This window comes from Sphaerisporangium fuscum (genome assembly GCF_018531465.1).
Lineage (GTDB): Bacteria > Actinomycetota > Actinomycetes > Streptosporangiales > Streptosporangiaceae > Sphaerisporangium > Sphaerisporangium fuscum.
Window position 1 is genome coordinate 55977 of the sequence record NZ_JAHDTF010000002.1, and the last position, 230686, is coordinate 286662.

The 230686-nt window shown below is 71.4% G+C and carries 198 protein-coding genes and 1 pseudogene (2 of these 199 only partly in view); 67 read left to right on the top strand and 132 right to left on the bottom strand.

Going from position 1 to position 230686, the window contains the following annotated elements:
• The 5 genes from ptsP to KIK05_RS01430 all read right to left on the bottom strand — a co-directional run.
• On the bottom strand, window positions 1-1465 hold the 5' portion of the coding sequence (ptsP, locus tag KIK05_RS01410) for a phosphoenolpyruvate--protein phosphotransferase (RefSeq protein WP_214408922.1). The gene continues 218 nt to the left of window position 1, outside the view; 1465 of the gene's 1683 nt are visible here — the first part of the coding sequence; it begins with the start codon at window positions 1463-1465; its stop codon lies off the left edge, out of view.
• An 8-nt stretch (window positions 1466-1473) separates the two neighbouring features.
• On the bottom strand, window positions 1474-1731 hold the full coding sequence (locus KIK05_RS01415) for an HPr family phosphocarrier protein (protein WP_214408646.1): 258 nt from the start codon (window positions 1729-1731) through the stop codon (window positions 1474-1476).
• Window positions 1732-1976: 245 nt separating this feature from the next.
• A complete protein-coding gene (locus KIK05_RS01420) occupies window positions 1977-2426 on the bottom strand; it encodes a PTS sugar transporter subunit IIA (protein WP_214408647.1) in 450 nt (149 codons plus the stop codon).
• Window positions 2427-2437: 11 nt separating this feature from the next.
• Window positions 2438-2674, bottom strand: coding sequence for a PTS sugar transporter subunit IIB (locus KIK05_RS01425; protein WP_214408648.1), 237 nt, complete (start codon window positions 2672-2674; stop codon window positions 2438-2440).
• A 150-nt stretch (window positions 2675-2824) separates the two neighbouring features.
• Complete coding sequence (locus KIK05_RS01430; RefSeq protein WP_214408649.1) at window positions 2825-3859, bottom strand: SIS domain-containing protein; 1035 nt, start codon at window positions 3857-3859, stop codon at window positions 2825-2827.
• A 160-nt stretch (window positions 3860-4019) separates the two neighbouring features.
• Here KIK05_RS01430 and KIK05_RS01435 point away from each other — a divergent pair, with 160 nt between their 5' ends.
• The 3 genes from KIK05_RS01435 (at window position 4020) to KIK05_RS01445 (ending at window position 6848) form a co-directional block, all read left to right on the top strand.
• Entirely contained in the window at window positions 4020-4760 is a 741-nt protein-coding gene (locus tag KIK05_RS01435) for a GntR family transcriptional regulator (protein WP_214408650.1), read from the top strand.
• Between the two features lie 32 nt (window positions 4761-4792).
• A complete protein-coding gene (locus tag KIK05_RS01440) occupies window positions 4793-6118 on the top strand; it encodes a PTS transporter subunit EIIC (RefSeq protein WP_214408651.1) in 1326 nt (441 codons plus the stop codon).
• A gap of 205 nt (window positions 6119-6323) precedes the next feature.
• On the top strand, window positions 6324-6848 hold the full coding sequence (locus KIK05_RS01445) for an Rv3235 family protein (RefSeq protein ID WP_214408652.1): 525 nt from the start codon (window positions 6324-6326) through the stop codon (window positions 6846-6848).
• Between the two features lie 190 nt (window positions 6849-7038).
• Here KIK05_RS01445 and secA read toward each other — a convergent pair whose 3' ends face one another.
• Complete coding sequence (gene secA, locus KIK05_RS01450) at window positions 7039-9840, bottom strand: preprotein translocase subunit SecA (protein ID WP_214408653.1); 2802 nt, start codon at window positions 9838-9840, stop codon at window positions 7039-7041.
• A gap of 295 nt (window positions 9841-10135) precedes the next feature.
• On the opposite strand from secA, the gene KIK05_RS01455 reads away from it, so the two are divergent.
• Window positions 10136-10423, top strand: a complete 288-nt coding sequence (locus tag KIK05_RS01455; RefSeq protein ID WP_214408654.1) for an HGxxPAAW family protein — start codon at window positions 10136-10138, stop codon at window positions 10421-10423.
• 176 nt (window positions 10424-10599) lie between these two features.
• Window positions 10600-11868, top strand: coding sequence for a winged helix-turn-helix domain-containing protein (locus tag KIK05_RS01460; RefSeq protein ID WP_214408655.1), 1269 nt, complete (start codon window positions 10600-10602; stop codon window positions 11866-11868).
• Between the two features lie 126 nt (window positions 11869-11994).
• Here the strand turns inward: KIK05_RS01460 and KIK05_RS01465 are convergent, their stop codons facing one another.
• From KIK05_RS01465 to mtrA, 6 genes are all read right to left on the bottom strand, one after another.
• Window positions 11995-12699: a response regulator gene (locus tag KIK05_RS01465; RefSeq protein WP_214408656.1), complete on the bottom strand. Its 705-nt coding sequence runs from the start codon at window positions 12697-12699 to the stop codon at window positions 11995-11997.
• Window positions 12700-12838: 139 nt separating this feature from the next.
• Entirely contained in the window at window positions 12839-13516 is a 678-nt protein-coding gene (gene hpf, locus KIK05_RS01470; protein ID WP_214408657.1) for a ribosome hibernation-promoting factor, HPF/YfiA family, read from the bottom strand.
• Window positions 13517-14247: 731 nt separating this feature from the next.
• Complete coding sequence (locus KIK05_RS01475) at window positions 14248-15012, bottom strand: ComF family protein (protein WP_214408658.1); 765 nt, start codon at window positions 15010-15012, stop codon at window positions 14248-14250.
• A gap of 410 nt (window positions 15013-15422) precedes the next feature.
• Window positions 15423-17159 carry an LpqB family beta-propeller domain-containing protein gene (locus KIK05_RS01480; protein WP_214408659.1) on the bottom strand — a complete coding sequence of 579 codons (1737 nt, stop codon included), beginning with the start codon at window positions 17157-17159 and terminating at the stop codon, window positions 15423-15425.
• A 25-nt stretch (window positions 17160-17184) separates the two neighbouring features.
• Window positions 17185-18942 carry an MtrAB system histidine kinase MtrB gene (mtrB, locus tag KIK05_RS01485; RefSeq protein WP_214408660.1) on the bottom strand — a complete coding sequence of 586 codons (1758 nt, stop codon included), beginning with the start codon at window positions 18940-18942 and terminating at the stop codon, window positions 17185-17187.
• Window positions 18943-18981: 39 nt separating this feature from the next.
• Entirely contained in the window at window positions 18982-19659 is a 678-nt protein-coding gene (gene mtrA, locus KIK05_RS01490) for an MtrAB system response regulator MtrA (RefSeq protein WP_214408661.1), read from the bottom strand.
• A gap of 305 nt (window positions 19660-19964) precedes the next feature.
• Between mtrA and KIK05_RS01495 the strand changes: the two genes are divergently transcribed.
• The 5 genes from KIK05_RS01495 to KIK05_RS01515 all read left to right on the top strand — a co-directional run bounded on the left by KIK05_RS01495 (window position 19965) and on the right by KIK05_RS01515 (window position 25749).
• Window positions 19965-21347, top strand: coding sequence for a DUF7847 domain-containing protein (locus tag KIK05_RS01495; RefSeq protein ID WP_214408662.1), 1383 nt, complete (start codon window positions 19965-19967; stop codon window positions 21345-21347).
• Window positions 21344-22006 (top strand): DUF4129 domain-containing protein, encoded by a 663-nt coding sequence (locus KIK05_RS01500; RefSeq protein ID WP_308249692.1) that lies wholly within the window; start codon window positions 21344-21346, stop codon window positions 22004-22006. The genes KIK05_RS01495 and KIK05_RS01500 overlap by 4 nt, the downstream gene beginning before the upstream one ends.
• Before the next feature lie 34 nt (window positions 22007-22040).
• A complete protein-coding gene (locus tag KIK05_RS01505) occupies window positions 22041-23213 on the top strand; it encodes a DUF4350 domain-containing protein (protein WP_308249693.1) in 1173 nt (390 codons plus the stop codon).
• A gap of 68 nt (window positions 23214-23281) precedes the next feature.
• Complete coding sequence (locus KIK05_RS01510) at window positions 23282-24343, top strand: AAA family ATPase (protein WP_214408663.1); 1062 nt, start codon at window positions 23282-23284, stop codon at window positions 24341-24343.
• Entirely contained in the window at window positions 24343-25749 is a 1407-nt protein-coding gene (locus tag KIK05_RS01515; protein WP_214408664.1) for a DUF58 domain-containing protein, read from the top strand. Before KIK05_RS01510 ends, KIK05_RS01515 begins: the two co-directional genes overlap by 1 nt.
• A gap of 52 nt (window positions 25750-25801) precedes the next feature.
• On the opposite strand, the gene KIK05_RS01520 is transcribed toward KIK05_RS01515, so the two are convergent.
• Window positions 25802-29416 (bottom strand): WD40 repeat domain-containing serine/threonine protein kinase, encoded by a 3615-nt coding sequence (locus KIK05_RS01520; protein WP_214408665.1) that lies wholly within the window; start codon window positions 29414-29416, stop codon window positions 25802-25804.
• A gap of 69 nt (window positions 29417-29485) precedes the next feature.
• Here KIK05_RS01520 and KIK05_RS01525 point away from each other — a divergent pair, with 69 nt between their 5' ends.
• Both KIK05_RS01525 and KIK05_RS01530 read left to right on the top strand, forming a co-directional pair.
• Window positions 29486-32212, top strand: a complete 2727-nt coding sequence (locus KIK05_RS01525) for an AfsR/SARP family transcriptional regulator (RefSeq protein ID WP_214408666.1) — start codon at window positions 29486-29488, stop codon at window positions 32210-32212.
• Between the two features lie 93 nt (window positions 32213-32305).
• Window positions 32306-32818: a hypothetical protein gene (locus KIK05_RS01530; RefSeq protein ID WP_214408667.1), complete on the top strand. Its 513-nt coding sequence runs from the start codon at window positions 32306-32308 to the stop codon at window positions 32816-32818.
• A 109-nt stretch (window positions 32819-32927) separates the two neighbouring features.
• On the opposite strand, the gene KIK05_RS01535 is transcribed toward KIK05_RS01530, so the two are convergent.
• A complete protein-coding gene (locus tag KIK05_RS01535) occupies window positions 32928-33485 on the bottom strand; it encodes an XdhC family protein (protein ID WP_250562086.1) in 558 nt (185 codons plus the stop codon).
• A 180-nt stretch (window positions 33486-33665) separates the two neighbouring features.
• Here KIK05_RS01535 and KIK05_RS01540 point away from each other — a divergent pair, with 180 nt between their 5' ends.
• Window positions 33666-35318: a penicillin-binding transpeptidase domain-containing protein gene (locus tag KIK05_RS01540; RefSeq protein WP_214408668.1), complete on the top strand. Its 1653-nt coding sequence runs from the start codon at window positions 33666-33668 to the stop codon at window positions 35316-35318.
• Here the strand turns inward: KIK05_RS01540 and KIK05_RS01545 are convergent.
• On the bottom strand, window positions 35315-36304 hold the full coding sequence (locus KIK05_RS01545) for a stage II sporulation protein M (protein WP_214408669.1): 990 nt from the start codon (window positions 36302-36304) through the stop codon (window positions 35315-35317). The two genes, KIK05_RS01540 and KIK05_RS01545, sit on opposite strands and share 4 nt — an antisense overlap.
• Window positions 36305-36342: 38 nt before the next feature.
• Between KIK05_RS01545 and KIK05_RS01550 the strand changes: the two genes are divergently transcribed.
• On the top strand, window positions 36343-37290 hold the full coding sequence (locus KIK05_RS01550; protein WP_308249694.1) for an RDD family protein: 948 nt from the start codon (window positions 36343-36345) through the stop codon (window positions 37288-37290).
• 149 nt (window positions 37291-37439) lie between these two features.
• On the opposite strand, the gene KIK05_RS01555 is transcribed toward KIK05_RS01550, so the two are convergent.
• The 7 genes from KIK05_RS01555 to ahcY all read right to left on the bottom strand — a co-directional run bounded on the left by KIK05_RS01555 (window position 37440) and on the right by ahcY (window position 46397).
• Window positions 37440-38402, bottom strand: coding sequence for an ABC transporter permease (locus tag KIK05_RS01555; protein WP_214408670.1), 963 nt, complete (start codon window positions 38400-38402; stop codon window positions 37440-37442).
• A gap of 5 nt (window positions 38403-38407) precedes the next feature.
• Window positions 38408-39406, bottom strand: a complete 999-nt coding sequence (locus KIK05_RS46515; protein WP_214408671.1) for an ABC transporter permease — start codon at window positions 39404-39406, stop codon at window positions 38408-38410.
• The gene (locus tag KIK05_RS01565) at window positions 39403-40392 is read right to left on the bottom strand and encodes an ABC transporter ATP-binding protein (protein WP_308249695.1); all 990 of its coding nucleotides are present in this window, start codon (window positions 40390-40392) and stop codon (window positions 39403-39405) included. The genes KIK05_RS46515 and KIK05_RS01565 overlap by 4 nt, the downstream gene beginning before the upstream one ends.
• On the bottom strand, window positions 40389-41471 hold the full coding sequence (locus tag KIK05_RS01570; protein ID WP_250562087.1) for an ABC transporter ATP-binding protein: 1083 nt from the start codon (window positions 41469-41471) through the stop codon (window positions 40389-40391). The genes KIK05_RS01565 and KIK05_RS01570 overlap by 4 nt, the downstream gene beginning before the upstream one ends.
• Before the next feature lie 31 nt (window positions 41472-41502).
• Window positions 41503-43320, bottom strand: a complete 1818-nt coding sequence (locus tag KIK05_RS01575) for an ABC transporter substrate-binding protein (protein WP_214408673.1) — start codon at window positions 43318-43320, stop codon at window positions 41503-41505.
• Between the two features lie 318 nt (window positions 43321-43638).
• Window positions 43639-44892, bottom strand: a complete 1254-nt coding sequence (locus tag KIK05_RS01580) for an adenosylhomocysteinase (RefSeq protein WP_214408926.1) — start codon at window positions 44890-44892, stop codon at window positions 43639-43641.
• Window positions 44893-44966: 74 nt separating this feature from the next.
• Window positions 44967-46397: an adenosylhomocysteinase gene (ahcY, locus tag KIK05_RS01585; RefSeq protein ID WP_214408674.1), complete on the bottom strand. Its 1431-nt coding sequence runs from the start codon at window positions 46395-46397 to the stop codon at window positions 44967-44969.
• Between the two features lie 112 nt (window positions 46398-46509).
• Between ahcY and KIK05_RS01590 the strand changes: the two genes are divergently transcribed.
• Window positions 46510-46842 carry a MerR family transcriptional regulator gene (locus KIK05_RS01590; protein WP_214408675.1) on the top strand — a complete coding sequence of 111 codons (333 nt, stop codon included), beginning with the start codon at window positions 46510-46512 and terminating at the stop codon, window positions 46840-46842.
• Window positions 46843-46892: 50 nt separating this feature from the next.
• Entirely contained in the window at window positions 46893-47759 is an 867-nt protein-coding gene (locus tag KIK05_RS01595; RefSeq protein WP_214408676.1) for an RpnC/YadD family protein, read from the top strand.
• Window positions 47760-47834: 75 nt separating this feature from the next.
• Here KIK05_RS01595 and KIK05_RS01600 read toward each other — a convergent pair whose 3' ends face one another.
• The 5 genes from KIK05_RS01600 to KIK05_RS01620 all read right to left on the bottom strand — a co-directional run bounded on the left by KIK05_RS01600 (window position 47835) and on the right by KIK05_RS01620 (window position 51926).
• Window positions 47835-48752 (bottom strand): cation diffusion facilitator family transporter, encoded by a 918-nt coding sequence (locus KIK05_RS01600; RefSeq protein ID WP_214408677.1) that lies wholly within the window; start codon window positions 48750-48752, stop codon window positions 47835-47837.
• A gap of 63 nt (window positions 48753-48815) precedes the next feature.
• Window positions 48816-49937, bottom strand: a complete 1122-nt coding sequence (locus KIK05_RS01605; RefSeq protein ID WP_308249696.1) for an SIS domain-containing protein — start codon at window positions 49935-49937, stop codon at window positions 48816-48818.
• On the bottom strand, window positions 49934-50113 hold the full coding sequence (locus tag KIK05_RS01610; RefSeq protein ID WP_214408678.1) for a Trm112 family protein: 180 nt from the start codon (window positions 50111-50113) through the stop codon (window positions 49934-49936). Before KIK05_RS01610 ends, KIK05_RS01605 begins: the two co-directional genes overlap by 4 nt.
• The gene (locus KIK05_RS01615) at window positions 50110-51459 is read right to left on the bottom strand and encodes a phosphomannomutase/phosphoglucomutase (RefSeq protein WP_214408679.1); all 1350 of its coding nucleotides are present in this window, start codon (window positions 51457-51459) and stop codon (window positions 50110-50112) included. The genes KIK05_RS01610 and KIK05_RS01615 overlap by 4 nt, the downstream gene beginning before the upstream one ends.
• A 101-nt stretch (window positions 51460-51560) precedes the next feature.
• On the bottom strand, window positions 51561-51926 hold the full coding sequence (locus KIK05_RS01620) for a DUF3499 domain-containing protein (protein ID WP_214408680.1): 366 nt from the start codon (window positions 51924-51926) through the stop codon (window positions 51561-51563).
• 192 nt (window positions 51927-52118) lie between these two features.
• On the opposite strand from KIK05_RS01620, the gene KIK05_RS01625 reads away from it, so the two are divergent.
• The gene (locus KIK05_RS01625) at window positions 52119-52583 is read left to right on the top strand and encodes a metallopeptidase family protein (RefSeq protein WP_308249697.1); all 465 of its coding nucleotides are present in this window, start codon (window positions 52119-52121) and stop codon (window positions 52581-52583) included.
• 126 nt (window positions 52584-52709) lie between these two features.
• On the opposite strand, the gene KIK05_RS01630 is transcribed toward KIK05_RS01625, so the two are convergent.
• The 4 genes from KIK05_RS01630 to KIK05_RS01645 form a co-directional block, all read right to left on the bottom strand.
• A complete protein-coding gene (locus tag KIK05_RS01630) occupies window positions 52710-54140 on the bottom strand; it encodes a DUF5719 family protein (RefSeq protein WP_214408681.1) in 1431 nt (476 codons plus the stop codon).
• A gap of 52 nt (window positions 54141-54192) precedes the next feature.
• A complete protein-coding gene (locus tag KIK05_RS01635) occupies window positions 54193-57264 on the bottom strand; it encodes a glycosyltransferase (RefSeq protein WP_214408682.1) in 3072 nt (1023 codons plus the stop codon).
• A gap of 400 nt (window positions 57265-57664) precedes the next feature.
• Complete coding sequence (locus tag KIK05_RS01640) at window positions 57665-57907, bottom strand: WhiB family transcriptional regulator (RefSeq protein ID WP_184889896.1); 243 nt, start codon at window positions 57905-57907, stop codon at window positions 57665-57667.
• A gap of 282 nt (window positions 57908-58189) precedes the next feature.
• Window positions 58190-60631, bottom strand: coding sequence for a hypothetical protein (locus KIK05_RS01645; protein ID WP_214408683.1), 2442 nt, complete (start codon window positions 60629-60631; stop codon window positions 58190-58192).
• 203 nt (window positions 60632-60834) lie between these two features.
• On the opposite strand from KIK05_RS01645, the gene cofD reads away from it, so the two are divergent.
• Both cofD and KIK05_RS01655 read left to right on the top strand, forming a co-directional pair.
• Window positions 60835-61761, top strand: a complete 927-nt coding sequence (gene cofD, locus KIK05_RS01650; RefSeq protein WP_214408684.1) for a 2-phospho-L-lactate transferase — start codon at window positions 60835-60837, stop codon at window positions 61759-61761.
• Entirely contained in the window at window positions 61758-63047 is a 1290-nt protein-coding gene (locus KIK05_RS01655; RefSeq protein WP_214408685.1) for a coenzyme F420-0:L-glutamate ligase, read from the top strand. Before cofD ends, KIK05_RS01655 begins: the two co-directional genes overlap by 4 nt.
• On the opposite strand, the gene KIK05_RS01660 is transcribed toward KIK05_RS01655, so the two are convergent.
• The 8 genes from KIK05_RS01660 to KIK05_RS01695 all read right to left on the bottom strand — a co-directional run bounded on the left by KIK05_RS01660 (window position 63037) and on the right by KIK05_RS01695 (window position 73622).
• Window positions 63037-63417, bottom strand: a complete 381-nt coding sequence (locus KIK05_RS01660; protein ID WP_214408686.1) for a class I SAM-dependent methyltransferase — start codon at window positions 63415-63417, stop codon at window positions 63037-63039. The genes KIK05_RS01655 and KIK05_RS01660 overlap by 11 nt on opposite strands.
• Window positions 63418-63430: 13 nt before the next feature.
• On the bottom strand, window positions 63431-65119 hold the full coding sequence (locus KIK05_RS01665; RefSeq protein WP_308249698.1) for a substrate-binding and VWA domain-containing protein: 1689 nt from the start codon (window positions 65117-65119) through the stop codon (window positions 63431-63433).
• 405 nt (window positions 65120-65524) lie between these two features.
• Window positions 65525-68083: a bifunctional FO biosynthesis protein CofGH gene (locus KIK05_RS01670; RefSeq protein ID WP_214408688.1), complete on the bottom strand. Its 2559-nt coding sequence runs from the start codon at window positions 68081-68083 to the stop codon at window positions 65525-65527.
• 296 nt (window positions 68084-68379) lie between these two features.
• Entirely contained in the window at window positions 68380-69303 is a 924-nt protein-coding gene (locus KIK05_RS01675) for a DNA-3-methyladenine glycosylase family protein (protein ID WP_214408689.1), read from the bottom strand.
• A gap of 45 nt (window positions 69304-69348) precedes the next feature.
• Window positions 69349-70452, bottom strand: a complete 1104-nt coding sequence (manB, locus tag KIK05_RS48660; RefSeq protein WP_214408690.1) for a mannose-1-phosphate guanylyltransferase — start codon at window positions 70450-70452, stop codon at window positions 69349-69351.
• Window positions 70453-70467: 15 nt separating this feature from the next.
• Window positions 70468-71595, bottom strand: a complete 1128-nt coding sequence (locus tag KIK05_RS01685) for a glycosyltransferase family 4 protein (RefSeq protein WP_214408691.1) — start codon at window positions 71593-71595, stop codon at window positions 70468-70470.
• Between the two features lie 255 nt (window positions 71596-71850).
• Window positions 71851-72780, bottom strand: a complete 930-nt coding sequence (locus KIK05_RS01690) for a lysylphosphatidylglycerol synthase transmembrane domain-containing protein (RefSeq protein ID WP_214408692.1) — start codon at window positions 72778-72780, stop codon at window positions 71851-71853.
• On the bottom strand, window positions 72777-73622 hold the full coding sequence (locus tag KIK05_RS01695; protein ID WP_214408693.1) for a class I SAM-dependent methyltransferase: 846 nt from the start codon (window positions 73620-73622) through the stop codon (window positions 72777-72779). The genes KIK05_RS01690 and KIK05_RS01695 overlap by 4 nt, the downstream gene beginning before the upstream one ends.
• A 94-nt stretch (window positions 73623-73716) precedes the next feature.
• Here KIK05_RS01695 and KIK05_RS01700 point away from each other — a divergent pair, with 94 nt between their 5' ends.
• The gene (locus tag KIK05_RS01700) at window positions 73717-74661 is read left to right on the top strand and encodes a lysylphosphatidylglycerol synthase domain-containing protein (protein ID WP_214408694.1); all 945 of its coding nucleotides are present in this window, start codon (window positions 73717-73719) and stop codon (window positions 74659-74661) included.
• Here KIK05_RS01700 and KIK05_RS01705 read toward each other — a convergent pair.
• The 4 genes from KIK05_RS01705 to KIK05_RS01720 all read right to left on the bottom strand — a co-directional run bounded on the left by KIK05_RS01705 (window position 74616) and on the right by KIK05_RS01720 (window position 79796).
• A complete protein-coding gene (locus KIK05_RS01705) occupies window positions 74616-75692 on the bottom strand; it encodes a glycosyltransferase family 4 protein (RefSeq protein ID WP_214408695.1) in 1077 nt (358 codons plus the stop codon). The two genes, KIK05_RS01700 and KIK05_RS01705, sit on opposite strands and share 46 nt — an antisense overlap.
• 1 nt (window position 75693) lies before the next feature.
• Window positions 75694-76623, bottom strand: coding sequence for a glycosyltransferase family 2 protein (locus tag KIK05_RS01710; RefSeq protein WP_214408696.1), 930 nt, complete (start codon window positions 76621-76623; stop codon window positions 75694-75696).
• A gap of 151 nt (window positions 76624-76774) precedes the next feature.
• Window positions 76775-77626 (bottom strand): permease-like cell division protein FtsX, encoded by an 852-nt coding sequence (locus tag KIK05_RS01715; protein ID WP_214408697.1) that lies wholly within the window; start codon window positions 77624-77626, stop codon window positions 76775-76777.
• 43 nt (window positions 77627-77669) lie between these two features.
• Window positions 77670-79796 (bottom strand): hypothetical protein, encoded by a 2127-nt coding sequence (locus tag KIK05_RS01720; RefSeq protein ID WP_214408698.1) that lies wholly within the window; start codon window positions 79794-79796, stop codon window positions 77670-77672.
• 346 nt (window positions 79797-80142) lie between these two features.
• Here KIK05_RS01720 and KIK05_RS01725 point away from each other — a divergent pair, with 346 nt between their 5' ends.
• The 4 genes from KIK05_RS01725 (at window position 80143) to KIK05_RS01740 (ending at window position 87534) form a co-directional block, all read left to right on the top strand.
• Window positions 80143-81687, top strand: a complete 1545-nt coding sequence (locus KIK05_RS01725; RefSeq protein WP_214408699.1) for a hypothetical protein — start codon at window positions 80143-80145, stop codon at window positions 81685-81687.
• Between the two features lie 154 nt (window positions 81688-81841).
• Window positions 81842-83752: an LCP family protein gene (locus tag KIK05_RS01730; protein ID WP_250562088.1), complete on the top strand. Its 1911-nt coding sequence runs from the start codon at window positions 81842-81844 to the stop codon at window positions 83750-83752.
• Between the two features lie 680 nt (window positions 83753-84432).
• On the top strand, window positions 84433-86337 hold the full coding sequence (locus KIK05_RS48665) for an acyltransferase family protein (RefSeq protein WP_214408700.1): 1905 nt from the start codon (window positions 84433-84435) through the stop codon (window positions 86335-86337).
• An 81-nt stretch (window positions 86338-86418) separates the two neighbouring features.
• On the top strand, window positions 86419-87534 hold the full coding sequence (locus KIK05_RS01740; RefSeq protein WP_214408701.1) for a glycosyltransferase: 1116 nt from the start codon (window positions 86419-86421) through the stop codon (window positions 87532-87534).
• On the opposite strand, the gene KIK05_RS01745 is transcribed toward KIK05_RS01740, so the two are convergent.
• On the bottom strand, window positions 87524-88771 hold the full coding sequence (locus KIK05_RS01745; RefSeq protein ID WP_214408702.1) for an MFS transporter: 1248 nt from the start codon (window positions 88769-88771) through the stop codon (window positions 87524-87526). The genes KIK05_RS01740 and KIK05_RS01745 overlap by 11 nt on opposite strands.
• Window positions 88772-88859: 88 nt before the next feature.
• Between KIK05_RS01745 and KIK05_RS01750 the strand changes: the two genes are divergently transcribed.
• The 5 genes from KIK05_RS01750 to KIK05_RS01770 all read left to right on the top strand — a co-directional run bounded on the left by KIK05_RS01750 (window position 88860) and on the right by KIK05_RS01770 (window position 92873).
• A complete protein-coding gene (locus tag KIK05_RS01750) occupies window positions 88860-89435 on the top strand; it encodes a TetR/AcrR family transcriptional regulator (protein ID WP_214408703.1) in 576 nt (191 codons plus the stop codon).
• 231 nt (window positions 89436-89666) lie between these two features.
• On the top strand, window positions 89667-90407 hold the full coding sequence (locus KIK05_RS01755; RefSeq protein ID WP_214408704.1) for an acetoacetate decarboxylase family protein: 741 nt from the start codon (window positions 89667-89669) through the stop codon (window positions 90405-90407).
• Window positions 90408-90764: 357 nt separating this feature from the next.
• Window positions 90765-91097 carry a PadR family transcriptional regulator gene (locus KIK05_RS01760; protein ID WP_214408705.1) on the top strand — a complete coding sequence of 111 codons (333 nt, stop codon included), beginning with the start codon at window positions 90765-90767 and terminating at the stop codon, window positions 91095-91097.
• Window positions 91098-91099: 2 nt separating this feature from the next.
• Complete coding sequence (locus KIK05_RS01765) at window positions 91100-91489, top strand: DUF1048 domain-containing protein (RefSeq protein ID WP_214408706.1); 390 nt, start codon at window positions 91100-91102, stop codon at window positions 91487-91489.
• A 148-nt stretch (window positions 91490-91637) separates the two neighbouring features.
• The gene (locus KIK05_RS01770; protein ID WP_214408930.1) at window positions 91638-92873 is read left to right on the top strand and encodes a serine hydrolase domain-containing protein; all 1236 of its coding nucleotides are present in this window, start codon (window positions 91638-91640) and stop codon (window positions 92871-92873) included.
• Window positions 92874-93189: 316 nt separating this feature from the next.
• Here KIK05_RS01770 and KIK05_RS01775 read toward each other — a convergent pair whose 3' ends face one another.
• Both KIK05_RS01775 and KIK05_RS01780 read right to left on the bottom strand, forming a co-directional pair.
• On the bottom strand, window positions 93190-93846 hold the full coding sequence (locus tag KIK05_RS01775) for a response regulator transcription factor (RefSeq protein WP_214408707.1): 657 nt from the start codon (window positions 93844-93846) through the stop codon (window positions 93190-93192).
• Window positions 93834-95117 carry a sensor histidine kinase gene (locus KIK05_RS01780; protein ID WP_214408708.1) on the bottom strand — a complete coding sequence of 428 codons (1284 nt, stop codon included), beginning with the start codon at window positions 95115-95117 and terminating at the stop codon, window positions 93834-93836. Before KIK05_RS01780 ends, KIK05_RS01775 begins: the two co-directional genes overlap by 13 nt.
• Window positions 95118-95304: 187 nt before the next feature.
• Between KIK05_RS01780 and KIK05_RS01785 the strand changes: the two genes are divergently transcribed.
• On the top strand, window positions 95305-95799 hold the full coding sequence (locus KIK05_RS01785) for a hypothetical protein (protein ID WP_214408709.1): 495 nt from the start codon (window positions 95305-95307) through the stop codon (window positions 95797-95799).
• A 328-nt stretch (window positions 95800-96127) separates the two neighbouring features.
• On the opposite strand, the gene KIK05_RS01790 is transcribed toward KIK05_RS01785, so the two are convergent.
• The 8 genes from KIK05_RS01790 to KIK05_RS01825 all read right to left on the bottom strand — a co-directional run bounded on the left by KIK05_RS01790 (window position 96128) and on the right by KIK05_RS01825 (window position 103297).
• Window positions 96128-96601, bottom strand: a complete 474-nt coding sequence (locus KIK05_RS01790) for a hypothetical protein (RefSeq protein ID WP_214408710.1) — start codon at window positions 96599-96601, stop codon at window positions 96128-96130.
• On the bottom strand, window positions 96591-96884 hold the full coding sequence (locus KIK05_RS01795; protein ID WP_214408711.1) for a hypothetical protein: 294 nt from the start codon (window positions 96882-96884) through the stop codon (window positions 96591-96593). The genes KIK05_RS01790 and KIK05_RS01795 overlap by 11 nt, the downstream gene beginning before the upstream one ends.
• Window positions 96885-97254: 370 nt before the next feature.
• Window positions 97255-98151, bottom strand: coding sequence for a glycosyltransferase family 2 protein (locus tag KIK05_RS01800; protein WP_214408712.1), 897 nt, complete (start codon window positions 98149-98151; stop codon window positions 97255-97257).
• Window positions 98152-98343: 192 nt separating this feature from the next.
• Entirely contained in the window at window positions 98344-99111 is a 768-nt protein-coding gene (locus KIK05_RS01805; protein ID WP_214408713.1) for a CDP-alcohol phosphatidyltransferase family protein, read from the bottom strand.
• Window positions 99089-100129: an iron-containing alcohol dehydrogenase family protein gene (locus KIK05_RS01810; protein WP_214408931.1), complete on the bottom strand. Its 1041-nt coding sequence runs from the start codon at window positions 100127-100129 to the stop codon at window positions 99089-99091. Before KIK05_RS01810 ends, KIK05_RS01805 begins: the two co-directional genes overlap by 23 nt.
• Window positions 100130-100187: 58 nt before the next feature.
• On the bottom strand, window positions 100188-100922 hold the full coding sequence (locus tag KIK05_RS01815) for a phosphocholine cytidylyltransferase family protein (RefSeq protein ID WP_214408714.1): 735 nt from the start codon (window positions 100920-100922) through the stop codon (window positions 100188-100190).
• Window positions 100923-101093: 171 nt separating this feature from the next.
• The gene (locus KIK05_RS01820) at window positions 101094-101717 is read right to left on the bottom strand and encodes a DUF5941 domain-containing protein (RefSeq protein WP_214408715.1); all 624 of its coding nucleotides are present in this window, start codon (window positions 101715-101717) and stop codon (window positions 101094-101096) included.
• A 2-nt stretch (window positions 101718-101719) separates the two neighbouring features.
• On the bottom strand, window positions 101720-103297 hold the full coding sequence (locus tag KIK05_RS01825) for a CDP-alcohol phosphatidyltransferase family protein (protein WP_214408716.1): 1578 nt from the start codon (window positions 103295-103297) through the stop codon (window positions 101720-101722).
• A gap of 263 nt (window positions 103298-103560) precedes the next feature.
• On the opposite strand from KIK05_RS01825, the gene KIK05_RS01830 reads away from it, so the two are divergent.
• The gene (locus KIK05_RS01830) at window positions 103561-104973 is read left to right on the top strand and encodes a bifunctional cytidylyltransferase/SDR family oxidoreductase (RefSeq protein WP_214408717.1); all 1413 of its coding nucleotides are present in this window, start codon (window positions 103561-103563) and stop codon (window positions 104971-104973) included.
• Between the two features lie 68 nt (window positions 104974-105041).
• Window positions 105042-106886: a hypothetical protein gene (locus KIK05_RS01835; protein ID WP_214408718.1), complete on the top strand. Its 1845-nt coding sequence runs from the start codon at window positions 105042-105044 to the stop codon at window positions 106884-106886.
• Between the two features lie 7 nt (window positions 106887-106893).
• Here KIK05_RS01835 and KIK05_RS01840 read toward each other — a convergent pair whose 3' ends face one another.
• Window positions 106894-107931, bottom strand: coding sequence for a glycosyltransferase family 2 protein (locus KIK05_RS01840; RefSeq protein WP_214408932.1), 1038 nt, complete (start codon window positions 107929-107931; stop codon window positions 106894-106896).
• 98 nt (window positions 107932-108029) lie between these two features.
• Between KIK05_RS01840 and KIK05_RS01845 the strand changes: the two genes are divergently transcribed.
• Entirely contained in the window at window positions 108030-109514 is a 1485-nt protein-coding gene (locus KIK05_RS01845) for an LCP family protein (RefSeq protein ID WP_214408719.1), read from the top strand.
• A 43-nt stretch (window positions 109515-109557) separates the two neighbouring features.
• Here the strand turns inward: KIK05_RS01845 and KIK05_RS01850 are convergent, their stop codons facing one another.
• Complete coding sequence (locus KIK05_RS01850; RefSeq protein ID WP_214408720.1) at window positions 109558-110388, bottom strand: phosphoribosylaminoimidazolesuccinocarboxamide synthase; 831 nt, start codon at window positions 110386-110388, stop codon at window positions 109558-109560.
• A 149-nt stretch (window positions 110389-110537) separates the two neighbouring features.
• Between KIK05_RS01850 and KIK05_RS01855 the strand changes: the two genes are divergently transcribed.
• Complete coding sequence (locus tag KIK05_RS01855) at window positions 110538-111329, top strand: DUF7737 domain-containing protein (protein ID WP_214408721.1); 792 nt, start codon at window positions 110538-110540, stop codon at window positions 111327-111329.
• Window positions 111330-111349: 20 nt separating this feature from the next.
• On the opposite strand, the gene KIK05_RS01860 is transcribed toward KIK05_RS01855, so the two are convergent.
• Entirely contained in the window at window positions 111350-111823 is a 474-nt protein-coding gene (locus KIK05_RS01860) for a MarR family winged helix-turn-helix transcriptional regulator (protein WP_214408722.1), read from the bottom strand.
• Between the two features lie 98 nt (window positions 111824-111921).
• Between KIK05_RS01860 and KIK05_RS01865 the strand changes: the two genes are divergently transcribed.
• From KIK05_RS01865 to KIK05_RS01875, 3 genes are read left to right on the top strand one after another with little or no spacing between them, the layout of a single operon-like run.
• A complete protein-coding gene (locus KIK05_RS01865) occupies window positions 111922-112221 on the top strand; it encodes an antibiotic biosynthesis monooxygenase family protein (protein WP_214408723.1) in 300 nt (99 codons plus the stop codon).
• A 30-nt stretch (window positions 112222-112251) separates the two neighbouring features.
• Window positions 112252-113397, top strand: a complete 1146-nt coding sequence (locus tag KIK05_RS01870; RefSeq protein ID WP_214408724.1) for a serine hydrolase domain-containing protein — start codon at window positions 112252-112254, stop codon at window positions 113395-113397.
• Window positions 113398-113439: 42 nt separating this feature from the next.
• Window positions 113440-114474, top strand: a complete 1035-nt coding sequence (locus KIK05_RS01875) for a hypothetical protein (protein WP_214408725.1) — start codon at window positions 113440-113442, stop codon at window positions 114472-114474.
• 83 nt (window positions 114475-114557) lie between these two features.
• Here KIK05_RS01875 and KIK05_RS01880 read toward each other — a convergent pair whose 3' ends face one another.
• Complete coding sequence (locus tag KIK05_RS01880) at window positions 114558-115499, bottom strand: TolB family protein (RefSeq protein WP_214408726.1); 942 nt, start codon at window positions 115497-115499, stop codon at window positions 114558-114560.
• Between the two features lie 295 nt (window positions 115500-115794).
• Between KIK05_RS01880 and KIK05_RS01885 the strand changes: the two genes are divergently transcribed.
• The 3 genes from KIK05_RS01885 (at window position 115795) to KIK05_RS01895 (ending at window position 118962) form a co-directional block, all read left to right on the top strand.
• Entirely contained in the window at window positions 115795-117114 is a 1320-nt protein-coding gene (locus KIK05_RS01885; protein ID WP_308249699.1) for a UDP-glucose dehydrogenase family protein, read from the top strand.
• Between the two features lie 143 nt (window positions 117115-117257).
• A complete protein-coding gene (locus KIK05_RS01890) occupies window positions 117258-118007 on the top strand; it encodes an IclR family transcriptional regulator (RefSeq protein WP_214408728.1) in 750 nt (249 codons plus the stop codon).
• Window positions 118008-118086: 79 nt separating this feature from the next.
• On the top strand, window positions 118087-118962 hold the full coding sequence (locus tag KIK05_RS01895) for an SMP-30/gluconolactonase/LRE family protein (RefSeq protein ID WP_214408729.1): 876 nt from the start codon (window positions 118087-118089) through the stop codon (window positions 118960-118962).
• A gap of 51 nt (window positions 118963-119013) precedes the next feature.
• Here KIK05_RS01895 and KIK05_RS01900 read toward each other — a convergent pair whose 3' ends face one another.
• The 11 genes from KIK05_RS01900 to KIK05_RS01950 form a co-directional block, all read right to left on the bottom strand.
• Window positions 119014-120852, bottom strand: a complete 1839-nt coding sequence (locus tag KIK05_RS01900) for a spherulation-specific family 4 protein (RefSeq protein WP_214408730.1) — start codon at window positions 120850-120852, stop codon at window positions 119014-119016.
• A 56-nt stretch (window positions 120853-120908) separates the two neighbouring features.
• The gene (locus KIK05_RS01905) at window positions 120909-121790 is read right to left on the bottom strand and encodes a carbohydrate ABC transporter permease (RefSeq protein ID WP_214408731.1); all 882 of its coding nucleotides are present in this window, start codon (window positions 121788-121790) and stop codon (window positions 120909-120911) included.
• A 28-nt stretch (window positions 121791-121818) separates the two neighbouring features.
• A complete protein-coding gene (locus KIK05_RS01910; RefSeq protein WP_214408732.1) occupies window positions 121819-122736 on the bottom strand; it encodes a carbohydrate ABC transporter permease in 918 nt (305 codons plus the stop codon).
• On the bottom strand, window positions 122733-124022 hold the full coding sequence (locus tag KIK05_RS01915) for an ABC transporter substrate-binding protein (protein WP_214408733.1): 1290 nt from the start codon (window positions 124020-124022) through the stop codon (window positions 122733-122735). The genes KIK05_RS01910 and KIK05_RS01915 overlap by 4 nt, the downstream gene beginning before the upstream one ends.
• A gap of 13 nt (window positions 124023-124035) precedes the next feature.
• On the bottom strand, window positions 124036-125385 hold the full coding sequence (locus KIK05_RS01920) for an ABC transporter substrate-binding protein (RefSeq protein WP_214408734.1): 1350 nt from the start codon (window positions 125383-125385) through the stop codon (window positions 124036-124038).
• Between the two features lie 27 nt (window positions 125386-125412).
• Window positions 125413-126282, bottom strand: a complete 870-nt coding sequence (locus KIK05_RS01925) for a carbohydrate ABC transporter permease (protein ID WP_214408735.1) — start codon at window positions 126280-126282, stop codon at window positions 125413-125415.
• Between the two features lie 12 nt (window positions 126283-126294).
• Window positions 126295-127236: a carbohydrate ABC transporter permease gene (locus KIK05_RS01930; RefSeq protein ID WP_214408736.1), complete on the bottom strand. Its 942-nt coding sequence runs from the start codon at window positions 127234-127236 to the stop codon at window positions 126295-126297.
• Window positions 127233-128285, bottom strand: coding sequence for an amidohydrolase family protein (locus tag KIK05_RS01935; RefSeq protein WP_214408737.1), 1053 nt, complete (start codon window positions 128283-128285; stop codon window positions 127233-127235). Before KIK05_RS01935 ends, KIK05_RS01930 begins: the two co-directional genes overlap by 4 nt.
• Window positions 128286-128287: 2 nt before the next feature.
• Entirely contained in the window at window positions 128288-129580 is a 1293-nt protein-coding gene (gene melA, locus KIK05_RS01940) for an alpha-galactosidase (RefSeq protein WP_214408738.1), read from the bottom strand.
• Between the two features lie 13 nt (window positions 129581-129593).
• A complete protein-coding gene (locus KIK05_RS01945) occupies window positions 129594-130529 on the bottom strand; it encodes an alcohol dehydrogenase catalytic domain-containing protein (RefSeq protein ID WP_214408739.1) in 936 nt (311 codons plus the stop codon).
• A 94-nt stretch (window positions 130530-130623) separates the two neighbouring features.
• A complete protein-coding gene (locus KIK05_RS01950; RefSeq protein ID WP_214408740.1) occupies window positions 130624-131454 on the bottom strand; it encodes a fumarylacetoacetate hydrolase family protein in 831 nt (276 codons plus the stop codon).
• Between the two features lie 252 nt (window positions 131455-131706).
• Between KIK05_RS01950 and KIK05_RS01955 the strand changes: the two genes are divergently transcribed.
• From KIK05_RS01955 to KIK05_RS01970, 4 genes are read left to right on the top strand one after another with little or no spacing between them, the layout of a single operon-like run.
• Window positions 131707-132798 carry an alanine racemase gene (locus tag KIK05_RS01955; protein ID WP_214408741.1) on the top strand — a complete coding sequence of 364 codons (1092 nt, stop codon included), beginning with the start codon at window positions 131707-131709 and terminating at the stop codon, window positions 132796-132798.
• A gap of 44 nt (window positions 132799-132842) precedes the next feature.
• Entirely contained in the window at window positions 132843-133607 is a 765-nt protein-coding gene (locus tag KIK05_RS01960) for an SDR family NAD(P)-dependent oxidoreductase (RefSeq protein WP_214408742.1), read from the top strand.
• A gap of 15 nt (window positions 133608-133622) precedes the next feature.
• The gene (locus KIK05_RS01965) at window positions 133623-135053 is read left to right on the top strand and encodes an FAD-binding oxidoreductase (protein WP_214408743.1); all 1431 of its coding nucleotides are present in this window, start codon (window positions 133623-133625) and stop codon (window positions 135051-135053) included.
• On the top strand, window positions 135050-136153 hold the full coding sequence (locus KIK05_RS01970; protein ID WP_214408744.1) for a (Fe-S)-binding protein: 1104 nt from the start codon (window positions 135050-135052) through the stop codon (window positions 136151-136153). The genes KIK05_RS01965 and KIK05_RS01970 overlap by 4 nt, the downstream gene beginning before the upstream one ends.
• A gap of 57 nt (window positions 136154-136210) precedes the next feature.
• Here the strand turns inward: KIK05_RS01970 and purE are convergent, their stop codons facing one another.
• The 3 genes from purE to KIK05_RS01985 form a co-directional block, all read right to left on the bottom strand.
• Window positions 136211-136723 (bottom strand): 5-(carboxyamino)imidazole ribonucleotide mutase, encoded by a 513-nt coding sequence (gene purE, locus KIK05_RS01975; RefSeq protein WP_214408745.1) that lies wholly within the window; start codon window positions 136721-136723, stop codon window positions 136211-136213.
• Window positions 136723-137892, bottom strand: a complete 1170-nt coding sequence (locus tag KIK05_RS01980) for a 5-(carboxyamino)imidazole ribonucleotide synthase (RefSeq protein WP_308249700.1) — start codon at window positions 137890-137892, stop codon at window positions 136723-136725. The genes purE and KIK05_RS01980 overlap by 1 nt, the downstream gene beginning before the upstream one ends.
• 65 nt (window positions 137893-137957) lie before the next feature.
• On the bottom strand, window positions 137958-138959 hold the full coding sequence (locus KIK05_RS01985; protein ID WP_214408746.1) for a DUF8094 domain-containing protein: 1002 nt from the start codon (window positions 138957-138959) through the stop codon (window positions 137958-137960).
• 189 nt (window positions 138960-139148) lie between these two features.
• Between KIK05_RS01985 and KIK05_RS01990 the strand changes: the two genes are divergently transcribed.
• Window positions 139149-139673: a GtrA family protein gene (locus KIK05_RS01990; RefSeq protein WP_214408747.1), complete on the top strand. Its 525-nt coding sequence runs from the start codon at window positions 139149-139151 to the stop codon at window positions 139671-139673.
• Here the strand turns inward: KIK05_RS01990 and KIK05_RS01995 are convergent.
• From KIK05_RS01995 to KIK05_RS02035, 9 genes are all read right to left on the bottom strand, one after another.
• The gene (locus KIK05_RS01995; RefSeq protein WP_214408748.1) at window positions 139657-140928 is read right to left on the bottom strand and encodes a sensor histidine kinase; all 1272 of its coding nucleotides are present in this window, start codon (window positions 140926-140928) and stop codon (window positions 139657-139659) included. The genes KIK05_RS01990 and KIK05_RS01995 overlap by 17 nt on opposite strands.
• An 11-nt stretch (window positions 140929-140939) precedes the next feature.
• Window positions 140940-141608 (bottom strand): response regulator transcription factor, encoded by a 669-nt coding sequence (locus KIK05_RS02000; protein ID WP_030451323.1) that lies wholly within the window; start codon window positions 141606-141608, stop codon window positions 140940-140942.
• A 181-nt stretch (window positions 141609-141789) separates the two neighbouring features.
• Entirely contained in the window at window positions 141790-142278 is a 489-nt protein-coding gene (gene bfr, locus KIK05_RS02005) for a bacterioferritin (RefSeq protein ID WP_214408749.1), read from the bottom strand.
• A 15-nt stretch (window positions 142279-142293) separates the two neighbouring features.
• Entirely contained in the window at window positions 142294-142473 is a 180-nt protein-coding gene (locus KIK05_RS02010; protein WP_214408750.1) for a (2Fe-2S)-binding protein, read from the bottom strand.
• 110 nt (window positions 142474-142583) lie between these two features.
• The gene (locus KIK05_RS02015; RefSeq protein ID WP_214408751.1) at window positions 142584-143207 is read right to left on the bottom strand and encodes an MBL fold metallo-hydrolase; all 624 of its coding nucleotides are present in this window, start codon (window positions 143205-143207) and stop codon (window positions 142584-142586) included.
• A 30-nt stretch (window positions 143208-143237) separates the two neighbouring features.
• Entirely contained in the window at window positions 143238-144323 is a 1086-nt protein-coding gene (locus tag KIK05_RS02020) for an S-(hydroxymethyl)mycothiol dehydrogenase (protein ID WP_214408752.1), read from the bottom strand.
• A 74-nt stretch (window positions 144324-144397) separates the two neighbouring features.
• Window positions 144398-145390, bottom strand: coding sequence for an adenylate/guanylate cyclase domain-containing protein (locus KIK05_RS02025; protein WP_308249701.1), 993 nt, complete (start codon window positions 145388-145390; stop codon window positions 144398-144400).
• A 33-nt stretch (window positions 145391-145423) separates the two neighbouring features.
• Window positions 145424-145936 carry a PH domain-containing protein gene (locus KIK05_RS02030; protein WP_214408754.1) on the bottom strand — a complete coding sequence of 171 codons (513 nt, stop codon included), beginning with the start codon at window positions 145934-145936 and terminating at the stop codon, window positions 145424-145426.
• 59 nt (window positions 145937-145995) lie between these two features.
• Window positions 145996-146814 carry a biotin--[acetyl-CoA-carboxylase] ligase gene (locus tag KIK05_RS02035; protein ID WP_214408755.1) on the bottom strand — a complete coding sequence of 273 codons (819 nt, stop codon included), beginning with the start codon at window positions 146812-146814 and terminating at the stop codon, window positions 145996-145998.
• A 120-nt stretch (window positions 146815-146934) separates the two neighbouring features.
• On the opposite strand from KIK05_RS02035, the gene fdhD reads away from it, so the two are divergent.
• Entirely contained in the window at window positions 146935-147804 is an 870-nt protein-coding gene (fdhD, locus tag KIK05_RS02040; protein WP_214408756.1) for a formate dehydrogenase accessory sulfurtransferase FdhD, read from the top strand.
• Here fdhD and KIK05_RS02045 read toward each other — a convergent pair.
• Entirely contained in the window at window positions 147785-148261 is a 477-nt protein-coding gene (locus KIK05_RS02045) for a MarR family winged helix-turn-helix transcriptional regulator (RefSeq protein WP_214408757.1), read from the bottom strand. The genes fdhD and KIK05_RS02045 overlap by 20 nt on opposite strands.
• A gap of 76 nt (window positions 148262-148337) precedes the next feature.
• On the opposite strand from KIK05_RS02045, the gene KIK05_RS02050 reads away from it, so the two are divergent.
• The gene (locus KIK05_RS02050) at window positions 148338-148781 is read left to right on the top strand and encodes a winged helix DNA-binding protein (protein ID WP_214408758.1); all 444 of its coding nucleotides are present in this window, start codon (window positions 148338-148340) and stop codon (window positions 148779-148781) included.
• Window positions 148782-148881: 100 nt separating this feature from the next.
• On the opposite strand, the gene KIK05_RS02055 is transcribed toward KIK05_RS02050, so the two are convergent.
• The 3 genes from KIK05_RS02055 to KIK05_RS02065 form a co-directional block, all read right to left on the bottom strand.
• On the bottom strand, window positions 148882-151560 hold the full coding sequence (locus KIK05_RS02055; RefSeq protein ID WP_214408759.1) for a phosphoenolpyruvate carboxylase: 2679 nt from the start codon (window positions 151558-151560) through the stop codon (window positions 148882-148884).
• A 107-nt stretch (window positions 151561-151667) separates the two neighbouring features.
• Window positions 151668-153224 (bottom strand): hypothetical protein, encoded by a 1557-nt coding sequence (locus KIK05_RS02060; protein WP_214408760.1) that lies wholly within the window; start codon window positions 153222-153224, stop codon window positions 151668-151670.
• Window positions 153225-153245: 21 nt separating this feature from the next.
• Window positions 153246-154064, bottom strand: a complete 819-nt coding sequence (locus KIK05_RS02065) for an ABC transporter ATP-binding protein (RefSeq protein WP_214408761.1) — start codon at window positions 154062-154064, stop codon at window positions 153246-153248.
• A 101-nt stretch (window positions 154065-154165) separates the two neighbouring features.
• On the opposite strand from KIK05_RS02065, the gene KIK05_RS02070 reads away from it, so the two are divergent.
• The 5 genes from KIK05_RS02070 (at window position 154166) to KIK05_RS02090 (ending at window position 159699) form a co-directional block, all read left to right on the top strand.
• Window positions 154166-155764: an acyl-CoA carboxylase subunit beta gene (locus tag KIK05_RS02070; protein ID WP_214408762.1), complete on the top strand. Its 1599-nt coding sequence runs from the start codon at window positions 154166-154168 to the stop codon at window positions 155762-155764.
• A 9-nt stretch (window positions 155765-155773) separates the two neighbouring features.
• Entirely contained in the window at window positions 155774-155977 is a 204-nt protein-coding gene (locus tag KIK05_RS49365; protein WP_214408763.1) for an acyl-CoA carboxylase subunit epsilon, read from the top strand.
• Between the two features lie 103 nt (window positions 155978-156080).
• Window positions 156081-157028 (top strand): NYN domain-containing protein, encoded by a 948-nt coding sequence (locus tag KIK05_RS02080; protein ID WP_214408764.1) that lies wholly within the window; start codon window positions 156081-156083, stop codon window positions 157026-157028.
• A 219-nt stretch (window positions 157029-157247) separates the two neighbouring features.
• Complete coding sequence (locus KIK05_RS02085; protein ID WP_214408765.1) at window positions 157248-158768, top strand: DNA-3-methyladenine glycosylase 2 family protein; 1521 nt, start codon at window positions 157248-157250, stop codon at window positions 158766-158768.
• Window positions 158769-158829: 61 nt separating this feature from the next.
• On the top strand, window positions 158830-159699 hold the full coding sequence (locus tag KIK05_RS02090; RefSeq protein WP_214408766.1) for a hypothetical protein: 870 nt from the start codon (window positions 158830-158832) through the stop codon (window positions 159697-159699).
• Window positions 159700-159741: 42 nt separating this feature from the next.
• On the opposite strand, the gene KIK05_RS02095 is transcribed toward KIK05_RS02090, so the two are convergent.
• From KIK05_RS02095 to KIK05_RS02145, 11 genes are all read right to left on the bottom strand, one after another.
• Window positions 159742-160695, bottom strand: coding sequence for a hypothetical protein (locus tag KIK05_RS02095; RefSeq protein ID WP_214408767.1), 954 nt, complete (start codon window positions 160693-160695; stop codon window positions 159742-159744).
• Entirely contained in the window at window positions 160692-161381 is a 690-nt protein-coding gene (locus KIK05_RS02100; RefSeq protein ID WP_214408768.1) for a hypothetical protein, read from the bottom strand. The genes KIK05_RS02095 and KIK05_RS02100 overlap by 4 nt, the downstream gene beginning before the upstream one ends.
• A gap of 154 nt (window positions 161382-161535) precedes the next feature.
• Entirely contained in the window at window positions 161536-164598 is a 3063-nt protein-coding gene (locus KIK05_RS02105) for a bacterial transcriptional activator domain-containing protein (RefSeq protein ID WP_250562092.1), read from the bottom strand.
• A 45-nt stretch (window positions 164599-164643) separates the two neighbouring features.
• Window positions 164644-165045: a pilus assembly protein TadG-related protein gene (locus KIK05_RS02110; protein ID WP_214408769.1), complete on the bottom strand. Its 402-nt coding sequence runs from the start codon at window positions 165043-165045 to the stop codon at window positions 164644-164646.
• Window positions 165046-165212: 167 nt separating this feature from the next.
• The gene (locus KIK05_RS02115) at window positions 165213-165578 is read right to left on the bottom strand and encodes a TadE/TadG family type IV pilus assembly protein (RefSeq protein WP_214408770.1); all 366 of its coding nucleotides are present in this window, start codon (window positions 165576-165578) and stop codon (window positions 165213-165215) included.
• 161 nt (window positions 165579-165739) lie between these two features.
• Window positions 165740-165982 carry a hypothetical protein gene (locus tag KIK05_RS02120; RefSeq protein ID WP_214408771.1) on the bottom strand — a complete coding sequence of 81 codons (243 nt, stop codon included), beginning with the start codon at window positions 165980-165982 and terminating at the stop codon, window positions 165740-165742.
• Window positions 165983-166909 (bottom strand): type II secretion system F family protein, encoded by a 927-nt coding sequence (locus tag KIK05_RS02125; RefSeq protein ID WP_214408772.1) that lies wholly within the window; start codon window positions 166907-166909, stop codon window positions 165983-165985.
• Complete coding sequence (locus tag KIK05_RS02130; RefSeq protein ID WP_214408773.1) at window positions 166902-167813, bottom strand: type II secretion system F family protein; 912 nt, start codon at window positions 167811-167813, stop codon at window positions 166902-166904. The genes KIK05_RS02125 and KIK05_RS02130 overlap by 8 nt, the downstream gene beginning before the upstream one ends.
• Window positions 167814-167898: 85 nt before the next feature.
• Window positions 167899-169206: a TadA family conjugal transfer-associated ATPase gene (locus KIK05_RS02135; protein ID WP_214408774.1), complete on the bottom strand. Its 1308-nt coding sequence runs from the start codon at window positions 169204-169206 to the stop codon at window positions 167899-167901.
• 131 nt (window positions 169207-169337) lie between these two features.
• Window positions 169338-170114 (bottom strand): hypothetical protein, encoded by a 777-nt coding sequence (locus KIK05_RS02140; protein ID WP_214408775.1) that lies wholly within the window; start codon window positions 170112-170114, stop codon window positions 169338-169340.
• 1 nt (window position 170115) lies between these two features.
• Window positions 170116-170826, bottom strand: a complete 711-nt coding sequence (locus KIK05_RS02145; RefSeq protein ID WP_214408776.1) for a hypothetical protein — start codon at window positions 170824-170826, stop codon at window positions 170116-170118.
• 833 nt (window positions 170827-171659) lie between these two features.
• Here KIK05_RS02145 and KIK05_RS02150 point away from each other — a divergent pair.
• Together KIK05_RS02150 and KIK05_RS02155 are read left to right on the top strand one after the other, a co-directional pair.
• Window positions 171660-172286 (top strand): COG4315 family predicted lipoprotein, encoded by a 627-nt coding sequence (locus KIK05_RS02150; RefSeq protein WP_214408777.1) that lies wholly within the window; start codon window positions 171660-171662, stop codon window positions 172284-172286.
• Between the two features lie 105 nt (window positions 172287-172391).
• Window positions 172392-177149, top strand: a complete 4758-nt coding sequence (locus tag KIK05_RS02155) for a type VII secretion EssC family protein (protein WP_214408778.1) — start codon at window positions 172392-172394, stop codon at window positions 177147-177149.
• Between the two features lie 28 nt (window positions 177150-177177).
• Here KIK05_RS02155 and KIK05_RS02160 read toward each other — a convergent pair whose 3' ends face one another.
• Both KIK05_RS02160 and KIK05_RS02165 read right to left on the bottom strand, forming a co-directional pair.
• Window positions 177178-177567 (bottom strand): TadE family protein, encoded by a 390-nt coding sequence (locus tag KIK05_RS02160; protein WP_308249702.1) that lies wholly within the window; start codon window positions 177565-177567, stop codon window positions 177178-177180.
• Window positions 177568-177630: 63 nt separating this feature from the next.
• On the bottom strand, window positions 177631-177903 hold the full coding sequence (locus KIK05_RS02165) for a WXG100 family type VII secretion target (RefSeq protein ID WP_214408779.1): 273 nt from the start codon (window positions 177901-177903) through the stop codon (window positions 177631-177633).
• A gap of 221 nt (window positions 177904-178124) precedes the next feature.
• Between KIK05_RS02165 and KIK05_RS02170 the strand changes: the two genes are divergently transcribed.
• The 3 genes from KIK05_RS02170 (at window position 178125) to KIK05_RS02180 (ending at window position 182863) form a co-directional block, all read left to right on the top strand.
• A complete protein-coding gene (locus KIK05_RS02170) occupies window positions 178125-179867 on the top strand; it encodes an acetyl/propionyl/methylcrotonyl-CoA carboxylase subunit alpha (protein WP_214408780.1) in 1743 nt (580 codons plus the stop codon).
• Between the two features lie 104 nt (window positions 179868-179971).
• On the top strand, window positions 179972-181360 hold the full coding sequence (locus KIK05_RS02175) for a hypothetical protein (RefSeq protein WP_308249703.1): 1389 nt from the start codon (window positions 179972-179974) through the stop codon (window positions 181358-181360).
• Between the two features lie 261 nt (window positions 181361-181621).
• Entirely contained in the window at window positions 181622-182863 is a 1242-nt protein-coding gene (locus KIK05_RS02180) for a pentapeptide repeat-containing protein (protein WP_214408781.1), read from the top strand.
• A 124-nt stretch (window positions 182864-182987) separates the two neighbouring features.
• On the opposite strand, the gene KIK05_RS02185 is transcribed toward KIK05_RS02180, so the two are convergent.
• Window positions 182988-184382, bottom strand: coding sequence for an NAD(P)H-quinone dehydrogenase (locus KIK05_RS02185; RefSeq protein WP_214408782.1), 1395 nt, complete (start codon window positions 184380-184382; stop codon window positions 182988-182990).
• Between the two features lie 219 nt (window positions 184383-184601).
• Here KIK05_RS02185 and KIK05_RS02190 point away from each other — a divergent pair, with 219 nt between their 5' ends.
• On the top strand, window positions 184602-185054 hold the full coding sequence (locus tag KIK05_RS02190; RefSeq protein ID WP_214408783.1) for a gamma-glutamylcyclotransferase family protein: 453 nt from the start codon (window positions 184602-184604) through the stop codon (window positions 185052-185054).
• A 140-nt stretch (window positions 185055-185194) separates the two neighbouring features.
• On the opposite strand, the gene KIK05_RS02195 is transcribed toward KIK05_RS02190, so the two are convergent.
• Window positions 185195-186931, bottom strand: coding sequence for a helix-turn-helix domain-containing protein (locus KIK05_RS02195; protein WP_214408784.1), 1737 nt, complete (start codon window positions 186929-186931; stop codon window positions 185195-185197).
• Between the two features lie 173 nt (window positions 186932-187104).
• A complete protein-coding gene (kynU, locus tag KIK05_RS02200; protein ID WP_308249704.1) occupies window positions 187105-188295 on the bottom strand; it encodes a kynureninase in 1191 nt (396 codons plus the stop codon).
• Window positions 188296-188461: 166 nt separating this feature from the next.
• On the opposite strand from kynU, the gene KIK05_RS02205 reads away from it, so the two are divergent.
• Both KIK05_RS02205 and KIK05_RS02210 read left to right on the top strand, forming a co-directional pair.
• Entirely contained in the window at window positions 188462-189265 is an 804-nt protein-coding gene (locus KIK05_RS02205; RefSeq protein ID WP_214408786.1) for a purine-nucleoside phosphorylase, read from the top strand.
• 63 nt (window positions 189266-189328) lie between these two features.
• Window positions 189329-190969, top strand: a complete 1641-nt coding sequence (locus KIK05_RS02210) for a phospho-sugar mutase (RefSeq protein WP_372455560.1) — start codon at window positions 189329-189331, stop codon at window positions 190967-190969.
• Between the two features lie 5 nt (window positions 190970-190974).
• Here the strand turns inward: KIK05_RS02210 and KIK05_RS02215 are convergent, their stop codons facing one another.
• The 6 genes from KIK05_RS02215 to KIK05_RS02240 all read right to left on the bottom strand — a co-directional run bounded on the left by KIK05_RS02215 (window position 190975) and on the right by KIK05_RS02240 (window position 196049).
• Window positions 190975-191595 (bottom strand): PH domain-containing protein, encoded by a 621-nt coding sequence (locus KIK05_RS02215; protein ID WP_214408788.1) that lies wholly within the window; start codon window positions 191593-191595, stop codon window positions 190975-190977.
• Between the two features lie 104 nt (window positions 191596-191699).
• Window positions 191700-192779 (bottom strand): adenosine deaminase, encoded by a 1080-nt coding sequence (locus tag KIK05_RS02220; protein ID WP_214408789.1) that lies wholly within the window; start codon window positions 192777-192779, stop codon window positions 191700-191702.
• Window positions 192780-192875: 96 nt separating this feature from the next.
• Window positions 192876-193229, bottom strand: coding sequence for a cupin domain-containing protein (locus KIK05_RS02225; protein ID WP_214408790.1), 354 nt, complete (start codon window positions 193227-193229; stop codon window positions 192876-192878).
• Window positions 193230-193382: 153 nt separating this feature from the next.
• Window positions 193383-194366: an SMP-30/gluconolactonase/LRE family protein gene (locus KIK05_RS02230; protein ID WP_214408791.1), complete on the bottom strand. Its 984-nt coding sequence runs from the start codon at window positions 194364-194366 to the stop codon at window positions 193383-193385.
• A gap of 124 nt (window positions 194367-194490) precedes the next feature.
• Window positions 194491-194940: a MarR family winged helix-turn-helix transcriptional regulator gene (locus KIK05_RS02235; protein ID WP_214408792.1), complete on the bottom strand. Its 450-nt coding sequence runs from the start codon at window positions 194938-194940 to the stop codon at window positions 194491-194493.
• A 227-nt stretch (window positions 194941-195167) separates the two neighbouring features.
• Window positions 195168-196049 carry an SDR family oxidoreductase gene (locus tag KIK05_RS02240; RefSeq protein WP_214408793.1) on the bottom strand — a complete coding sequence of 294 codons (882 nt, stop codon included), beginning with the start codon at window positions 196047-196049 and terminating at the stop codon, window positions 195168-195170.
• Window positions 196050-196168: 119 nt separating this feature from the next.
• On the opposite strand from KIK05_RS02240, the gene KIK05_RS02245 reads away from it, so the two are divergent.
• Window positions 196169-196837, top strand: a complete 669-nt coding sequence (locus tag KIK05_RS02245; RefSeq protein WP_214408794.1) for a TetR/AcrR family transcriptional regulator — start codon at window positions 196169-196171, stop codon at window positions 196835-196837.
• 36 nt (window positions 196838-196873) lie between these two features.
• Here KIK05_RS02245 and KIK05_RS02250 read toward each other — a convergent pair.
• From KIK05_RS02250 to KIK05_RS02260, 3 genes and pseudogenes are all read right to left on the bottom strand, one after another.
• A pseudogene (locus KIK05_RS02250) lies at window positions 196874-197113 on the bottom strand (lyase); the annotation flags it as partial.
• Between the two features lie 34 nt (window positions 197114-197147).
• The gene (locus tag KIK05_RS02255) at window positions 197148-197831 is read right to left on the bottom strand and encodes an AMIN-like domain-containing (lipo)protein (protein ID WP_214408796.1); all 684 of its coding nucleotides are present in this window, start codon (window positions 197829-197831) and stop codon (window positions 197148-197150) included.
• A 317-nt stretch (window positions 197832-198148) separates the two neighbouring features.
• On the bottom strand, window positions 198149-198559 hold the full coding sequence (locus KIK05_RS02260) for a MarR family winged helix-turn-helix transcriptional regulator (RefSeq protein WP_214408797.1): 411 nt from the start codon (window positions 198557-198559) through the stop codon (window positions 198149-198151).
• An 86-nt stretch (window positions 198560-198645) separates the two neighbouring features.
• Here KIK05_RS02260 and KIK05_RS02265 point away from each other — a divergent pair, with 86 nt between their 5' ends.
• A complete protein-coding gene (locus KIK05_RS02265) occupies window positions 198646-200100 on the top strand; it encodes an MFS transporter (RefSeq protein ID WP_250562095.1) in 1455 nt (484 codons plus the stop codon).
• An 88-nt stretch (window positions 200101-200188) separates the two neighbouring features.
• On the opposite strand, the gene KIK05_RS02270 is transcribed toward KIK05_RS02265, so the two are convergent.
• The 9 genes from KIK05_RS02270 to KIK05_RS02310 form a co-directional block, all read right to left on the bottom strand.
• Complete coding sequence (locus tag KIK05_RS02270; RefSeq protein ID WP_214408799.1) at window positions 200189-201466, bottom strand: thymidine phosphorylase; 1278 nt, start codon at window positions 201464-201466, stop codon at window positions 200189-200191.
• Between the two features lie 5 nt (window positions 201467-201471).
• Window positions 201472-201873, bottom strand: a complete 402-nt coding sequence (locus tag KIK05_RS02275) for a cytidine deaminase (protein WP_214408800.1) — start codon at window positions 201871-201873, stop codon at window positions 201472-201474.
• Window positions 201870-203138, bottom strand: a complete 1269-nt coding sequence (locus tag KIK05_RS02280; RefSeq protein ID WP_214408801.1) for an ABC transporter permease — start codon at window positions 203136-203138, stop codon at window positions 201870-201872. Before KIK05_RS02280 ends, KIK05_RS02275 begins: the two co-directional genes overlap by 4 nt.
• Window positions 203135-204277 (bottom strand): ABC transporter permease, encoded by a 1143-nt coding sequence (locus KIK05_RS02285; protein ID WP_214408802.1) that lies wholly within the window; start codon window positions 204275-204277, stop codon window positions 203135-203137. The genes KIK05_RS02280 and KIK05_RS02285 overlap by 4 nt, the downstream gene beginning before the upstream one ends.
• Complete coding sequence (locus KIK05_RS02290) at window positions 204274-205818, bottom strand: ABC transporter ATP-binding protein (RefSeq protein ID WP_214408937.1); 1545 nt, start codon at window positions 205816-205818, stop codon at window positions 204274-204276. The genes KIK05_RS02285 and KIK05_RS02290 overlap by 4 nt, the downstream gene beginning before the upstream one ends.
• A 312-nt stretch (window positions 205819-206130) precedes the next feature.
• Window positions 206131-207207, bottom strand: a complete 1077-nt coding sequence (locus tag KIK05_RS02295) for a BMP family lipoprotein (protein ID WP_250562096.1) — start codon at window positions 207205-207207, stop codon at window positions 206131-206133.
• 183 nt (window positions 207208-207390) lie between these two features.
• Complete coding sequence (locus tag KIK05_RS02300) at window positions 207391-208632, bottom strand: M20 family metallopeptidase (protein WP_214408804.1); 1242 nt, start codon at window positions 208630-208632, stop codon at window positions 207391-207393.
• A complete protein-coding gene (locus tag KIK05_RS02305; protein ID WP_214408805.1) occupies window positions 208619-209803 on the bottom strand; it encodes a glutamate--cysteine ligase in 1185 nt (394 codons plus the stop codon). Before KIK05_RS02305 ends, KIK05_RS02300 begins: the two co-directional genes overlap by 14 nt.
• A gap of 189 nt (window positions 209804-209992) precedes the next feature.
• Window positions 209993-210205 carry an SCO4848 family membrane protein gene (locus KIK05_RS02310; protein WP_250562157.1) on the bottom strand — a complete coding sequence of 71 codons (213 nt, stop codon included), beginning with the start codon at window positions 210203-210205 and terminating at the stop codon, window positions 209993-209995.
• A 103-nt stretch (window positions 210206-210308) separates the two neighbouring features.
• Between KIK05_RS02310 and KIK05_RS02315 the strand changes: the two genes are divergently transcribed.
• A complete protein-coding gene (locus tag KIK05_RS02315) occupies window positions 210309-211433 on the top strand; it encodes a D-alanyl-D-alanine carboxypeptidase family protein (RefSeq protein ID WP_214408807.1) in 1125 nt (374 codons plus the stop codon).
• Window positions 211434-211509: 76 nt separating this feature from the next.
• Here the strand turns inward: KIK05_RS02315 and KIK05_RS02320 are convergent, their stop codons facing one another.
• The 5 genes from KIK05_RS02320 to trpS all read right to left on the bottom strand — a co-directional run bounded on the left by KIK05_RS02320 (window position 211510) and on the right by trpS (window position 218524).
• Complete coding sequence (locus tag KIK05_RS02320; RefSeq protein WP_214408808.1) at window positions 211510-214836, bottom strand: S8 family serine peptidase; 3327 nt, start codon at window positions 214834-214836, stop codon at window positions 211510-211512.
• Window positions 214833-215777, bottom strand: a complete 945-nt coding sequence (locus KIK05_RS02325; protein ID WP_250562159.1) for a CU044_5270 family protein — start codon at window positions 215775-215777, stop codon at window positions 214833-214835. Before KIK05_RS02325 ends, KIK05_RS02320 begins: the two co-directional genes overlap by 4 nt.
• Window position 215778: 1 nt before the next feature.
• A complete protein-coding gene (locus KIK05_RS02330; protein WP_214408810.1) occupies window positions 215779-216402 on the bottom strand; it encodes an RNA polymerase sigma factor in 624 nt (207 codons plus the stop codon).
• A 118-nt stretch (window positions 216403-216520) separates the two neighbouring features.
• Window positions 216521-217462 (bottom strand): YihY/virulence factor BrkB family protein, encoded by a 942-nt coding sequence (locus KIK05_RS02335; RefSeq protein WP_214408811.1) that lies wholly within the window; start codon window positions 217460-217462, stop codon window positions 216521-216523.
• 57 nt (window positions 217463-217519) lie between these two features.
• A complete protein-coding gene (gene trpS / locus KIK05_RS02340; protein WP_214408812.1) occupies window positions 217520-218524 on the bottom strand; it encodes a tryptophan--tRNA ligase in 1005 nt (334 codons plus the stop codon).
• Between the two features lie 190 nt (window positions 218525-218714).
• Between trpS and KIK05_RS02345 the strand changes: the two genes are divergently transcribed.
• A complete protein-coding gene (locus KIK05_RS02345) occupies window positions 218715-219311 on the top strand; it encodes a TIGR03086 family metal-binding protein (RefSeq protein ID WP_214408813.1) in 597 nt (198 codons plus the stop codon).
• 13 nt (window positions 219312-219324) lie between these two features.
• Here KIK05_RS02345 and KIK05_RS02350 read toward each other — a convergent pair whose 3' ends face one another.
• Window positions 219325-220647: a hemolysin family protein gene (locus KIK05_RS02350; RefSeq protein ID WP_214408814.1), complete on the bottom strand. Its 1323-nt coding sequence runs from the start codon at window positions 220645-220647 to the stop codon at window positions 219325-219327.
• A 153-nt stretch (window positions 220648-220800) separates the two neighbouring features.
• On the opposite strand from KIK05_RS02350, the gene galE reads away from it, so the two are divergent.
• On the top strand, window positions 220801-221763 hold the full coding sequence (gene galE / locus KIK05_RS02355) for a UDP-glucose 4-epimerase GalE (protein ID WP_214408815.1): 963 nt from the start codon (window positions 220801-220803) through the stop codon (window positions 221761-221763).
• A 69-nt stretch (window positions 221764-221832) separates the two neighbouring features.
• Here galE and KIK05_RS02360 read toward each other — a convergent pair whose 3' ends face one another.
• Both KIK05_RS02360 and KIK05_RS02365 read right to left on the bottom strand, forming a co-directional pair.
• The gene (locus KIK05_RS02360) at window positions 221833-222576 is read right to left on the bottom strand and encodes a DUF11 domain-containing protein (RefSeq protein WP_214408816.1); all 744 of its coding nucleotides are present in this window, start codon (window positions 222574-222576) and stop codon (window positions 221833-221835) included.
• A 211-nt stretch (window positions 222577-222787) separates the two neighbouring features.
• Complete coding sequence (locus KIK05_RS02365; protein ID WP_214408817.1) at window positions 222788-224266, bottom strand: MDR family MFS transporter; 1479 nt, start codon at window positions 224264-224266, stop codon at window positions 222788-222790.
• A 121-nt stretch (window positions 224267-224387) separates the two neighbouring features.
• Here KIK05_RS02365 and KIK05_RS02370 point away from each other — a divergent pair, with 121 nt between their 5' ends.
• Window positions 224388-224927: a PadR family transcriptional regulator gene (locus KIK05_RS02370; protein WP_214408818.1), complete on the top strand. Its 540-nt coding sequence runs from the start codon at window positions 224388-224390 to the stop codon at window positions 224925-224927.
• Window positions 224928-224943: 16 nt separating this feature from the next.
• Here the strand turns inward: KIK05_RS02370 and KIK05_RS02375 are convergent, their stop codons facing one another.
• From KIK05_RS02375 to KIK05_RS02390, 4 genes are all read right to left on the bottom strand, one after another.
• Window positions 224944-226857 (bottom strand): serine/threonine-protein kinase, encoded by a 1914-nt coding sequence (locus KIK05_RS02375; protein ID WP_214408819.1) that lies wholly within the window; start codon window positions 226855-226857, stop codon window positions 224944-224946.
• Window positions 226858-227038: 181 nt separating this feature from the next.
• Window positions 227039-228256 (bottom strand): NADP-dependent isocitrate dehydrogenase, encoded by a 1218-nt coding sequence (locus tag KIK05_RS02380; protein WP_214408820.1) that lies wholly within the window; start codon window positions 228254-228256, stop codon window positions 227039-227041.
• Between the two features lie 100 nt (window positions 228257-228356).
• Window positions 228357-228641, bottom strand: coding sequence for a DUF3017 domain-containing protein (locus KIK05_RS02385; RefSeq protein WP_214408821.1), 285 nt, complete (start codon window positions 228639-228641; stop codon window positions 228357-228359).
• Window positions 228628-229749, bottom strand: coding sequence for a citrate/2-methylcitrate synthase (locus KIK05_RS02390; protein ID WP_214408822.1), 1122 nt, complete (start codon window positions 229747-229749; stop codon window positions 228628-228630). Before KIK05_RS02390 ends, KIK05_RS02385 begins: the two co-directional genes overlap by 14 nt.
• A 182-nt stretch (window positions 229750-229931) precedes the next feature.
• On the opposite strand from KIK05_RS02390, the gene KIK05_RS02395 reads away from it, so the two are divergent.
• Window positions 229932-230579, top strand: a complete 648-nt coding sequence (locus KIK05_RS02395) for an FHA domain-containing protein (protein ID WP_214408823.1) — start codon at window positions 229932-229934, stop codon at window positions 230577-230579.
• Between the two features lie 76 nt (window positions 230580-230655).
• On the opposite strand, the gene KIK05_RS02400 is transcribed toward KIK05_RS02395, so the two are convergent.
• Window positions 230656-230686, bottom strand: partial view of a response regulator transcription factor gene (locus KIK05_RS02400; RefSeq protein ID WP_214408824.1) — the final stretch only. 575 nt of this gene lie beyond the right edge of the window; 31 of the gene's 606 nt are visible here — the last part of the coding sequence; its start codon lies beyond the right edge, outside the window; the stop codon is at window positions 230656-230658.

A 230686-nucleotide genomic window follows, 5' to 3' on the forward strand; every position in this document is an offset into this window, starting at 1 on the left:
CGGCCTCGCCGCAGACCCCGCACGGCACCCCAGCCGAGGCCGCGAGGGCGACCAGGTCGAGCAGGACGGGCTGCCAGGGGTCCTGCAGGTCCCGCAGCGTGCCCACCTCGCGGTCGGCGGCGAAGAGGTACTGGGCGAGGTCGTTGGTGCCGACGGAGAAGAACCCGACGGCCGCGGCGAGGTCGGCGGCCCTGAGGGCGGCGGCGGGGATCTCGATCATGATGCCGGCGGACGACAGCCCGGCCGCGTGGACGGCCTCGGTGAACCACCGGGCCTCCTCCGCGGTCGCGACCATCGGGGCCATGACGTGGAGCCGGGCCGAGGAGCTCTTGGAGGCGCGGGCCAGGGCGCGGAGCTGCCCCTCCATCACCTCCGGGAAGATGCGCAGGATGCGTATGCCGCGCTCCCCGAGAGCCGGGTTCGGCTCGTCCTCGATCGGCGGCAGGAAGCCGAGCGGCTTGTCGCCCCCCGCGTCGAGGACCCGTACCACCACGGGACCGCCGGGGAAGGCGTCCAGCACCTGGCGGTAGGCGGCCTCCTGCTCCTCCTCGGACGGGGCCTCCTCGCGGTCGAGGAACAGGAACTCGGTGCGGTAGAGCCCCACGCCCTCGGCGCCGTGGTGGATGGCGGACGGGAGGTCCTGCGGGCCTCCGATGTTGGCCAGCAGGGACACGCGGTGGCCGTCGAGGGTGGCTCCCGGGCCGGTGGCCGAGGCGAGCACCGTGCCGCGGACGGTGGCCGCGCGGACGATGGCGTGGATCTCGTCCTCGGAGGGCTCCAGCACGATCCGGCCGGTGGTGCCGTCGACCAGCAGCAGGGTGCCGTCCATGATGGAGGTGGCGTTGGCGCAGGCCACCACGGCGGGCACGCCCATGGACCGCGCGAGGATCGCGGTGTGGCTGGTGGGGCCGCCCTGTTCGGTGACGAAGGCCGCCACGACCTCCTTGGAGAGCGTGGCCGTGTCGGCGGGCGCGAGGTCGCGGGCGACCAGGACGTACGGCTTCTCCGCCTCTCCGGGCAGGCCGTGGATCGGCACGCCGCTCAGGTCGGCGATCACGCGGTCGCGGATGTCGTCGATGTCGGCGACCCGTTCGCCGAGGTAGCCGCCGACCTCGGCCAACAGGTCGTGATATTTCATGAAAGCTTCGTAGACCGCCCGCTCGGCGGTCGTACCCAGGCGGATGAGCTCGGCGACGTCGGCGGCGAGCACGGGATCCCGGGCGATCATGGCCTGCGCCAGCAGGACGTCCTGCGCGTCTCCCCCGGCGGCCTCGCCCCGAACCTCCAGATCGGCCGCGACCCTCTCCACGGAGGCCTCGGCCCGCGCGATCTCGGCGTCCCCGTCGCCGTCGTGCCGGGATCCGAGGGGCGGCTCGGGAACGGCGACGCCGACGAGGTAGGCAGGACCGCAACCGGCGCCGGGGCTCACCCCGGCTCCCGTCATCTCCATCGCGGCCCGTCGCATCACGGGTCTCAGGGGACCGACACGATGCCGGCCAGCTCGTCGAGCAGTTCGTCCGCCCCCTCGCCGTCGGCGTGGATCACGATCACCTCGCCATGACGGACGTCGAGCGCCAGGATGGAAAGGATGCTCTTCGCGCTGACCGGCGAGCCGCCCGGCTTGGCGACGGTCACGTCGATCGGTGCTTTGGCCGCGGTCTGGACGAACGTGGCGGCGGGACGGGCGTGCAGCCCGACCTCTGACTCCACGATGACCTTGCGCTCGGGCACGGGTTCCTCCTCAGCCTGGCCTGGGCGGTCCGGACCACCCGCTCAAAATTACGCGCTAGCGGGTTATATCGGGAAACGTCTCTGCGGTGGTAACGGACCGGCCGGCACCCGGCCGGCGGCGACCACGTCGGAAGCAATTGTGTTCGCGTGCGATCATCGCCCCCCGGCAAGTCGTACCCGCCGCCTCGGACACGGCGCTACCCCGAGCGTATCGTCGGCCCGTCGCGGCGCTCACGCCCGGCCGTTCACCTCCAGGTGAAAAGCTCGTCCCCGGCCCGCACCGGCCCGGCCGCGAGGACGCCGCTCACCCTCGCGGGTGGGGCGTCCAGCGCGACCACCGGGCAGATCGGGGACCGGCCGCCGGCTTCGACGGCGGCGGGGTTCCAGGCGACCACCGGCTGCCCGGCGCGCACCCGCTGCCCCTCGCCCACCAGCAGCTCGAACCCCTCGCCCCGGAGCTGCACCGTGTCGATGCCCAGATGGACGAGGACCGCCCGGCCGTCCTCCGCCGCGATCACGTACGCGTGCGGGTGCAGCTTGAGGACCCTGCCGTCGATGGGCGCCAGCACCTTCCCCGGCTCCCGCACCGGGTCGATGGCCGTCCCCACGCCGACCAGGCCCGAGGAGAACACCGGGTCGGGGACGGCCGCGAGCCCCACGACGACGCCCGCCACGGGGGCGAGGACAGTCGTCATTGGACTCCCGGTCAGGCGATGATGTCGTCTATCTCGGAGGCGATCGTGTCGGCGTCGGGACCGACCACGACCTGGACGACGTTGCCCGCCGCCATGACGCCATGGACGCCGGCGGCCCTCAGCGCCGCCTGGTCGACCTTCGACGCATCACGCACCTCGGTGCGCAGGCGCGTGATGCACGGCTCGACCTCGATGATGTTGGCGGCCCCGCCCAGCCCGGCGATGATCGCGTCAGCGTTAGCCGCCATGCGCGTCCTCCTCGTTAAGACCAACGCAACGCTAGCCCTGTTTTCGGCACGAGCCCGAATCTCCCCGGTCAGGCGCTATGTGCGGTCCACTCCGCTCAGTGATCAGCCCAGATCAATGAGGGCAATGTGCGGAAAATCGGGCTAACGGCGTTATTCGGTCTGCGTCACCTTGTTCAGGCCGCGAGGAGAGTCGGGGTCGATGCCCCGCCGGCGGGCGAGCGCCTCGGTGAGGAGCTGCCCCGGCACGATGAGGCCCATCGGCGCCACCCATTCGGGGAGGTCAGGACCGTTGAGGGCCGCCGTCGCGGCCCCGGCCAGCTCGGCGCCGCCGCCGACGCTGAACGCCGAGGCCCCCGCGCCGGTGACCCGCCGCGCGAGCGCCACCGTGCCCGGGAGGGTGGGCCCCTCGCCCGCGGCCACCAGCAGCGCCGGGGTGCGCTCGTCGACCACCGCGATCGGGCCGTGCAGCAGGTCGGCGTACGACAGGCCCATGGCGTGCAGGTAGCACGCCTCCTTGAGCTTGAGGGCCGTCTCCAGCGCCGTCGAGAAGGCCATGCCCCGGCCCGAGACGACCACGCCCGACACCTCGGCCAGCCCCTCGACGACCGCGTCGAGGTCGCCGGGCTCGGCGATCAGCTGCTCGACGGCGTCGGGCACCCGGTCGAGGTCGGAGGCGTCGACGTCGGCGCCGAGCCCGAGGGCGAGCACCGCGAGGGCCGCGAGCTGGGTGGTGTAGGTCTTGGTCGCCGGTACGGCCTTCTCCTCCCCCGCCTGGGTGCAAAGGGCCAGGTGGGCGGCCTGGGCGAGCGGGGACGCCTCCCCGCCGTTGGTGACCGCGACCGTGGCGGCGCCGCAGTCCTTGGCCCAGGTCAGCGTCTCGACGATCTCCTCGGTGCGGCCCGACTGCGAGAGCGCGACGGCGAGCACACCGGTGAGGTCGAGCCTGCGCTTGTAGGTGGTGGCGATGGAGGGCGCGGCGAGCGACGAGAGCCTGCCCGCGTGCGCCTCGATGAGGTAGCGGCCGTAGACCGCGGCGTTGTCGGAGGTGCCCCGCGCGATGAAGACGAGCTGCCGCGTCTGCCCGGCGAGTTTCTTGACCTCGTCGATCCGCGGGAGCAGGGCGTCGAGGGTGGCTCGCAGGGCAGCCGGCTGCTCGGCTATCTCGCTGCGCATCTTGGTGGTCATCCGTGCCCGTCCTTCGGCGGCTGCGGAGGGCGAGATCGGGCCGTTATCGATCCGTCGCCGGTCCGTACGTTGACACTCATTTCTGGCATGTGGTCTAGTCCGGACTAGACCAGCACAAACCTTAACTTAAACCTGCGCTGAGATCGAGAGGAGAGGATCAGTGGCCCAGATCGACCCCGACAGCCCCGTACCGAAGTACTTCCAGCTTCGGGAGATCCTCCTCGACCTCATCGAGAGCAACGAGCTCTCCATCGGAGCGGCGATCCCGTCCGAGAGGGAGCTCTGCCAGCGTTTCGGCCTGTCCCGCATGACTGTACGCCAGGCCGTCGACCACCTGGTGTCCGAGGGGCGTCTGCACCGCGTCGCCGGCAAGGGCACGTTCGTGGCCCGCCCGAAGATCGAGATGGCCCTGCGGCTCACCTCCTTCAGCGACGACATGCGTGCCCGCGGCATGGAGCCGGGCTCGCGCGACCTGGACCGCCGGGTGGTCCGGGCCAGTGCCCACCTCGCACGCGAGCTCGGCATCCAGCCCGGCGAGGCCGTGCACTTCATCGAACGGCTGCGCACGGCGGACGGGGAGCCGCTGTGCATCGAACGGGCCCACATCCCCGTCTCCTTCGCCCCCGACCTCGGGTCCTACGACCTGTCCGGCCGATCCCTGTACGCCCTGCTGGAGACCCGCCACGGGGTCGTACTGGACGCCGGGGAGCTGACCATCGACGGCGGCATCGCCGACCCCGGCGACGCCGACCTGCTGAAACTGCCCCGGGGCGGCGCCGTGCTGCTGCTGCAGCGCCGGTCGTTCTCGCAGGGCGTCTGCGTGGAGTTCGGCGTCTCGACCTACCGCGCCGACCGGTACCAGCTCCGCACGGTGCTGGAGATACCGACGCGGCGAAGCTGAATCCTCCCATCCCCATCCCTGGAGGAAAGCCGATGAGCTCCGCGCCGGCCGACGCCGCGGGCGTACCCCCGGCACCTTCGCCGCAGTCGAGGATCATGGCGGTGCTGTCGCGCATCGGCCGGTCCCTGATGCTGCCGATCGCCGCCCTGCCCGCCGCGGGCCTGCTGATGCGGCTCGGCCAGGACGACCTGCTCGGCCGCACCCAGAACGCCACCCTCGACAAGATCGCGCACATCGTGGGCGGCGCCGGCGCCGCGCTCTTCGACAACCTCCCGATCCTGTTCGCCATCGGGGTGGCCGTCGGCTTCGCCCGCCGCTCCGACGGGTCGACGGCGCTCGCCGCGCTGGTCGGCTACCTGGTCTTCGACCGGGTGTCCCGGCTGCTGTTCTTCGACGCCTCCGCCGGCTACACCGTGCACGCCCGGGTCGCGCAGCGGGTCGTCACGGCCGGCGGCGGGACGGCCGAGGTGATCAACCTCGGCTCGGGGAACCCGACCGGCGTCCTCGGCGGGATCACCATCGGGCTGATCGCCGCGCTGCTCTACCAGCGCTACCACCGCGTCAAGCTGCCGACGTGGCTCGCCTTCTTCGGCGGGCGCAGGTTCGTCCCCATCATCACGTCGTTCGCCGCCCTCCTGCTGGGCGTGGTCTTCGGGCTGCTCTGGCAGCCGGTCGGCGAGGGCATCGCGAACCTCGGCCGGTGGCTCGCGGACCACTCGATCGCGGGGGCGGGCTTCTACGGCCTGTGCAACCGGCTGCTGATCCCGCTCGGCCTGCACCACCTGCTGAACTCGATCGTGTGGTTCCAGGTGCCCGACTGCACGGTGGCGGGACGGCAGTTCGCGGGCGACATGACCTGCTATCTGCAGGGCAGCCCCGGGTCCGGGGAGTTCATGGCGGGCTTCTTCCCGGTGATCATGTTCGGCCTGCCCGCCGCGGCCATCGCGATGTGGCGGGCCGCCCCTCCCCACCGGCGCTCCAGGGTCGGCGGCATCATGATCTCGGCGGCGCTCGTGGCCTTCGTCACCGGGATCACCGAGCCGATCGAGTTCGCGTTCGTCTTCGTCGCGCCTCTGCTCTTCGTCATCCACGCCGTCCTGACCGGGATCTCGATGGCGCTGGTGGCGGCCCTGGACGGGCATCTGGGGTTCACCTTCTCGGCCGGGGCCATCGACGCGGCGCTCAACGCCACCAAGTCCAACACCGACAAGTTCTGGCAGATCATGGCGATCGGGCTGGTCTACGCGGTGGTGTACTACGTCGTGTTCAGCTTCCTGATCAAACGCCTCGGCATCCTGACCCCGGGCCGCGAGCCCGAACCCGATGTCGACGCGGGCGAGCCCGCCGGGCGCGTCTGAGCCCGGGGCCCTGGTTTCGGACCGAGTCGCGGGCGCCGCTGAACGGCCGCAACCTGGGCCCGGCGGGCACTGTCACGGTGATCTTTCCGGTGCAACCCGTACGAGTCGACCGCCCCCGGTGAAGAGATCGGCGGCGGTCGTATCAGGGAGGGGGTCCGGAAACTCCTTAATGCAGCAGGATTCACCGACGACACCGGAGTTCCCGATGCCCCGTACCCCCCGCCCGGTCCCGATCCCCCGGCTGCGATCCGTCCCGCCGGCCGATCCGCCGTACGACGACGAGCGCGCTCCCGGCTCCGGAACCACCGCTCCGCCGCCCACCCAGGGCGCCCTGGCGCTGGCGTACGAGCGCCCCGGCCCCACTGCTCGCGACGAGCCGTCCGCGGGTCCCTACGGGCCGCGCAGGGGCTTTCCGGGGGGCTCGCCACCGGACGAGCGGGCGCTGCGGAACCTCGGGCAGGCCATGGCGGAGATCCTCGCCGGCAGGCGGCCACCGGCCGCCGTCGCCGAGCACCTGACCGACAGGGCCTACGCCGAGCTCGTCCGCGCGGGCACGATGATCCAGACCAGACGGCCACCGAGGGTCGCCGTCCCCCACGTCAACCGTCCCCGGGACGGCGCCATCGAGGCGTGCCTGCTGGTGCACTGCGGCGAACGCAGCCGCGTGATCGCCCTACGCCTCGAACGCCGCGGCACCCAGTGGCTGTGCACCGACTTCGAGACGGCCTGACCCACGTCCGAGCAGGGCCCACCGCCGTACCACGGCGCCGATCCCCTCCGTCGCGCGGCACCGAGGACGCCAGCGGAAGAGGATCGGGCAGCCGTGGGATGCGCGTGGCGACAGGAACGGCCCCGGGACCTGAGGTCTCGGGGCCGCTGTGGATCTAGGGGCCGGCCGAGGGGCTCGGCCTCCCTGGATGTCAGGCCTCGGCGTTCTTCGGGTCGCCGTGGCAGCGCTTGTACTTCTTGCCCGAGCCGCAGGGGCAGGGGGCGTTGCGCTCGACGTTGCCGTACGCGGCGCGCTGCTCCGGCGTGCTGCGCACGCGGGTCTGCTCGACCTCGCCGCTCTCACCGGGCGCGGTGTAGATCATCTCGCTCGGGCGCTGCGGGCGGCGCAGCGCCTTGGAGATGATCGCGCCGACCTCGCCGGTGACGGCGTCCTGCGGGACCTCCTCGACGATCGGGTTGTCCTGCACCTCGACCTCGAGGTTGAACAGGTAGCCGACCGACTCCTCCTTGATGCCCTCCAGCATGGCCGCGAACATGTCGAAGCCCTCGCGCTGGTATTCGATCAGCGGGTCGCGCTGGGCGTAGGCCCGCAGCGCGATGCCCTCCTGGAGGTAGTCCATCTCGTAGAGGTGCTCGCGCCACTTGCGGTCGAGGACCGACAGGATGACGCGCCGCTCCAGCTCGCGCATGGTCTCGGCGCCGAGCTCCTCCTCGCGCCGGTCGTACGCCGCGAGCGCGTCGGTCTTGACCCACTCGGTGATGAGCTCGGGCGTGAGGTTCTCGCGCTCGCCGCCGGCCTCGCGCTCGATCAGGTCGTCGACGGTGCCGGTGATCGGATAGAGCTGCTGGAACGCCTTCCACAGCTTGTCGAGGTCCCACTCTTCGGCGAAGCCCTCGGAGGTCTCGCCCTTGACGTACCCCTCGACGACCTCGGTGACGAAGCCGCGCACCTGCTCGCGCAGGTCGGCCCCCTCCAGGACCCGGCGGCGCTCGGCGTAGATCACCTTGCGCTGGCGGTTCATGACCTCGTCGTACTTGAGGACGTTCTTGCGGATCTCGAAGTTCTGCTGCTCGACCTGGTGCTGCGCCGAGGCGATGGCCTTGGACACGATGCCCGACTCGATCGGGACGTCCTCGGGGATGTTCAGCCGCGTCATGATCATTTCAACGCGGGCGGAGTTGAACAGCCGCATGAGGTCGTCTTCGAGCGAGAGGTAGAAGCGGGACTCGCCCGGGTCGCCCTGACGACCGGAACGGCCGCGCAGCTGGTTGTCGATACGCCGGGACTCGTGACGCTCGGTGCCGAGGACGTACAGGCCGCCGAGCTCGGTGACCTCCTCGTGCTCGGCCTTGACTGCCTCCTTGGCCTTCTCGAGGGCCTCGGGCCAGGCCTTCTCGTACTCCTCCGGAGTCTCCGACGGCGACAGGCCGCGCTGCTGCAGCTCCATGGACGCGCGGAACTCGGGGTTGCCGCCGAGCATGATGTCGGTGCCTCGACCGGCCATGTTGGTCGCGACGGTCACGGCGTGCTTGCGGCCGGCCTCGGCGACGATCGCCGCCTCACGGGCGTGGTTCTTGGCGTTCAGGACCTCGTGCGTGACGCCGAGGCGCTTGAGCATCTTGGACAGCCGCTCGGACTTCTCGACGGAGGTGGTGCCGACGAGGACCGGCTGGCCCTTCTCGTAGCGCTCCTTGATGTCCTGCGCGCAGGCGGCGAACTTGGCGTCCTCGGTCTTGTAGACGACGTCGGCCTGGTCCTTGCGGACCATGGGACGGTTCGTCGGGATCGGGATCACGCCGAGCTTGTAGGTCTGGTGGAACTCGTTCGCCTCGGTCGCGGCCGTACCGGTCATGCCGCCGAGCTTGGCGTAGAGGCGGAAGTAGTTCTGCAGGGTGATCGTGGCGAGGGTCTGGTTCTCGTCCTTGATCTTCACGCCCTCTTTGGCCTCGATGGCCTGGTGCATGCCCTCGTTGTAGCGGCGGCCGTGCAGGACGCGGCCGGTGAACTCGTCGACGATCAGGACCTCGCCGTCGACGACGATGTAGTCCTTGTCCTTCTTGTAGAGCTCTTTGGCCTTGATCGCGTTGTTGAGGAAGCCGACCAGGTGGGTGTGCTCGGGCTTGTAGAGGTTGTCGATGCCGAGCCAGTCCTCGACCTTCTCGACGCCGGTCTCGAGCACGCCGACGGTGCGCTTCTTCTCGTCGACGATGTAGTCGCCGGTGCTCTCCTCGCCGTCCTTGCCCTCGACGCCGCGACGGAGGCGGGGAACGATCTTGGCGAACTCCTGGTACCACTTGCCCGACTGCTCGCCCGGGCCGGAGATGATCAGCGGCGTGCGGGCCTCGTCGATGAGGATCGAGTCGACCTCGTCGACGATGGCGTAGTTGTGGCCGCGCTGCACGCACTCCTCGAGCGACCAGGCCATGTTGTCGCGCAGGTAGTCGAAGCCGAACTCGTTGTTCGTGCCGTAGGTGATGTCGGCGTTGTACTGCTTGCGGCGCTCGTCCGGCGGCATGTTGGCGAGGATCACGCCGGTCTCGAGGCCCAGGAAGCGGTGGACACGGCCCATGGTGTCGGCGTCGCGCTTGGCCAGGTAGTCGTTGACCGTGACGACGTGGACGCCCTTGCCGGAGATCGCGTTGAGGTACGCCGGCAGCGTACAGGTCAGGGTCTTGCCCTCACCGGTGCGCATCTCGGCGATGTTGCCGAGGTGGAGCGCGGCGCCACCCATGATCTGCACGTCGAAGTGGCGCTGGCCGAGGACGCGGCGGGCGGCCTCGCGTACGGCGGCGAACGCCTCGGGAAGCAGATCGTCGAGCGACTCGCCGTCGGCGTGGCGCTGCTTGAACTCGTCGGTGAGCGCGCGCAGCTCGGCGTCGGACAAGCTGGTGAAGTCGGCCTCGATGGAGTTGACCTGCTCGGCGATCCGCTTCAGCTTACGCAGAACCTTGCCCTCACCGGCGCGAAGGATCTTGTCGAGAATGGCTGGCACTTTGTGTAAAGCTCCTCGCAGGTCTGTACCGCGGCCCGACGGCCGGGACATGAGGACGAAACCTTAGTTCCCCTCAGCCATGGTAGGCGGTTTCACCACCGGACACAGCCACCGTCAACGACGCTGTCGGAGCTCGGAAGGTTCCCGTGTTCCCTCCGCTGGGCCCCTTTACACGGGTACGGCCTGCGGGAGGGGGCATCACGTTGTATATCGTGCGACGTTAAGGGGAGGGAACCTTTGCCTCGTGGCCTCCCTCGAGACGGCACGCTAATTCGTAAGGAAACAAGGAGTCAGGATGGCCGAGAGCGCACCGGCACAGGCACACGGCGGACAGTCCCATGCGGGACGCCCCACCTCGTGGCTTGCCGTCACCGTGATCCTCCTGGGGTTCACCATCGGCGGAGTCGCCCTCACGATGGGCCCCAACTGGTTCCTGTTCTGGGTCGGCGGCGGAGTGATCGTGGTCGGCGGCATCCTCGCTCTCGTCTTCGACGTCTTCTCCGATGTCATCGAGGACGCTCCCCGCGAGATCGCCGTCCAGGAGCACCACTCTCCGTTCGAGCGCCACAAGGGCCACGCCTGAGCACCGCCCAGGACCGCTGACAGGGTCCCGGGGCCGGGCAGGGCTTCCGAGCGCACGGCCCCCATCGGCGTCCCGGCCCGGGACGCCATGCCGGACCGCGACCTCGAACCGGCCCGCCGTCCTCGGGATGAAACCTGCGTAGCCGTTTTGTCGGTGGCGGGCTCTACGATCGGGGCATGCCGAACCGTCTCCCCGCCCCCACGCTAGAGCTCTCCGCCGACGAGGCCCGTCGCATCATCCTGCGCTCACAAGGGTTCCTCGGCGCCGACTCCCGCCGGGGCGGAGTGGCGGCCATGCTGCGCCGCCTCGGGGCCGTCCAGCTCGACACCATCTCGGTCCTGGCCCGCTCCCACGAGCTGGTGGCGTACGCCCGGCTCGGGCCCGTGGGCAGGGCCAAGGTCGAGCGGGCCTACTGGCACGACCCCGCTCTCGCGTTCGAATACTGGTGCCACGCCGCCTGCATCCTGCCGATCGACGACTGGCCGCTCTACGCCTTCCGCCGCCGGGCCTACCGCGAGCGCCGGTTCCGCTGGCACGAGGTGCCGCCCACGATCGACAAGGTGCTGGAACAGGTCAGGAGCGAAGGGCCGCTCACCACCACCGAGCTCGGCGGCGCCAAGAACGGCGGCCCATGGTGGGACTGGTCCGACGTCAAGATCGCCGTGGAGTTCCTCCTCGACATCGGCGAGGTGGTCTGCACGCGCAGGGTCGGCTGGCGGCGGGTGTACGACCTGGCCGAGCGCGTCGTCCCCGCCGGGCTGCTCCAGCAGGAGCTCACCGACGAAGAGTGCGTCGTCCGGCTGGCGCGCGTCGCGGGCGCGGCCCTGGGCGTCGCCACCCGGGCCGACCTGGTCGACTTCCTGCGGGTGCGCGGCGCCCACGCGGCAATGCTCGACCAGGCCCTGCTCGACGGCACTGCGGGGCTGGTCCCGGTGCGAGTCGCCGGCTGGCCCGGCGTCCGGGGCGCCTCCGGAGACGGCGCCCGCCCGGCCGCGTCCGCCGCGAACGCCTGGGCCGATCCCGCCGCGCTGCAGACCGCGCCCCGGGGACGTCACCGCACCACGCCGCTGTCCCCCTTCGACTCGCTGGTGTGGGACCGCGCCCGCACCGAGCGCGTCTTCGGCTTCACCCACCGCCTGGAGGCCTACGTGCCCAAGGCCAAGCGGGTGCACGGCTACTTCACCATGCCGGTGCTGGCGGGCGGGCGTCTCATCGGCCGGGTCGACCCCGCCCGCGAGGGCACGACGTTCGTCGCTCGCCAGGTGGGGTTCGAGCCGGGCGACGGCCGCACGGGCGGGCCGGTCCGGGCCGCCGCCGTCGAGGCCATGGCCGAGGCGCTGTGGGAGGCGGCGGCCTGGGTGGGCTGCGACGACGTACGGCTCGAACGCGTCGGCACCCCCGAACTGACCGCCCCTCTCGAGGCCGCCCTACGCGAGAACCGCTGACCACGCGATCGATCGAGGCCGCGAGTCCTCAATGCCAGAGGACCGCCCCCGCGTTCGGTCGCCCGCGTCCGTATCGTCCGGGCTCGGTCGTCCTTCTCGGTCGCGGCCCCCGGGCTTCGGGTCCGGTCAGGTGATCTCTAGCAGGCGCTCCCGCACGGCGTAGACCACGGCTTCCATGCGGGAGTGCAACTGGAGCTTCTCCAGGATGTTGCGCACGTGGTTCTTCACCGTGTTCTCCGAGATGAACAACTGCTTGGCGATCTCGCGGTTGTTCATGCCCTTGGCGACCAGCCGCAGCACTTCCATCTCGCGATCGGTCAGCCGGGGCACCGGGAGCTGCGGAGGGCGTTCGGCCTCCTTGCGGCTCATGTTGGCGAACTCGGTGATGAGCTTGGCCGCCATCGCCGGATTGATGAGCGACTGGCCTTCGTGGACGCCGCGCACGGCGTCGGGCACCTCGTCTATCTGTACGTCTTTGAGCAGGTAACCCGTGGCTCCCGCCTTGATCGCCTCGAAGAGGTCCTCCTCTTCGTCGCTCACGGTCAGCATGATGATCCGTGCGCTCGGAACCGATGCCCTGATGGCCCTGGTCGCCTCGATGCCGCCCTGACGGGGCATCCGGACGTCCATCAGAACGACATCGGGCAGGAGGCGGTCGGCGATCTCGACCGCCTCCTGACCATCGCTCGCCTCGCCGACCACTTCGATGTCCGGCTCCGCGGCCAGCGCGAGCTCCAGGCTCCGCCGGATCAGCGCGTGATCGTCCACGATCAGCACGCGGATCGGCTCGTCCCGCCCGGAACGGCCGGCCGTTTCGTCGGTCTGCGTCACGCCTCCTCCTCGTGGGGAGCCAGAATCGCACCAAGTAGATCGATCTCTACCGGGCGACGCTCCCGCGCCGTCGGAACCGCCATCATTACACGGCTTTCCGGTGCGCGGGGGTGGTCGAGAGGATCATCGAACGCGTTGGTTACTGTTCCTCGAGCCGCAACACGCCGTACGCGTAGCCGACACGCCGGTACACGACGCTGGGATGCCCTGTCTCCTTGTCCCTGAACAGGTAGAAGTCATGGCCGACCAGCTCCATCTCCAGCAGTGCCTGGTCGATGGTCATGGGGTCGGCTTTGTGGAACTTCTCGCGGACGACGAGGGGCCCGTCGCCGTCCATCTCGATCGGGACGATGGGTTCGGGGTACTCATCTTGCCGGGAAGGCCTCTCGGCGTGCGCGGCCTCGGCCTTCTCCTTAGCCTGCGGCTCCGCCGGCAGCGGCTCTGGCAGCGGCTCGTAGGTCTCGGCAAGGACGGAGGTCAGCTCGGCGACCGATGGGGGGCAATGGTTGCCGTGATGGACCTTCCGCCGGTCGGCCGCCCGTCGCAGCCGTCCTTCGAGCTTGCCGAGTGCGATGTCGAGCGCCGCGAACCGGTCGTCGGCGGAAGCCTCGGCCCGGACCGCGGGACCTCGCGAGTGGATGGTCAGTTCCACCCGCTCGCGTTGGTCGCTGGCCCGCACGTTGGCTTCTTTGGACACCTCCACGTCGACTCGGATGAGCTTGTTGTCCAGTCGTTCGATCCTGGCCAGTTTCGTTGTCACATGATCGCGGAACCGGTCACTCACACTGGTGTGCCGTCCTTTGACGATGATGTCCACAAGGCCCCCCTTCGTCTCGACTGCGAGGAGGGCACCCGTCCGGCCGACCTGGTCTTCGTCCCCACATCCGCCTGCTGAGGGGTTCGCGGCTCCGTGCCACTACTGCCCTTCTCCTCTGACGGAGGACATCTGGTCCTCCGGGAAGGCAGGACTTACCTCTAAGCCGCACCGTGATCGGTCGACGAAGAGTCGCCTTACGTGGGCCGTTTCGCCTGCGGCTGGCATCGGCTAGCCAGCCCGGCCCCCCTGCGGGGGTCGGTCCGGCGCAACCACGGACCCGAACGGGTGCCATGCTCGAACGCTAGTCGCTACCGGGCCGAATGTCAGCCGTGAGGCCGCCGAAACGATCACTTTAAGTGATTTCCGGGGTCTCCGGAGGCCTCCGGGGAGGGGTGCCACGACGGTGACCGCGCCCGGCCCACCAGGGCTTCCGGCGTGCGTTGAGCAGGGGTATCGACCCTGGTGACGACCGTCGGCCGACCCCTCGGGCAACTTCCCGATTTGACCAATTCATTACCCTTCGTAATCTTTTAAAGTCGGCTCCAAACCGGGCGTGTCGCACGTGCCGCGGCCTACGACAAGCCGCCTCGATCACGCGATCGCGCACGCGATCAGCGACCGGCCCCCCACCACCCCGGACCCGCCCTGATGCGATCCCGCGCGCGATCAGCGACCGGCCACCCACCACCCCGAAGTCGGCTCCTGTTGGGCGGATGGGGTGTCGCCGACTCTCAACGGGAGCGGCGAGGGGTGGCGGCGAGCGTGACCGCGAGGGGCACGGCGATGCCCTCACGCCGGAGCGCCCGGGCCGCCTCGGCGAGGGTGGTGCCGGTCGTCACGATGTCGTCGACCAGAACCGCTACGGGCCCTGCGCGCCCCCAGAAACCATCACGACCGGCGATCAAGGATCTCTCGATGCGGAAGGCCTCTTCGAGATTGGCGGCCCTCTCAGAGGCGCTGAGGCCCGCCTGGTCACGAACTCGCCGCCGCTGCTTCAGGACCGGCGCCGCCATGACGGACGATCCACGCGACCGCAGGCACCGCGCCGCCAGCACGGCGAGCCGTCCGATCGGATCATGACCGCGCTGCCGCACCGCCCTGCGCGAACTCGGAATCGGCACGAGCGCGACCGGCCCCAGAGACGGACCGGCGGCCCGCAGCGCTCCGCGGCCGCCGGTCCGCGAGGGGCCACCGGCGGCCCGCAAGGCTTCGCAGCCATCGGCGGCCGCGACCAGAGTGGCGGCCAGGCACTCGGCGAGCGGCCGGGCCAGGGCGGTCCGGCCGCGTTCCTTGTACGCGAGGATCAGCCGGCGGGACGCCCCTTCGTACCGAGCCGCGGACCAGCACTCGGGGAAGCCACGCGGCGCGGGGCTCGGCGGCCTCGGGGACGGATCGTGGGCGAGCTCGCCCAGACAGGCCGGGCAGACGACGGCGCCGGCACGCGAGCACCCGGAGCATCGCGGCGGCAGGATCAGGTCGAGGAAGGCGCTGAACATGCGGCCATCGTCCGGCCCGCCTCCGACAGAACCGCCGGCAGAAGCCCCTTTATCCACAGGCCGGCCTGAACCCGGAAGTTGTCCACAGCCCACTCGGCCGAACCGGTCACCCGCCGCACCCGGCGCCGGATTCACCGCCCCACCCCCCGCCGTACCGGCGCCGAAGGAGAGGCGGCTGGAACACCCGCCAGCCTCAAGAGGGGCGAGCCGTTCCGGGGCGGAAGGGGAAGGCCCGGCAAGTGACAGGAGGGGCGGCGGACCCAAGCCGAAGAAGGAGAAGCCCGAAGCAGCCGGAGCACCACGCCAGACCCAAAAGGGGCGAGCCGTTCCGGGGCGGAAGGGGGCCGGGAAGCAGCAGGAGGGCCGGGGCCGGGCCAGTGGGGACTGGGGGGCTTCGCCGGTGGTGGGGGTCAGCCGAGGGGGTAGGTGGGGGTGGCGGCGGGGGCTTTCAGGAGGGTGGTCCAGAGGCGTTTCTGGGTGTCCCAGATGAGGATCTCGCCATCGGCGGCACCGGCCAGGAGGGGGGCGGTCTCGGGGGCGGCGGCGATGTTCTCGATGTGGGTGGCCGGCTTGGCGGAGTCGCTGCGGATGCCCTGGGTGACCGACCACGGGGTGAGCTCGAGGCCGGACTTGGTCTTGGTGAGGACGAGCAGCGTGTCGGCGTCCCGCCACGCGATGTCGACGATCTTCTGGTCCTCCACGGCCGGGACGAGCGGGTGGAGGTTCTGCACCGCCCAGGCGGTCCTGTTGATGGAGCCGACCAGGACCCGCTGGCCGTGCCCGTCGTCGCAGATCACCGCCACCCTGGCGCCGTCGCGCGCCACGCGGAACGCCGTGACGTCGGTGGACTCCAGGTCGGGGGCGCTCACCGGGACCTGCCGCGAGGGGTCGTGCGCCCGCAGCACCTGGGACTTGCGGGGCCCCTGCCTGGACACCGACCAGACGTCGCCGTAGCGGTCCCAGGACGGCGCGGTGAGGTTGGTGCCCTCGATCCAGCGCTGCCACTGGCTGCCCGGTGAGGTGCCGGTGACCCAGATGCCGCCGGTCTTGTCGACGGCGGCCGCCTTGGCCAGCTGGTCGTTGGAGATGGCGAGGCCGGTGAACTGGTGGGTGCCGGGCGCCCCGGCCCCGGGCACCGCCGGGTTGCCGCTGTCCTTGTCGATCACGTGCAGCCGGCCCTGTTGCAGGTAGTACGCCTCGGGGTTCCCAGAGAGCACGTCGGGGTCGAAGTTCTCGTACTGCCGCGGGTCGATGACGAACGGCCCGCCGGGGAACTGCTCGCCGTTCACCTGGACCTCGATGCGGCGCGATTCGGTCAGGGGCTTGAGCGTCCAGGAGAGCTGGGCGGACAGCGCCTCCTTGTTCTCCTGCTCCTGGACGGAGTCGACGATGCCGTAGGTGAAGTCGACCACGACGGTGTCGCCCTCGACCGAGACCTTGTTGACGTCGACGTTCGGCCCGAAGGCGGACTCGACGGCGCCGCGCAGCGGGGTGGTCGGCCCCTCGGTCAGCCGGTGGACCAGCGCCTTGGCCAGCCCGACGCCCGGGTTTATCGACACCCGCACCTGGTCGGCGACGAGCCCCGGCGAGTGGTAGGCCGGGTAGTACAGGCTGAAGGACCGGTAGGCGCGCTTGAAGTCGTCGTTCGACAGCAGCAGCCCGGGCGGGGCGGACGAGATGCGCCACTCGCCGCCGACCTTCACCAGCGTGAAGCCTTTGTTCAGCTCGTTGCCGGAGGAGGCGTCGTTCGGCACGTAGTGGTTGTCGGTGTCGAGGGTGCCGAGCAGGTTGCCCTTCAGCGTCACGTGGGCCTGCTGGATGTCGTCTCTCGACGCGTCGCTCTTCGCCTCACCCTGGTCGTAGACCGTCACGCTGTCGAAGGGGCTCCAGGTGCGCTGGGCCTCTCCGGTGAGGTACTGCCGGGCGACGGTGCGCAGGGGGTCGTCGAAGCTCGCCGCGGCGGCCAGGAAGCCGTCGACGATGTCGATGGGCGAGGCCTGCGGCTTGGGCGCGGAGGCGATGATACGGACGTACGGCTGGCTGAGCGGGTCGCCCTGGCCCTTGCCCCGCGCGGAGAAGATGGCGCCCCCGGTGGGCGCGCCGGCGCAGGACGCCGAGGTCACCGCGACGATGATCAGGGCCAGCACCCGCGGACCGCCTGAAAACCGGCCTCTAGTCGCCATCGAAGCCCCCTTCGATCGCCGGGGAGAGAACAGGCGTGGCCTGCCCTCTCCAGGTGCGCCGCATCTCGACCTCCGGCGGGACGAGCGGCAGCGGGGACCCCCGCAGCTCGGACCCCGCCTGGCGGGGAAGCGACAGCCGGAACTGCGACCCCTCGCCCGGCATGCCCCACGCCTGGAGCCACCCGCCGTGCAGCATGGCGTCCTCGCGGGATATGGCGAGGCCGAGACCGGTGCCGCCGATGGTGCGGGCGCGCGAGGGGTCGGCGCGCCAGAACCGGTCGAAGACCATGTTCTCCTCGCCGGGTTTGAGGCCGACGCCGTGGTCGCGTACGGCGACCGCCACCGCGTCGCGGTCGGCGCCGAGGGTGACGACGATGTCGCGGCCCTCGCCGTGCTCGATGGCGTTGAACAGCAGGTTGCGCAGGATGCGCTCGACCCTGCGGCTGTCGACCTCCGCCATGCAGGGCTCGTTCGGCAGCCGCAGGTCGAGCCGGGTGGTGTTGCGCTCGGCCAGCGGCTGGGAGTCGCCGACCGCCCGGAGCACGACGTCGCGCATATCGACCGAGTCGATGTCGAGCGTCGCCGCGCCCGCGTCGTACCGGCTGATCTCCAGCAGGTCGGCGAGCATCGACTCGAAGCGTTCGAGCTGGTTCTGCATGAGCTCGGCGGAGCGGGCCGCGGCCGGTTCGAAGTCCTCGCGGCTCTCGTACAGCAGGTCGGCGGCCATGCGGACGGTGGTCAGCGGGGTGCGCAGCTCGTGGGAGACGTCGGAGACGAACTGCCGCTGGACCTGCGACAACTCCTCCAGCTGATGGATCTTGAGCGCGAGGTTGGACGCCATCTCGTTGAACGACGTGGCCAGGCGCGCGAGGTCGTCCTCCCCCCGGACCTTCAGGCGCTCGCTCAGCTTGCCGGCGGCGAGCCGCTCGGCGGCCTGCCGGGTGAGGCGTACCGGCGTCACGACCTGGCGCGTGACCAGGGACGCCACGGCGGCGAGCAGCAGCACCAGGGCGACGCCCACCACGACCAGCCACTGCTGGACCTGGGAGAGGGTCTTCACCTCCTCGTCGAGCGGGAAGAAGTGGTAGACCTCGTAGTCGCCGTAGGGGTTGGGCACCAGGATCCCGATGACGAGGCCCGGCACCGGCTGCGCGTTGCCGAGGTAGTAGATCGGGGTGTACTGGGCCTGCGGCTCGTCCTTGTTCTGCCGCACCTTGTCGCGCAGCTTGCCGGTGACGGTCCTCGGGTCGACGGGGCCGGTGGCGCGGTCGCGGCCGACCTGGTCGGCGTTGAGGATCAGGACGTTGTACCTGGAGTCGGCGCGGCGGCTGAGGGCTTCGGCCGCCTGGTCGAGCGGATTGCCCGGGGTGGTGTCGGTGCCGTCGTCCGGCTGGGTGCCCGCCTGCTTGCTCACGGCGACGAGCGGCTGGCTGAGGTAGCTCGCCACCGTCGCGACGTTGGCCACCGACTCGGCCGTGGCGGAGTCGAGGCGCCCGCGCCGCACCGCCGTGTCGATCATCTGCATCAGGAAGACACCGAGCACCACCACGACGGTCATGGAGATGACCAGCGTGCTGGTGACGACCCTGAGCTGCAGCGAGCGCCGCCAGAAGCGGCGCACCCGCCCGGCGGCACGCCGAGCCCGCCTGCGGGCGCCGCGCACGATCTGGCGCGGCGTCCGCCGGGGCTTGGTCTTCGGCTTCGGCCGCCCGGCGGCGCGGGCGGTGCCGGATGTCGGGGGGGCCATCTCAGGGTCCGAGGTCACGCCGGGACGCGGCGGGGCGGCCTACGCCGGACCCGCCTTGTAGCCGACGCCGCGAACGGTCACGACGATCTCGGGGTGCTCCGGGTCCTTCTCGATCTTGGCGCGCAGCCGCTGCACGTGGACGTTGACCAGGCGCGTGTCGGCGGCGTGGCGGTAGCCCCACACCTGCTCCAGCAGCACCTCGCGCGTGAACACCTGGCGCGGCTTGCGGGCGAGCGCCACCAGCAGGTCGAACTCGAGCGGGGTGAGGTTGACGGTCTCGTCCTCGCGCTTGACCGAGTGACCCGCGACGTCGATCGTGATGTCGCCGATCTGCAGCACCTCGGGCGTGGGCTCGTCGGTGCGGCGCAGCCGCGCACGTACCCGCGCGACGAGCTCCTTCGGCTTGAACGGCTTGACGATGTAGTCGTCGGCTCCCGACTCGAGGCCGAGGACCACGTCGATGGTGTCGCTCTTGGCCGTCAGCATGACGATCGGCACGCCGGACTCGGCGCGGATGCGCCGGCACACGTCGATGCCGTCGGCCCCGGGCAGCATCAGGTCGAGAAGGACGAGGTCCGGCCGCGTGTCGCGGAACGCGTCGAGCGCCTTGTCCCCGTCCGAGACGAACGACGGCTCGAAGCCCTCCCCCCGAAGGACAATGCCGAGCATCTCGGCGAGAGCGGCGTCGTCGTCGACGACCAGCACGCGTCCTTTCATGGCCCCTCATTCGTTCTGCACTGTATTGAAGGTTGAGGCGAAAGCCGTACGACCGACCGCAGGCTACCCGTGAGTCACGCGTGGGTGATAAACGATCGAACATTAGCGTCGCCAAAAGCCGAATTTTAGGCGCACGTTACGGAACCCGCCAATGATCTGGCCCTATGAGCCTGTCGCGTGGCGTGGCGCGTCCCCCGTGCGGCCCCTCCCCAAGTGTGCTCCAAACCGGTCGTATTCGGCCATCCCCGGCAGTGATCGGGTCGGGGGCCATCACGAAGACCTGCGCGACATGCCAGGATTGGGATATGTCAGACGGTCACGGCTCCACGCCCGAGACGCCTCCCGGGTGGGCGAAGAACCAGCCCCCGCCGTACACCGGTCAGGGCCCCACGCCGTGGACCGCGCCCGGTGACGCTCCCCCTCCCTCCGGGCCCGCCCCCTCCGGTGACGGCCGCGCGGGCGCCCCTCCGCCCTACGGTCCCGCGGGCCAGGCTCCGCCGCGGGGCCAGGGGTACGGGCCACCCCCGGCGGGGCCCCACGGCGCCCCCGGCCAGGGTCCGTACGGCGGGCCGGGACCGGGGCCGTACGGCGGGCAGCCGGGCCCGGGGCCGTACGCCTACGGGCAGCCGTACGGCTTCCAGCCGCCGCCGCAGGCGCCGCGGCCGGGGATTATCCCGCTGCGCCCGCTCGGCCTGGGCGACATCCTCGACGGCACGATCAAGCTGATCCGCTCCAACCCCAAGGCGACGCTGGGCCTTTCGGCCATCGCCGCCGCGGTCGGCACACTGCCCGTGGCGATCGGCCAGGCCATCTACTACAAGTCCGTCGGCGGCATGGTCACCGACCCTCTGGGCGGCAGCCGGAGCACCGAGGTGTCCCTGGACGGCGCGTTGGCGCAGCTCGGCGGCTCGGTGGTGGGACTGATCATCCAGTTCTTCGTGGTCACGATGCTGACCGGTGTGCTGACACGCGTGCTCGGCCGCGCGGTCTTCGGGGGCCGGATCACCATCGGCGAGGCCTGGCGGCTCACCAGGTCGCGGCTGCCCGCGCTGTTCGGCCTGGCGTTCCTCACCGGCCTGATCATGCTCGTGCCGATCGTCGTCGCGGTGCTGCTGATCGTCGCGGTCGTCGTCGCCGGCGCGGAGCCGGTGGCCGTGATCGGCGTCGGTCTGCTGCTCGTCCTGTGCGTCGTGGCCTACGGGCTGTTCTTCACCACCCGTTTCGCCCTGGCCGCCCCGGCCGTGGTGCTCGAGCGGCGCGGCGTGATCGAGGCGATGCGCCGCTCGTGGCGGCTGGTGGACGGCGACTTCTGGCGGGTGCTGGGCATCATCCTCCTGACGCAGCTCATCGCGGCCATGCTGGGCGGTATCCTCTCGGTCCCGGTCAGCCTGGTGGGCGCGGTGCTCGCCATCGGCGGCCAGGGCAGCCTCGGGATGGTCGTGGTTACGGCGGTGTTGTTCACCGTCGGCGGCATCCTCAGCGCGATGATCACCTATCCCATCCAGGCGGGGGTCAACGGCCTGCTCTACACCGACCGCCGGATGCGCGCCGAGGCCTTCGACCTCGTGCTGCAGACCGCCGCGACCGAGCAGCAGCGCCAGGGCTGGGTGTCGGCCGCCGCCGACGACCTCTGGCACCCGTCCCACGCGGCCGGGCCGAACGGACACGGCGGCTACGGAGCACCGTGACCGTCGCAGAGCTGGTGAACGCCGTCGTCCTGGACGACATCGGACGCGAAGAGGCACGCCGCAAGGCGGTCGAGGAGCTGGTCAAGCCCGAGTACCAGCAGGAGTCACTGCCGGAGCGCGTGCTGCGGCTGATCCGGGAGTTCGTGGACAGCCTGCTCGACCAGGCGCCCGGCGGCGTCCCCGGAGGCGTGGTCGCCCTCGTCGTCGTCATCCTCGTCGTGGCGGGCCTGGTCGCCCTGATCGCCTGGCAGGCCCGCAAGGCCACCCGCAGTCACCGGCTCGGGGGCGAGGAGCTGTTCGGGGCGCGGGAGCGCACGGCCGAGGAGCACCGGGCCGAGGCCGAGCGGCTCGCCGGGCAGTCCCGCTGGGCGGACGCGATCCGCGAGCGGCTGCGGGCCATCGCCCGCGACCTGGAGCACCGGGCGATCGTGGCGCCCCAGCCGGGCCGTACGGCCGACGAGCTGGCCGAGACGGCGGGGCGGGAGCTGCCGCCGTTCGCCGTAAGGCTGGCCACGGCCGCCCGGCTGTTCGACGACGTGACGTACGGCGAGGTGCCGGGCACCGCCGAGGGCTACCAGACCATGGCGGCGCTGGACGACGACCTGCGCGCCACCCGCCCCGCCGCGTCCGCCCCCATGGCCACGGAGGCGGCCCGATGACCACGACGGCCTCGATCACCCGAGGAGAGGGCCGGTGACCCTGTCGGCGCCCGAGCAGGCGGTCCCCTCGCTCTCGACGTCTCCCACGGCGAGGAGCATCTGGCGCGGCGGCCGCGGATTCCTGGTCTTCGGTGTCCTGGTGGTCGCCGTCGCCGTCCTCACCGTGCTGATCACCGGCACCTCGGCGGAGGGCCGTGACCTGGATCCCGCCGGCACCTCGCTGAACGGCGGCAAGGCGCTCGCCGAGATCCTTCGCGGGCGCGGTGTACGGGTCGAACGGGTCTCCACGGTGGCCGACGTCGAGCGCCTCGACGGCGCGGGCGCCCAGCTGCTGCTGACCGACACGACCCACCTGAGTGAGGACGACCTGCGGCGTCTGGCCGCCACCCGGGCCGACCGGCTGGTCGTGGGACCGTCCGTGGACCAGTCCCTCCTGCCTCCGGGCCTCCAAGCCGAGCAGACGGCCGCATCCCGCTCCCGCGAGCCGATGTGCGACCTGCCGGCCGCCGTGCGCGCCGGGAGCGCCCACACCGGAGGGGTGTCGTACAGGCCGCCGCGGGGCGCCGTCGGCTGCTACCCCGACGGCAAGGGCTTCACCCTCGTGCGCCAGACCACCGGCTCCGTCGTCACGACGGTGGTCGGCGACGGGGCGTTCATGTCGAACCAGCGGCTGGCGGAGGACGGCAACGCCGCCCTGGCGATGAATCTCGCGGGCGCGCGGCCCGTTCTGATCTGGTTCGTCGCCCCCGACCGCCCGCAGGCCAGGCCGGGCTCCGGGCGCGCCACGCTCGGCGAGCTGATCCCGCCGGGGGTGCCCTGGGCGGTGCTCCAGCTCGGCGTCGCGCTGCTGGTGGTGGCGCTGTGGCGGGCACGCCGTCTCGGCCCCGTCGTGGTCGAACGGCTGCCCGTGGTCGTCCGGGCGGCGGAGACGGTGGAGGGGCGCGGGCGCCTCTACCGTGCCCGCCGGGCCCGCGACCGGGCGTCCGCGACACTGCGCGCGGCCTGCGTCTCACGGATCGCACCGCGGCTGGGGCTGTCCGGCGACGCGACCTGGGACGAGGTCGTTGCCGCGACCGCCCTGCGCACCGGGCAGGATGCGGTCTGGGTGCGTTCAGTCCTGTACGGCCCGATACCGGCGGACGACGCCGGGCTCGTCGCCCTGGCGGGCCACCTCGACACCTTGGAAAGGCAGGTACGAGAGCCGTGACCACACCTCCGCCTGGAGGCCCCGCGAGCGGAACGCCCGGTCACCCCTGGCCTCCCACGCCGCCCCCCATGGGCGACGCGCCGGCGCCGCTCGCAGGGGACCCGTCCCGCACCGTGCCCGGCGGCCTCCCGGCAGCGCCGGCGCCGAACGCGCCCGCTCCGGCGCCCCAGCCCGGCGAGCCCGTACGCGACGGCGCCCGGGACGCGCTCGGGGCGCTGCGCTCCGAGGTCGCCAAGGCGGTCGTCGGACAGGACGCCGTGGTGACCGGCCTCGTCATCGCCCTGCTGTGCAAGGGGCACGTGCTGCTGGAAGGCGTGCCGGGCGTGGCCAAGACGCTGCTGGTCCGCACGCTGGCCGCCACCCTGGCCCTCGACTTCAAGCGGGTGCAGTTCACCCCCGACCTGATGCCGGGCGACGTCACCGGGTCGCTGGTCTACGACGCCAAGACCAGCGAGTTCGCCTTCCGCGAGGGCCCGATCTTCACCAACCTGCTGCTGGCCGACGAGATCAACCGCACGCCGCCGAAGACCCAGGCCGCCCTGCTGGAGGCCATGGAGGAGCGCCAGGTCAGCGCGGACGGCGCGCCGATGAAGCTGCCCGAGCCGTTCGTCGTGATCGCCACGCAGAACCCCATCGAGTACGAGGGCACCTACCAGCTCCCCGAGGCGCAGCTCGACCGGTTCCTGCTCAAGCTCACGGTGCCGCTGCCGCCGCGTGAGCAGGAGATCGCCGTGCTCGAACGGCACGCGCTCGGCTTCGACCCCAAGGACCTGTCCCACATCAGGCAGGTCGCCTCGGCGGCCGACCTCGCCGCCGGGCAGGCCGAGGTCGCCAAACTGCACGTCGCACCCGAGGTACTGGGGTACGTCGTCGACCTCGCCCGGGCGACCCGGATGTCCCCGTCGCTGCAGCTCGGCGTCTCCCCGCGCGGCGCCACCGCGCTGCTGGCGGCGGCACGGGCCTGGGCGTGGCTGTCCGGCCGCTCCTACGTCACTCCCGACGACGTCAAGGCGCTGGCCAAGCCGACGCTGCGGCACCGCGTCCAGCTGCGCCCGGAGGCCGAGCTCGAGGGCGCGACGCCGGACGGGCTGCTCGACGGCGTGCTCGCCTCGGTCCCGGTCCCCCGCTGATGGCGCTCACCGGCCGCGCCGGGCTGATCGCCGCCCTCGGGGCCGTCGCCGTGCTGTTCGCGCCGCGCCCCGGGTACGCCGTGCTCGGCCTGCTGCTGTTGCTCGGCACGCTCGTCGCCGTCGACCTGTTCTTCGCGGGGGCCGTACGGCCGCTGCGGTTCCGGCGCGGCGGCGAGCGGCTCGTACGGCTCGGCGAGTCGGTGGCGGTGGAACTGATCGTGGAGAACCCCGGGCGCCGTCGCGTCCGGGGGAGGCTGCGGGACGCCTGGCCGCCGTCGGCGGGCGCCGCCCCGCGCCACCAGCGCCTCGACGTCCCAGCCGGTGAGAGGCGTCGTCTGGTCACCACACTGACCCCGTCGCGGCGCGGCGACCGCGAGGCGGCCACCGTGACCGTACGGTCGCTCGGCCCGCTCGGCGTCGCCGCCCGCCAGGGCTCCCACAGCGTGCCGTGGAAGGTGCGGGTGCTGCCGCCGTTCCTCAGCCGCAAGCACCTGCCCGCCAAGCTGTCGAAGCTGCGCGAGCTGGAGGGGCAGCACCCGGCGCTCGTGCGCGGCCAGGGCACCGAGTTCGACTCGCTGCGCGAGTACGTCGTGGGCGACGACGTGCGGTCGATCGACTGGCGCGCCACGGCCCGCCGCGCCGACGTGGTCGTCCGGACATGGCGTCCCGAACGCGACCGGCGCGTCCTGATCGTCCTCGACACCGGCCGCACCTCCGCCGGCCGCGTCGGCGCCTCCCCCATCCCGGCCCAGGCAGGCTCGGGGGACGTCCGGGGAACCGGCCCGGGACCCGACGCCGGCCGGAACCCGCCGGGAACCGGTTCCGGCCCGGACACGGCCCCTGGATGGCCGCGGCTCGACTGGTCGATGGACGCCGCCCTCCTGCTGGCCGCCCTCGCCACCCGGGCCGGCGACCGGGTCGACTTCCTCGCCCACGACCGCGCCGTACGGGCCTGGCTGTCGGGGGCGTCCCGGACGGATTCGCTCTCGGCGCTGGTCAACGTGATGGCCCCGATCGAGCCGGAGCTGGTGGAGTCCGACTCCGAGAGCATGGTGGCGGCGATCCTGGCCAGGGCCAAGCGGCGCTGCCTGATCGTCCTGCTGACCGACCTGAACCCGGCCGCGATGGACGAGGGGCTCCTCCCGGTGCTCCCCCAGCTCGCCTCGCGCCACCTGGTGCTGGTCGCCTCCGTGGCCGACCCGCGCGTGGCGGAGATGGCGGCGGGACGTGGCACGGCGGAGCTGGTGTACGACGCGGCGGCCGCCGAGCACCTGCGCGGCGAACGGTCCCGGCTGACCACCCACCTGCGGCGCCACGGGGTGGAGGTCGTCGACGCCGTCCCCGAAGACCTCGCCCCGACCCTGGCCGACGCCTACCTGGCCCTCAAGGCCGCCGGGCGCCTCTGACGCCCTCCCGACGGGTATCGGGCGCGCTCAGAGGGCCGTCGCGGGCGCGGGCTCAAGGACAGACGGCGGCGGGATCGATCTCGGGGACGTCCCGCCTCCACTGCTCCACGTCCGGCCCACCCCCGGCCCGCCGGCAGACCGCCGCCGCCACGTGCCCGGGATCGAGGTCGAAGGCCCGGAGCACCCCATCGGGTGTGGCGCTGTAGAGGGTACGGCCATCGCCGCTGAAGGCCATCGTGATCTCCCGATCTTCCTGAACAGGAGCTTGGAAGATCGTTCCCATGGGCTGACGGCTGATCTCGTCCCAGAGCCTGACACTGCCACCCGCCCAGGAAGCAGCGAGCGTACGACCGTCAGGAGACCATGTGGGAGCCGAGAGGCCGTCCTTCACCGCGGGGAAAGCCTGGCCTCTCGTCGCCCGGAAGTCGGCATCCCAGATCACGATCCGGCCGGTGGCCGTAACCGCCACCACGCGACCGTCCGGGCTGAACGAGTATGTGTCTCCGACGCTTCCCGAGCCAGGCGGAGCGGCGACCGGCGCGAACTTGATCGGGTCCACGAGTGTCAGCCTCGGATACATCTCCGCTACCAGCAGTTTCCCGTCCGGTCGATAGGCCATGAAGTCCGACCCCTTGACGCCGGGGACGAGCCGAACCTGCCGACGTACCAGGTTCCACAGCTCGAGAGGGGGGCCGTAGAGATCGTTGGGTGCGACGGCGAGGGTGGTGCCGTCCGGGTTGAAGGCCATGCTCTCGACTCCGACGGCCCTGCTGTCCGAGACGTGAAAGGAAGTCAGCACCGCACCGTCTGCTGTGTCCACTATGGTCACCCCTGCGCGCGGCGTCGCCTTGCCACCTGTCCCGTCGACGCTTGGCGCGCCGATGGCCAGCCTTGCCCCGTCCCTGTTGAAGGCCAGCGAAGGCGCAGAGAACGAGGCCCCGAGCGTGACGGCCCGCCCTATCTGCCGTCCCCGCTGTACGTCCCAAATGTGTACAGCGCCGTGGCCGTCATAGATCGCGAGGACCCGGCCGCCAGGTCCCAGAAGGGCCCTGCCATCGACATATGAGCCCGGCAGGACCGGTGAGTCGAGCAGCATGCCGACGTCCAGTGTGCGGACGGTTCCGGCGTCCGTCAGGTAGCGCAGGCGATGGTCCGCCTCGTCGAAACGGAGCTTCCCGATCGGCGAGCCGAGTTCGCGAGCGAAAACGATATTGGAATCCGCGGGGCGCAAGATGACCAGGCTGCGGTCAGCCCATGTGGCCACGAATCGGCCCTGATATCCGAAACCGATGAAATCGGCGACCGGCCCCGCGCCGTCCCCTTTCACAGGAGCACCCGAACGCGCCGTCCTCAGCAGAATGCTGATGGCGGTGTTGCCAGGGCTGTTGGGGCTGCCCGGGATGAGAGGGATCGCTCCATCGGCCGCCATGACTCTTGTGACCGCCAGCGTTCGCCCGTCCTCGGCGAAGCGGGCGTCCTTGACCTCCTTCTTGTCGGGGAGCCACTTCGCCGGTAGCCGGTGGCCGGTCTTCAGGTCCCACAGCTCCGCCCGTCCCTTGCCGGTGGAGTACACCAGGCCCAGGCTCTCGTCCGCGTTCACCGCGTCGACCCCGGCTCCGGATCCCGTCTGGATCCTCTTCCGTTCGCCGACGTCCCACCACCTGGCGTCGCGATCAAGCTCGGGAACGGACAGCAGACGCCCGGTGGGATCGAACTCCAGCGGATGGGAGTTGCCGGGGGCGGAACCGGGCCCGAAAGCCTTTCCCGTGGCCCTGCCGGTCGTGACGTCCCAGAGCTGTACGCCCTTGTCGTCCTGGAGGGCGAGCACCTTGCCGTCCGGGCGTAGCCCCGCCTTGGCGACCGACGCGCTCACTCCTTGGAAGCGGCGCAGCCGCCGGTGGGCGCGGACGTCCCACAAGGTCACCTGGCCCGCCCGGACGGCGACGAGGACGTGGCCGTCGTCGCTGGTCGTGTAGATCGTGTCGGCGCTCACCTCCGGGTCGGTGAAGGAGTCGGTGAACGGCTGGGAGCGCGAGTCGTACAGCGCCCCGCGTGACTGCGGGAGGTCCGGGGCGAGCCGCCAGGCCGCGACGCTCATCAGCATCGCCGTCCGCGGGTCGGTGTCGCGCAGGTCGGCGGCGCGCAGCGCCAGCGAGCGCGCGCCGGCGTCGTCGCGCTGCCGTTCCACGATCCGGCGCTGGTATTCGGCGAACCCGCCCGCGGCGAGCGCGAGGACCAGCAGGACGGCGAGCGCCCCCGCCAGCATGGCACGCCGCCGCGACGTGCGCGCCGAGAGCGAGGCGGCCGCGTCGAGGAACTCCCGTTCCAGAGGGATCAGCGTCACGTTGCGGCGCCCGCCGGCCGCCCAGCGGAGCGCGCGGTCGAGGTTGGAGCCGTGCAGGAGGTCGCCGGGTTTCCGCCCGTTGCGGTCCCAGGCGCGGGCCGCCTCCGTCAGCCGCCGGTGGACGGGCAGGCCGTCGCGTTCCGCGGCCACCCATTCGCGCAGCCGGGGCCAGGCCTGGATCAGCGCCGGATGGACCAGGGTGAAGGCGGTGTCGGTCTCGACGACCAGGCCTGCGGCCTCGTACACCGTGAGCAGCGAGGCGGCGGGTCCGTCCCCGGCGGCGTCGGCCAGTTCCTCTCGCGGGACGTGCCTGACCGTCTCGTCGCCGTCCTCGGAGGCGCCGACCATCCGCAGGAACACCTCGGGCGCCACGGCCCGTTCGCTCTCCGACAGTTCCTTGTAGAGCTCCTCGGCGATCGTCCCGAGATCGCGCTCGGAGGTGGGGGCCGTGTCGGGCGGGCGCACGGTGGCCGCGACGCTGCCGCCGTCCGCCAGCAGGTCGTCGCCGGACGGCGGCCGGTGCCCGTCCACGCCGCCGAGCAGGCCGAGCAGGAGGTCACGGGCGGACGGCCGGGCCTGTGGTTCCTGGGTGAGCGCGCCGGCCACCAGCCCTCGAAGCGGCTCGGCCAGGTTCGCGAGGTCGGGCCGGTAACCGAGCACCTGGGTCACGACGGCGAACGGGTCGGCGTCCGGGATGGGGTCCTGCCCGGTCGCGGCGAACAGGACGGTCAGTCCCCACGCCCAGACGTCGGCGGCGGCCGAGGCGTCCTGGCCGGCGAAGAGCTCGGGCGCCATGTAGTTCGGGGTGCCCATCATCGGCCCCGTGGTGGTGCCCGGGACGCCGAGTTGCCGGGCGACGCCGAAGTCGATCACGCGGGGGCCGTCGGGGCCCAGGATGATGTTGTCGGGCTTGAGGTCGCGGTGCACGATGCCGACCTGGTGGATGGCCGTCAGCGCGGTGGCGACCCCGATGGCGAGCCGCACCAGGAGATCGCCTTCGTACGGCCCCGACTCGGCGACCACCTGCCGGAGGTTCGGCCCGGGGACGTACTCGCTGACGATGAACGCCTCGGGGACGTCGGTACGGGCCTCGATCACCCTGGCCGTGCAGAACGACGCCACCCGCTGCGCCGCGGCGGCCTCCTTGGCCAGTCTGGCGCGCGAGGCGGGGTCGTCGAGCCGGGGCACCTTGACGGCGACGCGCTCGCCGTCCTCGCCGTAGGCCTCGTAGACGACTCCCTGGCCACCCGCGCCCAGCCTGCCCGCCAGCCAGTACCCGCCGAGCCGCTGAGGGTCGGACGGCGCGAGCGGCGACAGGGGCATCGGTTTCCTCCCGTGATATTAAAGCTTTCGGCCGTCAGGACGTATGACCCGTGTCACGGGGAGATTGTCATGGAATTTCGGATCATGGGGGCGCTGCGGGTCCAGGAGGGCACGCACGACCGTACTCCGACGGCCGGGAAGCACCGTGACCTGCTGGCGGTCCTCGTGCTGAACCCGCGCCGCCCGATGACGCTCGCCCGCCTGCGTCACCTGCTGTGGCCGAACGAGGACGGCGAGAGATCCGACTCCCTGGTTCGGGGCTACGTCGGCCAGCTGAGGAAGCTCCTCGGCAAGGACGTCATCACGACCGTCTCCGGCACCTACACCCTGGCGGTCGACGACGACCAGATCGACGTGCACCGGTTCCGCGGCCTGGTCGACAGGGGCCTTTCGGCGGCGCGCGCAGGGCACGACGAGGAGGCCCGCTCGCTGCTGGGCGAGGCGCTCGGCCTGTGGCGGGGCGAGGTGCTGGAGGACGTCGACCCCGACGGCCACCGATGGGTCGAGACCCTGGCGATGCGCGAGGAGCTGGAGGAGCTGCGCCTCCTCGCCGTCGAGCGGCGCATCGACCTCGACCTGAAGGCCGGCCACCACCGCGAGCTGGTCGCCGACCTGCGGCAGCTGACCAGGGCGCACCCGATGTGGCAGCGCTTCCACGGCCAGTACATGCTCGCGCTCTACCGCAGCGGGCGGCGGGTGGAGGCCCTGGACGCCTACGGGCGGCTGCGGGAGGCCCTGGACGACGGGCACGCGATCGAGCCCGACCCCGAGCTGCAGCTGCTCTACCACCGGATGCTCCACGACGACGTGTCGCTGCACGTCTCGACGGGGCCGCCCGTGCTCCTGCCGTACGACGTGGCCGACTTCACCGGCCGGGAGAGCCTGCTGGGGCAGCTCGACCGGCTCACCGCCGATCCGCGGGCCCCGGCGCGCGTCGTGGTCCACGGGCAGGCGGGGGCGGGCAAGTCGGCGCTCGCCGTGCACGCCGCGTGGCGGACGCGCGACCGCTTCCCCGACGGCGTCTTCTACGCCGACCTGCGCGGCGACCACGGCCGGCCGGTGAACCCCGCGGCGGTCCTGGAGGACTTCCTGCGCTGGCTCGGCTGCCCGGTGCAGGCCATGCCCGCCACGCTCGAACAGCGGGAGAAACTGTTCCGCACCTACACCGCGGGCCGCCGGCTGCTCCTGCTGCTCGACAACGCCGCGGGCGAGAGCCAGGTGCGTCCCCTGCTCACTTCGTGCCCGGTGATCGTGACCAGCCGCTCCCCGCTCGGTGGCCTGATCGACGCCGTACGGCTGCCCGTGGACGTCCTCGACGACGACGACTCGGTGGCCCTCCTCGTCCAGCTGATCGGCCCGGAACGGGCGACGGCCGAGCCGGCCGCGACGCGCCGGCTGGTGCGCGCCTGCGCCGGCCTGCCGATCGCGCTGCGCATCGCCGGGTCCCGGCTCGCCGCGCGCCCGGCGTGGACGGTCGAGCACCTGGCGAACCTCCTCGACGACGAGCAGCGGCGGCTCGACCTGCTGCACTCGGGCGACCAGACCGTCCGCAGCGTCTATTCGGTGGGCTACGAAGAGCTGCCGGACAAGGCCAAGCGCATGCTCCGCATGCTCGGGGCGCTGTCGGCGCCCGACTTCGCCCACTGGGTCGCCGTCCTGTTCGGCGACGAGGCCGAGACGCTCGTGGACGCGGGCCTGCTGGAGACGCACATGGTGGACGCCGCCGGCCAGGTCCGCTACCGGCTCCACGACCTGACCCGCCTGTACGCGCGCGAGGAGCTGATGGCGCAGAGCGGTGAGGACGCCGTCCGCCATGTCCTCACCGGGCTCATGAGCGTCGTGATGACCAAGGTGCGGGCCTCCCGGTTCCCGCTGGTGTCGGGCGAGGCCGCGGCCGAGCTCGACCGGCCGGCCTTCGCCACCACCGACATCCGCGCCTCGGTGAACTGGCTGCTGGCCGAGCGGGTCTTCCTGACCGCCCTGGTGGACGACCTGCACAAGGCCGGGCTGTGGGACGGCGCCTGGCGGCTCGCTCACCTGCTCACACCGTTCCTGGAGCGCCACCGGTTCATGGACGGCTGGCGGCACGTCGGCGAGCTCGGGCTGGACGCGGCCCGGCAGGCCGGGGACGCCCGGGCCGAGGCGCTCATCCTCCGCGACCTCGGCGACCTCCACCGTGCGGAGCAGCAGTGGGACCTCGCCCACGACCGGCTGCGGCTCGCGCTCGGCATGTTCCTGCGCGCGGGCGGCCCCAGGGATGTCGCGCACACCAGGCGAAGGCTCGGCCAGGTGCTCCTGGAGCAGGGCCGGCTGGCCGACGCCGAGCGCAATCTCACCGCGTGCCTGGCCGAGTTCGACGAGCGGGCCGATCCCGCCGGGGCGGCCGAGGCCCGCCGTGCCCTCGGCACGGTGCTGCACCGGGCAGGACGGCTGGAGGAGGCCGCGGCCGAGCTCGGCAGGGCCGCGGCGCTGCTGTCGTCCCTGGGCGACCGGCATCGGCACGCCGACGCCCTCCTCGACCTCGCCGCCGTACGGCTGTCGCAGGCGCTGGTGCCGGAGGCGAGGGTTCTGGGCCAGGAGGCGAGGAGCATCGCCGTACGGCTCGGCGACCGGCTGCTCGACGCGCACGCGCTGACCACCCTCGCCGAGGTGAACCTCGCCGAGGGTGACCCCGGCCGCGCGTGGCAGCTCGCAAAGGAGGCGCTGGCCGTCTTCGAGAGCACGGGCGACCAGCCGGGACGGGCGCGGGCGCTGGCGGTGATGGACAAGGGCTCGGGCGGCACCGGCGGGCGCTGACCGGCGGCCTCACACGGATTCAACATTTCCTCAACAACCGCCGCCTTACCTTCCTCTCGTCCGCAGCACGACAGCACTCGGAGAGGAACGGACATGACCACCATCACCGCTCGCCTGCGCTCGTCCATCGCCGCCTTCGCCCTGGTCGGGGCGGCTTCGGCCGGGGCGCTGGCGACCGCTTCCCCGGCCGGCGCCGCCACGTCGCCGGCGGCCGCCACCAAGGCCTCCGCGGCCTCGACCGCGAGCACCCTGTCGGCCGTGCGGCGCAACTGCGGGATCGTCACCTGCTCGTGGTACCTGTCCAAGAACAGCACCCGGAACCTCAAGGACCAGCTCGGGTCCGGCACCACGTTCGCAACCGGGGCCGCGTACATGATCTGCAGCAAGATCCCGCACCCGATGGGCATGGCCGTCTGCGCGGCGGCCATCGTCGCCAAGGGATGGTCCGCCGGCCACCACATCGTCGCGGCCGCCAACCGGGGCGGGTGCTTCGTCGCCCGGGTCAACATGGCCTACATGCTCTCCAACATCGCCCCGCTCCAGTTCGCCAAGGGGCTGACCTTCGACGACGTGCCGCTGAGCAACAAGTACTGCGACGCTGCGTGACCTCCTGACACCCCGGAACCAACCTCTCCCCTGCGGGCGGGTGGCGGGCCTCCGCCACCCGCCCGTCCCCCTCACGCCGAGCACGACGATGGCCCTGTCCTGACGACGCTCAGAAGACGAAGCCACCGGGGCGGGCGTTACGGTCGGCGAGGAGGCCGGCCAGGGTGGAGACGGCGATCTCCGGAGGGGTGCGGGAGCCGATGTTGAGGCCGATCGGCCGGTGGATCCGCGCGATCTCCTCGGCCGGCACCCCCAGTTCCGCCAGCGCGGCCACGTGCGGAGCCGTGTGGCGCGGGCTGCCCATCACGCCGATCCAGCGGCATGGGAAGGTGAGCAGTTCGCGCAGCACGGCGCCGAGTTCGGGTCGGTCGTGGTCGGTGACCACGACGTCGGCCGCCCCGACCGGCTCGGATGGCGCCTGTGCCACCACCTCGGCGCCGGGCGGCACGCGGCCCGCCGCCCGCTCGGCGCGTTCCGGGTCCGGCTCCAGCAGCAGCACCCGATATCCGAGATCGACCCCGTAGCGAAGCAGATATTCGGCCACCGGTGAGGCGAAAACGGCGACGAGGGTGCGCTGATCCGTCTCCGCCGCCATCTCTCCGTGGGCGAGGGCGCAGGCCGGATCGGTGTGATCGTGGCGGGAATGGACGTCATGCATGCTGGCCATGACAGCAGTCTTTCACCGCTCCGGCGACCGGGGGGATGCGTCCCGTTATTCCGGTTCGAGAAAACGCGTATTCAGCACTGGCCGTATTCCAGTCGGTGAATAAAGCAGGGATGAGCGCACCTTTTGCCGCATACGATCTTTTCGCGGTGTGCGGTCCCAATCAACTCGGCGGTGCAAACAATGCGTGCTCGATGGCCCGTGGTGATGGTCGTCCTGGTGGGCCTGATGCTGGCCTTCGCCGGGTACGCGGTGCTGACCACGCCGGATCCCATGCAGACCCCGCTGGCACGCACGCGCCGGCCGTCCCCCACCCTCACCGCACAGGCCCCGCCGGTCACCGCCCGACCGGCCGGGACGGTGGCACCGGTCACCGGGACGACGGCGCCCGCCACCGGCCTCCCCCTGCCCGCCTCCCCCTCCACGCCGCCCGTCCAGGAGGGGCCCGGCGGCACCGCGAGCCGCTACTTCGCCGCCTGGCAGGCCGGTGACCTCACCTCAATGGCCGGCCTGGTCGCCGATCCGCCGGCCGACTTCGCCGACCGGCACCGCCGGTTCAGCGCCGACCTGCGGATCGCGTCGTTGTCGCTGACGCCCGGCGTCCCGCGCCTGGTGGGCGCCGAGGCGGCCGAAGTGCCGTTCCAGGGCGTGCGCCAGGTGACCGGGCTCGGCCCGTGGCCGTTCTCCTCGGTGCTGCGCCTCGCCCTGCGGAACGGCTCGTGGAAGGTGCTGTGGGCGCCCGAGACGCTGCATCCGTCCCTCAGGGACGGCGGTGGCGTACGGCTGAAGGAGAACAGGTCCCCCCAGGTGCTGACCCGCGAGGGGCGGGCGTTCCCGCCGAACAGCAGGGCCGGCGACTACTTCCCCGGCCTGGACGCCGCCGCCGTACGTCTGTCGCTGGAGGAGGTGCCGTCGGGCAAGGTGTTGCTGGCCTCCCCCAACCCCACCCAGGCGGGACGGCGCACCACGATCGCGCAGCGGGAGCAGACCGCCGCCGCCCGCGCCCTGGACGGTGTGACGCAGCCCGCGGCGATCGTCGCCGTGGACGTCCAGAGCAGGCAGGTCCGCGCGGTGGCGGACACCCTGGGCGGCAGGCGGGCCTTCAACGGCCTCTACCCGCCCGGTTCGGCCTTCAAGGTGGTGACGGCCGCCGCGCTCCTGGGCAACGGCCTGACGGCCGACTCCCAGGTGCCGTGCCCGGCGTCGTACACCATCCCGAACGCCCGCAGCTTCACCAACGACGGCGGCGCCGACCGCGGCACGGTCAGCCTCACCATGGCGTTCGCCCACTCGTGCAACACCACCTTCGTGCAGCAGACCTACGAACACCTGCGCGGCGACCAGCTGCGCGCCGAGGCGGCCGACCGGTTCGGGTTCCGCGAGAAGACCGGCCTCAGCACCTGCCGCATCCAGCCGCCCAAGGACCTCGACGAGCTGGGCGCCGACGCGATCGGGCAGAACTCCGTGCAGGCGAGCCCGCTGTGCATGGCCGAGGTCGCCGCCGCCGTGGCGAGCGGCGTCTGGCGCCCCGCCCTCATGACCGACACGCCGCCCGCCGGATCACCGCCGGAGGTGCCCCTGGACCAGGGAGTGCTCGACGGCGTGCGCGCGATGATGGGCGCGGTGGTGACGAAGGGCACCGCCGCCCAGGCGGGCCTCCCGTCCGGCACCGCCGGGAAGACCGGCACCGCCGAGGTGAAGGGGGCGAGCTCGCATGCCTGGTTCGTCGGCTACCGGGGCTCGCTGGCCTTCGCCGTGCTCGTCCAGAACGGCGGCAGCGGCCCCGGCGTGGCCGCCCCGCTCGCCGCGAAGTTCCTGAGGGCGCTCCGGGACTAACTGGACGGTGCGACGTCCGGGGCGCGTTCGAGATCGCCGGACTCGCCCGCGCGCAGCGCCCTGCGGCCGAAGAAGACGACGTAGGCCAGGAAGGCGCCCTCGGCGATCACGCCGATGCCGATGCGCGCCCAGGTGGGCAGCGGGGACGGGGTGACCATCGCCTCGATCAGCCCGGAGACCAGCAGCACCGCCACCAGTCCGAGCGCCACGCTCACCACGGCGCGCCCCTGCTCGGCCAGCGCCTCGGTGCGTTTGCGCGGCCCCGGGTCGATGGCCGTCCACCCGAGGCGCATCCCCACGGCGGCGGCCAGGAAGACGGCTGTCAGCTCCAGCAGACCGTGCGGGGTGATCAGCCCGAAAAAGACGTCGAGCCGGTCGTAGGAGGCCATCAGGCCGCCGGAGACGCCGACGTTCGCGGCGTTCTGCCAGAGGATGTACGGGATCGGGATGCCGAGCAGCACCGACATCGCGATCACCTGCATGGACACCCAGGCGTTGTTGATCCACACCTGCCCGGCGAACGCCCCCGCGGGGTGATCGGAGTAGTAGTCGGCGAAGTCGTGCTCGACGAGCTGCCTGATCTCCTCGGGACTCGCGACGGCGGCCTGGACGCCGGGGTTGCGCGCGATCCACACCCCGAGCACCACCGACACCACCAGGAAGGCGCCGGCCGTGGCCGCCCACCACCAGCGGGCGCGGTAGGCCACCACGGGGAACGAGACGGTGAAGAACCGCACGAACTCCCGCCAGGCAGGGGTGTGCGCGCCGGTCACCGCGGACCGGGCCCGCGCGACCAGCGCCGACAGACGGCCCACCAGGAGCTGGTCGGACCCGGACCTGACGATGGACAGATGTGTCGCCGTCCGCTGGTATAGGTCGACCAGCTCGTCGACCTCGGCGCCGCTCAGCGAGCCCCGGTGGCGCACGAGGGCTTCGAGGCGGTCCCATGTCGGCTTGTGCGCGGCGACGAACGCGTCGATGTCCACGCATGAGAGCCTATTGGCCCGCCGGATAGGGTGGGGGCGTGTCCGATGTCGTGACCGGTGAGGCCGTCGTCCTCGAAGTGCGGGTCGCCCAGCTGCCGAGCCGCGCCGTGGCCCTGTTCATCGACATGGTGGTGCAGGTCCTGGCCATGATCGGTTTGATCATGCTGCTCGGCATGGCGTCCTTCGTTACCGAGGAGGCCGTGGTGATCGCGCTCATGATCCTCGTCATGGCGCTCGTCACCGTCGGCTACCCGGTGATCTTCGAGACGCTGAGCCGTGGCCGCAGCCTCGGCAAGCTCGCCCTGGGGTTGCGCGTGGTCAGCGACGACGGGAGCCCCGAGCGGTTCCGGCAGGCGCTGTTCCGCGGGCTCGCCGGGCTCCTGGAGTTCTGGATCCTGTACGGCGCCCCCGCGCTGATCAGCTCGCTGATCTCCTCGCAGGGCAAGCGGCTCGGCGACGTCTTCTCGGGCACCATCGTGATCTCCGAGCGCGGCCCCCGCCAGTCCCCGCCGCCGCAGATGCCGCCCGCGCTCGCGGCGTGGGCGGCGACGCTGGAGCTGTCCCGGCTGCCCCAGGAGCTCGCCTCCACCGCCCGGCAGTACCTTTCGCGCTGGCACCAGCTCTCTCCCGCCGTCCAGCACGAGATGGGATCGCGGATCGCCGCGCAGTTCGCGTCGTTCGTCTCGCCGCCGCCTCCGCCCGCCGTGCCTCCGCACGCCTACCTCTCGGCCGTCCTCGCCGAGCGCCGCCGCCGCACGGAGGCGCGCATCGCCCGGCAGATGGCGCAGCGGTCGCGGTACGCGCGGACGGCGTACGGCCATCCCGTCCCGCAGGCCCACGCGGCTCCTCACCCCGGCCCGTACGCCCAGGCGGCTCCTCCGCAGGCCCCGCAGCCGCAACCCGCCGAAATTTTCTCACCAGGCGCGCGTACCGCCCCATCTGCGGAAACGCAGCCGGCATCGGGCGGATTCACCCCTCCCGCCTAGATTTTTTTCCTCGCCCCCGCATACATGGCGCGAAGGCGGGCACTTGGCGACCCAACGGGTCACTGGGGCATTGACCCGTACGTGGGAAGCGGGTATGGCCGGTGCGCGAGGGAGAGGTCGCGCCGGCCATGCCCATCCCCACGAAGGCCTCAGGCCAGCCGGACGCGGGCGTCCAGGAGGGCGTACGCCACGTCGACCAGCAGGTTGGCGACGACCACCGCGGCGGCGCTGATCAGCACCACCCCCATGATCACCGGTAGGTCGCTGCTCACGAACGCCTGCACCACCGCCTGGCCGACCCCGCCGAGGCCGAAGACCGACTCGGTGACGACCACGCCGCCGATGAGCGTGCCGACGTCCACGCCGAGCTGCGACACCACGGGGGTGAGCGCCGAGCGCAGTCCGTGCCGTACGATCACCCGCCGCTCCGGCACGCCCTTGGCGCGGGCCGTGCGGATGTAGTCCTCGCCCAGCACGTCGAGCATCGACCCTCTGGTCAGCCGCAGGTAGGTCGCGGCCTGCACCGTGGCCAGCGTGATCCACGGCAGGATCAGGTGCCGCGCCCACTCGGCCGGGTTCTGCGACAGATCGACATAGGAGTCGGGCGGGAAGATCGGCATCCCCGCCTTGGTGAGCTGGAAGAACAGCAGGTAGAGCAGCAGCAGCCCGATCACGAACGTCGGCATGGACACCCCGGCGAGCGCGAGGAACGTCAGGAGCCTGTCGAGGACCGAGCGTGCCCGGGTGGCGCTCAGCATCCCCGCTGTCACCCCGACGATCAGCCACAGCACCGCGCCGCCGAGCACCAGCGACAGGGTCGGCGGCAGGTCCGCGGCGACCAGCTTGCCGACCGACTCGCCGTTGAAGTACGACTTACCGAGGTCGCCGTGGAGCAGCCGTCCCATGTACTGGCCGTACTGCACGATGACGGGCTGGTCGAGGCCGAGGTCGCGCCTGATCATGTCGACCTGCTCGGGGGTGGCCTGCCGCCCGGCCAGCGTCCGGGCCGGGTCGCCGGGCGCCACGAAGAACATGAAGAACGTCCCGAGCGTGACGAGCCACAGCACGATCACGCCGAGCAGCACGCGCCGGACGATGAATCGACGGAACATCGCGATCAGCCCTCCGTCTTCACGCGCCGCGCGGCCTTCGCACGGGCGCCGCGTCTGCGGACGATGCCCCGGCGCCTGCTGAACAGCCGCTCGGTGCGCGGGTCGATGGCGTCGCGGATGCCGTCCCCGAGCAGGTTGAAGGCGAGCGTGGTGAGCAGCAGGGTCCCCGCCGGGAAGGTGAGGTACCACCAGGCGACCCGGTAGAAGCCCTGTGCCTCGCTCAGCAGGTTGCCCCACGAGGGTGTCGGGGGCACGATGCCGAGGCCGAGGTACGACAGGGTCGACTCGAAGACGATCGCGGCCGGGATCAGCAGCGTCACCAGCACGATCACCGGCGCGAGGAGGTTCGGCAGGATGTCAACGAACATGATGCGCGCGTCGCCCGCCCCGAGCGACCTCGCCGCCTCGACGTACTCCCGTTCCTTGATCGACAGGGTCTGGCCGCGCACGATGCGGGCGATCGCCGCCCAGGAGTAGAACGCGATCACCCCGATCGTGGCGGTGAGCGACGGCCCGGCGATCGACACGACGGCGATGGCGAAGATCAGGTACGGGAACGACAGCACGACGTCCATCAGCCGCGACAGGATCGTGTCGATCACGCCGCCGTAGAACCCCGCGACCAGGCCGACGGCGACCCCCAGCATCGCGGCCAGGCCGGTGGACAGCACGCCGACGACCAGCGACACCCGCGCCCCGTACAGGACGCGGATGAACAGGTCGCGGCCCAGGCGGTCGGTGCCGAACCAGAACGTCCCGTTGGGGGCCACCGGCAGGCCGGCGTCGGTGATGCCGGTGTCGCGGAACTGGTCGTCGGGGCCGTGCCCGCTCCACTGCGCGATGAGCGGCGCCGCGGCGGCGAGCACGAGCAGCAGCACGACGACCACCGCCGACGCCAGGGCGACCTTGTCGGTCCGGATGCGGGCCCAGGCCAGGGCCCAAGGGCTGCGCCCGGCGATGGTGCCGCCGGGCACGGCCTCCGGGCGTATCTCGGTGAGCGTCACCGCGTCCTCCTCTCACCGTCGCCGATCGGGAAGTGGCAGGCCGTCAGGTGCCCGGCGCCCGCCAGAACGGGCTGCTCGACCGAGCAGACCTCCTGCGCCCTCGGGCAGCGCGGGTGGAACCGGCACCCGGACGGCGGGTCGATCGGCGAGGGGACGTCGCCGGTGAGGATGACGCGGCTGCGCCGGTCGGCGGCGTCCGGGTCGGCCACGGCGGTGGCCGACAGCAGCGCGTCGGCGTAGGGGTGGCGCGGACGCTCGTACAGCTCTCCGGCCTCGGCGAGCTCGGCCACCTTGCCCAGGTACATCACCGCGATGCGGTCGCTGACGTGCCGGACGACCGACAGGTCGTGGGCGATGAACAGGTACGTGAGCCCGAAGTCGTCCTGCAGGTCCTTCAGGAGGTTGAGGATCTGGGCCTGGATCGACACGTCGAGGGCGGAGACCGGCTCGTCGCAGATGATCAGGCGTGGCCGCAGCGCGAGGGCCCGGGCGACGCCGATGCGCTGCCGCTGGCCGCCGGAGAACTCCGCGGGGAACCGGTTGTAGTGCTCGGGGTTGAGGCCGACCCGTTCCATCAGCTCCGCCACCGTGCGGCGGCGCTCGCGCGGGGTGCCGACGTCGTGGATGACGAGCGGGTCGGCGATGATCGAGCCGACCCGGCGGCGCGGGTTGAGCGAGCCGTAGGGATCCTGGAACATCACCTGGATGTCCCTGCGAAAGGGCCGCATGGCGCTTCGCGACAGGTTGGTGATGTCCTGCCCGTCGAAGGTCACCTTGCCGGAGGTCACCGGGTACAGACCGGCGATGCAGCGCGCCAGGGTCGACTTGCCGCATCCGGTCTCGCCCACCAGCCCCAGCGTCTCGCCGGGCGCCAGGGTCAGGCTGACCCCGTCGACGGCGTGCACCTGCCCGACCGTGTGCCGGATCAGCGTGCCGGCGGTGATCGGGAAGTGTTTGATGAGGTTGTCGACTTCGAGAAGGTTCACCGCGTATCTCCCCCCGAGCCTTCCGGGACCGCCCCGCCCGGTTCGGGCTCCTGATCGGAGGCGGCGGCGGCGCGCAGCCGTACGGCCTCCGCCTCCTCGCCGAGCCCGACCGCCTCGTGCGGCAGCCAGCACGCCGAGGCGTGGTCCCCGTCGCCGGTGACCCGGTCGAGGGGCGGGCGCTCGGCCAGGCACACCGGCATCGCGTACCGGCAACGCGGATGGAACGCGCATCCGGGCGGCACCGCGATCATGCTGGGCGGCTGGCCGGGGATCGGCCGGAGCCTGCCCTCCCGCACGCCGGTGCTGCCGGGGATCGACTCCAGCAGCCCCTTCGTATAGGGGTGATGCGGCCGGTAGTACAGGGTGCGCCGGTCGGCCCGCTCGACCGGGAGGCCGGCGTACATGACCATGACCTCGTCGGCCATCCCCGCGACGACGCCCAGGTCGTGGGTGATCAGCACGAGCGCGATGTCGAACTCCCGCTGTAGCCGCATGATCAGCTCCAGGATCTGGGCCTGCACGGTCGCGTCCAGCGCGGTCGTCGGCTCGTCGGCGATCACCAGCCGGGGGTTGAGGGCGAGCGCCATCGCGATCATGGCGCGCTGCCGCATGCCGCCGGAGAACTGGTGGGGGTAGTCGTCGATTCGGCGGTCGGGCCGCGGGATGCCGACCAGTCCCAGCAGCTCGACCGCGCGCCGCCGGGCCTGCGCGCGGCTCACGGAGGCGTCGTGGACCTGGATCAGCTCGGCGATCTGCCAGCCCACCTTGTACAGGGGGTGGAGGCTGGTCAGAGGGTCCTGGAATATCACGCTTATCTCGGATCCACGGATCTGGCGCAGACGTTCCTCGCTCAGTGCGAGGAGGTCGAGGCCCTCGAACAGCGCGCTGCCCGAGATGTCCGCCTCGGGCAGCAGGCCGAGGATGGCCTGCGTGCTCACCGTCTTGCCGCTCCCCGACTCCCCGACGATCGCCAGCGTCCGCCCCGGCTCGACACTGAACGACAGGCCGCGGACGGCCCGCACCAGGCCGTCCGCGGTCGGGAAGCCGACCGTGAGATCTCTCACCTCGAGAAGGCTCATTCTCCGGTCCTTCGGCTCACAGGTCCTCCCGTCACGGGGTGGGCGGGTCGAGCCAGAGGTTGGTGACGTCGTACAGCTGGAAGGCCGGCAGGTAGAGAGCGTTCTTCACCCGCTTGGAGTGGTAGATCGGCGTGTTCTGGTTCTGGAACGGCACGATCACCGCGTCGGCCAGCACCTGCTGGTCGACCTGGTGCCACAGGCCCGCGGCCTTGGCCTGGTCCGGCTCCGCCAGGGCCTTCTTGATCAGGTCGTCGACCTTGGGGTTGCTGTAGCAGCCGTAGTTCGACGTGCCGGGGGTGCAGTTGGTCTGGAACAGCGGCTGCGCCACCGCCCGGCCGTTGTTGCCGTACCAGTCGGGTATCCAGCCCGGCGCCGAGACGTCCCACTTGCTGTCCTTGGCGAGGGAGGGGTTCTGCAGGAAGGCGCCGTAGTAGTCGCCCTGCCGCACCGGCAGGCCCTTGACGGTGATGCCGCACTTCTTCAGGTCCGCCGAGTACGACTGGAAGACCGAGGGGTGGTTGCCCGCGTTGCGGAACGCGCCGATCAGCGTCATGCCGTTCGGGTAGCCGGCCTCGGAGAGCAACTGCTTGCACTTGGCCGGGTCGCCGCTGTCGTTCGGCGTGGGGTACGGGTTGTACTCCTGGTAGCCGATGTTGCCGGGCGGGATCGCGGTGTGCAGCGGGGTGTTCAGGTCCTTGCCGCCGTAGATCTTGCCGACCGCGACCTTGCTGATGGCGTACTCGATGGCCTGGCGCACCTTGAGCTTGCCCATCGCGCCGTTCTCGTTCTTGCTCTGCAGGTTGAAGACGAGGTAAGGGTTGGTGATCGCGCCGGGGAAGACCTTGTAGTTCGGGTCGTTCGCGGCGGCCAGGCGGGGAAGCTGCGCGGTCGGCACCGGCAGGTCCCACGACAGGTCGGCGCTGCCGGCCTCGAGCTGCTGCTGCACGCTGTCCGGCTCGGTGACGCCCTCCTTCACCTCGATCGCCTCGACGTACTGGTGCCGGATCGGGTCCGCCTCCTGCCTCCAGGCCGGGTTGCGCTCCAGGCGGATCTCCTTGGTCGCCGCGTACTTGGTGATTTTGTACGGGCCGTCGGAGATCACGTGCTGCCGGAAGTCGGCGTCGTCGGGGAGGTACTGGTCGTACTCCTGGGGGGCGGCGGAGGAGAAGTTCAGCGACAGGATGTTGAGGAAGTCGCTCGCCGGCTGGATCAGCGTGAAGACGATGGTCTTGTCGTCCTTGGCCCGCACACCGGAAACGTCGTGGGAGTTCTGGAAGTCCGCCAGCGCCTTCGGCGTGGGCTTGTCCTTGGCGAACGCCTTGGCGTAGGCCGCGCAGTACTCGGCCATGCCCTTGATCGTGCTGGTGTAGTAGCCGGGAGCCCCCGCGCCGGCCACCGGGTTGCAGAGGCGCTTGAAGCCGCGCACGAAGTCCTGCGCCGTGACCGGCCTCGGCGGCGTGGTGTCCCACTGGACGCCGTCGCGCAGCTTGATCGTGTAGGTGAGCAGATCTTTGCTGATGCCGCCGTTGCCGGTGGTCGGGATCTCGGTCGCCACGTCGGGGACGACCTCCAGCGCCTTCTTCGGGTCGCTCTGCGCGGCCAGGGAGAACAGCTGGCGGGCGTAGGCGCGCAGGATCCCGTTCGTCACGGTGTAGTAGGTGCTGGTGGGGTCGAGATGGTCGACGTCTCCGCCGCCGACGAGCCGGAGCGTGCCGCCCGAGACGGGCTTGCCGGCCTGTTCGGTGGGGCCGGAGTTCTGGGGGGGATTGGCGCTGTCGGTCTGGCAGGCCGTGGCGAGCAGAGCCGCGGCCGCCGCGACCGTAATGGTGAGATGGCGCCTTCTGACCATCTTCCCTCCTCGTGGGCGAGATGGGGATTTTTGGGCCGATGGCAGGGCACATGGCGACAACCCGACAGTGCCCTGCGGTGTCTTCGGACTTGCTCTCACCTGTAGGAACGCACTTGGCGGGGAGGCTGTCGAGGCCCGGTTACATAACCGTTGACGAGGCGCGATCGCTAAGTGATGCCGGTTGGGTGACAAAATGTCACCGAATCCCGACATAACTGTCTATGAAATAGAGCAGTGCGCGGCCGACCTGTGAGGACGTGAAAAGAAACCGTTAAAGGTCCCGCCGGAAGAACAATTGATGACGCGACGGAAAACGGCTCAGGAACCGAGGCGCCAGGACCGCAGATAATCGGCCTGGACAGGGGTGAGCGCGTCGATCTCGATGTCCGCCGCCGCCAGCTTCAGCCGGGCGACCTCCACGTCGATCTCCGCCGGGACGTCGTACACCCCGGGCGTGAGCCGTGAGCGCTCCTCCGCCAGCCAGGCGACCGCGAGCGCCTGGGCGGAGAACGACATGTCCATGACGGCCGCGGGATGACCCTCGGCGGCCGTGAGGTTCACCAGACGGCCCTCGGCGAGCAGCAGCAGCCGCCGGCCGTCGGCCAGGACGTACTCGTCGGTGTGCGGGCGCACGCCGAGGTACACGGTGTCCGCCATCGACTCCAGCGCCCGCACGTCGATCTCGACATCGAAGTGCCCGGCGTTGGCGAGGATCGCGCCGTCCTTCATCTCGGCGAGGTGCTCACCGCGGATGACGTCGCGGTTGCCCGTGACGGTGATGAAGAGGTCCCCCTGCCGGGCGGCCTCCGCCATCGGCCGCACGTCGTAGCCCTGCAGGCTCGCGTCCAGTGCCTTGACCGGGTCGATCTCGGTGACGATCACCCGCGCGCCCTGGCCGCGCGCCCGCTCGGCCACACCTCGTCCGCAGTAGCCGAAGCCCGCCACGACCACCGTGCGGCCCGCGAGCAGCATGTTGGTGGCCCGCAGGATGCCGTCGAGGGTCGACTGGCCGGTGCCGTACCTGTTGTCGAACATCCGCTTGGTGCGGGTGTCGTTCACCGCGACCATCGGGAACCGGAGGGCCTGCTCGGCCGCCATCTGGCGCAGCCGGATGATGCCCGTGGTGGTCTCCTCGCACCCGCCGCTGACGCCGTCGAGCAACTCGACCCGCTCGGTGTGCAGGATGTTCACCAGGTCGCAGCCGTCGTCGAGCACGATGTCCGGCCCGATGTCGAGGGCCTGGTGGATGTGGCGGTAGTAGGTGTCGCGATCGACCCCGGCGCGGGCGTGCACCGCGACGTCGTACGCCGCCAGGGCCGCCGCCACGTCGTTCTGCGTGGACAGGGGGTTGGAGGCGGCCAGCGCGACCCGGGCGCCGCCCGCCCGCAGCGCCCCGACCAGCACCGCGGTCTCAGCGGTGATGTGGAGGCACGCGGCGATCTTCAGGCCGTCGAGCGGCAGCGTCCGGGCGAACCGCTCCCCGATCGCCCGCAGAACGGGCATGGAGCGCAGCGCCCAGTCGATCCGCCGCTCGCCCGCCTCGGCCAGCGGCGCGTCCGCGAATTCCACAATTCCCCCTAAATGTGGCGAAAGGCCCCCACGCAGGACGTGCGCGGGGACCTCGCCTGAGAGCTAGGGCTGACCGATCAGTAACGGTAGTGGTCAGGCTTGTACGGACCCTCGACGTCGACGCCGATGTACTCCGCCTGCTCCTTGGTCAGCTTGGTGAGCTTCACGCCGAGCGCGTCGAGGTGGAGCCGCGCGACCTTCTCGTCGAGGTGCTTCGGCAGGACGTACACGCCGACCGGGTACTCCTCGGTCTTGGTGAACAGCTCGATCTGCGCGATCACCTGGTTGGTGAAGGAGTTGGACATCACGAAGCTCGGGTGGCCGGTGGCACAGCCGAGGTTCATCAGGCGGCCCTCGGCGAGCACGATGATGGAGTGGCCGTCGGGGAAGGTCCAGGTGTGGACCTGCGGCTTGACCTCCTGCTTGACGATGCCCGGCACCTTGGCGAGACCGGCCATGTCGATCTCGTTGTCGAAGTGGCCGATGTTGGAGACGATCGCCTGGTGCTTCATCCGGCCCATGTGGTCGGCCGTGATGATGTTGAAGTTGCCGGTCGTGGTCACGAAGATGTCCGCGATCCCGACGACCTCCTCGAGCGTGGTCACCTGGAAGCCGTCCATGGCGGCCTGCAGGGCGCAGATGGGGTCGATCTCGGTGACGATCACGCGGGCGCCCTGGCCGCGCAGCGCGTCGGCACAGCCCTTGCCCACGTCGCCGTAACCGCAGACCACGGCCACCTTGCCGCCGATGAGCACGTCGGTGGCGCGGTTGAGGCCGTCGATCACGCTGTGGCGGCAGCCGTACTTGTTGTCGAACTTCGACTTGGTGACCGAGTCGTTGACGTTGATCGCCGGGAACAGCAGCGTGCCGTTCTTGAACATCTCGTACAGGCGGTGGACGCCCGTCGTGGTCTCCTCGGTGACGCCCTTGACGCTCTGGGCCACCTTGGTCCAGCGGCCGTCGTCCTCGGAGATGGTGCGGCGGAGGAGGTCGAGAATGATCTTCCACTCCTCCGGGTCGTCCTCACCGGCCGAGGGCACGGCGCCGGCCTTCTCGTACTCGGCGCCCTTGTGGACGAGCAGGGTGGCGTCGCCGCCGTCGTCGAGGATCATGTTGGGGCCGCTGCCGTCAGGCCAGCGCAGGGCCTGGTCGGTGCACCACCAGTACTCCTCCAGGGTCTCGCCCTTCCAGGCGAACACCGGGACGCCCTTGGGGTCGTCGACGGAGCCGTTCGGGCCGACGACCACCGCGGCGGCCGCGTGGTCCTGCGTGGAGAAGATGTTGCAGCTCACCCACCGTACGTCGGCACCGAGCGCCACCAGCGTCTCGATCAGGACGGCCGTCTGGATCGTCATGTGGAGCGAGCCCATGATCTTGGCTCCGCTCAGCGGACGCGACTCGGCGTACTCGCGGCGGACGGCCATCAGGCCCGGCATCTCATGCTCGGCGAGCTGGATCTCCCTGCGCCCGAAATCGGCGAGTGCAAGGTCGGCGACCTTGAAGTCCATAGCGTCTTCCCCTCAACCCGGTCACTTTCGTCTCTGCGAGTGTAAGAGGCTCCCGAGCCCCAATGCATACCCAGAAGCCCGAACCTGACAAAAGAATGTAAGAATTGGTCTCATGCGCATCACTGAGGCCGCGAAACGCCTGGGCCTGTCCCCCCGGATGCTCCGCTACCGGGAGTCGCTCGGCCTGCTGCCCGAGACGCGGGACAAAGGCTCCCACCGGCGCTTCGGGCCCGAGGAACTGGCCGCCGTCAGCCAGGCGATGGAGCTCGAACGGCGCCTCGACGTCTCACCGGCCGAGCTCGCCTTCGGCCTGCGCGTCCTCAGCGAACCCGCCGTCGCCCAGGCCGTCCGCGACCTCGGCCTCCGCCTCGGCCGCATCCACGCCCCCCGCCGCGCCCTCGACTTCGAGAAGGAGAAGGCCCTCCGCCTCCTCCGCGGCCGCTGACCTCAAGCGAAACACGAACACTTTACGTGTTCGTATGGTAACTTTCCGTCATGTCCACCTCCCAGCATGAGGCATTGCACAGGATCTTCCAGGAGCACACGGAGCTGATCCCTCGCGTCCTGCAGAAGGTCCTGAACGTGCCCCTGCCCGACCCGATCAAGATCGAGGTCATGAACGTCGACCTCACCGACCTGCAACCCGTCCCCCGCTGGGTCGACACCCTGGCCAAGATCCACCTGCCCGACAGGGCCGTGATCACCGCCGTCGAATCCCAGACCAAGGCCTCGGAGCAGAAACGCCGCCGCTGGGCGCGCTATCTGTCCTACCTGCACGACCAGCACCAGTGCGACGTCCTGCTGATCGTCACCTGCCGCGACGCGGCCACGGCCCGGTGGGCACGCGAACCCCACCAGGTCGGCCTCCCCGAGTGGCCCACCCTGACCGTACGCCCACTGGTCCTCGGCCCCGACAACGTCCCTGCCATCACCGACGTCGACCAGGCACTCGAGGACATCGACTTCGCCGTCCTGTCAGCACTCGTACACGCCAAGTCACGGAACGTGGATGCGATACTGGACGTGCTCTCCAACGCGCTCAAAGAGATCGACGAAGAACAAGCCAGCGAACTGATGGAATTCACCGAATTCGGGCTCGGCACCGGGCGGGCACAGCAGATCTGGAGGATGTTGATGGCCACCAAGCCCCACGCATACATCTCCGAAACCCGAGCCAAGGGCCGCGCGGAAGGCCGCGCGGAGGGTGAGGCCAAGACGATCCTGCTGGTGCTGGAGACCCGCGGTCTGCCCGTCACCGACGCGCAGCGCGAACGCATCACCTCCTGCACCGACACCGACCAACTCGAACAGTGGGCCAGGCGCGCCGTCGTCGTCGCGGCCACCGGCGAACTGTTCGGCTGAGCGACGGACACGTCGGTCGACAGAGAAGATCAAGCCCCCCGGGGATGCTGCCGGGGGGCTTCGGTATGGGCCGGTTCAGCCGGTGGTGCGGTAGAGGTCGGGTTCGAGGTAGATGACTCGGGCCATGGGGACGGCCTCGCGGATGCGGCGTTCGGCTTCGTCGATGCCCTTGGCGATCTCGGATGCGGTGTCGTCGTGCTCGACGGCGATCTTGGCTGCGACCAGCAGTTCCTCCGGGCCGAGGTGCATCGTGCGCAGGTGGATGACCTTGCTGACCTCGGGGCTGTTCTCCAGCGCCTCGCAGATCTTGTCCTCGACCTCGGGAGTCGCGCTCTCGCCGATGAGCAGGGACTTGGTCTCGACCGCCAGGATCACGGCGATGACGGCGAGCAGCAGGCCGATCATCAGGGTGCCGACGCCGTCCCACATACCGTTGCCGGTCACGACGGCCATCGCCACGCCGAACAGCGCGAAGACCAGGCCGAGCAGGGCCCCGAAGTCCTCCAGGAGCACGACGGGCAGTTCGGGCGCCTTGGCGCGGCGGATGAACGAGAACCACGAGTGCTCGCCCTTGAGGGCGTTGGACTCCTTGATCGCGGTGCGGAACGAGAACCCCTCGGCGACGATGGCGAAGACCAGGACGGCGAACGCCCAGATCGGCGACTCGACGTCGTGCGGATGCGCGATCTTCTCGATGCCCTCGTAAATGGAGAACACCGCACCGATCGTGAACAGCACCACCGACACCACGAACGCGTAGAAGAAGCGCTCACGGCCGTACCCGAAGGGGTGCTTCCGGCTGGCGCGCTTCTTCGACTGCCGGTCACCGAACAGCAGCAGCGCCTGGTTGCCCGAGTCGGCGACCGAGTGCACCGACTCGGCGAGCATCGACGACGACCCTGTGAACAGGAACGCCACGAACTTCGATACCGCGATCGCCAGGTTCGCCCCCAGCGCCGCCATGATCGCCTTGGTACCGCCGCCTGCGCTCACCCGCAGTCTCCGCCCATCCGTGTAACTTGCATCAACGCCGCCAGTAAAGCGGTCATTGAGATCCTATTGGGAAATTCTCGCCTTAAGCTCCGCGATGGCGCTCACCGGAGCCGGATCGATACCGAGGCCGAGGGCCAGGTAGACGCTGCCGTAGTCGGCGAGGCACACCAGCGAGGCCAGTCGCTCCAGGGGATGGACGCCTTCGGCGGTGATCTCGCTCACCGCCACGCCGCGGTCCTCGGCGAGCCGCACCGACGCCGTGCGCTGCTTGCTCACCTGCGGGTGCTCGTCCAGGTCGCGCAGCACGACGAGCCGCAGGGCGAGAGACGGCGAGTCGTCGAAGATGTCGCGCCGGGCGAGCGGCCCGTCGAAGGTCACCACCTGGTTGTGGCCGGCCTCGGGGAGCTCTCCCCAGATGGCGGGGTATTTGGCGTTCTGCTCGAGCTGGGCCGCGAGCCGGTGCGCGGCGACCGCGGCGACCGGCGACGTCCCCCAGATCACCGGGACGGAGTCGGCGACCTCCATCGCCAGCGTCTTTCCGGGGTTGATGAACGACTCGCTCGACGGACGGCAGCGGTGCGCGAGGTCTTCCAGGCGGCCGGCGACGGCCTCCACGACCTCGGACCCCACGTCGCTCAGCCCGAGGGCCGACGCGGCGGCGACGAGCGGCATGGCGAGACCCCAGAGGTTCGCCCGCGGCACGCCGGCCGCGCCCTGCACGGGCACGACGGGCACGTGGAGCCCGGAGGCCTGCTCGGCGATCGACGAGAGCGGCGACCCCTGGCGGCCCACGGTGAGCAGGCGGCATCCCCGGCGCACGGCCTCCATCGCGACCGTCAGGGTCTCCTGGGTGGCCCCGGACGACGACACCGCGACGACCAGGTCGGCGGCCCCGACCCAGCCGGGCAGCCGGTAGGAGCGGACGGTCACGATCGGGACGGGCGTGCCGGCCCCGCACACGGCGGCCAGCAGCTCGCCCGCGAGGGCCGAGCCTCCCACGCCCACCACGACGATCGCCCGCGGCCGTCCGTCGGTGGCGACCCGCGAGATTCCCGCCTCCAGCGCGGCGCGATAGGACGTGCGCACCTGGGCACCGGAGGAGGCCACGCCCGGCAGCATGCCGGAGGGGTCGCCCTCGGTCAGGAACGCCGCGTCGTCCAGGCGCTCCGGCTCGAACGGGCTCACGCCTTGCGCGCCTCGTCGACCAGCAGCACCGGGATGTCGTCGCGGACGGGGTAGACCAGCCCGCACGTCTCGGAGGTGCACGCCAGCTCGTCGTTCTCGGGAACGGCGCTCAGCGGCGACCTGCAGGCGGGGCAGGCCAGGATGTCGAGCAGCCAGTCGTCGATCTTCACGGTCAACTCCTCACGACGGCGAGCACGTCGTCGCGCACCGCCGCCATCAGCTTTTCGTCGGCCGCCTCGGCGTTCAGCCTCAGCAGCGGCTCGGTATTGGACGGACGAAGATTGAACCACCAGTCGGGGCCGGACACCGTCAGGCCGTCGAGATCGTCGAAGGCGACCCCTTCGCGTCCGGCGTACGCCTCGCGTACCCGCGCCAGCACACCCGCCTGGTCGGCCACGGTGCTGTTGATCTCGCCGGAGGCGCGGTAGCGGGAGTAGGACTCGAGCACCTCGGACAGCGGGCGGTCGCGCTCGCCGAGGGCCGCGAGCACGTGCAGCGCCGCCAGCATGCCCGAATCGGCGAACCAGAAGTCGCGGAAGTAGTAGTGGGCGGAGTGCTCTCCGCCGAAGACCGCTCCCGTGCGGGCCATCTCGGCCTTGATGAACGAGTGGCCGACGCGCGTGCGGACGGGCACGCCGCCGTGCTCGCCGATGATCTCGGGGACGGCCCTGGAAGTGATCAGGTTGTGGATCACGGTGGCCCCGGGGTGCTTGGCGAGCTCGCGCGTCGCGACCAGCGCCGTGATCGCCGACGGTGAGACCGACTCGCCGCGCTCGTCGACCACCCAGCAGCGGTCGGCGTCGCCGTCGAAGGCCAGGCCGATGTCGGCCCCCTTGTCGAGGACGGCCTTCTGCAGGTCGCGGAGGTTCTCGGGTTCCAGCGGGTTGGCCTCGTGGTTGGGGAAGGAGCCGTCGAGCTCGAAGTAGAGCGGGGTGACCTCCAGCGGGAGGCCCTCGAACACCGACGGCACGGTGTGACCCGCCATGCCGTTGCCGGCGTCGACGACGACCCTGAGCGGTCTGATGCCGGAAAGGTCGACCAGCCCGCGCAGGTGCGCGGCGTACCCGGCGAGCAGGTCGCGGCGGACCACCTGCCCGCCGCCGGCGCCGTAGGCCGAGCCGAGAAGTTCGGCGGCGCGGTCGCGGATGCGGGTGAGCCCGGTCTCGGCGCCGATGGGCACGGCGCCCGCGCGGCACAGCTTCATCCCGTTGTAGCGAGCGGGATTATGGCTGGCCGTAAACATCACGCCCGGTAGTCCGAGGCTACCGCTGGCGTAGTAGAGAAGATCGGTGGACCCGAGGCCCGCGTCGACGACGTCGGCGCCGCGACCGGTGGCGCCCCGGGCGAAGGCCGCGGCGAGGGGCACGGAGGACTCGCGCATGTCGTGGGCGATCACGACCGAGCTCGCGCCGGCCTCCTCGGCGAAGGCGGCTCCCACGGCTTCGGCGACATCTTCGTCCAGCTCTCCGGGGACGACGCCCCGGATGTCGTACGCCTTGAAGATCTTGGCGAGGTCGCCCACTGCCGCTCCGCCCCTAGTCAGTCATTTCCGGGTCGAGCCTACTGCGTTCGTTCAGGCCCTTTCACGAAGCTCGGGGCGGAAGCCGTCGATCGGGGGCGATGTCACCGCTCGACGTTCTGCTGGGCGGAACGCAGGACCCGTAGGTGGCCGCGGCGGCCGACCTCCACGCCCTGCCCGACGGGCTCCCCCGAGGACGGCGCCGGCCTCGCGGCCTCACGGACGGCGTTGGCCAGGGCTTCGAGGTCGTCGGTGCTGGGTTGCCCGGACTCGGACGGCAGCCGCACGACCTCCCACCCTCGCGGGGCCGTCAGCCGCTCCGCGTGGTCCGCGCACAGGTCGTAGCAATGGGGTTCGACGTACGTCGCCAACGGTCCGAGCACCGCGGTCGAGTCGGCGTAGACGTACGTGAGTGTGAAGACGGCAGGCTGCCTGCAGGCGGTACGGGAACAGCTGCGGACGGGGCTCACGGAGGGACCGTATCCGGTCCGCGTTCACATTGCCACCACCCGGCACCTCTTAACGAGCGTGTCGCCACAATTCGGACACGCACGGGCCACCGAATCCACTCCCGGAGCCCTCTCGCCTCTCCGACGCGAAGGGGCCGGGATCACTGCGGGGAGTGGGCACAGGAGCACGGAGGCACGATCTAGGCTTGCTATGTGAGTTCGGCTCCAGGCGGCAAGCCCCGCCCCAACGGCCCACGCCGGCGTGACCGGCACGGCCGCGGCATGCGCGGCCCGCTGGCCCCGTCGCACGTCCCCATAGCACGCTCCCGGAGCGAGCGCTTCGACGACTTCGTGCTCGACGCCGTCGACCGGCTCAAGCCGAAGTGGGGCGGGCAGCTCTCGTCGGTGGAGTTCGCCGTCGAGGACGTCCCCCCGGCCGACGAGCTGGTCGACGGGCCGGGACGCGTCTCCTCCGACCCGATCCCGTTCGGCAGGGCGCAACCGGCCTCGGGCGGATCTCCGGCGGTCGTCGTGGTCTACCGCCGCCCGCTGGAGGCCCGGGCGCGCGACCGCGACGCGCTCGGCGCCCTCGTGCACGACGTGGTCGTCGAACAAGTGGCCAACCTCCTCGGCCTCTCCCCCGAAACGGTCGACCCCGGGTACGACGACCGCCACTGAGCACCGGGCGATCACGCGATGACCGCCCCGCACGCCCCTGCCGGCGGCCGGCCGGTGCTCGACCCCACCGGCCACCCGGTGAGCCGCTCCAGGCGCGACTCAGCCGCTTCCAGAGCCTTTCGAGGGTCAGGGCAGTACGACGGCGGGGGTCTCGGTGATCTCGGGCACCAGAGCCCACGTGCGGGCCAGCGACAAGGGCGCCGTCGTCAGCAGCAGCCCGTCTCCCGCCTGCTCGTCCAGCACCCGGCCGCCGTACACCGGGCCCGAACCGGGCTGGGGCAGCACCATCACGCTGAAGTCGCCGCCGCCCGCCGGAGGGACGAGCTTGACCTCCTTGGTGCGCGAGGCCGGGATGGCCACGTCGACCGGCGGCGGCGCCGCGCCCCGCTGCGGCAACGTCTGGACGCGGACCCTGCCCGCGGCGCCGGGCGCGGAGAGGATCAGCCGGGAGCTGTTCTTCTTGCCGGCGCGGTTGCCGGCCACCACGCTGCCGATGTCGATCGGCACCGCCCCCGCGCTGAAGGCGATGTCCTGCTTGGCGCCGGTGCCGGTGACCTTGAGCCCGGCCACGATGGGCACGTTCGCGGTCAGCACGATGGCCGACGGCTGCCCGGCGATGCCGGTGGACACATCGAGAGAGGCCGCCGACCCCGCCGCCACCTCCACCGACTCGCGGTTCTTCATGGCGTAGAAGCCGTCGGCCGTGAGCGCCTTGATCTGGACGACGGTGTCGTCGTCGCCGGGAGCCGCGACGTACAGCTCACGCAGGCCGCCCCCGCCGGGGATGCCGGGGACCACCACGCGCGTCGCGGGCGCGGCGGAGGCGGGCAGCCAGTCGACGCCCTTCCCCTTGCCGAGAGCGACCCGGGCGGCGGCCGCCACCCGGCCGCTGATGGTGCGCACCTCGACGGCCATGACGAGCGGCGAGGGGGCGATGTCCTTCACCCTGAGGACCCGCTGCCGTCCCGGCTCGATCATGATGCCGTCGCCGGTGTCACCCACCACGGGACCCTCGCCGGAATAGACCATGACCGAGACGATGGCCTCGGCGGCGTCGGCGTTGGTCAGGTAGAGCACGACGTCGGCGGCGGCCGGGCCCGGGCCGACGAACCACGCGCTGGACCCGGGCTCGGCGCACCGCACATCGGCCAGCCCGCGCGCGGCGCCCCCGTCCTCGCGGGTCGTCTGCGAGGCCTCCAGGCCGGCGGCCATGGCCCCGGCCCCGGCGATCTCGAGGGGAGCCGACTTCTCGGCCACGTCGCGCTGCCACAGCACCCCGGGCCGGTCGAGCTGGGCGACGGTCACGCCCTTGGCCTTCACCTCGGTCACCGTGGCGCGCCCCGCGCCCTTGCCCCCCGGCGGGACGACCGCGTTCACCCGCGCGCCCCCGGGGGCGGGGCAGACGGTGGACACCGACTCGACGGCGACCTTGCGAGTGGTCGCGGGCGGTGCGGCGGCGACGCCGGGACGGGTGGCGAACGCCACGCCGAACAGGGCGCCGAGCGCGATCAGCACCAGCGCGAGGAACCCGAAGCGGTTCTCGATCAGCGCCCTCACCGGGCCACCGCCTTCCGGCGCCCGTCGGCCGGGCGGGTCGCGGCACGGGCCCTCATCGGACGCCCACCTCCTGCCGTTCACGCTCCACGGGGACCTCGGCGTAGTCCTCCACCACCTCCGCGCTCCTGCCGCCGGGAGCGGCCAGGACCAGGATCAGCACCACGAGCACCAGCTGCGCCCACAACCACGCCTCGTGCCAGAACGCCGGGTGCTCGATCGTGATCCGGCCGCCCGCGGCGGGGGCCTGGAAGGCCTGCGCCCAGCCGTCGAAGGTGGTGGCGGCGAGCAAGGAACCGCCCGCGGTGGCCGTCCACCCTCCGGCGGGCTCGGCCAGCACCACGGCCCTCTTCGCCGAACCGGGCGGGACGACGACGGTGACCGCGCCGCCCGCCTCCTGCGTGTAGGCGGCGGGCACGCGGCGGCCGTCCTCCTCGACGAGGTAGGCCCGGCCGAGCGGCTGGACCATCTGCCACAGCCCGCCGCCGGGCGAGAGGTTGACCCTGGTCAGCGCCGGATCGGAGTCGAGGGCACGGGCCACCTCGGGGGCGACCGGCCCGGGCACCTGGATGAAGCGGACGCCGTACGTCGCCAGAGTGAGCGCGTCGTCGCCGCCGCGGCCCGAGGCGATGCCCGACACCAGGTCGGCGAGCCGTTCGCGCATGGCCTCCGGCACGGGCAGGTCGGTCTCGCCGAGCAGGGGCGTGCGCCCGCGCAGGAGGGTGAAGGTGAGCCGCCCGCCGGCGACGGAGCGCAGCACGACCGTGCTCTCACCCCGGGTGGAACTGGAGGCGGCGAAGTCGCCGATGGCGCTGGGCACGCCGCGCTGGATCGGCCCCTGGGCGCCGCTCTTGATCCACAGGCTCGCGACCGCGACCGGAGTGGCGCAGGCGAGCACGACCAGGACCGCGGCGGCGGCGCGGCGCAGGCCGCCGGCCCGGCCGAGTTCCATGATGCGGTGGCCGGTGAGCGCGGCGGCCACGATCAGGCCGGTCGCGGCGAACGCCATCGGCACGCCCGGCCAGGCCGGGACGCCGTGGACCTGGACCCGGCTCACCACGATCGCCACCAGGATCCCGAAGACCGCGACACCCCAGCCGACCACGACCACGATCTGGTGACGCCGGAACAGCAGGGCGGCGAGCGCGGCGCCGATCAACCCTGCCGTCACCCACACCGGGGGCATCCCGGGGCCGCCGGGGCTGAGGAGCAGCAGCGCCTCGGCCGGGAGCCGGGGGTCGGCCAGTCCGGGCCGGTGCAGGCCCGCCTCCAGCAGGATGCGCCCGGGATCGGCCGCCAGCCCCGCCAGCCACGGGAACAGCAGCACGAGGGGTACGGCCATCGCGACGCCCAGCGAGACGCCGACGCCGCGCCGCACCCCGCCGAAGGACACCGCGGCGAGCACGGCGAGCACCCCGACGAGCACGTAGACCAGCGGCGCGAAGGCCGTGCCGACCGCGAGCAGGAACCCCAGGGCCCAGGCCGCGCGCCGCGCGCCGCGACGCTCACGGCTGATCACCCTTGCGGCGAGCGCGGCGTAGATGGGGAGCAGGACGAAGACCACCGCCGTGCCGAGCCGTCCCGCCGCCACCGCGCCCGTCGCCACGGGAAGCAGCGCGTACGACGCGGCCAGCCAGGCCCGCGCGATCGGATGCGAGATCATCGAGCGGGTGGCGACGTAGGCCGACAGGCCGGCGAGCGGCACGCAGCCGAGCAGCAGGACCGACACGGCGAGCCAGGTCTTGCCGAGGAAGAGGGTCGACAGCGCGGCGAGGATCGCGACGTACGGCGGGGCCCAGCCGTCGGACCCCAGGCCGCTGAAGTGGTAGCCCGAGAGGTAGAAGTGCCACAGGTCGGATGCGCCGCCTGCCACGGGCACCAGCGCGCCGCCGCCGAGCAGGTCGCCCAGCAGCAGGGACCGCTCGGCCACCAGCGTGACGGCCGTGAGCGTCAGGCCGAGCAGCACGCCCGGGTTGCCGAACACCCGCTGCACCAGGCCCGCGTCGGTCAGCAGTTCCTCGCCGTCGTCCTTGGACGGCTCGGAGATCACCGCGTGGTGCCGCCCGGCCGCGTCGATCGGCCCCGATCCCGACAGGTAGCTCTGCAGCATGTCGACCAGGCGGCGGTAGGCCATGCCCGACGGTGTAAACAGTTTCCTGACGGCCGGGTAGCCCTGTTTCCTGCCTTTCCTGCGTGCCTTCCTGGCCTTCATCAGGCGGCCGGGACGAGCGAGCAGGGAGGCGAGCGCGACGATCTCGTCGATGGCGTTCGCCGGCTGCTTGGCGAGCAGCAGCAGGAGGGTGCGGACCACCGACCCGAAGACGTTGCGCACGAGCGACCACAGCAGCGACCGGAACGGGAGGTTCGCCATGATCACGAACATGGCGTTGCGACGGTCGAGCCTGCGCGGGTGGTCGGTGCTGGCGGTGACCCGGCGCCTGCGGCGCGCCGCCGCCTCGGCGTGCCAGGCGACCGCCTCGGTGACGATCATCACGTGGTGCCCGGCGGCGGTGGCCCGCCAGCACAGGTCGAGGTCGTCGCGGAACAGCGGGAGGCCGGGGTCGAGGCCGCCGAGCTCCTCCCACACGTCGCGCCGGATGAGCATGCCGGCCGTGGAGACCGACAGCACCCGGCGGGTGCCGTCGTGCTGCCCCTGGTCGTATTCGCGGGGTTCCAGGCCGGTGTCGCGGCGGCCCGACCGGTCGACCGTGACGCCGACCTCCAGGAGGGTGCGCCGGTCGAGCCAGTCACGGAGTTTCGGGCCGAGGATCGCCGCCTTGCCGTTCTCGGCGGCGGCCCACAGCAGCGCCTCCAGGGCCTGCGGATGCGGCGCGCAGTCGTCGTGCAGCAGCCAGATCCACTCCGGGCCTCCGGTGCGCGGCAGCCGTTCGAGCGCCGCCGCGACCGCCTCGCCGAAGCCGGTGGAACGCGGCAGCGTCAGGACGTTGTTGGCGCCGAAGGCCTCGCCGAGGACGCGTCCGCCGCCGTCGCGGCTGCCATTGTCGACGCCGACCATCCTGTCGAGCGGACGGCTCTGCCGAAGGACGGCCGCCAGTGTCTCCTTCAGCCAGCGGGTGCCGTCATGGGCGACGACGACCGCTGTGACGGATGCGCGCGGCGGTTGCACGGGGTGTCCTCAAGCTGCTCGGGTGACTTGCGCCGATCACGATACGGCACCTCCGGCGCGCCTGGTCAGGCACTCGGCCAAACGGCATGACGGGACCGTTCCGATTCACCGGGATGCCGCGCGCGACCGTCACGGGTGCCCCCGTCCCGGTCGCGCTCTGCCCGGACAGCATGATGGGCCGTCCCCATCTCAGGGGTCCGGCCGTTTGTGATCATTCGCGTACGCTCGCGGGTTCAGGACCGTTCCAAGGTCCTGCCGGGATCCCGCGGTCATCACCTGCTCCACCTGTCCGGCGGTCACGTCCCCTCGCCCGGTGCGCCGGCCTCGGCCCCCCTTGACCTCAGCCTTCGCGACCCTGACCGTGATCGCTCGATGGTGTCTCGCCGGTGAGGGTCACCCCTCAGCCGGCCTCGCGTTTGATGCGACGGCGCTCCCGCTCGGACAATCCTCCCCAGATGCCGAATCTCTCATCGTGCTGCAGTGCGTACTCCAAGCATTCGGCCCGTACCTCACATGAGCGGCACACCTTCTTGGCCTCCCGCGTGGAACCGCCCTTCTCTGGAAAAAACGCCTCCGGGTCGGTCTGCGCGCACAACGCGCGCTCCTGCCATCCCAGCTCTTCCGCGCCGAGCATCTGTGCCATGACCAGATCGGTCACTGCACACCTCCTGCCGATCGCCCGCCCGCCCCGCAACGGAGCCCCCCTTTTGAACACCTTCCTCAATACCCAGCATGTGAAAGGCGTAACAACACAGCTGTAATTACACGCGTGTGCCGCGTGTGGCGTCAAGCAGCAGGACAGTATCCGGGGAAAGACCAGCTCACCCCGGTATGCAGGCCTCGGCGGAATATGCGGACCCCCGCGGCATATACCGCCCTGCGGAGGATCCGACGGCCTTGTGTAATCCCCCGATCATCAATGCCCTCAGCGCTCGGAACCGTACCAGGGCCTTCCTTGATCCCCTCCAGATCCTGTCTGATCTCTACCAGCGCTTTCCTCCGGCCTTGCCTGGGCGGACCGGTCGGGGGCGTAGATGGCGGTCGGGGCGATGGCGTCGTCCCGCGGAGGCTCCTGCGCCGCCGGCGGCATCGGGGCGTTCAGCGGGTCGTTCTGGTACGCCTTCGGGTCGAAACGCACCGTCTTCTCCGCGGCGGGCTCCTCCCAGCCGGGCTGCCGCTGCTGCTGGTACGGCTGCTCCTGGTGCTGCTGCTGGTAGGGAGCCGGCTGCTGGAACGGCTGCTCGGGAGCCGGTTGCTGGTACGGCTGCTGCTCGGGAGCGGACGGCTGGTACGGCTGCTGCTCGGGAGCCGGCTGCTGGTACGGCTGCGGGTCGGGGCCGGGAGGCTGGTACTGCGGCGGGTACCCCGGCTGGTCCGCGGCCGGCTGCGGCTGCCCGAACGAGCCGCCGCCGTAGCCGGAGCTGAAGTCGGGCGTCCTCACCGGCTGCGTGCCGGTGCCCGCGTACTCCGAGCCCTGCCGGCCGTAGTCCGTGTTCTGGGCCTGCTGGTAGCTCTGCGCCTGCTGGTAGGCCTGCGCGATCTGCTGCTGGCGCGGGTCGGCCGCCTCGGCGTACAGCGGGGACGGCTCGGGCGCGCGCCCGATGTCGCTCCCCTGGTACCCGCCGCCGTACGGGTCCGGCTGCGGGGAGGCCGCGCCGTACGAGCCCGGCTGCGCGCCGGCCTGGCCGTAGCCCGAAGGCTGGTCGAGCGGGCTCTGCTGCGGGCCGGTCTGTCCGTAGGCGGGATCGAGCGGGCTGGTCTGGGGGCCGGTCTGGCCGTACGACGGCTGGTCGAGCGGTCCCGGCTGACCGTAGGACGACGGCTGGTCCAGGGGGCTCGCCTGTGGACCCGTCTGACCGTACGACGAGGGCTGATCGAGCGGACCCGGCTGAGCGTAGGACGGCTGGTCGAGCGGACCCGGCTGAGCGTAGGACGGTTGATCGAGCGGACTCGGCTGGCCGTACTGGGAGGGCTGGTCCAGGGGGCTCTGCTGCGGGCCCGTCTGGCCGTACGACTGGGGCTGCTCATACGGGGCGGACCCCTGCGAGGGCTGCGGGACCGCCTGGCGGGCGCCGGTCGTGAAGGCGTCGGGGCTCGGGAAGGTCCCCGGAGGAGCGGCCGGAACCGGGTGCCGGCCCTGCTGCTCATATGCGCCGGGGGCCTCGGCGGAGGGCTGGGGGGTGTACGGCGCGGCGGCCTGCTGCCCGTAGGTCCCGGCCGGCGGCGCCTCCGCCGGCGTGGAGTGCTGGGGTCCGTACGGCTCACCCGGCGCCTGCGGCTGCCCGTACGGATCGGCCGGCCGCTGCTCGCCCATGCCGTAGGGCTGCGGGGGACCGTCGGGCGCGTACTGCTGACCAGGGCTGTCCGGCGTGAACGGCCGGCCTGCGGTGTCGGGCCCGGACTGCTGCTCCCCCCCGAACTGCGGGGCGTGGTTCTCCGGCCTGTACGGCTGAGCCGGCTGCGGCGACACGTATTGCTGGGTCGCGTTGTCCTGCCCGAACTGCGAGCCGGGGCTGTCCTGCCCGAACTGCTGCGGCGAGCTCTCCTGCCCGAACTGCTGGGCCGGATTGTCCTGCCCGAACTGCTGGGCCTGGGGCCCGGCGCCGTACTGATGGGTCCTGTTGTCGCCCGCGTACTGCGGCTGAGGGTGATCGTCGGGGCCGTACTGCGGCTGAGGACTCTCGCCGACGTACTGCGGCTGAGGGGTGTCCGCCCCGTGGTGGGGCTGCGGACCGTGCGGGGGCGGCGGCAGGGCGGGAAGACCGGTGGGGGCGCCGCTCTGCGGCGGCTGCTCCGGCTGGGCCGGCCGGGGGCCGTGGCCCGGCTGCTCACCATACGGCTGCTGCTCGCCGTACGGCTGCTGCTCGCCGTAGTACGGGGCGCCGTAGCCGGGTCCGTTCGGGCCTTCGCCGGGACGTACGCCGAACCCGTCCCGCCGCGGCGCGCTCGCCGAGGCGGCGGCCGGCTGGAGGACGGACATCGCGTACACCAGCGCGATGGCGACCAGGGCCAGTGAGGGAAGGCCGATCAGCAGGGGGTCGAGCACCCCGGTGCCGCCGGCGAGCGACCCGACGAGGGCGACGAGCCCGAAGGCGGCGGCGACGCCGAGCGCGGCGACGGCCAGGAGGTTCACCAGCCGGGCGCGTGGAGTGGGGGCGCCGAACCTGGTCGTGAGCACGATCGCGCCCAGCGCGAGCGCGGGGAGGACCGGCGAGAGGAGGTCCGGCCGGACGAAGGTCGACCGGATGCCGAACGACCCGTCACCGAGGACCAGCGTCCCGACTCCGCTCAGGACCTGGGTGCAGACCAGCACGAGCATGATCCACGCCGCAGGCTCGCGGAGCCGTCCAGGCTCTACTTTGACCACAACTACCCCCCAATGGGTCCATACGGCACCCGAAGTTTTGCACATCTCCCCACTTCGCGGGCACAAGACCCAAGAACCTCATAGGTCTCGCAACCCACATGTGACCGGCATTCGTCTCGTTCCACGCGACCCTGAACAGCCGTTTCGCGGCGCGGCGACGGGCCGGATCCGGGCGACACGAAGGCAATGGAACACTTGACACCATGCGCATCGTGTCCCTAGCCGGTGGAATCGGCGGCGCCCGCTTCCTGCGCGGACTCCGTTCCGCGGCCCCCGACGCAGAGATCACCGTCATCGGCAACACCGGTGACGACATCACCCTCTTCGGCCTTCGCGTCTGCCCCGACCTCGACACCGTGATGTACACCCTCGGCGGCGGCATCAACGAGGAGCAAGGATGGGGCCGTACCGGCGAGAGCCATGTCGTCAAGGACGAGCTCGCCGCCTACGGCATGGAACCCCAGTGGTTCGGGCTCGGCGACAAGGACATCGCGACGCACATCGTGCGCACGCAGATGCTGAACGCCGGCTACCCCCTCTCCGCGATCACCGAGGCCCTGTGCGCGCGCTGGCAGCCCGGCGTGCGCCTCATCCCGATGACCGACGACCGCGCCGAGACCCATGTGGTGATCAATGACGAGCAGGGCCGGCGTGCCGTCCACTTCCAGGAGTGGTGGGTACGGCTGCGCGCGTCCGTCCCGGCGGAGCAGATCGTGCTGGTCGGCGCCGACGACGCCAAGCCCGCCCCCGGCGTGATCGAGGCCCTCGACGAGGCCGACGTGGTGATCCTCCCGCCCTCCAACCCGGTGGTGAGCATCGGGACGATCCTGCAGATCCCCGGCATCCGGGAAGCCGTGGAGAAGAAGACCGTCGTCGGCGTCTCCCCCATCATCGGGGGCGCCCCGGTGCGCGGCATGGCGGACGCCTGCCTGACCGCGATCGGCGTGGAGACCAGCGCGCAGGCGGTCCTCGAACTGTACGGCTCGCGGCTGCTCGACGGCTGGCTGGTGGCCGAGGAGGACGAGGGCGTCGCGCTGGAGGGCGTCCGGGTGGTCGCCCGGCCCCTGCTGATGACCGATCCGCAGGCCACCGCCGACATCGCCCGCGCCGCCCTGGAGCTGGCCCGATGACCGGCCCCACGAACGGCCGGGCCGTCACCGTCCACGGCGTCGCCGGGCTGCCCGAGGTCCGTCCGGGTGACGACCTCGCCGAGCTGATCACGCGGGCCGTGCCCGGCCTGGCCGACGGCGACATCCTGGTCGTCACCTCCAAGATCGTCAGCAAGGCCGAGGGGCGGGTGCGCCGCGCGGACGGCAGGGCCGGCGCCATCGCCGAGGAGACCGTACGGGTGGTCGCGCGGCGCGGCGAGACCGTGATCGCGCAGACGCGGCACGGCTTCGTCATGGCCGCGGCCGGAGTCGACGCCTCCAACACCGAGCCGGGCACCGTGCTGCTGCTCCCGGAGGACCCCGACGCCTCCGCGCGCCGCATCAGGGCGGGCCTGAAGGCGAACGTCGGGGTGATCCTCTCCGACACCTTCGGGCGGCCGTGGCGCAACGGCCTCACCGACGTCGCCATCGGCGCGGCCGGCGTGCGCCCGCTCGACGACTTCCGCGGCTCCTCCGACGGCTACGGCAACCCGCTCTCGGCGACGGTCACGGCGCTGGTCGACGAGATCGCGGCGGCGGCCGAGCTCGTCAAGGGCAAGCTCGACGGAGTCCCGGTGGCGATCGTGCGCGGCCTGTCCCACCTGGTCACGGCCGACGACGGCCCCGGCGTGCGGCCCCTGGTCCGGCCCGCCGACGAGGACATGTTCCGGTACGGCTCGGCGGACGTGCTGTACGCCCGCCGCACGATCAGGGAGTTCTCCCCCGAGCCGGTGGACCCGGCGGCGGTCCGGCGCGCCGTGAACGCCGCCATCAGCGCCCCGGCGCCGCACCACACGACGCCCTGGCGGTTCGTGCTGCTGGAGTCGCCCTCGGCGCGCGAGAAGCTGCTGGACGCGATGCTGGAGGCCTGGATCGGCGACCTTCGCGCCACCGGTTTCACCGAGGAGTCGATCGCCCGCCGGGTGAAGCGCGGCGAGGTGCTGCGCCGGGCGCCGTACCTCGTGGTCCCGTGCCTGGTGATGGAGGGATCCCACACCTACCCCGACGAGCGCCGCAACGCGGCCGAACGAGAGATGTTCGTCGTCGCCATGGGGGCGGGCGTGCAGAACCTCCTGGTGCACCTCGCCGTGGAGGGCCTGGGGTCGGCGTGGGTGTCGTCCACCATGTTCTGCCGCGACGTGGTCCGCGAGCTCCTCGACCTGCCGGACACGTGGGACCCGATGGGCGCGGTCGCCGTCGGCCACGCGGCGGCCCCGCCCCGCGACCGTCCGCCGCGCGACGCCGCCGACTTCGTCGTCACGCGCTGACCAGCGGACCCCCGGCCACCGGCCTGCGGCACACGTACGCCAGGCCGGGCGGGATGTTCCGCCAGACCGGCCCGGTGACCAGCACCTCCTCGAAGGCCGCCCGCAGCCGCCGCCGGAACGCCCGCGCCCCCGGCAGCGGCAGGCCGGTCAGGTAGGCCACGGTGGTGAAGGCGCCGGCCGGGGTCAGCACGCGGCCGACCTGCCCCAGGACGCGCGCCTGGAGCGCCCCCGGGAACAGCGACCACGGCAGCGTGCTGACCACGGCGTCGGCGCGCGTCACCCCGGCTCGTTCCAGAAGCCCGCACAGTTCGGCCGCGTCGCCGCGGACGACCTCCAGCCAGGGCTTGGCCCGGCGCAGGTGGGCGACCATCGACGGCTGCCCGTCAGCTCGCCTTCGGGCAGGTCGGGTTGCACAGGCGGCGGGCCAGGGCGTTGAGGAAGACGTCGATGATCTCGCCGGGCCGGGAGGCCACGTGCAGGGAGCCGTTGGTGGCCGAGGTGATCTCGCCCAGGGCGGCGCTGTCGGCGCTGCCGAAGGCGATCATGATGATCTGCACCGGATGGTCGGGGTTCCACTCCTGGTGCAGCTTCGCGACCAGCTCCTGCCGGGACATGCCGGTACCGTCGTCCTTGCCGGCCGTGATGACCAGGAGTGAGTTGTTCATCGCGATGTCGTACTTCGAGCCGACCTCGCGGAATCCGGCCAGGATGCTGTCGTAGAGGGAGCTGTCCCGGTCCTTGTAGGCCTTGAGGGTCTGGGTGTACTCGTCCAGCCTGGTCCGCCGGGTGTACTGGTCACCCTGGCGATCGGGCTCGGTGATCGGCCCCAGACCGACGAGCGGGCGGTACCCCTTGCCGTCCAGCCCTTCGGCGAACTCCCAGAGCCCGAGGTGGGTGGAGGCGGGGAACAGCTGAAGCCCCAGGTGGGTGGCCTTGAGCGCCACCGACTGCCGGGTGGCGTCCTTCTCACCGGCGATGGGCTCGGTCATGTGCTTGGAGACGTCGGCCAGGACGAGCAGGTTGCTCGGCGGGGCGAGGCGGCTCCAGGCGTCGAGGGCCTCGTCGATCACCGACGGGGTGATGGACGGACGAGGGCGGGGCTGGTCGAAGGGGATCTCCGGCCCCGCTTCGAGCGGCGGCTCCTTGCCGTCGGGCAGGCGGAACCCTCCCTGGCGCACCTCCGTCCGCGTCTCCGGCGAGGTCAGCCAGTCGCCGAAGAGCCGGGCGCCGGCGGCGTCGGCGGGGTCGGTGGCCGTGACGACGTAGGGATAGTCGAGGATGATCGTCCCCTCTTTGGGGTTCAGCGCCACGACGGGATCGCTCGACGGCGTCCGGCCGTGCAGCCACACCGACTGCTCCGGCACCACCACGACCGGACGCTGCCAGAACGACCTGTCGTCCACCGCGGCCACCATCGAGCGGTAGTCGGGAACCGAGCCGGCCTGCGCCATGCGGACGAAGGCGGTGAGCTCCTTGGCGCCCTTGTCGCCCGAGCCGGCGATGTCCCTGGCGGCGGCCACCGTGGCGATCCCCGCGCCCGCCATCGAGGGGTCCGGGATGCGGACGACGTCCGGTTCGCCCTCGGACGGCTGGAGCCGTCCCCGGGCGGTGGCCGGGAACACCATCTCCCAGCTCATCTCGGTCTTGCCGGCGGCGAACCGCTGGGCGAGCGAACGCCGGGTCGCGAACACCAGCGGCGAGGTGGCGATCACGGTCTGGCCGGAGGCGAGGCCGGGGGCGCCCTGCTTGCGGGCGAGCCGGATCCAGGCCGAGGAGTCGGCGATCCAGGCGTCGGGCCGCTGGGCGAGCACACCGGCCTGGTCCCCGATCAACGTGCGCAGGACGGGCGCGGGGCCCTCCTCGTTCACCTCCACCAGGACGCAGCGGCCGTCCACGCCGGCCCTGGTGGCGTTGAACCGCTCGGCGGCCCGCATCGCGACGGGGGCGATGTCGACCGCCGCGTCGACGTCCACGAGCACCGGGTCGCGGGACGAGCATCCGCCCCCGCCGCGCGTGAGGGCCACGACCAGCACCCCGGTGAGCACGACGAGGGCGGTGATCGCGGCGAGCACGCCACGACGCGGAGCCCGGGGGCGCGGGGCCGGAGCGACCGGTTCCGCGCGGTGCCGGCCATGTCGCCCAGACGCCACGGCTCGCCTCTCGTTGTCTCTCGTTACAAAGACTGAGTCGGACGATTCTCCCAAAGGTCACCGTGGCCCGCGCAAGTAGCGCAAAGGCGGAAATGTAGAACTTGTTATAACGCCATCCGACAACCAGCCGGCCTCGCCCCCGCACGACGACGCCGGCCTCGCCGTCCCCTCATCCCGCCGACGCGGCGCCGAGGAGAACACCGACCTGACGAAGCGGGATCAGCACGCCGCTCCCCTCCCGTCGGAGGTGATCAGGCTCTCCATCCGGCGCCGCGGCGGCGAGAAGGTGGGCGGCGAAGTCGGCGCCGTTCCCGGTGGGACGGTGACTCATGGGGCCAGCAGTGGGATGGTCCGGCGGACGCTGCGGCAGACGCCGTCGCTGGCCCTGGCGGCGGCGAGCCGCTCCTCGGAGGGCGTGCCGTAGCCGGTGGTGCGCTGGCGGAGGGGGCGGCCGGTGGGGGCGACCATGGCGGCGATCTCGCTGATGGTCTTGTACGAGCCGTTCTCCGACCCGGCCATCCTGCTGATCGTCTCCTCCATCAGCGTGCCGCCGAGGTCGTTCACCCCGCCGGACAGCACCGACCGGCACAGCTCGTCCTGGAGCTTCACCCACGAGCACTGGATGTTGTCGATCGCCCCGTGCAGCATGATCCGCGCGAGGGCGTGCACGGCGCGGTTCTCCCTGGCGGTCGGGCCGGGCCGGGCGATGCCCGCCAGGTAGATCGGCGCGCTGTGGTGGACGAACGGCAGCAGCACGAACTCCGAGAAGCCGCCGGTCTCCTCCTGGATACGGCGGATCAGCCGGATGTGCGCCACCCAGTGCGCGGGAGTGTCCACGTGGCCGTACATCATGGTCGAGGTCGTCGGGATGCCGACGCGGTGCGCCGTGGTGATGACCTCGACCCACTCGCGGGTGGGCAGCTTGCCCTTGGTGAGCACCCAGCGCACGTCGTCGTCGAGGATCTCCGCGGCCGTGCCCGGCAGGGAGTCGACCCCCGCCTCCTTCGCCGCCACCAGCCAGTCCTCGATCGACATGTTGGTGCGGCTGGCGCCGTTGATCACCTCCATCGGGGAGAAAGCGTGGACGTGCATCTCCGGGCACCGCTGCTTGACGGCCTTGGCGATGTCGAAGTACGCCGCGCCGGGCAGGTCGGGGTGGATACCGCCCTGCATGCACACCTCGGTGGCCCCCGCCTCCCACGCCTCGGCGGCCCGGTCGGCGACCTGGTCGAGGGAGAGGGTGTAGGCGTCGGCGTCGGTGCGCCGCTGGGCGAACGCGCAGAACCGGCATCCGGTGTAGCAGACGTTGGTGAAGTTGATGTTCCGGTTGACGACGTAGGTCACGTCGTCGCCCACCGCCTGCCGGCGCAGGTCGTCGGCGATCCGGCACAGTTCGTCCAGGTCGGCGCCGTCCGCGCCCAGGAGGGTGAGCGCCTGGGCGTCGGTGAGCCCCGCCGGGTCGGACGCGGCGCGGCGCAGCGCCTCCCGCAGGTCGCCGTCGATCGCGGTGCCCGCCGTCGGGACGCGGTCGCGCAGGGCGTCCCAGTCGCCGTAGACGTTCTCGAAGTCGTCGCGCCGGTCCGCGGACCGCCCGGTCGTGTCGACCTCCACGTGCAGGTCGGTACGGCCGCCGGGGGCGAACCCGCCGTCGGGCTCCTGCCAGGGCCGACCCACGGGAACGGTGTCGAGCGCGAGGCCGGTCTCCGGGTCGGCCAGCGCGGCGACGTGGCCGGCGAGGCGCGGGTCCAGCCACGGCTCCCCCGCGAGCACGTACTCCGGGTAGATCGTCAGACGTTCCTTGAGCGTGAACCCGGCGGCGGCGGTCCGGGCGGCCAGTTCCTCGATCTGCGGCCAGGGGCGCTCGGGGTTGACGTGGTCGGGGGTGAGCGGCGAGACGCCGCCCCAGTCGTCGATCCCGGCCCTGATCATCAGGCTGTACTCGTCGCCGATGAGGTTCGGCGGGGCCTGGACGCGCGTCTTGGTGCCGAGGACGAGCCGGGTGACCGCGATCGTGGCGGCGAGTTCGTGCAGGTCCGCGTCCGGCATGCCGCGCATGGCGGTGTCCGGCTTGGCGCGGAAGTTCTGCACGATGACCTCCTGCACGCCGCCGTACTCCCGGGCGACGCGGCGGATGGCGAAGATCGACTCCGCCCGGTCGGCGACGGTCTCGCCGATGCCGATGAGGATGCCCGTGGTGAACGGCACGTTGGTGCGGCCGGCGTCCTCCAGCACGCGCAGCCGCACCGCCGGGTCCTTGTCGGGCGAGCCGTAGTGCGGCTGCCCCTTCTCCTCGAACAGCCGTCGCGAGGTGGTCTCCAGCATCATGCCCATGGAGGGCGCGACGGGCTTGAGCCGCTGCAGGTCGCGCCAGGTCATGACCCCCGGGTTGAGGTGCGGGAGCAGGCCGGTCTCCTCCAGGACCCGGATGGCCATCGCGCGCACGTACGACAGGGTGTCGTCGTAGCCGTGCGCGTCCAGCCACTCCCGGGCCTGGTGCCAGCGGTCCTCGGGGCGGTCGCCGAGCGTGAACAGCGCCTCCTTGCACCCCATGGCCGCGCCCTGCCGGGCGATCTCGAGCACCTCGTCGGGGCTGAGGAAGGCGGCGGGCAACTTGCCGGGGGCGGTCGCGAACGTGCAGTAGCCGCATCGGTCGCGGCACAGCCTGGTCAGCGGGATGAACACCTTGCGGCTGTAGGTGACGACGCCCTCGCGTCCCACGGATGCGAGACCGGCGTCCCGCACCCGGCCGGCGTATTCGAGAAGCCGATCGAGGTCGGCCCCGCGCGCGTGCAAGAGGACCGTGGCCTCCGACACGTCGAGCGCCTTGCCGTCCCTGGCCCGCGCCAGCGCTCGCCGCATCGCGGCGTCAGTGGGGTTCACGTTCATGAAGGCACAGTACGAAACCGTTCCAACCATCCGGTCCATCGGGGGGCCCGTAAGTCAGCGGACTTTAGCGATCCTTAAAGGTAAGAGTCAGAAGTTCTAGATGGACGTAAACAGTTGCATGGGACGACAATTGAGTCATCACCCCTTCCAACCCCAGGAGACTGCAATGTCCGTGCTGGTCATCGCCTTCATCGTCGCCGCCGCCGTCCTCGCTCCGCTCTTCGGAGCCGACACGCGCGACGGTCGCGACTGGAGACCCGCGACCCCGTGGACGCCCGACGAGGGACACGAGGACGTCAGAACGATCGGTAGTCGCGAGCGGGCATCCTCGGCCCGCGTGCGGGTGGCCTCCGCCCGCTGATCTCCAGCAGGCGGGTGATCCGGTACCGGTGCCCGCTGAACGGAGCGAGCAGTTCGAGCATCCCCGCGTCGTCGGTCTTCCGTCCCGTCAGCGACCATCCCACCAGCGAGGGCAGGTGGTAGTCGCCGACCGAGACGGCGTCGGGATCACCATGGGCCCGCTGCCGCGTCTCCGCCGAGGTCCACACCCCGATTCCCGGCAGCGCCCGCAGCAGCCTGTCGGCCTCCGCCGATCCGGCCGCCTCCAGCTTGGCGGCGTGCGGGGCGGCGTTGACGATCGTCCTGGCCCGTACGGCCTCCGCGCCGGCGCGGTGCCAGTCCCACGAAGGGACCGCCCGCCACACCTCGGGCGCCGGGAAGACCCGCATGCCGGCGGGCGCCGGGCCCGGGGCGGGCTCGCCGTACCTGCCCAGCAGCCAGCGCCAGGCGCGCCAGGCCTCACGGCCGACGACCTTCTGCTCCAGGACGGCCGGCACCAGCGCCTCGAAGACCCGTGAGGTGCGCCCGACCCGCACCCCGGCGTAGCGGGCGGCCAGCTCCCGCAGCAGCTCGTACCCGCCGGAGGCGGTCCGTTCGACCAGCCGCCGGAACTCGGCCACCTGGTCGTCGGCCCCGAGCAACTGGGGCAGCGTCTCCAGCATCCAGCCCGCGCCGGGCCCCCACGCCCGCGCCACCACGACCCCCTCGCGGGCGTCGGCCACCAGGCGCAGCGTCCCCGGGCCGTCGGGCGTGCGGGACGTACGCCAGATCGCCCCGTCGGGAGTGATCTGCCAGGCGGGATCGCCGGTGCCGCGGCGGTGCGGCGCCATCGTCGTCCTCACGTCGAGAGGACCGTCGGGCCGCCACCTGCGTTCCAGCACCCACCCAGCCTATTGCGCCGTGCGGCCCCGATCCCCGGGCGCTCGTCAGACGTCGCTGGAGAAGCGCACGGCGTTCGGCGGAAGGTGGACGCCTGGCCAGACCCGCGCGCCGGAGAGCAGCTCGTTGCCCGGACCCACCACGGCGCCGTCGCCGACCACGGCGTTGCGCAGCACGGCCCCCGAGCGGATGATCGCCCCGGCCCCGACCACGGAGTCGACGACGACGGCCCCCGACTCCACGACGCAGCCCGCGTCGAGCACGCTGCCCTGGACGCACGCGTCGGACTCCACCCGCGCCCGGGCGCCCACCACCGTGCCGCCGGAGACCTTGGCGTTCGGCGAGACACTGGCCTCGGGCAGCGTGAGGAACTCCCCGCAGGGACCGGGAAGCGCCGGGGACCTCAGGCGGCCGAGCACCAGGTCGCAGGACCCCTGGACGAAGGCCGCCGGGGTGCCGACGTCGAGCCAGTACGACCGGTCGGCGTACCCGAGCACCAGCTCGCCGGACTCGATCAGGCTGGGGAAGGTCTCGCGCTCCACCGAGACCACCTGGCCCTCGGGGATCCGGTCGATGCACGAGCGCTGGAAGACGTAGCAGCCGGCGTTGATGCGGTTCGTCACGGGGTTCGGGGTCTTCTCCAGGAAGGCGGTGACCCGGCCGTCGTCGTCGGTGGGCACGCAGCCGAAACGCGAGGGGTCGTCGACCTCCGTCAGGTGGAGCGTGAGGGAGGCGCCGCTGGAGACGTGCAGGGCGACCTGCTCGGAGATGTCGTGGCCGGAGAGGATGTCGCCGTTGAGCACCAGCACCGGAGCGTCGGGGCCGCAGGTGAGCGCCTGGGCGGCGTTGCGGATGGCGCCGCCGGTGCCGAGCGGCGTCTCCTCGGTCATGTACTCCAAGGAGAGCCCGAACGCCGAACCGTCCCCGAAGGCCTCGTTGAACATCGAGGCTCGGTAGGAGGTGGCGAACACGATGCGCCGGACGCCGAACGAGCGCGCCCGCGCGAGCTGGTGGGCGAGGAAGGGGACGCCCGCGGTGAGCAGCAGCGGCTTGGGGGTGCTCAGGGTGAGCGGGCGTAGCCGGGTGCCCTGGCCGCCGACGAGGAGGATGGCCTCGAGATGCGCCGACTCCGGCGAGTAGCTGTCCGTCACACGGGTGAGGCTAGCTCACTGATCGAGTGCCCGTTGATAGGACACCATATGCGCTTCGGCGGAGGCGTCCCACGTGAACTCCCGCGAGCGGGCGATCCCGGCCTCCGACAGGGCCCGCCTGCGCTCGGGTGACTCCAGCAGCGCCCGCAGCGCGTCCCTGATGCTCTCGGCGTCCGGCTCGGTGTACGCCACGGCCTCGCCGCCGACCTCGGGAAGCGAGGTGCGGTGGGTGGTGAGCACGGGAGCGCCGCAGGCCATGGCCTCCAGCACCGGCAGCCCGAAGCCCTCGCCGCGCGAGGGGAAGGCCACCACGACCGCGCCGCCGAGGAACCCCGGCAGGTCGGCGAAGGAGAGGTAGCCGGGGCGCACCACGCGCACCGTCACCGGAAGCCGGCTGATCGCCTCGTCGACCTCGTCGTTCCAGCTCGCGCCGCTGGCCAGCACCAGTGCGGGCGGGGACGGCAGGTCGCCGGCGGCCTGCCCGAAGCCCCTGACGAGGTTCGGGACGTTCTTGCGCGGCTCGAAGGCGCCGAGGAAGGCGACGTACGGCCGGCCGTGCAGGCCCAGCCGGCCCGCCACCCTCTTGATCTCGCCGTCGGACGGCGGGTGGAACAGCGCCGGGTCGACCCCGTGGTAGGCGACGTCGATGCGGGTGGGATCGGCCTCCAGCACGCGCACCAGCTCGTCGCGGGTCGCCTTGGAGGGCACGATGACCCGCGAGGCGTGGCGGGCGGCCGTGCGCGTGGCGGCCCGGAAGAAGGACCCCTTGGTGATGTCGTGCTGGTCGGGCTCGGTGAACCAGATCGCGTCGTGGACGGTGGCGACGGTGGGCAGCCCGCAGTGGAGCGGGATGGAGTAGTAGGGGGCGTGGATGACCTGGGCGCCCACCTGGCGGGCCAGCACGGGGACGCCGGTCTGCTCCCAGACCAGCCGGGGACCCCTGCTGGCGATGGCCGGGGGCCCGGGGATGATGCGCGCGGACGGCGCGAGGTGACCGTAACGCTCGGCGTCGGCTCGCTGGCACACCACCGCGAGATCGGCGCCGGCCCGGTCGAGAGCCGCGACGAGCCCGTCGACGTAGCGGATCAGCGCCCCGCGGTCGGCGGGAGCCGCTGTGGCGTCGACGAGCACTCGGGGCGTCAAGAGCGGTCGTTCCTTTCGGGTCTCCGTGCCTGCCTGGAGCGACGGAGACCGCGCGCGGGCGAAAGGCGCTCCATCGTGCGAACCGGCCGGTGCACTGCCGTGCCCCGTCGGCTCGCGCCGGCTGTCCTCGCCCCGATCCCCATCAACCTCACTCTATTGCGAGCGTCCCCAAATTCGTGAGAGAAATCACCGGACATTCAGGGCGGAAGCCATCCACCGGGCGGGGGGCACGCCCTGCCGATCGGCGTCCGGCGGTCAGCGGGAGTGGCGTTCGACGGCGGCCGGGACGGCCTCCGCGCGGCGGGCGGCCAGGCCGGCGAGCCCCGCGCAGATGAGGTCCCCGGCCGAGACCACCAGCCGGGAGCACAGCGCCGCCGCGATGGCCGAGCCCCCGTCGAGCACGGGCGCCAGCGCCGCCACCATGGCGACCTCGCGCACGCCCGCCCCCGCGGGGGCGACGACGATGACGAACCCCAGGCACCAGGCGAGCGCGAACGCGCCGAGGGAGAGGGCGAGGGCCCGCGGCCCGGTGGCCCCCAGCCCGGCGGCGATCAGCGCCAGGTGCACGCCGTACGCCAGCCAGCCCGCGAAGGCCCAGCCGGCGGAGGCGAGCACGCCACGGCGGCTGAGCGGGCGCTCCAGCGGGGGCCGGCGCAGCGCCTTGAGGCCGAGGCCGATGACACCGTTGACGATCTTGGGATGCAGGCCCACGGCGAGCAGGGGAAGCAGCAGCAGGAGCCAGGCGTACCGGGCCACGGAGTCGCCGGCGAACACCGGGAGGGTCACGGCGGCGACCAGGAGACCGCTGGCGAGATAGATCGGATAGGTCAGGAAGAAGGCGGCGGCGCTTCGCGAGCGCGGGACGCCCAGGTCCTTGCCCATCTCCATCTGCGCGAGCACCGGCCACAGCGACCCGGGGATGTACTTGCCGAGCTGCCCGACGAAGAAGACCTTCGCCGCGCCCGCGAACGGCAGCGGGGACCCCAGGTCGGCCAGCAGCGCCCGCCACATGAGCATGCCCGCCGTCAGCGCCCCGAGCACGGCCACCAGGGAGCCCGCGAGCAGCGGCCAGGAGAGCCGGGAGAAGCCGTCGGCGACCTGCGCCCACCGGCCCGCGATGGCCCACGCCCCGAACCCCAGCGCGACCAGCAGGAAGACGCCCCTGATCAGCTTCTTGCGGTTCACGGCGTCGGCACGGGCTCGGGCGGCTGCGGCAGGCCGGCGCCGAGCGGCCTGCGCGGGCTCTTGGTCGCCACCCACAGGTAGGTCGGGACGACGGGCAGGAGCGCCCGCAGGGCCGGACGCGGCGTCCTCGCCAGCGTGGACTGCGCGACCCGCCCGACCGTCCCCGGGAACAACTCGCCTCCGGCGAACCGCTCCGGGGAGGCCAGCACCGGGAACGAGTAGTCCCACACGTGGAAGCCGGCGAGCATGCGCCGCAGCCCCCGCCGGGTGCGGAAGCGCTCGTAGTAGTGGTCGGCGCGGCCGGTCGCCCGGACGTACCGGTCGGCCAGCGACGGCGGGAGGTACGACAGGAACGGCAGCTTGTAGTGGGGCTCCATCACGCCGAGGCGGTTGCCGAGGCCGAGGTACAGCACGCCGTCGTCGGCGAGCACCCGGTGCATCTCCTTCACCACGGCGTCGGGGTCGACCACGTGCTCGTAGATGTGGTTGAAGACCAGCACGTCCATCGAGCGGTCGGGGAAGGGCAGCGCGGTGCCGTCGGCGCAGACGAACTCGACCCGCTCGCCGAACCGTTCGGCCGCCTTGCGCAGGCCGGGGACGTCGATGTCGACGCCGAACGCGTGGGCGGCGCCCGCCGAGGCGAGCTCGTCGGCGATGAACCCGGCCGAGCACCCGATGTCGGCGACGGTCAGCCCTTCGAGCACCGTGACGCCGGCGTCCCTGCCGAGGAAGTGCGCGAGCACAGCGATGATCTTGGCCGCCTTGCGGCGGCGCTTGGCCTCGTCCAGCATCGCGGACTGGAATTCGGAGTACTCGAGCTGTGCCACGCGTTGCCTACCCACGCCGCCCAAGAGTAGTGGGTGCCCGCGTCATGAGGGCGTAACGATGGCGCGGCGAAGCTACCCCTTGGTAATGATGACGTCGTACGCTGGCCGAATGCTGAGCCGGTTGCGATCGAGCCCCCTGCTGAGGGCCGCGCTCGCGCTCGTCGCGCTGGGCTTCCTGGGCTACGGGCTGTCCAAGAACTGGAACGACTCCGTCGCCGCCCTCACGAGGCTGTCGTGGTGGACGGTCGCGGGCTCCTTCGCGGCCGTGCTGGTGGGCCTGGGCTTCATGCTGGTGGCCTGGCGCGCCGTGCTGGCCGGGTTCGGCTCCCGGCTGCCGATGGGGATCGCCGCGAAGGTGCTGTTCATGGGGCAGCTCGGCAAGTACATCCCCGGCTCGGTGTGGGCGTTCGCCGCCATGATGGAGCTCGCCCGCGACCACGGCTCCCCGCCCCGCCGCACCTTCGGCGCCACCGTGGTCGGCCTGGTCGACTCGCTCGGCTGCGCGCTCGCGCTCGCGGCGGTGACGCTGCCCCTCACCTCGCAGGACGTCGCGCGGCAGACGTGGTACCTGCTCGCGCTCATCCCGCTCATCGTGATCGGCCTGCACCCCCGGGTGCTGACCTTCGGCCTCAACCTCCTGCTGCGGATCGCCCGCAAGGAGCCGCTCGACCAGGTGCTCTCCGGACGCGCCATGCTCGTGGCGACGGCCTGGACGATGGCCGGGTGGCTGTTCTACGGCGCGCACATCTGGCTGCTGCTCGGCGACATGCGCCCCGGTGGGGCGTCGCTGTTCGCGGTGGCCGCCGGGGCGTACGCGCTGGCCTGGGTCACGGGCCTGCTCACCGTGATCGTCCCGGCCGGCATCGGCGTGCGCGAGGGCGCCATGGTGCTGGTGCTCGCCCCGGTGCTGGACGCCCCGCACGCGCTGGTCATCGCGGTCGTGTCGCGGCTGGCGTTCACCCTGGCCGACGTGGTGTGGGCCGGTCTCGGCTTCCTGCTGGCGCGCGCTCACGCCCCGTCGGCGAGCAGGACCTCCGAATACGCCGCCCAGTAGGGCTCCGGGTCGACGGCCTTGACCCCCGCCGCCAGCCGCTCGGGCTCGCCGTCGGCGTAGAACCGGCCGAGGGCCTCGGCCAGCGCGTCGGCCGAGCCGGGCTCGACCAGCAGGCCGTCGACGCCGTCGGTGACGTGCTCGGCCAGCGCCCCCACCCTGGTGGCGATGACGGGGAGGCCGTGCTCGTGGCCCAGCCAGGCGTTCTGGCTGGCGGTGGCCGACCGGTAGGGCAGCACGAGCGCGTCGGCCCGCGCGAACAGCGCCGGGACGTCGGCGGCGGCGACGTACCCCGGCCGCAGCTCCACCCGGTCACCGAGCCCGAGCTCGGTGATCAGCGCACGCGTGTCGTCCAGGCCGCCCCAGAACTCGCCGGCCACGGTCAGCGAGACGTCCGGCACGCGGGCGAGGGCGCGCAGCAGCAGGTCGAGCCCCTTGTACGGCCTGACCATGCCGAAGAACAGCAGCCGGCGGCGCACCTCCCGGACGCCCGTCGCCTCGGCCCTGGCCGGCAGGTGGGGCGGCAGCGCGGCGACGGACACCGGCGCGGGCGCCAGCCGCCTGGCCAGCCCCGCCTGCTCCTCCGAATGCGCCAGCACCCGGTCGACCCGCCGCAGCAACGCCCTCATCAGCGGCGCGTCGTACGGCTTGCGCTCGTGCGGCAGCACGTTGTGGCACAGCGCCACCACCCTCGCGCGGCCGCGCAGGCCGGAAAGGATGCCGAGGTACGGCGGGACCTGCACGGGGCTGAGCACCGTCAGCACCACGAGGTCGGCCCCGCGCAGCCGGCGCCCGCCCCGGAACCAGCCGTCGGGGCGGCGCCAGTCGAGGTCGCGCCGCACGCCGGGGTACGGCTCACCCTCGGGCTCCGAGATCGTCTGCTGTCCCGGGTAGAGGAACGAGGGGTACTGCGCGCGCCACGACTCGATCACGACGTCGTGGCCGCGCGCCGCCAGCCGGTGCGCGAGCTCGGTGGTGTGCTGCGCCCCGCCGCCCTTGTACGGATAGGTCGGGCCGACGATCGCGATCCGCACGTCATTCGCCCCGGGAACGCACGATCAGGTCCGCCAGCAGCGCCAGCGAGCCGATGATCAGCCCGGACAGGAAGGTCATGACCGTGCTCGCCGGGAAGTAGAAGGGGTGCCGGATCATGTCGACGATGCCCTTGACGAACGCGATCACGACGAGCCAGATCGCGGGCGGCATCAGCACCTTGAGCGGGTTGAAGTACATGACCATCCGCAGCACCTGCAGGATGTAGCGGTAGGCGTCGGAGATGAAGCTGAACTTCGACTTGCCCGCCCGCTTGCTGTACTCGATGGGCATGTAGTGCACGTCGTGCTGGTTCGACAGGAACGCCAGCGTGATCGTCGTGACGCAGGAGAAACCGGGAGGCAGCAGCCGGAGGTACGGCAGCGAGACCGACTTCCGGAAGGCCCGCAGGCCGGAGTTGAGGTCGGGGATCTCCTGCCCGGCCAGGCGCTCGGCCACCTTGCGGATGAACCACTTCGCCGGCACCCGCAGGACCTTGTGCGAGCCCTGCTCGCTGGTGCGCGCCCCCACGACCTGGTCGATCGTGGGGTCCTTCTCGAGGATCTGCACCAGCTCGGGGATGCGCTCGTTGGGGTAGGTCATGTCGGCGTCGGTCCACACGACGATCTCGCCCCGGGCGTCCTGCGTGCCGATGCGCCGTACGGTGCCCGAGCCGCCGTTGCGGTGGAAGGCCACGATGCGCATGCGCGGGAAACGGGGCGCGGCCTCCTGCAGCCGCTCGAGGGTGCCGTCGGTGGAGTGGTCGTCGACGGCGACCAGCTCGTAGGTGTAACCGCTGACGTCCATGGCGCCGCAGATGCGTTCGACCTCGTCGATGACGTGATCCTGCTCGTTGTAACAGGGCAGGACGATCGTCACGTAGGGATTGGCGTCCACGGCGGGTCCAGTCTCAGGAGTCTCGGTCACACTCACGTGGGGCGAGGATACAGTGCCCGGCCGGCAAAGGTTTCCACCTCGTCCCCATCGGAACCCTTCCCGGCCACGGCCTGGAACGCCCCAGGCCGCCGTCCAGACTCTCCCAAGCCGCTCCCTCTCCTGGTGGAGCCGCTTCGCCGGCGGCCGGTCACTCGACGCGGGTGACCTCCAGGACGCCGGGCATCGTGTCGACCGCCTGGCGCACCAGCTTGTAGCCGTCCGGCCTGCCGATCCTGAGGCGGAAGGACTCTCGCACGGCCGAAGACGGGATGCCGGTGTCGCCGTCGACACCTTCGGGGAAGTAGCGCTTCATCAGCTTGAGGGCGAACGCCTTGTCCTCGAAGTAGATCTTCTCCACACCGTCGATGCCACGGAGCCGGTCGAGGATGGCCTGCTTGGGCTGCTCGGCGATCGGGCCGGTTCTGAACGACGTGCACAACTCGCCGGGGCCGGCTCCGCACAGGTAGACCGAGACGTCGGCCTTGCCGCTCCAGAAGTCGGTGATCTCGCGCCGGACGTCCAGGACGCCGGGTACGTGCCTCAGCCGTGCCTCCACGGCCGGATAGTCCGCGGAGCGACGGAGCGTGCCGTCGAGCCTGTCGGAGAAGTGGGTGCGGTCCAGCGGCTTCGTGTGTGCCTCCGGGTCCTCCTCATACGCCTTGAGCGCCTCCCGGTACTGCTCTTCCTTGCCGACCACCTTCACCGAGGCCACTCCCGGGATCGCCCGGACCGCGTCCGGCACCTCGCCTCCGTGCCCGAAATACACCCGGAAGCGGAGCTGTTCGGGCAGGGCGGCGTCCGGCGGGGGAAGCGGCTTGCGGGACTGGAGGTAGAGGTACGTTCCACCACCGCCGGCCAGCGCGAGCGCGACGACGATCGCCGCGCCCACCGCCAGCAGCCGGCGGTGAGCGGTGACCCATCGGCGCAAGCGGGGTTCGCGATCGGGATCACCGCCGAACGACAGCTCCTCGGTACCGGATGATCCTTCAGGCGTGTCCATGCCGCCCACTCTCGCGATCTTTCCGGCTCGGGGTCAACACCGGTCAGGGGATGGCCATCCAGACGTCGACGCTCAGCGACCACGTGCCGTTCGGCGCGTCGACCAGGGAGTGCTCGTCCTGGCGGGTGCGCAGCCTCATCACCTGGATGGGCGTGCCGTACGGCGTGAGCTGCTCCTGGAGGGCGGCCAGGAGCACCGGCCGCCGGCCGGTGGAACGGATCCGCTCGACCAGCCGGTTCACGTCGGCCGGCGCGGCGACGTCGGGAGGGGTGGACGGGGTTCGCGCCTGCGGGATGGGCAACTGGGCGGTCGGGACGCCGCACATGCCGCGCACCAGCTGGGTGAAGCGGGCGCCGGTCACCCGCTCGATGATCAGCACCGAGGCGTCGCGGGGCAGCGCGGCGCAGAGGTGCTCGACGGCGGCGGTCTCGCCGCGCTCGGTCGGGGTGAACGCCGTGCCGATCGAGACCACCGCCGCCGGGACGACCAGCAGGACGCCGCCCGCCGCGGCCACCGCGCGCCGGACGCGCACGCCGTACCCGGCCTGCCGCGCCCTCGCCCACACCCAGCGCAGCCCCCAGGTCGCCAGCAGCACCAGGCCCGGCACGATCACCGGCACCAGCCGGCGGGAGGCGAACGGATGGTCGGGTGTGATGCCGGGCCGGTACAGCGTGGTGACCGTCGTCCATCCGATGATCGCCAGCGGCAGCAGCCAGACGAACCCCGAGCCGCGCGCCATGCGCCGTACCAGCACGGCCGCCGCGAGCGTGGCCAGCACGACCGCCGGCACCCCGAGGTACCAGATCACCCAGTAGAGGGAGTACTCGGAGTAGAGCCGGGTCTCGTCGACCGGCAGCCCGTTCGCCTGCTGCGTCGCGTGGATGAACTGGGCGTTGGCCACGTCGTCGGGGGTCACGGCATGGCGCCGGACGGTCTGCACCCACGGGCGTACGGCGAAGGCGAGCATCACCAGAACGACCAGCCCCGCCGCCGCCTCGGGAAGGCGGCGGGCGATCGCGCCGAACCGTCGCCGCCCCGAGGCGGACCGGGCCGATCCGGCGACGATGAGCTTCGGGCCGAAGGCGGCGCCCAGCAGGGTCACGACGAGCACGACCCCGGAGATGATCAGCAGGGGCACCACGGAGCCGGACAGGTAGTTCAGGTACGGCCGGGACAGCGTGAACCCCGCCACCAGCCCGAGGCCCGCGCCCACGGCCAGGCCGGCGAGAAGCGGCGGTCCCATGCGCGCGTACGCCTCGCCCCGGTCGCGCCGGCCGCGCAGCGCGATCAGCAGGCCCGAGTACGCCAGGACGGGCAGCACGTCACGCAGCCCGTCGATGCGGACCAGGACGGCGAGGCCGAAGGCCAGCCCGGCCACCGCCGCCGCCCTGGGCCGGTTGCGGGCGTCGAACGCCAGCGCGAGGCCACCGAAGATCAGGATCAGGGACGGGATCTCGCTGAAGGCGGTCCGCGAGGTGTAGAGGATGGGCATCGCCACCGCGAAGGTCAGGGCCGCCAGGGGCGCCCATCGCGCCCCGACCAGCCGCGCCGCGACCCCGGCCACGGTGAGGACGGCGAACGCGCCGAGCACGGCCGGGACGAGCAGCAGCCCGGGGACGCCGGCGAGCCAGTGCCCGACGGCGTAGATCATCGGCGTCCCCGGCATGAACTGCGGGACGACCGCGCCGCCGTGGTTGTAGAGGCCCACACTGTCGAAGATCAGCGCCGGGTCGGCCCCGCCGAAGGCGGCCGTGCCGTACGGGATCGGGAGCGAACCGTGCCGGGCCAGCCAGATGGCGTACTGCGCGTAGGTGGCCGGGTCCCGGCGGATGATCAGCTGTTCGCTGTGGAAAACCGCGTTGAAGACCGCCGAGGCGACCGCGACCGCGGCGACCGCCGCGACCTGCCGGGCGCTCCCGTCGAGCGGCTCGTAGCGGGAGGCGGAGGCCGTGCCGCTCTGGCGGGTGAGGCGCACACCGTACAGGCACAGGACGACCGCGAGACCCCCTCCGACCAGCAGCATCGGCAGCGGCGTGAACCGGCCGAGCAGCAGCAGCGGCAGGCCCGCGACCAGCCAGCCGGCCAGCGCGAGGACAGGCAGGATCGTCATCGCGGCGAGCACCCGGCCCACCGGCGGCCGTCCTGCGGGGTCGAACCACGTTCCTTCCATAGGTGCCCGCGAGCTTAATATCCACAGGCCCGCCTCGAGCCGCAGGCGGGGCCCGGGAGAGCAGGTAGCGTGCGGAACGCCGTACGGCTCGCCCTGAGCCGGCACGGCTGACGACGAACGTGACGGAGCGGGGGATCGAGTGGCGAACGCGGGGCGTCCCCATGCGGGCCGGGCCGGCGACCTGCGGGCCTGGGCCGCGCGCGCGGCCGGCCGCCTGCGCGCGGCCGGCGGGCGTTCACCTCTGGGGAGGGACGATTCACGCGCCGCCGGGGGGCGCGGCCGGGAGCCGCTCTCCACCTCTGCGGGCAGGACTCCCGCAGGTCAGGCTCTCGGGCCCGGCGGCAGCGTGAGCGCTCTGAGCGCCAGAGCCCGGGCCCATCGCGCGTTCCTGGTGGTGCTCGGGCTGGGGGCGCTGCTGCGGGTGGCCGCCATGCTCGGGTACCGGCCGGCGCTGTGGTTCCCCGACTCCTACACCTATGTGGTGACCGCCATGCGGCCCCGCCCCGACCTCGTGCGGCCCGCGGGGTACTCCCTGTTCCTCCGGCTGCTGGAGCCGTTCCACAACTTCGGCCTGGTGGTCTTCGTCCAGCACCTGCTCGGGCTCGCCATCGGCGTGCTGGTGTACCTCGCCGCCCGGCGGTGGAGGTGCCCCACCTGGGCCGCCGTCGCGGCGTCGGCGCCGGTGCTGCTCGACGGCTACCAGATCGAGCTCGAGCACCTCCTGGTGTCCGACACGCTGTTCGCCTTCCTCGTCGCGGCGGCCCTGCTCACCGGCATGCGTCCCCTGACCTGGCGCACGGCCTGCGCGACCGGGCTGCTCCTGGCCTGCGCGACGGTGACGAGAACGGTCGGCCTGCCCCTGATCGGCATCGTCGCCGTGTCGCTGGTCGCCCGGCACGCCCTGGCGGCCCGCACGCGCCGATCCTCCGCGACCGGTACGGCGCCGGCACCCGTTCCCGGCACCCGGCCCCCCGTAGGCGGCGCCCACTCGCCCGGGATCCCCGCGACCGGAACCGGCCGGGCCGCCCGCCGGTTCGCCGCGGCGGCCGATCGGCTGGGGCTGCGGCTGGTGGGGGTGCTGCTGGTGGCCGCGCTGCTGCCCGTCGCCGGGTACGCCGCCTGGTTCGGCGCCACCAACCACCGGTTCGGCATCGTGGGCTCCAACGGGGTGTTCCTCTATTCGCGCACGATGGCCTTCGCCGACTGCGCGATCATGCGTCCGCCGCGCGACCTCGCCGTGCTGTGCGACAGCAGGACGCCGTCGCGCCGGCCACCCTCCCAGGAGTACATCTGGGCGCCCGACTCCCCGATCGTGGCGCTTCCCGGCATCACCTTCACCGAGGAGACCGACCGGCTGGGCCAGCGGTTCGCCGTCTTGGCGCTGCGCAGCCAGCCCCTCGACTACGCGGCCTCGGTGCTCTCCGAACTGGGCCGCACGTTCACCTGGGGGCGTCCCGTCTACCCCGACCAGGAGATCTACCAGTACTACGAGTTCCCCGCCACGCCGCCCCCACCCCCCGGCCGCTATCCGGCGACCGCCGGCGCGGAGTTCGCCCAGCGGTACGAACAGGGCCCCATCGGCACCCGCATCGTCGAGCCGTTCGCCGGGGTCACGCGCGCCTACCAGCACGCCGTCAGGCTCCCCGGCACCGTGCTGCTCGTCCTGCTGCTCCTGCCTCCCGCGGTCGCCCTCGTCCGCGCTCGCCGCGCCCGGGGCGGCCAGGCCGGCGCCGCGCGCCCCACCGGGGTGCCGTGGGGGCTGCCGTGGCTGGCCGCGGTGGCGTTGCTGGTGGTCCCCCCGGCGACGGCGGAGTTCGACTACCGATATGTCCTACCTGCGGTCCCACTGGCGTGCCTCGCCGCGGCCCTCGTAGCCTCACGAAGGCTGTGAACTTTGAGCAAAACGCCCGTTTACGATATTCAAGCAAATATCCTCGTCTCGGTAAGCTCTGGCACCGGTCAACCCAGGGAGAGCACGTGATCAAGAGCCGATTCATCCGATCATGCTGCTCCGAACAATCCCGGTGACCTAACCTCGTGACGAAATGAGCGAGCACCAATACGGCGGCTCGGTGAGGGACCACCGGGCCGAACCGCCTCCGTCCGGCCGCAGAGCGAGCCGTGGCCGCCCGCCCGAGCCCGTCGGCGGGCCGCCCCCCGGCGAAGGCGAGCGCCCGCGCGGACGCAGAGGGGTTCCCCAGGAACCACAGGGCCCGCCACCGGGCGGCCGGCGCCGCTCCCGCGGCCCCGAAGGCATGCCGCCGGCCGACCCCTACGGCCCCGCAGGCCCGTACGGTGAGCCGGGCGGTCCGTACGGAGGCCAAGGCCGGCCGTACGGCGGCCCGGGCGAGACCGGCGTGCGCCCCGAACCGACCGTCGAGTCGCGGCGTCCGCGCCGCCAAAGAGGCGGCGAGGCCACGCCGCCCCCGCCCGACGAGCCCGACCGCGGGCGCCGCCGCGGAGGGAACGCCGACGGCCGCCGCCTGGGGGTGCTCGGCTGGGTCAGCATCGCCATGACGTGCGTCCTGGTCGCGACGGCCCTGGGCGGCTACACGCTGTACCGCAGCCTGCTCGGCAACGTCCGCACCGAGGACGTCAGCGGCGACCTCAACGCCAACCGCCCGGTCAACGCCACCGGCGCGCTCAACGTCCTGCTCGTCGGCTCCGACTCCCGGGCGGGCGACAACAAGAAGTACGGCCAGCACATGGCCAACGAGGGCGAGCGCACCGACACGATCATCCTGCTCCACGTGTCGCCCAACCGCGACAAGGCGATGCTGATCAGCTTCCCGCGCGACTCGATGGTGCAGATCCCGTCCTGCAAGAACGCCAGGACCAAGGCCGCGATGCCCCCGCGCCTCGACATGATCAACTCGGCGTTCAACGAGGGCGGCATGGGCTGCACGATCAACACGATCGAGGCCAACACCAACATCCGCGTCGACCACTTCATCAAGGTCGACTTCACCGGCTTCAAGAACATCGTCGACGCGCTCGGCGGCATCCAGATCTGCGTACCGTCCGCGGTCGACGACAAGCAGGCCAAGCTCCATCTCACGGCGGGCAAGCAGATCGTGAAGGGCGAGACCGCGCTGGCGTACGTGCGGGCCCGTCACTCCATGGGCGACGGCAGCGACATCAGCCGTATCAAGCGCCAGCAGATCTTCCTCTCCCAGGTGGTGAAGAAGGCCACCAGCGGCGACACCCTGACCAACCCGATCAAGCTCACCGGCTTCGTCAAGGCCGCGGCGCAGTCGGTCGTGATGGACCCGCAGCTCGACGTCGACACGCTGATCCAGATCGCGCAGAGCGCCCGCAGCCTCACGGCCAAGGGGGTCAAGTTCATCACGGTCCCCTGGGAGCCGTACGCGGCGGACAAGAACCGCGTCCAGTGGAAGCAGCCGGACGCCGGAAAGATGTTCGACTCGCTGCGCAACGACATCGAGGTGACCGCCTCGCCCAAGCCCAGCGCGTCGTCCTCCGGCTCCCAGACCCCGGCCAAACCGGCGCTCAAGCCGAGCCAGGTGCGGGTGCAGGTGCTCAACGGCACCAACACCGGCGGCAAGGCCAAGGAGGTCGCCGAGGCGCTGGCGGCCCAGGGTTTCAAGGTGGAGCAGGTCGGCGACGCGCGGCGGCCCGACGGCACCGACCAGCCGCAGACCAAGATCCTTTACTCCAAGAAGGCCGCCGACGGCGCCGACTACGGCGCGGCGGTGGCGGGCAAGCTGCTGACCATCAAGGTGACCCCCGAGGCGGGCACGATCAAGGCCGGGCTCGTGCAGCCCTTCACCCCCTCGGTGGCGCCCACGACCCAGCCCGGCACCGCGACCCCGGCGCCCGGCTCACCGATCATCAAGCTGATCATCGGTGCCGACTTCAAGGGCATCAAGGTCCCGGTCACCATCCCCGACAGCGCCCGCGTCGTCGACTCCAAGACCGACGTCTGCAGCACCTGACGACGGCGGCGAGACCTCTCACCCGACGGCCCGGTTCCCGCGAGGGACCGGGCCGTCGGCCGTTCCCCTGCACAGCAGAGCGACCGGCCCGCGATCGCAACGGTTCGATCGGTCACCGCGCCGGTGGTGACGACGCCGCAGGAGGTGCTCAGCACCGACCCGGACTGGTCCCGGTCGTGGAGACCAGGCGCACGCCCCGGCCCGTACAGAAGTCGTCGAAGTGGGCCGGCCGAAACTCACAGGAGATTCATAGGAACAGCCGGAGCGCGAGCGCCCGGCGCTGTTCCCGCCCGCGGGCGGTTCGAGGAGAGGCCGCGCGACGTCGGCTGGGCAGGGAGAACAGCCAGGCGGGAGCCGGCGGCGGGGCCTTACGGAAAGGGAAGATTAACCTCGCTCGTAACTTACGCCTCCCTGGCGACAACTGTTGACCGGCGCGTTAGGGTGGTTGATCTGGCAGGCGCCCGCACCCTTCCGTCCGCCGCATTCCTCGAGGGCCCTTCCAGACTCAGAAGCCATCCCTCGTCTCCAACAGATAGCCGAGCGTTTCCCCCGTGAGTGACTCCCGATCCTCCTTTCAGGTTCCGGCCCCCCGCTCCAACGGCGCTTCCACCGGCGCCCAGCAGGACAAAAGCCACGGCACACGAGGAGAGGGGGCAGCGGATCCCGTCCTGGACCCGAACGTGAGCGAGGAAGAGGAAGACGCGCCGACGGCGCACTGGCCCGTCCCCGACTACACCACCCCTCCAGCGGCCCGGCACGCCGGTCCCGATCCGTACGCCCGCCACACCGATCAGCCTCGGCCCGCCGAGTCTTCCCCGCACGAAAGCTCCCACCAGCGCCCCGACCTGCCCCGCCGGGGCGAATCCCCGTCGCCCCGTCGCGGCGACTCCGCCCAGGCCTCCGAGCTCCCTCGCCGGGGCGAGTCCGGCCGCCGTTCCGACCTCCCCCGGCGCGACGCCGGACGGGCGGTGCCGCCCGACGACGACCCGGAGACCTTCACCTTCGACCGGCCCGCAGGCTGGGACGATGCGCCGTCCCACGCCGGGCAGGCCGCCCCCCCGGCGTACGGGATGCCCGAGCCCGCCCGCGAGCCGCGGCCGCCGCTGCCGCCGCTGCCCGCCTGGGCGGCGCCTCCGACCGCGCACGAGGCGCCGTCGCCGGCGGCCTCCAACGGGTTCTCCTACTGGGAACGCCGTGAGGCCCAGCAGACCCCGGGTCCGTCCGCGGCCGAGAGGGCCCCCCGCGGGGCCGAGGACCCCGTGACCGCCGCGCGCGAGCGGCCCCACTCGTACGCCGACGCCCCGCCCTCCACGACCTGGGCCGATCAGCCGGCGCCGCGCACCGCCACCCCCGGCTCCGCAGACGGGACTCGTACCGCCACCGCCGACTCCGCAGGCTGGACAGAACGGCCCGGCATCCCCGGTCAGGCGGCCTGGGGCGACCAGTCGCCGTCCATCCCCGCCGCGGCGTGGATGAGCCGGGCGCCGTCAGGTACGGCGACGCTGAACAGGGAGGCCGCCTGGGACGACCCCGCGCCCGAGACCGACGAGGAGCCCTCGCCCCCGCCGGTCAAGCGGGGGCGCGAGCCGTACCTCGACAACGTCAAGTTCCTGCTGATCGCCCTGGTCCCCGCCGGGCACGCGCTGGTGCCGACGCTCGCGGCGCACTCCGCCCGCGCGGCCTATCTGTTCATCTACGTGTTCCACATGCCGCTGTTCGTGATCATCAGTGGCTATCTGAGCCGGAACTTCTGGAACTCCAACGCCAAGACGAACAAGCTGGTCGACACCTTCCTGGTGCCGTACGTCATCGTGGAGATCGGCTATGCCGCACTCCGCTTCGCGCTCGGCCACAAGTGGAGTCTGACGATCATCGATCCGGCCTGGCTCAACTGGTACCTGCTGGCGCTGCTGCTCTGGCGTCTGTCCACACCGGTGTGGAAGCGCATGCGCTACCCACTGCCGATCGCGATCGCCGTCTATCTGCTCGCCGGCCTGTCCGACCTGCCGGGCGACTTCAGCATGGACCGCTTCTTCGGCCTCATGCCGTTCTTCGTGCTCGGTCTCTGGCTGCAGCCGCACCATTTCGAGATGCTCAACCGCACCTGGGTCAAGATCCTCGCGGTGTTCGTGCTCGCCGGTGCCGTCGCGGTGGCGATCCTCATCGCACCGCACGTGTCGCTCGACCCGATCTACTACAAGGACAGCTACGCCGAGCTCCATCTGTCGTGGTGGAAGGGCATGGCGATGCGCGCGGGCCTGCTGGTCGCGGCCCTGACGGTGTCGATGGCGATCCTGGCGCTCGTGCCGCGGCGGAAGACCTGGTTCTCCGATCTCGGCACCCGTACGCTCTACTGCTACCTGCTCCACGGCGTCCCGGTGCTCATCGCCAAGGAGATGGGCTGGCTGAGCTTCCCCTGGCTGTACGGGCCGCTCGGAGTGCTGGCGATCATGAGCGGCGCCTTCGCCCTGGCGATCCTCCTGTGTCTGGCGGAGACCCGCACGCTGTTCAAGTGGCTGCTGGAGCCGCGCCTGGTCTGGCTCTACCGCAGACCATCCGCGCAGGCCAGTGCGGGCACGAACTGAGGGGCGGATGTTCAGCGGCATTTCCTTCCTGATTCACGGTGCGCATCCAGGCAGGAAGGGAACGCCGCTCAGCATCGACGTATGAAGGTATGTGTCGGCACGATCGTCCACCACCCGGAGGACGCGCGGATCATGCACCGGCAGATCCGCGCGTTGCTCGACGCCGGGCACGAGGTGACCTACGTCGCGCCGTTCACCCACTGCAACGTCACTCCGCCCCAGGAAATCCATCCCATAGACGTGCCCCGCGCGGTGGGACTGCACCGCAGCCACGCCGTGAAGGCCGCGCGACGCGCCCTGCAGAAGGGCGTCCGGGACGCCGACCTGCTGCTGGTCCATGACATCGAGCTGCTGTTCGCCCTCCCCCGGCGGCGGCCGACGACCGTCTGGGACGTGCACGAGGACATCGTGGGGGCCCTGGACACCAAGACTTACCTCCCCGAGGCGGCCCGCCGGCTGCTCCCGGGCATGATCAGGCGGATCGAGTCGCGGGCGGAGCGCCGCCTGCACCTCATCCTGGCCGAGGCCGCCTACCGGGACCGGTTCGCCGGGGACCACCCGGTCGTCCCGAACACCACCTACGTCCCGGCGACGCCGCCGCCCCCGCCGGGCGACGACCGGGTGGTCTACGTCGGGCACCTGTCGGAGGCGCGCGGCGCGGTCGAGATGATCGAGCTGGCCCGCCGCCTGCGCCCGCACGGCATCCGGCTGGACCTCATCGGCGCGGCCGACGCCCCGGTGCGGCCGCTGCTGCGCGACGCTCAGCGGGAGGGGCTGCTCGACTGGTTCGGGTACGTGCCGAACAACCACGCGTTGCGCATGACCGAGGGCGCGCTGGCCGGGCTGTCGCTGCTGCACGACGTGCCGAACTACCGGCAGTCCCTGCCCACCAAGGTCATCGAGTACATGGCGCGCGGCATCCCGGTGGTGACCACCCCGCTGCCGATGGCCGCCTCGATCGTGGGCCACGCCGACTGCGGCCTGATCGTGCCGTACGGCGACGTGGACGCCGCCGCCCAGGCGGTGCTCCGGCTCCGGGACGACCCCGAGCGGCGTACGGTCATGGGCGGCCGCGGGTACGCCGAGGCCCGCGGCCACTACCACTGGCCCGACCACGCCCGCGAGTTCGTCGCCCGCCTGGAGGAATGGACGGCCCCGGCGCCCGCCCCGGCCGTCCCCCGCGTCGTCACCGCCTGACCGCGACCGTGGCGGGCGCGCGGCGCAGCAGGTGCCGGGCGAGGGCGATGACGGCGGCCACCGCGACGAGGGCGCACACTCCGAGCCAGGACAGGTGCGTGTACGTCCGCACGCCGATCCACGATCCGAAGCTGCCGCCGAGGAACGAGCAGGTCATGTACCCGGTGTTGAGCCTGCCGCGGGCCGCCGCGTCGATCGCGAAGATGCGGGCCTGGTTGGCGACCTGGCCGCCCTGGACCGCTGTGTCGATCAGCAGCATGCCGACCAGCAGGGCGACCATGCCGGCCACGCCGCCGAGAGAGCCGGCCGACAGCACGACCGCCGCGACCACCGCGCAAAGTATGCAGACGAGATTGACGAGATCGGCTCCCAGCCGGTCGACCCAGCGGCCCGCGATGGGCGTGCACAGCAGGCTCCCCGCGCCGGCGAAGGCGATCAGTCCCACCGCCTGCGCCCCCAGGCCGTACACCGGACCGGTGACGAGCAGCGCGAGGCTGGTCCAGGCGGCGTTGAAACCGGCGAACAGGGCCGCCTGGTAGAGGCAGCTTCGGCGCAACTCCGGCTCGGTCATGAGCAGGCGCAGCGGGGCGGCGAGCAGCGCGGGGTACGGCTCGCGCGAGGCGGGGGCGGTCGTCGGCAGTGTGAAGGCGAGTGCCACGCCGAGCAGGAGCACCAGCACCGTGGCCACCTGGTAGGGGGCGTGCCATCCCAGCCACTCGCCGACCGTGGCGCCGAAGGTGCGGGCCAGGAGGATGCCGGCGATCAGACCGCCCATCAGGGTGCCCACCACGGCACCACGCCGTTCGTCAGGCACCAGTCCGGCGGCCATGGGAACGATGACCTGCGGGACCACGGTCGTGGCACCCACCAGCGTGCTCGCGGCGATGAGAAGGGGCAGCGTGGGAGCGGCGCTCACGGCGAGCAGGCCCAGTCCTGTGAGCGTCAGCAGCGTGAGGATCAGCCTCTTGTGCGGGACGCGGTCGCCCAGCGGCACCAGCAGGAACAGCCCGGCCGCGTAACCGAGTTGCGTCGCGGTGACCGCCAGGGCGGCGGAGTCGGGCGCGACGTGCAGGTCGGCGGCGATGAGAGGGCTGATCGCCTGGGGGAAGTAGATGTTGGCGGCGGTGATGCCGCAGGCCACGGCCAGGACCAGGATCTGCGTACGGCTCAGGCGGGGCGGAGGCTCGCCCTGCGGCGCGGAAATGTCGCGCTCCTCGGTCTCGCGGCGGGACACCATGGATCTCCTTCCGAACGAACTAATTGGTTCGGAAGGTATCGAGGGCCGGTGGACAACGTCAAACGAAATAGTTCGTTACGCTGGCGGCATGCCGTACGACTCTCAGGCGACCAAGGAGCGCATCCTCGCGGCGGCCACGGCCGAGTTCGCCGAGCATGGTTTCGCGGGCGCCCGGGTCGACCGGATCGCCGCCACCGCCCAGGCGAACAAGCGCGCCATCTACGACTACTTCGGTGACAAGAACGACCTGTTCGCGGCGGTGCTGGAGCACCAGATGGTCCGGTGCGCCGAAGAGGTGCCGGTCGACGGCACGGACCTCGGCGCCTTCGCCGAGCGCCTCATCGACTACCACGCCGCGCATCCCGAGGCCCTGCGCCTGCTCCTGTGGGAGGCCCTGGAGTTCGGCGGCCGCCAGGTGCCGGCCGAGGCCGTACGAACGGGCAAGTACCAGGCGCGGGTCGACGCCATCGCCTCGGCGAACTCCTCGGGCGCCGATCCCCGGGCCGTGCTGTTCTTCACGATGGGGCTGGTCCACTGGGGCTCCGCCGTACCCCAGCTGCGCCGCATGATCCTCGGGGACGACTACTCCCCCGCCCGCCTCCGCGACACGGTCGCCGCCGCCGTCCGCAGCCTCACCGCGCCCTCCGAGCGGTCCCCGCTCTGAGGCCTCCGGGCCGGCCCGTGACCGGCGCGGAACGTCTGCCCGAGCCGGCCGCGACGCACGTACGGCCCGCCACCGGCGCGGCCGGCCGCCCCGAGCCGGACGGGGCGCCGCGTCGGCGGTGGACGGTGTCCGGCCGCGGCGCCGTACGGTCCGCCCGTTCACCGGTTCGTCCCGCTGTCGTCGTTCTCGTACGGCTGGCGCCGGACAGTCCAGGTTGATGTACTTGGGACCATGGCTAGCCATCTCATCCAGGGGCGACGGGTCGACATGCCCGTGGAGATCAGAGACGCCACGGCCTGCACCGCGATGTACCTCGTGAGAGCCGACGCCGCCAGAGCCGTGCTCGCCTATTCCGACATCGACGTCACCGAGGTACTGCCCGGCAAGGCGCTGTGCGTCCTGGGGTTCGTCCGCTACAACGAGGGCGATCTCGGCTCCTACAACGAGTTCGGCGTCGGCTTCATGGTCCGGCCGCCGGACGCCGCCCGCCCACCCGCGCGGAGCATGCTGGCCGGCCTCAAGGACATCCGGTTGCACGGCGCGGGCGCCTTCGTCCACTGGCTCCCCGTCGACCAGGGCTTCACCCTGGAGGCCGGCCGTACGATCTGGGGCTTTCCGAAGGAACTGGCCGAGATAGACCTGCGGCTCTCCTCGCCGTACAAGCGGTGCGTCCTACGCAAGGACGGACGCCTGGTGATCGACCTGCTCATCCGCCCGGGCATGCCCGTGCCCGCCGCCCCGGCCCCGATGGAGGCCTACACCCACCTCGACCACGGAACCCGGCGCGTCCCGTGGACGATCCGCCCCCACGGCGTCCGAGCCCGCCCCGGCGGAGCGCTCATCAGACTGGGCAACCACCCCATCGCCAAGGAACTCAGCGAACTGGGCCTCCCCAAACGCGCCCTCCTGACAGCAACGATCAGCCACGCCCGGATGACTTTCCAGGCCGCCAGGCCCTTCACGTCCCCCTGAGCACGAGCCACCGCCGCCGGCCCGGGAAGGCACAGCGGAGCGCCGCCAAACCCGCAGGCGAGGAACGTCACCGACGAGTTCCCGTACCTGATGAAGGCGAACCCGGCCATTCCGTCGCCACGGCCGGGAGCACTTCGGCCGGTCACGCCTGTGAGGACCTCACATAATCAGCATTGTGTGTCCCCGAGCAGTAGCCGGCGGTCAGGGCCAGCGCCAGTCGAGGGTGATGGTGCGGCGCACTCCGGCCTCGAGCATGCGTGGACGACACCCACTATTCCGTATTGCTAAGTACCGGTAGTCAGTGTTACGTTATACCAGTACTCAATAGTGCTGACTAGTGCAGGGAGCAGGTGTTCCATGGTCAAGCTGCTGACGGAGATGCTCAAGGGCACTCTGGAGGGCATCATCCTCGCGTCCCTGTCCGGCCGGCCCGCCTACGGCTACGAGATCACGGCACGGCTGCGGGAGCAGGGCTTCTCCGACATCGCCGAAGGAACCATCTACGCGCTGCTCCTCAGGATGGAAAAGCGCGGTCTCGTCGACGTGGAGAAGGTCCCCTCAGAGAAGGGGCCGCCACGCAAGGTGCACTCCCTCAACGCTCAGGGACGGGAGTACCTCGAAGAGTTCTGGAGGACGTGGAGCTTCCTCACGGAACGACTGGAACAGCTCCGTGAAGGGGAAGGCGAGTAACCATGTCCGATGTCGAAAAGAGCGGCTTCATCTCGAAGGTGATCGGGCCCAAGAAGCGCTGGAGGGCGTACAAGGCGCGCGTCAAGGAGCTTCCCGACAGCTACCGCACGGCGGCCGAAGCGATCGAGCGGTACCTGATGCACTTCGTACCGACCGACCAAGACAGCAATGCATCGATGTTCGAAGACCTCGCCGACCTGTTCGAGCAGGCCACGGTGAACGGAACTCCGATCCGCCAGATCGTCGGGGAGGACCCGGTGGAGTTCGTCGAGGCGTTCGCCCGGAACTACACCGAGGGTGGCTACGTCCCCGCCCGCGCTCGCAAGCAGCTGACCAACGACATCGAGCGCGCCGCCGGTAACGAGACCAGAACAGAAGACAACACGGTCTGATCGCGCCTCAGCACATCGCCCAGCGGTCGAGCATCACTTTCATCACCTGTCCGCACCATGCGGGCGCGGAGCCATGCCCGGCCGGCCGCCTAGCGCCGTATGCCTACCGCACCGTCGAGACCGACCACTGCATGCAAGGAGATTCATGATGGGAAACGGCAACACCGGCTTGTCCCAAGCAGGGCTGCGCCGACTGCGCGAGGTACTGCAAGCGCATGTCGAGTCCAAGAAGATCCCCGGACTCGTCGCCCTGGTCGGCCGGGGCGAGGAGACCCATGTCGAAGCGATCGGGACGATGCGCCATGACGGTGGCGCGCAGATGCGCCGGGACACGATCTTCCGGATGGCCTCCACGACCAAGCCGGTCGCGGTCGCCGCGACGATGGTCCTGTTGGACGAGTGCCGGCTGCGACTTGATGACCCGATAGATCAGTGGCTGCCGGAACTGGCCGACCGGCGGGTGCTCAAGCGGCCCGACAGCCCGCTGGACGACACCGTGCCGGCGCGGCGGCCGATCACCGTGCGGGACCTGCTCACCTCCACCTGCGGGCTCGGGCTGGACATGACGGCGATGGGCTCCCCGATGATGAGCACGTACTTCGAGCAGCGGGTCTACGGCGAGAACGGGTGGTTGCTGCCGGCGGTGGGGCCGGATGAGTGGATGCGCCGTCTGGGCACGCTTCCGCTGATGTACCAGCCCGGAGAGCGGTGGCTGTACAACGTCAGCGACGACGTGCTGGGGGTACTGGTGGCCAGGGTCACCGGCCAGTCGTTCGAGGCGTTCCTGCGCGAGCGCATCTTCGATCCGCTGGGGATGAAGGACACCGGTTTCCACGTGCCGGCCGACAAGATCGACCGGCTGCCGCCTCTGTACGCCCCCGACCCGCAGACCGGAGAGTTCCTCGTGGCAGACGAGACCGAAGGAGGACATCACAGCCGGCCTCCGGCGTTCCAGTCCGGCGGCGGCGGGCTCGACTCGACCGTCGATGACTACCACGCCTACTTCCGGATGCTGCTCAACCACGGGAAGCACGGCACCGAGCGAATCCTGTCCCGGCCCGCCGTCGAGCTGATGACCACGAACCGCCTCACGCCCGAGCAGACAGCCGCCCTGCAGTCCTGGGCGCGCAGCGTCGTCCATCTGTCACACGGCCAGGGACAGACCGGCGGCTGGGGCTTCGGGATGACGGTGCGCACCTACCGAGGCGACTACGCGCCCATCGGCCAGTTCGGCTGGGACGGCGGAGCCGGGACCACGACCTACGCCGACCCGGACAACCAACTCGTCGGCATCCTGCTCACCCAGACCGGAATGTCCACCCCGGACTCCGCGCGGGCCATGCAGGACTTCTGGACCACCCTCTACCAGGCGATCGACGACTGACCGGCCTGGCCGAGTTCGGGCCAGCAGAAGACCTCGGCCCGGCCCCGTCCTTCGACACCTCCACAACGCCTACACAAAACCGCAGGTCAGCCATGTCACGGCGTGGTGCCATTGCAAGGCTTCATGGCTCACTTTGATGTCTTCGCAGCTCATAGAGTGCGCCACTACCTCTCAGTTGTGGCACCAGTTGATGCCGCACGGCACCACGAGGCACCATGCGAATCCCCGCAGCGCGCCGGAGAAACGAGAAAACCGCAGGTGGGGGATCCACCTGCGGTTCTGGCCCCCGCGCCGCGGGGGCCGGGCGCCTCACGCTTCACACGGTCGGCGACGCGCTCTCCAGGAATCGCAGCACGGCCAGGACCCGCCGGTGATCGCCCTCCGAGGCGGGCAGGTCGAGCTTGGTGAAGATGCTGTTGATGTGCTTGGCCACGGCGCTCTCGCTGACCACGAGCTTCTCCGCGATCCCGGCGTTGGACCGCCCCTCGGCCATCAGCCCGAGCACCTCCCGCTCCCGCCCGGTGAGCCGGTCGAGCGGGGTGTTCTGCCGCCGCACCAGCAGCTGCGCCACCACCTCGGGGTCCAGCGCGGTGCCGCCCGCGGCCACCCGGCGCAGCGACTCCAGGAAGACGTCCACGTCCGCGACCCGGTCCTTGAGCAGGTAGCCGACGCCGGTGGTGCTCGTGGAGAGCAGGTCGGCGGCGTAGCGCTCCTCGACGTACTGGGACAGCACCATGATCGCCACCTCGGGCCACTGCCGCCGCACCACCAGGGCGGCGCGGATCCCCTCGTCGGTGAAGGTCGGCGGCATCCGCACGTCCGCGATCACCAGTTCCGGGCGGTGCCGCTCCACCGCGGCCAGCAGCCCGGCGGCGTCGTCCACCGCGGCGGCCACCTCGAAGCCGGTCGTCTCCAGCAGCTTGGTCAGCCCGGCGCGCAGCAGCACCGAGTCCTCGGCGATCACAGTTCGCACGGAAGCTCCACCATTATCGTGGTCGGCCCGCCGACCGGGCTGACTATCTCGAACCTGCCGTCCACCGAGGCCGCGCGCTGCGCCAGGCCGGTCAGCCCCGAACCGCGGGCGGCGTCGGCGCCGCCGATCCCGTCGTCCACGACGGACAGCCGCAGCAGGGCGCCGTCCAGCCACACGTCCACCCGGGCCGCGGACGCCTGGGCGTGCTTGGCCACGTTGACCAGCGCCTCCGAGACCATGAAGTACGCCACCGCCTCGACCGTCGGCGGGACCCGCCGGGGCACGTCCACCGCCAACCGCACCGGGACCGGGGAGCGGGCCGCGATGCCGGAGAGCGCCGCGTCCAGGCCGCGGTCCTCGAGGACCACCGGGTGCAGGCCGCGGACGAGGTTGCGCAGCTCGCCCAGGGCCTCCTTGGCCTCCTCGTGCGCCTCGGCCAGTGCGGTCCGGGCGTCCTCGGGCAGGTCCTTCAGGGTCGCCCGGGCCAGGCCCAGGTTCATCGCCAGGGACACCAGCCGCTGCTGGGCGCCGTCGTGCAGGTCGCGCTCGATCCGGCGGCGCTCGGCGTCGGCGGCGTCCACCACCGCGGCCCGGCTCTCGGCCAGGTCGGTCACCCGGCGGGCCAGCCGCTCCGCCCGGCTGGGGCCGAGCAGGTCGGTGGCGAACTTCAGATCCCAGCGCACCGAGGCCATGACCAGCCAGGGCGTGAGGTAGACCACTACCAGGCACACGAGCGCCCACCAAAGCGCCTGGGACGTCGCCATGGACAGCACCTTCCAGTTCGGGCCGAAGGCGATCGCCGCGCTCAGCCAGCCGAGCCAGATGAGCCCGGCGACCCACATGGTGCCCGCGATCACGCCGACCAGGTTGGCCGCCGGTCCCGCGATCAGGTGGTAGCAGGCCTGCCGCCAGGTGCGCGGGTCGCGCAGCCACGCGCGCATCCGCGGGAGGAACGGCCCGTCCGCGGACGCCGCGTCCCGGACCGTGTGCGGGGCCCGGGGGATCTGGGCGCCCCGGATCTTGTAGTACGCGGACCGGCGCAGCGTCGTGAGCTGCGGGCCCAGCAGCACCACCGCCAGCAGCGGGAGGAAGGCGCAGGCGAGGATCGACGGCAGGTAGATGGGGGCGAAGAACGCCCACGGCAGCCCGATCAGCCCCAGCGGCAGCAGGCTCAGCGCCGAGGAGAGGATCACGAACCACAGGTCGCGCCACGCCCGCCCGCGCCAGGGCGCCAGCAGGAAGCGGCCGACCGGCGCCAGGACGGTGTTCATGGCCCCCAAGGTATTCGACCACGTGACCGGCGCTCCATGGTGCTGGCGCCCGCTTCGGCCTGTACCTGGCACCACCCCCGGAACGGAAAGCCACACTACTGATTCGCCCGGGCCGCGGCGGCCAGAGTGGTGATCGTGCCCGGCGCACCACCAGACGCCGACGCCGGGCGGAGAGGGGACGACCGCCATGCTCGCCGTCACGGACCGCCTCGACCGCGTCCTCGGCCGGATCGGGTCCGAGCCCGGGCTCCGGCCGGGGCGCGGGCGTCCGGACGCCCGCGCCGACCGCCCCGGCGGACGCCGGCCGAGCGCGCTCGGCGCCGCCTTCGTGCTGGCCGGGCTCGCGATGATCCCGTGGGTGTTCTACCTCTCGGTCACCCTGCCGGCCAGCGCGCGGGACGCGCACTGGTCGCTCGCCTGGGTCGGCCTGGACAGCTGCGAGGCGCTGGCGCTGTTCGCCACCGGCCGGTTCCTGCTGCGGCGGGACAACCGATGCGTGCTGACCGCGGCCGGCAGCGCGGTGCTGCTGCTCGTGGACGCCTGGTTCGACGTCACCTCGGCGGCGCCCGGCCCGGACCTGGCCACTGCGATCGTCATGGCGGTCTTCGCCGAGATCCCGATCGCGCTGGTCTGCGCCGTGCTCGCCGCACGCGTCCTGCGCACCCCGTTCCCGCGCGGCTGACCGGCCGCCGCGTATCCGTTCCTCCGACGAACACCCGCCCCTACCGCAAACACCTCACCGCCGCGCGATGCGACGGCGTGATTCCGAGACGATGGACCTGCGAACGCGCGAGGACTACTACGGCCAGCACCCCCGCCGACCCGGCCGCTGACGATAACCACCGGCCAGTAGCCACTCACTGACAACGATTCCGCACGCAACAGTGAGCCGATGCGCACCGGGTCAGCCTAGTGACGGCCATCCCGGACCGGCCTGGTGTATCACCCCGAGTGGGACGATGCTTGAGGACTGACCGTGGCTTTCGGGGACCAACCGCGGGGCCTGTTTCTCAGGGTTTCACGTGCACCTCGATTCGGGCGGTTCCGGTTTTTCCTTTCGCCGTGACCTGCCAGCAGCCCTTGCCGGGAAATTCGATTCTCATGGGGAGGGGGCCGGGAATCCCTTCGCTGGTGGGGGCCAACTGGGCCCGGCCCGTTCCTTCGGTGCCCTTCACGCCGACGACGGCCAATTGCGGCATATCCCGGCCGCCTATCCACATGGGAAACTTGCCGGCCGCGCCGCCGCCCTCGCTGGTGACCAGGTCGCTCCAGTGGCCGGCCTCCGGCGCGACGAACCACACGTCCCCCTGCCCGACACCGTGGCCGAGTTCCTGGTCGCGCATGGCCTGCGGGACCTCGGTGGAAGACTCGACGGCGTCGTCACACGGCTGGGCCGCGGGTTTCGCCGCGCATCCGGAAACCGTCGTGAAGGCCACCATGGACAGCACCATGAGAAACGGCCGCCAATTGGCGTCAGATCGCATAGAGATAGGCTATCAATGCGGTCGGCAGAGCGACGAGTAACGCCAATCCCGCCGATTGCACGGACCGCAGCGGCGGGGATCCGGAAAATCGGTCGGTGCCCCCTAATGGCCCGAACAACACCGCCAGCACCAGAGGGATACCGAAGAAGGCTCCGTAAACCAGTCCGCTCCACTGGGGCGCGACGTCGACGAGGGCACTGAGGAACAGCACCCACGAGGTGCAGGAGACCCGGAAGGTCGTCCAGATCAGACCGATGTCCGGTCCCCACAGCAACGGAGTCACCCACCACGGGCGGCCGTCATCATGGGCGAGAGACTTCGGCGGTCTGCCTCTTCAGCCCTATGGAGTACGTGCCCTTCCATACCGCGCGGACGTCGACCAGCACCGCGGCGGCGGCCGCCACGGCACACGCTCCGACCGCCGCGCTACCGGCGGCGGCCAATCTCGACCAGCGGGACGATCGTCGCGATCACCTTCGCGTGGGGCACCCGGAGGGCGTCCAGCGTCGACCGGAACGGCCGTGGAGCCGCGAGTTTCTGTGCTGCCGCCTACAGGAGCCCCGAACCGGACGACGACCACCAGAGCGGCTACCACGTCAGGCCGCTCGGGTGGTGAGCACAAAAGCCCGTTGACCGGTCGGCAGGAGAAGGCGTCAGACGATGGGCGGGCGGCCGAGGCGGAGCATCCGCCAGGCCGTACGCCAGGCCATCGGCCGGCGCTCGCCGGCGGGCTCGCGCAACCCCTCCTTGAACCCCTGGAACCACGATCGCAGCGCCAGCGAGGAGCGCTCGCGCACGAGGGTCAGCACGATCCAGTCGAGGAGGTAGAACGCCGCCAGCGGCCAGGGAAGGTTGCGGCGGGCCAGCCACACGCGATTGCGGGCGTTCAGCCGGTAGAAGTCGGCGTGGCGCGTCGGCGGCACCTGCGGGTGGTACATGACGGCATCGGCGTCGTACTCGATGCGGTAGCCCTCGCCGAGGAGGCGCCAGGCCAGGTCGGTCTCCTCGTGGGCGTAGAAGAACCGGCCGGGCAGACCGCCCACCTGCAGGAACGCCGAACGCCTGATGGCGCACGCACCGCCGAGGAAGGTGGTGACCGGTGAGGAGCGCTGAGGGTCACCCGCGCGCAGGCGGGGCACGTGGCGGCGCTGGCCCGCTCCCCCGTCGGGGTCCATCACGCGGAAGGACAGCACCGCGAGATCGGGCTCGGCGGCGAAGCGCTCGCGGACGTGCGCGGCCACCTTGTCCGAGGCGTACCACCCGTCGTCGTCGAGGAACAGCACGACGTCGCCCGTGCACTCACGCACGCCGACGTTGCGGCCCTCGGGGATGCCGACGTTGTGCGGGACGCGCACGGTGCGGACGGTGGCGGAGCCGTTCTGGACGTCGGCGAGCGGGGGCACGTCGGCGCCGTTACCGACGACGATCACCTCGACGTCGCCGTCGGTCTGCATGACCGCCGACTCGATGGCCCGGTCGAGCTCTGCGACCCTGTTGCCCATAGTGAGGATGACGCACGAGATCTTCAACGCGTCATCGCCCCGACGCATGGAGAACGCACGAAGTCATGATCACCGAGTCTGTCTGGGCGGGCAATGCCGGCTGTCTCTGGGTACTGCGAAATAAGCGTATCGGAACCGGCAGCGAATCCCGGCCAAACATTGGCTGTAGGACCGGACCGGACTCTTGACACAGAGATACGACGCGGTGCGGACCGCGCCGGTTCCGATACTCCTTCATGACTACGCGAGCCGCTTCGACGCGAGGATGCTCACCAGGTGGAGGACCGTCTGCAGCCCCGCGAAGACGGCGCACGCCACGGTGAGCACCTGGGTGGCGGTCACCCCGCCCGCCACGGCGTCCCACAGCGCGGCGACGACGGCGATGAGGGACAGCTCGACGGCCTGGATGACCCGGTGGAAGCGCAGCGCCGCCGCGACCCTCCGGGCCGCGCGCAGCCCGCTCGACTGGAACTGCTCGGCCGCCGCCTCCGTGGTCGCCGTCAGACCCGAGCGTGCCCGGGCGACGTCGACCAGGTCGGTCTCCGACTTGATCAGGATGGCCCCGAGCGCGGCCGCGAAGCCGAGCACGGTGAACCAGTCGGGCAGGGTGACCGACGCCCGGAAACCCAGGCCGATCAGCAGGGCCGCCTCGGCGAAGTAGTGGCCGACGCGGTCGAGGTACACCCCGGTGATCGAGGTGCGGTGGGTCCACCGCGCCAGCTCACCGTCGGAGCAGTCGAGCAGCAGGTAGACCTGGATCAGCAGGGCCGCCGCGACGGCCGCCGCCAGGCCGGGCAGCGCGAGCACCGCCCCGGCCAGCAGGCCTGCCAGGATCATCAGGCCGGTGACCTGGTTGGGAGTGATCGGCGTGCGGGCCAGCGCCCAGGTCACGTAGATCGACAACTTGCGCATGTAGAGCGCCCCGGCCCAGTGCTCGCCGGAGTTGCGCTCCATGGTCGTCTGCGGTTGGGCGACCGCCCGCAGCTCAATGACCGACGGCCCGGACATATTCCTCCACCCGGTCGCGCACCTCGGCCTCGGACAGGCGCAGGTGCTCCAGAATCGTGTATCGCCCGGGGCGGGTCGACGGCGCCAGCATCACCGCGGCGGTGAACTGCTCGGCCGTCAGCCCGACGTCGCCGGGGGTGACCGGCAGGTCGTGGCGGCGCAGGCAGTCGGTCACCAGCCCGAGACGGCGCTCGTCTTCCCTCAGGAAGAAACAGAAGGCGGCACCGACGCCGGCGAGCTCGCCGTGGTTGGAGGTGCCGGGGTACAGCTGATCCACGGCATGCAGGATCTCATGATCTCCGCCGCTGCCGGGACGCGAGGATCCCGCGATCACCATCGACATGCCGGAAAGGATCAGTGACTCGGCGAGCACGGTGAGGAAGGCGTCGGACTCGATGGAGTCGGTGCGCCCGAGCACGGCCTCGGCGGCGGTGCGCGCCATCGACACCGCCAGGCCGTCGATGGGCTCGCCGCGCTCGACGTTGCCGAGCTGCCAGTCTTCGATGGCCGACAGGTTGCTGACCACGTCGCCCGCCCCGGCGCGTACGAGCCCGGGCGGCGCGCCGTGCACGAAGTCGAGGTCGACGAGGATCGCCAGCGGCATGGGCACCCCGAAGGACCCCTTGCCGCCCTCGTGCTCCAGCGAGGAGACCGGCGAGCAGATGCCGTCGTGGGAGAGGTTGGTGGCCACGGCGACCATGGGGATACCGGCGAGCGAGGCGGCGTACTTGGTGACGTCGATCGTCTTGCCGCCGCCGATGCCGATCACGGCCTCGTAGGCGCCCTTGCGCAGGTCGGCGCCGAGTGACACGGCGGCGTCGACCGAGCCGTCGGGCACCCGGAAGACCTCGGCCTCGCCCAGCGTGGAGGCGATGAGCCCGGAGATGTGGTCGCCCTGCCCGGCGCCGACGGCCACCGCGACCCGGCCGCTGGTGGCGACGCGGCTGTCGGCCAGCAGCGCGCCGAGCTCCCGCACCGCGCCCCGGCGCACCTCGACGGTGAGCGGGGCCGTCAGCATGCGTGCTAGAAGCGGCATGGGGCCTCCAGGGCGGGCGCCGCCGCGGCGGCGGACGCGGCTAGTACGTGCACGCGATCTCCCGCGCCCTCGCCAGGTCGTCGTGGTTGTCGACCTCGACCCAGTCGACCTTGCCGATCGGCGCGACGGCGATCTTCTCACCGCGGGCCACCATCTCGCCGTAGCCGTCCTCGTAGTAGAGCTGCGGGTCGCGCTCGAAGGTGGCCTTCAGCGCGTCGGCGAGGCGCTCGGCGGCGCCGGGGCGGATCAGGGTGGCGCCGATGTACTCGCCGAAGGCCTCCGACGGGTCCATGAGCTTGGTGATGCGGCGCAGGTGGCCCGCCTCGTCGAGGGTGACCTTCATCTCCTCGTCGGCGAGGGTCTTGACGTCGTCGACGGCGAGGAGGATGTCGCTGGTCACCGGCGCGTCGAGCAGGGTGCGCTCGACCGAGACCGGGTGGACGGTGTCGCCGTTGACCAGTAGCGCGCCCTCGGCGAAGTGATCGCGCGCGCACCACAGGGAGTAGGCGTTGTTCCACTCCTCGGCCTTGTCGTTGTGCACGAGGGTGAGCTTCACGCCGTGCCGCCGCTCGAGGTCCGCCTTACGGTCGTGGACGGCCTGCGCGGCGTACCCGACGACGACCACGACGTCGCGCAGGTCGACGGCTGCGAGGTTACGCAGCGCGATGTCGAGGATCGTGGTCTCCCCGTCGACCGGCACGAGCGCCTTGGGCAGCGTGTCGGTGTACGGCCGCAGGCGTCGTCCGGCCCCGGCGGCCAGCACCATTCCCAGCAACGTGCACTCCTGAAGTCAAACGCGAATCTGGTAGGCCAAAGGTTAGTTGCCTGCGAGTGGTGTTGGTGTAATCCGAGGTTCACCTATTCCATTACAAAACCAAACGTTGGCCGTGTTCGCTTGATCCTGCTGCTCCGCTCCGCTCCGCGGCGAGGAGCGCCTCTCGCGCGTTCAGTCGTCGCCGCTGAGGTCGGCGGCCTCGACGCCGGACCTCGGCGCGGCGATCCAGCAGGTGACGCTCTCCCAGCCGAACAGGCCGAGCAGGTAGAGCGCTAGCAGGGCGAAGACGGGGGTGACCGCGCCGAGGAGCGCCCCGAGGGCCACCAGCAGCATGCGGCCCTCCCACCCGAGGCCGGCGGAGGCGAGCCAGAGGGGCGGGTAGACGTGCTGCCTGCACCGGTAGACGACGTCGTAGTGGTGGAAGAGCATCGCGCCGAGCAGGGCGAACAGCAGCACCTTCGGCACGTCCCACGCGAAGCCCACGCAGGCGACGAAGCCGTACTCGGTGAGCCGCAGGATCGGCGGGACCAGCCAGTCGAACCGCCCGTCGTGGGGGTGGGAGCTGCCGGGGCCGGCCAGCATCAGCGCCACGGCCGGCGCGAACACGGCGGGACCGTTGTCGCCGGCGACCCCGAGGACGAGCATCACCGCCGTGACGAACGCTCCGGCGAGGGCCGGCGGCAGCGGCGGCAGTTGCCCGGCGACCAGCAGGCCCATGCCGCGCGACAGCACGCCGTCGTCGCGGTAGGTCACCACGGAGCTGCGCGGCACCGGGGTCATGTGGACGGTGGTCATGGTCACAGCGACCTCGCGATGCGGCCGGTCAGGGTGTACAGCGCCGCGAGCCCGCCCCAGGCCAGCAGCGCGAGGAAGGTCACCCGGGCGTTGAACAGGGCGGCGGTGACGGCGATCAGCGCCATGCGCTCGCCGATCGGGAGCACGACGATCTTCTTCAGCCAGCGGGCGGCGGTGTTCCGGTCGAGCCGGGCCGACAGCCGTACGACGAGGCGTCCCCGGCCGCCGCCCGGAGCGGCGGGCGGATCCGGCGGCCGGGCGCCCGACGGGAGCCCGAGGGAGGCGCCGTACCCGGGACGCTGCCAGATGGGGTCGAGGCCCTCGGCGTCCGCCCGCGCCCCGGCGTACGAGAAGTCGATCATGTGGCGGATCGCCTGCACCAGCATGGCCGTCACCGCTAGGCCCCAGACGCCGCCGGGCCCCAGCACGCCGCCTCCGACGTCGGCGGCGTAGCCGATCGCCAGGCCGGCGTAGGCGACGTACTCCTTGACGCGGTCGAAGGTGGCGTCGAGCCAGGCCCCGAGCGGGGAGAACGTGCGGGTGTAGCGGGCGAGCTGGCCGTCGACGCAGTCGAGGACGAACGACAGGAACAGCAGCGCGGCGCCCGCGACCTGCGCCCGGCGCTCTCCGGCCGAGAAGGCGACGGCGGCGAGCCCCGCCAGGCCGACGGACAGGCCGGTGACGGCGTTCGGCGTGAGCCCCAGCCGGGCGGCGAGCCGCACCAGGTGGCCCGACCACGAGCTCACGAGAAAAGTGGCGACGAAGCCGTCCTCGGACTTCACCGCGGCCCGCAGCCGGGCATGGTGCTCGTCGACCTCGGCGAGCCCGGCGATGGCCGCCTGGGCCGCCGAGCGGCTCGCGACCCTGCCGCAGTGCAGCCGCCCGACGGGGACGGCCCGCACGGGCACGCCGACGCGGACGAGCCCGGCGAGCAGCAGCTCGGGGAGCTCGCCCTCCCCCACGTCGCCGAGGCGGTGGTCGCGGGCGAGGTTGGCGAGCTCGTCGGCGACCTCGGCGAGGCTCGCGAGGTCGGCCTCGCCGACGTGCAGCACGCCGTGGAAGACGCCGTCCGGGCCGCTGACGGTGTGGAAGGAGTTGCCCGCGGCCACCACCCTCCCCCGCTCGGTGCGGACGGCAGGCGCGGCCAGGGGCCCCTGGCCGGGCGAGACCAGCGCGCCCGTGCCGCGGGCGGGATCGGCCAGCAGGAGCGCGAACGCCTCGGTGTGGGCGACCAGGTCGCCCGGGACCACGGCGAGCGGCCCCCCGCCCGCCCGCGCGGCGGCGGCGACCGCCCGCAGGTCGTCCGGCAGGCCGTCGCTGGTGACCACCTCGACCGCGACACCGCCCGAGCGGGACGCGGGCCCGGGACCGTCGGCGGACCTGGTCACCAGGCGCAGGCGGCGGACCGGTAGCGTGGCGAGTTGTGCGGCCACGCGGTCGCTCAGCGTGCCCTCCTCGCACGGCAGGCGGGCCGGCGGGGCGGTGGCGATCACCACCGCGACGGTGGTGCGTGCCTTGGCGCCGGAAGGCCGCTCCGGGGGCTTGACGGGCGGGGGGAGCGGCCGGGAGGCAGGCTTCACAGGGGGTGGGGACGCGGATTCCGGCAAACCGGGGGTCTCCTTCCGCGCGGCGATGTCCACCCCGCAACGTAACCGAGTGGTCACGCACCTCGCAATCCCATCGGCGAGTCGCGAGGTTCGTCCCTGGTCACGGGCCCGGCCGGGCGGCGCGGCCCGGACCCGCCCGGTCACGCAGCGCCACCGTCCCCGGTGACAGGGTCTCCGCCGTCGGGTAGTGATCAGTAGGGTCAGCCGTGAACGAGTCGCAGAAGGAAGTCGCAACCTTGGCCGAACAGGAACCACGCCTGCGGACCGTCGGAGTGGTCCTCGCCGGCGGAGTCGGGCAGCGCGTCGGGCTGAACACGCCCAAACAGCTCATCAAGATCGCCGGTCGCCCGATCATCGAGCACACGCTCGCGGTGTTCGACGCGGCGCCCGAGATCGACGAGATCGTCGTCCTGATGGCCCCCGGCCACACCGGCGAGGTGGAGCGCATCGTCGAGCGCAACGGCTTCCGCAAGGTGACCAAGATCGTCGAAGGGGGCGCGAGCCGCACCGAGTCGACCTGGCGGGCGCTGCAGGCCATCGGCGACGAGGAGTGCGACGTCCTGCTGCACGACGCGGTGCGCCCGCTGGTGGAGCCGCGCATCATCTCCCAGTGCGTGGAGGCGCTCCGCACGTACTCGGCGGTCGACGTCGCGATCCCCTCGTCGGACACGGTCGTGGTGGCGGCGCCGGGCCCGCGGGGCGAGATCGTCCGCGACGTCCCCGACCGCTCGCGGCTGCGGCGCGGCCAGACCCCGCAGTGCTTCCGGCTGTCGGTGATCAGGGAGGCGTACGAGCGGGCCTTCGCCGATCCGGGCTTCGAGGAGCAGCCCGCCACCGACGACGCGGGCGTGGTGCACCGCTACCTCCCGGACGTCCCGATCTACATCGTGGCGGGCAGCGAGCACAACATGAAGGTCACCCATCCGGTCGACGTGTACATCGCCGACAAGCTCTTCCAGCTCGCCTCCAACACCGCCCCCGTGCCCGAGGGCCCGGACGCCTACCGGCGGGCCCTCGAAGGCAGGACGGTGGTGGTCTTCGGCGGCAGCTACGGCATCGGGGCCGACATCGTCCAGCTCACCAAGGAGCACGGCGCGAACGTCTACTCGTTCTCGCGCACGCAGAACGGCGTGCGCGTGGAGGACCCCCTCGCCGTCGCCGAGGCCCTCGGCCGGGCGGCCGAGGAGACCGGCCGGGTCGACTACGTCGTCAACACGGCGGGGGTGCTCCACATGGGCAAGCTCGGCGAAGTGGACGACCTCACCGTCGAGGAGACCGTCGCGGTCAACTACCTCGGCCCGGTGAACATCGCGCGGGCCGCCATCCGGCACCTGCGCGAGACCCGGGGGCACCTGCTGCTGTACACCTCGTCCTCCTACACCAGGGGCCGCGCCGACTACAGCCTCTACTCCTCCACCAAGGCCGCGGTGGTGAACCTCACGCAGGCCCTGGCCGACGAGTGGGCGGAGTACGGGGTGCGGGTCAACTGCGTCAACCCCGAACGTACAGGCACCCCGATGCGTTCGCGGGCCTTCGGCGACGAGCCCCCGGCCACCCTGCTGTCGCCTCGCGCGGTCGCCGAGACCTCGGTCGACGTGCTCATCTCGAGCCTGACCGGCCAGGTCGTGGACGTACGCAGAGTCACCTGACAGGCACGATCCGCTCCCGGTGTGGGTACAAGACCACAAACGCGGGTGATCACGACCGGGGGTTGTCGATGGGATGGGTGCGCCGCAACGCGGGTGGAACGTTCCTCGCCGGAGTCCTCCTGGTGTCGTTCCCGGTCCTGCTGCTGGCCGCGCTCCAGCCGGCCCCGGTGGTGTTCGCGGTCGCGGCCGGGGTGTCGTACGGCGTGGAGGCCGCGGCCGGCCGCCTGGCACGGCCCGCGCTGCACCGGCTCGGCCGGCTGTACCTCGGCGTCACCGCGCGCTTCCTCGCCCGTGAGGTGAGCGCGGTGCTCCTGGTCGCCCGTACGGCGGGCGCCGGATCGCGGTGGTTCGTGGTGCTGTGCGCGGGGTTCCTCGTCATGTACGCCCTGCGCGTGCTGCAGGCGGGCACGGCGCTACACCTCGACCGCTGCCTGAACCGCATGCCGGTCGTGACCCGGAACGTCGATGTGTCGGCGCTGCGGATCCCGGCCGGTCCCCCGGGCGGTCCGGTGGCCTGGCGCGGCGCCGGGCTGTTCTACCTGGACGTGCTCCCCGTCGGCGCGATCGCCCTCGGCACCGGCACGCCGTACGCGGCGTACGCCGGCGGGGCCGGGCTGGGCGCGGCGATCGCCCTGCAGGCGGCGGTCGTGCTCCTGCTGCTGTACCACGTGTGGCGGGCCGCCCCGCTGGCGAGCCGGCGGCGGGTGATCGCCGAGGTCGACCGGCAGGTGGCCGCCCACCGGCCTGAGGTGATCTTCTACTTCTCCGGCGGCCCGGCCTCGGTCTACCAGGCGACGATGTGGCTCGGCACGCTCGAACGGGTCGCCCGCCGCACCATCGTCGTCCTGCGCGAACGCGAGGTGTTCTCCCTGCTCGGGCCCACCACGCTCCCAGTGGTCTGCGTGCCGTCGGCCGTCGACCTGATGAACATGCGGGGGCTGGAGAGCGCGCGGCTCGCCCTGTACGCCTCCAACGTCGGCAAGAACATCCACCTGCTGCGGGTGCCCGGGTTGCGCAGCGTGTTCATCGGCCATGGCGACAGCGACAAGGAGGCGTCGTTCAACCCGTTCTCGAAGGTGTACGACGAGGTGTGGGTGGCCGGGCAGGCGGGGCGCGACCGCTACCTGCGGGCCCGGGTGGGCGTGCGGGACGAGGACATCGTCGAGGTGGGCCGCCCTCAGCTGTCGGGCATCCTGGAGACCGGGCCGGGCCTGCCGCTCCTCAGCGTCCTGTACGCGCCGACCTGGGAGGGCTGGACGGACGACCTGTTCCACACCTCGCTCGCCACCATGGGCCCCAAGCTGGTGGACGCCCTGCTGCGGCAGGTCCCCGCGGTACGGGTGATCTACAAGCCGCACCCGCTGACCGGCGAGCGCGACCCGCGCGCGGGGGCGGCGCACCGGGAGATCGTCGAGATGATCACCGCGGCCGGGGCGGCGCCGGGGCCGTGGCCGTGGCCGGCGCCCGCCCTGGCGGACGGAGCGGACGGGCTGGCGTTCGAGCCCGCGCCAGCCCTGGTGCACCACATGGTCGTCACCGGGTCCGAGCCGCACCTGTACGACTGCTTCAACGACTGCGACCTGCTGATCGGCGACATCTCCAGCGTCGTCGCCGACTTCGTGGCCAGCGGCAAGCCGTACGCGGTGACCAACGTCGCGGGCATGGAAGACGGAGCCTTCCGCGACCGCTACCCCAGCGCGGAGGCGGCGTACCTGCTCGGACCGGACCTCGCCGAGCTGCCGGACATCCTCGCCCAGGCGCGGCGCGCGGAAGGGGACGACCTGGCCGAGGCCCGGCGGAAGATGAAGACCTACCTGCTCGGGCCCGGCCATCCGGACGCGATGACCCGCTTCAACGACGCGGTCAACCGCGCCCACGACATGGCGTACCTGGGCGGCGCGATGCGCCTGTAGAGGGGTGTCAGACCTTCTGCGCCAGGCTCTTGCCGGCCTCGCGGGCGAGTCCGGGCGGGCTGGTCAGGAAGCCCCAGCCCCACGAGAGGTGCATCGTCGCGTACACCAGCGGCAGCCGTGCCAGAGCCGCCCCTGGCAGGCCGCGGCCGGTGAGCACCGAGCCGAGGAGGATCGCCGCGGCGTAACCCCCCGGGATCAGCAGGCCGGGCCAGAAGAACGGCGACACCACCAGGCCGAGCAGCATCGCCACCACCGCGAGCGGCGGGGCGAGGTAGCGGAGGTTGATGGTGCCCTCGTGGGTGCGCGACACGACGCGGCGCCAGCGGCCGTAGTGGAAGTACTGCTTGGCGAGCGCCTTGACGTTCGGCCGGGGACGGTAGGACACCCGCATGCGCGGCTGGAACCACACCAGGCCGCCGGTCTCGCGGATGCGGTGGTTCATCTCCCAGTCCTGCGCCCGCTGGAAGTGCTCGTCGTAGCCGCCGACCCTGGCCAGGGCCTCCCGGCGGAAGACACCGAGGTAGACGGTGTCGGCCGGCCCCGCCTCGCCGCCGGTGTGGAAGCGGGCGTTGCCGACGCCGATCTTCGACGTCATGGCGCACGCCACGGCCTGCTCGAACGGGGTCACCCCCTCGGCGGCCATGATGCCGCCGACGTTGTCGGCGCCGGTCGTCTCGAGCGTCTCCACGGCCACCTGGAGGTAGTCCTCGGGGAGCATGGCGTGCCCGTCGACGCGGGCGATGATCCCGTTGCGGGACACGCCGATGGCCGCGTTGAGGGCGTTCGGCGTGCGTCCGGTCGGGTTGGGCACCACCGTCACGCGCGGGTCCTCGGCCGCGAGGGCCTCGGCGACCTCCTGCGTGCGGTCATGGGACGGGCCGATGGCGAGGACGACCTCGATCGGACCGTCGTAACGTTGGGCGAGCACCTGCCGCACGGCCTCGCGCAGGTGCCGCTCTTCGTTGAGCACCGGCATGACGACCGAGATCGGCGGCCAGACGCGTATGGTCTGGACTGCTGGGGGCGAGTCGGGGAACTCCTTCATGGCGGCGCTCACGCTACTGTACGAGCGGGTAGGGACGGCAACCCATGGGCGGCGCGCGTCCTCACCCGGCGAGGTTCTCGGCCTGAGGGGGGCACCACGTGAGCGACGACGACTCCGGTGTTCACGTCGGCGGCGACGCCTACGGCGGCGTCCGGCTGCCCCAGCAGCGCCGGGCCGGGCGCGCCCGGGCGGGCCTGCGCGGCATCGCGATCACCGGAGCCCTGTCGAGCGCCGTCCTCGTCGGGTCGGGTGTGCTGTGGTACGTCTCCAGCTACGCCGCGAGCCAGGTCAGACCCGTCGACGCCGGCACCACCGAGTCCGACTCGCGCGGCGCGATGAACATCCTGCTGGTCGGGGTCGACAAGCGCGACGACCTGTCGCGGGAGCAGCAGAACCGTCTCCACCTCGGCCGGGAGGTCGGGCAGCGCAGCGACACGATCATGGTGATCCACCTCTCCGAGGACCACTCCAGGGTCACCGTGGTCAGCCTGCCGCGGGACAGCTGGGTCGACATCCCGGGCAAGGGCTCCCACAAGATCAACTCCGCGTACTCCCTCGGCGGCGCCAAGCTCGCCGTGAGCACCGTCCAGAAGGTCACCGGGCTCACCATCAACCACTACGTCGAGGTCAACGTCCTGGGGTTCATCAACGTCGTCGACTCCATCGGCGGCGTCTCGGTGTGCACGCCCGTCGCGATCAACGACACCCACACGGGGTTCCGGCTGCAGCCCGGCACCTACGAGCTCGACGGCGCCAAGGCGCTGTTCTACGCGCGCACCCGCGCCACCGCGCGGTCCGACCTCGACCGCATCGACCGGCAGCAGCAGGTCATCTCGTCCCTGCTCCAGCGGGCGCTGAGCGGCGGCACCCTGGCCAACCCCGGCAAGCTCTTCGGCCTGGTCAGCTCGACCCTCAAGACCCTCACCGTCGACGAAGCCCTCGCCAAGGACATGCCGGGGCTCGCCAACCAGCTCAAGGACGTCTCCACCGACGACGTGACCTTCGCGACGGTGCCGCTCGCCGACGTCGACTACAAGGCCCCCACCGGGGAGTCGGCCGTGCTGTGGGACAAGACCGCGGCCCGCCAGCTGTTCCAGCGCATCGCCGACGACCAGCCGCTCGTAAAGCCTCCGTCGAAGAAGCCCTCGGCGCCGTCCTCCGCCACGCCCACGCCCTCGTCGTCCACCTCGGACGCGGGGCTCACCGTGCCGCCCTCCCGCATCACGGTCCGCGTGCTCAACGGCGCGGGCATCACCGGCCTCGGCGCGCGCGCCCGGAACGACCTGCTGAAGGCCGGCTTCCACGTGCCGTCCACGGCCGGGAACACCGGCACGACGGACACCACCGACACCGTCGTCCGCTACCCCGCCGGCCGCGAGGACTCCGCGCGGACCGTCGCCGCCGCCCTCCCCGGGGCCCAGCTCCGCCAGGCCGCCGACGCGCAGGGCATCGAGGTCATCGTGGGCACGAAATACGCCCCGGCCAAGCCGGTCACCGTCTCCACGACCTCGCCGTCGCCGGCTCCGGCCGCCACCGGCACCCCGGTGGCCAAGACCGCGACCGAGAACATCTGCAAGAAATGAGCCTGGCGGCCCGCTGGGACGTCGCCACCGGCGGCGCCCGGTCCTACCAGGACTTGCCGGTGATGCGCTCGTAGGCCTCGATGTAGCGGGCGCGGGTGGCCTCGACGATCTGTTCGGGGACCTCGGGGGCGGGCTCCTTCTTGTCCCAGCCGGTGCCGGTGGCCCAGTCGCGGACGAACTGCTTGTCGAAGGAGTTCTGCGCGCGCCCCGGCTCCCACTCGACGGCCGGCCAGAACCGCGAGGAGTCGGAGGTCAGCACCTCGTCGGCCAGCACCAGGCCGCCGTCGGCCGCCCGGCCGAACTCCAGCTTGGTGTCAGCGATGATCACACCCCGCTCGGCGGCCAGCTCGGCACCGCGCCGGTAGACCTCCAGCGTGACGCGCCGCAGCTCCTCGGCCCCCTCACGCCCCTCCCGCGCCACCACGTCCTCGAAGGTGATGGACTCGTCGTGCGCGCCCAGCTGGGCCTTCGTGGTCGGCGTGAAGATCGGCTCGGGCAGCTTGGAGCCCTCCACCAGCCCCGGCGGCAGCTCCACTCCGGAGACCGAGCCGCTCGCCTCGTACTCCTTCAGGCCGCCCCCGGTGAGGTAGCCGCGCGCGATGCACTCGACCGGCACCATGTCGAGCCGGCGGCAGCGCACGGCCCGGCCCGCGAACTCCTCGGGCACGTCGGTCGCGGAGATGACGTGGTTGGGCACGACATCGGCGAGCTGCTCGAACCACCACAGGGACAGCTGGGTGAGGATCTTGCCCTTGTCGGGGATCGGCGTCGGCAGGATCACGTCGTACACCGACACGCGATCGGACGCCACGAGGATGATGTCCCCGCGGTCCTCGTAGACCTCCCGCACCTTCCCGGAGTGGAGAAGCTTCACCCTGCCCCCTGCTCTACGCCCACCGGCACCCTGCCGCCGCACACAGGCTATCGCCGCGCCCGCCGCCGCCGTTCGGCCCCCCGGCTCGCCGGGTGGTTCTGTCGGAGGCGGCTGATATCGATGCGTCGTCACGATCTTCCAGACGACTCATGGAGACAGCCGATGGCCACGGTCACCCTGCGGGACGAGACCGCGACATCCTGCGGTACAACCAGGCCAAGGCCCTGCTGAACCAGCGCGGCTGGACCGACCTGTCCATCGGCCACTGGGACTACGAATGCGGCGGCGACCGCGGCGAGGCCGTCAAGCGGCTGCCCGGCTGGCAGGCGCACTGGGGGCTGCACGTGACCGGCGACCCCGTCGCGGACCAGTGGGGGACGGCGTCCTTCTGCGGCAGCGAGCAGATCAGGTTCTACCGAGAGGGCCGGGCGCCGGATGGCTACGACCACTACGCCGTGGAAGGGGTGCCGCTGACGGAGGTGCCGCCGCTGGTGCTCTCGGAGGTGCTGCGCGACGCCGACCTCGCGGTGGGCGTGACCTCGGTGGGGCTCGACCAGCGGGCCACCGGCGGGCACGAGGAGTACTGGCGGTCCTACGGCTTCGGTGAGCTCACCGAGACGGCCGTGACCCGGCGCGACGTCCTCGTCCGGCTGCTGCCCCGGCTGAGGATCGCCGACCGCGCGGAGCTGACCGACCGCTTCCTCCGCGTCCGCGGCGACCTTCGGACGTACAAGATCCACCTCGGGTCGGGGAACATATTGATGGAGCCGAACGACGCCTACCTGTGCATCGTCCCCGGCCCCGGTCAGGGGCCGGGGTCCGTCTTCCTCCCCTTCGAAGAGGACGGCGGCATGCTGTCGATCATCCTGTCCAAGGCGTTCCTGCTCGCCGGCGACGCCTCCATCACCGACCCCACGATCACCCGCCAGCTGGGGAGTTGACGGGCCGGGGGCGCGCCCCCTCAACTTGGGGGCGCGGCTTCGTCGCGCCAGGCGCGCTGGTGGCGGGCGATCTCGCGGAAGAGGCGCTTGAACTCGGCGAAGGCGTCCTCGCCGACGGTCTGGGCATGGCGCCGTTCGATCGCCTGGAGGATGGCGTCGGAACGGGTCATCTGGTCGAGCCCCAGCTCGGTGGGGACCACCAGCTTGGCGCGCCGGTCGGCGGGGTCCGGGCGGCGTTCGACGTATCCGAGGGCCTCCAGCTCGTCGAGCAGCTTGCCGACGACCTGTTTGTGCTGGCCGGAGGCGCGGGCGAGATCGGTGGCGCGGCTGCCCTCGGCGTCCAGGTAGGCGAGGACCGCGCCGTGCTGCGGCCGCAGGCCCGGGTGCCCCTGGCGGGCCAGGGTGTCGAACAGCTCCTCCTGCACGGCGAACAGCAGCCGGCTGGTGAGCACCCCCAGATCGGGATCCGACCGCTTGTGCTCGCTCCGCCGCACGATCCCTCCAAATGGTCACCTTTGGTGACGGTCACCTATCTTGACTATCTACGCAGGTGACTATAACGTCCATCGTGCGACCCGATCAAGGAGATGTGATGAGCACGACCGTGGAGTTGACCCGTTTCAAGGTGGCGCCCGAGAAGACCGAGGCCATGCTGGCGGCCCGGCCGGGAATGCTGGCGGACTTCCGCGCCGACCGCGAGGGCTTCCTGGGCGCCCGCCTGGTGCGCCTGCCGGACGACGAGTGGCTGGACGTCGTGGAGTGGCGCTCGGCCGCCGACTTCGCCGCCTCCCGCGCCAAGGGCGGCAATCTGCCGGGCATCGCCGCGTTCTTCGCCACCATCGACGCGCTGGTCAGCGCCGAGGAAGGCGTCCTGGCCGGCGACGAGGCCTGACGACCAGCGAGTGATCGACAGGAGAGAAGCATGTCCACCACGACCGAAGTCCTGGGCACCGTCGCCGACGGCTTCGAGAACGTCCGTGAGGAGTTCGCCGCCGTCGTCGCGGAAGAGGCCGACCCGGGCGCCCAGCTCGCCGCCTACGTCGGCGGACGGCAGGTGGTCGACCTTTGGGCCGGGGACGGCGTCTCCGGCGACTCGCTCCACGCGCTGTACTCCTCCGGCAAGGGCGCGGCGCACCTCGTCGTGGCACTGCTGGTGCAGGACGGCGTCCTCGACCTCGACCGCCCGGTCGCCGCGTACTGGCCGGAGTTCGCCGCCGAAGGCAAACACCGGCTCACCCTGCGCGACCTGCTCGCGCACCGCGCCGGGCTGATCGGGATCGAGGGCGGGTTCAGCACGGCGGAGCTGGCCGACGACCGCCTGATCGCCCAGCGCCTGGCGGCCCACCGGCCGTACTGGGAGCCGGGGACCGCCTACGGCTACCACGCCTTCGTCATCGGCGCGCTGACCGGCGAGGTGGTGCGCCGCGCGACCGGCCGGTCGATCCAGGAGCTGTACGAGGAGCGGGTGCGGGCGCCGTACGACCTCGACTTCCACCTGGGGCTGCCCGAGGATCTCGAGCCCCGGTACGTCCAGGCACGGCCGTTGTTCCCGGACGAGCAGGCCCGGCTCGACGCCGGCGCGCCGGCGCCCGACAGCCTGACCGGCATCGCCTTCAACCTCAATGCGACCCCGCCCACCGATTTGGTGGAGTTCGCCAACACCCGTGCGGTACGCGCCCTCGGCCCCACCTCGTCGGGAAGCGTGGGGAACGCCCGCGGCCTGGCCAGGATGTACGCCGCGGCCATCAGCGAGGTGGACGGACGGGCCCCGCTGCTCAAGCCCGCCACTCTCGCCGAGTTCACCAAGGCCCACTCCACGGGCGTCGACCTGGTCACCGGCGAACGCGATCACTTCCTGCTCGGCTTCGAGGCCCAGCACACGCGGTACCCGTTCCTCGGCGCCGACGCCTTCGGCCACAGCGGCGCGGTGGGCGCCCAGTCGTTCGCCGACCCGCGCAGCGGCGTCGCCTACAGCTACACCCGCCGCCGCTTCTCCTTCGGCGGAGGCGGCGGCGCCAAGGAGAACCACCGCCTGATCGCAGCCGTCCTCCACGCGACCACCCCCTGACGACGGTGCACCCGCAAGGTGTTCTGGTGGATCATCACGTGAATGAAGCTACTTGGGCACATGGTCGTGGTCGCGTTGTCGCTCGCGCTGGCGACCGCCGGGTGTGGCACGGGACGCTCGGAGGCGGACGGAGAGCCGTCCTCCTCACCGCAACGCTCCCCTACGGCGACCGTTCACGAAGGGGGCCGAGCCGACGCCGGCGATACGCCGTCCCCCTCGCCGTCGCGCAGCCGGAAGGCCAGGCGTGAGGGCCGGGGCGACGCGGACGATCGGCCGTCCCCTTCACGGTCGCAGATCTTCATCGCCACCGTGATGAAGAAGGGCCAGGCCTGGAACGTCCCCAACCCGGGCAGCGGCCCCGGAGACCCGCGACTGACGTCGGCGCTGCTGAAGGAGTTCCCGCCGGCACGGGAGTCACAGATGCTGCCGGCCGGGGTGGTCGCCCTGCCGGTCATCGACCGCGCCTCGCTCTTCATGCCGATGCGAATGATCAGCAGCAGCATGGTCGGGCCTCGCGCCTGCGACAAATGGACCGTGGGACTGGGGAACACCGTCGTCCAGGACTTCAACCACAAAGGCGTCCAGATCGGCCTGAACCTGCTCGAAACGCTCGAAACGCCGAAAGGCGGCGTCCTGACACGGCAGCCCGACGCGGAACGGATGTTCGATTCCCTCAGGGAGGACGCCGAGAGGGGCCGGCACAAGCTGAGCCGCAAGGCATCCCCGGAGGATCGGCTGACCTTCGGCGAAACCATCATCACCGGCCCCACCGAGATGCTGAACAGCCTGGTGGACACGAGCGAGATGCCATCCTGCGGCCACCTGACGGGTGACGATGACGAAAAGGGAGCCATCGAGCCGTTCCCCGTGCCGTCCCTCGGCGCACAAGCGTTCGCCTTCCGGGTGACCGGCAGCCGGGAGCCGGTCGGGCAGTGGGTGGAAGTGGTGCGGACTCCCCGCTACCTGATCGAGCTCAGGATCCCTGCCCGGTCCCCGGCCCCTCGCACCGACCCCGCGGAACTCCTCCCGCAGATCGCCCAAGCCGCCTACAGCAGAGCCGAGGAGGCCCTCCGGTAGCCGACGCGGGCGGGCTGCGGTCGGCCGTCCTGGTCGCCGCCGCGGTCGCGGTGGCCGGCGTGGCGGTCGCGCTGACGCTGCCCTCAGAGGGCGAGGACGTAGCCGCCCACCGAGGACGGGATGACGAAGCTGTCGAGCCGCTGTAGCCCGCCTGTCGCGCGGTTCAGGCGGTACCACGTGTGCGTCCTGCGGTCCTCGCCGCCCATCCGGCGGTCGGCGCGAGTCAGGACGTCGATGTGGCCGGCCCTGTCCCATCGCGCCCGCAGCGGGACTTCGCCCTTGGCGAGCCGGATGGGGACGGTGCTCTTCTTGCCGGTGGCCATGTTGCGAACGAGCACGCTGTTCCGGGTGGAGCCGCCGTCGTTCGCCTTGGTGCCGGCCACGGTGACGCCGTCGGGGCCGAGGTCGCCCCGGAGGTAGACCGACCGCCGCACCTTCACCGACCAGGTGCCGGTCGAATAGATCACCGCCGTGCGGTTGTCGCCGGCCAGCATCCGCCTGCCGTCCGGGCTGAACCCCCAGGACTGGTACCCCCGGGGCAGGGTGAAGATCTTCCCCGTGGCCGTGTCGACGACCCGGTCGACCTCCCATTCGGAGGTCTCCACACCGCGCATGCTGACGAACCGGCCACCAGGGGAGATGGTCAAGGTGGTCATCTGGAGGTCGTCCGGCCACTTCACCGCGGGGATCCGGCGCGCCCTGCCAGTGGCGGCCTCCCAGATCATGAGCACGCCGTCGCTCTGCCGGAAGTACGCGACCTGGGCGCCGTCCTGGGAGACCTCGATGACCGCGTTCGCGACGTACTCGTCGTCCGCCACGCTCCTGCGGGCGTCGGGGAGGGCGAGGACGCGGCCGTCGCTCAGCCAGAGCTTCCACGGGCCGCACGGCTGCCGGCCGCCGTCGTGCTGCAGGCAGGAACCGAGCCCGGCGTAGCGGACCACCGGCTTGGCCGAGGCGGCCTCGGCATGGGGGGTGGTCATGGACGTGGCGGCCATCACTGCGGCGAGCATTACCCGGAACGGCATTCCGGCATCTTCGCACAAAGCACTCGGCATGCAAGATCTCGAATATGTGGCCGGCTATCCGGCGTCGGCGAGGGTCCGCATGGTCTCTCGCGGCACCTGTGGCGCCTGGAGAGGGAAGCTCGGGCACGAATATCAGGGCGTCCCACAATACGGCGGCCGATGTGGGGTATACCCCAAGCACCCCTCCGGCGAAATGTCCGTTTTGCCCTTTTGGCGAAACCGGGGGGGCGGTAGCATGCCTCGGCAACGTAACGGTAAAGATAGGTCGGCAGCTGTATATGGAAGGAGCACGTTCGTGTCCTATCGCCTGACGGTCATCGGGACCGGATACCTGGGTGCCACGCACGCGGCGTGCATGGCCGCCCTCGGCTTCCAGGTGCTCGGCCTGGACGTCGATCCGGTGAAGATCGCCCGGTTGCAGGCCGGTGAACTCCCCATCCACGAACCGGGGCTCGAGCAGCTGCTGCGAAGCGGGCTCGACTCCGGCAGGCTCCGCTTCACCACCTCCTACGAAGAGGCCGCCGAGTTCGGCGACGTCCACTTCGTCTGCGTCGGCACGCCGCAGAAGAAGAACGAGTACGCCGCGGACGTCTCCTACCTCGACGCGGTCGTCGAGTCCCTGGCCCCGCACCTCACCCGCGGCTGCCTGGTCGTCGGCAAGTCGACCGTGCCCGTGGGCACCGCCCAGCGCCTGGCCGACAAGATCGTACGACTGGCCCCCGCCGGCGAGCTGGTGGAGCTGGCCTGGAACCCCGAGTTCCTGCGCGAGGGCTTCGCCGTGCAGGACACGATGCACCCCGACCGCATCGTCCTCGGCGTCATGTCCGACAAGGCCGAGAAGATCATGCGGGAAATCTACGAACCCATGCTGTCGGAGGGCACGCCGCTGGTGATCACCGACTATCCGACCGCCGAAATGGTCAAGGTCGCCGCCAACGCCTTCCTCGCCACCAAGATCTCATTCATCAACGCCATGGCGGAGGTGTGCGAGGCCGCGCACGCCGACGTCAAGGACCTGTCGCTCGCGCTGTCGTTCGACGAGCGCATCGGCGGCCGTTTCCTCAACCCCGGCCTCGGTTTCGGCGGCGGCTGCCTGCCCAAGGACATCCGGGCGTTCATGGCCCGCGCGGGCGAGCTCGGCGCCGACCAGGCGCTCACGTTCCTGCGCGAGGTCGACGCCATCAACATGCGCCGCCGGGCCCGCATGGTGGACCTCGCCCGCGAGCTCGCCGGCGGTTCCTTCCGGGGCTGCACGGTCGGCGTCCTCGGCGCCGCGTTCAAGCCCAACTCCGACGACATCCGCGACTCCCCCGCCCTCGACGTGGCGGTGAAGATCCGCGAGCAGGGCGGCAAGGTCACCGTCTACGACCCGGTGGCCCTCGACAACGTGCGCAGGGCCCACCCGAACCTGGACTACGGCGCTTCCGCCCTGGAGGCCGCCCGCGACGCGCACGTCGTGCTGCTGCTCACCGAGTGGCAGGAGTTCATCGACCTCGACCCCGAGAAGCTCGGCGAGGTCGTGGCCACCCGCAAGATCGTGGACGGCCGCAACGCTCTCGACGCCGAGGTCTGGCGCGCCGCCGGATGGCACTACCGCGCCCTCGGCCGTCCCTGATCGACCTCCGGCCGGCGCCGGTCGCCACGGGCTTCAGCCCGGGGCACCGGCGCCGGCCGATGACTTCATGTGCTCCACCATAGTGGCCACGGTTCCGCAACTCGCTATAGCATTCCATAATCCGGAATATGCGAGGGAGACACATGGGTGAGTCACCGGTGGGGAGCGTCGACCGCGCCCTGCTGATCCTGCAGGAGATCAGCAGGCACAGCCGCGGGGTGACCCTGGACGAGCTGTCCACCCGGCTCGGACTGCCCAAGAGCTCGCTGCACCGCCTGCTCGGCGCGCTGAAGCACCGCGGGTTCGCCGCGCAGCCCGAGCCGAGCGGCCCCTACTTCCTGGGCAGCGAGATGCTGGCCACGGCCTTCAGGTTCTACGACACCATGGACCTGCGCACCCTCGTCCATCCTCTCCTGCTCCGGCTGTCGGACAAGTTCGAGGAGACCCTCCACATGGCGACGCTCGACGGCGGGGAGGTCGTCTACCTGGACAAGGTGGAGGCGGTGCGGTCGATCACCATGACCTCGGTCGTGGGCGGCCGCAACGCGGCGCACTGCACGGGGGTCGGCAAGGCACTACTGGCCTGGACGTACCCGACGGACGAGGCGATCAAGGCGTGGGCGGAGCGATACGGCCCGCTCGCCTCTCGCACCCGCAACACGATCACGAGCCCCGCCAAGCTGGCCGCGCACCTGGCCCAGGTCAGGCAGCGCGGCTACGCGACGGACCTGGAGGAGAACGAGACCGGCGTGCGCTGCGTGGCGGTCCCCGTCTTCATGGGCAAGACGGTCCCCGTCGCGGCGCTGAGCCTGACGGCGCTGAAGGACCGCATGCCGCCCGCCAGGACGGAAGAGCTCGGGTACGCCCTGCGAGAGGCCGTCACCGAGGTGTGAGCCCGTTCGTCACCACCTGCCGGTGACATCCGAAGTATTCGCGGAATTCGATTCTGTATCACGGAACAAAGGAGCGGTTGTGACGGTGAAGGTTTCGGAGCCGGAGGTCGTCCCGGTGCCTCGCGCCCGGCTCGGCGAGGGGCCGCGCTGGGACGGCCGTACGGGAACGCTGCTGTGGGTCGACATCCCGGCGGGCCTCGTGCACCGCCTCGACCCCGCCGACGGCTCGCACGCCGCGGTCGACGTCGGCCGGCCGGTGGGGGTCGCGGTGCCGCGGGCCGCGGGCGGGCTCGCCCTCGCGCTCAGCGACGGCTTCGCCGTGCTCGCCGAGGAGCCCACGACGGACGGCACCGCCGCGAAGGTGGAGCTGGTCGCGCCGGTGACGGCCGGGGAGCGGCCGGGGAACCGGATGAACGACGGCGCGTGCGACCGCGCGGGCCGGTTCTTCGCCGGCACCAAGGCCGAGGACGACACCCCCGGGGCGGGCGCGCTGTACCGGCTCGGTCCCGGCCACGCCTGCGAGCGGGTGCTCGACGGCGTCACCATCTCCAACGGCATCGCCTGGAGCCCCGACGAACGCCTCCTCTACTACGTGGACACCTCCACCGGCCGCGTCGACGTCTTCGACTACGACCCCGCCGGGGGACGGCTCGGCGAGCGCCGCGTGTTCGCCGAGATCACCCGGGGAATGCCCGACGGGATCACCGTGGACACCGAGGGCCACGTGTGGGTCGGGCTGTGGGACGGCGGGGCGGTCCTGCGCCTGCGCCCGGACGGGCGGCTCGACCTGGCCGTCGAGATGCCGGCCACGAAGGTGACCAGTTGCGCCTTCGGCGGCCCGCACCTCGACGAGCTGTACGTGACGACCGCCTGGGACGGCACGGGCGGCGGCGAGCTGCTGCGCTGCCGCACCTCCGTCGCGGGCTTCCCCGCCAACCCCTACCGGGACCTCTAGGCGACGCCGAGGGCCGGCCGGCGGTCCGCCGGCCGGCCCTCGGACGCCGGTTCAGCTCTTGGTGACCGTGATCTTGTTGCTGTAGGCGTCGGGCACGTCGCCGCTGCCGTTGAAGATGACGCCGTGAGTGGTGCCGGCGCCGGTGAACGCCGAGGTGGGCACCGACCACTGGTACAGGCCGCCGGCCTTGGAGATCAGCGGGCTGACGCCGGAGACGGCCGTCCATCCCCAGCTCGTGCCGGTGGACCGGTAGAGGGCGTTGTCCTCGATCATGTAGTCGGCCCCCACCCCGGCTCCGAGGGGCACCGTGTAGCCGGTGGCGGGGTTGTTGTCGGTGTCGATGAAGACGTGGTGGGAGCCCCAGGGCATGTTGAACTGCGCCGAGTAGGTGGCGGTGTTCGTGCCGAGGGTCGCCTGCGCGTTGGCGATGGGCGCCGGGTTGGTGGTGGTGACGCTCACCGCGCCGGACGCCGCCGAGAAGTTGTCGGTGGTGTCGCGGGCCTTGACGGTGAAGGAATAGGTGTGGGCGCTGCTCAGGCCACCGAAGTAGGCGGTCGTCACCGTTCCCGGCACCGACAGCACGCGGACGCCGTCCTTCAGGATGTCGTAGTAGGCGACGTAGTCACCGGAGTCGGCGTCGTTGGAGGCCGTCCAGGTGAGCCGGACGCTGGTCGGGCCCACGTTGGACGCGACGGGCGTGCCGGGAGTGGTGGGGGCGTGCGCGTTCCTCGGCGCGGTGGTCACCGAGACGGGGGTTCCGGCGGGCGAGGTGTTGCCCGCCTTGTCCCTGGCGCGCAGCGAGAAGGTGTAGGCCGTCGAGGGAGAGAGGCCCTCCACGTCGAAGACGGTGGCGTTGGGGGTGTGGTTGGCCTCCGTGCCGATCTTCGTCGATCCCTGGTAGACGTCGTAGCCGACCACGTCGGGGTAGGCCGCCGAGGTCCAGGTCAGGCGCAGGCTGGTGGCCTTGACCAGGCTCGCCGCCGGAGCGGCCGGGGCCGCCGGGGTCGCGCCGCCGCTGCCCTGGGCCGCCGTGATCTCCGAGGACATGTAGGACGGCAGGCTGTCCCACGGGTTGTCCAGGTCGTCGCCGGTCACGTAGACGTACCCGGCGTTGTTGGCCTTCGACTTGGCGATGACCGCGTTCAGGGCGGTCTGGTCCGGCACCTTGTAGACCAGGTTCCAGATCCGCTGGGGGTCGTAGGCCGCCTGCCACGCGGGCGGGGCCAGTTCGGCGGGCGGGTTCATGTAGGTGTCGTAGTTGCTCTCGAAGGTGACCAGGATGTCGGCCGCGTCCTGGTAGCAGGCGGCGGGCGGGGCGCCCGGGTTGTCGATGGTGATCGCGCCGGGGTGGTACTTCTTCACGTAGGCGCCGGCCTCGCGGTACAGGTCCACCCACGCGTCCCCGCCGCCGGCCGGGCCACAGGCGTTCTGCGCCTGGTCGAAGAAGATGCCGTCGATGTTGGAGCCGTAGAAGGCGTACCAGTTGTCGACGTCGATCTGGATCTGCGTCCGCCAGTCGTCGGCGCTGGTCGAGTCGAGCCGGGTGGTCTTGCCGGTGGTGCCGAAGTAGCCGGTGTCCACGTAGCCGATGATCTTGACCCCCGCGGCGTGGGCCGAGGCGATGGCGGCGGCGTAGTCCGGGTTGCTGGTGCTGGTGGGGCCGTTGAGGACGTTCACCACCGCGACGGCCGGCTTGGTGCCCGCGCTGGTGAGCTGGGTCCAGTAGGTGGCGGTCTGGCCGCCGGGGTAGAAGTAGGCGGGAACCGCGACCTGCTGGCCGAGGGTGGCGCCCGCCGCCTGGGCCGGGGCCGGGGAGAGGGTGAGCAGGGACGCGACCAGGGGCGCGAGCGCCGCGGCGCGCGCCGATCTGCGCAGGCTTGCGCTGGGCATCGTTCTCCTTCGGTTGGTGGGAAACCTCGGTGGGGGAAACGTGGGAGACGGTCGGCCTACTTGAGCCCGGAGAAGCTCATGGTGGCCACGAAGTATCGCTGGGCGAGGATGAACGCCAGGACCAAAGGCAGGGTGGCGACCAGGTTGCCGGCCATCAGCGCCGACCATTCGGTGTGCCGGGCGCCGGCGAAGGTCGCCAGGCCCATCTGCAGGGTGTAGGTGTCCTCGGAGCTGATGGCGATCAGCGGCCAGATCAGGTCGTTCCACGAGCCCAGCAGGGTGAAGACGGTCAGGGTGGCGAGGGCCGGACGGGCCAGCGGCAGCACGATGCGGAAGAACACCCCGAGCCGGGAGCAGCCGTCGATGGTGGCGGCCTCCTCCAGTTCCCTCGGCAGGGACAGGAAGAACTGCCGCATCAGGAACACCCCGAACGCCGAGGCCAGCCAGGGCACGAACGCCGCGCCCAGGCTGTCGATGAGCCCGAGGTTCTTGAACATCAGGAAGGTCGGGATCATCAGGACCTGGACCGGCACCATGACGGTGGCCATCACCAGGGCGAAGGCGACACCACGGCCGCGGAAGCGCAGCCGGGCGAAGCCGTAGCCGGCCAGCGAGCACAGCACCAGATGCCCGGCCACGGCCGCGACCGAGACGATCACCGTGTTGGCCAGCCAGCGCGGGTAGTCGTCCTCGGTGAAGATCCGCTGGAACCCGGCCAGGCTGAAGTGGGAGGGCCACAGCCGGGGCGGGTAGCGGTTGATGTCCGAGTCGGGCATGAACGCGGTCAGCGCCATCCACAGCAGCGGCGCGGCGAAGATCAGGGCCGTGGGCATCAGGACCAGGTGCGCGAGCCACGACCGTCCTCCGTTCGGGCCGGGCCGGGCGGCGGGGACCTGGTCACGGGCCGGTCCGAGGCCGGCCATGGTGACATCGCTCATGGGCGGGCGTCTCCTTGCCTGTCCCGGCTCATCGGCCGGCCTCCCCTTGGCGTGAGTACCGCAGGGCCAGTCCCGAGACCGCCAGCGTCAGCACGAACAGCCCGTAGGCCACCGCCGCGCCGTAACCGGAGTGGAACAGCTGGAACGCCTGCTGGTACAGGTAGAACACGATCACCGTGGTCGAGTCCAGCGGCTGGCCCTTGGTCGTCGTGTAGACCAGGTCGAACAGTTGCAGGGCGCCGATGGTCTGCCAGATCAGCAGGAACACCGTGGCCGGCCGCAGCTGCGGCACGATCACGTGCCGGAACACCTGCGGGCCGCCGGCGCCGTCGACCCGGGCCGCCTCGGTGAGCTCGCGCGGGATGTCCTGCAACGCCGCCAGGTACACCACCGCCGGCAACCCGACCCCGCCCCACAGCGAGACCACCACCAGGACGAGCATCGCCTGGTTCGGGTCCTGCAGGAAACCCTGCCGCGGCAGCCCCATCGCCGCCAGCAGCGTGTCGGCGATGCCGAACTGCGGGTCGAACACGAAGTTCGCCAGGATGCCGGTGGCGGCGGCAGAGACGACGTACGGCACGAAGATGCAGGTGCGGTAGAAGCCGATCAGCCTGATGGGCCGGTTCAGCGCCAGCGCCAGCGGCAGCCCGGCGATCAGCGAACCGGGCACGAACAGCGCCGTGTACATCAGCGTGTGCCCGGTCGCGGCGAGCAGGTCCGGGTCCTCCAGCATCGCCCGGTAGTTGTCCAGCCCGACGTAGTCCCCGCCGGAGATCAGGTCGCCGTCCCGCAGTGACAGCAGCAGCGCCCACGCGGCCGGGAACAGCGACAACCCCACGATCACCAGCGTGGCCGGGCCGATGAACCCCCAGCCGGTCAGGTCGGGCAGCAGCCGGCGCGTCCCCACGCGCGCCGGCACCGGGCGCACGCCCACCGAGACGCTCACCGCGACCTGGCCAGGATCCGGTCGGACTGCTCGGCCGCCTGGTCCAGGGCCTGCTGCACCGGCATGCCCCCGACCAGCGCCCGGCTGATCGCGTCCCCCACCTTGGCCGACAGGTCCGGATACGCCTCGATCGCGGGACGCGCCCGCTTGGCGTTGTCCAGGTTGGCGGTGAACACGTCCACGTGCGGGAAGTCCTTCACGAACTTCTCGTACGCCGGCAGCGCCATCGTGGCCTTGCGCACCGGGAGGTTGCCCAGCCCCAGCGTCCACCGGGCGTCCTGCTCGGGCCGGGTGAGCCAGGTCAGGAAGTCGGCCGCCGCCTTGGCCCGGCGCGAGCCGTTGTCGAACACCACCCAGGTGTCCGGGCCCGCGATCGTCTCGTGGTTCCCCGCGTATCCCGGCAGGACCTGGACGCCGTAGGAGATCTTGTGCTCGATGAAGTTCAGGAGCGCCCACGGTCCGGCGATCACCATGCCGATCTTCCCGCTCTGGAACAGCGGCAGGAACTTCTCGCCGTTCTGGTCAAGGTAGACCGACTTGTCCTGGCGGGCCATCGCCTGCCACAGGCTGAGCGCCTGCGCGGTGGCCGGGGTGTCGAAGGCCGACTTCCTGCCGTCGGGGGAGACGATGGATCCGCCCTGCTGCCACAGCATGGGCCACAGCCGCCACGTCGTGTCCTCGCCCCCGGTGACCGGGTAGGCCGTGCCGTACACGCCCTTGTCGGGCGAGGTCAGCTTCTTGGCGGCGGCGCGGAAGTCGTCCCAGGTCCAGTCCTTGGACGGGTACGGCACCCCCGCCGCGTCGAACAGCTTCTTGTTGTAGACCACCCCGAGGTTGTCCACCACGGCGGGGATGCCGATGACCTTGCCCTTCACCTCGGCCACCGCCCGCTCCGAGGGCCAGAAGTCGTCCCAGCCGAACGCCGGGTCGTGCACGATCTTGGCCAGGTCGTACACCTTCGGGCTCTTGGCCAGGTGGGCCCCCCAGGAGCCGTACATGTAGGCGATGTCCGGGGCGTCCCCGCCCGCGAGCGCGGCCTGCACCTTCTGCAGCATGTCGTCCACGTTGGTGGTGCCGACGGCCGGCACGACCTGGACGCCCGGGTGGGTGCGGTTGTACTCGTCGGCGAGGTCGTGGACCACCTTGCCGGCGCTCTCGACCTGGCCGTGCCACCAGACCACCTTGACCGGCCCGGACGACTCCTCGGCCGGCGCCCCGCACGCCGTGAGCCCGGTGACGCAGATCGCGAGCGCCGCCAGCGTGCCGTGCAATCTCCTGATCCTCATGTCCGTCCTCCGGCTACTGGAACAGCCCGTTGACTTCGGCGTTCGCGGCCGTGAGCGAGGTCTTGGCGTCCGCCTTGCCCAGGTAGACGGAAGAGATCGCGTTGTCCATGATCTCGGCGATCTTGTCGGCGTTGTCGGTGATGGGCAGCAGGAAGGTGCCCTGCGGGTCCTTGGCCTCGTCCACGAAGGGCTTGACGTCACGTCCGGCCGCGGCGTGCGCGGCGAGGGCCTTGTCGGAGGAGGTGCCGATGGCGGGCAGCACCTCGGTGGTGGCGGCGATCAGGTCCTGGCACTCGGCCGAGGCGACGAACTTCACCCACTTCCAGGCCTCGTCCTTGTGCTTGGTGCCGGCGTAGATAGCGTCGGAGACGCCGTTGATCGGCGATCTGCGCCCCTGCGGGCCGGCGGGGAGCGGCGCCACGGCGAGCTTGAGCGTCTTGTTGTCCAGGTAGGACTTCGCCATCCAGGAGCCGGCCATGACCATCGCGGCCTTGCCCGACTGCAGCACCGCGTCGCCGCCGAGCGCCGACTGCTTGTCGTACGGCGGGGCGTACCCCTTCTTGATCAACCCGGCGAACCAGTCGACGGTCTCGGCCAGCTTGGGATCGTCGTAGTAGTACTTGGTGCCGAAGGGGTTCTTGTCCAGGTACTTGAAGCCGTTGCTGACCGCGAACCCCGCCCAGGAGGTCTGGCCGAGCGAGCCGGTGTTGTAGTCGGGGGCGATGCCGTACACCTTGACGTGGTTCTTGTCGAAGCCGGGGTCGGTGCCCTTGCGGCCCTTGTCGTCCACGGTCAGCGCGGCGATGGCCTTCTCGAAGGTGCCGCCGTCCGTGGGGTTCCAGGTCCAGTTCGCGAAGTCCGCCGTCTTCACCCCGGCCTTGGCGACCAGGTCCTTGTTGTAGAAGACGCCGACGGTGTCCCAGTCGAGCGGCAGCCCGTACCTCTTGCCGTCGCGCACCCAGACGTCGGCGAGCCCCTTCTGGTACTGGCCGAGGTCGACGCCGTCCCTGCTGACCAGTTCGCTGATGTCGAGCATCTGGTTGTTCTTGGCGAACTGGGGGAAGTAGGCGACCGAGTCGCGGAAGACGTCGGGGGCGGTGCCGGAGACGACCTGCGTGGTGAGGTTCTGCCAGTACTGCGCCCAGGCCACCGAGCTCATCTTGACGGTGATGTTCGGGTTCTTCTTGGTGAACGCGTCGGCGCACTGACGGTAGGCGGGAACCTGGTTGTCGGCCCACATGACGTAGGTGAGGGTGACGGGGCCGCCGCTCTCCTGCGCCGCGCCTCCGCAGGCAGCGGTGCCCGCGAGCAGGCCCGCGGTGACCACGGCGATGGGAGCGCGACGACGAACTGACCTGGACATTGGGGGGTCCTTCCTCTGACGAGGGTTTTACTTGATGCCCGTGAACTGCAGGGAGTTGGCCAGCCGCTTGCCGAAGACCAGCAGGAGCAGCAGCACGGGGAGGACGGACAGGGCCGAGCCGGCCATGAGGCCCGTCCAGTCAGGGCGGGAGTTCGGCGACTGCTGCAGGAAGACGCCGAGCGCGACGGTGAGCACCCGGTCGCCCTCCTCCTGGCCCACGAGCAGCGGCCAGAGGTAGTCCTTCCATGCCCATACGGCGTTGGTGATGGCGATCGTGATCAGCGGCCCCTTCGACATGGGCAGCGCCACGCGCCAGAAGATCGTCCACAGGCCCGCCCCGTCGATGAACGCGGCCTCCTCGACCTCGCGCGGCAGCGAGAGGAAGAACTGCCGCAGGAAGAACACGGTGAACGGGGTCATGAGCAGGCTCGGCGCGACGAGCCCGGCGAAGGTGTTGAGCAGCCCGAGCCCCCGCACCATGGCGAAGTTGGGCAGCAGCGTGAAGATCGGCGGGATCATCAGCGCCGAGACGAACAGCGAGAAGACCAGTTCCCTGCCCCGGAACCGGAGGCGGGCCAGCGCGTATCCGGCGAGCGCGCAGCACAGCGTCTGCACGACCACGATGAGGCCGGTGTAGACGACGGAGTTGCGCAGGTAGAGCAGGAAGTCGAGGGCCGCCCCCGATCCCCCGGCGGCCTGGGCCTCCGCGATCGTGGACAGGCCGAGCACCCGTTTGAAGTTCGCCAGGGTGAAGTGCCGCGGGATCAGGGAGAAGTTGTCGGAGAACAGGTGGTTGGCGTCGGTGAAGGCGGTGCGGACCATCCAGTAGAAGGGGAACACGGTGACCACGACGGCGACCGCCATCACCGTCCAGGCGAGGGCACGGCCAGCGCGCATGCGATCCGCCTCCTAGCCGAGATCCGATTTGGACGCGCGCATCAGGCGCATCTGCAGATAGGTGAGGGTGCCCAGGACCAGCACGAGGCTGAGGGCCATGGCGGAGGCGTAACCCATGCGGAAGTGGGTGAACGCCTCCTGGTAGATGTAGTAGTAGATGACCTTGGTGGCGTTGATCGGGCCGCCCTTGGTGGCGATCGCGATGGTGTCGAAGATCTGGAAGCACCCGATCACGGAGACCACCAGAACCAGCGCGAGGATGGGGCGCAGCAGGGGCAGGGTGACCCGGAAGAAGGTGCGGATCTCCCCCGCCCCGTCGATGGCCGCCGCCTCGTACACCTGGGCCGGGATCTGCAGCATCCCCGCGTACAGCAGCAGGGCGACGTAGCCGGCCGACGACCAGGTGGTGACGGCGGCGACGGTCGGCATCGCCTCGCCGGGCGAGCTGAAGAAGCCGTGGGTGCTCAGTCCCATGGAGGAGAGGAGCTGGTTGACGAAGCCGATGTTGGCGTCGAGAAGCCACAGCCACAGCAGCGCCGCCGAGACGTTCGGCACCAGCCAGGGCAGCAGCAGGGTCGCCCGCAGCACCACCGATTTGGTCAGCCGGTGCATCAGCGCGGCCAGCAGCAGCGCGAGGCTGAGCTGCCCGACCAGGTTGAGCACGGTGTTGTAGGCGGTGAGCAGCAGCGCCCGCCAGAAGAGCGGGTCGGTGGCCAGTTCGGCGTAGTTCCGCCCGCCGACGAACTCGGGGTCCGACAGCAGGTTCCAGTCGGTGAGGGAGATCCAGGCGCCGCGCACGCTGGGGTAGATGTAGAAGATCGCGAATCCGGCCAGCGCGGGGAGCATGAACAGCAGCGCCGCGCCGCCCTGGCCGCCCTCGGCGCTGTGCCGCCGCCGCGGCACGCGCAGGGCCGGGAGCGCGGTCGCGCTCCGGGCGGGCGCCTGGACGTTCATGCCAGCCTCGGGACGAGCCTGAGCGCGTTGCCGGTGTAGACCTGGCTGAGGACGTCGTCGGGCAGGTCGATGCCCGAGATGGTCCAGCGGCCCATCAGCGGCGGGTCGTCCAGCGAGTGGGCGAACGCCTCGTCGGCGGTCTCCAGGAAGCGGAAGTAGATCTTGTAGACGTCCGGGTGCGGCGGGATCTCGTCGGTGCCGAACAGGACCCGGTCGGGGTGGCGCAGGACGAGCTCCCGGGCGGCGCGCGGGGCCCGTCCGACCTCGGCGACTCGGGCGGCGATGTCGATGTGGAAGTTCGGGTGGTCGTCGAGCATCCTGCCGACCCAGCCGAGGTTCTCCGGCCAGCATCCGGCGTGCACGCCGATCACGGTGGTGGCCGGGTGGGCGGTGATCATCGCCTCCATGGCCTCCATCAGCCGCTCGAACGGCGGGAACCTCGGGCCGGAGAACGCCCAGTCGGGCCGGGCGGCCAGCAGTTCCAGGCGTTCGTTGCGCTCGTCGATGGGTTCGAAGAACGCGACGGGGTCGGCGGTGTGCAGGGCGATCGGGATGCCGAGCTCGCCCGCGGCCGCCCACAGCGGCGCGAGCCGTTCGTCGTCCAGCATGACGAGCTCGTCGTCGTGGTCGCGCACGTGCAGCCCGACGTCCTTCCAGACCTTCAGCCCGGCGGCGCCCTCGGCGACCGAGGCGCGCAGTTGAGCGGCCAGCCGCTCGCCGAAGCCCGGCTCGGCGGTCTGCGACCAGTCCACGTGGCAGAAGGTGGCGAAACGACCGGGGTAAGCCGCGTCGTACCGCTCGATGTTCTCGGCCAGCTCCCGGCCCCAGCGGCCGTCGAGGTTGACCATGCCGCGCAGGTTGAGCTCGTCCATCAGGTCCACCAGGGCCGGGACGTCCTTGACCATCCAGCCGCCGTCGTCGGTGAGCCAGCGGCCGAGGTGGATGTGGGCGTCGACGGCGGGCAGGCGGGCACGGTCGACCTGGTGGACGGGGACCCGGAGCTGCGAGACCGGGCGGTAGCTGGAGAGCGGGATGTCAGGAGTGCACATGGTCAGCCCCTGATGCCTTCCGGCAGCAGGTCGCCATGGGCGGCGATCAGCTCGTCGACCAGCTCGCGGATCCGCTGGACGGGCAGGCTGGCGGCGGTGTTCGGGTCGAGAAGGGCCGCCTGGTAGACGTGGTCGCGCCGGCCCTCCAGGGCGGCCTTCACGGTCAGCTCGCTGACGTTGAGCGTCACCCTGTTCAGGGCGGCGAGCTGGGTGGGCAGCTCCCCGACCATGATCGGCTGTACGCCCGCCCGGTCCACGTGGCAGGGCACCTCGACACACGCGTCGGCGGGGAGGTTGGAGATGAGCCCTCCGTTGCGCACGTTGCCGTGGATGAGCCGCGGGGTGCCCGTCTCGATGGAGTGGATGGCGAGCGAGGCCAGTTCGTCGCCGCGCTCGATCGTCACGCCCGCGCCCGCGTCGAGGGAGCGCTTCTGCTCCTCGTACTCGGCGAAGCCTTCGGCCAGCCAGTCGAGGTAGACGTTCACCGGGATGCGGTAGTGCTCGACCTGGTCGGCGCGGGAGAGGAACCAGGGCAGGTACTCCGAGCCGTGTTCGCTCGACTCCGTCGGGAAGTACCCGAAATTTCGGTATACCTCTACCCGGACGCGGCGGCGCAGCTCCGGATCCGCCTCGATGAGCTCGTCCAGCCGCCGGTACAGGTTCTCCCCGTTCCGCTCGAACCGCAGGACGAACGCCTGGTGGTTGACCCCCGCCGTCGTGAAGGAGATCTCCTCCTCCGGCACGCCCACCATGCGGGCCAGGGTCGACTGGGTGTCCCGCGCGGCGTGGCAGACGCCCACGACGTTGCGGAACGGCGTCCCCGCGTAGACCGACCACGGGATCATGGACATCGGGTTGGTGTAGTTGAACAGCACCGCGTCCGGCGCCAGCTCGGCCAGGTCGTTCCCCATCGCGACCATGACCGGGATGGTGCGGAGCGCGCGGAAGATCCCGCCGATGCCCAGCGTGTCGGCGATCGTCTGGCGGACGCCGTACCTCGCCGGGATCTCGAAGTCGCGCTTGACGGCGGCCAGCCCGCCGACGGCGATCTCGTTGATGACGTAGTCGGCGCCGTCCAGCGCGGGCCGGCGCTCGGCGTGCGCCTCGACCTTGGCGCCGACCCCCAGCTCGCCGACCATCCAGGTGGTCATCTTCTCGGCCACGGCCAGCCGCTCGGGGTCGATGTCGTGCAGCACGATCGTCGACTCGGAAAGCTCGGGGAAGGTCAGGATGTCGGAGAGCAGGTTCTTGGCGAAGGTGATGCTGCCTGCGCCGACCAGGACGATCCGGGCCATCGGGTACCTCGATTCAGGGGGTGAGCAGAGCCTTGACGGGGGTGGCGCGGCCGTTCATCAGCGAGGTGAAGACCTCGGCGCCCTCGGCCAGGGGGAAGGTGTCGACCCAGCTCAGGTCCCAGCCGCCGACCAGATCCACCGCCGCGGCGAAGTCGGCGTCACGGTAGGCGAAGGAGCCGAGCACCCGCTTCTCGCCGCGTACGAGGTCCGAGGCGTCGAACCCGGCGGTCGCCTCGGCCAGGCCGAGCCACACCGCGACCCCGCTCGGACGCACCCGGGCCAGCGACTGCTCGTGGGTCCCCGCAGCGCCCACGGCGTCGAACACCACGTCGTACTCGCCGGTCAGCTCGGGCACGGCCGCGTCGGCGCCGAGACGCCGCGCGATGGCGCGGCGTCCGTCGGCCCGATCGGCGATCTCGACGCTGCCGGCCCTGCCGGACATCGCGACCTGAAGGCAGGCGAGGCCGATGGCCCCGGCGCCGATGATGCCCACCTTCGCCCCTTCGGGGGCTCCGGCCAGCGCCCAGGCGTGGACGGCGTTGGCCACCGGCTCGACGACGCCCGCCGCCGTCCAGTCGAGCCCGTCGGGCAGCGGCGTCAGCGTGCCCGCGGGGACGGCCACCCGCTCGGCGAACCCGCCGGGCGTGTGCACGCCGACGATCCGCCGTTCCCGGCAGACGTTGCGCCGTCCCTGCGCGCAGAGGTCGCAGTGACCGCAGGAGAGGATCGGATTCACGATCACGGGCCGGCCGTCGTCCGTGCGGCCCGCGAACTCGTGGCCCATCACCAGCGGCGGCACCCGGAAGCCGGGCGACTTGACGCCGTGCAGCTCGCTGCCGCAGATGCCGGAGGCGACGACGTGCACCAGCACCTCGCCCGCTCCCGGCTCGGGCTCGGGCACGTCGCGCATCTCCACGACGCCGGGGCCGGTGAAAACCAGAGCCTTCACCGGGCCTCGCCGATGTGTGCGTGTCCCATGGGAACTCCTGTCTGATAGGTCGGGATGGACGAGGGGACGGTCACCGGGTCAGGTGCGGTGGCCGTCACCGGCTCGTCACCGGGTTGCGCAGGGTGCCGATGCCCTCGACGCTCACCTCGACCACGTCGCCGGGCCGCAGGGAGCGGCGCGGATCCATGAATTCGCCGCAGCCCCAGGGGGTGCCGGTCAGCACGACGTCGCCGGGTTCGAGGGTGAAGGCGCGGGAGCAGTAGGACAGCAGCTCCGCGACGCCGAAGAGCATCTCGGCGGTGCTGGAGTCCTGCACGGTCTCCCCGTTCACGACGGTGCGCAGCCGGAGCGACTGCGGGTCGCCGAGCTCGTCGGGGGTCACGATGACGGGGCCGAGCGGGCAGAAGGTGTCGAGACTCTTGCCGCGGGTCCACTGGCCGTCGGCGAACTGCAGGTCGCGGGCGGAGACGTCGTTGGCGACGGTGTACCCGGCCACGCCGGCGAGCGCCTCGGCCGGGCTCGCGTGGCGCAGCGGCGAGCCGATGACGGCCGCCAGCTCGACCTCCCAGTCGACCCGCTCGGTCAGCTCGCCGTCGATCACGATCGGATCGCCGGGGCCGATCACGCTGGAGGGGAACTTGGCGAACATCAGCGGGCGCTCGGGCTTCTCCATCCCGGCCTCACGGATGTGGTCGAGGTAGTTCAGCCCGATCGCCACGATCTTCCCTGGGCGCAGTGGGGCGACGGGCGCCGCGTGCGGGAGCGGCCGGGACGCCGCGGCGGCGGCCCGCCGGGTCTCCTCGGCTCCCGCGGCGAGCAGCGCCTCCAGCGGGGCTCCGGCGGGGACGTCCAGGGCGTGCCAGACCCCCTCGCGTTCCACCGCGACCTGCCGGGCTTCGCCGACGCGCACCGTGCCGAGCCTCATGACACCTCCGGATTCCGTATCGCAGAATGGCATTCTGAATGAGGGATAGAACACCACCCCCCAAACAGGACTGTCAAGGGCCGCCAGGGACATCCCAGTGACAAAGAGGTGACGGAGCACAAGGGCCGGCGAAGGCGCGTCACCTGGGAATGGGGTGAATATATTCCGGATTGCAGAATGCTGGACCGTTGAGTGGAACGAATGCTACGTTCGCCACGACTCGACGCACAGCCGAGAGAGGCGCCCTCACCGATGTATCCGGAACTCGACACCCCGTCGCTGGTCATCGACCTCGACGTAGTCCGGGCCAACGTGGCCGAGATGGCGAAGACCGCCGCCACGCACGGCGTCAAACTTCGCCCTCACATCAAGACCCACAAGATGCCCGAACTGGCCCGGATGCAGCTGGAGGCGGGCGCGACCGGCATCACCTGCGCCAAGCTGGGCGAGGCGGAGATCATGGCCGACGCGGGTATCGACGACATACTGGTCGCATATCCGATTTGGGGCGAGCCGAAACTGCGCCGCCTCGCCGCGCTGCGTGAACGCGCCCGGGTCCGGGTCAGCCTCGACTCCCCCGACGTCGCCGCCGGGCTCGGACGGCTCGGGCGAGAGACCGGGTCCCCCGTCGAGATCCTGGTCGAGGTCGACACCGGCCAGCACCGGCTCGGCCGTCCGCCCGGCCGGCCCACCGCCGACCTGGTCGCCGAGATCGCCGCGATCCCCGGCGTCGAGGTCGTGGGCCTGCTGACACTGGCCGGCCACTCCTACCACGCGCGCACGGCCGGGGAACTGGCCGAGGTCTCGCGACGCGAGGGCACCGACCTGGTGGAGACCGCCGAGATGTGCGCCCGCGACGGCATCGAGCTCCGCGAGATCAGCGTCGGCTCCACGCCCACCGCGAGGTACGTCGCGGGGGTCGCCGGGGTGACCGAGATCCGGCCGGGCACCTACATCTTCAACGACACGGCGATGATGCGGCTCGGCGTGGCGACCGAGGCGACCACGGGCGCCAGGGTGCTGACCACGGTGATCGCGCGATCGTCCGCCGAACGGGTCGTGTTCGACGCCGGCACCAAGTGCCTCACCTCCGACGGCGCCGGCACCCCCGGCTGGATCAGGGCGGTCGGCGTGCCCCACCTGCAGATGGACTTCCTCAACGAGGAGCACGCCGTGGCCCGCCTCGACCCCGGCGACGCCGCCGAGCTGCCCGTCGGCACCCGCGTCCAGCTCATCCCCAGCCACGCCTGCTCCGCCGTCAACCTCTTCGACGTCGCCTACGGCGTCGAGGGCGGCCGGGTCGTCACCGAGCTGCGCGTCGCCGCCCGCGGCGCGGTGCTCTGACGGACGGCGCGGCGGCACACGGTTCTTACGACAGGGAGGTCGCGATGCGGGGGCTCACCGGCAAGCGCGTACTGGTCAGCGGCGGCAGCAGCGGCATCGGCGCCGCCACGGCGCGCAGGTTCCTGCAAGAGGGCGCCAGGGTCGTCCTCGGCGGGCTCGACGCGGCCGAGGTCGAGCGGGCCGTCGCCGAGCTGGCGCCGCTCGGCGAGGTGAGCGGGGTGGCCGGCGACGTCTCCGCCGAGGCCGACGTCGCACGGCTGGTCGACGGCGCGGTCGCCGCGCTCGGCGGCGTCGACGTACTGATCAACAACGCCGGCGCCGCCTGGCGCGAGCCGTTCCTCGAGATCACCCCGGACAGCTGGGACCGCATCATCACCGTGAACCTGCGCGGCATGTTCCTGGTCGCCCAGGCCGTGGCGAAACGCCTGGTGGAGCAGGGCACCGGAGGGGTGATCCTCAACATGTCGTCCACGAACGGGCTCGGCGGGGAGGCCGACTACGCCCACTACAACGCCTCCAAGGCGGGGGTGCTCCTGCTCACCAAGACGATGGCGGTGGAGCTCGGCAGGCACGGCATCCGCGTGAACGCCCTGTGCCCCGGTTACATCCGCACCCCGCTGAACTCGGCGATCTCCGCCGGGCTCGCCGACGACTTCGTGTCGGCGTACGAACGCGACCACATCCCGCTCGGCCGGGCGGGGCTCGCCGAGGAGGTCGCCGCGGGGTACGCCTTCCTGGCCTCCGACGACGCGATGTTCATCCACGGCACCGAGCTCGTGATCGACGGCGGCCAGCTCGCCGTCATGTGACCCGAGAGGAACGTCATGACCACGACGCCGACGGGCACGCCCGTGACCGCCGCGTCCCCCGGGAGGCCGATCGACGCCGCCGTACTTCGCGAGCTGCGGGCGATCGTCGGCGCCGGCCACGTACAGCATGAGGACGGGGACGTCGCCGCCTACGCCAGGGACGCGACCCCGCTCTTCTCGGCCAGGCCCGGCGCCGTCGTCCACCCCGGTTCCACCGAAGAGGTGGCGGCGGTGCTCAAGCTGGCGAGCTCGCGGTCGATCCCCGTCGTCCCGCGCGGCGCCGGGTCCAACCTGTGCGCCGCGACCGTCCCGCTCTCCGGGGGCATCGTGCTCGTGCTGACCCGGCTCGACCGCATCCTGGAGATCGACACCGACGAGCTGCTCGCGGTCTGCCAGCCCGGCGTCACCTCCGCCGAGCTGGCCGGGGCCGCCGCCGCGCGCGGCCTGCTGTACGCGCCCGACCCCGGCAGCAGGACCGTCGCCACCGTCGGCGGCACCATCGCCACCTGCGCCGGCGGCCTGCGCGGCCTGAAGTACGGCGTCACGCGCAACTACGTGCTGGGCCTGGAGGCGGTGCTGCCGACCGGCGAGGTCATACGCACCGGCGGACGACTGTGGAAGGACGTCGCCGGCTACGACCTCACCCGCCTGCTGACCGGCTCCGAGGGCACCCTCGCGGTGATCACCGAGGCGACCCTCGCGCTCCTCCCGGCGCCCGAGAGCGGCGCCACGGGCCTGGCGTACTTCCCCACCCTCGCCGATGCCGGGCGTGCCGTGGCGCGGATCATCGGCTCCGGCCTCGTCCCCGCGACGCTCGAATTCCTGGACGCCAAGTGCATCGAGGCGGTGGAGGCCTACGCCCGGCTCGGGCTCAGGTCCGAGGCGGGGGCACTTCTGTTGTTCGGCGACGACGGCGACCCGGCCCTGGTCGGCCGCCACCTCGACCGCATGGCCGAGCTCTGCCTCGGCGAGGGGGCGCTGGAGGCCACCGTGGCGGGCACGGCCGCCGAGTCGGAGGCGCTGCTGGCCGCCCGGCGGTGCTCGCTGCCCGCGCTGTCACGGCTGGACTCGATCACCATCCTGGAGGACGCCAGCGTGCCCCGCCCGCGCATCGCCGAAATGGTCGAGCGCATCGACGCCATCGCCGCCCGCCACGACCTCACCATCGCCACCTTCGGTCACGCGGGGGACGGCAACCTGCACCCCACCTGCGTCACCGACGCGGCCGACGGCGACGCCGTCGGCCGCGCGCACCTCGCCTTCGGCGAGATCTTCCGGGCGGCGATGGAGCTCGGCGGCACCATCACCGGCGAGCACGGCGTCGGCGCCGCCAAGCTGCCCTACCTCACCGAGCGGCTCGGCACCGGTCAGATGGCCCTGCTGCGCCGCCTCAAGGCCGCCTTCGACCCCGCCGGCATCCTCAACCCCGGAAAGCTCGGCTCGTGAACCCCACCGCGCCGGACCCCGGCGACCCCGAGCGGACGGCCGGGCACGGGAACGTCTTCAGTCCCGAGTTGCTGGACCGCTGCATCTCCTGCGGCTTCTGCCTGCCGGCCTGCCCCACCTACGCGCTCACCAAGGACGAGACCTCCTCCCCGCGCGGGCGCATCACCCTCATGCGCGCTCTGGAGGACGGCACCCTGCCCGGCAACGACCTTCGGCTGCAGGAGGAGTCGAGTTTCTGCCTCGGCTGCCGCGCCTGCGAGACCGTCTGCCCGGCCGGGGTGCAGTACGGGGCGCTGCTGGAGGAGTGGCGCGACCACCAGTGGCAGGGCGCCCGGCGGCCGCTGATCGCCCGGTTGCTGATGTTCGCGGTGAACGCCCGCTGGCGTGTACGGCTCTTCGGCCTGTTCCGCCGGCATGCCCGCACCCGTCCGTCCCCCGAGGGTCCGCACCTGATGCTCGGCTGCTTCGAGCGGGCCCTGTACCCGAAGGTGAGCAGGGCCGCGCTGCGGCTTCACCCGGAGCTCTCGGCCCCGGCCTCGCAGGGGTGCTGCGGGGCGCTGCACGCGCACAACGGCGATTCCGAGCGCGGCAGGGAGCTGGCCCGTGAGCTGGGTGAACGGCTGCCCGGAGTGATCGTCACCACGTCCGGCGGATGCGCCGCCCATCTCGCCGGCGTGCTCGGCCGCGACCGGGTGAAGGAGATCTCGGAGTACGGGGCCGACGTCCCCGCGCGCGACGCCGGCGCGGGGCGCCCGCGCATCGCCCTGCAGGACTCCTGCCACTTGCGCAACGGCCTGGGCGTCTGGCGCGAACCCCGGGCGCTGCTCGAACGGATGGGCGAGTACGTCGAACTGCCCTCGGCGGGGAGCTGCTGCGGGGCGGCGGGCACCTACGCCCTCGTCCGGCCGCGGGACAGCCGCCGGGTCCTGGACGCGAAGCTCGACGAGATCGAGGCCGCCGGGGTCGACTACGTGGCGGTGGTCAACCCGGGCTGCTACCGCCAGCTCGACCAGGGCCTGCGCCGCCGCCGCTCGGCGGTGCGGGCCGTGCACCTGGCGGAGCTGGCGGCGGAACCGGGCGGCGAGCGCCGCCAGGGCTAGCCCTGTTCTCCGCACGCCGCCCAGGCTGTCCGGGCTCCCGCGGAGGATCAAGCCCGGCTACGTGCCGAGGGTGCGGGCCTCGGCACGCAGCCGCTCGCCCTTGGCGTACGCCTGCTGCTTGAGGTCGGCCTGGAAGGCGGCCATCTTCTCGCGCAGCCCCTCGTCGGCGGCGGCCAGGATGCGTACGGCGAGCAGGCCCGCGTTGCGGGCGCCACCGATCGCCACGGTCGCCACCGGCACCCCCGCCGGCATCTGCACGATCGACAGCAGGGAATCCATGCCGTCGAGGTACTTCAGCGGCACCGGCACGCCGATCACCGGGAGCGGCGTCACCGACGCCAGCATGCCGGGCAGGTGGGCGGCCCCGCCGGCCCCGGCGATGATCACCCGGAGGCCGCGCTCGGCCGCGCGCTCACCGTAGGAGATCATCTCCTGGGGCATGCGGTGCGCGGAGACGACGTCGGCCTCGAAGGGCACCCCGAACTCGCCCAGCGCCTCGGCGGCGAGCTTCATCACAGGCCAGTCGGAGTCGCTGCCCATGACGATGCCGACCGCGGGAGTGTCGGCCATCAGACGTACTCCCCCGTGGCGAGGTGGACGGCCGCGTGGCGGGCCCGGGCGCGGACCTCCTCCACGTCGGTGCCGAGCGCGGTGACGTGCCCGATCTTGCGGCCGGGCCGCACCTCCTTGCCGTAAAAGTGGATCTTCACGCCGGGGTCGTGCGCCATGACGTGCTCGTAGCGGCTGAAGATGTCGGGATCGTCGCCGCCGAGGATGTTGGCCATGACGACGACCGGCGCCGCCGGGGCGGGCGAGCCCAGCGGCAGGTCGAGCACCGCCCGCAGGTGCTGCTCGAACTGGGAGGTGCGGGCGCCTTCGATGGTCCAGTGGCCGCTGTTGTGCGGACGCATGGCGAGCTCGTTCACGACGACCTGGCCGCCGGGGAGCTGGAACATCTCGACGGCGAGCAGGCCGGTCACCCCCAGCTCGTTCGCGATCTTGAGCGCGATGTGCTGGGCGGACGCCGCCTGCTCCGGGTCCAGCCCGGGGGCGGGGGCGATCACCTCGACGCAGATGCCGTCCTGCTGGACGGTCTCGACCACGGGGTAGCTCACGCCCTGGCCGTGCGGGGACCGGGCGACCAGGACGGCCAGCTCGCGCTCGAACGGCACGAACGCCTCGGCGAGCAGCTCGGTGCCGCTGGCGAGGACCTCCGCCGCGTCGTCCTCCGATCGGCAGACCCAGACCCCGCGGCCGTCGTAGCCGCCGCGCACGGCCTTCAGCACCACGGGCCAGCCGTGCTCCTTGCCGAACGCCTCCAGGTCGTCGGCGGAGGACACCCTGGCCCACGCCGGGCACGGGGCGCCGATCGCGGTCAGCCGCTCGCGCATCACGGCCTTGTCCTGCGCGTGCACGAGCGCGGCGGCCCCGGGGTGGACGGCGAAGCCGTCGGCGGCCAGGGCCTCGACGTGGCCGGTCGGCACGTGCTCGTGGTCGAAGGTGATCGCGTCGCAGCCCTGGGCGAACTCGCGCAGCACGGCGAGGTCGCGGTAGTCGCCGAGCCGCGTGTCGGTGATCACGCGGGCGGCGCTCTCGTCGTGGGTGTTGGCGAGGACGCGCAGCTCGACGCCGAGGGCGATGGCGGCCTGCTGTGTCATGCGGGCGAGCTGGCCCGCGCCGACCATGCCGACGACGGGCCCGATCGGAGGTGTTTCCCTCCTGGTCACAACACTGGTCACAGCGTCAAACCCTACCTAGGGCGACCGAGTGGCCGTGATGGCGGTTCCCCGGCGGCGGGACGGCGTCACAGGGTGATGTCGGCCAGGCCCCGGGTGAGGGCGGCGGTGGTCATCCTGCCGTCCGTGCCGACCTCGGTGGCGAGCATGACGACCTCGGTGGTGTGCGTCGTGGCGGGTCCGCTCCTGCCGGTGAACCGCCGTACCGCGTCCGCCCCGAAGAGCGGGTGGGCGAGCCTGCCGGACCCTTTCTGCTCGTAGACGATCCTGATGGCGTGGAAGACCAGCGCCCCGCCGCCCTTCAGCCCGAGCGCCCTGACCTCTCCCGGGACGAGCTGGACGTCGCAGGTCAGCCGGTCCGGCCGTACGGTGGACGGCTTCTTCACCAGCTCGGCCAGCAGATCTTCGACGGGGTCCCCCGAGGCGAAGCGCACGCCGCTGAGCCCGGCGGGGTCGGACAGGAAGGCCAGGTGCTTCTGCGGCACCAGGCGCGCCCGCAGGCCGTCCTCGGGGTCGTCGCCGGGCACGACGCGGGTCACGTCCTCGGTGTCCAGTTCGGGAGCCTTCCCTAGCAGCCGGATGGGCCCGTACGCCAGCCGCCAGCGGTCCTGCTCGTAGGCGAAGACGAAGTAGGACGGCCGGGGCCTGCGGGCGAGCGCGGCGAACCACGGGTGCTCGACGGGACGGTCGGGCAGGAAGTAGACCACGTCGTCGTAGGCGACGGGAGGGGGAACCGGGCGGCCGTTCCGGGTCGCCTCGCAGGCACGGCCGCCCAGTTCGCTCGCGGCCGACGTCGTCAGGAAGAGGATCTTGGTGCAGTCACGCGCCTTCCGGGCGTCGTCGAGATCCTTCAGCAGGCCGAACGCCGCTGCCGCCTCGTCGGGTCCGACGGTGCGGGTGGGGGAGATCACGGCGGGCTCGGGCGTCGGCGCCGGCCGGTCGTCGGCCCGCGCGCCGCATCCCGCCAGCAGGAGGGCACCGGCGACCAGGGCGGCCGTCCGGGGCCGTCGCGCCGCCCGATGTCCTGGCCGCCGAACCTTTCGTAATCGTGAGGACGCGTCGCGCAGCACGCTTGGAGCCACCTCTCCGGGGCATACCTTTGCGATCTGCGGCGCAGCCTAGCGCACCATGTCAGTTACTAGCCGTGAAAGTCACGATATTTCGCTAAATGGTCTTAATGTTCAGGTCGCGCGTCCCGACACGAGGGCGGCCCGTCCCCCGGTAACCTGAAGGGGCTCCAGTTCCCAGGAAGGACCGTTGTGCAGCTTATTCGACGCCTGTATGACAGGTTCTCCTCGCTGTTCCACGAGCTCGCGAAGTTCGGCGCGGTGGGAGCCGTCGCCTTCGTGGTCGACACCGGCGGCACGAACCTCCTGCGCTACGGAGCCCATCTCGGGCCGGTGACCTCCAAGGTCATCGCCACGGTGATCGCCGCCACCCTGACCTACCTCGCCAACCGCTTCTGGACCTGGCGGCACCGCGAGAAGTCGGGTCTCGCCCGCGAATACTTCCTGTTCTTCATGCTCAACGGTATCGGGCTGCTGATCTCGGTGCTCATCATCGGGTTCGTCGAATACACGCTCGAATTGCGCACCTTGCTCGCCTACAACGTCTCGATCGTGATCGGCACCGCGCTCGGCACCCTGTTCCGCTACTGGTCGTACAAGAAATGGGTGTTCCTCCCGCCGGAGCTGCCTCCCGTCGACCCGCACACCGGGCTCCCCGAGACCGGCGCGAGCGCGTCGGCCACTCCCCAAGCCGGCCCGGTCACGCAGGCCCGCTGACCACCCGGTGCCGCGCGGCCTGCTCGGCGTGCCGCAGGAACAGCGCGAAGACGGCCGGCTGCGACCGTACGAGCTCCAGACGCCCGCCGTCGGAGGCGGTGAGCGCCCGGGCCAGCGTCAGGCCCAGCCCGGTCCCTCCCGCGCCGCTCACGTTGCGCTCGAAGACGCGCGCCCGCAGATGCTCGGGGATGCCGGGCCCCTCGTCGGCCACCTCGATCACCACGGACCTGTCGGAACTGCCGGTGGTGATGGTCACCGGGCCGTCACCATGCTCCAGGGAGTTCTCCAGCAGCGTCGACACCACCTGGCTCAGCCCGCCCTTGCTGACCAGCGCGCGCAGCCCGCGGTCCCCCTCCAGGTGCAGCGACCGCCGTGACCTGCGGAACGCCGGCTCCCATTCGGTGATCTGCTGACGCAGCACCTCGTCGAGCGAGATGGCCTCGGCCTGGGCGTGGCGCTGCCTGCGGGCGGCGGCGAGCAGCTCGTCGATGACCGCGGTGAGCCGTTCGGCCTGCACGATCGCCGCCTCCCCCTCCTCACGCACGATCGTGGGCTGGTCGGCGGCGGCGACGATCTCCTCCAGCCGCATGGTGAGCCCGGTGAGCGGCGTCCGCAGCTGGTGGGAGGCGTCGGTGGCGAACTCGCGCTCGCGGCTGAGCAGGTCGGCGATGCGGGTCGCGCTGCGGTCGAGCACCTCGGCCACCCGGTCGAGCTCGGGTATCCCGTACCGGTGCCTGCTCGGCCGTGCCTCACCTGAGCCCAGCCGCTCCGCGATCCGCGCCAGATCCTGGAGCGGCAGGGTCAACCGGCGTGACTGCACGACGGCGAGCGCGACCGCGACGGCGAGCGCCAGGCCCGCCAGCGCGACGATGAGCAGGAGCCATCCATGGATGTTCCGCTCCACTTGGGCTCGGTCCCGCGTTATCCGGACGTAGACCCCGCTCTCGGAGTGGGTCTCCTCGGTCATCTGGCGGTCGGGGGGCGGTTCCGTGCCGACGATGACGGTCGGGCTGTTCCGGATGAAGATCTGGACGTACCTGTTGGGATACTGCCGCTGGAGCTCGTCGGGATCGATCGGCCGATCCTCGATGCGGGCGTATTCCACCTGGCTCAGCAGCAGCGTCGCCTGGGCCCGGAGCTGTTGGACCGCCTCGTCGTCGATGAGGCGGGTCACCACCAGGCCGAGCGGCACCCCCAGCAGCAGGACCGCGATGGCCGCGACCACCAGGGTCGAGGACAGCAACCTCCGGCGCATCTAGCTACGTGCTATTCGCGCTCGAACCGGAAGCCGACTCCACGAACCGTGGTGATGTAGCGCGGCTTGGCGGCGTCGTCCCCCAGCTTGCGTCGCAGCCACGAGATGTGCATGTCGAGTGTCTTGGTCGACCCCCACCAGTTGGTGTCCCACACCTCGCGCATGATCTGCTCGCGGGTGACGACCTTGCCGGCGTCGCGGACCAGCACGCGCAGCAGGTCGAACTCTTTGGTGGTCAGGTGCAGCTCCTTGTCCCCCATCCAGGCGCGGCGCGAGTCGGCGTCGATGCGCACGCCCTGGACCACGGGGGTCTCGGACGTGCCGCGCCGCAGCAGCGCTCGCACCCGGGCGAGTAGCTCGGCGAGCCGGAACGGTTTGGTGACATAGTCATCGGCCCCCGCGTCGAGACCGACCACGGTGTCGACCTCGTCGACGCGGGCCGTCAGGATGAGTACTGGTGTGCCGTGCCCTTCGGCGCGGATCCGGCGGGCCACCTCCAGGCCGTCCATTTCGGGCAGGCCCAAATCGAGCACGATGAGGTCGACGCCCCCGGACAGAGCCCTTTCCAGGGCCTGCGGGCCATCGGGGCTCACCTCCACCTGGTAGCCCTCTCGGCGCAGGGCGCGCGCCAGGGGCTCGGAGATCGAGGTGTCATCCTCGGCGAGAAGTACGCAGGTCATAAAGCGATCGTAGGACCTTAGGCGATCGTTTCCCGGGTACAGCGCGCGGTTTGACTCGTCGTTGACCCACCAATTGACCTGGGCAAAGACGGAGAAACGGGGAGGAGCCCTCCCGCACTACCTGGTACCCCAGGAGCCCCACTCGTACCCCTGCCGAGTGGCCCCGGCTTCCCCGGAACGATCAGGAACCGGACTCGCCGGGAAGCTCCAGGAACCGCTGGACGTACAGAGGCTCACCGAGCTTGTCCAGCAGGTGCAGTTCGGTCTCGAGGTAGTCGATGTGGTGTTCCTCGTCCTGGAGGATGTCCTCGAAGATGCGCGCCGAGGTCGTGTCGCCGCGCTCCCGCATCAGCCTGATGCCGGGGCGCAGCCGCTGGACGACGCCGATCTCCAGCTGCAGGTCGGCCTCCAGCTGCTCCCGGATGGTCTGGCCGATGTGGAGGGTGCCGAGTTTCTGGTAGTTCGGCAGGCCGTCGAGGAAGAGGATGCGGTCGGTCAGCACTTCGGCGTGTCGCATCTCGTCGATCGACTCGGCCCGGGTGTAGGCCGCGAGCTTGGTGTACCCCCAGTTCTCCTGCATCTTGGCGTGCAGGAAGTACTGGTTGATGGCGGTGAGTTCCGACGTCAGCTGCTCGTTCAGCAGAGCGATGATCTCTGTGTCCCCCTGCATGGCAAACCCCTCGTTCTACGCGGTTGCGGCAAGTTCCTCAGATCGCTTCAGGATCGCACATACCTTCCGCACGCATGTCGCGCAGTCCTTGCCGGCGCCCGTGGCGTCCCGGATCTGCCGGGCGCTCCTCGCGCCTGCGGCGATGCAGTCGTGGACCTCGCTCTCGGTCACGGCCATGCAGATGCAGACGTACATAGGGGAAGGGCCTCTCGCCAGGCAAATAGGTTAGGCATACCTAAGGTAACTCACTTCGGTAAGGCTTGCCTATGTGAGGTACGCCACCGGCGAGAGGCCCTTTCGCCGGGTCAGTGCCCGCGGGCGATCCACTTCTCCAGGTCGGGCGCCTCGGCGCCGATGCTGGTGGAGTCGCCGTGCCCGGTGTTGACGACGGTCTCCGGGGGCAGCACGAGCAGGCGGTCCCTGATCGAGTCGATGATCGTCTCGAACGACGAGTACGACCGTCCGGTGGCGCCCGGCCCGCCCGAGAAGAGCGTGTCGCCGCTGAAGAGCACGCCGAGCTCGGGGGCGTGCAGGCAGACGGCGCCCGGCGCGTGGCCGGGCGTGTGCAGCACGCGCAGCGTCGTGCCGCCCACCTCGATCGTGTCGCCGTCGGCCAGCGGGTCGTACCGCCGGGCCGTGCCGTACACCATCTCCCACAGCACCGAGTCGGCCGGGTGCAGCAGGATCGGCGCGCCGGTCGCGTCCGCCAGGGCGCCCGCCGCGTTGATGTGGTCGTTGTGGGCGTGGGTGCAGACGATCGCCTTCAGCCGCCGGTCGCCCACCGCCTCGCGGATGGCGCCGGCGTCGTGGGCCGCGTCGATCACCACGACCTCACGCTCGTCGCCGACGATCCACACGTTGTTGTCGACGTCCCAGGTGCCGCCATCGAGCGTGAACGTGCCCGACGTGACGATCTTCTCGATGCTCATCGCACTTCCTCCGTATACCGACCCGCTCCGTCACAGGACCACGACGGAACGGAGCACCTCGCCCCGATGCATCTTGGCGAACGCCTCCTCGACCTCGTCCAGCTCGATGGTCTCGGAGACGAAGCCGTCGAGGTTGAGCCGGCCCTGCAGGTAGAGGTCGATGAGCATCGGGAAGTCGCGGCTCGGCAGGCAGTCGCCGTACCACGACGACTTCAGCGCCCCGCCCCGGCCGAAGACGTCGAGCAGCGGGAGCTCCAGCGTCATGTCGGGGGTCGGCACGCCGACCAGCACCACCGTCCCGGCCAGGTCGCGGGCGTAGAACGCCTGCTTGTAGGTCTCGGGGCGGCCCACGGCCTCGATCACGACGTCGGCCCCGTGGCCGCCGGTGAGCTCGCGGATCGCCTCCACCGGGTCGGTCGTGCGGGAGTTGACGGTGTGGGTGGCGCCGAACTGGCCGGCCAGCTCGAGCTTGCGGTCGTCCACGTCCACCGCGATGATCTTGGAGGCGCCGGCGACCGAGGAGCCGAGGATGGCGGCGTCGCCGACCCCGCCGCAGCCGATCACGGCCACCGAGTCGCCCCGCGTCACGCCGCCGGTGTTGATCGCCGCCCCGAGCCCGGCCATCACGCCGCACCCCAGCAGCCCGGCGACGGCCGGCCTGGCGTCCGGGTCGACCTTGGTGCACTGCCCGGCCGCGACCAGCGTCTTCTCGGCGAACGCCCCGATGCCGAGCGCGGGGCTGAGCGGGGTGCCGTCGGCGAGGGTCATCTTCTGGCCGGCGTTGTGGGTGGCGAAGCAGTACCACGGGCGGCCGCGCAGGCACGCCCGGCAGTTCCCGCAGACGGCGCGCCAGTTGAGGATCACGTAGTCGCCGGGGGCCACGCCGGTCACGCCGGGGCCGACCGCCTCGACGACCCCCGCCGCCTCGTGGCCGAGCAGGAAGGGGAACTCGTCGTTGATCCCACCCTCGCGGTAGTGCAGGTCGGTGTGACACACGCCGCACGCCTGCACGTTCACCACCGCCTCACCGGGCCCCGGGTCGGGCACGATCACGGTCTGCACCGTCACGGGCTCGCCCTTGCCTCCGGCGATGACGCCCCGGACTTCGTACGGCATGGTGGGTCCCTCCCTTTGTCGACGCTTCCACGCACGTGGCAGGCGTTCAGAATGGTGACGCGGTGTCACCCCCGTCAAGACCGTCGTAGCACGTAGGGCTGGATCATCCCGAGGCCGCGTGCCGGTCGGCGGCGGATCCGCTGCGCGGTCAGACCGGAGCTGCCCGCCACACCGTCGGCCATGCCCTGGTCCACCAGCACGGTGCACGGGCGGGCGATGGCGGTCAGCCGCGCGGCCAGGTTGACGGTCGTCCCGAAGACGTCGCCCATCACCGGGAGCACCGGGCCGTACGTCAGGCCGACGCGCACCTCCCTGCCCTCGTCGCGGATCACGTCGACCAGCTCCAGCGCGATGCGCGCGGCCGTCTCGGCGGTGGGCGCGGTGAACAGCACCTCGTCGCCGAGGGTCTTGACCAGCCGGGCGCCGTGGGCGGCGACCACGTCGGAGGTCTTGGACTCGAAGTTCTCCACCAGCTCCGCCAGCCCCTGCTCGTCCAGCGAGCGGGAGACCTGGGTGAACGACACCAGGTCGGCGAAGCCCACGGCCAGGGTCAGCCGGCCGGGCAGTGTCTCGGCGTTCATGTCGGTGATCGCCAGCAGCCGCGTGCCCGCCGCGGCGAGCTGGGCCCGCCACACGTGGATGAGGAGGCGCTCGAAGTCGGGCAGGAGCGCCCCCGCGGTCTGCAGGACGCCCGCGAGTTCCTTGTCGGTCGGCGGCTCGGACCGGTCGAGCATCGTCCCGATCATGATCTCGGCCTGCCACTGGGCGAGCCTGGCCGTGGTCTGGCCGAGCGCCCGCGCCAGGCGGACCACGGTCTCCTCGTCGATCACCTCGGCGTCGAGCAGGGCGGCGACCCGGCGCAGCGCCTCCACGTCGGCGTCGGTGAAGGCGGGGGTGTCGTCGGCGGGCGTGGCGAACCCCAGCGCCCGCCAGATGCGCTGGGCGAGCTCCGCGGACACGCCGGCCCGCCCTGAGACCTCGCTCCGCGTGTGGCGGGGCGGGGAGCCGACGAACAGCCGCTCTATCTGGTCGGCCGTCGGACGGGTGACGGCCTCGGTCTCGCGCACCTTCAGGAGGTTACGCCAGGTTCGCGGCATGTCTCACCCGCCGTCGATGTCTCCGTCCGACGCGTCCTCCACCAGCCGGAACAGTTCGGCCCGGACCGTCTGGATCTTCGGGATGTCCCTGAGGTTGATCTCGCCCTTCTCGGAGGCCGACTCCACCACCAGCGTGCCGCAGCCGAGCAGCCGCTCGAGGAAGGTCTGGTCGGAGCTGACGCTGTTGACCTTGGCGAGCGGGATGTCGTCCTCGGACTTGCTCAGGATGCCCGTGCTGATGTTGAACCGGTGGGTCGTCAGGGTGTACGACGTGGTCTTCCACCGCAGGTACGGGATGAACGACCACAGCGCCAGCGCGACCACCGACACGACGGCCACCGCGATCCAGGCGAGGCCGGCGTATTCGTAGTCGGCCGGGATGAAGTAGAACGCCGCGCTCGACACGGCGATGACGAGGATGAGCGCCAGAAAGGGCAAGATCAGGCGCTTGCGGTGCGGATGGAACGAGTGGACGACCCGTTCGCCCTCCGTCAGATGGTTTTCAGCGAGACCCATGGGGCAAATCGTGGCACGTCGATATCCCCGACGTCTGCACGACGGGCCGAGCGAGGCGATCAGCGGGCTCTGACGTGGACGACGTCGCCGACGCTCAGTGTGTGCTCGACGCCACCCGCGCGCACGAGCAGGTGCCCCGAGCCGTCCACGCCCGTCGCGGTGCCCTCCAGCAGCCGATCCCCTGGCAGCTCCACGCGGACCCGGCGCCCGACGGTCGCGCTGGAGGCGAGGTAGGCGGCACGCAGGCCGCAGGCGTCGACGTCGCCGCCGGCCCCCGTCCACTCGCGGTAGTGCGTCTCGATCTCCCGCAGCACGGCCCTGAGCAGCGGGTCGCGGTCGGCGCACTCGGCGCCTTCGATGGCGAGGGACGTCGCGGTGGCCACCGGCAGCTCCTCGGCCCGCACCGAGACGTTCAGCCCCATGCCGACCACGATGCCGTCCTCCACCCGCTCGGCGAGGATGCCGGCCAGCTTGCGGTCGTCGACGAGCAGGTCGTTCGGCCACTTCACCCGGACGTCGACGGCCGCCAACCGGCGCAGCGCCGAGGCCGCGGCGACCGCCACCAGCAGCGTCAGCCAGCCCTGCCGTGCCACGGGCACCGCCGGGCGCAGCAGCATGGAGAAGGTCAGCCCGGAGCGCGCCGGGAGGGTCCACGTGCGGCCCAGACGCCCGCGGCCGGTGAGCTGGTGCTCCGCCACCAGCACCGTGCCCTCCGGCGCGCCGTCGCGGGCCAGGCCCGCCAGGTCGGCGTTGGTGGAGCCGGTGGCGTCCATGACGGTCAGTTGCTTCCACAGACCGCCGGGCCGGATCAGGGCCCTGGTCAGCGCCGCCTGCGAGAGCGGCGGCCGGTCGAGATCGGTGTACGGCGAGTCGGGCACCTCTCCATCCTCCTCCCCCGCCGGCACCGCCCCGACCCGGGGTTCGAGGACGGCCGTCGAGGGGTGATGCTATGAGGGACCCCCGGAGGGCCGGCTGTGAGAGGAACGGGTGAACACCATATGAGCACCACCGAGCACGTTCGCCCTGGTCCGACGACGCGGGTGCGGGTGCGCGAGGTCTCCGGCGGGGCCGCGCGCGACCGGCGCGACGACCTGGCCACCGAGGAGCCCCTGGAGATCCGCGTCGCCGCGGGCGGCGCCACGCGCACCCTTGCCGTCACCATGCGGACGCCGGGGGCCGACTTCGAGCTCGCCGCGGGCTTCCTGGCGGCCGAGGGCGTCGCCGGGCCGGACGACATCCACTCCATCGCCTACTGCACCGACGAGGACCTCCCGCCCGAGGCCCGGTACAACACGGTCACCGTACGGCTGCACGGCGCCCACCTGCCGGAGCTTCCCACCATGCACCGGCATTTCATGACATCGAGCGCCTGCGGGGTCTGCGGCACCGCCAGCCTCGACGCGCTGCGCGAGCGCCGGCGCTCGCTGTCGGCGGGTGAGGCCACCCTGCCGCCCGTTTCGGCCGAGGTGCTGTACGGGCTGCCACGGCGTCTGCGGGAGGCCCAGGGCATCTTCGGCAAGACCGGCGGCCTGCACGCCGCGGGCCTGTTCACGGCCGACGGGTCGCTGCTGGCGCTGCGGGAGGACGTGGGCCGCCACAACGCCGTCGACAAGCTCGTCGGCTGGGCCCAGATGAACCACATGGCACCGCTGAGCTCCCACCTGCTGCTCGTCAGCGGCAGGACGAGCTACGAGATCATGCAGAAGGCCCTGGCCGCCGGCCTTCCCATGGTCTGCGGCGTCTCGGCCCCCTCGTCCCTGGCCGTCGACCTCGCCCGCGAGTTCGGCATCACCCTGGTCGGCTTCCTGCGCGACCAGCGCTTCAACATCTACGCCTCCCCCGAGCGGGTCAGCCTCGCGGATCGGTGACGGCCGCGAAGTCGCCGACGAAGCGGGTGAGGAGGCGGGCGAGGGCGGCGCGGTCCTCCTGCGGCCAGGCGGCCGTGGCTTCGGCGATGACCCGTTGACGGAAGGCGTGGATCCCGTCGAGAGCGGCCCGTCCCTCCGGGGTGAGCAGCAGCAGTGATCTGCGGCCGTCGGCCTGGTCGGCGGCGCGGCGCAGGAGGCCCGCCTCCAGCGCCTGGGCGGTCAGGCGGCTGGCGCGTGGCTGGTCGACGCCCAGGGCGGCGGCGGCCTCGGTGACGGTCGGGGCGGAGCCGCGCGCGGTCGCGGTGTCCACGGCGTCGAGGAGCTCGAAGACGGCGTCGGGCAACTCCTCCCGGCCACCGCGTTCCCTGGACAGCCGCGCCAGCGCCCTGCGGGCCTGCGACCGTCTGATCGCCACCATGGCCTGCTCGATCGCGGCCACGTCCTCGCCGTGTGTCATCCGTAGATCTTCCCTCGCGGTCAATTTCATGTATATTTCCAACTACATGTCATTCTACATGCATTGGAGAAGGCTCATGCCCGCGACCGACAAGCCGATCGGCTACTGGGTCAAGCACCTGCACAACCTGCTCGAAACGCTGCTGGACGCCCCCCTTTCGGACGAGAGGCTGAGCAGGCGTCACTGGCAGACCCTCAACCTGCTCAGCCAGTCGGACCGTACCGTGCCGGAGCTCGAGCAGGCGCTCAGGCCGTTCTGGGAGGAGGGCGCCATCGACCTCGCGACGGTGCTCGATGGACCCGACGGCCTGGTCACACGAGGCTGGGTCGAGACCTCCGGCGAGGCGCTGTCCCTGACCGAGGAGGGCCGGGCCGGCCACGCCCACGTCGCCGACCGCGTCAACCGGGCCCGCCGCCTGGTGCTCGACGGGCTCAGCCCCGAGCAGTACGTCGAAACCGTGCAGAACCTGTCGGTCATGACCGAGAACGTCGAGAGGTTCCTCGCCGGCGCCAGGTCCTGAGCCGGCACCGGCGGCCCGAGAGGAAAGCCCCGCCGGCCCGAAGGACGGCGGGGAGTGATGCCTCGGCGCGACCGCCCCTCGCGGCGGAGCGTACGAAGGCTCAGCCGGTGTTCTGCAGGCCCGCGGCCACGCCGTTCACGCTCAGCAGGAGGAGCGTTTCGAGACGTTCACGCTCTTCTTCGGGCATGCCTTCGGCCGCCTCGGCGCGGAGGGCGGACAGGGCGCGCAGCTGCAGGTGGGACAGGGCGTCGACGTACGGGTCGCGGAGCTGGACCGCGCGGGACAGCACACGCCTGCTCTCCAGCAGCCACGAATGCCCGGTCACCTCCAGCACCAGCTTGCGGGTCAGGTCGTACTCGGCGAGCACCTGGTCGGCGAAGTCCTGCCTGCCGCCCAGCGCGAGGTAGCGGGCGGCGATCTGCCGGTCGGTCTTGGCCAGGGACATCTCGGCGTTGTCGATCAGCGAGGCGAACAGCGGCCACTCGCGGTAGGCCTGCCGCAGCTCCTCGATCCCCGGCCCGCCCTCGGACGTGGCGGCGAGCAGGCCGCTGCCGAGGCCGTACCAGCCGGGGAGGTTGACGCGGGTCTGCGCCCAGGCGAACACCCACGGGATCGCCCGCAGGTCGTCCAGCGACCGGGGCGCGCCGAGGCCGCGGCGGGCGGGACGGGAGCCGAGGCGAAGGGAGCCGATCTCCTCCAGCGGGCTGACCAGCCCGAACCACTCGGGGAACCCGGGCGCCTCGGTGAGCGAGCGGTAGGCCCGCTCGGAAGCGGAGGCGACCTTCTCGGCCAGCAGCCGGTAGCGGGCGGCGGCGTCGGCGGTACGGGCCTCCACCGAAGGTGTGGAGGCGAGCAGGACGGCGTTGGTGACCTGCTCGATGTGGCGGTGGGCGATCGCGGGATGGCCGTACCTGGCGAAGATCACCTCGCCCTGCTCGGTGACCTTGAACCGGCCGGCGACCGAGCCGGGGGCCTGGGCGAGCACGGCGCGGTTGGCGGGCCCGCCGCCCCGGCCGAGGGCACCGCCGCGGCCGTGGAACAGCGTCAGCCGGACGTCGTTGGCCAGCGCCCACGAGGCCAGCTCGGCCTGCGCGTCGTACAGCTTCAGCGTGGCGGCGGCCGGGCCGAGCTCCTTGGCCGAGTCGGAGTAGCCGAGCATGACCTCCAGGCGGCGGCCGTTGGCGGCCAGGCGCTCCTGGACGGCGGGCAGGCGCAGCATGCCGGTGAGCACGTCGGCGGAGTTGGCGAGGTCCTCGCCCGACTCGAACAGCGGCACGACGTCGAGGACGGGGGCACGACCGCCGAGGGCGTGCCCGGCCAGCTCGTACACCGCGGCGATGTCGTCGGCCGAACGGGTGAACGACACGACGTAACGCGAACAGGCCCGGACGCCGAACCGCTCCTGGATCCAGGCGATCATGCGGATGGTCGCCAGGACCTCCTCGGTGCGCTCGGACGGCCTGCCCTCGGCGATCTCCTTCAGGGCCGCGGCGTGCACCTGGGAGTGCTGGCGGACCTCGAGCTCGGCCAGGTGGAACCCGAAGGTCTCCACCTGCCAGATCAGGTGCTGGAGCTCGCCGTACGCCTGGCGGGTGGCGCCGGTGGACGCCAGCGAGGCCTGGCACGCGCGAAGGTCGGCGAGCAGCTCGTCGGGCGAACGGTAGGCGAGGTCGAGATCGCGGCGGCGGGTGGCGGCGATGCGGGCGGCCACGAAGAGCAGCCACTGGCGGTGCGGCTCGCGCGGCGAGCGCTTGCTGAGCTCGGCGACGAGCTCGGGGTGGTCGTCGGCGGCCACGGCGAGCCTCTCGGCGAGCTCCCTGCTCGGCGGGCTGTAGAGGGCCGAGGTGGTGAGGGTGCGGCCGATGCGGGTGGTGGCGTTCTCCAGGGCCGTGAGCACGTGCTCGGCCTGGATGAGGACGGCCTCGCGGGTGACGCGGGCGGTGACGTTGGGGTTGCCGTCGCGGTCGCCGCCGATCCAGCTGCCGTACCTGATGAACGCCTTGGCCTGCGGCTCGCGGGTGCCGGACCCGTCGGCGAGCGCGGCGTCGAGGGACCGGTAGACGCGCGGCACGGTGCGGAACAGGGTCTCGTCGAACGCCGACATCGCCGTGCGCACCTCGTCGAGCGGGTCGAGCTTGGTGTGCCGGAGCTGGGCGGTGCGCCACAGCAGGTCGATCTCCTCGAGGAGGCGGCGGTGGGCCTCCTCGCGCTCCTGCGCCCCGCGGTCGGGCGCGTTGTACTCGGCGAGCTGGGTGCTGATGCGCTGGATCGCCGTGACCACGGCCCGGCGGCGGGCCTCGGTGGGGTGGGCGGTCAGCACCGGCCGGAACTCCAGCTCGTCGATCATGCGGGCGAGCTCGCCGGGGCCGAGGTCGTGCTTCAGCTCGTTCACGGCCTGCGCCAGAGAGTCGGACAGCGGCGCCTCGCCGGTGTCCCTGGCCCTCAGCGTGCGGATCCGGAAGTGCTCCTCGGCGAGGTTGACCAGGTGGAAGTAGCAGGTGAACGCCCGGGCGATCTGCACGCTGCGGTCGACCGGCCACTCGGCGACCAGCGCCGCGACCTCGTCGACGGACATGTCCCGCCTGCGGGCGGCGATCACCGCTTTGCGTAGCCGTTCGACGTCGGCCAGAAGGTCGGGACCGCCGTCCTCGGCGATCACTCGGCCGAGCAGCTCGCCGAGCAGGCGCACATCCGCGCGCAGCTCGTCGGGCATCTCGGAGACGGCGCTGTGGCGTTCGACACCGGAACGCTGTGCCTGGTGAGAAGCGGTGGCGGCCATACCACGAAGGTTATCCATACCGCTTCGAGAGCTGGATACCAGTCTCACCAATTGGACTAGACCATTGTGTGTACAGCACATGAACGGCCGCGAGCTGCGGAGATCCTTCAGGCGGGCCGGGAGACGGCGGCCAGGATGTCGGGCAGGCGGGCGTAGCCGATGACGGAGGCGAGCCGCCGCCCCCCGTACGCCGCCGCCAGGCCGTACGGCACCACGACCGCCGCCGTCCAGGTGAGGCCGAAGAGCACCGGCAGCACGACCGGGAGCGCCAGCACGCCGGTGCCGAGCATCGCGCCGAACGACCCCACGAACGCCACGCCGCCCTGCCCCGGTGCCGCGCTGGTGAAGGCGTTGATCCGCTCGGGATAGGTGTAGGGCAGGATCACGCTGGTCACGGCCCCGACGCCGAGCGCGACCTGAAGGAGGCCGGCGGCGGTGAGCAGGGCGGGGACGGCCCAGAGCAGGCGCCCCGCGACCAGGGCCGCCGCGACCGACACCACGGCGAGCAGCGGGACCGCCACGAGCGATACGGCGAGGTGACGTCCGGCGAAGTCGGCGCGCAGCCGGCGGGCGTCGGAGTAGACGATCGCGTTCATCCACAGGGCCCGCCCGTCGATGCCGAACGCGTTGGACGCCTGGAGCCCGATCATGAGCGCCGCGATGCACGCCGGGACGACGGCCATGGCCGGTCCCCGCAGGCCGTGCTCGCCGCTGTTCAGGGAGATCATGAACACCCCTGAGAAGCCGACGGCCGCCATCCAGCCCATGCGTCCCCGTGGTTCGCGCCGGATGTACTTCAGCTCCTTGGCGACGACGGCGCCGAGCGCCCCGCCGGGGACCAGGCCGTCGAATCGGCTGCGGCGCACCGACCCGACCTGGGTGGAGGAGTCGGCGGTGACCATGGCCCTGCGCAGCGCGGCCATCCACAGCGAGCCGATCGTGAGCACCGCCAGGGCCAGCGTCGCGACCTCGGCGAGCGCCAGGGGGCCGCCGTCCGCGATCGCGTGGGCGGCCATCCCCGGCGGCCCCCACCGCACCAGCGAGGCGAGCCCGGCGAGGAAGCCCCGCGGATCACCCCCGAACCCCTGGTTCAGCAGCAGGTTGGGCAACTGGGTCAGCAGGATCACCACGACCGCGCCCACGGCCAGCAGGTCGCGGCCCCGGCGGGTACGCAGCGCGCCCGACAGCGCCGTGGTGACGGCCCGCGACGCGACCAGGCAGAACGCCACCTGCAGGACGACCGCCACCAGGCCGATCAGCACCCCGGTGAGGCTACGGGAGAGCCCGACCACGGCCCCGAGGAGGAAGGCCAGCGAGGCCAGGGGCCAGGGACCGGTGGCCGAGGCGGCGAACATGCCGACGGCCATCTGCCGGGCGGTCAGCGGGAAGAGCGCGAGCCGCGCCGGGTCGAGCGTCTCGTCGACGCCGAAGACGAGCAGCGGGCCGACGACCCACACGAGCGTGAGCGCGGTGAACGCCACCATCCCGGTGTCGAGAGCGACCTCGGCGGGCGCGAACCGCAGCAGGCTCATCAGGACGAAGCCGCCGCCGGCCACCAGCACGGCCGCGAGCACCGTGAAGACGAAACCGACCTGGCGCATGGTGTCGCCACGCAGGTTGCCCGCGATCAGGCGCAGCTTCAGGCGGACGAACAGCCAGGCCACGGCGCTCTCACCTCCACCCGGTCACGGGGACGACGAGCCGAGCCACGACAGTCCCTCCTCGCCGTTGCCGCGCGCGCCCACGAGGTGGAGCAGGGCCTCGTTGAGCGTCTGGCCGCCGCGGACGTCGCCGAGCGGGCCCTGGGCGACGATGTGGCCGTGGTTCATGACCGACACCCAGTCGCACAGGCGCTCGACCAGCTCCATCACGTGGCTGGAGAACACCACGGTCGAGCCGGAGGCGGTGTAGCGGCGCAGGACCTCCACGAGGGTGTTGGCGCTGACGGGGTCGACCCCCTCGAAGGGCTCGTCGAGAAAGAGCACCTCCGGGTTGTGCAGGAGCGCGGCGGCCAGGCCGATCTTCTTGCGCATCCCGGTGGAGTAGTCGACGACCAGTTTGTCGGCCGAGTCGGCGAGGTCCATGACCTTGAGCAGCTCCTCGGCACGCCGCGCCACCTCGTCCTTCGGGATGCCGCGGATCTGGCCGTTGTACGACAGCAGCTCGCGCCCGGACAGCCGTTCGAACAGGCGCAGCCCTTCGGGCAGCACGCCGACGCGGGACTTCACCGCGACCGGGTCGCGCCACACGTCCACCCCGCCGACCTCCGCGGTGCCCGAGTCGGGCAGCAGCAGACCGGTGATCATGCTGAGGGTGGTGGTCTTCCCGGCGCCGTTGGGCCCCACCAGACCGGCGAAACTGCCGCGCGGGACCACCAGGTCGACCCCGGCGACCGCCACCTGCGCGCCGAAGCGCTTGAACAGCCCGCGCGTCCGGACCGCTTCCGGGACCCCGGGCGTGCCCGCCGGATCCGCCGAGCCGGCCCCACCGGCGAGATCGGTCATCCCGTCACTCTAACCGCGCCGGACGCCCCGGGGGCGGCGCGGCAGGTGGTTCGCCGGGCACCGGGTGACCGGCGAGATCGGCGGAGAGCTAACCTACCGGCATGAGTGCTGAGCCCGTTCCCCATGTCGAAGGTGTCGACCCGCACACCACCGCGGGCAAGATCGCTGATCTGGAGCGACGCCTCTACGAAGCCGCCCACGCCGGATCCGCGCGGGCCGTCGAGAAGCAGCATGCCAAGGGCAAGATGACCGCCCGCGAGCGGCTGGTCGCGTTCCTCGACGAAGGGTCGTTCGTGGAGTTCGACGAGCTGGCCCGCCACAGGTCGTCCAACTTCGGCCTGGAGCGCGAGCGGCCGTACGGCGACGGCGTCGTCACGGGCCACGGCACGGTCGCGGGCCGGCCGGTCGCGGTCTTCGCGCAGGACTTCACCGTCTTCGGCGGCTCGCTGGGCGAGGTCTTCGGCGAGAAGATCGTCAAGGTCATGGACCACGCCCTGAAGACCGGGTGCCCGGTCGTCGGCATCAACGACTCCGGCGGCGCTCGCATCCAGGAGGGCGTCGTCTCGCTCGGGCTCTACGCCGAGATCTTCAAGCGGAACGTCCACGCGTCCGGCGTGGTGCCGCAGATCTCCCTGATCATGGGCCCGTGCGCCGGAGGCGCGGTGTACTCCCCCGCGCTGACCGACTTCGTGCTCATGGTGCGCGAGAAGTCCCACATGTTCATCACCGGCCCCGACGTCATCAAGACCGTCACGGGCGAGGAGGTGACGTTCGAGGAGCTCGGCGGCGCGCACACCCACAACTCCAAGTCCGGCGTCGCCCACTACGAGGCCTCCGACGAGAACGACTGCCTGGAGTTCGCCAAGGCGCTGCTGTCGTACCTGCCGTCCAACAACATGGACGACCCGCCGGTCTTCGACTCCCCGGCCGACCTCACGGTGAACGACCTCGACCGCGAGCTCGACACGCTCATCCCCGACTCGGCGAACCAGCCGTACGACATGCACCAGGTGATCGAGCACGTGCTCGACGACGGCGAGTTCCTGGAGATCCACGCGGGCTTCGCCCCGAACATCGTCGTGGGCTTCGGCCGCGTCGAGGGCCAGTCGGTCGGCGTGGTCGCCAACCAGCCGATGAGCTTCGCGGGCACGCTCGACATCGCCGCCTCCGAGAAGGCCGCCCGCTTCGTCCGCACCTGTGACGCCTTCAACATCCCGGTGCTGACCTTCGTCGACGTACCGGGCTTCCTTCCGGGCACCGACCAGGAGTGGAACGGCATCATCCGGCGCGGCGCCAAGCTGCTGTACGCCTACGCCGAGGCGACCGTGCCGCTCGTCACGGTGATCACCCGCAAGGCGTACGGCGGCGCGTACGACGTCATGGGCTCCAAGCACCTCGGCGCCGACATCAACCTGGCGTGGCCGACCGCCCAGATCGCCGTCATGGGGGCCCAGGGCGCGGTGAACATCCTGTACCGGCGCGAGCTCGCCACCGCCGAGAACCCCGAGGAGGAGCGGGCCCGCCTGATCTCCGACTACGAGGACACCCTCGCCAACCCCTACCTCGCCGCCGAGCGGGGGTACGTCGACGCGGTCATCAGGCCCTCCGACACGCGGGTGCAGATCGTCCGGGCGCTGCGCGCGCTGCGCAACAAGCGCCAGACGCTGCCGCCGAAGAAGCACGGCAACATCCCCCTCTAGGAGGCGTCGATGGACCAGCCCTTTCTGAGGATCATTCACGGTGAGGCCACTCCGGAGGAGGTCGCCGCACTGGTCATCGCGGTGGCCTCCCGAGCCTCGGCACCCTCTCAAACCCCCCGAACCCGGGGCGCGTGGCGCAACCCCGAACATCTCATGAGAAAGGCGTTGCCAAAGGGACCAGGTGCCTGGCGATCGAGCTCACGACCGCATTAGATCTCTGGAAGTGGGTGTCAAGCGCGCTAAGAGTTGGGACTATCTAGAAATGGGGGAATATAGTCAGCCGATCATCGCCTAGGACCGAGGCCTGGAGGAGAGCATGGCAATCCCGGACCTCACACCGCATCCCGTGGCGGCGAAATACGCCGTCCTCGTGGACGTCGGCTACCTGTACGCTGCGGCGGGCGAGGTCCTCCTGGGTGCCAAAGAGCGCAAGGAATACCGCGTCGCCGCCGACGAGCTCATCCAGGCGCTCAAGAAGCACGCGATGGAGCGCATCCCCGGTGAGCTGCTGCGAGTCTACTGGTACGACGCCGCGCGCGACCGGGTACCCACCGTCGACCAGCGCGTCATCGCGCAGCTTCCCTGGGTCAAGGTACGGCTCGGCAACCTCAACGCGCGGGGGCAGCAGAAAGGCGTCGACGCGCAGATCCGGAGCGACCTGGAGGCCCTGGCCCGCCACCACGCGGTGAGCGACACCGTCCTCATCGCCGGGGACGAGGACATGGTGCCCGCCGTCGAGGCCGCGCAGACCTTCGGCGTCCGCATCCACCTGTGGGGCGTCGAACCTCCCTACGGCACCAACCAGGCCGAACGCCTGGTGTGGGAATCCGACACCGTGGAGGAACTGACCGCCGACTTCCTGCGGCCCTACTTCAGCCGCGCCGCCCAGGTCGTACCCGCCGCCGCGCCGTCGCCGCCCTCGCCCGCGCAGGTCTTCGCCGGCCGCACCGCGATCAGCGCCAAACCGGCGTTCAAGAGCCCGGGCCAGGTCACCAAGCTCGGCCCGAGCCGCCCCAGGGTCGAAGAGGTCGGCGAGCACGTCGCGCAGAAGTGGATTCTCACCCGAGGCCGCGACAACATCCGCGACCTCCTCCCCGGCCCCCTCCTGCCCACGGTCATCGACACCGAGCTTCTGATCGAGGCCGAAAAGGAACTCGGCCACTCCCTGCGCCCCTACCCCGAGGCCAGGGTGTGGCTCCGCGACGGCTTCTGGGCCAGGGTCTACCGCGAGTTCGACCTGGGAGTAGGCATCTCCACCAAATAACCCCCATCCGGCCCTCGCGAAAGGACAGCCGCGCCCTAACCCCGCACGCCCCGCACGGCGGAACCACCCCCGGCCCTCGCCTCCACTTCCCGGCGCCGCGACGGCGAGAAGGAGGTACGGCGAAGTCGGCGCCGCCGTACGGTGGGGGCCGGACAGGGTGGACGGTCGTGTCCGATTCTCGCCAGCCGCCCTCTGTGAACAGGACATAACGTCGTACTCGTGACCCCACACCAGACTCTCGACTTCGACTCCTGCTACCGCGCGGTGAGTGCCAGGGACACGAGGTTCGACGGGCGCTTCTACACCGCCGTCACCTCGACGGGGATCTACTGCCGGCCGATCTGTCCCGCCCGTACCCCGGCGCGGCGCAACGTGCGGTTCTACCGGCACGCCGCGGCGGCCGAGGCGGCCGGCTTCCGTCCCTGCCGCCGCTGCCGCCCCGAGCTCAGCCCCGGCGACCCCGGCTGGGACGTCGGCGCTGATCTGGTGGGCCGCGCGCTACGGCTGATCGACGACGGCGTGGCGGACGAGTACGGTGTCGCCGGCCTGGCGAACCGTCTGCACATCACCGAGCGGCACCTGCTGCGGATCTTCACCGGGCGCCTCGGCGCCGGCCCGCTGGCCGTGGCCCGGACCCGGCGGCTGCTGCTCGCCAAGCAACTCCTCACCGAGACCTCGCTTCCGATCACGGACGTGGCGTTCGCGGCGGGCTTCGGCAGCGTGCGGCAGTTCAACGCCACGATGAAGGAGGCGTACGGCTTCTCCCCGAGCGACCTGCGCCGGACATCAGGGCCGGTGACCCGCCCGGTCGGCCCTTCGGGCGCGGCGACTCCCGGCATGCCCGCGACCCTGAACCTCCGGCTCGCCCATCGAACCCCCTACGACTCCGGAACGCTCTTCCGCTACCTCGCCGCCCGCGCCATCCCCGGGGTCGAGGAGGCCGACGCGACGGCGTACCGGAGGGCCGTGCCCGGCGGGCTGATCACCCTCGTCCCCGGCGACGGCCATTTCACCCTGTCGGTCACCCTCGACGACACCCGTCACCTGGCCAGGATCGTCGCCCGCTGCCGGCGGCTGCTCGACCTGGACGCCGACCCGGACGCGATCGCCGCGGCACTCGGGACGACCGCCCTGCGCCCCCTCCTCGCGCTCCGCCCGGGCCTGCGCGTGCCCGGCGCCTTCGACGGCTTCGAGCTGGCGGTCCGCGCGGTGGTCGGCCAGCAGGTGTCGGTGGCGGGGGCCAGAACCCTGCTCGGCAGGATCGCCGCCCGCGCCGGCATGCCCGCCAAACCCTGCGACATCACAACAACCGCTGCCCACCCCGAGCCGGGCGCGACCGTCTCGCCGTCTGGGAGCCCGAACGGCGACCACCCCCGGCTGCTGTTCCCGACGGCCGAACGCCTGGCGGAGGCGGACCTGACCGGCCTCGGCCTCACCGGACGGCGCATCGCGACCCTGAAGATCCTCGCCGAGAAGGCGGCCACCGGCGAACTCGACCTGGACGGCGGAGCCGACCCCGCCGAGACGGCCTCCCGGCTGCTGGCCATCCCCGGCATCGGGCCATGGACCACGGGCTACATCGTGATGCGCGCCCTGCACGACCCCGACGCCTGGCCCACCGGCGATCTGGGCCTGCGCCGCGCCATGAAGGCCCTCGACATCACCGAGGACGACATCGACCGCTGGCGCCCCTGGCGAGCCTACGCCGCCCTCCACCTATGGAGCTCCGAACACCCCTGAACCCTGCACCAACTCATGATTAGCTCTGCGTGAGTATATGAATACGTATAGTGTTCACGTCGTGCCGACCCGAGAACATGAAATCTTGCTTGAGCTCATTCAAGAACGGCCATCCCTCGCAGCCGACCTGCTGGAATTCGTCCAACCGGGCGCCGTCCCCGCCTTCAGCATGGCACGCGTGGAGTCAGGAGATCTAAAAGAGCACACGCCCACCGAATACCGGGCCGACACCGTGGTGAGCCTACACTCGGGAGAGCGGTCGGTGACGGCGCTGATCGTGGAGGTCCAGCGCGGCAAGGACACGAACAAACACTGGAGCTGGCCCGCCTACCTCGCCACACTCCGCGCACGGCTGCGCTGCCCGGTGATGCTGCTGGTGGTCAGCCCCTCCCGCCAAGGTGCCCGCTGGTGCGGCAGTCCGATCCCTCTGGGCCACCCCGGACTTGTCCTGACCCCCCTGGTGCTGGGCCCCGACGAGGTCCCAGTGATCATCGACCCTGACCAGGCCCAGGCCAACCCGGAGCTGTCAGTGCTCTCCGCGCTGCTCCACAGCCGTGACCCCGAGGCCGAAAAAGTCCTGGCGGCCATGCTCGACGGGCTCGAGCACATCGAGTTGGAGCAGGCGCAAGGTTATATTGACGAGGTCCTGGCCATTCTTCCCTCAGTGGCCCGGCGACTCCTGGAGGCGATGTTGAGCACACGAACCCGCGAGTACAAGAGCGATTACGCCCGCCACTACTACGGGAAGGGCGAGGCCAAGATGCTCCTCGCGGTGCTGTCCGCGCGCGGGATCGACGTGCCGGACGACGCCCGAGCGCGCATCACCGCGTGTACCGGGCCGCCACGGCCGAGTCGATCGACGATCTGTTCGTCTGAGTTCTCGGCCTCGCCACGCCCCTCCACCGACCGGGCCCCTGTGATCTCGATCTGAATGTTCGGGATCACAGGGGCCCGGCGGCTTCTGGGAGTCGGGTCAGTCCTTGCGGACGATGCTCTGGACCTCGCCCACCGGGACGTCCCTGGTGGCCGTGGACTGGACGGGCTGGAAGGTGAGGCCGCCGCCGGTCACGGGCCAGACCGTGGTCACGGTCAGCACGTACGTCCTGCGGGGCTGGTCGGCGGAGGCGCGGAGGTAGGTGACGCCGCAGGTGAAGTCGCCGGCCTTGGCGTACGGCCGGCCGGTCCCGCCGCAGCCGGTGGTCGTCACCTGCGCGCGGTCGGGGGACGTGCCGGGTTTGATCTCCAGCTTGCCCAGGGTGGCGGTCACCGTGGCCGACATGACGCCGGGGATCTCGGCGGTCACCGACCGGGAGGTGGGGCCGATTCCCGTCAGCCAGACCCAGGTCGGGAGGTTGACGTAGCTCTTGACGTCGGGGCTCAGGTTGATCTTGGGTTCGGGGACCGTCAGCGCGGCCCGGGCGAGCTGGTAGAGCTCCTGCAGCGTGATCCCGCCGGGCGGCGTCCCGCCGGCGGGCACCCACACCGCGCCCTGCAGCCCCGTCCAGCAGGACAGGCCGTCGGGGTCGGCGGCGTTGTAGGCCGGTGTCCACCACCGGCCGTCCTTGCCGACCTTGTCCTTGTACTGCTCGAGGAACTTGTCGAAGTCGGTGTCGCCGTCCGGGTTGGTGTGGACCCACCAGTCCTTGACCTGCTGCTGCCTGTTCAGCATGTCCTGGGCGTTGTCGCCGGGTTCGTACCAGCAGGGACGCTTGACGCGGTACCCGTCGCTCTTGGCCCCGAGGCCGTCCCCGTGCAGCACGATCCGGGAGTTGCGCAGCACCACGCCGACCGTGCGGTCGTGCTGGATCGCCTGGCCCTTCGGGCCCGCGGGATCGTCGAGGGCCGCCGGGAACGCCGGGGCGGCGGCCAGGGAGACCGAGACGGCGGTCAGGGAGGCTGCCAGGAGGAACGACAGCAGTGCTCTCATCTGCGGCACTCCTTCGCTCGCTGTTGGGGGTAGCTGGCGTGCAGGTACGCCTTGATGCGGTAGACGCCGTCATCGCCCTTCCGGACGGCGGCGATCTGGAGGTAGACGGCGGCCGGCCGGCGGGTCCAGGCGGGCTGGCTCTCCATCGGACGCCCCGTGTCGGCCTCGGTGACGCGCACGCCCGACTCGTCCACGCAGGCGTCCACCTCGGCGCCGCGCCCGCTGACCGAGGCGATCCGGACGCCGTACAGCTTCGCGAGCCCGGTCACCGACTCGCGCCGGTCGACGAAGCCGCGCACCCAGCCGTAGGCGTCCCGGCTCGCCTGGTCCTCGACGCCCGCGAGGTAGGCGGTGTCCTGCCCCTGGCTCGTCACGGCCTTCCACGACGAGACGTATCCGTCGACGAACACCTTGGCCAGCGCCTGCTGCGTGGCGTCGAGCCCCGAGGGCCATTCGACCGAGACGTTCATGCCCGGCGCGACCGGCACGGTCTGGACGGACTCGGCCGACAACGCGCGCGCGCCGAGCGGGGTCGGTGTCCCTTCCGCGGAGCCATCGCCGGCGGAGACGGTCCCGGTGCCGCCCGACGGGAGGTCGCCTCCGGGGGTGAACGGGCGGTCCGCGCCGGCGCCCGAGCAGCCCGTGCCCAGTAGCGCGACGGCGGCGAGGGCGACCCGCATCCGCATGCCGACGACGCTAATCACCCTGTTGCCGGTAGAACCAGCGTTTTGCCGGTATCGGTATGGCCTCCACCGATCCGTGGCCGCCTTGCCCACCGCCGCCGTCCTTCTCCTGCTCATCGCGCCTCTCGGTCTCCGTGCCGGTGCCCGTGTGACCGGCTCACGCGGACGGCTTCGAATGCAGCCGCCACGCCGGCAGCAGCTCGTCGATCAGGGCCTCGGTCTCCGGCGCCATGCCGCCCCCGTAGGGATGGGAGGCGGCGCGGCGGCGCAGACCGTCGACGACGGCCCGCAGCTTGAGCGGGTCGCCGGTGGCGTGCGCGGCCCTCAGCAGGTCACGCCAGAGCCCCTCGTCGTCGGCGGCCAGCAGGAGACCGGCCCGTACTGCCGCCACCGCCCCCTCGGCGTCGCCGTGGGCCAGGCGCACCTCGCACAGCCGGTGGGCGGCGTCCGCGACGCTCGCCGCCACCTCGTACTCGAGATCGTCGGCGGCGAGCCAGGCGTAGCGCCCGCGCGGCCTGCCGTTGAGCAGCGGCCCGCGCACCAGGCCGAGCGCCTTGTCGAGCAGCACGGCCCGCGCGCCCGGGTCATTGTGGGAACGCCTGACCAGCTCGCGGAACAGCTGCCAGTCGCTGCGCACCTCCGGGCCGAGCCGCAGGCGTCCGGTGTCGTCGGTACGGAGGTTCGGCCGGCCCTCGCTGTCGGTGCCCAGCCATTCGGCGACCCGGGCGATCGTGGCGTCGCGGACGACGGCCTGTACGCCGCGCGGCCACAGGATGCCGCCGAGCACCACCGGGTGCACCCCTGCCGGATGGGTGGCCAGATAGACCACCATCTCGCATGCCAGCTCGGCCCGGCCCTCCTCGAGCGGCGGCACCGGCCCGATCTCGATCGGGCCGAGGATCCCCACGTTGATGGTGGGAGTGGTGGTGAACTCGCGCGGCGGCTCCTCCTCGCGGATCGGCTCGCCCTCGCGGCGCTCGGCGGTACGGAACAGCTCGATCACCGCGTCGTAGTGCCGGCGCGGCAGCAACTGCGCCGCCACCGTGACGCCGAGGGCCTCGAGCCGAGCCTTGCCGTCCTCGGTGATCTCCCACGTCCACGTGGCGCGCGGCAGATCGCCCGCGATGACGTACCCCGCGGCCATTCGGGTGCCGGCGCGCCCGAGCCTGGCCAGGCGGGCGGCCTCGTCGGGGTCCGGCTCGATGGCCGACAGCAGGAAGTGCGGAGGCCAGGCCGGGTCCGCGGCCCGCCCCTGGACGCGGCCCGTCAGCACCTGGGCGTTCACCGCGGCGGTCTCTTCCGCCCTCGCCTCCAGCTCCGGCAGCACGTCGGCGAGGCTGCCGGCGACCCGGACGCGGTGGGGAGCGATCGTGGCCAGGTCGTCGCCGAACCCGACCAGCGTGACGCGCATCTGGTCGGACCAGCGGTTGGTGGCGAGCTCGACCGCGAGCGCGGCGAGGGCGTCGCGGACACGGTGACCGGTCATGGCGATCACGCCGTGGGCGGCCTCAAGGTCGACGAGCACGCGTCCGGACTCGGTGACGCCGAGGGAGACCAGGCCGGGATACGGGGCCGGAGCGTCGGCGAGGGCGTGTTCGTCGATGGCCCGGCCTTCGTGGGCGAGCAGCCGCCAGGTGCGCCCGCCGTCGTGCGCCTGCCAGGGCTCGGGCGCGTCCGGCTCGGGCGGGTGGACCCACAGGTCGAGCCCGCGGGCGGACAGGTGGACGGCGTAGATCGTCGGGGGGACGCGACCCTGCTCGGCGAGGAGCTTGCCGAGCAGGCGCAGCGCGTTGTCGAGCATGCGGCTGCCGGGGGCGTCCGAGCCGAGGCGGAGCGCGACCTCGACGGAGGCGGCGTCGCCTCTCGGGCGGGTGATCCGGTGGCCGAAAGCGCGGTACCAGAGCTGCTCGCGCCGGCGCCGGCCGAGTGCCGCCAGCAGGCCGGCGGCGGCGAGCGAGCCTCCCGCGAGGTAGTCGACGAGGTCGAGGCCGCCGCCCTGGTCGATGCTCGCCGGCTTCTGGGGCCGATCGCGCTGGTCAGCGCCGGAGTCGGGTCTCTGGGCGCCTTCCCGGGTCCGCTCCTGGTCCGGGTGGTGCGGCTTCTGGCGGCCTTCGTGCCCGTCGGTCTTCGCGGTCTTGCCGGGCGTGACCTGGTGCGGGACCTTGGGGACCACCGAGACGGCGGGGACCTTCGGCACGGGGGGCAGGTGGTAGGTGCGCTGGGAGACGGGGGGCGGCGGCAGGGCGATGCTGGTCCCGTCCCGGCCCGCGGTCTGGTCGTCACCGGGCCGTCCCTGCGCCCGCTCGTCGCCGCCCTGCTGGTGCCCGGCCTGCTCGTGGCCGGCGTCGGCGTGGTCACCGGTCGCCTGGGAAGGGGCGAAGTGGGTGCGGCCGTCGAGCTCGGCGGGCTTGCCCGAGTGGTTCTTGAGAGTCGTCTCGCGGTCCTCGCCGACGGGGACGACGTGGACGTTGCGCGCGTCGTCGGGCATGTCGAGCACCCAGCCCGGCCTGATCAGGTCGGCCATCTGGAGGCGGGAGCCGTCGGGCTGCACCTTGTGCTGGTTGAGCCGGTAGATCTCGTGGTATCGCCGTCCGTCGCCGAGGCACTTGTCGGCGATCTCCCACAGGCTCTCGTGGTGCCGCCCGTGCGGAGGCTGCACGACGTACACCTTCTTGACCTTCTGCACGGCTTCGAGGGGGGCGTGCCGCTCCTCGGGGATGGGCGCGGTCAGCGCCGCCGCGACCACCGTGGGCCGCGCCACCGGCGGCGAGGAGGCGATGCTCCCGATCGGCACCGCGACCGCGGAGGCGGTGAACAACAGCAGCGCGGCGGAGACCAGCCGGTTGGCCAGGGCCTGCGGCCCGCCGGACAGCGGCACCCGTACGGGCATGCCGATGCTGCGGATCCCGGAGTACACCTCGACGATCACGCAGACGACCAGCTGGAACCAGGTGAGCCACACCAGCAGCACCAGGATCGCCACGGCGGTGCCGGTGCTGACCTGCCTGGTCAGGATCTCGCCGTTCAGCAGCTCGGTCGGCGGCGGGGCGAAGCGGAGGAGGGCGTACGGGACACCTCCCATGAGCGCGGCCAGGGCGATGAGCGCCGCGATGCCGGCGATCACGTCACCGACCGTCCGTCGCGGCCGGATGCGCCGGACCGGCGCCTGCCGGGCGGCGGCGGACGGCGGGCGCGATGGTGGCCTGCGTGACGTCGTCATCCCTCTCCCTCCTTCGTCTCCATCAGCTGCTCACCCGGGGGACGGCTACTGGCCGCCGGGGTCGGGGGCCGCGGTGGCGGTGCCGGACATGGCGGAGCCGGCGAATCCGAGCGCGGCGAGGAACACGGCGTTCCAGCGGACGCTCACCGCGACGGTGACCTCCGCCTGCCCGGCGCCGGTCCGGCACCGGGTGAGCCGGACGCCCGGGTCGCCGTGCTCGCTCACGATCTTCCGCGCCTTCCCGCAGACGGCGCCCTCGTCGCCGAGCAGGCGCACCTGCCCGGTGGTGTAGAGGGTGTCGACGTCGAGCTGGTCGGCGGCGGCGCGGGCCGCCTGCTCGGCGATGTCGGACGCCCGCAGCCGCGCGTTGATCGCGGCCCCGCCGTCGACCAGGAGGCCCGCCAGCATGAACACCACGACCGAGAAGATCACCACGAACACCGACATCGAGCCGCGATCGCCCCGGGGCCGTCCCGCCGGCCGCTCTCGCGCCGGTCCACTCGCCTGACGGCCCGGCAGGCGATGACGCGACGGCGATCCCGGCACCGGAACGACCGGAACCCGCTCCCGCGGACCGTCGTGGAGCGGGACGGTCGCCGGCCCGGCGGCCCGGGTCATCGGATCCTCCGGAACTGCTCCAGCGGCACCACCGAGGTGCCTTTCACCTGCTTGACGGCGCCGAAGCCGAGGAAGCCGAGCTTCAGCTCGCACGTCACCGCCGCGCGGACGCTGCCACCCGCCTTCCAGTCGTCGTGGGACAGGCTCACCAGCGGCGCGCACTGGCCGCGCAGGGACGACCCGGCGGCCTGCTCGGCCGCGCTCCGGGCCGCCGTGAACGTCCGCTGCACCGAGGCGGCGCGCGCGGCGTCCCTGGCGGCGCCGTTCACCTCGCCCTGCGCCTCGACGACGCGGCCCGCCCCGACGAGGAACATCAGGAAGAGCAGCAGGACGGGGGCGAGGAACACCGTCTCGACCGCCATCGACCCCCGGTCGGATCCGGATGGGCCCTCCCGCCGTACGGCTCCTGGCACGCCATCATGAGCCGGCAGCGAGCGCCGTACGACACCGCATCGGGGCTCGCCGACCGGCGCCGGTCCGTCCAGGGGAGGGAGCACGACCGTCCGGGTCCGCCGGGAGCGCGTCACGGCTTGCCGCCGGTGCCGCCACCCCCGCCGCCTCCACCGAAGTTGCTCTGGATCTCGGCCTGTTTCTGGGTGACCAGCGTCTTGATCAGCGTGGCGAGCCCGAGGGCCACCCCGGCGATGATCGCGGTGATGATCACCCACTCGACGGCGGAGGCTCCTCGCGAGGGAGCGTTCCTGGCACGGTCGATCCGCACGTTGAGCACGGCGACCAGATAGGTGAGCCACGGAGGTGTGAACATCTACGACCCCAACATCTTCATCGCTGCCGGATAACTGAGGAAGATCACGAATCCCGCGCAGAGCAGGAGCTGGGCGACCAGCATGGACTGTGAGCGCTCCCCCGCCTGCCCCTCGACCTCGGCGAGCTCGCGCCGCCGCATCGTCGCGGCGCGGGCGGTCAGGGACGCGCGGACCTTGGCGCCGTCGTCGGCGACCAGCCCGAGAGCCGCCGACAGGTCGCGCAGCTCGTCGACGTTGATCTCGTCGCCGAGCCGGCCGAGCGCCTGCCAGGGGGTGATGCCGACGATGCGGGCGTTGGCGAGCGCCTCGCGGATGCGGGCCATGGCCCAGTTGGACGAAGAGCCGCCGTCGCCGACCGACACCGCCATGAGCAGCGCCTCGGGCACGCCCCTGCCGCCCGCGAGGTTCATCGCGACCAGGTCGAGGAAGGCCCCGACCGCGTGCCGGAAGTCGCGCCTGCGCGCGGCGGCGTCACGGCGGATCTGCAGGTCGGGGAGGAAGAAGAAGATCAGCGCGACGATGAGGGCGGCCCACAGCGGCACCTGGAGCGACACGTCCCAGGCCATCAGCGCCAGCCACCCGGCGAGGATCGGGAACGCCAGCAGCCCCGACACCGCGAGCAGCACCTTGGTGGCGAGGTACCCCTCGAAGGACCGGCCGAGCAGGGTGAGGTCGGCCCGGGTGGAGCGGACCTCCCAGCCGCGCGAGGCGTAGAACTGCGCCAGCCGCACCCCGAGGTTCCTGCGGAAGGCGCTGACCTCCTCGTCGGGGCTGATGAGCTGCAGACGGAACGCGTCGTCGCCCTCACGGGCGGAGTCGATCGCGAGCAGGCGGGAGACCAGGCCGGGCCTCGCGGGGAACAGCGCCCTGACCAGCAGGAACAGCCCGAAACCCAGGACGGCTCCCGCGAGCACGGTCTCAGCCATGGACGCCTCCGGAGATCAGCTCGCGCTCCAGGGGGGCGCTGGACGCGGGGCCGAGCAGACGGGCGGGCTTGTCGAACCGGGCCAGGCGCCGCATCCAGGCGAACCCCGCGCCGAACAGCCCGGCCACGACGACGAGGACGGCCTGTCCCAGCAACGAGTCGTACTCCTGCACGTAGGACGGGTTGAAGACGACCAGGGCGGCGGCGAACGCGACGGCCGTACCGACCACGATCTGCACGCTGCGGCGCGTGGAGCGGCGTTCGGCCTCGACCCGGCCGCGCATGTCGAGCTCCTCGCGGGCGGAGACGGCGAGCGCGCCGAGCACCTCGCGAAGGCCGGGCCCGCGCAGCCGGGCGTTCAGGATGAGCGCGGCGACCACCAGGTCGGCGGAGGGGTCGTCGAGCTCGTCGGCGAACAGCCTCAGCGCGTCGGGGAGGGGCATGCGGGTGTGGAGGCGGTCTACCAGCGCCCGAAGGTGCGGGCGGAGCATCGGGGCCGCGGCCCTGATGGAGGACGGAATGGCCTGCTCCAGCCCGGCCGCGCCCGCGATGGTGTCCCTGAGCGACTCGGTCCAGGCGGCCAGGCCTTCGAGCCGCTGCATCGCCGCCCGCTCCTCGGCCGCGCCACCGGTCAGTCCGCGCCAGGCGAGGACGAGCAGCACCGCGCCCGCCGCCATGACGGGCCAGCCGGTGATCACCAGCACCAGGCCGCCGGTGATGGTGGCGACCGCCGAACGGGTGGACAGCCTTCGGACCAGCTCGCGGCGGCGCGCTCCCCGGTCGGGCGTGGCGGGCCGGGGCGACAGCCCGTACAGGGCGAGCCCGAACAGGAACAGCCCGCCTCCGATCGCCGCGCCGGCGAGGAGCGCCAGGGGATCGAACAGCCCGGCCGGCAACGGGATCACGGCCGCCCTCCTCGCCGGGCGGAGGCACGGGGGCCGCCTGCCCACCGCCGCACACGAGCGCGCGGAGGCGCGGCCGGTCGAGGGGTCATGCCCAGCCTCCCATGGTCGGGTCGTAGCCGTGGTGGACGAGGTCGTTGATGCAGGCGATGGGGGCGTGCGGGACGGCGTGACCGTCGGGCCCGGGCGCGAACACCTCCGACGACAGCACCCTGCCGTCGCAGCCCGCCACCTCGCGGACACTGGCGACGAAGCGGCGCAGACGCCCGCCGAGGTGGTAGTCGTTGCGCTTCTCGATGAAGACGACGAAGTCGATGGCGCCGGCGATCAACATGTGGGTCGCCTCGATGGGAAGTCGTTCCTCGGCCTGCAGCGCGTAGGTGGCGATGCGGTTGAACACCTCCATCGAGGAGTTGGCGTGGATCGTCGACAGCGACCCGTCGTTGCCCTGGGTCATGGCGTTCAGCATCGTCACGATCTCGTCGCCCAGCACCTCACCGACGATCACGCGGCTGGGGTTCATGCGAAGCGACCGGCGGACGAGCTCCGCCATCGTGATCTCGCCCTGTCCCTCGGAGTTGGGCAGGCGGTGCTCGAACGCGACCACGTTGGGGTGCAGCTCGGGGAACTGGTCGAGCCCGAGCTCCAGCGCGCGTTCGACGGTGATCAGCCGCTCGTGCGGCGGGATCTCGTTCGCCAGGGCCCGCAGCAGGGTGGTCTTCCCGGCGTTCGTGGAGCCGGCGATCATGATGTTCTTGCGGGCCGCGACCGCCGCCGACAGGAACCGGCCGAGCTCGGGGCTCAGGGTGCCGTTGCCGACCAGGTCGCTGAGGAAGACCTTGCCGAGGCGGGCGCGGCGGATCGAGACGGCGGGGCGGACCGTGACGTCCATGACGGCCGAAAGCCGGGAGCCGTCGGGAAGCCGCAGGTCGAGCTGCGGATTGGCGGTGTCGAACGCACGGCTCGACAGGCCGCTGTAGGCGGCGAGGATCTGGATGAGCTCGACCAGCTCCTCGTCGGACTCGGCCACCGGGTCGTGGATCACCTCGCGGCCGTCGGCGTACCCGACGAAGACGCGGTCGCAGCCGTTGATGTCGATGTTCTCGACCTCGGGGTCGTCGAGCAGCGGCTGCAGCCGCCCCACTCCGAACAGCGCGGCGTGGATGCCCGCCGCGAGGGCCTCCTCCTCCTCGGCGGTGGGCGGGGTGCGCCCGGAGCCGATCTCGTTCCTGGCGTGCTCCTCGAGCACCTGGGAGATCAGCGCCCGGGCGAACTGGCGTTCGTCCTCGCCGGACATCGGCACCAGCCCGCTCGCCTGGTCGAGGCGGCGCTGATGGGCGAGCCGGTCGCCCACCTCCTGCCGGAACCGCTTCACGAGGGTGTGGTCGGTGCTCATCGGCTCGCTCCGCTCGCGGAGTTCAGGCGCCCCCGAGCCGGCGGCTTCCCTCGTCGCTCACAAGCGCTCGTTCCTCGCACTCGCTCCCTCCTCAGTCCAGCCACCGGCGCGCCCTCACTGTGCTCATCGGCTCACTCCGCTCGGAGGTTCGCGGCGGGCTGCTGGGGCGTGCGGCCGGGGGCGACGCGTGCGGCGAGGCGGCCCGCGAGCTCACGCGCCGTGCGGATCAGCAGGGAACGGTCGAGGCGCCCGCCCCACTGCCCCCTGAGCAGCTCGGCGCCCTTGGGGTCGTGGGCGAGGCCCGCCACGAACGCGACGTCCTTGCTGGTCGCGGACACGATGCGGCGCACCTCGTCGATGGAGGAGCGGTACGACCGGGGGTCGGCGATGACCACGACGCCGACCGGGCCGCCCATCAGCGTGAGCCTCTCGCGGAGGTGGGCCACATGGTCGAGGTTCGGCCGGGTGAACAGCAGGGTGAGCTCGGCCTCGGCCAGCAGGTCGCCCATCTGCGGGTGGGTGCCGAGCCTGCCGCAGTCGGCCAGCACGTCGGCGCCGGGCAGCGCGGCGAAGGCCCGGCCGAGCGGCCCCCACAGCCACGTCAGCCCGGCGGCCTGCTCACCGTTGGTGAGACCGGTCAGCACGTCGAGGCCGCCGACCAGCTTCTGGGTGTGCTCGTAGACCTGGTCGGGACGCAGACCCCGGCGGGCCGTGGCGCCGAGGCTCAGCAGGCCCCGGCCGGGGTTGAGCACGCCGCCGTCCTGTCCGGGCAGCCGGTAGACCAGGTCGCCGCCCGAGGGGTCGCACTCGGCGAGGAGCACGGGACGCGGCCACACGGCGCCGAGCGCCGTGGCGGCGGTGGTGACCCCGGGCGCCCCCTTGTCGGCGGCCAGCGCGATGAGTGCCACGTCAGCCGGCTCCGGGGAGCTGACCCAGCGCGATCTCGCCGCTGGAGGCGTAGGTGGCGATCGTCGGGGAGACGGTGGCGTCGACGACGATCGAGACCTGGCCGCTGCCGCCGCCGTCGCCGTCGCCACCGCCGACGCTCTGCACGAGCGCGCTCGGGGCGAGCACCTTGCCCTCGGCCGAGGCGCCGTGGCCGCTGCCCGGGACGTAGAGCACCTGGACCTGGTCGCCCCGCTGCAGGCTCTGCGGCATCTGGCCGGGCTTGAGCGCGAGGCCGAGGACGACCTTGCCGGGGCGTAACTGCTCGCTGGCTCTGGAGACCATCTGCTCGGTGAGCAGGGTGCCGGGGAGCAGCGTCACCCGGGCGAAGGTGGCGGCGACCTCCTGGCGGTGGTTCCAGGAGACGTAGCCGATGCCGGTGTCGGCGATCTGGACCTCTTCCATGGCCTCGGGCACGATCGGCTGGCCCGCTCCGATCTGCTGGGTGATCTGGATGGCCGACACGCGGTCACCGCTGCGCATGACCAGCAGCGTCGTGGCGAGGGCCCCGCCGAGGACGAGGAGCAGGGCGAGGGCGGCCAGGGCCGGTTTGCGCTCGCGGGGCGGCACGGGGAGCTTGCGGGAGGCGGGCCCGGACAGCGCGCCCGGCGACCCCGGGCGCTCGGAGTTCACGGGCGCGCGGCTGTCGCGGTCGGGCTTCTCGCTGATCCTCATGGGTGGGGGCTCCCGGAATCAGGGACCGGGCCGACGCCCTCACCATGCGCTGAAATCGATCGGCGAGGACGCCGGTCGAGATGAACCGCATGACCACGGTGGGGGACGGCATGGTCACGGATATGTCGGACGGGGATCGTCTGGTTATGGTCGAAATTGCCACTGCGTGCAGCTTGCACCAAGCTCCGGGATGGAAACGGGACCCATGCTCATCCACTATGGATTAGCTGTCAATGGCAGCGTCAATAATGTCAGCGGACCCGTGACGTCGCTCGCAGTGATATTTCTGCTGATATCGCCCTTTGTATCGATCGTATCGTGAGTCACGATAACCACTGTCTTCACTGTTCGTTTCCCTCCGGACCGGCATCTTAACCGCATGGGCGGCCTTGCCGTTCCCCCGGGCACTCGCGGTAATGCGAAGCAGATCTCGGACAAACCGCGCCTGTCACCCGGGCATCGGCGACGCCGTACGCCCTGGAAGCACCCGTCGGCGGCGGGTGTGCACAGGTTTGTCCACAAGCGCAGCCGCCCACCATCACGCGACCTTGCCCGATTTGTCACCATAAGTGCGGTTTACGACCTAGTGATCACGCCTCGAACTCGCCGGTTATCCACAGGCGTAGAAGTTTTCCACAGGTCGCGCACAGAAGATCCGGCCCCGGACCGTACGCCCACACTCTTTCATTTCGGTCTTTTGACGCCAGACAGCACGAAACAAGCACGGATGTGCTGAAACCCGGATGCGCGGGAAGGATACCTACGTCCCCCCTCAACAGATGGATAGTCCCTGCTCGGCACGGGGGTGCGGAGCTCCTCAGAAGGAGGGGGTTATGAAGAGAATCCTGGCGTCGGGCGTCGGGCTGACCACGACCGTCCTGCTGGTCGGCGCGTGCGGAGGGGCGCGCGAGCCGGCGCCCAATTACACCAGGGCCGCGGCGAACGTCACCACGACTCCGACGGGCATGGAGAGCCCCCCTTACCCCACCGGCACCCAGTCGCCCACGTCCACCGGCTCTCCCACCGGCTCTCCCACCGGCACCATGACCGGCACCGCCTCTCCCACGGGCACCGGGACCATGATGCCCGTCCCCGAGCACGCCAAGGTCAAGGTCGCCCAGTCGAGCCAGTACGGCAAGATCTTGGTGGGCGAGAACGACCGCGCCCTGTACATGTTCGAGAAGGACAAGGACAACACGTCCAATTGCTACGACAACTGCGCCGTCACCTGGCCGCCGCTGCTCACGCGCGGCAAGCCCGAGGCGGGCACAGGGGTCAAACAGGATCTCCTGGGCACGGCCACGCGACGTAACGGTGACAAGCAGGTGACCTACAACAAGATGCCGTTGTACTACTACACCGGCGACAGGAACGCGGGCGAGTACACCGGACAGGGCAAGAACGAGTTCGGCGGCAAGTGGTACCTCGTCAGCCCTGACGGCAAGAAAGTGGAGAAGTAGGGGGACGGGCACCCGTAGGTCTGGTTGGCGTAAACCTCCGGACCGGACGAACTCCCGTCGCTACGTTGAAGCGCGGGAGCCAGCCGGACCCGGAGGAGACGCCGCATGCGGATCATGCTTACCGTGGTCTCAGAGCACGGTCGTCGTGACGTCGTCGTCGACGGCGGCGAAGAGACCACGGTCGCGGCCCTCGCCGCCGCCCTGAAGGGCGCGCCCGAGGAGCACCGCGGCAACGTCGTACGGCTGTCGCGGGCCCGCGCGCCGTACGGCCTGGGCGGCAGGCCGCGCCCGCCGGCGCGCGAGATGCCGTCGTTGTGGGTGGACGGCCGGCGGCTCGACCCGGACGCCCCGATCGTGGCGGCGCTGCGCGACGGCGACCTGGTGACGCTCGACCAGAGGGCCGCGGGCTCCACCGTGCTCACCGAGCCCGGCGGTGTGGTGGAGATCAGGGTGGCCGGTGGCCCCGGGGCGGGCTCGGTGCACCGGCTGGGGTTCGGCGTGCACGTCATCGGGTCCGATCCCTCCTGCTCGGTGCCGGTCGACGACCCCCTTCTGCCCGCCGAGGCCGCCGAGATCCGGATCACGCCCGACGAGGTGCTGGTCCGGTCGGTCTTATCGACCGCCGGGGCACCGGCGAAGCCCACCCGGCGGGCGCGGGGCAAGGCCCGGCGCCGGGCGCACGGCAGGTCGCGGGGCGTCTCCGAGAGCGTCGCGGCCAGGGCCGAGGTCATCGGCGCGCTGACGCGCGGAGCCGCGCACACCGTGCCGCGACTCGACGGCGACCCGGTCGGCGCGCCCCGCCCATGGCCCGAGGGCACCCCGCTGACCTGCGGCACCACCGTCCTGGTGCTGTGGGGGACCGAGCCGCCGGACGCCCACCTCGACGCCCTGCCCGAAGGCGGCCTCGCCTACAACCGGCCGCCCCGGCTGCGTCCCGCCGAGCGCCTCAGGCGGTTCGAGGTGCCCGCCGAGCCGAGCCGCGGGGAGGGCGCCCGCCTGCAACTGCTCGCCGCCTTCCTTCCCGCCGTCCTCGGCGTGGCGATGGCCGCGGTGTTCCAGATCTGGTACTACCTGCTCATCGCGCTGATGACGCCCATGATCATGATCGGGCAGTGGATCAGCGACCGCCGGCACGGCCGCAAGAAGTACCGCCAGGCGGTGAAGACGTACCGCGAACGGATCGCCGCCTTCGAGACCGCGGTCGACAAGGCCAGAGCCGTCAACGAGGTGGAGCGCCGCGCCGCCTCCCCCGACCCGGCCGAGCTGCTGCTGACCGCCACCGGGCCGAGGCGGCGGCTGTGGGAGCGCAGGAGCCACGACCCGGACGCGCTGCGCCTGCGCATCGGCCTGGCCGACCTGCCCGCCGAGATGGAGTTCGTGCCCGAGCGCGGCGCCCCGACCGATATGCCGATGCCCGAGCCGCCGACCGCCGGGGCCGTGCCCGTCTCCCTGGCGATGCGGCGGCTCGGCGTGGCCGGCATGACGGGGCCGCGGGAGGTCGCGCTGGGGCTCGCCCGCTCGCTCGTCGGCGCCGCCGTCACCCTGCACAGCCCCCGCGACCTCGCCGTGGTCGTCCTGTCCGCCAACGCCGACGGCGCGGCGCAGTGGAACTGGGTGCGCTGGCTGCCGCACGCGGCGCCCAGGGACGCCGACTGCGTGGCGATGGTCGGCGCCGACCCCGAGGCGGCGGCCCAGCGGGTGTCGGAGCTGGCCGCGCTGATCGCCGAGCGCCTGGGCGACGACGAGGCCCACGGCCTCGGCTCGCTCGCCCCCGCCAAGGCGTGGGGGCGCGGGTTCCTGCCCGACGAGGAGCCCCTGTTCGCCGCCTACGACGACCGCCCCTACGACGTGCTGGTCATCCTGGACGGCGCCCAGGTGCTGCGCGGTCTGCCCGGCATGCCCCAGGTGCTCCGGCAGGGGCCGCGCGCCGGCGTCTACACCATCGCGATCGACGAGGACCAGCGGCTGCTCCCGGAGGAGTGCGCCACGGTCGTCGACTGCTCCGCCGAGGGGTTCGTACGGCTGCGCGGCGGCGGCCTGGACGTCCTCGGCGAGATCCTCGCCGACCGGGTCTCCCCGGCCTGGTGCGACCGCCTGGCCCGGGCGCTGGCGCCGCTGCGCGACGTGAGCAGGGACGACGCGGCGGCCGTCCTCCCCGGCGCGGTGCGCCTGCTCGACCTGCTCGAGCTCTCCCCCACCGGCCGTACGATCGCGGCGCGCTGGCGGGCCGGAGGGCGGACGACCACGGTGCCGATCGGCGTGGGGGCCGAGGGGCCGTTCACCGTGGACCTGCGCACCGACGGCCCGCACGCCCTCGTGGCGGGCACCACCGGAGCGGGCAAGTCCGAGCTGCTCCAGACCCTGATCGCCTCGCTCGCCGTGGCCAACCGGCCCGACGAGATGACGTTCGTACTGATCGATTACAAGGGCGGCGCCGCGTTCAAGGAGTGCGTGCGGCTGCCGCACACCGTGGGCATGGTCAGCGACCTCGACGAGCACCTTACGCAGCGGGCGCTGGCGTCCCTGGCCGCCGAGATCCGCCGCAGGGAACGGCTGCTGCTCGCGGCGGGCGCCAAGGACATCGACGACTACCACGAGCTGCGCGACCGGCAGAACGGCGGCGCCGCGCTGCCGCTGATCCCCAGGCCCCGGGGCACGTCGGTGGGAGCGCCGGCGCCGGGCGGACCGGGGGCGATGTCCGCCTCCCCCAGCGGGTCCGTATCGGGCTCGGCGCCGCTCGCGCCCCTCCCCCGCCTGGTGCTGATCATCGACGAGTTCGCCGCCATGGTGTCCGAACTGCCCGACTTCGTGGACGGGCTCGTCGACATCGCGCGGCGCGGCCGTTCCCTCGGCATCCACCTGGTCCTCGCCACCCAGCGGCCGGCCGGCGTGGTGACCGCCGACATCCAGGCCAACACCTCGCTGCGGATCGCGCTGCGGGTCACCGACACCACCGAGTCGGCCGACGTCATCGGAGGGCCGGAGGCCGCGCACATCTCCAAGTCGACCCCCGGCCGCTGCTACGTGCGCTCCGGATCGGGCCCGGCGCAGGCCGTGCAGACGGCGCGGGTCGGCGGGAGGGTGCCGCAGGCGGGACGGCGCGCCTCCGGCCCGAAGATCGTCGAGGTCGGGTGGCGGGACCTCGGGCATCCGCTCCGCGGCGCGCTCACCGAGGCCGGCGAGCCCACCGGCGGGGACACCAGCGACCTGGCCGTCCTGGCCGACGCGCTGGTGGAGGCCGCGCGGCTGGCCGGGGTGAGGGAGCAGCCGAGCCCGTGGCTGCCGCCGCTGGACGAGCGGGTCCTGCTGGACGGCCTCGCCCCGGCGCCTCAGCCGGGCGAGGAGGTGCCGCCGCTGCCGTTCGGGGTCACCGACCTGCCGTGGGCCCAGGACCGCCGTCCGCTCGTCCTGGATCCCGCCCACGGCGGCCACCTGCTGATCGCGGGCACCGCCCGGTCCGGGCGGTCCACGGCACTGCGCACGCTGGCGGGCTCGATCGCCCTGCACGCCTCCGCCGAGGACGTCCACCTGCACGCGATCGACTGCGGCTCCGGCGCGCTGCTGCCGCTGGTCGCCCTGCCGCACTGTGGCGCGGTGGTGACCCGCGACCAGCTCGACCGCGTCGAGCGTCTGCTCACCCGGCTCCGCGACGAGGTGGGTCGCAGGCAGCAGGTCCTCGCCGAGGCCGGGTACGCCTCGCTGGCGGAGGCACGGCAGGCCGACCGGCGCGGGACGGGGGACCCGGCCCTGCGGATGCCGTGGCTGGTGCTGCTGGTGGACCGCTGGGAGGGCTTCACCGCCGCCTTCGAGGGTTACGACTACGGCAGGCTGCTCGACGCGCTGATGCAGTTGCTGCGGGAGGGCCCGGCGGTCGGCCTGCGCGCGGTGGTGACCTCCGACCGGTCGGGGCTGCTCGGGCAGATCTCCACACTGTTCGAGGACCGGCTGGTCATGCGCCTGGCCGACCCCGCCGACTACGGGCTCGCCGGCCTGCCGATGCGGGGCCTGCCCGCCTCCATGCCGCCCGGGCGTGCGGTGACGGTCGGCGAGCAGGGCGTCGTGGAGAGCCAGGTCGCGCTGCTGTGCGATGATCCGTCCACTCCCGCACAGGTGGCGGCCCTGCAGGCGCTCGCCCGCACGTCCGCCGCACGGCATCCCGTGCCCGCATCGCTGCTGCGGGTGGACGCCCTGCCGATGCGGATCACGGCCGCCCAGGCCCTGGAGCTCGTGCCGGGCTTCAAACCGCCCTCCCCGCTGTGGGCGCTCCTCGGCGCGGGCGGCGACTCCCTCGCGCCCCTCGGGGTCGACCTGCTGGCACAGGGGCCGGCGGCGGTGGTCGCCGGGCCGGCGAGGTCCGGCAGGTCGTCCGCGCTGGTCACGGCCACCCGCCGGCTGCTCGCCCAGGGCACCCCGGTCGTCGTGGTCGCCCCGCGCCGCAGCCCGCTGCGGGAGCTGTCCGGGGAGCCGGGCGTCCTGGCGGTGATCACCTCCGACGCCGAGGACCTCGCGGCGGCCGTCGCCGGCCACGAACGGTACGTGGTCGCCGTGGACGACGCCGAGCTGATCTCGCCCGACTCGCCGCTCGGCATGGCCCTGGAGGGCACGCTGCGCAGCGGGCGGGACGGCGAGCACGGGCTGCTGGTCGCGGGCACCACCGGCGACCTGGCCACGGCCTACCGGGGGTTCGTCGCCGAGGCGCGCAAGTCGCGTACCGGGCTCCTGCTCGCGGTGCAGAGCCCGGCCGACGGGGACCTGCTCAACGTACGGCTGCCGCGCGGCGCCGTCGGCGGCCCGCCCGGCCGCGGCCTGCTGGTCGTCTCGGGAACCGCCACACCGGTCCAGACGGCGCTGACGGACAGATGATCAGAAAAGGGGCGGCGGGAGCCGGAGATCACTGGCAGCCGGTGCCGCCGGTGTCCGGGCGGAAGCACTCGATGGGCCCGCCGAAGGTGGAGGTCACGCGGAATCTCATGCCGGGGAGCAGGGGGACCACGGCGACGGCGTCGCCCTCCACGGTCACGCCGCGCTGGTCGCCCCGCTGCCAGGCGCGCACGGCGACCGCCTGGAGCATCTTGGGCCCGACGGCGCGCACGATGCCGCGTGCCTTGGCCTCGGCAGCGCCCTGCCAGCCGCCGTCGCCCGTGCCGGCGGAGCGTGCGACGCGCGCCCCCTCGCGCGCCGCCGCGTCGGCCACCTGCCTGCCGTGGAAGACCATGGTGAACTGGACGACGAGCAGGACGACCACGAGCACGACCGGCATGATGAGCGCCAGTTCGATCACAGAGGCTCCACGATCGCGCCGGGCGGAGAGGGAGGACAGGCCGCGAAGGTGGGCAGGCACCCGCTACCGGGTCGCGGACTCGATGTTGCCGCGGTAGGTGTTGATGATGCGCGACGCCTCGGCAAGCTCCTCCGACATCCTCTGGAAGGCCTGCCGGTAGCTCTGCCAGGCGCCGGCGAACCGCGTGGCACCCGGCCCCGTCCACGCCGTGCCGACCTTCGCGGCCTCACGGTCGAGCGCGGCCATGGTCTGGCGCACCTGCTCCGCCTGCTGAGTGAACTGGGCGGCCATGTTCTGCATTTCCGCGGGGTCGCCGCCGAGCAAGCTCTGGCTCATGCCGGTCTCCTTGTGCGTACAGGGGGTAGCCAAACGCCCCTACCTTAGACGTCCACCCCCTAAGATGCACTGGTTATACCTACTGGTTATCAGCGCCTGCCCGTACCCAGGTTTTAGGGGCCCCGGCAGAAAGCCCGGGGGTAGGGGCTTACGAGAGATCAGAGGCCGCTTACACTCCGTGGGAGGCGCGGAAGGCCTTTGGTAGGAAAGGGACAACCTCGGTGCAGAAGGTCCTGATCGCCAATCGTGGCGAGATAGCCGTGCGGATCGCCCGCGCATGCAAGGATGCCGGCCTGACCGGTGTAGCCGTGTACGCCGACCAAGATCTCGACGCGCTTCACGTGCGGATGACGGACGAGGCGTACGCCCTCGGCGGGCAGTCTCCCGCGGAGACCTACCTCGACATCGGCAAACTCCTGCGGATCGCCCGCGAGTCCGGCGCCGACGCCGTACACCCCGGTTACGGCTTCCTGGCCGAGAACGCGGAGTTCGCCCAGGCCGTCATCGACGCCGGGCTGGTGTGGATCGGGCCGCCCCCCTCGGCGATCATCTCGCTCGGCGACAAGGTGGCCGCCCGGCACATCGCCCAGCGGGTGGGCGCGCCCCTGGTGGCGGGCACCCCCGACCCGGTGTCCGGCGTCGAGGAGGTGATCGACTTCGCCGTCGAGCACGGCCTGCCCATCGCGATCAAGGCGGCGTTCGGCGGCGGCGGGCGCGGCCTGAAGGTCGCCCGCACGCTGGAGGAGATCCCCGACCTGTACGAGTCGGCCGTGCGCGAGGCCGTCACCGCGTTCGGGCGCGGCGAGTGCTTCGTCGAGCGCTACCTCGACCGGCCCCGCCACGTCGAGACGCAGTGCCTCGCCGACAAGCACGGCAACGTCGTGGTCGTCTCCACGCGCGACTGCTCGCTCCAGCGGCGCCACCAGAAGCTCGTCGAGGAGGCCCCCGCCCCGTTCCTGTCCGACGAGCAGCGTGAACTGCTCTACACCTCCTCCAAGGCCATCCTGAAGGAGGCGGGGTACGTCGGGGCGGGCACCTGCGAGTTCCTGGTCGGCCAGGACGGCACGATCTCCTTCCTGGAGGTCAACACCCGCCTGCAGGTCGAGCACCCCGTCAGCGAGGAGGTCACCGGCCTCGACCTCGTGCGCGAGATGTTCCGCATCGCCGACGGCGAGCCGATCGGGTACGACGACCCCGTGGTGCGCGGGCACTCCATCGAGTTCCGCATCAACGCCGAGGACGCCGGCCGCAACTTCCTGCCCGCCCCGGGCACGCTGACCGCCATGCGGCCGCCCGCCGGCCCGGGCGTGCGGCTCGACGCCGGTTACGAGGCCGGGATGACGGTGCCCCAGTCGTTCGACTCGCTGGTCGCCAAGCTCATCGTGACCGGCCGCACCCGGCAGGAGGCCCTGGAGCGCTCGCGCCGGGCCCTGTCCGAGTTCGTGATCGAGGGCATGCCGACCGTCCTGCCGTTCCACCAGGCGGTGGTGTCCGACCCCGCCTTCGCCGGTGAGCCGTTCAGCGTGCACACCCGGTGGATCGAGACCGAGTTCACCGGCGCCATCGAGCCGTACAGCGGCGAGGTGTCGGCCGAGGAGCCGGTCGAGCGCGAGCGGGTGGTCGTGGAGGTCGGCGGCAAGCGGCTCGAGGTCGTGCTGCCCGCGGCCTCCGCCGCCGCGCGTCCCAGCACCCCCAAGAAGCCCGCGCGGCGCTCCGCCGGCAAGGGGCAGACGGCCGCCACCTCGGGAGACTCGCTGGTCAGCCCGATGCAGGGCACGATCGTCAAGGTCGCGGTGAGCGACGGCGACACCGTGCAGTCGGGCGACACGATCGTCGTGCTCGAGGCCATGAAGATGGAGCAGCCGCTCACCGCGCACAAGTCCGGGACGGTCACGGGCCTTTCGGCCGCGGTCGGGCAAACGGTGACCGCGGGGGCGGCGATCTGCGAAATCAAGGACGCCTGAGGCCACGGCTGACGAGGGTTCCTCGACAGGTAGAGATACGGTGGCCTATCGAGGAACCCTTACGACCCGCCATTCGTCCTGTAGGGCGAAGGAGGCAATTAGCCGTGACCACTCATTCGGTTCGCCGCGCCACAGCCACGATCGTGGCGATGCTGGCCGGTCTTCTCACGCTGCTCGCGTTGTCGCCCGCGGCGAGCGCGGCCGCTCCACCCGATCCGAACGCCATCGTCGCCGCCTGGAAGTCCGGTGACCCGGTCTACGCCGCGCCCGGAACGACCCTCAGCTCGAGCCAGCTGTCGGACATCCGCTCGGCGGTGAAGGACGCGAACAGCAAGATCTACGTCGCGGCCTTCCCCGACGGCACGGTCGACAACACGACGGCGGGTCCGCTGATCACCGCGCTCGGCCGCAACCTCGCCTCGCAGGGCCGGCCGCGCGCCACGGTGGCGGTCCTCGACGGCAACACACTGTTCGCGGGCTCCAGCGCCATCCGTAAGACGGGCCTGGCCGGGCAGATCGCCAACGCCGCGACGAGCAACAACAAGGACGTCGTCTCCGGCATGAAGGACTTCGTCCACCGCGTCGACCAGGCCGTCGGCGGCGACCCCAAGGGCGCGCTCAAGTCCGGCAGCTCCGCCGGTGGCGGCGGTGGCGGCGTCCTGATCGGCATCCTGGTGCTCGCCCTGGCCGGTGGCCTCGGCATCTTCTGGTACTCCCGGAAGAAGCGGCGTGAGCGCGAGGCCCGCGAGGCCGCCGAGCTCGCCGCCGTGAAGCAGACCGTCGAGGAGGACGTCACCAAGTTCGGTGAGGAGATCACCACGCTCGACCTCGACGTGAAGGTGTCCGACAACCAGGCCCAGACCCAGGGCGACTGGCAGCAGGCCCTCGACTCCTACGAGCGGGCCAAGAACCAGCTCGCCGAGATCAAGCGGGCCGACGACCTGCGCACCGTGACCACCACCCTCGAGGAGGGCCGGTACGCCCTGGCCTGCGTCAAGGCCCGGGTCAACCACGAGCCGCTCCCCGAGCGGCGCGCTCCGTGCTTCTTCAACCCGCAGCACGGCCCGTCCGTCCGCGACGTCATGTGGGCCCCGCCCGGCGGCGCCCCGCGTGACGTCCCGGCCTGCGCCGACGACGCGCGGCGCGTGGAGCAGGGCTTCGACCCGCACATGCGTGAGGTCGTGGTCGACGGCCACCGCCGTCCCTACTGGGACGCCGGGCCGGCCTACGCCCCTTACGCCTCCGGCTACTACGGCGGCTTCGGCGGCGACCTGATGACCGGCATGCTGATCGGCACCGTCCTCGGCGGCTCCTTCGGCGGCTGGGGCCACAGCGGTTACGCCTCGGGCTACGACGCCGGGTTCGCCCAGGGCGCCGAGTCGGCCGGCGGCGACTGGGGCGGAGGCGGCGGCGTCGACTTCGGTGGCGGTGGCGACTGGGGTGGCGGCGGAGACTTCGGTGGCGGAGACTTCGGCGGCGGCGGAGACTGGTGACCTTCCGGGGCCTCCGGTGACGACCGTCCCGGGGCCCGTGGAGGTTCCCGACCTTCGACGACACGCCTCGGCGTGACAGGCACGGCGCTCGACCGCCTTCACGACGGCGGGGGACTTCGGTCCCCCGCCGTCGCCGTTTCCGGCCGTCGCCGTCCCGTCCCGGGAAGGTGGGCCGCCGTCGCTGAAGTGATCTGCAAGGCGGGTGCAACCTCGCGTATATGATCGCCTGCCAGACTCGGCACAGTTCTCGAGGAGGCTGTGTTGCGTCGTTCCATCCCTCTGGCCCTGGTTTCGGGGCTGTTCGTGCTGGCCGTTCCCGCCGTACCGGCATCGGCGTCGGCCGTCCCGTTCACGGCCACCGTGCTCGCCGCCTCCGCGTCGTCGGCGGTGGCGGTGCCCTGCAGGCCGGGGTCCGGCGCCAAGCTGCGAGGCAGGAACCTCACCGGTGGCGCCGCCCTTCCCGAGAACCTCCGCTGTGCCGACCTGACGGGTGCCAGGCTGGACGAGGTCGACCTCGGCCAGAAGGACCTCACCGGCGCCATCCTGAAGAACGCCTCCCTGAAGGAGGCCGACCTCACCCAGGCCAAGCTGGAGTACGCCGACCTGACGGGCGCGAACCTCTCCAAGGCCGACATCGGGCAGATGCACGCCAAGCACGCGGTCCTGCGTGACGCGGTCCTCACCGACGCCCACGGGAGCCAGGCGGAGTTCCCCCACGCCGACCTCACCGGGGCGATCATGGCGCGGGCCGAGTTGACGCAGGGCGACTTCACCGACGCCAAGCTGGTCGGCGCCGACCTCAACGAGGCCACGCTGGGCCAGCTCCAGGCCAGGAACGCCGACTTCGGCAAGGCCAAGATGCGCGACGCCAAGCTCGGGCAGGCCAAGCTGCAGTTCGCCGTGTTCAGGGGCGCGAACCTCACCAAGGCGGAGTTCACCCAGGCGGAGATGCAGAACGCCGACCTGCGCGGGGCGACGGTCGAGCGCGCCTCGTTCACGCAGGCCGACGACGTCAACCTCACCGGCGCGCTGGGCGAGCCGGTGAACGTCCCGGACGACGCGGTGGGCGAGCCGTCGAACCTGCCGCCATCGTCGTCGGAGTCCGCTGATCCGCAGCCGTCCGGCGGGGGGCGTGGCACGTCCGGGCTGGGGTTGGTGCTGGTCATCCTGAGCGGCCTGGGGCTCAGCCTGACCCTCATCGTGTGGGGTCTTTCGCACCGCCGCAGGGTGGAACGGGCACGGCGCTTCGAGGAGGCCCGCCGGACGGCGGAGGAGGACGTGATCCGCCTCGGCGAGGAGATCGACTCCCTCGACTTCGACTACAAGATCAACCACATGACCGGCGGCAGCGTCGACCAGGACTGGCGCCGCGCCCTGGACGCCTACGAGGCCGCCAAGCAGTCACTGCACAGCGCCCAGAACATCCCCCAGCTCGCCGGGGTCGCGGCGGCCGTCCATCACGGCCGGGCCGCGCTCGCTCACGTGAGGTCCCGCCTCACGTGAGCCGCGAGGGTCCGGCGGTGGCTTGAGGAGGAGGGAGGGCGAGGAACGAGCCTGGACGACGACGAAAGCCGCCGCCTCAAGCAGGCCCCGGGCCCGCCGAGCGGAGCGAGGCCATCGAACAGGGTCAGATCACGGTCGAGGTGACCGGGAGCATGAGGCGGCGGGCCGCCTCGGTGACGGAGCCGGACAGGGAGGGGTAGACCGCGAAGGTGTGGGCGAGCTGGTCGACGGTCAGGCGGTGCTGCACCGCCAGCGACAGGGCCAGGATCAGCTCCGAGGCGCGCGGCGCGACGACGACCCCGCCGAGCACGATGCCGGTGTGCGGGCGGCAGAAGATCTTCACGAAGCCGTCGTTGAAGCCCTGCATCTTGGCGCGGGGGTTGGTGGCGAGAGGCAGCTTGACGATGTTGGCCTCGACCTCGCCGGCCTCGATCTGCTGCTGGGAGACGCCGACTGCGGCGATCTCGGGGTCGGTGAAGATCGTGGACGCCACGGTGGCCAGGCGCAGCGGCTGCACCGCCTCGCCCAGGGCGTGCCACACGGCGATACGGCCCTGCATGGCCGCCACGGAGGCCAGCATGAGCACGCCCGTGCAGTCGCCCGCCGCGTAGACACCGGGGGCGGAGGTGCGGGAGACCTTGTCGACCTGGACGAAGCCGTTGCGGTCGAGGGTGACGCCGCACTCCTGCAGGCCGATGCCGGAGGTGTTCGGGATCATGCCGACGGTCATCAGGCAGTGGCTGCCCTCGGCCGTGCGGCCGTCCTCGAGGGTCACGACGACGCCGTGCGCGGTGCGCTTGACGGACGCGGCCCGGGACCTGCCCATGACGTTCATGCCGCGCCGCCGGTAGACCTCTTCGAGGACCTCGGCCGCGTCGGCGTCCTCGTTGGGCATCATGCGGTCGCGGGAGGAGACGAGGGTGACCTCCGAGCCGAGCGAGCGGTAGGCGCCCGCGAACTCCGCGCCGGTGACGCCGGATCCGACGACGATCAGGTGCTCGGGCAGCTCGTCGAGGTCGTACAGCTGGCGCCAGGTGAGCACGCGCTCGCCGTCGGGCTCCGCGGTGGGCAGCACGCGAGGCGTGGCGCCGGTCGCGACGATGACGACGTCGGCCTGGATCGTGCGGTCGCCGGCCCGCACGACCTGCGGGTCGACCAGGCGCCCCGGCGCGTGCACGATCTCGACGCCCTCGGCGACCAGTCTGGCGGAGATGTCCGCCGACTGGGCCTGCGCCAGCTCCTTGACGCGCTTGTTGACCAGCGGCATGTCGACGCGGATGCCGCCGACGTCGCCGTCGGACCCGCCGGTGTAGTGCACGCCGAGCGAGGCGGCGTCGAGCAGGGCCTGCTTGCGGACGGACGTGGCGATCATCGTCTTGGACGGCACGCAGTCGGTGAGGACGCACGCGCCACCGGGGCCCTCTTGCTCGACCACGGTGACCTCGGCTCCGAGCTGAGCGGCCACCAGGGCCGCCTCATAGCCGCCGGGCCCACCGCCAATGATCACAATCCTCGTCACATAGCCCATTGTCCCGCATGGTGAGGGGTGCCCGTGGTGCAATACCCGGCTAGAAGCACTGAAGACCCGTAAAAAACCTGATTTCAGCCGATAAACCCCTATGAATCCACGGATAGCGGTCGCGATCACCGGAAGAACACCAGGGGTCGCCACGGTCCCCGCGCGTGTTGCCCGCGCGGACCGGATCCCGGCCGGGATCTTGGATTAGTCTTGTGTGCCGTGCCTGTTTACGCCGCCTACGGCAGCAACATGGACCCGAAGCAGATGGCCCAGAGGGCTCCCCACTCGCCCATGCGAGGGACGGGGTGGCTGCAAGGCTGGCGCCTGACCTTCGGCGGGGCCGACGTCGGCTGGGAAGGCGCCCTCGCCACCATCGTCGAAGACCCCGACGAGCACGTGTTCGTCGTGCTCTACGACGTGCCCGAGTGGGACGAGCCCTCCCTCGACCAGTGGGAGGGGGCCGAGCTCGGGCTCTTCCACAAGGTCCGCCTGCGCGTGGCCACCCTCGACGGCGAGGTGGTCGCCTGGTTCTACGTCCTGGACCGCTATGAGGGCGGCCTGCCGTCCGCGCGCTACCTCGGCATCCTGGCCGACGCCGCCGAGAAGGCAGGCGCCCCCGACGACTACGTCGCCGACCTGCGCAGCCGCCCCTGCACCTCGATCGGCGGCTGACCCGCGAGGGGCGCGGCGGTGGTCTGAGGAGGAGGTAGGGCGAGGTACGAGCCCGGACGACGACGAAGACCGCCGCCTCAAGGAGCGCCCCTCGCCGCCGAGCGGAGCGAGGCCATCAAGCACAGCAACGCGATCAGCGGCTAGGTGTCGTCCTCGATCATGATCGGCTCCTCGGTGACGGTGATCGGGTCGCCGGGGCGCACCGGGGTGGAGCCGCCGTCCAGGCGGTGGACGGCCCGCGCCCTGGGGCCGGCCGTGGTCTCGGCCGTTCCGGAGATCGTCCAGCGGATCCTCGTCGTGTGACGGCGGCCCGACTCGGTGACGACGAACTCGCACTGCCAGACGTTCTCGGGCAGGCTGATCGCCAGGCCTCGCCCACAGGAGCGGCCGGCGGCGTGCGCGAGCCACCGTTCGAGCTGCTCCACGGCCAGCGCCGCCCGGGTCGGGGCCCCTCCGTCCGCCTGCAGGACGATGGGGATCTTCGTGCCGCCCCAGTTGTAGAAGTACATCCGTTCGAGGTTGACGTCGCGCGCGTACAGGCCGGCGAGGTAGAAGCGCACGGCGTAGTCGCGTGCCCGAGTCTCGTCGAGCGGGGTCTCCAGCGGGATCGAGTAGGTGGTGCCGGTGTTCCACAGCCGCGGCTGCACCCCGGCCTCGTGCATCGTCCGGTCGACGGCGGTCGCCAGCTCCAGCATGGTCTCGGGCGGATCCGAGGCGCTGCGCTGGTACAGCTTGATGCTCGCGACGTCGCAGTGGCCGTACCCTCCGAGCTCGGCGAACCTCCGCAGCACCCGCTTGCCCTCGGGCGTCCACAGCTGCCCCATCCCCGGGCAGACCACGGTGGCCTTGGGGTCGGCGGACCTGATGATCCTGCTCGCCCGCCGCGTCATCTCGACCAGCTTCTCCACGCTCCCGGTGTAGAAGCGGTGGTCGTTGGCGAGCACCCACAGCTCGTACGCCTCGATGCGCCCGCGGTACCGCTGGACCACGGCGCGCACGAAGGCGTCCCAGTCGCGAAGGTCGTCCGGGGGCGAGGAGCGCGAGCCGTCGGGGTACGGCGCCGCGGGGCCCTCCTGGCTCGCCCACGAGGGCGTGCCGCCGAGGACGTACAGCACGGGCAGCCCCGCGCCGGTGGCGCCGCCGACCAGGCGGTCGAGGACCGACCAGTCGTACTCGCCGCGCTGGGGCTGGACCTGGGCCCAGCGGGTCTCGCTGTCCCACAGGCGGACGGCCCCGACCCGGAAGCCGGGCATGGTGCCGGTGGCGCTGTTCACGGTCACGCCGAACAGCGTGCTCGGAACGGGGGCCTCCGGCCTGCTCCAGGCGGGCCCGGTGATCCACTGCACGGGCCGGGCGGGCCCGGTGGACCGCGCTTCTGACGGTGTCCGGGACGGCCCGCTGGAGCTCAGCACCACCAGGCACACGATCACCAGCGCCGTGCCCACCAGCCCGGCCCCCTGGCGTACCGTGGCGCGGCCACGCCACCGCGGCCCACCGTCCTGGGCGGCTCCCCGGCCCGGCCCGATCTCCACCGACGTGAGCGCCCCCCGGCCGGCGTCCACCGGGGAGGCGACCGTGACGGCCTCCTCCCCCGGGCCGGCCTCTGCTTCGGGCAGGGATTCCGCGGACGGTAAGGCGGTGTTCGCCTGTGCCCATAATCGGTACAGCTCGTCGAGTTCGGCCTTGCTCGCGCCGCAGGCCCTGGCGATGCGCTCCAGCGGTCCGTAGCTGTCGGGGACGATCTCGCCACGGCAGTAGCGGTGCACGGTGGAGCGGCTCATGCCCGTACGGCGCCCCAGGGCTTCGTAGGTGCGACCGCTGCGACGCTTCAATTCGGACAGCAATTCGGCCAGCCGCTCCGCCGCCAACTCCGCCACCTCATCTCGCCTTGGCCCGGGTTGGCTGGAGTATCCCAGGGCGACATGAACAGCACACGTCAATGCCCTGATCGTTTCCCACCGTCCCAGCCGTGCGGGGCCGCGAGGGACCGTCACAAGATGTATGGCTCCGTGCCCCAGCGGCCCGGAGCCGGTTTCGAACTTCGGGCCCGTCAGTTCCGGGAGGTGAGGAGCTCGGCGAGGGATCGCGCGGCCTGGACGGCGTCGGCGTACCGGTTGTACAGCGGCGCGAAGCCGAACCGCAGCACGTCGGGGGCGCGGTAGTCGCCGATCACCTCGCGGGCCGTCAGGTCGGCGACCAGCGTGCGGGCGTCCTGGTGGCGCAGGGACACCTGGTGGCCACGCCACGCGTCGCGCGGGGTCACCACCTCGACCGCGTCGCCCAGCAGTTCGTCCACGCACTCGATGAAGAACCCGGTGAGCGCCAGCCCCTTGGCCCGGACCTCGGCGAGGTCCACGCCCTCCCAGACCTCCAGGGCGGCGTCCAGGGCGAGCAGCGACAGGATGTCGGGCGTGCCGACGCGGGCCCGCGCGATCCCCGGGTCGGGGTCGTAGGCCGAGGCCATCGCGAACGGATCCCTGTGCCCGCCCCACCCCGACAGCGGCTGGCGGAACGACGGCTGCAGCTCACGCGGCACATAGATGAACGCGGGCGCGCCGGGGCCGCCGTTGAGGAACTTGTAGGTGCAGCCGACCGCGAGGTCGACCCCGAGGGCGTCGAGCTCGATGGGCAGCACGCCGGCGCTGTGGCACAGGTCCCAGACCACCCGGGCGCCGGCGGCGTGCACCTTGGCCGTCACCGAGGGCATGTCGTGGAGGCGCCCGGTCCGGTAGTCGACGTGGTTGACCAGCACCGCCGCCGTCCGGTCGCCGAGCACGTCGTCGAACTCGTCCACCTGGACCGGACGCAGCAGCGTGCCGGTCATCTCGGCCACCGACTCCGCGACGTACCCGTCGGTGGGGAACGTGGCCGCGTCCACGATGATCTCCCGCCGCTCCGGGGAGCCCGCCTGCGCCAGCCGTACCGCCCCGACCAGGGCCTTGAAGACGTTGACGCTGGTCGAGTCGGCGACCACGACCTGTCCCGGCGCGGCGCCCACCAGCGGCGCGATCTTCTCCCCGACCCGCTCCGGCGCGGTCCACCAGCTCTCGGGCCAGGACCGGATGAGCCGGCGGCCCCACTGTTCCCGTACGACCTGCTCGACGCGCCCCGCGACCCGCTTCGGCGGCGCGCCCAGCGAGTTGCCGTCGAGGTACACGACTCCGGGGTCGAGGTCGAACTCCTCCCGCAGATGCCGCAACGGGTCCTCGTCGTCCAACTTCGCTGCCCGCTCGATCAACACAGTCCACCTCCCCCGGCAGCCCCTACCGCCGGGGCCCGGTCCGGACGAGACTACGCAATCCCCTGCCGTTCGCACCATCCACCCCGCCTGACCGGGGCGCCTGCCCCCGAAGTCGCGGTCCGGGGCGGGTGCCCGGTGTGGCGGGTGGGCTGTAGCCTCGGTGAACGTGAGCAATGACGCTTATGTACTCGCGGCCGAGGCCGCGGTCGCGCTGAGAGAGTTGACCGGGGTCGATTCGTTCGACGTGGCGCTGGTGATGGGGTCGGGGTGGGTCCCGGCGGCGGACGCGATCGGGAGGACGATCTCCGAGCTCTCGGTCACCGACCTGCCCGGCTTCGCCCCTCCGGCCGTGGCCGGGCACTCCGGCAGGATCCGGGCCGTCGAGACGGAATCCGGCCGTAAGGCTCTCATCTTCCTCGGGCGCACCCACCTGTACGAGGGCCGGGGCGTGGAGCCGGTGGTGCACGGCGTGCGTACGGCGATCGCCGCCGGTGTGAGCACGGTCGTGCTGACCAACGCCGCCGGTGGCCTCCGGCCGGAGACCCAGGACGTCGGCGAGCCCGTGCTGATCAGCGATCACATCAACCTGACCGGCGACAACCCGATCAGAGGGGCGACGTTCATCGACCTCACCGAGGTCTACTCCAAGCGTCTGCGCGAGCTGGCCCGCGAGGTCGACCCGTCCCTGGCCGAGGGGGTGTACGTCGCCTTCCGCGGGCCGACCTACGAGACCCCGGCGGAGATCCGCATGCTGCGCACACTCGGCGGCGACCTTGTGGGCATGTCGACCGTGCTGGAGGCCATCGCGGCCCGTGAGGGCGGCGCGGAGGTGCTGGGCATCTCGCTGGTCACCAACCCCGGCGCGGGGCTGGTCGGCGAGCCGCTGAACCACGAGGAGGTCCTCGAGGTCGGCCGGGCCACGGCGGCGCGCATGGGCGTCCTGCTCGGCAAGGTCGTCAACAAGCTCTAGCGGAGCGGGCGCGGGCGATGGCTTCGACGATGTTTTCCGACGGTCCCTTCCGGGCGAGGAGTTGTGGTGTCTGATCTGGTGCGGCGGGCCGAGGAGTGGCTGGAGCAGGATCCCGACGCGGAGACGCGGGACGAGCTCCGCGCGATCCTCGATCGCGGCGACGTGCCGGCGCTGGAGGACCGTTTCGGGGCCAAGCTGGAGTTCGGCACGGCGGGCCTGAGAGGCGAGCTGGGGGCCGGGCCGAACCGCATGAACCGGGTGACCGTCATGCGTGCCGCGGCGGGCCTGGCGAGGCGTCTGGGGCCCGGCGGGCATGTCGTCATCGGGTACGACGCCCGGCACAAGTCGGACGTCTTCGCCCGCGACTCCGCCGCCGTCCTCACCGGCGCCGGGCTGCGTGTCTCGCTCATGGCGCACCACTGGCCGACCCCCGTGCTGGCCTTCGCCGTACGGCACCTCGGCGCCGACGCGGGTGTCATGGTCACCGCCTCCCACAACCCGCCCCGGGACAACGGCTACAAGGTCTACTGGGGGGACGGCTCGCAGATCGTCCCGCCGGTCGACGAGGAGATCTCGGCCGCCATCGACGCCGTCGGGCGGGTGGACGAGCTGCCTCTGGGGGACGGATGGGACGTCCTGAGCGACGCCGCGATCGTCGAGCCCTACCTGGCGGCCGTGGCCTCGCTGCCGCTGGGTGACGCCCGTGACCTGCGGGTCGTCTACACGCCGATGCACGGCGTCGGCGGCGACATCCTGCTGCGCGCCTTCACGCGGGCCGGGTTCGAGCCCCCGGCCGTCGTCCAGGCGCAGGGGGAGCCGGATCCCGACTTCCCGACCGTGGCGTTCCCCAACCCGGAGGAGCCGGGCGCGATGGACCTCGCGCTGGAGCTCGCCGAGAAGGCGGGCGCGGACCTGGTGATCGCCAACGATCCCGACGCCGACCGATGCGCCGTGGGCGTGCCGCTCCCGGAGGGCGGCTTCCGCATGCTGACCGGCGACGAGGTGGGCGGCCTGCTGGGCGAGTACATCATCACCCGCACCACCGGACCGGACCGGCTGGTGGCGGCCTCCATCGTCTCCTCCTCACTGCTGGGGAAGATCGCCCAGGCGCACGGCGTGCGGCACGCCGAGACGCTCACCGGTTTCAAGTGGATCGTGAAGGCCGGCGACGGGCTCGTCTACGGGTACGAGGAGGCGCTCGGCTACAGCGTCGGCTCCGACGCCGGGCTGCCCGTACGCGACAAGGACGGCATCGGCGCCGCGCTCACCGTCGCCGGCATGGCGGCACAGGCCCGGCGGGACGGCCGCACGCTGCTCGACCTCCTGGACGCCCAGGCCGCGACGTACGGCCTGCACGCGACCACACAGCTCTCGGTCCGTGTGAGCGACCTGTCCCTCATCGCCGGGGCCATGGAGCGGCTGCGGGCCCGCCCTCCACAGGCGCTGGCGGGCAGGACCGTACTGTCGGTGGACGACCTCAACGCCGGCGCCGACGGCCTGCCCCCCACCGACGGCCTGCGCTACCGGCTCGACGGCGACGCCCGGGTGGTCGTCCGTCCTTCGGGCACCGAGCCGAAGCTGAAGTGCTACCTGGAGGTCGTCATCCCCGCCACCGGAGCGGAAGACGTGGCGGCCGCCCGAGCCCAAGCCGTACGGGACCTGGACACCCTCAAGGCCGACCTGTCGAGCGCTCTCGGCCTCTGAAACGGCTACGAGACGATCAGGGCCGCGATCACGAAGGACAGGGCCACGGCCAGGACCACCAGGGCCGACGGCGACCAGGTGACCGTCAGGGAGCCGCGCTCGCCCTCGTCGTGGGACTTCTTCTCGGCGGTCTCGGTGATCTGAGTGGCGACCCAGTCGGCGTGCGTGCGGCCCGCCATCGCCTGGGCCGCCGCCCGCTCGGCCTTGGACAGCTCCGGCTGGGAAGTCGGGTAGCGGCCGGACCTGGCCGGAGAGCCCGCCGCCCCGCGCCGTACGGCCCTGGCCCGCTCGCGCGCCGAGGCCTGCGGCGTCCAGCAGCGCACGCTCTCGTCGCCCGACTCGATGACGATCGCGTGCGACACGTGGACGCCGTCGACGGCCTTCCAGGGGACGAAGACGTTGCGCAGCGGATTGCGGACCAGGAGGCCGTGCTCCTGGAACAGGATGCCCGGCCGCAGGCAGCCGACGAAGACGGCGGCCGTCAGCACGGCCAGGACCGCCCCGGCCACCAGCGCGGAGGGAATCGTGCCGCGCCTGACCAGGTCGACGGCATTGAAGGCGGCGAAGACCATCCACACCCAGCCGAGGACAAAGGCCGTCTTGGACCGGAAGACTTGTGGCTTCACCGCGACACCTCTCCGCTTAGCAGGCGGTCACCACGCTAACGCCTCAGCCGCACTGCTCAAGCCGCCACTCTGACAGGGGCCGCCGGCAGAATGGCGGGCGCCTGCTACGCCTGGCCCCTGAGCCGCGCGAAGCCCGGCTTGATGACGTCGTTGATCAGCGCGAGACGCTCGTCGAACGGGATGAACGCCGACTTGATGGCATTCACAGTGAACCACTGCAGGTCGTCCCATCCGTACCCGAACGTCTCGACCAGGTTGGCGAACTCCTTGGAGACACCGGTGTCGCTCATCAGCCTGTTGTCGGTGTTGACGGTGACGCGGAAGTGCAGGCGGCGCAGCAGCCCGATCGGGTGCTCGGCCAGCGACGACGCGGCGCCCGTCTGGAGGTTGGACGTCGGGCACATCTCCAGCGGGATCCGCTTGTCGCGGACATAGGCCGCGAGGCGCCCGAGCTTGGCACTCCCGTCGGAGGACACCTGGATGTCGTCGATGATGCGCACGCCGTGCCCGAGACGGTCGGCGCCGCACCACTGGATGGCCTGCCAGATCGACGGCAGACCGAACCCCTCGCCCGCGTGGATCGTGAAGTGGGCGTTCTCGCGCTGGAGGTACTCGAAGGCGTCGAGGTGGCGGGTGGGAGGGTACCCCGCCTCGGCGCCGGCGATGTCGAAGCCGACCACGCCCACGTCGCGGTAGCGCACGGCCAGCTCGGCGATCTCCATCGAGCGGGCCTGGTGGCGCATCGCCGTCAGCAGCGCGCCCACGCGGATGCCGCGCCCCTCGGAGCCCAGGCGGAAGCCCTCCAGCACCGCCTCGACCACCTCGTCGAGCGAAAGCCCCGCGGAGGTGTGCAGCTCGGGGGCGTACCGCACCTCGGCGTACACGACTCCGTCGGCGGCGAGGTCTTCGGCGCACTCGGCGGCCACGCGGACCAGGGACTCCCTGGTCTGCATGACGCCGACCGTGTGGTCGAAGGTCTCGAGGTAACGCTCCAGCGAGCCGGAGTCGGACGCCTCGCGGAACCAGGTGCGCAGCTCGCCCGCGTCGGTGGTCGGGAGCCGGTCGTACCCCGTCTCGCGCGCCAGATCGATGATCGTCTCAGGTCGCAGGCCACCGTCGAGATGGTCGTGGAGAAGAACTTTCGGCGCCTTGCGGATCTCGTCGTATGTGGGCTGCTCACTCATCGGAACATCCTAGAACGGCCCTCTGGTCTCACTCGTCACGGTCGGCCGTGTCGGGGGAAGGTCACTCGTCACGGTCGGCCGTGTCGGGAGCGAAGGTCACTCGTCGCGGTTGGCCGTGTCGGGGGAGAAGGCGGGCAGGCACACGGCGACGTATTCGGCGCCATCGGGGCCGACGCTGTAGCGGATCTTCTCGCCCGGAAGGCTGACGAACGCCTCGCCCTCCCCCACCTCGGTCACACCCTCGTCGTGCTCGACCACGACCGTGCCGCGCAGCACGAGGGTGTACTCGGTGAACTCCGGCGTCTGGGCGGGCTCCTCCCAGCCGGCCGGCGCGACCATGTGCGCGATCGACACCTGGTCGTCGCCGCTGTTCACGCGGCCGATGTACTCGTCGATGACCTTGCCACCGGGGACAGGGATACGGGTCGCCCCCGCAATTTTGCGTACCACGCGGACAGTCTAGTGAGCGGCCCAGGAATCGGGCGCCCCACCACATCTCGCCATCTCCCCACAGGAGCGGCCCGCCGCACCCCCGTCTCTCCCCGCAGACCGCCACATCCCCGACATCTCCCCAACACAGCGGCCCGCGGCGTGCTCCTGGGGTCAGTCCTCGTCGGCCGCGGTGGCCTCGCGCAGCGGGTCCGGTACCGTCACGACGGTGTACGGCGGGGTGCCGGGCGCGTGGTCGAGCTGGCCGTTCACCACGTACACACGGCCGTTGCGCACCGCCAGAGTGGTGGGTGAGTCGAAGCTCGGGTCGATCACCTTGGCCACCACCTCCCCGGCGCTCAGGTCGTCGCCGAGCCGCGCCACGTACACGCCCTGACCCGCGGGCGCGGCGTAGTTCAGCACGGCGTACACCGTCGTACCGCGCAGCACGAGGCCGTCGGGACCGAAGCTCGCGCCACCGAGATCGACGAGGCGGGCCTCCCGGGTGGCGACGTCGACGCGGATCAGGGCCTCCAGCCCCTGGGAGGAGACGATCAGCGTCTTACCGTCAGGCGTGGCGTCGATGCCGTTCAGGAAGAAATACTGCGCCGGCATCTGCGGCACCAGCGGGCGTACGTCCAGCCACCGCTGGAGCTGTCCGATGCGTCCACCTTCGAGCGTGGCCCGCCATACGACGGCGTTGGTGGAGTCGGTGACGTAGACGGCGTCCCGGGTGATCACCAGGTCGTTGAGGAACGGGTCGCCGACCGGGCCGGCCGTGGCCGGACGGTGCGCGATCAGCCTGCCGTCGCGGCCGTGGACGTCGAGCGCCGCGCGGGTGGCGACGAAGACGCGGCCCCGGCGGTCGGGATGAATGCCGGCGGCGTAGCCGCGACCCGCCGCCCTTCCGGAGGCGAAGGTGCGGAGCCGGTCCTGGGAGACGTGGCCGCGGTATATGTCTCCGGTGCCGGTGCTGGTGACGTACATGGTGCCGTCGGGCGCGATGCCGATCCCCTCCGGCAGGACACCGGGCTCCTCGGAAACGACGTATCTGGACGGCAGCCGGCTGTCGGCGTAGGTCACCGCTGCCGTACCGAACTGACCCACGGCGAGTGCGGCGACAACGGTGACAGTGGCGGCGAGACGGCGAAGACTCACGATCAACTCCTCGGCCCTTAACGGGATCCGCCGGTGCGGCACCCGGCGAACTACTTCGAACACGAAGTACTTTGCCGCAGGGCGGGACCGAAAGATAGTTCGGATTCGAATTGTTATCCGGAACCTAACCCGCCGCCTCGACGGTGCGGTCGAGCGCGTTGGCGAGGTCGTTCAGCACGCCGCGCACCTGCTCCACCGGATTGCTCAGCTCGGTCTGCAACCGCACCATGTGCCGCTTCACCTGGGCGACCGCATCCCGTTGGAGCCGCTGCCCCTCCTCGGTGAGCTCCAGCAACGCCGAGCGTCCGTCCACCGGGGCTCGTTCGCGCTGGATCACCCCGCGCCGGGTCAGGGCGGCGAGGTGGCCGGAGAGGGTGGACGGGCGCATTCCGATGCCTTTCGCCATCTGTGAGGGAGTGGTCGGGCCGAGGGTGGCGAGCAGACTGGTCACCGCGTACTCCATCGGCTTGAGACCCGTCTCGGCGAGTGCCAGCCGCAGCAGCTGGCCCACCCGCTCCTCGACCGCCAGGACGTCGAACAGGAGCCCGATCGGCTGTTCCGGCCTGCGGCCCATCGCACGCCCTCCTCTACCTGAATCCGGTCACTCCACCGCGAAGCGCGCAGAGGCCGGCCACCCTCTGGCCAGGCCACCGGCAGCCAGACCACCGACGGGCAAGGATCCGCCGTCCACAGAGGGTCGCCTCCGCGGCGGTCCCCTTCGCCAGCGAAGACGAATACCATGCCGGCGACCACGGCGCCACCTGGACTCAGGCCCCGCAAGCGGGCCGTTCGCGGTTCGCTCTAGAAGACGCCATATCCCTCCGGCGCCTCGGTGGCCTGCTCGGCGGCCCGGCTCGTCTCCTCCCACGCCGCCCAGGTGGCCATGCGGCGTCGCGAGATGTCGAACGCCAGGTCGTAGGCGGCGCCGCCGAGCAGCAGCCGCAGCGGCGGATCTTCGCTGCCGACGAGCTTCATGAGCGCCTCGGCGGCGAGGTGCGGCATGCTGTCCACCGACCCCTCGGCGAACTGTTTCTCCAATTCGGCCCGCAGCGGTGCATAGGCCTCCATCGGCTCGGTGGTCACCAGGCCGGTGGTGTAGAGGTCGGTCCAGTAGCCGCCGGGCTCCACCATGGTGAGCTTGACGCCGAAGCCCGCGACCTCCGCCGCCAGCGCTTCGCTCATCCCTTCCAGGGCGAACTTGCCGGCGCTGTACATGCCCGTGAGCGGATGCCCGCCCAGTGCGCCGATGCTGGAGATCTGGACGATGTGCCCGCTCCTCTGGGCTCGCAGATAGGGCAGCACGGCCTGGCTGACCCACATGGTTCCGAAGAAGTTGGTCTCCATCTGGGCGCGGGCTTCGGCCTCGCCGAACTCCTCGATCATCCCCATCGCGAGGTACCCGGCGTTGTTCACCACGACGTCCAGGCGGCCGAAGTGGCGCACCGCCTGCTCGACGGTGGCGAACACCGCCTCCCGGTCGGTGACGTCAAGCGGGAGCGCGAGCAGGCGGTCGCCGTGCTCATGGGCCAGGTCTTCGAGCGTGGTCAGCGTGCGGGCCACACCGACGACGCTGTCACCGGCGCGTAGCGCAGCCTCGGTGAAGGCCCGGCCGAGGCCTCGGCTCGCCCCGGTGATGAACCAGACCCGGGCGGAGGACGCACTGCTGGTGGGGGTGGCGGTCATCAGATCTCCTGACATTGAGAACGACAAGACGAGTCGTCTCGTCTCGCAGGGACATTAGCAGGACTTGGGAGCAGCCGCAAGACGGTCCGTCTCGTCTCCCGTTCGGTAGGATTCGCCCTGTGGCGATACAGCGCAAAGCCCCAGATGCCGCTCGACGCAGCCCGGCCACCCGTCGCGCGATCCTCACCGCCGCCCTCGAGCTCGTCGGAGAGATGGGATACAGCAGGGTGAGCATCGAGGCGATCGCCGCCAGAGCCGGGGCGGGCAAGCAGACGATCTATCGCTGGTGGCCGTCCAAAGGCGCGGTGCTGTTCGACGCACTGCTCATGCTCAGCGAAGGCGAAGGCGAAGGCGAGCAACTCGCCGAGCTCCCCGACACGGGCGACCTCGAAGCCGACCTCAAGACGGTGCTGCGCGCCACCGTCGACGAACTGAACGACCCGCGCTACAGCGAACCGATGCGCGCCCTGGCCGTCGAGATCCTTCTCGACCCGTCCCTCGCGGAGGACTACACCGAACGCCTGGACAAGCCGATCAAAGAGCTCAAGCGTCGCCGTCTCCGCAAAGCCCAGCAGGCCGGGCAGCTGGCTCCTGAGGTCGACCTCGACGTGGCCGTCGACATGCTCTGGGGGCCGCTGCGCAGTCGCTGGCTGCACCGCGAGGGCCCGCTCACGGCCGAGTTCGCCGACATGGTGGTCGAGGCCGCCCTGAACGGACTGCGTACGCACCACGGCGCCGCGTCCCCAGCCTCACAGGAGGAGGGGACGATCGGAGCGAGGGGACGCTAGAAGGCTGCCGACCGCCGGCGCCAGGAGCGGGGCACCTCAACGCGCCACCCTGTTCGCCGCGGTGCTGGTGCCGCTGCAGTCCTCCAGGCGGCATCCGGGGACGAAATGGTCCACCGCGTCCCGCAGTCCCCGGCTCTGGCGTGCCGTCAGGCGGAGACCGATCAGCACCGCCGCGTCGAGGAGCTTTCCGGGGACGCCGATCTGCCGGCGCCACCAGTTGCCGGCCGGGGCGGCCTCCGCGGCGTACACGCGCCGGCGGCGGTGGCCGAGGCCGTGGAGAAGAGACCGGAGCGAGAAGGCTCGCGCGAGGTCAGTGGGCCACGTCGACGACGAGGCGGGAGGGGGCCGACTGTTCGATGACCCGGAAGCCGGCCTGGTGGCCGAGGACGAGCGCGAGGCTCACGGTGCCTTCGAAGTCGCCGGTCCGCACCACACTGCGCACGTTGCCGAGCCCCGCAGGAAGCACCCGGTTCCCGCCGAGCGTCGGCTTACCGTCCTTCGTGTGCGCCTCGGCGGGGCGCAGAGTGACCGCGAGATAGGCCCCGCCCTTGATCGCGATGGGATCCCCGGAGCCGTCCTCGACCAGCTGCTTCACCCAGTCGACGCTGTAACCGGCCATCGCCCCCGTGAGGTCGAGGACCACCCGGTCGTACCCCTCGTGCCGCGCGAACCGCACACCGGTCACCAGGGGCGGCCGGGCGGGCGTGTGCGACACCTCGACCGGCTTGGTCCCGGTGGGCGGAGCCAGTTCGGACGCCCCCGTGGAAGGCGCGCCGGACGTCCGGGGGCCACCGGTAGCGGACGGCGTTCCCGGCAGCGCGGTGGCCGAGCTCGGCGCCGGCGAGGGCGTGGCGGGCGACTCGGTGCCGGTTGAGGAAGGGGGCGCCGAGGTGATGATCGGACTGGTCGTCGCACCAGAGTCGTCCCGCGCGGTCCCGCACGCGGCGAGGAGCGCGAGAGGCACGAGGGCGCTTGCGATGGCGATCTTCTTCATGGGCCTCGGCTTCCTCGAACGAAGTCACCAACTCCTACAACGCCGAGAATGCCTCACCGGTTCACCCGGAAACCCCTGATCCCGAAATTGTGTCCGAAACACCCCGATCTCCAAGCCGACACCCGCACCCGACCACGCGAAACACGTCCTTCCCCTCGTCGCATGCCCAGGCCGGCGCGAGACACCTCTCCCCGCGGTTGTCCGGGCCGGCGAGACAGGTCTCCCCCTCGCATGTCCGGCGAGCACGTGGCTTCCCCTCGCATGTCCGGAGCGCTCACTGGCGCCGCGACGGCGGGGAGGAGTACGGCGGGGGATGGTCAGCGGATGGGGGTGGGGTCGCGGGGCCAGGTTTGGATGCGGGACAGGGACGCGGCGAGGACGGCACGGTGGGTGGGGAGGGCCTGGCGGTGGCGTTCGAGGCCGGCCGAGGTGATCTGGACGAAGACCCCGCGCCGGTCGTCGAGGCACATGTTGCGGCAGACCAGACCGGCCTTCTCCAGGCGGGAGATCAGGCGCGACAGCGCGCTCTGGCTGAGATGGACGGCGTCGGCGAGCTCCTGCACGCGGTACTGCCCGTGCTCGGACTCCGCCATGTGATCGAGGACCTCGAAGTCACTGACGCCCAAGTCGTGCTTCTCGCCGAGCTCGCGTTCGAGCGCGCACCACGTCATGGCCTTTTGGGCCATCAGGTCGCGCCACCAGCGCACGACTTCGCGGTCGTCCTCCATGGCCGGACTATAGCATGCAGGCGCAATAGATGCACGCGAATTATTTGCTTGTGCATTGAATGCATGTGCATGTAATGTCCTACGCCATGAACTCCTCCGCGCATGACCAACGATGGGACGCACGACTGTGGGGAGCCCTGACCGTGCTCTGCGCCGTCGTGTTCCTCGACGCCCTTGATGTCTCGATGGTCGGGGTCGCCCTGCCGTCCATCCAGTCCAGCCTCGGCCTGTCGACCTCCTCCCTTCAGTGGGTCGTCAGCGGCTACGTGCTCGGCTACGGCGGGCTGCTGCTGCTCGGCGGCCGGACGGCCGACCTTCTCGGCCGCCGGCGGGTCTTCCTCACCGCCCTGGTCGTCTTCGCCGTGGCCTCGCTGCTCGGTGGCGTGGTGAACGACGGCACCCTGCTCATCGCCGCCCGGTTCATCAAGGGCATCAGCGCCGCCTTCACCGCCCCCGCCGCGCTGTCCATCATCACCACCACCTTCGCCGAGGGGCCGGCCCGTAACCGGGCGCTCAGCATCTTCACCGCCTGTGGCGCCAGCGGCTTCTCGCTCGGCCTCGTGCTGTCGGGCTTCCTCACCGAGCTCGGCTGGCGGTACACCTTCCTGATGCCGGTGCCGGTCGCGATCATCGCGCTGGTGGCGGGCCTGAAGCTGCTTCCGCGCCACTCCGGCGAGGAGCGCGCCACCGGCGGCTACGACCTCATCGGCGCCGCCACCATCACCGGCTCGATGCTGCTGTTCGTCTTCGCCGTGGTCCAGGCCCCCGAGGCCGGGTGGGCTTCGCTTCGCACGCTGGGCAGCATCGGGGGCGCCATCGCCCTGTTCGCCCTGTTCATCGTCGCCGAGCTGCGCGTCAAGCACCCGCTCGTGCGCCTGTCCATCCTGCGCTCCGGGCACCTCGTCCGGGCCAACCTCGGACTTGTGATCCTGTTCGGCTCCTACGTCGGGTTCCAGTTCGTCGGGATGCAGTACTTCCAGAACCTCCTGCACTGGTCGGCCCTGCAGACCGCCCTGGCCTTCCTCCCCGCGGGCCTGCTCGTGGCCGTCACCTCGACGAAGATGGGTGACCTCGCCGACCGGTTCGGCACCACCCGCCTGATCACGATCGGCTCGTTCGCGCTGGCCGCCGGGTACGCCGTGTTCCTGAACGTCAGCGAGCACCCCAGCCTCACCACCATGATCATCCCGGGCATGGTGCTGCTGGGCATCGCGTTCGCGCTGTCGTTCCCCTCGCTGAACATCCAGGCCACCAGCGGTGTCGCCGACGACGAGCAGGGGCTGGCCTCAGGCCTGCTGAACACCTCCGGGCAGGTCGGCGGCGCGCTGGTCCTGGCGATCGTCACCGCCGTGGCGACCTCCCACGGGGGCACGGTCACCATCGGCACCATCCGGTCCTCCTTCGCCCTGTGCGCGGCGATCGCCCTGCTGGGCCTCGCCATCGCCGTCGTCGGCCTCGTCCGGGGCCGCGCGACCGTCCAGACCCCGGCGCTCGCCGAGGAGGCGGGCGGGGACGACGTGAAGGTCCTCGAGGCGATCTGACCCGGTCCAGGGCGTCTCGCCCATCAGCCCGGACGACCGAGCCCCCCGCGCGTACACACGCCGGGGGGCTCTTGCGTTCGGTGGCCTTTCAGGCGGTGAGGCGGTCGATCACCAACGGGAGGAGGGACGGGCCGGAGGTGCCGGCCACCTCGTAGGCGCCGTCCAGAGCCTGCAGGGCGCGGGTGAAGCGATCCGGGTCGTCGGCGTGCAGGGTCATCAGGGGCTGTCCCTCGCGGACGGTGTCGCCGGGCTTGGCGTGCAGGGTGACGCCCGCGCCGAACGACACCGAGTCCTCCTTGCGGGCCCGGCCCGCGCCGAGGCGCCAGGCCGCCAGCCCGACGCCGTACGCGTCGAGCCTGGCGAGCACGCCGGAGGACGGCGCGGTGATCTCGAGCGTCTCCGGGGCCTTGGGCAGCTTGGCGTCCGGGTCGCCGCCCTGCGCCGTGATCATGCGGCGCCAGGCGTCCATGGCGGAGCCGTCCTTGAGGGCGGCCTCGGGGTCCTTGCCCGACACGCCGGCCGCGGCGAGCATCTCGCGCGCGAGCCGTACGGTGAGCTCCACCACGTCGGACGGGCCACCGCCGGACAGGACCTCGATCGACTCCTCGACCTCCAGGGCGTTGCCCACGGCGAGCCCGAGGGGACGGTCCATGGCGGTCAGCAGCGCCACGGTGGTGACCCCGTGGTCGGTGCCGAGGTCGACCATCGTGCGGGCCAGCTCGCGGGCGGCGTCGACGTCCTTCATGAACGCCCCCGAGCCGACCTTCACGTCGAGCACCAGCGCGCCGGTGCCCTCGGCGATCTTCTTGGACATGATCGACGACGCGATCAGCGGGATCGACTCGACCGTGCCGGTGACGTCGCGCAGCGCGTACAGCTTCTTGTCGGCGGGGGCGAGCCCGTCGCCCGCCGCGCAGATGACCGCGCCCGCCTCGCGCAGGACGGCCAGCATCTCGTCGTTCGACAGCGACGCCCGCCACCCCGGGATGGACTCCAGCTTGTCCAGGGTGCCCCCGGTGTGGCCGAGGCCGCGTCCGGACAGCTGCGGGACGTACGCCCCGCAGGCGGCCACCAGCGGCGCCAGCGGCAGGGTGATCTTGTCGCCGACCCCGCCCGTGGAGTGCTTGTCGGTGGTCGGCCGGTCGAGCACCGACCAGTCCATGCGCGAGCCCGAGCGGATCATCGCCTCGGTCCACCGGCCGATCTCGCGGCGGCCCATGCCGTTGAGCAGGATGGCCATCGCCAGCGACGACATCTGCTCGTCGGCGACCTCTCCCCGCGTGTAGGCGTCGACCACCCACGCGATCTGCTCGTCCGAAAGCTCGCGGCCGTCCCGCTTGGCGCGGATCACCTCGATGGCGTCCATGGAACTCATGCTCCCCGGGAGAGGTCGTCGGGCCCGAACGCGAAGGGCAGGAAGTCGGACATCCGCCACGGACCCTCCGGCGTCTCCACCAGCAGCTCGGGGCCACCGTGCTCGAACAGCAGCTGGCGGCACCGCCCGCACGGCATCAGCAGGTCGCCGTGCCCGTCGACGCAGGTGAACGCCACCAGCCGGCCGCCGCCGGAGGCGTGCAGAGCCGAGACCAGGCCGCACTCGGCGCACAGGCCCACACCGTAGGAGGCGTTCTCGACGTTGCAGCCGGTCACGACGCGGCCGTCGTCGACCAGGGCGGCGGCCCCCACGGGGAACTTGGAGTACGGAGCGTAGGCGTTCGCCATCGCCTCGGTGGCGCGCTCCCGCAGCATCTCCCAGTCGACGTCGTCGCTCATTTCGCCTGTCCCTTGCGATACGGAAGACCGTTGGCCGCCGGCGCGCGCAGCCGCTGGGAGGCCAGCGACAGCACCAGCAGCGTGGTGAGGTGGGGGGTGAAGGAGGTGAACTGCTCGGGCACCGTGTCGGTCACAGCGAACAGCGCGAAGACCAGCAGCGCGAAGACGCCCGTCAGCAGCGCGGCGCGGTTACGACGCTGCGCGACGAGCTGGTAGACCGCGAAGGCGGCCAGCAGCAGCGCCACGACCAGCAGCAGCGCGTGCACGGACGTGCCGCCCTGGCGCAGCTGCAGCGCGTCGGTGTACCCGAACAGCAGGGCGCCGCCCGCGAGCCCGCCCGGCCGCCAGTTACCGAAGATCATGGCGGCGAGGCCGATGAAGCCGCGCCCGCCGGTCTGGCCCTCGCGGTAGATACCGGCGGCGACGATCGACAGGTAGGCGCCGCCGAGGCCGGCCAGGGCGCCGGAGACCACCACGGCGATGTACTTGTACAGGTAGACGTTGACGCCGAGCGACTCGGCCGCGACGGGCCGCTCGCCGCAGGCGCGCAGGCGCAGGCCGAAGGCCGTGCGCCAGAGCAGGTAGAAGCTGAGCGGCACGAGCAGGATGGCCACGATCGTGAACAGCGAGACGCCGTGGAACAGGCCGTGCAGGACGCCCGCGAGGTCCGACAGCAGGAAGATCCGGGTCTTCTCGAGGGCCTGCAGCGGGTCCCCGATGCCGGGGATGCTCACGTCGGCGATGGTCGGGATGTGCGGCGACTGGGTCTCGCCGCCGCCCTTCATGCCGACGAAGAGGAGCTTGGAGAGGTACTGGGTGACGCCCTGGCCGAGAAGGGTGATCGCCACACCGGAGATGATGTGGTCCACGCCGAACGTCACCGTGGCGATCGCGTGCAGCAGCCCGCCTACGGCGCCCCCGACCGCACCGGCGATCACGCCGGCCCACGGCGAGCCGAACGACAGGGACGCCCACGCGCCGCACCAGGTGCCGGCGATCATCATGCCTTCGAGGCCGATGTTGACCACACCGGCCCGCTCGGACCACAGGCCGCCGAGGCCGGCCAGTCCGATGGGGACCGCGAAGCTGATCGCCGTGCGGATCGTGCCGTCGGAGGTGATGTCGTTGGCGCCGGTGATGACCCGGGTGAGCGACAACATGACGAGCAGGCCGAAGACGGCGAGCAGCGCCGTCTGCCAGGTCACCTCGAAGCGGCGGGTCTTCGGCGGCGCCGGGGGCGCCACCGTCACGTCGGAGACCGTCACGCCGCCGCTCCTTCCATCTCGGGGGACTTGCCCGCGGAGAGCTCACGGCTCACCCGGCGCTGCTCCGCCACCTGGCGGTAGCGGTGCACCAGCTCGTAGGCGACGATCACCGAGAGCACGATGGTGCCCTGCATGATGAGCACGATCTCCGTCGGAACGCTGTTGAAGTCGAGGATCACGCTGGAGTTGTCCAGGAAGCTCCACAGCAGGGCGCCGACGGCGATGCCGATCGGGTTGTTGCGGCCCATGAGCGCGATCGCGATGCCGGTGAAGCCGAGCCCCGGCGGGAAGTCGAGGCTGTAGGAGTACGAGGCGCCGAGCAGCTGCGGCATGCCGACCAGTCCCGCGACGGCACCGGAAAGGATCATCGTCGCGAGCACCATCTTCTTGACGTTCACGCCGCTGGCCACGGCCGCCGACTCCGACCGTCCGGTGGCCCGCAGGTTGAACCCGAACCGCGTCCAGTTGAGCAGGACGTAGTAGCCGATCGCGAGCAGGACCGCCACCACGATCATGCCGTACACCTTGAGCGGCGTGCCGGAGATGAGCGCCAGCCCCGGGAACTGACCCGACGGCGGGATCGGCTTGGTGCCGATGTTGTTGCTGCCCGCCACGGGGACGGCGAGCCGCTCCGGGGTGAGCAGCCACGCGCCGAGGCCGGTGGCGATGGCGTTCAGCATGATCGTGGAGATGACCTCGCTGACCCCGCGCCTGGTCTTCAGCAGGGCCGCGATGGAGGCCCACAGCCCGCCCACCGCGATCGCGACGACCATGATGAGGCCCACGTGCAGCGGCGCCGGGAGCACCACCGCGCCGCCGACGGCCGCCGCGACGAGGGCGGCGAGGCGGTACTGGCCGTCGACCCCGATGTTGAAGAGGTTCATCCGGAACCCGATCGCGACGGCCAGGGCGGAGATGTAGTAGGTGACGGCGGTGTTGATGATCACGGCCTGCGTACGAGGAGTCGCACTGTAGCTCAGCAGGCTGCTGAACGCCTCGATCGGCTGGCTGCCGTTCAGGAGCAGGATGATCGAGGTGACGATGGCGGCGAACACCACGGCCAGGATCGGGGCGGCCAGCCCCAGCAGGCCGGTGAGCCTCACCCTGCCGAGCAACCGGTCGGAGAACGACGAACTCATGCTTCCTCCCCGGCGCCGGTCATGGCCGAGCCGAGCTGTTCGGGGGTGACGGTGGCCGGGTCGACGTCGGCCACCATGCGCCCGCGCAGGATGACCTTGAGGCTGTCGGACAGGCCGATCAGCTCGTCGAGGTCGGCCGAGATCAGCAGGACGGCGAGTCCGGCCGCGCGGGCGGCCCGCAGGTGGTCCCAGATGGCGGCCTGCGCGCCGACGTCGACGCCGCGGGTCGGGTGGGAGGCGATGAGGACGACGGGGTCGTCGCTCATCTCACGGCCGACGATCAGCTTCTGCTGGTTGCCGCCGGACAGCGCGGCGGCGTCCACGTCGATGCCGGGGGTGCGCACGTCGTACTCCTTGACGATGCGCGATGTGTCGGCGCGGGCGCCCGCCCGGTCGATCCACGGCCCCTTGACGTTCGGCTTGCGGGTCTGGTGGCCGAGGATGCGGTTCTCCCACAGCGGGGCCTCCAGCAGCAGGCCGTGCCGGTGGCGGTCCTCGGGGATGTAGCCGATGCCGCCCTCGCGCCTGCGCAAGGTGGACCAGTCGGAGATGTCGGCGTCGTCCAGCTTGATCACGCCGTCGGCCTGGCGCATGCCCATGATGGCCTCGACCAGTTCGGCCTGCCCGTTGCCCTCGACTCCGGCGATGCCGAGCACCTCGCCCTTGCGGATGTCGAACGAGACGCCCGACACCACCTCGCGCCCGTCGGTGTCGCGCATGGTGAGGCCGCGTACGGACAGGGCGACCTGGTCGGTGACCGTCGACTCGCGGGTCTCGGGGCTCGGCAGCTCGCTGCCGACCATGAGCTCGGCCAGCTGCCGGGCGGTGACGTCCTTGGGGTCGACGCTGGCCACGGTGGTGCCGCGACGGATCACCGTGATGGCGTCGGCGACCGACAGCACCTCGTCGAGCTTGTGGGAGATGAAGATGATGGTGAGGCCCTGGCGGACGAGGTCGCGCAGGTTGTCGAAGAGCTCGTCGACCTCCTGGGGCACCAGCACGGCGGTCGGCTCGTCGAGGATCAGGATGCGCGCGCCCCGGTAGAGCACCTTGAGGATCTCCACGCGCTGCCGGGCGCCGACGCCGAGGTCCTCGACCAGGACGTCGGGGCTGATCCCCAGGCCGTACGCGTCGGAGATCTCCTTGATCTTGCGGCGTGCGGTGGAGAAGTCGATGCCGACCCCGCCCTTGCGCGGCTCGCTGCCGAGGATGATGTTCTCGAGGACGGTGAGGTTGTCGGCGAGCATGAAGTGCTGGTGCACCATGCCGATCCCGGCGGCGATGGCGTCGGCCGGGCGCTTGAAGACGATGGGCTTGCCGTCGACGCGGATCTCGCCCTCGTCCGGCCGCTGCATGCCGTAGAGGATCTTCATGAGCGTGGACTTGCCCGCGCCGTTCTCGCCGACGATGGCGTGCACGTGCCCGCGGCCCACGCTGAGGCGGATGTCGCGGTTGGCGACCACGCCGGGAAATCTCTTGGTGATCCCCTCGAGTTCGACGGCGGGCTCGGTCGCGGTGGCCGAAGGTGTCGAAGTGCTGATGGCGGCCTCCTCCAGGCGGGTGGCCTCGGTGGCGGGGACGGGTGCGCCTCGTGGGCGTGGCGGCCGGCTGGCCTTGAGGCGTCAGGGCCTCGGGGAGGGCCCGCCTCTCGGCACGCGGCGAGCCTGGTGGGCGTGCCGTTCGTGCCTCGCCGGCGAGACGCTACCCGACAGTAGTGCAAGGGGTCCGATGGTCGGGCCCCGGGGCTGAGCTTGCCCTGCCTCGCTGCGCTCGGCGGCTCGGTGCGCCCCTCGCGGTACCGGCTCAGCAGGCGAGGGGCGCTCCCCAGGAGCGCCCCTCGGGGGATCAGTGGATCACTCGGTCGGGACCTTGATCTCGCCGTTGATGATCTTCTGCTTGTACTCGTCGAGCTTGTTCTTGATGTCGTCGACCTTGCCACCGGTGGTGGAGAAGTCGACGCCGCCCGCCTTGAGGTCGTACCGCACCGGACCGGACTTGACGGTGCCCTCGGTGTAGCTCTTCAGGAAGTCGAAGACCGCGACGTCGACCTTCTTGAGCATGGAGGTCATGATGACGTCGCGCACGCTCTGGTCGGCGGTGAGGGCCTGGTCGGAGTCGACGCCGATCGCCAGGGCCTTCGCCGCCTTGGCCGCCTCGAAGACACCGCCGCCCGAGCCGCCCGCCGCCTGGTAGACGATGTCGGCACCGGCGTCGTACATGCCCTGGGCCGCGGCCTTGCCCTTGGCCGGGTCGTTGAAGCCACCGAAGTCCGGCGGCTGCGTGAGGTACTTGACGTCGATCTTGATGTCGGGCTTGACCGCCTGGGCGCCCCGGGTGAAGCCGGCCTCGAACTTCTTGATCAGCGGCACCTGGACGCCGCCGACGAAGCCGATGTGCTCCTTCTTGGTCTTCAGGGCGGCGGCGGCGCCGACCAGGAACGAGCCCTCGTTCTCGGCGAAGACCAGGTTGGTGATGTTCGGGCCCTGGGCCTCGTCGTCGACGATGGCGAACTTGGTGTCGGGGAACTCCGCCGCGACCTTCTTCAGCGCCGCCGAGTAGGCGAAGCCCACGCCGATGACGGGGTTGTAACCGCTCTGGGCGAGCAGGCGGAGCCGCTGCTCCTTCTGGGCGTCCGTCTCGCCGGCGGTCGCAGCGAGCTCCTTGGTCTCAGCCAGCTTCAGCTCGCTCTTGGCCTTCTCGAGGCCCGCGGCGGCGGCGTCGTTGAACGACTGGTCGCCCCGGCCGCCGACGTCGAACGCCAGGCCGACCTTGGCGGCGGAGGGAGCCGCCGAGGAGGCGCCGGCCGACGCCCCGGTCGAGGTCTGGGCGGAGGTGCCCGAGTCGCTACCCCCACCACATGCCGCGACGCCCATGAGCATGGCGCCCACAGCCGTCGTGGCGGCCAACTTGCTTGCACTGATGCGGAGCAAGATGACTCCTTCCGTGTCTTCGCGGTCCATGTGTGCACGCGCGAAGGAACGCACGGCAACCCTGCACGGAAGATAGTTGTTGTACCAACGTTGGCCAAACCGCCACCCGGCTCCGAAATAGGTCCGTTATGCAGCTCACGCCGGCCTGTGACCTGCGAAACCTCCCCCGAGCGCCGCCGGTCGTCAGGCGGTGACAGGCTGCGCCTGAGCCTGGTCGGCCGAGGCGCGGCAGCCGTCCCACAGCGCGGTGAGCGCCGTCGCGGCCAGCACCCGCACGCCGGCGCCGATGCAGCGCTCGTCGACGTCGAAGGTGCCCTGGTGGATGTCGACGTGGTCGGTGCTGCCGGGGGTGCGCACGCCGAGCCGGGCGTACGCGCCGGGCACCGACTCGAGGTACCAGCCGAAGTCCTCACCGCCGAGGGACTGCGGGGTGGGGACCGCGGCCTCGACGCCGAGCACCTGGCCCGCGGCGTCGCGGAGCATGTCGACGCTGGTCTCCTCGTTGATGGTGGGCGGCACGCCGCGGACGTAGTTCATCTCGGCCTCGACGCCGTAGGCCATGGCCACCGAGTCGAGCAGCGACTTGAACAGATCGGGGGCCTCGTGCCAGGCCTGCTCGTCGAGGCAGCGGATCGTGCCCTCGGCGACGCCGTCGTCGGGGATGGCGTTGGCGACCGAGCCGGCCTGGACCCTGCCCCACACCAGCGACAGCGACGAGCGCGGGTCGACGCGCCGGCTGAGCGCGGCGGGAAGCTCGGTGACGATCTTGGCGAGGGCGAAGACGAGGTCGGCGGTCAGGTGGGGACGGGCGGTGTGGCCGCCGGGCCCCGCGACACGGACGCTCACCTTGTCGCAGGCCCCGGTGATCGGGCCGACGCGCAGGCCGAGCTGACCGACCTCCAGGCGCGGATCGCAGTGCAGGCCGAAGATGCGGTCGACGCCGCTGATGCCGCCGGCCTCCAGCACCTTCAGGGCGCCGCCCGGCATGACCTCCTCGGCGGGCTGGAAGATCAGGCGGACACGCCCGGGGAGCAGCCCCGCCGCGGCCTGCCCGGCGAGGAACAGGCCGGTGCCGAGGACGATGGTGGTGTGGACGTCGTGGCCGCACGCGTGGCACACACCGGGGACGGTCGAACGGTAGGGGACGTCCTTCTCGTCGGGCAGGGGCAGCGCGTCGATGTCGGCCCGCAGCGCGACGGTGGGGCCGTCACCGCTGCCGATGTCGCAGATCAGGCCGGTGCCGCGCGGCAGGGTCGTGGGGACGAGCCCGGCCCGCGTGAGGCGCTCGGCGATGCGCTCGGTCGTGCGGTGCTCCACGAAGCCCAGCTCGGGGTGGGCGTGCAGATCGCGGCGGAAGCCGATCAGTGACTCGTCGTGGACCCCCAGGAAAGCGTCGAGTTCCCCCCGCAGATCACGTGCCGGCATGGCCTATCGCCCCGTTCGACGTCGTTCTCAAAGTTGTGGTTATGAAGCGGTCGTCCGCCAGCTCGGCGATCGTCGCGTCCACGACGTCGTCGAGGGTGCCGCCTCCGGAAACGATCGCCCGCTGGCGTTCGCAGGAGTTGCCCTGCTCCACCACGTCGGACACGACCGCCAGCTCGTCGGCACAGCCGAGCCGCTCGGCCATCGGCGCGAGCTCGCGCGTCAGCTCGTACAGCAGGTCACGCATGGGCGCGGTCGAACCGTGGTCGTCGGTGATGACCATGGCGTCCAGCCCGTACCGCGTGGCCCGCCACTTGTTGTCGCGTACGACCCACGGCGCGGGGTGCGGCAGCCGGTACCCGCGGTCCAGCTGCTGGTCGAACTGCTGCACCAGGCACTGCGACAACGCCGTCACCATCCCGACCTCCCGTAGGGTCGGTATACCGTCGAACATTCGAATCTCAATCGTGCCGAAGTCGGGGTGGGGTCGAATGTCCCACCACACCTCTTTGATGCTCTTGATGGTCCCCGCGCGCTTCAGGGTGTCCATGTACTCCTCGAACTCCGCCCAGTCGGCCAGCATCTGCGGTGGTCCCGCGGTCGGCAGGGCGCCGAAGACGACGGCCCGGCTGGAGGCGAGCCCTGTGTCTTGGCCGCCCCAGTACGGGCTGGAGGCCGTCAGCGCGAGGAAATGCGGCAGGTAGGCCGCAAGTGCGTTGACGATGGGGATGACTTTATCCCTATGGCGGACCCCGACGTGGACATGTACGCCAAATGTTTGGATACGCCATGCCAGCCACTGCATTTGCTCGACCAGCTCGGTGTACCTCTGGACGGGCGCGTAGACGGCCTCGCGCCAGTCGCTGATGGCGTGGGTGCCCGTACAGGCCAGGGCCATGCCGCGCGGCTCCACCGCCTCGCGCAGGCGGTCGATGGTGCGCTTGAGGTCCTGGACGGCCTCGTCCGCCGTGTGGCAGACGTCGGTGATTATCTCGAGCTGGGACTGCATCAACTCGTGCATGACCTTCGGCCGCGGGACCTCGCTCAGCTCGGGAACGTCCTCGAGCACGTAGCGTGCGTCCTGCCGGAGCCGGCGTGTGCGCGTGTCGACAAGCTGGAGTTCCCATTCGACGCCCAGTGTCGGGCCGCGCGAAGGATTGAACTCGATTGTCACAGCACGCCTCCAAGGCAATGGTCTCAGGCTGAGTTTCCGCCCATAGGCGGAATCAGCCAACCCGTACGGTCACCCCTGTACGCCCTGACTTACGGCTGTTCGCGGCCGCCAGCAACCAGGAGATGCCTCCCACACCTGCATGCTCAACCGCAAAACGGTCGTTTACCGTCTCTGCCCGGGAAGGGCGCGTTATATGCGACCTTCGCGGCCGGCTCCGCGCCACGCACGCCACCCCAGGGCCCCCAGCACCAGGGCGAGGATCAGGTTGACGGCGATCAGGATGCCGTGGACCACGTAGAAGGACGTGGGATGCCCGTCGGCCAGGTTGAAGCCGAGGTTGATCCACTCAAAGACCATGAAGGCGGCCAGGACCAGGAGGAACCCGGCGACGCGTCGTGTCATCTTCACCGCCTCCATCGTACCGCCGCTTCCTGACCGGCCCCTTCGTGATCTTTGTCGCGTCTTGCCCCACATGAAAACCGACAAAAGCTACGCTGAGTGCCCTATGGGTAAGTACCTGACAGCAGCCGGCGCGATCGCGCTGGCCGGAGGACTCACGCTGGTGACCCCGGCGCACGCCCGGGCCGCCGCCGACGACAACACGACGATCGGCGGAGCGCTGCTGGGACAGCACGGTGTCATCGTCGACGCGGGCGCCAAGAAGCTGCCCAAGACCGAGTCGTCGGCCTTCGTGGTCGCCGACGCCGACACCGGGGAGATCCTGGCCGCCAAGGACCCCCACGGACGCTTCCTGCCGGCCAGCACGCTGAAGACGCTGACGGCGCTGACCCTCATCCCCCGGCTCGACAAGCGCAAGACCATCAAGCCGTCCCTTGACGCCTGCAACGTCGAGGGAAGCGCCGTGGGGCTGACGCAACACAAGATCTACAAGGTCGCCGACCTGTTCCGCGCGCTGATGATGGTCTCCGGCAACGACGCCGCCGTGGCGCTGGCCGAGGTCAACGGCGGCCTCGCCCGCACCCTGGCCGACATGAACGCCGAGGCCAAGCGGCTACAGGCGCTCGACACGGTCGCCAAGACCCCGAACGGCCTGGACAAGCCCGGCCAGAGCAGCTCGGCCTACGACCTGGCGCTGATCGCCCGCGCCGGGCTCGCCAACCGCGACTTCCGGGAGTACGTGAGCACCAAGCTCGCCGACTTCCCCGCCCCCGAGGGCAAGCACTACCAGATCCAGAACCACAACCGGCTCCTGGGCCGCTACCCCGGCATGATCGGGATCAAGAACGGCTGGACCACCAAGGCACTCGGCAGCTTCGTCGGCGCCGCCCGGCGCGACGGGCACACGATGATCGTGGTGGTGATGCGGCACGAGGGCTCGTTCTGGCACGAGGTCGAGGACCTGCTCGACTGGGGGTTCGCCGCCCGCGGCCACGTGACGCCGGTCGGCACCCTGGTCAGCCCGGTCCCCGAGGTCAAGCCCACCAAGCCCGTCGGCGGCCCGCCGTCGGGCGCCCCCGCCGCCCCGGTCAAGCCGGTGGAGGCCGCCCACGACTCTCCGCTGGTCGGCGTCGGCGCGGGCGTGGTCGCCGTGGCCATGCTCGGCGGCGCCGCCTGGATCGTGTACGGCGTCCGCCGCCGCTCCCGCTCCAACCCGGAGGCCCAGGCCTAGCCTGCTCCCCGGAGGGCCGGAGACCCGGAGGCGCAGGCCTGCTCCCCCGGGGCCGGAGTCCCGGGGGAGCACGCGGTCAGCGGGCGATCCGGTAGGCCCGGATGATCGTCTGGTCGACGGTGTTGCCCGAGGTGTCGGTCGACCGGGCACGCAGGGACACGAAACCGTCCGACGATGGATGCCGCAGGAGGAGCGTGCCCTTACCGCCGGCGCGCACCAGGTTCGCCGGCTGCCAGGTGGCGCCGTCGTCGTAGGACACCTCCACCGAGAGGTCCCGCACCGGGCCGGCGGCCGAGCCAGGCTGAACGTCCACGGTCAGCGGTACGGCGAAGGTCCTGCCCGCCGGCGCGGTGTTGTTCCGGTCGAGGTCGGGGGTGAACCGGACCACCGACAACGGCAGGGCCGTCCTCGTACCGTCCCGGCCCGCGGCGGAGCGGAACGTCCAGGCGACCGAGGTGCGGGTGGACAGCGGAAAACCGGCTCCGCGTTCGGCCTCGGCCACCAGGCGGTAGGCCGCGTCCTCAGGCGGCACTTCCGTCAACACGAACGAGAACGGCTGGTCGGTCACGAGCTTGCCGTCACGGTAGAGGGCGACGTGCTCTTTCGTCGTCGTCGAGATTCCGGTGTGCCCGGCCCTGTCGCCGTAAAGTGCCGGCTGAGCTGTGATCACGTTCCCGGTGCGGGTGACGGCAGGGGCGTCCAGACCGACGACGAGGGACGGTCCGAAGACCCCGCGGTTCCACTTCTCGGTGTAGGTTCGCCCCGCGTCGTACCGGGTCGCCGACGATTCCAGGATCGCCATGTCGTCGGGGCCGGACTCGAAGAATCCGCTCTTCCAGCGGATCCCGCCGTCGGTGTTGACGTACTCCGTGTGCGTGAAGGGCGGATGGAAATCCGTCAGGTACTCGTTGCCGAAGAACCAGTCGTCGGCAGGCCACGCGAAGCTCCCCACCTCGCCGAGCGCGCCGGCCTGGTGCACGGCGTAGTCCCTGCGTACCGTCGCCAGTTCCTTCCGGTCGACGTTCTTGGTGAAGCCCGCCGGCAGCCCGCCGGGGAGGAACCATGCCAGCCTGTAGGCGGACGGGCTGCCGTCCTGGCCGCCGTCCGGCGCGGGCGTGAACCACTGCCCGCCGATCTTGGTGACGACGTCGTACTTGCGGGCAGGGCCGAGTTGCGCGATGAAGCGCCGGTCGAACGAATCGGCGGTGAAGCCGTTGAAGAACTTGAGGCCGTCGAGGAACTCACCGCCGTATGTCAACTCGCTGAACAAGGAGAGCGCGGACGTGTCGGGTGCGCCAACGGACACCGGGCGGCCGAGGCGCGTGTCGAGCACCACCGTTTGCGAGGAGTTCAGGTCCAGGCCCGGATGGACGAGCATGGTGGTCCCCTGGTCGTCGACGGTCCTGCTGTCGATCACGTACTTCCCCTTGGGGAGCCGAAGGGTGATCGTGCTGTCGCCGCTCTCGACGTCCACGGCGTAGGCGTCCCGCCATTTCACGTCGGTCCTGAGGACAGAGATGAGATCGCCAGGTGACGGCTTACCCGAACGGTCGAGGTGCTCCAGCGTCAGGTCGTAGCTCTCCACCTCCTGCTCGACCCCCAGCGGCGTCGCGACGGACGCTCCGCCGTCCCCTGTCGCCTCCAGGTAGCCGCCGATGAATCCCTCCGGGATGTTCCCGCGGGTGTCGGCGGTGACGGACGCCTCGGCCTCGCCGCCGGCCGGCACGGTCACCGTGTCCGGGGTCACCGAAAACAGCGACGCCGGCAGCGGCTTGCCGTTCCCGTCGATCGCCCGCGTCGTCAGCCGGAGCGTCACCGGGGCGGAGCCCGCGTTGCGGTAGGTCACCTTCCTGGTGATCGGCTGGTCGTCGGTGTGCGGCCACGCCTGGCGGCCGAAGCTCAGCCCGCCCGGTTCGGCCGTCACCGACTGGGTGATCGCGCGCGCCACGTCCACCCGGCCCGATCCCTGGGCGAAGACGCCGATGGCCGGGTTGGGCCGCGCGCTCGCCATCAGCGCCGACTTCAGGGCGCCCGGCTTCCAGTCGGGGTGCTCCCCCGCGAGGATCGCGGCCGATCCGCTGACATGCGGGGTGGCCATCGAGGTGCCGGACATGACCGTGTAGGACCCTTCACCCTCGGAGTCCTTGCCGCGCGCCGCCTGGATGTCCACGCCCGGCGCGGTGATGTCGGGCTTCAGCCCCGAGTCCCCGGCGCGGGGGCCTCGGCTGGAGAAGACCGCGAGGGCGTCGGACTTGTCCACGGCGCCCACCGTCAGCGCCGCGTCGGCGCTTCCGGGCGAGGAAATGGTCCGATCCTGGCCGTTGTTGCCTGCGGCGACCACGAAGAGGGTGCCGTACCGCTCGGTCAGCGTCTGGACGGCCTCCTCCAGCGGGTCGAGGCCGGGGGTGTCGTCGTGGCCCAGGCTGAGGTTGACCACCTTGGCCCCCTGCTCGGCGGCCCACTGCATCCCGGCCAGGATCGACGAGTCCGCACACGAGCGCGACGCGCACACCTTGCCGTCCAGCAGCGTGGCGTCGGGGGCGACGCCGCGGTACCTGCCGCCGGAGGCCGCGCCGCTGCCCGCGATCGTCGATGCCACGTGCGTGCCGTGCCCGACCACGTCGCGCGCGTCGGGGGCGTCGGTGAAGTTCGCCCGCGCGGCCACCTTGCCGGCCAGGTCGGGATGGGTGTCGTCCACGCCGGTGTCCAGGACCGCGACCTTGACCCCCGTGCCGGTGTATCCCTTCGCCCAGGCTTCGGGCGCGCCGATCTGCTTGACGCTGACGTCCAGCGACAGCTCGGCCTTTCCGTCCAGCCAGACCTTCGCCGACGGCGCGGCCAGGGCTCGGGAGGCCGAGCCGCCCGTGAGGTCCTTCCAGAAGCGGGCGCCGTCGGCCTTGTTCTCCCGTACGGCGACGCCGTCGACGGCGGGCAGGTCCCGGGCGACCTGCGCGGTCAGCTGCGACCGCAGCTTTGCCGCCCCGCCGGCACCGGTCATGATCAGCGGCAGGTCCGCCCGCCGGTCGTCGTAGCCGGACTCCAGCAGCGTGGTCACGTCGAACAGCCGCGGGTCCAGGCGGTCCTGGCGTAACAGCGGGAGCGCGTCGCCGGGCACCACGCGCAGCCGTCCGGCGATCTCCCGGACGGCGAAGGTGACGCCCTCCCGCCCCTTGGCCGGGGTCACCTGGGCGCCGTGCCCGAAGACCGTCACCCGGTCCCCCGTGATCAGCGTGACGGTGCGCCTCTGCCCGGCCGCCGGCGTGTCCACGGGGCCTGCGATCCGTACGGGACCCGGCGATGCCGTCCGGGCGGCGCCGGCCGTAGCGGGTGTGTGCTCGGTGCCGGCGACCAGCAGCGCGGCGGCGAGCAGGACGGTGGCGGAGCCCCGTCGCGTGGCGGTCACGGGGTCTCCCCCGGCTTGTCGACGATGCCGGAGGCCAGGACGGAGAAGCCGAAGGTCCTGTCGGCCGTCACGGTTTTCATACCGAGGTAGTGGTAGTCGCCGGGGTCCAAGATCGTGTAAATCCTGCCCGCCGCTCCCGCGTCGAACACGACGCCGATCCCCTTACGGCCCTCCATCGTCGTCGCGTTCTCATCGATCTGGATGTTCGGGATCTTCGCCATCGCCCGGTACATCACCGCGGCCTTGTCCGGCGGAATGATCGGACCGTACTCCATGTACCACTGGAGGGCCGCGTACGCTTCGACGTCCTTTTCGCTGCCCTCGGGGCAGGGCGTCTGCTCCCCGCAGATGACGCGGCCGAATCGCATGCCGTCCGCGTCGTCCCGGAAGTAGTCCAGCATCGCGTCCGGGTCCGAGGGAAGGTCTTCTATCCTCCGCTGGGTCTTGGCCGGGTTCATCGGCCCCTTCTCCCCCGGTCCGATCTTGAGCTTGCCGTGCCACTCCCGGACGGCCTCCCGGCTGCCGTCCATCCGGATCCACTGCTCCCAGACCGGATTGATCGGGAGGTCCTGCGTCTGCTTGACGTAGTACCACTGGTCCGGCCGCCACTTGACGATCTTGGTTTGCTCGGCGACCAGAGCCGCCTTCTCCAGCACCGACGCGGCGCTGACCGCCGCGGTGGTCGCGGGAGGCCGGGGCACGGCCGGTGTCCCCGCCCCACCGTCCAGCCGGGTCAGGGTGACGGTCACGGCGGCCGCCAAGCCGAGAGCCCCGGCCAGGGTCAGTCCCCAGCGCAGCCGGGCCATCGGGCGCACCGGCCTCAGCCGGACGGCGGCGGGTGCGCCGGACCCGCCGCGGATCTCGGCGAGCAGCCGGTTCCTTTCCGCGTCCAGGTCCGTCTGCGGAGGGACACCCTCTCGCAGCCGGTTGAGCATGGTCATCTCATCCACGGTCGAACTCCTCGTTCACGGCGGTCGGATCCATGTCGCCGAGCGCCCGGCGCAGCTTCTTCCGAGCCCGGTTCACCCGCGAGCGCACCGTCCCCACGGCCACGCCCAGCGATCGGGCCGCGTCCTCGTAGGTGAGCTCGCCCCAGGTGACCAGCAGCAGCGCGTCGCGGTGCCCGTCGGGCAGGCCGGCGAGGGCGGTGGCGAGCCTGCCGCGCGCCGCGCCCACGGCCACCCGCTGGTCGACCCGGTCGGTGAACGGCTCCATGACGGGGTCGGCACCGGTGCGGCTGAGTGCGCGGTACTGGTTGATCTCGTCGCGGCGGTGCCTGCCGATGAGGTTGGTCGCGATGCCGTACAACCATGGCCGCGCGTCACCGTAGGCCAGGTCGTACGACGCCCGCCGGCGGAACGCCACGACGAAGGTCTCCGCCACGATGTCCTCGGCCGGCTCGATCCCGAGCCGGCGGACGACGTACCGCTTCAGCGCGGAGGCGTGGCGGGTGAACAGCGCGGCGAACTCTTCGGGCTCGTGCCGGGAACGTGCGATCACCTCGGCGTCGTCGGCCGCCGCGGCGGCCACGGGCGCGGCGAACGCAGGCCGGCTCTGTTGTCGCATCTACATGCCTTTCGGGTGTCGGCAGTGACGCGTGTGATTGCCGCGAGTCCGGTGCGCGGTTCCCGCTTGGAGCGGAAATCTTCCCGCGGGCGCCCGGCGGACCGGCGAGCCGGGAGGGTCAGACGTACTCGCTGGCGGGGACCGGGGTGGGTTCGGGGGGTGGGGCGCCGTCGGCGGTGGAGGTCCAGGCCGCGACGTACAGCGCCCAGCGGGCCGAGAGGTTGATCCAGATCAGCAGGCCGACGACCACGGCGAACGCCCCGTAGATGGGGTTGCCCAGGGTGTGGGACAGCAGCAGGGTGGCGACCTGCTTCAGCACGCCGAACCCGACGGCGCCGAGCAGCGCCCCCTTGAACAGCACGCGCGGCGGCTTGCCCACACGGGCCAGCCAGCCGAGGATGACCAGGAACACCAGCATGTCGGCGCCGACGCTGATCAGTACGCCCGCGACGCGCACCAGCACCGTGGCCAGCACGGACTCACCGAGGCCGAGCCAGCCGAGGATCGTGCCGGTGGCCTGCACGGCGAAGCCTCCAACCAGTACCGAGATCACCAGTGTGAGCCCGATCATCAACAGGGCCACCAGGTCGCGCAGCTTGCCGACGAACCAGTTCAGCGGCGGCTCGCAGCTGACGCAGATCTCGTGCAGCGCGTCGCGCAGGGCGTCCACGGCGCCGATGCCGGCGTACAGCAGGCCGAGCAGGCCGATGAGGCCCGCGCTGCGGCGCGCCTCGGCGAGCTGTTCGATGTGCAGTTGCCCGGCGAGGCCGGGCAACTGCTGGTTGACGGCCTGGACCAGGGTCTTCAGCGCGTTCGGGTTGACGCTGAGGACATAGCCGAACAGCGCGAAGGCCAGGGCCATCAGCGGGAAGAACGACAGGAACGCGAAGTAGGTCACCGCCCCGGCCAGCCGGTCGCCCCGCTGCGACTGGTAGCGGTGCACCATCCGGATGAGGTGGTCGAACCACGGCCAGCGCACGCGGTAGTGCTCCAGCGTGCCCCTGCCCCGCTCCTTGACGGCGTCGATCCGCCGCAGGAGTGCGGCCCAAACGCTTCCCATCTCCGGGATCTACCCGGGAGCCGTGCGGTATGCGCGGCGGAGCAGGGGTTCCGGTGCTCAGACCTTCGGCAGGAAGCCGACACGGTCGCGGACGACCTCCATGGTCTCCCGGGCGACGGCCTCCGCGCGCCGGGTGCCGACCGCGAGCAGCCGGTCGAGCTCGGCCTCGTCGGCCAGGAGCTTCTCGGTGCGCTCCCTGATCGGGGCGAAGGCGTCGACGACGACCTCGGCGACCTCCTTCTTGAAGGTGCCGTAGCCCTGGCCGGCGTAGCGCGCCTCCAGTTCGGGGATCGGGGTGCCGGTGAGCGCCGACTGGATGCGCAGGAGGTTGGTGACGCCCGGCTTGTTCTCGGGGTCGGCGACGACCTCCGAGCCGGTGTCGGTCACCGCGCGCATGATCTTCTTACGCAGCGGGCCCGGCTCCTCGAGCACTTCCAGGATGCCCTGCGGGCTGGAGGACGACTTGGACATCTTGGCCAGAGGGTCCTGCAGGTCGGAGATCTTCTCGACCTCCTTGGGGATGAACGGCGAGGGCACCCTGAAGGTCTCGCCGTAACGGCTGTTGAACCGCTGGGCCAGGTCGCGGGTGAGCTCGAGGTGCTGCTTCTGGTCGGCGCCCACCGGGACCTGGTCGGCCTGGTACATGAGGATGTCGGCCGCCTGCAGGATCGGGTAGGTGAACAGGCCGACCCCGGCCGAGCTCTCGCCGTACTTGGACGCCTTGTCCTTGAACTGCGTCATGCGGGCGGCCTCGCCCATGCCGGTGTTGCAGATCAGGATCCAGGCCAGCTCGCTGTGCTCGCGGACCTGGCTCTGCACGAAGAGCGTGCTGCGCTCGGGATCGATGCCCGCGCCGAACAGCTGGGCGGCGGAGACCCGCGTGCGGCGCCGGAGCTCGGCGGCCGAGGGGTTCACCGTGATGGCGTGCAGGTCGGCGATGAAGTAGAAGGCGTCGTGCGTCTCCTGCATGTCGACCCACTGGCGGACCGCGCCCAGGTAGTTGCCGAGGTGGAAGGAGTCGGCGGTGGGCTGGATGCCGGAGAGAACACGAGGTCTGGCCATAGCACCCAATTGTGTCAGGAGTGCGACCGGGTCTGCGACTTCGACGGCGCTCTCACCCCACCTGTAACCGGCAGCTCCGATAAGACGGCTCATTAGGAACGAATCTCTCCTAATGGCCTTCTACTGTTGTCTCAACAGCACGACGGGGCCGGAGGATCGGCCCCGCACCGCCGTAGAGAAAGAGGAACCCATGAACGCGATCGACGGACTCAAGCTCGTGGCCGACGCACACAGCTACCTGCGGACCGTCGTCGCGGGCGTGTCGGAGGAGCGCTGGGCCGGCCGCACCCCGTGCACCGAGTGGACCGTCCGCCAGGTGCTCAACCACGCCCGGCTCGACCAGCAGGCCTACCGGGTGGCCATCACCGGCGAGGGCGGACCCGAGTCCGACCCGTTCGCGCCGGCGGACGCGCTGGACGCCGACCCGGTCCGCCGGCTCGACGAGGTGCTCTCGCCGGTCTCGGCCGCCTGGTCGACGGTCGACCCCGGCGCCGAGAGCGTGCCGACGCCCCTCGGGCCGATGCCGGTGTGGCTGGGTGCCGGGGCCTGCGCCCTCGACGCGGGCGTGCACGCCTGGGACATCGCCGTCGCCACCGGGCAGGACCTGCCGATGACCGAGGACCTGGCCGAGGGGCTCACGGCGGTGGCCGAGCAGATCGTCGACCACCTGCGCGACTCGTTCGGGGTCTTCGCCCCCGCTCTTCCCGATCCCCACGGCGAGGAGGACCACCGCGCCGCGGCGCTGCTGCGCTTCCTCGGCCGCGACCCGCACTGGAGCCGGGCGTAGCACGCCCTCCCGGTCAGGGCGTCTCCGGCTCGGGTGAGGGCGGAGGGTCGGCCGGGACCACCCGGCGGATCACGCGGACGCGGGCGACCCTGCGGCCGTCGAGCTCGGTGACGATCAGGGAGTAGGGGGGCCGGTCGACCCGTTCCCCCGTCTGCGGCAGGTGGCCGAGCGCCGCCATGACGTAGCCGCCGACGGTCTCGTACGGCCCCTCCTCCAGCCGGATGCCGGTCTCGCCCGCGAACTCGTCGAGGGTGACCAGCCCGTCGATCTCGATCTCGCCCGCCACCAGGCGGACGGCCTGGCCGGCGGCGTCGTACTCGTCGCGGATGTCGCCGGTCAGCTGCTCGACCAGGTCCTCCATGGTGACGATGCCGGCGGTGCCGCCGTACTCGTCGACCACGATGGCGAGGTGCTGGCCGTCGTCGCGCATCTCGGTCAGCGTTGGGAGCACCCGCTTGCTGGCGGGCAGCAGCTTGACGGGCCTGATGGGCACCAGCTCGCTGATCGGCTCGATGCGCCCGGTGAGCACCGGGTCCAGCAGATCGCGGACGTGGACGAACCCGATGATGTCGTCGTAGGAGTCGCGGTACACCGGGAAGCGGGAGTGGGGCATCGCCGCGGCCAGGATCGCCGCCTCGGCGAGGGGCGTGTCGGCGGCCATGAACTCCACTTCCGTGCGCGGCAGCATGACCTCTCTGAGCTGGCGCTTCCCGGCGGTGAACACCTCGTCGATCAGCTCGCGCTCGTCCTTGGTCAGCTCCTGGTGCCCGACGACCATGTCGCGCAGCTCTTCGGTGGTCATCGCGGCCCGGTCGGCGTGGGGGTTGCCGCCGAGCAGCCGGACCACCCCGTCGGTCGACTTCGACAGCACCCAGATCACCGGCCGCGACAGCGACGCCAGCCGGTCGAGGAACGGCGCGACCACCAGCGACAGCCCTTCGGCCCGCTGCCGGGCGAAGCGCTTGGGCGCGAGCTCGCCGAGCACGAGGGTGACGTAGGAGATCGCGAGGGTGACGACCACGAGGGAGAGCGGACGGGCGGACGGGGCCGGCAGGCCGGCCCGGGTGATCAGCGGCTCCATCTGGCCCGCCAGGGTGTCGGCGCCGAAGGCGGCCGACAGCACGGTCGCCACGGTCATGCCGATCTGAACGGCCGACAGGAAGCGGTTGGGGTCACGGGCCAGCTTGGCCACACGTGCGCCGCGCCGGCCCTCCTGGGCCAGTCTGCGGATCTGGCTTTCGCGCAGCGAGACCATGGCCATCTCGGCAGCCGCGAAGAACCCGCCGATCAGCACGAAAATCAGGACGAGGACGATGTTCGCCGCGACGTTGTGCACGTCGATCGATATCCGTTCGGATGAGCCTCACACGATGATCTGCCAGCGTACCCGGTGTGCTTTACAACACCAGTGCGTGGCGGCGCGTAAGCTGGAGGCGCACCTTACAAATCCAAACACAATCGCACACGATCCAACGGAGGGGCGGCGAAAGTGAGGCTGCTGGTCACCGGCGGCGCGGGCTACATCGGAAGCGCCGTGGCCGCACAGCTAATCGAGGCAGGTCACGAGGTCACAGTTCTCGACGATCTCTCCACGGGCCACGCGGACGCGGTGCCGCCCGGCGCGTCCTTCGTCGAGGGCTCGATCACCCAGGCGGCGGACATCCTCGATCGCGGCTTCGACGGCGTGCTCCACTTCGCCGCGCGTTCGCTCGTCGGCGAGTCGGTGGAGAAGCCGGGGCTCTACTGGGAGAACAACCTCGGCGGCACGCTGGCGCTGCTGGAGGCGATGCGAGGGGCGGGCGTGCCCCGCATCGTGTTCTCCTCCACCGCCGCCACCTACGGGGAGCCCGAGAACACCCCGATCCTCGAGACGGACCCGACCCGTCCAACCAACCCCTACGGCGCGTCCAAGCTCGCGGTCGACACCGCGCTGACCGCCTTCGCCGGGCTGCACGGCCTCGGCGCGGTCAGCCTGCGCTACTTCAACGTGGCCGGCGCCTACACCGCCGCCGACGGCCGGGTGTACGGCGAGCGCCACACCGTGGAGACCCACCTCATCCCGAACGTCCTCGCCGTCGCCCTCGGCCGCCGCGAGTCGGTGAGCGTCTTCGGCACCGACTACCCGACGCCCGACGGCACCTGCGTCCGCGACTACATCCACGTCGCCGACCTGGCCCGGGCCCACCTGCTGGCCCTGGAGTCCTGCGCCCCGGGCGCGCACAAGATCTACAACCTGGGCAGCGGCACGGGCTTCTCCGTGCAGGAGGTCATCTCGGTGTGCCGCGAGGTCACCGGGCACCCGATCCCGACGGTCGTGGCCGAACGCCGCGCCGGCGACCCGGCGGTGCTGGTGGCCTCCTCCGAGCGCATCCAGCGCGAGCTCGGCTGGAAGGCCGAGCACGTCGACCTGCGCGGCATCGTCACGGACGCCTGGGCCGCCCTCCCCCGCTGACGGACGACGACCGCCGGCACGCCGTCCGACGGGGCGAAGCGAGTCACGTTCCGCGAAAGCGACATCTCGCTACGTCAGCTGTGGTGAGATCTTCCCGTGAGGAAAGCCGGCGACCTTCCGCCCTTCGCGCTGAAGCTTGCGCTCGCCGCGCTGATCGTGGCCTGCGCCACGCTCAGCGCGGCCGGCGCGGTCTTCGCCACGTCGGTTCCGGCCCGTCATCACCCGGGAGGGGTGTGCGGCACGCACCCCTGAAGAGTGCCGCACCCGCGACCGACCGGGCCCCGCGCCCGCCACGGAAGGGGCCAGGCGCGCGGCGAGGCCCGCGGTCGCGTCCACGCGGGTGACCACCTCGGCCCGGTTGTCGGCCTCGTTGTCGTCGGCCACCTCCGAGGTGAGCCCGGCGACGGCGCGAAGCGGGCCCCGCGCCCCCTCGCGCACCATTCCGACCACGGTCACGCCCCCGCTGTCACCGGCCGGGATGTCCACCGACGACGGGCACACGACCTCGTTCCTCACCGCGCCGGGCCGGCAGCTCGCGACGTTCACCATGGTGATGTCGACCTCTTCGGGCACCCTGATCTTCAGCACCGGCAGCACGGCGTCGCCGGGGCCCGCGTTGCGCACCTTGACCTCGTAGGCCAGCCACTGGCCCGGACGGACCGTCTTCGGTGAGACGGTGAGGCCGACCGACAGGTCCGCCCCTCCCCACAGCAGCCTCGGCGAGTGCCGGGAGGACGCGTTCACCACCGACGGGACTCCCGTGACGACGAACAAGACGAGACCGGCGGCGACTCCCGCCGAGAACAGACCCATTGATGTGCGACCCCCATGCGTTCGGGATCAATTGAACGCCGTACGGCTCACGCGACGCCGCCCCGACACGCACCGGCCGGTGAAGGCGAACCCCAGAATCGGCAAACCTACTCTGTGCTGGTCTGCCTCGCCTTCGCTCGGCGGCGAGGGGCGCTGCTTGAGGCGGCGGGCTTCGTCGTCGTCCGGGCTCGTTCCTCGCCCTCCCTCCTCCTCAGACCACCGCCGCGCCCCTCGCGTCACCGGGGGCGGTGCGGGCGTCCGGGCGGATGACGGTGCCGCCGGGGAGGAAGACCAGGGCCACCAGGGCGATGGCCGCGCCCGCGACGGCGAGCCAGGGGACGACCGTGGCGGTGGCCGCCGCGTGGGCCTGGGTGATGCCGTGGACGGACGCCTGGTCGCGCGCGATCGTGGCGTACGCCGGCCCGGCGGCCGCCAGTGCCACCGACCCGCCGATCTGCCGGAAGAACGTGAGGTTCGCGCTCGCCGTCCCGATGTATCTCGGCGGCACGGAGAACTGCACGGCGACCGTCAGGCCGGAGAGCATCGGCCCGATGCCGAGCCCCATGAGCACCATCCAGCCGGTGAGCGCCCAGGTGGAGGTGCCGGCCGTCAGCCCGGAGCAGAGCACCGCACCCACCGCGATCAGGAAGGGCCCGGCGATCAGCCATGGCTTGTAGCGGCGGGTCCGGCCCATCAACATGCCCGTCAGCATGCTGCCGGCCAGCATGCCGAGCATCAGCGGGTAGATGTGCAGCCCCGAGGAGGTGGCGCTCAGGCCCTGCGCCTGCTGGAAGTACCGCGGCAGGAACACCACCCCCGCGTACAGGCAGGCAGCGGTGAAGAACGAGGCGAGGTTGACGATCGTGTAGGTGGGGACCCGGAACAGGTGCATCGGCATGATCGGCTGCTGGGCACGCAGTTCGACCAGCACGAACGCCCCGAAGAGCACGACCGCGGCGATCAGCGGTCCGGCGACCCGCGCACTGGTCCAGGTGTTGCCGTCGAGCCCGTTCTCCGTCAGGCCCACCAGCAGGAGGGTGATCGCCGCGGTGAACACCGCGATGCCGAGATAGTCGGGCCGCCCGCCGCCGCTGCCGGCCACCCTGGGCAGGCGGGTGGCGATGATCGCCAGGAGCACGATGCCGATGGGCAGGTTCACGTAGAACGCCCACCGCCAGCTCGCGTGGTCGGTGAAGAACCCGCCGAGGAACGGCCCGGCGATGTAGCTCGCCGCCATGATGCCGCCCAGCACGCCCTGCACCCTGCCGCTCTTGTCGGGCGGGAACATGTCGGCCACCAGGGCCAGCGAGAGCGGCATGAGCGCCCCCGCGCCGAGCCCCTGGACACCGCGGAAGGCGATGAGCTGCCCCATGTCCTGGGCGAGGCCGCACAGCACCGACCCCAGCAGGAAGACCGTCACACCGATGATCAGCAGGGGCTTGCGGCCGTAGATGTCCGAGAGCCGCCCGTACAGGGGGACCGTGATCGTCGAGGTCAGAAGGTAGGCCGTCACCACCCAGGTGTAGAGGCCGGCGCCGCCCAGTTCGGTCACGATGCGCGGCAACGCGGTGCCGACGATCGTCTGGTCCAGCATCGCGAGGAACATCCCGCCGACCACGCCGAACAGCAACAGGCCGCTGCCCCGCGTCCTGGGCTCCGCCTCGGCGGGAGCCGTCGTCATCGCCGTCATGAGTCGTCCTTTCACCGTCGTGGGCCGGGACCGCGCCGCGCGGTCCGGGAGGGTGTCAGCCCAGACATGTAAAAGGTGACATGTCTGTATTTACATGTCAATCCATAGATATGATGACGGCATGTCGCTGCGGATCGCCCTTCTCGGGCTCCTGTCGTTCTTCGGCCCCGCGAGCGGATACGACCTGACGAAGAAGTTCGAGCTGTCGATCAACCACGTGTGGCAGGCCGGGCACAGCCAGATCTATCCGGAGCTGGGCAAGATGGCCACCGACGGCCTGATCACCGTCGAGGCCGAAGGGCCGCGCGGGCGCAAGATCTACACGATCACGCCCGAAGGCACGGCCGAGGTGCACCGCTGGATGGTGGAGCACGTCCCTGCCGAGCCGATGCGCAGCGAAGGGGCCCTGCAGGCCTTCCTGCTCCCCGTCCTGGAGCCACAGGAGGCGCTCGCCGTGCTCGCCAGGCTGAGAGCCTCGACGCAGGCCAAGCTCGAAGGCCTGGAAGCGCTACAGCAGGTCCACCACCGCCGCCGCGCCGAGACCGGCCACGTCAACCTCGGCCACTATTCGCTCGAGCTCGGCATCATGCACACCCGGACGACCCTGGCGTGGCTCGAGAACACCATGGCGGAGATCGAGTCGGAGCCGGCCGCCCGCTGACGGCCGCACGGGACGGTCAGGCACACCTTGCGGCCGGCGGCATGTCCTCTTCCCCGTCGAAGACCACCTTCGAGAAGTGCTTCCTGAACAGCGCCTTGATCGTCCCGCTGCTGTACGCGTGGGCGATGGCGCCGTTCACCGCCCGGCAGGTGCGGACGTCGCCCTTCTTCAGCGCCACGGCGTACCGCTCGTCGGTCAGCTTGGCCCCGAGGACGCGGTAGCGCTGGTTCTCGCGGTCGGCGAAGCCCGCGAGCACCATGTCGTCACCGGGGACGGCGTCGACCTTCCCCGTGCGCAGCAGGTCCATGCAGGCAGCGTAGTTGCCGGCGTAGATCGGCTTCATCTTCACGGCCCGCTGCACGACGCCGACCGAGGCGCTGGTGCCCGGCGTGCACAGCCGGCGCCCCTGCAGGTCGTCGATCTTGTCGTACGGGTCGCCGTCGCGGACCAGCACGTCGACATGGGCCAGGTAGTACGGCCCGGCGAAGGTCACCTGGTCGCGGTCGTCGTCCTTGATGGAGTAGGTGGCGATGACCATGTCGGCCTGGCCGCGCTCCAGCATGGACACCCGCTCTGCCATGCCGGAGGCGACGAACGTGACCCCGCTGCGGGGGACGCCGAGCTGCCTGGCGATGTAGGCGCCGAGCTCCACCTCGAACCCGCTCCACTCGCCGTCGTCGATGGCGACGCCGGGCAGGCCGTCGCGCATGGCGATTGTGATCTTGTGTGTGGCCGCGGCCTTGTCCACCACCGTGGAGAACCCCTCCGTCGGAGAGGACGGCATTCCAGCCGTCGACGTCCTGGCAGGGGCGCCCCCGAGGCCGTCCAGCAGCTGGGGCGCCCACTGCCGGACGGCGAAGGCGCCGCCGGCCAGCGTCACCAGGGCGATCGCCGCGGCGAGCCACCGGCCCCGGCGCGCCTTGCGGGGCCGGGCGGGCGGCGGGACGGAGGTCTGCAGCCGGGGAATCGACGTGCGCGACGGCTCGGCGAGGCCCCCGGTGGGGACGGACGGAAGGGACGGCCCGCCCTGCCCAGGACTCCACGTGCCGCGGACGCCGGTGGTCTCCCTGCCCGCGAGCTCCGCCCCCTGGCTGAGCACGGCCGTCGAGGCTCCGGCGGTCTCGGCGTGACCGAGCAGGCGCAGCAGCACCTGGTCGGCGGTCGGCCGCATGTGGGGGGCCTTGGCCAGGCACGACTGCACGACCCGGCGCAACGGCTCGGGGAGCCCGCTGACGTCCACCTCGTGGTTCAGGACACGGTTGAGCACCACCGCGATCGAGTTGCCGCCGAACGGCACGGTCCCGGTCGCGGCGAAGGCGATCGTGGACGCCCACGCGAACACGTCGGCGGCGGGCCCCACCTCGCCGCCGGAGATCTGCTCGGGCGCCATGTAGGCCGGCGTGCCGACCGCCTTGCTGGTGATCGTGCCGGTCGAGTCGAGGATTCGGGCGATCCCGAAGTCGACCACCCTCGGCCCGTCGGCCGCCATCAGCACGTTGTCGGGCTTGAAGTCGCGATGCACGATGCCGGCGTGGTGGATGGCGGTGAGCGCGGTGGCCGTGCCGACGGAAAGGCGCTGCAGGGCGCTGTCCGACAATGGTCCGCCGGTCTCGACGGTCTCGCGCAGCGACCTGCCCTCGATGTACTCGCTGGCGATGTACGGCGTGTCGCCTTCGAGGTCGGCGGCCAGGACGCGTGCCGTGCAGAACGACGCGACGCGCTCGGCCGCCTTCAGCTCGCGCCCGAACCGCGAGCGCGCCGTCTGGTCGCCACTGAACTTGACGTGCAGCAACTTGACCGCGGCGAGCTCTCCGGCGTCGTTGCGGCCGAGGTAGACCACCCCCTGGCCGCCCTCGCCGATGCGCCCGTCGAGTCTGAAGGGGCCAAGCTGCTGGGGATCCCCCCGTCCGAGCGGCCCGAGCTCCGGCATTCCCCGTCCCCGTGATTCCTCAACTGTCGACCATGAGAACTTTACGGCCCCTTGGTGTCCTTTACAGCCGCCCGAGACCACGCCGTAACCTCACAGGTCCGCCATGACCGGACATGCGTGAGGGGCCGCCCGGCCGGAAGATTCGGCGGGCGGCCCCCGGGAAGAGCGGTGGATCGTCCGGTCAGACGGCCATCTTCTTCTTGAGGTTCTCGTCGATGGCGGCCAGGAAGTCCTGGGTGGTCAGCCACTTGGCGTCGCCGCCGACGATGAGGGCGAGGTCCTTGGTCATCTGACCGCTCTCGACGGTCTCGATGCAGACCTGCTCCAGGGTCTGGGCGAACTGGGTCACCTCGGGGGTGTTGTCGAGCTTGCCGCGGTGGGCGAGACCCCGGGTCCACGCGAAGATCGAGGCGATCGGGTTGGTGGAGGTCGGGTTGCCCTTCTGGTGCTCGCGGTAGTGGCGGGTGACCGTGCCGTGCGCGGCCTCCGCCTCGACGGTGCGGCCGTCGGGGGACATGAGCACGGAGGTCATCAGGCCGAGCGAGCCGAAGCCCTGGGCCACGGTGTCGGACTGCACGTCACCGTCGTAGTTCTTGCAGGCCCAGACGTAGCCGCCCTCCCACTTCAGCGAGGCGGCGACCATGTCGTCGATCAGACGGTGCTCGTAGGTGAGGCCGTTCTTCTCGAACTCCTCCTTGAACTCGGTCTCGTACACCTCGGCGAAGAGGTCCTTGAACCGGCCGTCGTAGGCCTTGAGGATGGTGTTCTTCGTCGACAGGTAGACCGGGTAGCCACGGTCGAGGCCGTAGCGCATGGAGGCGCGGGCGAAGTCGCGGATCGACTCGTCCAGGTTGTACATGGCCAGGGCGACACCGGAGCCGGGGAAGTCGAAGACGTTGAGCTCGATGGGCTCCGAGCCGTCCTTGGGGGTGAAGGTCAGGGTCAGCGTGCCCTCGCCCGGCACCTTGAGGTCGGTGGCGCGGTACTGGTCACCGAAGGCGTGACGGCCGACGACGATCGGCTTGGTCCAGCCGGGGACGAGCCTCGGCACGTTGGACATGATGATCGGCTCGCGGAAGATCACACCGCCGAGGATGTTGCGGATGGTCCCGTTGGGGGACTTCCACATCTTCTTCAGGCCGAACTCCTCGACCCGGGCCTCGTCCGGCGTGATCGTGGCGCACTTGACGCCGACGCCGTGCTCCTTGATGGCGTTGGCCGCGTCGATCGTCACCTGGTCGTCGGTGGCGTCGCGGTTCTCGATCCCCAGGTCGTAGTACTTGAGGTCGACGTCGAGGTAGGGCAGGATCAGCTGGTCCTTGATGAACTTCCAGATGATCCGGGTCATCTCGTCGCCGTCGAGCTCGACGACAGGACCCTCTACCTTGATCTTGGGCATGCTTGGGGTTCCCCTTTTACTTGTACTTCTAGCGACTAGGCTGACCAACCGGTCTTTTCATGTGCAACCGCCGTGAGGGTACCGGACCGGGTATGTGGGGCTATTGCCTACCCATGATCCACTGCACGGCCACACTCAGGGCGATCACGGCGAGGGCGCCGCCGAGAACGCCGTAGGTGACGGCGTCGGTGCGCTTGCTGCGCACCGCGAGCATGCTGTCGCCGTCACCGGGAACGAGCAGCCGCAGCACGGCGCCGGACAGCACCGACGCGGCCACGATCAACGAGCCCGCCCATGCGGGCAGGCCCATCGCGATCGTCCCGAGGCCGACGGCCGCGCCCGCCAGAGTCAGCAGGTACGGCCACCAGGCCTTAGCGTTCGTCAATCGGTGTCCACTTCTGGTCGCGCTCCCCGATGTACTCGCTGTCCGGACGGATCAGCCGGTTGTCGGCGTGCTGCTCGATCACGTGGGCGGTCCAGCCGGACATCCGGCTCACCGAGAACACCGGGGTGAACAGGTCGGTCGGAATGCCGAGGTAGTGGTAGACCGTCGCGGCGTAGAAGTCGACGTTCGGGTAGAGCCCCTTCTCCGCGAAGACGACCTCCTCCATCTCCTTCGACATCCGATAGTAGGTGTCGTCCCCGCTCGCCTCGGCCAACTCCCGCGACATCTTGCGCAGGTGAGTCGCCCGGGGGTCCTCGGTCTTGTAGACCCGGTGACCGAATCCCATGATCTTCTCACCGCGCGCGAGCTTGTCCCGTACGGCCTGGGCGACGCCGTCGGACGGGATGCTCTGCAGCGTACGCATCACCTGCTCGTTCGCACCGCCGTGCAGCGGGCCCTTGAGGGTGCCGATGGCGGCCACGATCGCCGAGTGCATGTCCGACAGGGTCGCCGCGCAGACGCGGGCGGCGAAGGTCGAGGCGTTCATGGTGTGGTCGGCGTGCAGCACGAGGCAGGCGTCGAAGATGTCGATCTCATGCTTGTCGGGGACGCGCCCGGTGATCTGCATGAGGAAGTTCGCGGCGATGCTGAGCGACGGGTCGGGCTCGCTCGGGGTCTTGCCGCTGCGCGCCGCGTGGTAGTGCGCGACGAGGATCGGCTGCTGCGCGGTCAGGCGCGCGGCCTTGCGCCGGTTGGCGTCGGCCTCGTTGGAGTCCTTGTCGGGGTCCTCGGCTCCGGCCAGGGAGACCAGGGAGCGCAGGGCCTCCATGGGGGCCTGCTTGTCGGCGATCTCGGCGATGTTCGATTCGACGAGGACGCCGAGGGTACGGCCGCGGACGAGCTCGGCTCCGTAGTCGGCAAGCTCCTGACGCGTGGGGAGCGTGCCGTGCTGCAGCAGGTGCGCGGTCTCTTCGAAGGTGGTGCGGCCGGCCAGATCATGAATGTCGTAACCGCGATAGAAGAGGCGACCGGCTTTGCCATCGATGTCGCTCAGCGCTGTAGACGCGGCGACGACATCGGCGAGGCCTTTGGTGGGGTTGTCCGCCATGTGTTGTTTCCTCCGCTTATCTTCCTTCGGAGTCTACCTGTGAGCAGGTAAAACCGGCCTCGGAGGTCCAGACCAATTTCTGTAGTGATTCTCGTTATGGCAAAGGCGATTCCCCAACCCCTCGTTTGGGTAAGCCGGAGGTGTAGCGGAAGTAACGGCGGGCTACCTGGGGAGGAACTGCCGTGGAGGGGCCGTTCATACGCGTGGAGGACACCGGCGAGGTCGTCCCGCTGCGCCCCGAGATCACGACGATCGGCCGGGGCCGAGGCGTCGACATCAGGCTGGGCGATCCGAGCGTGTCACGACTGCACGCCGAGTTCGTCCGCCGTGGACCCTACCTGTACGTCGTTGATCTGGGCCTGTCCCGCAACGGCACACGGGTGAACGGCAGGCCGATCGCCCGGAGGGTCCTTGACGACGGCGACGTCGTGTCCTTCGGGGCGGCCCGGTGCAGGGTCGGCGGCCTGCCGCGGGAGGACTTCACCCCCGAGGTCGAGCTGCGCCGGGCGGCGGCGCCGGAACTGACCAGGCGCGAGGTCGACGTGCTGACCTCGCTGTGCCGGCCGGCGCTGTCCGACGAGGCCTTCGTGGCGCCCGCCACGGCACGGGAGATCGCCGACGACCTGGTGGTGACCGAGGCGGCGGTCAAGCAGCACCTGCTGCGGCTGTACCAGAAGTTCCGCATCCCCGAGGGCATCAACCGCCGCACCCGTCTGGCCAACGAGGTCGTCGCGCTCGGCCTGGTCCGCCCGACCCCGGTCGTCCCCCCGCAGCGCACGTCGGGGCCGGGCGAGTCACCGCCGCAGACGGCGGGCCGTCGCGCGTCCTGACGGCGCCGTTCAGCCGGCGATCCGGGCCGTGTTTCACAGTAACAGCGCCCCGTCGCGGCTCTCGGCCGGGCGGCTTTCAGAGCCAGCCGTTCTCCTCGGCGATCAGC

Coding starts and splice junctions, on each gene's coding strand:
- KIK05_RS01805 (WP_214408713.1), bottom strand. CDS start 99,111: ATGTCCGGGCCGTCGGTCATTGAGCTGCGGGCGGTCGCCCAACCGCAG.
- KIK05_RS01590 (WP_214408675.1), top strand. CDS start 46,510: ATGCGCATCACTGAGGCCGCGAAACGCCTGGGCCTGTCCCCCCGGATG.
- KIK05_RS01425 (WP_214408648.1), bottom strand. CDS start 2,674: ATGGCGGCTAACGCTGACGCGATCATCGCCGGGCTGGGCGGGGCCGCC.
- KIK05_RS02260 (WP_214408797.1), bottom strand. CDS start 198,559: ATGGAGGACGACCGCGAAGTCGTGCGCTGGTGGCGCGACCTGATGGCC.
- KIK05_RS02370 (WP_214408818.1), top strand. CDS start 224,388: ATGTCGCTGCGGATCGCCCTTCTCGGGCTCCTGTCGTTCTTCGGCCCC.
- KIK05_RS02390 (WP_214408822.1), bottom strand. CDS start 229,749: ATGGCGGACAACCCCACCAAAGGCCTCGCCGATGTCGTCGCCGCGTCT.
- KIK05_RS02380 (WP_214408820.1), bottom strand. CDS start 228,256: ATGCCCAAGATCAAGGTAGAGGGTCCTGTCGTCGAGCTCGACGGCGAC.
- KIK05_RS02235 (WP_214408792.1), bottom strand. CDS start 194,940: ATGGGCCGCAGGCCGGAACAGCCGATCGGGCTCCTGTTCGACGTCCTG.
- KIK05_RS02050 (WP_214408758.1), top strand. CDS start 148,338: ATGCCCGCGACCGACAAGCCGATCGGCTACTGGGTCAAGCACCTGCAC.
- KIK05_RS02315 (WP_214408807.1), top strand. CDS start 210,309: ATGGGTAAGTACCTGACAGCAGCCGGCGCGATCGCGCTGGCCGGAGGA.
- KIK05_RS01925 (WP_214408735.1), bottom strand. CDS start 126,282: ATGCGCGCTGGCCGTGCCCTCGCCTGGACGGTGATGGCGGTCGCCGTC.
- KIK05_RS02100 (WP_214408768.1), bottom strand. CDS start 161,381: ATGCGGATGCGGGTCGCCCTCGCCGCCGTCGCGCTACTGGGCACGGGC.
- KIK05_RS01770 (WP_214408930.1), top strand. CDS start 91,638: ATGGGAAACGGCAACACCGGCTTGTCCCAAGCAGGGCTGCGCCGACTG.
- KIK05_RS01640 (WP_184889896.1), bottom strand. CDS start 57,907: ATGGCACAGATGCTCGGCGCGGAAGAGCTGGGATGGCAGGAGCGCGCG.
- KIK05_RS02010 (WP_214408750.1), bottom strand. CDS start 142,473: ATGTACGTCTGCATCTGCATGGCCGTGACCGAGAGCGAGGTCCACGAC.
- KIK05_RS01730 (WP_250562088.1), top strand. CDS start 81,842: ATGAGCGAGCACCAATACGGCGGCTCGGTGAGGGACCACCGGGCCGAA.
- KIK05_RS01950 (WP_214408740.1), bottom strand. CDS start 131,454: ATGAGGCTCGGCACGGTGCGCGTCGGCGAAGCCCGGCAGGTCGCGGTG.
- bfr (WP_214408749.1), bottom strand. CDS start 142,278: ATGCAGGGGGACACAGAGATCATCGCTCTGCTGAACGAGCAGCTGACG.
- KIK05_RS01460 (WP_214408655.1), top strand. CDS start 10,600: ATGCCGAACCGTCTCCCCGCCCCCACGCTAGAGCTCTCCGCCGACGAG.
- KIK05_RS01670 (WP_214408688.1), bottom strand. CDS start 68,083: ATGAACGTGAACCCCACTGACGCCGCGATGCGGCGAGCGCTGGCGCGG.
- KIK05_RS02285 (WP_214408802.1), bottom strand. CDS start 204,277: ATGAGTTCGTCGTTCTCCGACCGGTTGCTCGGCAGGGTGAGGCTCACC.
- KIK05_RS02070 (WP_214408762.1), top strand. CDS start 154,166: ATGAGTGCTGAGCCCGTTCCCCATGTCGAAGGTGTCGACCCGCACACC.
- KIK05_RS01455 (WP_214408654.1), top strand. CDS start 10,136: ATGGCCGAGAGCGCACCGGCACAGGCACACGGCGGACAGTCCCATGCG.
- KIK05_RS02165 (WP_214408779.1), bottom strand. CDS start 177,903: ATGAGCCAGAGCTTGCTCGGCGGCGACCCCGCGGAAATGCAGAACATG.
- KIK05_RS01540 (WP_214408668.1), top strand. CDS start 33,666: ATGCGTGCTCGATGGCCCGTGGTGATGGTCGTCCTGGTGGGCCTGATG.
- KIK05_RS01900 (WP_214408730.1), bottom strand. CDS start 120,852: ATGCCCAGCGCAAGCCTGCGCAGATCGGCGCGCGCCGCGGCGCTCGCG.
- melA (WP_214408738.1), bottom strand. CDS start 129,580: ATGGCCCGGATCGTCCTGGTCGGCGCAGGCAGCATCACCTTCGCCAAG.
- KIK05_RS02030 (WP_214408754.1), bottom strand. CDS start 145,936: ATGGGTCTCGCTGAAAACCATCTGACGGAGGGCGAACGGGTCGTCCAC.
- KIK05_RS01930 (WP_214408736.1), bottom strand. CDS start 127,236: ATGAACGTCCAGGCGCCCGCCCGGAGCGCGACCGCGCTCCCGGCCCTG.
- KIK05_RS02300 (WP_214408804.1), bottom strand. CDS start 208,632: ATGCCGGCACGTGATCTGCGGGGGGAACTCGACGCTTTCCTGGGGGTC.
- KIK05_RS01965 (WP_214408743.1), top strand. CDS start 133,623: ATGACCACGACGCCGACGGGCACGCCCGTGACCGCCGCGTCCCCCGGG.
- KIK05_RS02000 (WP_030451323.1), bottom strand. CDS start 141,608: ATGACCTGCGTACTTCTCGCCGAGGATGACACCTCGATCTCCGAGCCC.
- KIK05_RS01595 (WP_214408676.1), top strand. CDS start 46,893: ATGTCCACCTCCCAGCATGAGGCATTGCACAGGATCTTCCAGGAGCAC.
- KIK05_RS02095 (WP_214408767.1), bottom strand. CDS start 160,695: ATGAGAGCACTGCTGTCGTTCCTCCTGGCAGCCTCCCTGACCGCCGTC.
- KIK05_RS02240 (WP_214408793.1), bottom strand. CDS start 196,049: ATGACCGCCACCCCCACCAGCAGTGCGTCCTCCGCCCGGGTCTGGTTC.
- KIK05_RS01745 (WP_214408702.1), bottom strand. CDS start 88,771: ATGGTGTCCCGCCGCGAGACCGAGGAGCGCGACATTTCCGCGCCGCAG.
- KIK05_RS01840 (WP_214408932.1), bottom strand. CDS start 107,931: ATGAAGGAGTTCCCCGACTCGCCCCCAGCAGTCCAGACCATACGCGTC.
- KIK05_RS02270 (WP_214408799.1), bottom strand. CDS start 201,466: ATGGACGCCATCGAGGTGATCCGCGCCAAGCGGGACGGCCGCGAGCTT.
- KIK05_RS01915 (WP_214408733.1), bottom strand. CDS start 124,022: ATGAGGATCAGGAGATTGCACGGCACGCTGGCGGCGCTCGCGATCTGC.
- KIK05_RS02220 (WP_214408789.1), bottom strand. CDS start 192,779: ATGAGTGAGCAGCCCACATACGACGAGATCCGCAAGGCGCCGAAAGTT.
- KIK05_RS02275 (WP_214408800.1), bottom strand. CDS start 201,873: ATGAGCGACGACGTCGACTGGGAGATGCTGCGGGAGCGCGCCACCGAG.
- KIK05_RS02055 (WP_214408759.1), bottom strand. CDS start 151,560: ATGGCCGCCACCGCTTCTCACCAGGCACAGCGTTCCGGTGTCGAACGC.
- KIK05_RS02375 (WP_214408819.1), bottom strand. CDS start 226,857: ATGCCGGAGCTCGGGCCGCTCGGACGGGGGGATCCCCAGCAGCTTGGC.
- KIK05_RS01655 (WP_214408685.1), top strand. CDS start 61,758: ATGACCGGCCCCACGAACGGCCGGGCCGTCACCGTCCACGGCGTCGCC.
- KIK05_RS01810 (WP_214408931.1), bottom strand. CDS start 100,129: ATGCTGACGGCCCCGCTCACCGTCGAGGTGCGCCGGGGCGCGGTGCGG.
- KIK05_RS01865 (WP_214408723.1), top strand. CDS start 111,922: ATGAGCACGACCGTGGAGTTGACCCGTTTCAAGGTGGCGCCCGAGAAG.
- trpS (WP_214408812.1), bottom strand. CDS start 218,524: ATGGCCAGACCTCGTGTTCTCTCCGGCATCCAGCCCACCGCCGACTCC.
- KIK05_RS01935 (WP_214408737.1), bottom strand. CDS start 128,285: ATGTGCACTCCTGACATCCCGCTCTCCAGCTACCGCCCGGTCTCGCAG.
- KIK05_RS01520 (WP_214408665.1), bottom strand. CDS start 29,416: ATGCCCCTGTCGCCGCTCGCGCCGTCCGACCCTCAGCGGCTCGGCGGG.
- KIK05_RS01790 (WP_214408710.1), bottom strand. CDS start 96,601: ATGCGATCTGACGCCAATTGGCGGCCGTTTCTCATGGTGCTGTCCATG.
- fdhD (WP_214408756.1), top strand. CDS start 146,935: ATGAGCACCACCGAGCACGTTCGCCCTGGTCCGACGACGCGGGTGCGG.
- KIK05_RS02125 (WP_214408772.1), bottom strand. CDS start 166,909: ATGGCTGAGACCGTGCTCGCGGGAGCCGTCCTGGGTTTCGGGCTGTTC.
- KIK05_RS01720 (WP_214408698.1), bottom strand. CDS start 79,796: ATGGAAGGAACGTGGTTCGACCCCGCAGGACGGCCGCCGGTGGGCCGG.
- KIK05_RS01870 (WP_214408724.1), top strand. CDS start 112,252: ATGTCCACCACGACCGAAGTCCTGGGCACCGTCGCCGACGGCTTCGAG.
- KIK05_RS01890 (WP_214408728.1), top strand. CDS start 117,258: ATGGGTGAGTCACCGGTGGGGAGCGTCGACCGCGCCCTGCTGATCCTG.
- KIK05_RS02365 (WP_214408817.1), bottom strand. CDS start 224,266: ATGACGGCGATGACGACGGCTCCCGCCGAGGCGGAGCCCAGGACGCGG.
- KIK05_RS02115 (WP_214408770.1), bottom strand. CDS start 165,578: ATGGCGGTCGAGACGGTGTTCCTCGCCCCCGTCCTGCTGCTCTTCCTG.
- KIK05_RS01800 (WP_214408712.1), bottom strand. CDS start 98,151: ATGCGTCGGGGCGATGACGCGTTGAAGATCTCGTGCGTCATCCTCACT.
- KIK05_RS01740 (WP_214408701.1), top strand. CDS start 86,419: ATGAAGGTATGTGTCGGCACGATCGTCCACCACCCGGAGGACGCGCGG.
- KIK05_RS01905 (WP_214408731.1), bottom strand. CDS start 121,790: ATGAGCGATGTCACCATGGCCGGCCTCGGACCGGCCCGTGACCAGGTC.
- KIK05_RS01510 (WP_214408663.1), top strand. CDS start 23,282: ATGGGCGACGCGCCGGCGCCGCTCGCAGGGGACCCGTCCCGCACCGTG.
- KIK05_RS02120 (WP_214408771.1), bottom strand. CDS start 165,982: ATGTTCACACCTCCGTGGCTCACCTATCTGGTCGCCGTGCTCAACGTG.
- KIK05_RS02145 (WP_214408776.1), bottom strand. CDS start 170,826: ATGAGGATCAGCGAGAAGCCCGACCGCGACAGCCGCGCGCCCGTGAAC.
- KIK05_RS02330 (WP_214408810.1), bottom strand. CDS start 216,402: ATGCGACAACAGAGCCGGCCTGCGTTCGCCGCGCCCGTGGCCGCCGCG.
- KIK05_RS01855 (WP_214408721.1), top strand. CDS start 110,538: ATGGAGACAGCCGATGGCCACGGTCACCCTGCGGGACGAGACCGCGAC.
- KIK05_RS01530 (WP_214408667.1), top strand. CDS start 32,306: ATGACCACCATCACCGCTCGCCTGCGCTCGTCCATCGCCGCCTTCGCC.
- KIK05_RS02360 (WP_214408816.1), bottom strand. CDS start 222,576: ATGGGTCTGTTCTCGGCGGGAGTCGCCGCCGGTCTCGTCTTGTTCGTC.
- KIK05_RS01495 (WP_214408662.1), top strand. CDS start 19,965: ATGTCAGACGGTCACGGCTCCACGCCCGAGACGCCTCCCGGGTGGGCG.
- KIK05_RS02020 (WP_214408752.1), bottom strand. CDS start 144,323: ATGCCGTACGAAGTCCGGGGCGTCATCGCCGGAGGCAAGGGCGAGCCC.
- KIK05_RS01835 (WP_214408718.1), top strand. CDS start 105,042: ATGGGATGGGTGCGCCGCAACGCGGGTGGAACGTTCCTCGCCGGAGTC.
- KIK05_RS01920 (WP_214408734.1), bottom strand. CDS start 125,385: ATGTCCAGGTCAGTTCGTCGTCGCGCTCCCATCGCCGTGGTCACCGCG.
- KIK05_RS01535 (WP_250562086.1), bottom strand. CDS start 33,485: ATGGCCAGCATGCATGACGTCCATTCCCGCCACGATCACACCGATCCG.
- KIK05_RS01875 (WP_214408725.1), top strand. CDS start 113,440: ATGAAGCTACTTGGGCACATGGTCGTGGTCGCGTTGTCGCTCGCGCTG.
- KIK05_RS01955 (WP_214408741.1), top strand. CDS start 131,707: ATGTATCCGGAACTCGACACCCCGTCGCTGGTCATCGACCTCGACGTA.
- KIK05_RS02155 (WP_214408778.1), top strand. CDS start 172,392: ATGCGGATCATGCTTACCGTGGTCTCAGAGCACGGTCGTCGTGACGTC.
- KIK05_RS01555 (WP_214408670.1), bottom strand. CDS start 38,402: ATGTTCCGTCGATTCATCGTCCGGCGCGTGCTGCTCGGCGTGATCGTG.
- KIK05_RS01660 (WP_214408686.1), bottom strand. CDS start 63,417: ATGGTCGCCCACCTGCGCCGGGCCAAGCCCTGGCTGGAGGTCGTCCGC.
- purE (WP_214408745.1), bottom strand. CDS start 136,723: ATGGCCGACACTCCCGCGGTCGGCATCGTCATGGGCAGCGACTCCGAC.
- KIK05_RS01765 (WP_214408706.1), top strand. CDS start 91,100: ATGTCCGATGTCGAAAAGAGCGGCTTCATCTCGAAGGTGATCGGGCCC.
- KIK05_RS02135 (WP_214408774.1), bottom strand. CDS start 169,206: ATGAGCACCGACCACACCCTCGTGAAGCGGTTCCGGCAGGAGGTGGGC.
- KIK05_RS01760 (WP_214408705.1), top strand. CDS start 90,765: ATGGTCAAGCTGCTGACGGAGATGCTCAAGGGCACTCTGGAGGGCATC.
- KIK05_RS01780 (WP_214408708.1), bottom strand. CDS start 95,117: ATGAACACCGTCCTGGCGCCGGTCGGCCGCTTCCTGCTGGCGCCCTGG.
- KIK05_RS02105 (WP_250562092.1), bottom strand. CDS start 164,598: ATGACGACGTCACGCAGGCCACCATCGCGCCCGCCGTCCGCCGCCGCC.
- KIK05_RS01755 (WP_214408704.1), top strand. CDS start 89,667: ATGGCTAGCCATCTCATCCAGGGGCGACGGGTCGACATGCCCGTGGAG.
- KIK05_RS01445 (WP_214408652.1), top strand. CDS start 6,324: ATGCCCCGTACCCCCCGCCCGGTCCCGATCCCCCGGCTGCGATCCGTC.
- KIK05_RS01820 (WP_214408715.1), bottom strand. CDS start 101,717: ATGACCACCGTCCACATGACCCCGGTGCCGCGCAGCTCCGTGGTGACC.
- KIK05_RS01995 (WP_214408748.1), bottom strand. CDS start 140,928: ATGCGCCGGAGGTTGCTGTCCTCGACCCTGGTGGTCGCGGCCATCGCG.
- KIK05_RS02150 (WP_214408777.1), top strand. CDS start 171,660: ATGAAGAGAATCCTGGCGTCGGGCGTCGGGCTGACCACGACCGTCCTG.
- ahcY (WP_214408674.1), bottom strand. CDS start 46,397: ATGGACTTCAAGGTCGCCGACCTTGCACTCGCCGATTTCGGGCGCAGG.
- KIK05_RS02080 (WP_214408764.1), top strand. CDS start 156,081: ATGGCAATCCCGGACCTCACACCGCATCCCGTGGCGGCGAAATACGCC.
- KIK05_RS49365 (WP_214408763.1), top strand. CDS start 155,774: ATGGACCAGCCCTTTCTGAGGATCATTCACGGTGAGGCCACTCCGGAG.
- KIK05_RS02255 (WP_214408796.1), bottom strand. CDS start 197,831: ATGAAGAAGATCGCCATCGCAAGCGCCCTCGTGCCTCTCGCGCTCCTC.
- KIK05_RS02335 (WP_214408811.1), bottom strand. CDS start 217,462: ATGGGAAGCGTTTGGGCCGCACTCCTGCGGCGGATCGACGCCGTCAAG.
- mtrB (WP_214408660.1), bottom strand. CDS start 18,942: ATGGCCCCCCCGACATCCGGCACCGCCCGCGCCGCCGGGCGGCCGAAG.
- KIK05_RS02325 (WP_250562159.1), bottom strand. CDS start 215,777: ATGACCATGCTCAACCGGCTGCGAGAGGGTGTCCCTCCGCAGACGGAC.
- KIK05_RS01575 (WP_214408673.1), bottom strand. CDS start 43,320: ATGGTCAGAAGGCGCCATCTCACCATTACGGTCGCGGCGGCCGCGGCT.
- KIK05_RS02110 (WP_214408769.1), bottom strand. CDS start 165,045: ATGTCGGTGTTCGTGGTGATCTTCTCGGTCGTGGTGTTCATGCTGGCG.
- KIK05_RS01715 (WP_214408697.1), bottom strand. CDS start 77,626: ATGGACACGCCTGAAGGATCATCCGGTACCGAGGAGCTGTCGTTCGGC.
- KIK05_RS01785 (WP_214408709.1), top strand. CDS start 95,305: ATGCTCGCCGTCACGGACCGCCTCGACCGCGTCCTCGGCCGGATCGGG.
- KIK05_RS02310 (WP_250562157.1), bottom strand. CDS start 210,205: ATGACACGACGCGTCGCCGGGTTCCTCCTGGTCCTGGCCGCCTTCATG.
- KIK05_RS01420 (WP_214408647.1), bottom strand. CDS start 2,426: ATGACGACTGTCCTCGCCCCCGTGGCGGGCGTCGTCGTGGGGCTCGCG.
- KIK05_RS01515 (WP_214408664.1), top strand. CDS start 24,343: ATGGCGCTCACCGGCCGCGCCGGGCTGATCGCCGCCCTCGGGGCCGTC.
- KIK05_RS01440 (WP_214408651.1), top strand. CDS start 4,793: ATGAGCTCCGCGCCGGCCGACGCCGCGGGCGTACCCCCGGCACCTTCG.
- KIK05_RS02345 (WP_214408813.1), top strand. CDS start 218,715: ATGAACGCGATCGACGGACTCAAGCTCGTGGCCGACGCACACAGCTAC.
- KIK05_RS02065 (WP_214408761.1), bottom strand. CDS start 154,064: ATGACCGATCTCGCCGGTGGGGCCGGCTCGGCGGATCCGGCGGGCACG.
- KIK05_RS02045 (WP_214408757.1), bottom strand. CDS start 148,261: ATGACACACGGCGAGGACGTGGCCGCGATCGAGCAGGCCATGGTGGCG.
- KIK05_RS01880 (WP_214408726.1), bottom strand. CDS start 115,499: ATGCCGTTCCGGGTAATGCTCGCCGCAGTGATGGCCGCCACGTCCATG.
- KIK05_RS01430 (WP_214408649.1), bottom strand. CDS start 3,859: ATGACCACCAAGATGCGCAGCGAGATAGCCGAGCAGCCGGCTGCCCTG.
- KIK05_RS01750 (WP_214408703.1), top strand. CDS start 88,860: ATGCCGTACGACTCTCAGGCGACCAAGGAGCGCATCCTCGCGGCGGCC.
- KIK05_RS01475 (WP_214408658.1), bottom strand. CDS start 15,012: ATGTTCAGCGCCTTCCTCGACCTGATCCTGCCGCCGCGATGCTCCGGG.
- KIK05_RS02015 (WP_214408751.1), bottom strand. CDS start 143,207: ATGAGCATCGAGAAGATCGTCACGTCGGGCACGTTCACGCTCGATGGC.
- KIK05_RS01960 (WP_214408742.1), top strand. CDS start 132,843: ATGCGGGGGCTCACCGGCAAGCGCGTACTGGTCAGCGGCGGCAGCAGC.
- KIK05_RS01700 (WP_214408694.1), top strand. CDS start 73,717: ATGCTGAGCCGGTTGCGATCGAGCCCCCTGCTGAGGGCCGCGCTCGCG.
- KIK05_RS02265 (WP_250562095.1), top strand. CDS start 198,646: ATGAACTCCTCCGCGCATGACCAACGATGGGACGCACGACTGTGGGGA.
- cofD (WP_214408684.1), top strand. CDS start 60,835: ATGCGCATCGTGTCCCTAGCCGGTGGAATCGGCGGCGCCCGCTTCCTG.
- KIK05_RS01525 (WP_214408666.1), top strand. CDS start 29,486: ATGGAATTTCGGATCATGGGGGCGCTGCGGGTCCAGGAGGGCACGCAC.
- mtrA (WP_214408661.1), bottom strand. CDS start 19,659: ATGAAAGGACGCGTGCTGGTCGTCGACGACGACGCCGCTCTCGCCGAG.
- KIK05_RS01570 (WP_250562087.1), bottom strand. CDS start 41,471: ATGAGCCTTCTCGAGGTGAGAGATCTCACGGTCGGCTTCCCGACCGCG.